The following is a 196209-nucleotide window of genomic DNA, read 5'->3' as shown; positions in this document are numbered from 1 at the left end:
GCCCGGTTACATTCCGAACCCGGAAGCTAAGCCTCACAGCGCCGATGGTACTGCAGGGGGGACCCTGTGGGAGAGTAGGACGCCGCCGAACTCATCTTAATAAGAGAGCTGGTCCCTGAACTTCGGTTCAGGGACCAGCTCTTTTTTGTTTTCTGTTACTTGCCGTTCACGTTGCGCAGCCAACATCCGGCACATGGGGACAGTTGGAATGTTGCGCGCCGCCGGTGTCGGTACCGGTGACGAGGTCGTCGTGCCCGCCTACGGGAACACCGAGGTGGCGGAAGCCGTGACCCTCGCGGGAGCGGTGCCCGTCTTCGCTGACATAGAGCCCACCACGTACTGCCTGGATCCTGACGCCGTCGCCGCCGTGGTCACCCCACGGACGGCCGCCGTTGTCGTCGTGCACCGCTTCGGCAACCAGGCCGACGTGCGGCGGCTGCGGGACGTCGGGCAGCGGCACGGGCTGCTCGTCCTGGAGCAGGGCGAGTCGGACGCTTCGTACGACGGGCTGACGCGTCGGCGGGCGCATGCCGCGTATCTCAGCGGGCGGCTCAGCGGCGTCATGACACCCGACGGCGGCGAAGGGCACAGCTACGAGCAGTACGTCGTGCGCGTGCCCGGGAACGGGCGGCCCGACCGGGACGCGTTCGCACGCGCCGTACGGGCCAAGGGCGTTGACTGCCACGTGCCGGTGAAGACCCCTGTGCACCGCATGCCGGAGTTCTGGCGGGACGTGCGGCTGCCCGAGACCGAGCGGGCCGCGGACGAGACGCTGGCGCTGCCGGTCGGCGCGTCCATGACGCGGCGCGAACTCCAGCGCGTCGTGTCGGCGTGCAATGCGCTCGGTGGGCTTCTGCAGCCGGCCTTCTGAGCCCTACGCGGCCGTCCTGGTGTGGGACTTGAAGAACTCCCACATCACGTCGGTCGCGTTGATGCCTGCTGTGGGGTCGGACATTCCGCCGCCCGCGCCGTCCGGCCAGGCATGGCCCATACCGGGCAGCCGGTAGACGACCACGTGCGAGCCGTCCCGGCATGCGGCCGAGGTCTTCTTGATGTTCTTCTTCAGCTTGCCGGGGCGTCCCGCCCTGCAGGACAGGCGTCGCTGCCAGGTCTCGATGCCCTGGTCCATCGCGGCGAAGTAGCGGTCGGCGCCGCCGAGGAAAGTGATGACGGAGACCGGGGTCTTCGGTACGTAGGACGTGTCCTCGGCATCCTTGCCGAGATATCCGCCGCTGACCGGGGCGATGGCCGCGAAGGTGTGGGGGAGCTCGACGGCGAGCTTGTACGCCATGTCGGCGCCGTTGGAGATGCCGGTGGCGTAGACGCGGTCCGGATCGGCGTTCCATGTGCGGGTCAGCCGCTTCGTCATCGTACGGATGAAGCCGACATCGTCTTCGGAACCGCAGCAGATCAACGCGTTGAACCCTTTGTTGAGGCCGTCCGGATAGGCGACGAGGAAGTTCTCCTTGTCCGCCTTGGTGTTGAGTCCGCTGATGGCGGCCGCGGCTTTGCCGTCGCCCGGATACGGGTGCATGGCGACGATGAGCGGGAGGCTTTCGGTGCGGGAGAAGCCGGGTGGGGCGTGGACGGTGTAGCTGCGCCTTTTGCCCTTCCAGGAGATCGTGACCTGCTGGTCGCCGGGGCGTGGGGTCTCAGTGGCGGGTGTCGGCTTTTTGGTGGGGGTTTGGTCCGGGGCGTTGTTCGCCTCGTCGGACCCGCAGGCCGCGAGGGGCAGGAGCAGCGCGGTGAGGGCCAGGGGATATGCGTACCTCAGATGCGTACCGCGTCGGGTCGGCATGCGCGCAGAGTGGCAGCGTCGGCGCGGGCGGTCCAGAGGCACGGACGGTTCGAGGCACCTTCGATTTCAGGTATGATCTATTCCGTTGCCGCGGGGAAAATCCCGAAGGACAACAGGCCCCTATAGCTCAGTCGGTAGAGCGTCTCCATGGTAAGGAGAAGGTCAGCGGTTCGATTCCGCTTGGGGGCTCAAGTCGGAAAGGTCTCCGCCCAGTTGGGCGGGGGCCTTTTTTGTATCCCAGGGAGACCGGGGCGCCGCTCGGCGGCGCCCCGGAACGCTCAGTCCTTCTGGAGGCCGGGGACCCGCATCGCGAGGATCGCCATGTCGTCCGACGGGGCGTCCGTGGCGAAGCGCTCCACCGCACGCATGATGCGGCCCGCGACCGCGCCCGCCGTCAGGCCGGTGCAGGTCGTCAGGACGTCGGCGAGGCCGTCGTCGCCGAGCATGCGCGTTCCCTCGCGGCGCTCCGTGACGCCGTCGGTGACGCACAGCAGGACGTCGCCCGGGTCGAGCGTCATCGTCTGCTCGTACAGCTCCAGGTCGTCCATGACGCCGAGCAGGGGCTGCGGTTCTGCGTACGGCTCGACCGTGCCGTCCTGGCGCAGGCGCAGCGGCAGCGGGTGGCCGGCGCAGACGACCTTCAGGACCGCCGAGCCGTCCTCCTGGGGCCACAACTCGCCGTACAGGAGCGTCAGGAAGCGGCTGCGGGCTCCCTCGTCGAGGATCGCGGCATTGAGGCGTTCGAGCACCGCGGGGCCGCCGAAGCCCTCACGGGCGAGCAGGCGCAGGGCGTGCCGGGCGAGGCCCGTGACGGCCGCGGCCTCCGGGCCCGTGCCGCAGACGTCGCCGATCGCGAAGCCGTACGCGCCGTCGCGGATCGGGAAGAGGTCGTAGAAGTCACCACCGACTTCATTGCCCTCGCCTGCCGCGCGGTAGATGACCTCGACCTCGACGCCCGGGACCTGCGGGAGCCCCGGCGGCAGCAGACTGCGCTGGAGGGACTGGCTGATGGCCATGCGCTCGGAGTAGAGGCGGGCGTTGTCGAGCGCCAGGGCGGCCCTGCGGGATAGATCTTCGGCCAATTCCAGGATCTCCTGGCGGAAGTGCTCGTCGGCCGGCTTGCCGAGGGTGAGCATCCCGATGACGCGGTTGCGGGCGACCAGCGGGAGGACCACGGTCTCGCCGCCCACCGCGGAGGCGGTGGAGAGCGTCGTGCCGATGCCCGAGCCGAGGGTCGGGGGCTCGCCCAGGCCCAGGCTGCGCATGGAGGTGCGCAGGGCGTCCTCGTGGGCGGCTTCGGAGGGGGCCGCCCAGACGCGGGCGCCCGGCGTGGGCACCGGGTCCGGTGGGGCGATCTTGGCGAGGAGGGCCTTGACGCCGTCGATGCGCTCCTCGTCCTCGTGCAGGACGTACGAGAGATAGGGCTCGGCGGACTGGTCGGCGATCGTGTAAACGGCGCACCAGGTGGCGAGCGTCGGGACCGTCATCTGGGCCATGAGGGCCAGCGTCTGGTCGCGGTCGAGGGTGCCCGCGAGGAGGTCGGAGGCCTCGACGAGGAAGGAGAGCGAGCCGCGGCGGAGCCTCTCGAGCTCGCCGAGGCGGGCGGATTCCACGGCCAGGGCGATGCGGTCGGCGGCGAACTGGAGACGCAGGGCCTCCTCGTTCGAGTACCGCCCGGAGGCCTCGGCGGCGACGCCCAGGGAGCCCGTGAGGCGGCCCTCCACCTTCAGGGGGACCGTGACGACGGAGCGCATGCCGGTGCCGGAGAGCAGCGGGACCGCGCCTGGCACGACCGTGAGGTCCTCGTGGACGGCGGGCATGCGGGCGGAGCCGTAGCGTCCGGGGGCCGACTCGACCTGGACGCGGGCGAAGCGCTGGCGGGCCGACGGCAGGCCCGTGGAGGCGCGTACTTCGAGCTCGGTCTCGTCGTCGGTGGCCAGGAGCAGGAACGCCGCGTCGCCGTCGAGCATGTCGCGGGCGCGCTCGACGGTGCGCTGGAGCAGGCCGTCGAGGTCGTCGGGGGCGGGGGAGCCGATGAAGACCTCGAAGGGGTCCGCGGCGTGCGGCTCGCTGAGGGAGCCGGGGTCGGGGGCCGTGCCGCGCAGCGGGGTCTGGAGCACGGCGCGCTCGTCGTCGCGCACGAGGAGGCAGACCGTCGAGGGTTCGCCGTCGGAGTCGCGGACGCGCAGGTGTGAGGCGTACACGGGGATCACGCGGCCGTGGGTGTTGCGGACGCCGTAGCTGCCCTCCCAGCGGGAGAGCTGGAGGGCCTCGGCGATGCCGGTGCTGGTGCCCGGGGTGTGGGGCCAGGCCGCCAGGTCGTTGAGGGGCTTGCCGATGACCTGCTCGGCCACGTACCCGAAGAGTTCGCCTGCGTCTTCGTTCCAGGAGGAGATGGCGCCCAGGCGGTCGATCTGGATGACGGCGACGCGGACCCTGCCGTCGGCGATGGGCAGGAGGTCGGCCGGGAGCGCGGGGCCCGCGGCGCGGGTGCCCACGGAGCGCTGGGGCAGGTCGAGCTGGAACCAGACCTGTTTGTGCGTGGGGGTGTAGTCGACGCCCCAGCGGGTGGCGAGCGCGGCGCAGAGCTGGAGGCCGCGGCCGCCCTCGCGGTCGGGGCTGCCCATGTTCACGGAGGACTGCTGGAGCGGGATCTCGCGCTCCGGATAGTGGTCGGAGACCTCGATCCGGACGGCGTCCTCGCTGCGCAGGCACTCGACGTCGGCGGCCGTGCCTGCGTGCACCACGGCGTTGGTGACCAGCTCGCTGGTGAGGACGACGGCATCGTCGACGACGTCGGAGAACCCCCAGCCCTGGAGGGTGTCGCGCACAAAGGAGCGGGCCGTCGCGACGGAACGCCCGACGGGGTCGAAGGTGGCAGCCGCACGCGCGGTGATCACAGCACTCCTCGTACGAGTATCGACGGCGTCGACAGTGGCGACTGTCTCGACGCCCAGTTCTCCCGAACCCATGGTGCGGCCGCCCCTCCGATGCCCGCTTGTTTCGTGTACCACCGCCCAGGCCGGGCAGGACCGGGGTGGTTGGACAGCCGGATGCAAGGTTACTTACCTTCGCCGTCCAGGCTGATGCCGGTCGTCAGTGTTTCCGCCCGGAGGGTGTGCGGACGGTGTGCGAAGCTGCCGAACTGTTATGGCCTGGTTCGGCCATGGTGAAACACTGGGCAAGCTTCATGGAGACAGGTCAGAACAACCCGAGCAGTACCGGTCGACCCTTGCGGGAGGGACACAGTGGAGTCTGGCGCAGCGACGCGGGGCACTAAGACGCGCGCGAAAGACGGACAGTCCCTGAACAAACAGCGCAAACCGCGCAATGGGACGACGGCTTCCGTGGATGCGGCGGCTCTGAACAGGCTGCTGGCGGCCCTGGTGGCGATGCGGGACGGCAATTTCCGCAAGCGGCTGACGGTCTCCGGTGACGACGTCATGTCGGAGATCGCCGCGGTCTTCAATGAGGTGGCCGACCGGAATCTGCATCTGACGGGCGAGCTTTCGCGGGTGCGGCGCATGGTCGGACGTGAGGGAAAACTCACGGAACGGCTGGAGGGCGGCGCGAGCGAGGGCTCGTGGGCGGCCGCGATCGACGCGTCGAACGCGCTGGTCGACGATCTTGTACGGCCGGTCTCCGAGGTCGGCCGGGTGCTTTCCGCGGTGGCGGACGGCGACCTGGAGCAGCGCATGGAGCTGCGGGCGCCGGGGGCGGACGGAAACGGTCATCCGCTGCGCGGTGAGTTCCTGAAGGTCGGGCGGACGGTCAACAACCTCGTCGACCAGCTCTCCACGTTCACGGACGAGGTCACGCGCGTGGCCAGCGAGGTCGGCACCGAGGGCAAGCTCGGTGGTCAGGCCCGGGTGCGCGGGATGTCCGGTTCGTGGAAGGACCTCACGGACTCCGTGAACACCATGGCGTACCGCCTGACCGCGCAGGTGCGGGACATCGCGCTGGTGACGACGGCGGTGGCCAAGGGCGACCTGTCGCGGAAGGTCACCGTCCATGTCGCGGGCGAGATGCTGGAGTTGAAGAACACCGTCAACACGATGGTGGACCAGCTCTCGTCGTTCTCGTCCGAGGTGACGCGCGTCGCCCGCGAGGTCGGCACGGAGGGCGAGCTCGGCGGCCAGGCGCAGGTGCCGGGTGTGGCGGGCGTGTGGAAGGACCTCACCGACTCGGTGAACCTCATGGCGGGCAACCTCACCGCGCAGGTGCGCGGCATCGCCGAGGTCACGACGGCGGTCGCCAACGGTGATCTGTCCCGGAAGGTGACGGTGAGCGCGCGCGGCGAGGTCGCCCAGCTCGCCGAGACCATCAACCAGATGACCGAGACGCTGCGTACGTTCGCGGACGAGGTCACCCGGGTGGCGAACGAGGTCGGCGCCGAGGGGCAGCTGGGCGGGCAGGCCAATGTGCCGGGCGCCGCAGGGACGTGGAAGGACCTCACCGACTCGGTCAACACGGTCTTCCGGAACCTGACCACACAGGTGCGGGACATCGCGACGGTGACGACGGCGGTGGCGAACGGCGATCTGTCGCAGAAGGTCACGGTCGACGTCGCGGGCGAGATGCTCGAGCTGAAGAACACCGTGAACACGATGGTCGACCAGCTCTCGGCCTTCGGCTCCGAAGTGACGCGGGTGGCGCGGGAGATCGGTGTCGAGGGTGAGCTCGGCGGCCAGGCGCAGGTGCAGGGCGCGGCCGGTACGTGGAAGGACCTCACCGACTCGGTGAACACCGCCTTCCGCAACCTCACCGGGCAGGTCAGGAACATTGCGCAGGTGACGACGGCGGTCGCGAACGGCGATCTGTCGCAGAAGGTCACCGTGGACGTCTCAGGTGAGATGCTCCAGCTGAAGAACACCGTGAACACGATGGTGGACCAGCTGTCGTCCTTCGCCGACCAGGTCACGCGGATGGCGCGCGACGTGGGCACGGAGGGGCGCCTGGGCGGTCAGGCCCGGGTGGACGGCGTGAGCGGTACGTGGAAGGACCTGACCGACTCCGTCAACTTCATGGCGGGGAACCTGACGTCGCAGGTGCGTCAGATCGCGCAGGTGACGACGGCCGTGGCGCGCGGTGACCTGTCCCAGAAGATCGAGGTCGACGCCCGCGGCGAGATCCTGGAGCTGAAGAACACCATCAACACGATGGTCGACCAGCTCTCCGCCTTCGCGGACCAGGTGACCCGGGTCGCCCGCGAGGTGGGCACCGAGGGGCGCCTCGGCGGTCAGGCGCAGGTGCCCGGCGTGGCCGGTGTGTGGCGCGACCTGACGGACTCCGTGAACGGCATGGCCGGGAACCTCACCGCGCAGGTGCGCAACATCGCGCAGGTCGCGACGGCGGTGGCCCGCGGTGACCTGTCCCAGAAGATCGACGTGGACGCGCGCGGCGAGATCCTGGAGCTGAAGAACACCCTGAACACGATGGTGGACCAACTGTCCGCCTTCGCCGAGCAGGTGACACGGGTCTCCCGCGAGGTGGGCACGGACGGCATCCTCGGCGGCCAGGCCGAGGTCCAGGGCGTCTCGGGCACCTGGAAGGACCTCACGCAGTCCGTGAACGGCATGGCGAACAACCTCACCCTTCAGGTGCGGAACATCGCCGAGGTCACCACGGCCGTCGCCATGGGCGACCTCTCCAAGAAGATCACCGTCGACGCGAAGGGCGAGATCCTCGAACTCGTCACGACCGTCAACACGATGGTCGACCAGCTCTCGTCCTTCGCCGAGCAGGTGACACGCGTGGCCCGCGAGGTGGGCACCGAGGGCCAGTTGGGCGGGCAGGCGCGGGTGCCGGGCGTCACGGGCATCTGGAAGGACCTGAGCGACAACGTCAACCTGATGGCCAACAACCTGACCAGCCAGGTGCGGAACATCTCCCAGGTCTCGGCGGCGGTCGCCAACGGAGACCTCACCAAGAAGGTCACGGTCGAGGCGCGCGGCGAGGTCGCGCAGCTCGCCGACACGGTCAACACCATGGTGACGACGCTGAGTTCGTTCGCCGACGAGGTCACGCGCGTGGCCCGCGAGGTGGGCACGGACGGCATCCTCGGCGGCCAGGCGCGCGTGCCGGGCGTCTCCGGTACGTGGAAGGACCTCACCGAGTCCGTGAACTCGATGGCGTCCAACCTGACCGGCCAGGTCCGCAACATCGCGATGGTCACCACCGCGATCGCCAAGGGTGATCTGACCAAGAAGATCGACATCGACGCCCGGGGCGAGATCCTGGAGCTCAAGACCACCATCAACACGATGGTCGACCAGCTGTCGTCGTTCGCCGAGCAGGTCACCCGCGTCGCCCGCGAGGTGGGCACGGAGGGCCAGCTGGGCGGCCAGGCCCGGGTGCGGGACGTCGACGGCACGTGGCGCGACCTGACCGAGTCCGTGAACGAGATGGCGGGGAACCTGACCCGTCAGGTGCGCGCCATCGCGAAGGTCGCCACCGCGGTGACCCGCGGCGACCTCAACCTGAAGATCGAGGTCGACGCGGCCGGTGAGATCCAGGTCCTGCAGGACAACATCAACACCATGATCGCGAACCTGCGCGACACGACCCTCGCCAACAAGGAACAGGACTGGCTCAAGGGCAACCTCGCGCGGATCTCCGGCCTGATGCAGGGCCGCCGCGATCTGGACGACGTGGCCTCGCTGATCATGAGCGAGCTGACGCCGGTGGTCTCCGCGCAGCACGGCGCGTTCTTCCTGGCGATGCCCACGGACGACGGGCAGGACCTCGGGGGCGACCACGAGGATGCGTACGAGCTGCGCATGCTCGGCAGTTACGGCTACTCGATGGGGTCCATGCCGACGTCCTTCCGGCCCGGCGAGACGCTCATCGGGACGGCCGCCAAGGAGCGGCGCACCATCCTCGTGGAGAACGCGCCCTCCGGTTACCTGCGGATCGCGTCCGGCCTGGGGGAGGCGCCGCCCGCGCAGGTCATCGTGCTCCCGGTGCTCTTCGAGGGGACCGTGCTCGGGGTGATCGAGCTGGCCGCCTTCCAGCCCTTCACGCAGATCCAGAAGGACTTCCTCAGCCAGATCGCCGAGATGATCGCGACGAGCGTCAACACCATCAGCGTCAACACCAAGACCGAGGTGCTGCTCAAGCAGTCGCAGGAGCTGACCGAGCAACTGCGGGAGCGCTCGGCGGAGTTGGAGAACCGGCAGAAGGCGCTCCAGGACTCGAACGCCGAGCTGGAGGAGAAGGCCGAGCTGCTGGCCCAGCAGAACCGTGACATCGAGGTCAAGAACACCGAGATCGAAGAGGCCAGGCAGGTCCTGGAGGAGCGGGCCGAGCAGCTCGCGGTCTCGATGCGCTACAAGTCCGAGTTCCTCGCGAACATGTCGCACGAGCTGCGCACGCCGCTCAACTCGCTGCTGATCCTCGCCAAGTTGCTCGCCGACAACGCCGACGCGAACCTCACCCCGAAGCAGGTCGAGTTCGCCGAGACGATCCACGGCGCGGGCTCGGACCTGCTGCAGCTCATCAACGACATCCTCGACCTGTCGAAGGTCGAGGCGGGCAAGATGGACGTCTCCCCGACGCGCATCGCCCTTGTCCAACTCGTTGACTACGTAGAGGCCACTTTCCGGCCGCTGACCGCGGAGAAGGGACTCGACTTCTCCGTAAGGGTGTCCCCGGAGCTGCCCGCGACGCTGCACACGGACGAACAGCGCCTGCTGCAGGTGCTGCGCAACCTGCTGTCGAACGCGGTGAAGTTCACCGACTCCGGAGCGGTCGAGCTGGTGATCCGGCACGCCAACAACGACGTGCCCAACGCGATCCGCGAGCAGCTCCTGGAAGCGGGTTCGCTGCGGGACGCCGACGCCGACCTGATCGCCTTCTCGGTGACGGACACCGGCATCGGCATCGCCGCCAGCAAGATGCGCGTCATCTTCGAGGCGTTCAAGCAGGCCGACGGCACGACCAGCAGGAAGTACGGCGGCACCGGCCTCGGCCTCTCCATCAGCCGGGAGATCGCGCGGCTGCTCGGCGGCGAGATCCACGCGCAGAGCGAGCCCGGACGCGGCTCCACCTTCACCCTCTATTTGCCGCTGCACCCGAGCGAACTGCCGCCCCAGGGCTATGCACAGCTGGCTCCCTCGCCCCAGCCGCGCGAACTGCCCGCTCTGGAGGAGGCGCCCGCCGCCGAGGGCACCGCGCAGCCGGAGATCGCTCCGGTGCGCCGCGAGGAGCCGCTGGGGACCTCCGCGCTCTTCCGGAGGCGGCGCCGTTCCTCGTCCGCGCAGGAGCCCTCGGTGCTGCCGGGGCAGCCGGTCGGCGGCGCCCAGGAGGAGCAGCGTGCGCAGGAGCCGTGGCCGACCGCGGGCCAGGAGACACCGGCCGCGGCGCGGCCCGGTTTCCACTTCGGCGGCGAGAAGGTGCTGATCGTCGACGACGACATCCGTAACGTCTTCGCGCTCACCAGTGTCCTGGAACAGCACGGTCTCGCGGTGCTGTACGCGGAGAACGGCCGTGAAGGCATTGAAGTGCTGGAACAGCACGACGATGTGACGGTGGTTCTGATGGACATCATGATGCCCGAGATGGACGGGTACGCGACGACGACGGCGATCCGCAGGATGCCGCAGTTCGCCGGGCTGCCGATCATCGCGCTCACCGCGAAGGCGATGAAGGGTGACCGGGAGAAGGCGATCGACTCCGGAGCTTCCGATTACGTTACGAAGCCGGTCGACCCGGATCACCTGTTGTCGGTGATGGAGCAGTGGATGCGCGATCAGTGACCGAGAACCGGCTTCGTCACACGGAGTTGCTGACAGAGTGTGGCGGAGGTCGTGTAGAACCGCGGTATTCGGGGAACCTTCTGGTCTCCCACCGCGTTTCTGCTACGTGCACAGTGACATCGCGGTGACAGGGTGTGGCGACAGGCGGGGTGCGGCTACCATGACCGGCACAAGGACGGGCGGCGCAAGGGAGTCGTCCTCTGGGGCGGCGCCCGGTGTTTCGCCGGGGCGAGGAGGGCGGGCCATGGTGCAGAAGGCCAAGATCCTCCTGGTCGATGACCGGCCGGAGAATCTGCTGGCGCTGGAGGCCATCCTCTCTGCGCTCGATCAGACACTGGTGCGGGCATCGTCCGGGGAGGAAGCGCTCAAAGCACTACTCACGGACGACTTCGCAGTCATTCTGCTGGACGTCCAGATGCCAGGAATGGACGGTTTCGAAACCGCGGCGCACATCAAGCGGCGGGAGCGGACCCGGGACATCCCGATCATCTTCCTCACCGCCATCAACCACGGGCCGCACCACACCTTCCGCGGGTATGCCGCGGGCGCTGTGGACTACATCTCCAAGCCGTTCGACCCGTGGGTGCTGCGCGCGAAGGTCTCGGTGTTCGTCGAGCTGTACATGAAGAACTGCCAACTGCGGGAGCAGGCGGCGCTGCTGCGGCTCCAGCTCGAGGGCGGCGGCAAGGCGGCGGCCGGTGACGCGAAGGAGCCCGCGGGGCTGCTCGCCGAGCTGTCGGCGCGGCTCGCCGCGGTCGAGGAGCAGGCCGAGGCGCTGTCCAAACAGCTGGACGACGAGTCGGCGGACGCGGCGGCGGTGGCCACGGCGGCCCATCTCGAACGCAAACTCACCGGTCTGCGGCGGGCCCTTGACGCCCTGGAGCCGGGCACCGGCACCGGCGCCCCTTCGGTCCCCTCGCAGAACTGACGCGGCGCGAAGCCTCACTGACGAGGTTTCGTGCCGCGGGCACCCGGTGAATCACCGTCAGTTCTCCGCCTCCACAGGGGCGACACGAACGGGTGAAGCAGTGGGCACACGTGTCCGCAGTGGCTCGCACCGGTAACCTCACACTCATGGCCTCACGTCAGTCCGCAGCCAAGAAGACGCCCGCAAAGAAGGCGGCCGCGCCGACGAAGGCTCCGGCGAAGAAGGCCGCTGCCAGACCGCCCGCGAAGAAAACCGCGGCAAAGAAGGCGCCCGCGAAGAAGGCACCGGCCAAGAAGGCCGCTGCCAAGAAGCCCGCGCCCAAGCCGGCGCCCAGCCCCACAGGGGGCGTGTACCGGCTCGTGCGCGCCGTCTGGCTGGGCCTGGCGCACGGGGTCGGCGCGATGTTCCGCGGCATAGGGCGGGGCGCCAAGGGCCTCGACCCGGCCCACCGCAAGGACGGTCTCGCGCTGCTGCTGCTCGGCATCGCGCTGATCTGCGCGGCGGGCACCTGGTCGAACCTGCGCGGCCCGGTCGGCGACCTCGTCGAGGTCCTGGTGACCGGCGCCTTCGGCCGCCTCGACCTGCTGGTGCCGCTGCTGCTCGGCGCCATCGCCGTACGGCTCATCCGGCACCCGGAGAAGCCCGAGGCGAACGGCCGCATCGTGATCGGCCTGTCCGCCCTCGTCATCGGCGTCCTCGGCCAGGTCCACGTCGCCTGCGGCTCACCGGCCCGCAGCGACGGCATGCAGGCGATAAGGGACGCCGGTGGCCTGATCGGCTGGGGCGCCTCCACCCCCCTGATCTTCACCATGGGCGAGATCCTCGCGGTGCCGCTCCTGGTGCTCCTCACCGTCTTCGGGCTGCTCGTCGTCACGGCGACGCCCGTCAACGCCATCCCGCAGCGGCTGCGGCTGCTCGGGGTCAAGCTCGGAGTGATCCAGCCGGAACCCGAGGCCTACGACTTCACGGACGACGACGAGCGCTACGACGAGCAGTGGCGCGAGGCGCTGCCCGAGCGCCCCTCGCGCAGGCGCGGCCCCGCCCCGGACGCGTACGACCCCGACCACGCCGAGGAAGAGGCGCTCACCAAGCGCCGCAGGCCGCGCAGGGCACCCGTACAGCCGGACATGGACCGGCCGATGGACGCCGTGGACGTGGCCGCCGCCGCGGCCGCCGCCCTGGACGGCGCCGTGATGCACGGCATGCCCCCCTCGCCGCTGGTCGCCGATCTGACGCAGGGCGTCTCCGGGGAGCGCGAGGAGAGGGAGCACAAGGCGCCTGTGCCGCCCGCGCGCGCCACGGACGCGCCGGTGCCCGGCAAGCTCAGGAAGAAGCCGCAGGCGACCGCTGAGAGTACGGACAGCCCCGTGCCTGACCTCACCAAGTCCGCGCCCGAGACCCACCGCGAGCTGCCGCCGCGCGCCGAGCAGCTCCAGCTCGCCGGTGACATCACCTACTCGCTGCCCTCGCTCGACCTCCTGGAGCGCGGCGGCCCCGGCAAGACCCGCAGCGCGGCCAACGACGCGGTCGTGCACTCGCTCACGAACGTCTTCACCGAGTTCAAGGTCGACGCCGCCGTCACCGGCTTCACGCGCGGCCCGACGGTCACGCGCTACGAGATCGAGCTCGGCCCCGCCGTGAAGGTCGAGAAGATCACGGCACTGGCCAAGAACATCGCGTACGCCGTCGCGTCCCCGGACGTCCGGATCATCTCGCCCATCCCCGGCAAGTCCGCGGTCGGCATCGAGATCCCGAACACCGACCGCGAGATGGTCAACGTGGGAGACGTGCTGCGGCTGGCCGACGCGGCCGAGGACGACCACCCCATGCTCGTCGCGCTCGGCAAGGACGTCGAGGGCGGCTATGTGATGGCCAACATGGCGAAGATGCCGCACATCCTGGTGGCCGGAGCCACCGGATCCGGCAAGTCGTCCTGCATCAACTGCCTGATCACGTCGATCATGATAAGAGCGACGCCCGAGGACGTCCGGATGGTCCTGGTGGACCCCAAGCGCGTCGAGCTCACCGCGTACGAGGGCATTCCGCACCTGATCACGCCGATCATCACCAACCCCAAGCGGGCCGCCGAGGCGCTCCAGTGGGTCGTCCGCGAGATGGATCTGCGCTACGACGACCTCGCGGCGTTCGGCTACCGGCACATCGACGACTTCAACCAGGCCGTGCGCGACGGCAAGCTCAAGACGCCCGAGGGCAGCGAGCGCGAGCTCAAGGCCTACCCGTACCTGCTCGTGATCGTCGACGAGCTCGCGGACCTGATGATGGTCGCGCCGCGCGACGTCGAGGACTCCATCGTGCGCATCACGCAGCTCGCGCGCGCCGCCGGAATCCACCTCGTGCTCGCCACCCAGCGCCCGTCCGTGGACGTTGTCACCGGCCTGATCAAGGCGAACGTGCCCTCACGGCTCGCCTTCGCGACCTCCTCGCTCGCCGACAGCCGCGTCATCCTCGACCAGCCGGGCGCGGAGAAGCTCATCGGCAAGGGCGACGGACTGTTCCTGCCGATGGGCGCGAACAAGCCCACCCGTATGCAGGGCGCCTTCGTCACCGAGGACGAGATCCACGCGGTCGTCCAGCACTGCAAGGACCAGATGGCGCCCGTCTTCAGGGACGACGTCACCGTCGGCACCAAGCAGAAGAAGGAGATCGACGAGGACATCGGCGACGACCTCGATCTGCTCTGCCAGGCCGCTGAGCTGGTGGTTTCCACACAGTTCGGGTCCACGTCCATGCTGCAGCGCAAGCTGCGCGTCGGCTTCGCCAAGGCCGGGCGGCTGATGGACCTGATGGAGTCGCGCTCCATCGTGGGGCCGAGCGAGGGATCCAAGGCTCGTGACGTTCTTGTGAAACCTGATGAGCTGGACGGCGTGCTCGCGGTGATCCGCGGGGAGGCTCACCCAGAAGGGTGAGCGAGGCTCACCCGTAAGGGAAGGGCAGGCAACCGTTTCTCTTCGGCATACGTCAAGTTGAGGGAGAGAAGAGCACGATGTCCCACCATCAGGATGTCCGGCCATTCTGATGGCGTACAAAGTCCGTCCGCCCGGTTGCCCCACCCTTTCAAGACCCCCCTAAACTGAACCTCCGGCAGGTGGCTACACGCTCGAAAGGCGCCCCCGTGTCCATCGGCAACTCCCCTGAAGACGACCGACCTTCGGACGACCGCCTCGACCGCACCGACAGCGTCACGGACGAGAGTCCGGCAGACGAGAGCCGGGCGGGCGACCGACCGGCCGAGGAACGGCCCTCGATCGGCCGCGTCCTGCAGCAGGCCCGCGTCGACGCCGGTCTGACCGTCGACGAAGTCAGCACGTCCACGCGAGTGCGCGTCCCGATCGTGCACGCGATCGAACAGGACGACTTCTCCCGATGCGGCGGCGATGTGTACGCCCGCGGCCACATCAGGACGCTGGCCCGCGCCGTCGGCCTCGATCCGACCCCGCTGGTCGCCCAGTACGACGAGGGCCACGGCGGCCACCCGCCCGCGCCCACACCGGCTGCGCCCCTCTTCGAGGCCGAGCGCATCCGCTCCGAGCCGCGCCGCCCGAACTGGACCGCGGCCATGGTCGCCGCGATCGTCGCGGTGATCGGCTTCGTCGGCTTCACCGCGTTCGGCGGTGGCGACGACAGCGACGACGGCTCCAAGTCGGTCGCCGAAGGCTCCACCCCGGCCCCGACCAAGTCCGCCGAGAAGCCCAAGCCCACCAAGCCCGCCGACCCCAAGCCCGATCCCTCGGACAGCGCCATCGCCGGGGTCCCGCGCGACAAGGTCACGGTCAAGGTCCAGGCCGCGGACGGCCGCAGCTGGATCTCGGCCAAGGACCACAGCGGCCGCACGCTCTTCGACGGCGTCCTCGAGCAGGGCCAGGACAAGACGTTTCAGGACAAGCAGAAGGTCGACCTCGTCCTCGGCGACGCCGGAGCGATCGAGCTGTATGTGAACGGCAAGCAGGTCGAGAACGAATTCGAGCCCGGCCAGGTGGAGCGCCTCACGTACACGAAGGGTGACCCCGAGGTCGGCTGACAGCCTCCCGTACCGCCGCTGACCAGCGGATCTGTACGGAGCGTGGTGACGGCAGGGTGACGGGCCGAAGGCCTCGGGCCGACCGCCGGGTAACCCTGGCGGCCGGGGCCGAGGCGCGGACGAAGTAGTCTTGAGACCATGCCCGAACGCCGCACCGTCGCCCTTGTCACCCTTGGCTGCGCCCGTAACGAGGTGGACTCGGAGGAGCTCGCAGGCCGCTTGGAGGCGGACGGCTGGCAGCTCGTCGAGGACGCCGAAGACGCGGACGTCGCCGTCGTCAACACCTGTGGCTTCGTCGAAGCCGCCAAGAAGGACTCCGTCGACGCCCTCCTCGAAGCCAATGATCTGAAGGGTCACGGCAAGACCCAGGCCGTCGTCGCGGTCGGCTGCATGGCCGAGCGGTACGGCAAGGAGCTCGCCGAGGCGCTGCCCGAGGCCGACGGCGTGCTCGGATTCGACGACTACGCCGACATCTCCGGCCGCCTGAACACCATCCTCAGCGGCGGCAGCGTCGAGGCCCACACCCCGCGCGACCGGCGCAAGCTGCTGCCGATCAGCCCCGCGGAGCGCCAGGACGCCCAGGCGGCCGTCGCCCTTCCCGGCCACGGCCCCGCCGAGCCCGCCCCGGCCCCCCAGGACCTTCCCGAGGGCGTCGCGCCCGCGTCCGGGCCGCGCGCCCCGCTGCGCCGCCGCCTCGGCAGCAGCCCCGTGGCCTCGGTGAAGCTGGCCTCCGGCTGCGACCGTCGCTGCTCGTTCTGCGCCATCCCCTCCTTCCGCGGCTCCTTCATCTCGCGCCGCCCCTCCGACGTCCTGGGCGAGACCCGCTGGCTCGCCGAGCAGGGCGTCAAGGAGGTCATGCTCGTCTCGGAGAACAACACCTCGTACGGCAAGGACCTCGGCGACATCCGGCTCCTGGAGACGCTGCTGCCCGAGCTGGCCGCCGTCGACGGCATCGAGCGCGTGCGCGTCAGCTATCTGCAGCCCGCCGAGATGCGGCCCGGCCTCATCGACGTCCTCACGTCGACGGAGAAGGTCGCCCCCTACTTCGACCTGTCCTTCCAGCACTCCGCCCCCGGCGTGCTGCGCGCCATGCGGCGCTTCGGGGACACCGACCGCTTCCTGGAGCTCCTGGACACCATCCGGTCCAAGGCGCCGCAGGCCGGTGTGCGGTCCAACTTCATCGTGGGCTTCCCCGGCGAGAGCGAGGCGGACCTCGCGGAGCTGGAGCGCTTCCTGACGGGCGCGCGGCTCGACGCCATCGGCGTCTTCGGATACTCCGACGAGGAGGGCACCGAAGCGGCGACGTACGAGCAGAAGCTCGACCAGGACGTCGTCGACGAGCGGCTCGCGCACATCTCCCGGCTCGCCGAGGAGCTCACCTCGCAGCGCGCCGACGAGCGGATGGGCGAGACCCTCGAGGTCCTCGTCGAATCCCTCGATGAGGAGGAGGGCCCGCTCGGCAGGGCCGCGCACCAGGCCCCCGAGACGGACGGCCAGATCCGCCTGACGGGCGCCACGGGTGGGGACGGTCTGCAGGTCGGCCGTATGGTCGTGGCAAAGGTCGTCGGCACGGAGGGCGTGGACTTGGTGGCCGAGTGTCTCGAGGAGGCTCGCAGATGACAGGAGTCCCGGCACCCGCGGGCGGCTCCGGCGCTCAGGGTGCTTCGAGCGCCCAGCCGGTGCGCGGCGGGAAGCTGGGCGCCGCGGCGGTCAATCAGGCCAGCCTGTGGAACGTCGCGAACCTGCTGACCATGGTGCGGCTGCTGCTCGTGCCCGGGTTCGTGATGCTGCTGCTCGGCAACGGCGGATACGACCCGGCCTGGCGCTCGTTCGCCTGGGCCGCCTTCGCCGTGGCCATGATCACCGATCTCTTCGACGGGCACCTGGCGCGCACGTACAACCTGGTCACGGACTTCGGAAAGATCGCCGACCCCATCGCCGACAAGGCGATCATGGGGGCGGCGCTGATCTGTCTGTCCTGGCTCGGTGATCTGCCCTGGTGGGTGACCTGCGTGATTCTCGGGCGCGAGCTGGGGATCACGCTGCTGCGGTTCTGGGTGATCCGCTACGGCGTCATTCCGGCCAGCCGCGGCGGGAAGATGAAGACGCTGGCCCAGGGCACGGCGGTGGGGATGTACGTCCTCGCCCTGACCGGGCCGCTCGCGACCCTGCGCTTCTGGGTGATGGCGGTGGCCGTCGTGCTGACCGTGGTGACCGGGCTCGACTATGTGAAGCAGGCCGTCGTGCTGCGCAGGCAGGGCATGGCGGAGGCGCGTGCGGCGGCTGCGGAGTCCGCCCGGGAGGCCGCGAAGTGACGTCCTCCGGGCTCTCGGACGTCTCGGCCGTCTCGGCCGGTGAGCTGCCCGCGAGCGGTCTCGTGCGGCTCCTGGCCGCGCGCGGTGAGACGCTCGCCGTCGCCGAATCGCTGACCGGCGGCCTGGTGGCCGCCGAGATCACGTCGGTGCCGGGGGCCTCGAAGGTCTTCCGGGGGTCGGTGACCGCGTACGCCACGGAGCTGAAGCGGGACGTGCTCGGGGTCGACGGCACTCTGCTGGACGAGCGAGGGGCCGTGGATCCCGAGGTCGCGCGGCAGATGGCGGACGGTGTGCGCACGGTCCTCGGCGCGGACTGGGGGATCGCGACCACCGGGGTCGCCGGGCCCGAACCGCAGGACGGACAGCCGGTCGGGACCGTGTACGTGGCGGTTGCGGGGCCGGATATTGCCGTCGCGGGGCCGAATACCGAGGCCGCGGGGTCCGATTTCGAAAGCATGCCCGGTTACGCCGATGGCGGAGCCCGTGGGAAAGTGGCCGCCCTGCGGTTGAACGGCGACCGTTCGGAAATCCGTATGGAGAGTGTACGGAGCGTGCTCACGTTGCTTCACGAGCAGCTGACCGGAGAACGTTCCGGGAATGGGCGGGCACAGGATACGGAACAGAACGGGGGGAATTGATGTTTGCAGCCCTGAGTGAACACGACATCGCTCCCCGCACGGCCGCCGCGCGAGGCGGTACGGTGGGGCGTGAAGGATGCGGCTACGCGGTCCGAGGAGGGAGCCACCGATGATTCTGCTCCGTCGCCTGCTTGGTGACGTGCTGCGTCGGCAGCGCCAGCGCCAGGGCCGTACTCTGCGCGAAGTCTCCTCGTCCGCCCGAGTCTCGCTCGGCTATCTCTCCGAGGTGGAGCGGGGGCAGAAGGAGGCTTCCTCCGAGCTGCTTTCCGCGATCTGCGACGCGCTTGACGTACGGATGTCCGAGCTCATGCGTGAAGTGAGCGATGAACTGTCGCTCGCCGAGCTGGCTGAGTCTGCAGCAGTCCCGGAGCCGGTGCGTGCGCCGGTTCGCTCGATGCTCAATTCCGTATCCGTGGCAGGCGTGCCACCGGAACGGGTCACGATCAAGGCACCAGCGGAGGCGGTCGACGTCGTCGCTGCGTGATGCGGTGCCGCTGCTGAGCAGCCGAGAAGTGTGTGGAAGCCCCGACCGGGTACTCGGTCGGGGCTTCTGTGTTGTCAGACGTATGCCCTGGTGAGCCCGCCGGTGAGCCGCTTGGTGCGCGGCCGGTGACCGACCACCCGTGAATCGACCTATTTGATTGATTTATGACATGGTTGGTGGGGATTTACCTCATTCGCTCGTGTGTTGGAGGAGACAGATGTACGTCGTGAAGAGCCCGCTGTCCGATGCGGATCTCAAGACGGTCTCGGAGGCCCTGCAGGGTGCACTCGTGGACCTGGTCGACCTGTCACTGGTGGCCAAGCAGATCCACTGGAATGTGGTCGGCCCGCGCTTCCGCTCCGTGCACCTGCAGCTCGACGAGGTCGTGGACACCGCCAGGCAGCACTCGGACACCGTCGCGGAGCGCGCCTCCACGCTCGGTGTGTCGCCCGACGGGCGTGCGGCGACGGTGTCGCAGAGCAGCGGCATCGGGAAGATCCCCGAGGGCTGGGTCAAGGACGTGGACGCGGTCGGGACGCTCGTGGAAGCGCTCGGTGCGGTGATCACGCGGATGCGTGAGCGTGTGGAGTCGACCGGTGAGGCGGACCCGGTCAGCCAGGACATCTTCATCGGCATCACGGCCGATCTGGAGAAGCATCACTGGATGTTCCAGGCGGAGAACAGCTGACCCCTCTGGGTCTCACGCCACTGTCCCGCCGCTGTCCCGTGGGAGGGCGTGCGGGACGGGGGCGTACGGAGTGGGGTGTACGTGACTGGCGTCGCCGTTCGTGCGCCGTGGTGCTCTCGGCGCGGCCGGGTGCCTCCAGCGCCGCCGGTACGCCCTCCCATGGGGTGAACCCCGGCGTTTAGCGTCGATCTCGCGTTGGGCGGGAGGTGGCATCTGTGGCAACCGTGGGCGGGACAGCCGTGACATGGCGGGCCGTGCGATGGGTGCCGGTCCTGGCGCTCGGCGCTCTCTGGTGGTGGGGCGTGCTGCGGCTCGCCTTCTCGCCCGACGCGGGCGTCCTCGAGGGGGCGGTCGCGGCCGGTGGGTGGGGGCTGAGCGTGCTGCCGGTGCACTGCGTGCCCAAGGCCCGCGCACTGGGTGAGGCCAGGGCGGCCAGAGGAGCCGATCCCAGCCTGTACGCGCGGCGGCCCGACGGGGAGCTGCGGTGGCCGGGGGAGCGTACGGCCCTCGCGTGGTGGGGGAAGGCGGCCGTACCGGCGGGGCGGGTGCGGGCGCGTGCCGTCAGGGCGCGGGCTACCAGGGCATGGCGACGCCGCCGTTCGGGCGGAGGATCTGGCCCGTCGTGAAGGACGCGGCGTCCGATGCCAGGTGCAGTACGGCATGTGCGATGTCGTCCGGTTCGCCCACGCGGCCGAGCGGTGACATGCGCAGCATGGTGCGTTCGGTGTGGGCCTGCTTCTCGCTGTCGTGGCGGGTCGTCATGGGAGTGCGGATCCAGCCGGGCGCGACGACGTTGACGCGGATGCCGTGCGGGCCGAGCTCCGTGGCCAAGGTCTTGGAGAGCTGGACCACGGCCGCTTTCGCCGCGCCGTAGCAGAGGAGTCCGGGGGCGCCGGTGTCGACGGCGCCGGATGCCATGGTGATGATGCTGCCGCCCGATTCGGCGTCGATCATCGTGCGGGCCGCGGCCTGGCAGGCGTACAGGACGCCCTTGAAGTTGATGTTCAGGACGCGGTCGAGGTCCTCGTCGCGGGTCTCCAGGACCGGGCTGCTGTGCATGACGCCCGCTATGGCGGCCAGGATGTCGAGGCGGGGGGTGGTGGGGGTGCCGTCTGCGGTGGTCGGGGCGGGGCGTGTCGCTGCCGCTGTGGCTATCGCCTGGTCGACCTGTGCCCTGTCGGTCACGTCCAAGGGGTACGTATGGGCGGTGCCGCCAACCTTGGTGATGAGGGCGGCGGTCTCCTTGAGCCCCGGCTCGTCGCGGTCGGCGCAGTGCACGGTGGCGCCCGCTTCCGCGAGGAGCAGGGCCGTTGCGCGGCCGATGCCGCTGGCGGCGCCGGTGATGAATGCGGTGCGTCCGGTGAGGTCGTACGCCTTGACGGGCATGACGGGACGGTACGGCGGGATCTGACGAGGCGTCAACTGGGTTGGCGGTGCGCGCTGTTGCTTGTGCTGTTGCTTGTGCTGCTGCCTGTGCTGCTGCCTGTGCGGAGGTGGTTCGGTCTTGAGGTTCAGGGGGTCGGGCCCTGTTGGCAGGTGGGGCACCAGTACGTGGGGCGGCTGCGGGAGCCGTCGCCCTGTTCGGCCGCGCGGATCGGGGTGCCGCAGCGGAGGCAGAGGCGGGGTGCCCGCCCGTAGACGTAGAGGCGCTGTCCTGGGCGGTCGAGGCCCGTGGTGGTGCGGTTGGGCCGGTTCCGGTTGGCTTCCAGGAACTTCTTGGCGAGGACGGGGACGCGGGCGGCGGTCTCCTCGGTGAGCTCGCCGACGGGCAGCCAGGGGGTGACGCCGAGGGCGAAGCAGAGCTCGCTCTTGAAGATGTTGCCGATGCCCGCGAGGTTGCGCTGGTCCAGGAGGGCTTCGCCGAGGGCGCGGTCGGGCGCGGACAGGACGTTGCCCAGCGCGCGCTCCGGGTCCCAGTCGGGGCCCAGCAGGTCGGGGCCCAGGTGGCCCACGGCCTTGTCCTCGTTGGCGGTGCGGAGCAGTTCCAGGACGGGCAGGCGGTAGCCGACGGCGGTGCGCTCGGCGGTGCCGAGGATCGCCCGGATCTGGTGCCCGGGGCCGCCGCGCCAGCGCTCGCCGGGGGCGTACAGCCGCCAGGAGCCGTCCATCCGGAGGTGGGAGTGCAGGGTGAGGCCCCCCTCGATGCGGGTGAGGAGGTGCTTTCCGCGCGGGGTGACGTCCAGGACGGTACGCCCCGTGAGGTCGACCGTCGCGAGCTTGGGCACGCGGAGGTCGGAGCGCGTGAGGGTGTGCCCGGCGAGGGCGTCGTGCAGGCGCCGGGCCGCCTGGTGGATGGTGTCACCTTCGGGCATGGGTCCAGGGTGGCATGTCGGGGGGCGGGACACCTTGCGCCGCCGGACAACCATCAGACCGTCGTCCCGTCCGAGCGCCATCAGACTGTCGTGCCGCCCGAGCACCATCAGACTGTCGTGCCGATGGAGCGCCACGGAACCTGAGATGACGTCGACCGGTCACCTGGGGCCTGGGCCTGTGGTTCGGGCCTGTGGTTCGGGACCTGGGTGACCGGTCCGCTGTCGGCGCGCGCCCCCTCACGCGCGCAGCCGCAGCCCGCGCGGGGTGGCGTGGAAGCCGGCTCCTTCCAGGAGGGGGGCGAAGGGGGACGTCAGGGCGGCGGAGCCGTTGACCCGCTCCACTGTGACCGTGCCGAGGGAGCCCGCTCGGGCGGCCGAGGCCAGGGCTTCGGCGGCGGCGTGCAGCCGGGGGTCGTCGGTGATCGGCTCGTCCGGGGCGGCGGGCCAGGCCAGGAGCGTCTTGCCGCCGCGCTCCATGTAGAGCGTCAGCTCGCCGTCGACCAGGACGACCAGGGAACCGGCCTTGCGGCCCGGCTTGTGGCCTGCGCCGTTCGGCGGCTCGGGCCAGGGCAACGCGGCCCCGTACGCATTGGCGGGGTCGGCGGCGGCGAGGACCACCGCGGCCTGTGAGTCGGAGGGGCGTGAACCGTCCGTACGGTCGCGGGAGTTCGCCGTGGCTCGCAGGCGGTCCACCGCGCCGTCCATCGCGAACTGCGCGGCGCTGAGCCCTTCGACGACATAGCCGCGACGCGCCTGTCCGCTGTCTTCGAAGACCGACAGGACGCGGTACGTCGCCGAGAAGCCGCCCTCGACCCCCTCGGCGGCGACCGCGCCGCGTGTGACGACGCCGTGCCGGTCCAGGAGGGCGCGGGCCAGGGCGTGCGCGCGCAGGGTCGGGTCGGGCTCGCGGGGAGGGAGCAGCGACCAGCGGCCCGCGACGGTGGGAGGGCCGGTGCGGGAGGCGGTGCGGGCGGCCGCGGTGAGGCTGCCGTAGCGCCCGCGCGGGACGCCGCGCTTGGCACGGTGGGCCGTGGATCCCGCGGTGCGGCCGGAGCCCAGGAGCGAGCGCATCGGGCCGAGGGTGTCGTTCGTGAGCAGGCCGGACCACGCCAGTTCCCAGATGGCGTCGGCCAGTTGCGGATCCAGGGCGTCCGGGTGGGTGGTGGCGCGGATCTGGTCGGCGATCTGGCGGAAGAAGAGACCGTAACCTCCGGAGAGGGTGTCCAGGACCGACTGGTGCAGTGCGGTGAGCTCCAGGGGGTGCGGGGGCGGCAGGAGCAGGGGCGCGGTGTCGGCCAGGTAGAGGGAGACCCAGCCGTCCTTTCCCGGCAGGGAACCGGCCCCGGCCCAGATGACCTCGCCTGCCGCGGTCAGTTCGTCGAGCATCGCCGGGTTGTAGCCCGTGACGCGCGAGGGCAGGACGAGCTTCTCCAGGGCGGATGCGGGGACCGTGGCGCCCTGCAACTGCTCGATGGCGCGCACCAGACCGTCGATGCCGCGCAGCCCGTGCCCGCTCAGGTGCTGCCACTGGGGCAGGAACTGGGCGAGGGCGGCGGGCGGCACCGGTTCCAGCTCGTGCCGCAGGGCCGCGAGGGAGCGGCGGCGCAGGCGGCGCAGCACCGCGGCGTCGCACCACTCCTGGCCGATGCCCGCCGGGTGGAACTCCCCCTGCACCACGCGGCCGTTCGCCGCGAGGCGCTGCAGCGCGCCGTCGGTGACCGCCGCGCCGAGCCCGAAACGGGCCGCGGCCGTGGCGGACGTGAACGGGCCGTGCGTGCGGGCGAAGCGGGCGAGGAGGTCGCCCAGGGGGTCCTTGACGGGCTCGGTGAAGGCCTCGGGGACGCCCACGGGCAGGGCGGTGCCGAGGGCGTCCCGCAGTCGGCCCGCGTCCTCGATGGCCGCCCAGTGGTCCACGCCTGCGATACGGACCCGGATCGCACGGCGGGCGGCCGCCAGCTCCTCCGCCCAGTCCGGTTCGGCGCCGCGCTCGGTCAACTCGGTCGCGGTCAGCGGGCCGAGGAGCCGCAGCAGGTCGGCGACGCCTTCGGTGTCCTTGATGCGGCGGTCCTCGGTGCGCCACTGGAGCTCCTGCTCCAGCTCCGTCAGGACGTCGGCGTCGAGCAGCTCGCGCAGTTCCGCCTGGCCGAGGAGCTCCGCGAGCAGCCTGGAGTCGAGGGAGAGGGCTGCCGCCCGCCGCTCGGCGAGGGGGGAGTCACCCTCGTACAGGAACTGCGCCACGTACCCGAACAGGAGGGAGCGGGCGAAGGGGGAGGGCTCGGGCGTGGTGATCTCGACGAGACGGACGCGGCGGGACTCGATGTCGCCCATCAGCTCGGTGAGGCCCGGTACGTCGAAGACGTCCTGGAGGCACTCCCTGACCGCTTCCAGGACGATGGGGAAGGAACCGAACTCGCTGGCCACCTCCAGGAGCTGGGCGGCACGCTGGCGCTGCTGCCACAGCGGGGTGCGCTTGCCGGGGCTGCGGCGCGGCAGCAGCAGCGCGCGGGCGGCGCACTCGCGGAAGCGCGAGGCGAACAGCGCCGAGCCGCCCACCTGGTCGGTGACGATCTGATTGACCTCGCCCTTGTCGAAGGTGACGTCACCGGCGCCCACCGGGGGCTTGTCGGCGTCGTACTCCACAGGGGGAGCGCTGGGCTCCTGGTCGAGCAGGTCGAGGCCCATCAGGTCGGCGTCAGGAAGCCGGAGCACGATGCCGTCGTCGGCGTGCATGACCTGTGCGTCCATGCCGTACCGCTCGGTGAGGCGGGCGCCGAGGGCAAGGGCCCACGGAGCGTGCACCTGGGCTCCGAAGGGGGAGTGCACGACGACCCGCCAGTCGCCCAGCTCGTCGCGGAACCGCTCGACCACGATGGTCCGGTCGTCGGGGATGTGCCCACAGGCCTCGCGCTGTTCGCCGAGGTACGCCAGGACGTTGTCGGCGGCCCACGCGTCCAGCCCCGTGGCGAGGAGGCGCCCGCGCGCGTCCTCCTGCGACATCGCGCCGACCTCGCGGAGGAACGCGCCCAGGGCGCGGCCCAGTTCGAGCGGACGGCCCAGCTGGTCGCCCTTCCAGAAGGGGAGGCGGCCCGGGACGCCGGGAGCGGGGGAGACGAGAACCCGGTCGCGCGTGATGTCCTCGATGCGCCATGAGCTCGTGCCGAGGGTGAAGACGTCGCCCACTCGGGACTCGTACACCATCTCCTCGTCGAGCTCTCCGACGCGGCCGCCACCCTTCTTGGGGTCGGCGCCCGCGAGGAAGACTCCGAAGAGACCTCGGTCGGGAATCGTGCCCCCGGAGGTGACCGCGAGGCGCTGCGCACCCGGCCGCCCGGTGACCGTCCCCGCGACGCGGTCCCAGACCACGCGCGGCCGCAGCTCGGCGAAGGCGTCGGAGGGATAGCGCCCCGCGAGCATGTCCAGGACGGCGGTGAACGCGGACTCCGGGAGAGAGGCGAAGGAGGCCGCGCGACGGACCACCGTCAGCAGGTCGTCGACCTGCCAGGTGTCGAGTGCGACCATCGCGACCAGCTGCTGGGCCAGCACGTCCAGCGGATTGGCCGGGACGCGCAGGGACTCGATGGAGCCGGTCCGCATCCGCTCCGTGACGACCGCGGCCTGGACCAGGTCCCCTCGGTACTTCGGGAAGACGACCCCCGTCGAGACGGCGCCCACCTGGTGGCCCGCCCGGCCCACGCGCTGGAGCCCGGAGGCCACCGACGGCGGCGACTCGACCTGCACGACCAGGTCGACCGCGCCCATGTCGATGCCCAGCTCCAGGCTGGACGTGGCGACGACGGCCGGCAGCCTGCCCGCCTTCAGGTCCTCCTCGACCTGCGCGCGCTGCTCCTTGGAGACCGAGCCGTGGTGGGCGCGGGCCAGGACCGGCGGGGCGCCCTTGGCGGCACCCGACTCCGCCATCAGCTCCGCGGGGGAGTGGTCCTCGGGGAGTGCCTCGCCGGTCGCCCTCTCGTACGCGATCTCGTTGAGGCGGTTGCACAGGCGCTCGGCAAGGCGGCGGGAGTTGGCGAACACGATCGTCGAGCGATGCGCCTGCACGAGGTCCGTGATGCGCTCCTCGACGTGCGGCCAGATCGACGGACGCTCCGCCTCGGCCCCCGGGCCCTCTCCGGAGTCGCTGACCGGTGACCCGCCCAGCTCCGCGAGGTCCTCGACCGGAACGACCACCGACAGGTCGAACTCCTTGCCGGAGGTCGGCTGGACGATCTCCACCTTGCGCTTCGGGGACAGATAGCGCGCCACCTCGTCCACCGGGCGCACCGTCGCCGACAGACCGATGCGGCGTGCGGGCTTCGGCAAGAGCTCGTCGAGCCGCTCCAGGGACAGCGCGAGATGGGCGCCGCGCTTGGTGCCGGCGACCGCGTGCACCTCGTCCAGGATCACCGTCTCGATGCCGGTGAGCGCGTCCCGCGCGGCCGATGTGAGCATCAGGAAGAGCGACTCGGGCGTGGTGATCAGGATGTCCGGCGGGCGCGTCGACAGCGCACGGCGCTCGGCGGGTGGGGTGTCACCCGAGCGGATGCCGACCCGCACCTCCGGCTCGGTCATGCCGAGGCGCACCGCCTCCTGCCGGATGCCCGTCAGCGGACTGCGCAGATTGCGCTCCACGTCGACCGCGAGCGCCTTCAGCGGCGAGATGTACAGCACCCGGCAGCGCTTCTTCGCGTCCGCGGGCGGCGGCGCCGACGCCAGCTGGTCGAGGGCGGCGAGAAACGCGGCCAGGGTCTTCCCCGAGCCCGTGGGAGCGACGACCAGCACGTCCGAACCCTCGGAGATGGCCCGCCACGCCCCGGCCTGGGCGGAGGTGGGCGCGGAGAAGGCACCCGTGAACCAGCCGCGGGTCGCGGCGGAAAATCCGTCGAGAGCGCTGGGAGCGTCGGGGGCACCGGACGCGGAGCTGACCATGCCCCCATCGTGCACCCCGCCACTGACATCGGCGCCGACCTGCGGAAAAGAGGCTGCGCGTGCCCCGCGGCCCGGGGCTCCCCCCTCAATCGATGTGCCGCCCGTACGCCCGAAGCGTGCGCAGCGCCTCGATGGTGACGATCGGCCGCGCCTCCATGGCCGTGCCCGGCGCCCACTGCCGCCAGCGCACCGGCCAGCCGCCGTCCGCCTCCTGGTCCCGGGCCAGGAAGTCGAGCGAGCGCTCCATCTCCGCGTCGGTGAACCACGAGCGCGCGAGCGACTCGGGGACCTTCGCGAAGTCGTGCGGGAAGTGGTGCTCCCCCGGTCCGTAACCGGGCGACACCGGATACGCGTCGAGATCCGCCGGATCCAGCGCGGCGATTCGTTGCTCGCGCACGAGACGCCCCAGACGGTCGGCGGCGGCCCGCGCGCGCGGGCGGTCGGGTGCGCCGTCCAGGAAGGCGACGGCGGCCCGGATCTCGTACGGATGAGACCTCTCGAGCGATTCGACGGCCGCCCAGCAGAAGTCCGTGGCCCGGAAGAGCCAGGCGTGCCAGACCTCGTTGCGGTGCAGCAGGCCCACTACGGGGCCGGTGGCGAGCAACTCGCTGGGCGGGTTGTCCACGATCGGCATGAACGGTGCCGCGGGGTAGCCGCGCTGGCTGGGATGGATCGCGGGAAGGGCGCCTTCGGGCGTCGACACCGAGGTCAGATACCGGCACACGCGCTCCACCCGCTGCCCGCCGCAGCGGCGGATCGAGTCCAGCACACCCAGCGCGTGCCCGGTGTGCAGCGGCTGGCTCACGGGCCCGCGCAGATCGGGCTCGAGCGCGAAGCCGTACCCGCCGTCCGCGGTGGTGTACGAGGTCAGGGCGGTCTCCACCGCGTCCGCGGCCGGGGCGCCGCCCGCGCCGTCGAGGAAGTGGTACGCGAACCGTCGCTGCTCCAGGACGCGCGCGGTGAGCCAGACGAAGTGCTCGGCGCGGGCGAGCGGGGAGAGCGCCGCGTCGGGGGAGGGCACAGCGTCGGGGGATGCTCCGGTTTCGGCCATGCACCGACCGTAGGACGGAAAGCGTTCTCGGCGAGCCCCCTGCGCCCGGCTGCACCCTCAGGGGCGTGATACTGGAGTCATGCGGTTGACGGTCTTCTGGCAGCGGATGGCGGCCCACTTCGGTGCGGGGTACGCCGACTCCTTCGCGCGCGATCACGTGATGGCGGAACTGGGCGGCCGTACGGTCCATGAAGCGCTGGACGGCGGCTGGGACGCCAAAGACGTCTGGCGCGCGGTGTGCACGGCGATGGACGTACCCGCAGAAAAGCGTTGACTGCGGACGGTTCGGCGGTGCCGGAGGGCTCCACGCGCGCGTGAGCCGTCCCAAGCCCGTCCCAAGATGCGAGGGTGGCGACCGATCGGTGGCGGCGTGGGCGAGACTTGCCCAGTGGCACCGACAGACGAGACCGCTCAGGTCACCCAGGACACCGCTCCGCCCGGCACGACGCCGCCCGCACAGCCCCCCGCCGGGGCAGAGGCAGGACGTGGCGCCCGCATGCCGCGTTGGCTGCCGCGGGCCATGGTTCTTGCCCTTGCGCTCATTGCCTGTTTTCAGCTGGGCAGTTGGGCGTTCCATCAGCTGACCGGGCTGTTGATCAACGTATTGATCGCGTTCTTCCTGGCGCTGGCGGTCGAGCCTGCGGTGAGCTGGATGGCGGCGCGCGGGCTGCGCAGGGGCCTCGCCACGTTCCTGGTCTTCCTGGGCGTGGTGATCGCGAGCGCGGGCTTCGTCGCGTTGATGGGCTCCATGCTCGCGGGCCAGATCGTGGACATGGTCGAGGACTTCCCCGACTATCTCGACAAGGTCATCAGCTGGATCAACCAGACCTTCCACACGGACCTCTCCCGCGTCGAGGTCCAGGACAGCCTGGTCCACTCGGACTGGCTCCAGAAGTACGTGCAGAACAGCGCCAGCGGCGTCCTGGACGTCTCCGCGCAGGTACTGGGCGGTCTCTTCCAGCTCCTGACGATCCTGCTGTTCTCGTTCTACTTCGCGGCCGACGGGCCGAGGCTGCGGCGTGCGCTGTGCTCGGTGCTGCCGCCCGCCAAGCAGGCCGAGGTGCTGCGGGCCTGGGAGATCGCGGTCGACAAGACCGGCGGCTACCTCTACTCGCGCGGCCTGATGGCGCTGATCTCCGGCATCGCGCACTACATCCTGCTCCAGGTGCTCGAAGTCCCCTACGCGCCCGTGCTCGCCGTGTGGGTGGGCCTCGTGTCCCAGTTCATCCCCACCATCGGCACGTATCTGGCGGGCGCTCTGCCGATGCTGATCGCCTTCACGGTCGATCCCTGGTACGCGCTCTGGGTGCTGATCTTCGTAGTCGTCTACCAGCAGTTCGAGAACTACGTACTGCAGCCCAAGCTCACCGCCAAGAGCGTGGACATCCACCCCGCGGTCGCGTTCGGCTCGGTCATCGCGGGCACGGCGCTCCTCGGCGCGGTCGGTGCGCTGATCGCCATCCCCGCCGTCGCGACGCTGCAGGCCTTCCTCGGGGCGTACGTGAAGAGGTACGACGTCACGGACGACCCCCGGGTGCACGGGCACCGGCGCCAGGTCGGAGCACCCCTCCTCGCCCGCATGCGGCGCGCCCTGCGGGGGCCGAACCGGCCGGAGGCCCCACCGGAGTCCGGCGGAGCTTCGCCGAAGGCGGGCGGGCGCAAGTAGCAGCCGGGCGGGCGCAAGGAGGGGAGGACGCGGGAGGTCGCCCCACGGCGTGCCACGCTTGACACTAAATTCGAACATCCATTCTCATGGGTGGTCCGGCGGCGATTCTGCGGGGCGGGCGGGGAGATCCCCGGGAGGCTCCCGGAGGATTTCGGTGAGCGATGACCTCGAGTTATCCACAGGCTGGACGGGCGTCGGGGCGGATTGTCAGTGGCAGGCGTTAGCGTCTTTGACGTGAAGCGATCGACTCAAGCAAATCGGGTGGAACCCATGGCAGGAACCGACCGCGAGAAGGCGCTCGACGCCGCGCTCGCACAGATTGAACGGCAATTCGGCAAGGGCGCAGTGATGCGCATGGGCGAGCGGCCGAACGACCCCATCGAGGTCATCCCCACCGGGTCGACCGCGCTCGACGTCGCGCTCGGCGTCGGCGGCATCCCCCGCGGCCGCGTGGTGGAGGTGTACGGCCCGGAGTCCTCCGGTAAGACGACCCTCACCCTGCACGCTGTGGCCAACGCCCAGCGGGCGGGCGGCGCGGTGGCCTTCGTGGACGCGGAGCACGCCCTCGACCCCGAGTACGCGAAGAAGCTCGGCGTCGACATCGACAACCTCATCCTGTCCCAGCCGGACAACGGCGAGCAGGCCCTCGAGATCGTCGACATGCTGGTCCGCTCCGGCGCCCTCGACCTGATCGTCATCGACTCCGTCGCCGCCCTGGTGCCGCGCGCGGAGATCGAGGGCGAGATGGGCGACTCGCACGTGGGTCTGCAGGCCCGCCTGATGAGCCAGGCGCTCCGGAAGATCACCAGCGCGCTCAACCAGTCCAAGACCACCGCGATCTTCATCAACCAGCTGCGCGAGAAGATCGGCGTGATGTTCGGTTCGCCGGAGACCACGACCGGTGGCCGGGCGCTGAAGTTCTACGCGTCGGTGCGCATGGACATCCGCCGCATCGAGACCCTGAAGGACGGCACGGACGCGGTGGGCAACCGCACCCGCGTCAAGGTCGTCAAGAACAAGGTCGCGCCGCCCTTCAAGCAGGCCGAGTTCGACATCCTCTACGGCCAGGGCATCAGCCGCGAGGGCGGCCTGATCGACATGGGCGTCGAGCACGGCTTCGTCCGCAAGGCGGGCGCCTGGTACACGTACGAGGGCGACCAGCTCGGCCAGGGCAAGGAGAACGCCCGCAACTTCCTGAAGGACAACCCCGACCTCGCCAACGAGATCGAGAGGAAGATCAAGGAGAAGCTGGGCGTCGGCGTGAAGCCCGAGGCTCCGACCGAGGAGCCGAGCGTGGACGCGGCGGCCGCTGCCCCGGCGGCCGACGACGCCAAGACGGTGCCCGCGCCGGTGGTCAAGACCACCAAGTCCAAGGCCGCGGCGGCCAAGAGCTAGTCCGTGACACGACGAACCGACTGGGCGGACCACACCGCCCCCGAAAGCCGCACCGGCGCTGCCGGGCGGGGCCACGGGGGCGGTGTGGATCAGGACGGCGCGGACCGGTACGACAGCCGTGGCGACAGCGACGGCTTCCAGGACGGCGAGGGACGGAGCCGTGGGCGCCGACGTCGGCGCGGCGGGTTCGGCTCCGACGGCCACCAGGACAGCGGTTCCCCTTCCTCGTCGAGGGCCGAGAAGGGGGAGCCGCCGACGGGGGACCCGGCCGAGCGGGCGCGGGCGATCTGTCTGCGTCTCCTCACCGGCACCCCACGCACGCGCAAGCAGCTCGCCGACGCGTTGCGCAAGCGGGAGATCCCCGACGAGGTGGCGGAAGAGGTCCTCTCCCGCTTCGAAGAGGTCGGGCTGATCAACGACAGCGCCTTCGCGGACGCCTGGGTGGAGTCCCGGCACCACGGCCGGGGCCTGGCCCGCCGTGCGCTCGCGCGGGAGCTGCGCACCAAGGGCGTGGAGTCCACGCTGATCGACGAGGCCGTGGGGCAGCTCGATCCGGAGCAGGAGGAGGCGACCGCGCGCGAGCTCGTCGCCCGCAAGCTCCGCTCCACGCGAGGCCTCGACCGCGACAAGCGCCTGCGCCGACTCGCGGGCATGCTCGCCCGCAAGGGATACGGGGAGGGCATGGTGCTCCGTGTGGTCCGGCAGGCGCTGGAGAAAGAGGGCGAAGAGACCGACGACTTGGGGTACGAGGCGTTCTGAGCAGGCCGCTCCCACGGGGGTGGGGCGGCAGCAGGAGCGAGCCACGCATCCCGACTCGCGCTCCGCAGGGTGGGGGTAACCCCCCTGCGGAGACGCCGGGTTGCCGCAGTGCACAGGAACCTGTGCACAGGCGACTGTGTACGCATGGCAGAGGAACCCGGCACGACCGACGCGGAACGGCCCGGAGAACGGGCCGGGCAGGGCGACCGAACCCGGCGCGACGACCGGACCGGCAACGACAGCCGAACCCGGGGCGATGACCGGACCGACCACGACAACCGGCCCAGGCCCAGGCCCCGGCCCGGGACCGAAGGCCCGCAGGAATTGAGCGACCTGCGCGTTCTCAAGGCGCTCGCGCAGCCGCGGCGGCAGCAGATGCTGCAGCACCTCACCGTGCACGGCCCGGCCACCTCCGCGACGCTGGCCAGGGCCCTCGGGCTCAACACCGGCGCGACCAGCTACCACCTGCGCGAACTCGCCCGCTACGGCTTCGTCGAGGAGACGCGCGGCTCGGCGCGCGGACGTGAGCGCTGGTGGCGGGCCGTCCCGGGGGACCGCCGCTTTCCGCCGCGCAGCCGTCAGAGCCCCGAGATGCGGCTCGTCATGGACGAGCTCAACCACCTCTCGTACGCCGCCGACCTGGAGCTCTTCGCGCAACTGCAGCGGGAGCGGAGCCAGGGACACCAGAGTCCGCAGGGCGCCGCCCCCGACGAGTGGGCCGACGCGCTGCCCTGGTCACGGGGCACGATCCGGCTGACCCTCCCCGAACTCCACGAGTTCTTCGAGGAGTACGTCGCGCTGCTCAACCGCTACAAGCGGCCCGACGCCGACACCCCGGACGGCGCCCGCACCGTCCTCACGCGCTTCCTGGCCTTCCCCGCGCCCGCGCCCGCGCCCGCGGCCTCCTCCGACAACCGAAAAGAGTCCGATCCCTCATGATGCTGCGCTACGCACTGCAGACCGTCAGGGACCGCAAGGGCGGATTCCTCGGCGCCTTTCTCGCACTGATGTGCGCCGCGGCCCTCATCACCGCCTGCGGCACCCTCCTGGAGACCGGCCTGCGCGGCACGATCAGGACCGAGCGCTACGCCGCGGCCCCCGTGATCGTCTCCGCCGACCAGAACGTGCATCGCACCACGGTCAAGCACAAGAAGGGCAAGACCAAGGTCAAGCACAAGGCGAAACCGATCGCCGAGAGGGCTTGGCTGCAGGCCCGCGACATCGAGGGCAGGATCAAGAGCGCCCCGGGTGTGGGCGCGGTCGTTCCCGAACTCACCTTCCTCGCCCAGCCGTTGAGGCCGGGGGCGGCGAGCGGGTCCGGCACACCCTCGTACGGGCATGCCTGGGAATCCGCCGCCCTCACTCCCTTCCGGCTCGTCGACGGCACGGCTCCGCGTTCCTCCCACGACCTCGTCATCGACCGCGGCCTCGCCGACCGTGCGGGGCTGCGACCCGGCGACCACCTCACCGTCCAGTCGACGCAGAGCCCGCGCGACTACCGCATCACCGGAGTGGCAGCGCCCGAGAAGGCCGCCCTGACCCACCAGACCTCACTCTTCTTCTCCGCCGAAGAGGCCGAGCGGCTCGCGGCGCACCCCGGAAAGGTCACCGCCTTCGGCGTCGTACCTGACAAGGGCACCACCGTCACTGTGCTCGAGCAGGCGGTCGAGAAGGCCGTCGAAGGGACGACGGCGCAGGTCAGCGCCGGTGACGACCGAGGGCCCGTGGAGTTCCTCGACGCAGCGGGGGCACGCGTCAAGCTCATCAGCATCGGCGGCGCCATGGGCGGCACCTCGCTCCTCGTCGCCGTCCTCGTGGTCGTCGGCACCTTCGCCCTCTCGGTCCAGCAACGCCACCGCGAGCTCGCCCTGCTGCGTGCCGTCGCCGCGACGCCGAAGCAGATCCGCAGCCTGCTCGGGCGCGAGGCGGTGATCGTCGGAGCGGTGGCGGGAGCCATCGGCGCACTCGCCGGAATCCCGCTCGGAGGCTGGCTGCACGGCCGATTCGTGGCAACGGGGGCCGTGCCCGCCACCCTTGAGCGCACCGTCAGCGTCTTCCCGCCGCTCGTCGCCGTCGGCGCCACCCTGCTGGGCGCATGGGCCGCCGCTCGCATCGCGGGGCGCAGGATCGTCCGCATCCGCCCCGCGCAGGCCCTCACCGAGGCGCGGGTCGAGCGGCAGCGGCCCGCCTGGAGCCGGATCGTCGCGGGCCTGGTGTTCCTCGTCGGAGGTGTCGTCCTGGTCGCCGTGCTGAGCGTGCTGCGCACCGAGGCGGCGTCGACCCCCGTGACGTTCCTGACGGTCGTGGTCTTCGCCTGCGCCATCGCACTCCTGGGACCGCTGGTCGTCCGAGCGGCTGCCGCACTCCTCCGGGGCCCGCTCCGGTTGACCGGGCCCGGCGGCAAACTCGCCCACGCCAACCTGCGCGGCAACGCCGCCCGCATGGCCGCCGTCGTCACCCCGCTTGCCCTCCTCACCGGCATGGCCTGCACCGTCCTCTTCGTCGAGCCCACCCTCGACGACGCCGCCGGAGCCCAGGCCCGCGACGGCATCCGCGCGGACTGGGTGCTGGCCGCCCAGGGGCCGGGCGTCCCGGCACAGGCCGCGCGCAAGCTGCGTACGACCGACGGCGTGGAGGCCGCCACCGAGGTCGTCCGGACGACCGTGCGCGTCGGGCTCGACAAGTACCCCGCGCAGGGCGTCACCCCGGAGAACCTCGCCCGGACCTGGGACCCCGACGTCACCGCCGGATCGATCGAGGACTTCGGCAAGGACGACGTCGCCGTGAGCGAACTCGCCGCCGACCGGATCGGACTGAAGCCGGGCAGCACGCTCGCATTCACCCTCGGAGACGGCACGAAGACAGAACTCACCGTCCGGGCCGTGTACGCACGCGGGCTCGGGTTCGGAGATCTGACCATGGCGCACGATCTGGTCGCCCGCCACGTGGACAACCCGCTCGCCGCCACCGTCCTCGTCAAGAGCGACCGTACGCAGGAACAACTCGCGGCCGCTGTCGAGAAGTTCCCGGGCGTGCGGGTGCTCACCCCGGCAGCCGTGGACGGTCTGCAGGCAGCTAGCCGCCAGGCCAACGCCGAGGTGAACCTGCTGGCGATGGGGCTCGTCCTCGCCTTCACGGCCATCGCCGTCGTCAACACCCTCGCGATGTCCGTCTCCGAGCGCCTGCGCGAGTTCGCGATGCTGCGCCTCGCCGGTGCTACGCGCCGTCAGGTGCTGCGAATGCTGCGCACCGAGGCGCTGGCCGTCCTGTTCATCGGTACTGCGCTGGGCAGCGGGGTGGCGCTGGCCGTCCTCACGGCGTTCAGCATGGGGATGACCGGCAGCGCGGCGCCGACAGTCGTTCCTCTGGTGTACGTCTCCGTGATCGCCGTCGCCGGCCTGCTCGCCCTGACCGCGACCGCCCTTCCGGGCCGTGCCGCACTGAGGCCGCTGCCCGTCACCGTGGCGACGGCCAAGGAGTAGGAGTAAGGAGCGGTACGCAATGGTGGGCGCCCCTTACGCGAAGGGGCGCCCACGCGCGCGTACTCACGTTTCGGTGGTCACGACCGGCAGCCCCGCCGCCCGCCACGCCTGGAAGCCGCCCGTGAGGTCGGTGGCGTGGCGCAGTCCCAACTGCCGCAAGGAGACAGCCGCGAGGCTGGATGCGTACCCCTCGTTGCAGACCACGACGACCCGCAGATCATGACCGGTGGCTTCCGGTGCGCGATGGCTGCCCTGGGGGTCGAGCCGCCACTCCAGCTCGTTGCGCTCCACGACGAGTGCGCCGGGGATCAGCCCGTCCCGCTCCCGCAGCGCCGCGTAGCGGATGTCGACCAGCAGGCCGCCACCCTCGGCTGTTTCGTACGCCTCCTTAGGAGAGAGGCGGTCGAGACCGAGCCGTACGCGTTCCAGCAACTCGTCGATGCCGACCGGCTGTTCATCACTCACTGCCAGTCCTCGGGACGCTCGACGGACTCCAGGCGGAGTACGTCACCGGTACGGCTGTAGCGGCGGATCTGGGGCAGCGGCGGGTAGTACGCGTGCACGGAGACAGCGTGCTCGGTCGGGGACTCGTTCAGCACCTCGTGCACGTGGTTGCGGCCGAAGGCGCGCCCCTCGCCGACCGTCAGCTGCCGTTCGCGGTCGACGTCCTCGGAGAGCTCCAAGGTCTTCCACCCGTCGGTGGGCAGGCGCGCGGCCAGGGAGTTCTCCTTGAGGGTGCCCGCCGCGGTGAGGAAGGCGCCGACCGACTCGGCGTGGTCGTGCCAGCCGGTACCGGTGCCGGGCGGCCAGCCGATCAGCCAGGCCTCGCTGCCGCCGGGCCCCTCAAGACGCACCCAGGTGCGGCCCTCGGGGTCGAGCGGCAGGGAGGCGACGAGTTCGGAGTCCGCCGCGGTGCGGCGGACGAAAGCGAGGAGTTCGGCGGCGGTGGGCGCCGAGGAGCGCGCCGACGCGGGCGCGGTGGAGGAGGCGCTGGAGGAGGGGGCAACAGACACGGATACCGTCCTGGAGGTTCGCGGGAGCGCGCACGAGCCAGCCCGGAGCGGTGCTCGGTGCGCGAGGGAGAAATGCGAATTCAGCAGGACGGATGACACACGCAGCCTGCATAGCGGACGAGGTCCATATGGACCCTCCGCCACAGGCGCACATCGGTGTCGGTCACGATCCGGAGTAGACCACGGGGGTGGAGGCCGGTCAACCCCGGCTCGGAATGCGGGCGCGGGCGCCCTCTCCGCACGCCGTTCAAGCCGTACGCCGCCCGCTGACGCAGCCCTCCACCCGCTGACGCACCCCCTCCGGCCTGCCGGCGCGGACCCCGCTCACACCGAGCGCCGTGCCGCCTTCGCCGCCCCCGCAGACTCCGCCGAGCTCTCCTCCTCGCCCGTACGGTCCGGTCGCCCCGCGCCGTCCCCGGTTCCCGTCGGCGTCGTCGGTCCGCCCAGCGCCGCTTCGGCCGCCGCGTACAGCTCGGCCGGGCGCACCCCGGACAGGGCGGTGACCAGGTGCCCGTCGGGGCGGACGAGCAGGACCGAGTGGGCCGCGGCCCCGGGATAGCTCTCCGCGACGAGCAACTCGGCGGGGTGCGGCAGGGCCGTGACCGCCGCGGCGAGCCGCGGCATGATCCCGGCCGTCACCCAGTGCCGCCGCTCCCACACCACAGTGCCCGGCGCGACGAGGACGACGATCAGGTGCCCGAGCCCGAGGCGGTCCCGCAGCTGGACGAAGGATCCGTCCGGTGCGGTCACCCGCACATCGGCGACCGGTGCTCCGGGCTCCGTGTCGACCGCGGTGACGGACTCGGAGGGGGAGGGCGCCAGCGGTGAATCGGCGTACGACGAGGGAGCGCCGAGCGGGCCGCGCCCCACATGGCCGTCCGTGAGGAGCGTGTCGTGCCCGCGCGCGGTCCCTGGGACGTACGAGCGCAGGCCCTTGCTGCCGCGCAGCGCGGGCAGCGACTGGTCGGCGGCGCGCAGGCGGGCGGCCACACCGGCCCGGCGTTCGACCTGGTAGCTGTCGAGCAGCGGTTCGCGCGCGCCGTGGTGCCAGCCGAGCGCCAGCTTCCACGCGAGGTTGTCGGCGTCCCGCAGCCCTTCGTCGAGCCCCTGGGTGCCGAGCGCGCCGAGCAGGTGTGCGGCGTCCCCGGCGAGGAAGGCACGGCCGACCCGCCACCGTCGGGCGAGTCGGTGGTGGACGGTGTGCACGCCCGTGTCGAGCAGTTCGTACGGCGGTGTGGAGCCCCCGCACCAGCCCGCGAGGGTCTCCCGGATGCGGACGACGAGGGCGTCGGGCGTCACCAGGTCGCCGCGCGGCGGCAGCAGCCAGTCGAGCCGCCACACCCCGCCCGCCAGCGGTCGGCCCGCGACCTCGGCGCCTCCGTGGCGCCACGGAGGCATCCGGTGCAACAACGCCTGACCCGGCCAGGGAAGTTCCGTGCGCAGCGCGGCCACGGCGTGTCGCTCGACGGCCGTACGTCCCGGGAAGCGGACGTCGAGGAGTTTGCGCACCGTGGAGCGCGGTCCGTCGCAGCCCACCAGGTAACTGCCCCGCCACCACGTGCCCTTGGGCCCGCGTGTGTGTGCGGTCACTCCGCCGGCGTCCTGTTCCAGGGAGTCGAGCTTGCTGTCCACCGCGATCTTGACGAGCCGCTCGTCGGCGACGGCTTCGCGCAGCGCGGCGGTCAGCACGTGCTGCGGCAGGTGCAGCGGGGCGGGGATCTCCTCGCCGAAGTCGAGCTCCCGCATCAGCTGCTTGCGCCGTACGGAGCGCCAGCCCGTCCACCGGGCGCCGGATTCCGTGTCACCGAACGAGTGACCCGCGAGCCGTTCGGCGAACGCCGCCGTGTCGTCGCGGAGCACGACGGTCCGCGCGGGGCGCTGTTCGTCCTTGCCGGGTCCCTCGTCGAGGACGACGGTGGGCACCGAGTGCCGGGCGAGGGCGAGGGCGAGCGCGAGTCCGACGGGACCCGCGCCGACGACGATCACCGGGTCCACGGCGCGCACCCTCCGGCCCGACGGGCTCCGAGGGTCCGGGCTGCCCGGAGTGGCTGGACGTACGTACAGGAACTGGCAGTTGGAGCCCGGTGCACGATCACAGAACGTATGCAACCTATTGCCGGTGCTTGCGTCAAGCGACGACGGCCGTAACGCGACCTCCGACGCCACTGCCCTGTCGGATCGTCACATCAATCGTCAGTTCCCGTCGTCGAGTGCCCATTTCCCCTACGAGGGCAGTCCGAGAAGGCGGCCAAGAAAGTGGGGGAGGCAGCGGCCCCACGGGCGCTGCCTCCCCCACCTCTCGGCTTCAGAGCCTGTCGTGCGCTCAGTTCGTCTTGCTGGGCGGCTCGTCGGGCTTGTCGCGCTTGTCGGTGCTACCGGCGTCCGTCGCGGTGCTCTTGGGGCTCGCCGCGACCGTGTCGGCCGGCTGCGGGCCGTCGACCGCCGGGCCGTGGGCTTCGGACGGGTCGAGAGCTCCGGGAGCCTCGGCCGGCTCGGCGGCAGCGGCGACGGCGATGCCCGTCTTGGCGCGACGCCCACGCTTCTCCACCCAGGTGGCGAGCCCGGAGAGAGCCATGCACATCGCCACGTAGATCGTGCCGACGACCATGATCACCGGAACGTAGATGTACTGACCGTTGACGAGGGTCGTGTTGGCCAGCTGGCGGGCCGCGTACAGCAGTTCCGCGTACGTGATGATGTAGCCGAGCGACGTGTCCTTGAGCGTGACCACCAGCTGGCTGATGATCGTCGGCAGCATGGACCTGACCGCCTGCGGCAGCAGCAGCATCGTCATCACCTGGGACTTGCGCAGCCCCAGTGCGTACGCCGCCTCCACCTGACCGCGCGGCACGGCGTTGAAACCGGCCCGCAGGACCTCGGCCTGCACCGCGCCGTTGTAGATGGCCAGACCGATGACCAGGGCCCAGAAGCCGTTGTTCTCCCCGACGATGCCCAGGTCACTCTTGTAGGTGAGGAAGAGCACCCAGAGGGCGTAGATCGTGATCAGCAGCGGGATGGCACGGAACAGCTCGATGAACCCCGTGGCCGACCAGCGGATCGCCCGATGATCCGACGCGCGGGCGACCGCGAGCAGCGCACCGATCACCAGGGACAGCGCACCGGCGAGCGCGAAGACCTTCAGTGTGGTGAAGACGCCGTCACGGATGGCGACACGCACGTTGGTGTAGTTGAAGGTGTTCCAGACCTCGGACGCGAAGTGGCCCCGGTCGTTGAGCCGCATGATCACGAAAACGATGAGGCCGATGATCGCGGCCGTGCCGATCACGGAGTAGATGCGGTTGCGCACCCGGGCCCTGGGACCCGGAGCGTCGTACAGGACGCTGGAGCTCATCGTGCGACCTCCAGGCTCCGCTCGAGCAGCCGGAACAGGCCGCTGATGGTGAATGTGATCACGAGGTAGCCGAGCGACACCCACAGGAAGAGCCAGGCGATGGCGAAGCCCTGGTCGCTGAGGATCTTCTGCCACCCGAACAGTTCCGTCACGCTGAATGCGCCCGCGATGGCGGAGTTCTTGGTCAACGCGATGAAGATGCTGCTCAGCGGCGGCAGCACGGTCCGCACGGCCTGGGGCAGGACGATCGTCCCGAGGGTCTGGAAGAACGTCATGCCCAGCGAGCGGGCGGCCTCGGCCTGCCCGAGCGGCACGGTGTTGATACCGGACCGCACGGCTTCGCAGACGAACGACGAGGTGTAGACGCTGAGCACGATCAGCGCCTTGGTCCACGGGTCGAAGCCGAAGTCGAAGACCTGCGGCACGGCGAACCAGATGGTCAGGAAGAGCAGCGTGAGCGGCGTGTTCCGGAACAGGGTGACCCAGGCGGTGCCGAAGAACCGCAGCGGCGGTACCGGGGAGACCCGGAAACCGGCGAGCACGACACCAAGGAACAGCGCGAGCACGCTGCTGGCCACAGTCAGCCAGACCGTGCCTATGAATCCCTCGCGGAATTCCGCGAAGTGGTCGAGCAGTACATTCACGGGGATGTCCTCGTGGGCGGCAGTGGTCGGGCAGGGCGAGCCGGCCCCCGTACACACCGCGATGCGTACGGGGAACCGGTCAACTCACTGCCGGGGAGTTGGACGGACAGGAAGGGGTGCGGTCAGTAGCGCTCGAGGGCCGGCGGCTCGGTGTACTTCGACTTCGACAGGCCGAGCGTCGCGTCGTACGCCTTCTTGTAGTCACCGTTCTTCTGGTGCGCCTCGACGGCGTCCGAGACGGCGTTGCGCAGGGCCTTGTCGTCCTTGTTCATGCCGATGCCGTACGGCTCCTTGGTGAAGGGCTTGCCGACGACCCGCAGCGCCTTCGGCTGCTGCGCCGCGTACCCCTTGAGGATGGCGTCGTCAGTGGTGACGGCGTCGACCTCCTTGTTGATGAGCTGCTGCACGCACTCGGAGTACTTGGCCAGCTCGACGGTCTTCGCGCCGTACTTCGACTTCTTGATCTCCTGGAGCGGAGTGGAGCCGACGATCGAGCAGACCTTCTTGCCCTTCACGGAGTCCGGCCCCGTGATGTCCTTCTCATCCGAGCGGACGAGGAGGTCGGCGCCCGCCATGAAGTACGGACCGGCGAAGCCGACCTGCTTCTTGCGCTCGTCGTTGATCGTGTACGTACCTACGTAGAGGTCGACGTCGCCCTTGGAGATGGTGGTCTCGCGGACGCCGGAGTCGATCGTCTTGAACTCGATCTGGTCGGGCTTGAAGCCGAGGTCGGCCGCGACCATCTTGGCGATCTCGATGTCGAAGCCGGAGCGCTTGCCGGCGCTGTCCTTGAAGCCCAGGTACGGCTGGTCGTCCTTGGCGCCGATGACGATCTTGCCGGACTTCTGGGCCTTCTTCAGGACCGAGGAGTCGACCTTCACGTCGGACTTCACGGCGTACGTGGGCAGCTTCGGCGCGTTCTTCCCGCCGGTCGGGTCCTTCGGCTTGTCGCCGGCGGTGCCCTCCTCGCCGCCGCATGCCGTGGCGGTCAGGGCGAGAGCGGCGACGACGGCCGCCGCAGCAGCGGACTTGCGGAGCTTCATGGTGAACATCCTCTGTTTCGACTGGTGTTGAGACGGCGTGGGAGCCTCAGTGCTTAAGGATCTTCGACAGGAAGTCCTTGGCCCGGTCGCTGCGCGGGTTGTTGAAGAACTGATCCGGCACGGCCTCTTCGACGATCCGGCCGTCTGCCATGAAGACGACACGGTTGGCCGCGGAACGGGCGAAGCCCATCTCGTGGGTGACGACGATCATCGTCATCCCGTCCCGGGCGAGCTGCTGCATGACCTCTAGGACCTCGTTGATCATCTCCGGGTCGAGCGCCGACGTGGGCTCGTCGAAGAGCATCACCTTGGGGTCCATCGCCAACGCGCGCGCAATGGCGACGCGTTGCTGCTGGCCACCGGAGAGCTGCGCGGGGTACTTGTCGGCCTGGGAGGCGACGCCCACGCGGTCGAGCAGAGCGCGTGCCTTCGTCTCTGCCTCGGCCTTGCCGATCTTGCGCACCTTGGTCTGGCCCAGTGTCACGTTCTCGAGCACGGTCTTGTGCGCGAAAAGGTTGAAGGACTGGAAGACCATGCCCACGTCCGCGCGGAGCCTCGCCAGCTCCTTGCCCTCCTGGGGCAGCGGCTTGCCGTCGATCGAGATGTCTCCCGAATCGATCGTCTCCAGGCGGTTGATGGCGCGGCACAGAGTCGACTTGCCGGACCCGGAGGGGCCGATCACGACGACGACCTCACCGCGGGCGATGGTCAGGTCGATGTCCTGGAGGACGTGCAGAGCGCCGAAGTGCTTGTTGACGTTCTTCAGCACGACCAGGTCGTCCGCCTCGGGCGGTATGGCGTCCTTGGTCACCGATACTTCGGTCACGGCTTGTTGCTCCATCCTCCTCGGTTGGGAGGACAGTAATAACCCAGTGCGACCAGCGTCATTACATCTGAGGGGAAATTGAGCATAACGATCCGGCCGCAACCGGACACACCGTGTGAAGAGGGTCTACGGAGTGCGTACCGGGTGGGTAACGGAACGTGCCCGGGGCCTGAACCCTCTTGACGTGGTCCTTATCCATCGGAGTGGATGCCTTGGTGCGCTCGCGCGATGACGAGCCACGATTACCGGCCGCAACGGAACGACGGATGAACTGGAGGGGGCCCGTATGAGACTGCTGCTCGTCGAGGACGACGATCATGTGGCCGCCGCCCTGTCCGCCGTCCTGGCCAGGCACGGCTTCGACGTCGTGCACGCCCGCAGCGGCGAGGAGGCGCTGCAGGCCCTGCTGCCCGCGGAAGCGCCCCCCTTCGGAGTGGTGCTTCTCGACCTGGGTCTGCCCGACCAGGACGGCTACGAGGTGTGCGGCAAGATCCGCAAGCGCGGCTCGACGCCAGTGATCATGGTGACGGCCCGTTCGGACGTACGCTCCCGGATCCACGGCCTGAACCTCGGAGCCGATGACTACGTAGTGAAGCCGTACGACACCGGGGAACTCATCGCCCGCATCCACGCCGTCATCCGGCGGCCCGCCCCCGGCGATGCACCGGCGTCGGGCGACAGCGACCTGAGGCTCGGTCCCGTACGCATCGAACTGCCCACCCGGCAGGTCAGCGTGGACGGTTCGGTCGTCCAGCTGACCCGCAAGGAGTTCGACTTGCTGGCCCTTCTGGCGCAGCGCCCCGGAGTGGTGTTCCGCCGGGAACAGATCATCAGCGAAGTGTGGCGCACCAGTTGGGAGGGGACCGGGCGCACGCTGGAGGTGCACGTGGCGTCCCTGCGCTCCAAGCTGCACATGCCGGCCCTGATCGAGACCGTGCGCGGCGTCGGCTACCGCCTCGTCGCCCCGGCCGCCTGACCGGAAGCGAGGACAGGTGCGCTCCCGCCTCCTCCCGCTGCTGATCGTCCTCATGGCGGGCGTCCTGCTCGCGCTCGGCTTTCCGCTCGCCGTCAGCGTCGCCGCGGCCCAGCAGCAGAAGGTGGTCGTCGACCGGATCGACGACACGGCCCGTTTCGCCTCACTCGCGCAGTTCGTCACCAAACGTCCCACGGGGCCCCTGGGTATGGGGAGCACTGACGAGCGCCGCGAGACGCTGCAGAACGAACTGGACGACTACTACGGCGTCTACGGCATCCGCGCGGGCGTCTTCTACCGCGACGACGGCGCCATGGCCCAGTCCCCGAACGACTGGTTCCTGCCTCGCCACGGAGCCCTGCGGGACGCCTTCGAGGAAGCGCTCCGCTCCCGAGGCAGCCACGACCCCGAGCAGGTGTGGCCGTGGCAGCGGGGGCGGCTGGCCGTCGCCTCTCCGGTGATCAAGGACGGCGACGTCATCGCCGTCGTCGTCACGGACTCACCGACCGGGCGCATGCGTTCGGAGACGCTGCGCGGCTGGCTGCTGATCGCCGCAGGCGAGTCGGCGGCCATGCTCCTTGCCGTCGGTGCGGCCCTGCGGCTCACCGGCTGGATCCTGCGCCCTGTGCGGGTCCTGGACGCGACCACGCACGACATCGCGACCGGGCGGCTCAAGTCCCGGGTCGCCGCTGCGGGCGGGCCGCCGGAACTGAGGCGCCTGGCCCATTCGTTCAACGAGATGGCCGACAACGTCCAGGACGTGCTCGAGCAGCAGCGCGCCTTCGTCGCCGACGCCTCCCACCAGCTGCGCAACCCTCTCTCGGCGCTGCTGCTCCGCATCGAGCTCCTCGCCCTCGAACTGCCCGAGGGCAGCGAAGAGGTCGCCTCGGTCCGCACCGAGGGCAAGCGGCTGGCCCAGGTCCTCGACGATCTGCTCGACCTCGCGCTCGCCGAGCACGCCGCCGCGGACCTGAGCGTCATCGACATCGGGGAGCTGACGGCCGAGCGCGTCGGCGCCTGGCGGCCGCTCGCCGACGAGCGGGGCGTGCGGCTGACGGGGGAGTGCCCGGCCACCACCGGCTGGGCCGACCCGATCGCCCTGTCCAGCGCGCTGGACGCGGTGATCGACAACGCCCTGAAGTTCACGCCCGAGGGCGGAGCCGTGCAGGTGGCGGTCTCTTCGGGCAACGGGACGACGACCGTCGTGATCACCGACGGCGGGCCCGGCCTCACCGACGACGAGCTCGCCCGCGTCGGCGACCGCTTCTGGCGCAGCAACCGTCACCAGAACGTGCAGGGCTCGGGGCTGGGCCTCTCCATCTCACGGGCCCTGCTCGCGTCGGGCGGCGGCTCCATCGCGTACGCACGCCATGAACCGCACGGTCTGAAGGTGACGGTCGGCGTCCCGCGCAGCGAGCCCCCTGCAGGGGGCTGAGAGGGCCGCTCAGCGCCGCGCGCGAGGGCTCAGGGCTTCACCGAGCGGTAGTAGCGGCGCGCCCCGTCGTGGAGCGGCAGCGGGTCCGTGAACAGTGCGGTGCGCAGATCCACCACCTGTGCCGCGTGCACCTCATCGCCGATGTGATCGCGGCTGTCGATGACGGTGCGGGTCAGCTGCTCGGTCAGCTCGGGATCGGTGCGGTCCGTGGTCACCAGGAGGTTCGCCACGGCGAGCGTCGGCACGGCGGAGCCCTGCTGGGCCTCGGGGTAGGCGTCCGCCGGCATCGTCGCGGCCCGGTAGTAGCGCGAGCCGCCGCCCTGCTTGTGCAGCGCTTCGACGAGGTAGCCGAGCTTCACGAGCTTGATGTCCATCTCCTCGGAGAGGGCGCGCACGGAATTGGTCGGAAGCCCGCCCGACCAGAAGAACGCCTCGATGGACCGGTTCTTCAGAAGGCTGGGCATGGTGTCGATCCCGGCGGCCACGGGCTTGATGTCCGTGGTCGGGTCGAGGCCCGCGGCGTCAAGCACCCGGTCGGCTATCAGCCGCACCCCCGAGTGGTCCTGGCCCACCGCCACGCGCTTGTTCCGCAGGTCGGCGACGTCATTGATCTTCGAGGACCGGGGCACGACGAGCTGTACGTAGTCGTCGTACAGGCGCGTGCACCCCCGCAGCCGGTGCCAGCCCGGTGCGCCGTCGAGGCGGTACGTCTCGACCGCGTCGGCGGCCGCGATCGTGAAGTCGGACTTCCCGGTGGCCACGCGCGCGACGTTCTGCTGCGACCCCTCGCTGTTGAGGAGCTCGACGTCGACGTCCGGCATGTCCTGGGAGATCGCCGTCTCCAGGAGCTTGCCGTACCGCTCGTACACGCCCTCCCGCACGCCCGTGCTGAACGAGATCCGCCCGCTCGGGGAGTCCTCACCCACGGGCAGCAGCCACCACAGCAGCAGACCGAACACCACGAGAGCCGCGGCCGAACCCTGGAGGGCGCGGCGCCTGCCGATGTGGGGGAGTGCCTTGAGCATGCGCGCGATCCTGCCAGTCCACTCACCGTGATGACCAGGGGAGAGCTCACACCGAAGCCGCCGTGGAGCCCGGCCGCCGGTGCCTCAGTCGCAATCCGCGGGCACGCGCGCGTGGCGACCCCGTACCCTGGGGTCGAGATGAGCGCGAAGACTTACGAGGTGCGCACCTACGGGTGCCAGATGAACGTCCATGACTCCGAGCGGCTCTCCGGGCTGCTGGAGGACGCCGGTTACGAGCGTGCGCCCGAAGGAGCCGACGGCGACGCCGACGTCGTCGTCTTCAACACGTGCGCCGTGCGAGAGAACGCCGACAACCGTCTGTACGGCAATCTCGGCCGCCTGGCGCCGATGAAGACCAAGCGTCCAGGGATGCAGATCGCCGTCGGCGGCTGCCTGGCGCAGAAGGACCGCGACACCATCGTCAAGCGGGCACCCTGGGTCGACGTCGTCTTCGGTACGCACAACATCGGCAAGCTGCCGGTCCTCCTGGAGCGCGCCCGCGTCCAGGAAGAGGCGCAGGTCGAGATCGCAGAGTCGCTCGAAGCCTTCCCGTCGACGCTGCCGACCCGCCGCGAGAGCGCGTACGCGGCATGGGTCTCCATCTCCGTCGGCTGCAACAACACCTGCACCTTCTGCATCGTGCCCGCACTGCGCGGCAAGGAGAAGGACCGCAGGACGGGCGACATCCTCGCGGAGATCGAGGCGCTCGTCGGCGAGGGCGTCTCCGAGATCACCCTCCTCGGACAGAACGTGAACGCGTACGGCTCCGACATCGGCGACCGTGAGGCCTTCAGCAAGCTCCTGCGGGCCTGCGGAAAGATCGAGGGCCTGGAGCGCGTGCGCTTCACCTCCCCGCACCCGCGTGACTTCACCGACGACGTGATCGCCGCCATGGCCGAGACGCCGAACGTGATGCCGCAGCTCCACATGCCGATGCAGTCCGGCTCGGACCCGATCCTCAAGGCGATGCGCCGCTCGTACCGGCAGGATCGTTTCCTGGGCATCATCGAGAAGGTCCGCGCCGCCATGCCGGACGCGGCCATCTCCACCGACATCATCGTGGGCTTCCCCGGCGAGACCGAGGAGGACTTCGAGCAGACGATGCACGCGGTCCGCGAGGCCCGCTTCGCGAACGCCTTCACCTTCCAGTACTCCAAGCGTCCCGGGACCCCGGCGGCCACCATGGAGGGCCAGATCCCCAAGGAGGTCGTCCAGTCGCGTTACGAGCGCCTGGTGGCCGTCCAGGAGGAGATCTCCTGGGAGGAGAACAAGAAGCAGGTCGGCCGCACCCTGGACCTGATGGTCGCCGAGGGCGAGGGCCGCAAGGACGGCGCCACACACCGCCTCTCCGGCCGTGCCCCCGACAACCGTCTCGTCCACTTCACCAAGCCGGACACCGAGGTGCGCCCCGGTGACGTCGTGACCGTCGAGATCACGTACGCCGCGCCGCACCACCTGCTCGCCGAGGGCGCCGTGTTGAACGTGCGTCCCACGCGCGCGGGCGACGCCTGGGAGAAGCGGAACACCGAGGCGGCCGCGAAGCCCGCGGGTGTGATGCTGGGGCTGCCGAAGATCGGTGCTCCGGCGCCGCTTCCCGTGGCGACGGGCAGCGGCTGCGGCTGCGACTGACCGGGCGGACGGTTCCTTTCCGCCCACGGGGGCGCGTTACTCTGCGGATCATGCTTGTCGCCGCAGCCGTCTGCCCCTCCCCGCCGCTGCTCGTTCCCGAGGTCGCCGCGGGTGCCACCCCTGAAATGGACGCCGCGCGCGCGGCGTGCTCGGACGCCATCGCGGTGCTCGCCGCCGCGCGGCCCGACCGGCTCGTCGTGATCGGGCCCGCCGAGCAGAGCGGGCGTGGACCGCATCCGCAGGGCGCGCGCGGGTCGTTCCGGGGTTTCGGGATGGACGTCGACGTCCACCTCGGGCCAGTCGGGGCCGAAGTCGAAGCCGTGCAGCGTGAGCTTCCGACGTCGCTCGCCGTCGCAGGCTGGCTGCTCGGGCGCACCCAGTGGTCCACCGCGCCGGTGGAAGGTCTCGGTGTGGGGGAACCACTTGCGGCCGAGCGGTGTATCCAAGTCGGAGAAGAAATCGGGGCCCTGGCCGACCGGGTGGCACTGCTGGTGATGGGCGACGCCAGCGCGTGCCGCACGCTGAAGGCGCCGGGGTACCTCGACGAGCGGGCGGCCGGCTTCGACGCGGAGGTCGGGCGGGCCCTCGGCGAGGCCGACGTCGCGGCGCTGAAGGCGCTGGACGCGGGGCTCGCGTACGAACTGAAGGCGGCGGGCCGTGCCCCGTGGCAGGTGCTCGCGGGCGCCGCGGACGGCGCCGCGCTGCGCGGTGAGCTGCTCTACGAGGACGCGCCGTACGGCGTGGGGTACGTGGTGGCTGCCTGGTCGTAGCCGACCAGGACACACGGTGGCGGCCGCGAAGCGAGGTGCTCCGCGGCCGTCCGCCGCTGCCGTTCAGGAAGCCGGAGGTGGCGACGGAGGCGTCGGAGGGGTGGCGCTGCCGCCCGCGTCCTTGCCCTCGTCGGATCCGGCGACGCGGTCGAGGGCGTCCTTGGCTTTGCCCGTGCCCGCCTGGATCTTGTCGCTGTACTTGCCCTTGGTCTTCTCGTCGACCACCTTCGCGGCCCTGTCCAGGCCCTGGTCGATCTTGTCCCCGTGCTGCTGCGCGAGGTCCGAGACCTTGTCCTTGGCAGGGGCGAGCTTGGCTTTCAGTTGGTCCAGGAAGCCCATGGGTCCACCTTCCCTCGCTGGGGAGCTACTTGCGGGCGCCCTCGCCGGCCTCGTTGTCGGCCGCCTTCTCCGCGGACTGCTGCTTCGGAATCTCCACGCCCTCCGCCTCAGCCGCTTCGGCGGTCTCCGCGGACTTGTCCTCGGCAGCGGCCTCGGTGTCGGAATCGGCCTCGGCAGCAGGCTTCGCATCGGTGTCGGCCTCGGAGGCACTCTCGGCCTCTTCCGGCTCGGCCGTCAGCGTGGCCGCTGCCGCGTCGGTTGTCGACGCCTCGTCGCTGTCCTTGGACTTCCGGCGGAAACGTGCAAAAACGCCCATATCTACTCCATACGTTACTCGTGTGGGCGAAATCCCGCCCCACCCGGTGCGTCCCATTGCGTCGCCCGGGTCATCGGTCCTCGAAACCGGCGGCCGGAACCTCGCAACAGGCAACGACCTCAGAGCCGTGCCGTCACGTAGCTCGTTCGGGGATGGGGCCCGACGTTTGCGAGACTGGGGCGGTGAGTAGCTCAGCCCCCGCCCCGCGGGTCATCGCAGTCGTCGGTCCGACCGCGGCAGGAAAGTCCGATCTGGGCGTTTTTCTCGCCCAGCGCCTCGGCGGCGAAATCGTCAACGCCGACTCGATGCAGCTGTACCGAGGGATGGATATCGGGACCGCCAAGCTGACGCCCGATGAGCGCGGCGGCGTACCCCACCATCTCCTCGACATCTGGGACGTCACGGAGGCGGCCAGCGTCGCCGAGTACCAGAAGCTGGCCCGCGCCGAGATCGACCGGCTCCTCGCGGAAGGACGCTGGCCGATCCTCGTCGGCGGCTCCGGCCTCTACGTCCGGGGCGCCGTGGACCACCTGGAGTTTCCCGGCACCGACCCCGCCGTGCGGGCCCGTCTGGAGGAGGAGCTCACGCTGCGCGGCTCCGGGGCCCTGCACGCCCGCCTCGCCGCCGCGGACCCCGAGGCGGCCCGCGCCATCCTGCCCAGCAACGGCCGCCGGATCGTCCGCGCCCTGGAGGTCATCGAGATCACCGGCAAGCCCTTCACCGCCAACCTTCCCAGCCACGAATCCGTCTACGACACGATCCAGATCGGCGTCGACGTGGCACGCCCCGAACTCGACGAACGCATCGCCACGCGCGTGGACCGCATGTGGGAGCGGGGCCTGGTCGACGAGGTGCGCGCGCTGGAGGCGCAGGGGCTGCGAGAGGGGCGCACGGCGGCGCGCGCGCTCGGCTACCAGCAGGTGCTCGCGGCGCTCGCGGGAGAGTGCACCGAGGAGGAGGCGCGCGCCGAAACCGTGCGCGCCACCAAGCGCTTCGCGCGCCGTCAGGACTCCTGGTTCCGCCGTGACCCGCGGGTGCACTGGCTCAGTGGGGCCCTCGCCGACCACGAGGAACTCCCGGCACGCGCGCTGGCGTTGGTCGAACGACCGGTCACAGCCTGATCACGTGATTGCATCGGGACGCTCCGGCGGTCATCCCGGCACCTGACACCGTGCCATCATCGACCATCGATCGACCGGTGAAGTCCGAAGTGGGAGGGCGCGTGGCGATGGAGGCCGGCCCTCGTGACACCGCACATGACGGCGGAGAGCAGCTGAGTCCCGACGGTCCCGACGAGACGTCGGGCGGAGTGACGGACGACGGTCCCGGTGCGGACGAGATGTCGGCGGAGGCCGAGGTCGAGGTCGAGCTGCGCCCCCAGCCCCGGCTGCGCATCTGGCAGCTCGCGCCCATCGTGATCCTGGCCGCGGTCGGTTCCCTGATGTTCGCCTTCCCGCTCGCCTTCGAGTTCGGTGACGGCGGCGCGGTGGTCGCCATGCTCGGACTGCTCATCAGCTGCTGCGCCGCCGGGTGGGGCATGATGGCTGCCCGCCGCGTGGGCCACACCTGGCCCGGGCTGCCCGAGCGCGGCTCCGGGCACCGCCCGGACTGGCGGGTCGTCTCGGGGTACGCCCTGGTGCTGCTGGGCGCTGTGGTCCTCGCCGTGTGGCGGGTCGCAAGGCTCCGCTGAGCACACCGCCCGGACCGCGTGTCGTAGCCACCCCGTACGATCGAGGAATGAGCACGCGGATCGCCTTCCTCAAGGGGCACGGGACCGAGAACGACTTCGTGATCATCCCCGACTCCGACAACGCCATCGAGCTGTCCCCGGCAGCTGTGGCCGCCCTGTGCGACCGCCGCGCGGGCATCGGTGGCGACGGCCTCCTCCATGTCGTACGCTCCGCCGTCCACCCCGAGGCCAGCCATCTCGCGGACCGCGCCGAGTGGTTCATGGACTACCGCAACGGCGACGGTTCGATCGCGGAGATGTGCGGCAACGGAGTGCGGGTCTTCGCCCGCTACCTGCAGCGCGCCGGGCACGCCGTCGAGGGCGACCTGGCGGTGGCCACCCGTGGTGGCGTGAAGACCGTGCACATCGCCAAGGCGGAGTCCGGCGGCGAGATCACCGTCGGCATGGGCAGAGCGTCGCTCCCCGAAGGGGACGTCACCGTCTCGGTCGGCGACCACCGCTGGCCCGCGCGGAACGTGAACATGGGCAATCCGCACGCGGTCGCCTTCATCGACGACCTCTCCGAAGCGGGCAATCTCTACGAGGCACCCCCTTTCAGCCCCGCCTCCGCCTACCCGGACGGGGTGAACGTCGAATTCGTCGTCCCCCGGGGCCCGCAGCACGTCGCCATGCGCGTGCACGAGCGCGGCGCGGGCGAGACCCGCTCCTGCGGCACCGGCGCGTGCGCCGTGGCCGTGGCGGCGGCCCGCAAGGACGGCCTGGACCCGGCCGTGACCGGCTCCCCGGCCACCTACACCGTCGACCTGCCCGGCGGACGTCTGGTGATCACCGAGCGGCCCGACGGCGAGATCGAGATGACGGGCGGCGCCGTGATCGTCGCCGAGGGCGAGATCGCATCCGAATGGCTCGAAACGGCATCCGCATGAACTGTCGCTCGAATGGGTGATCCGTTTCACGCTCGGCGAGAGGCGGTCAGCACCACGTGATGGGCTCGGTAGCATCAAGCACCGGCCCGGACGGAGTACGCCGCCGTCCGCACACCGCCGGTCGAAGCAGCCGGAGGTGCTCATGAGTGCGGAGGCCACGAACCCTGCCACGCCCGGCCCCGTGACGTCAGGGGTCCAGCGCAAGCGCGGCCGTGCGCGTCTCGATCTGCGCAGGCTCGGCCGGGCCGCCCTGCTCGGATCAGGCACCCGGGACCGTCTCCCCGACGCGATCGGCCATGTGGCGGAGGCCCACAGGGGCCACTATCCGGACGCGGACCTGGAGCCACTGCGCCGCGCGTGGGTCCTCGCGGAGTCCTCGCACCGGGGCCAGACACGCAAGAGCGGCGAGCCGTACATCACACACCCGCTCGCGGTCACCCTGATCCTCGCCCAACTCGGCGCCGAGATCACGACCTTGACCGCCTCCCTGCTCCACGACACCGTCGAGGACACGGACGTCACACTCGACCAGGTGCGGACCGAGTTCGGCGACGACGTCTGCTATCTGGTCGACGGCGTCACGAAGCTGGAGAAGGTCGACTACGGAGCGGCGGCCGAGCCCGAGACCTTCCGCAAGATGCTCGTAGCCACCGGCAACGACGTACGCGTCATGTCGATCAAGCTCGCCGACCGCCTGCACAACATGCGCACGCTCGGCGTCATGCGGCCCGAGAAACAGGCCCGCATCGCCAAGGTCACCCGAGACGTGCTCATTCCGCTCGCCGAGCGCCTCGGCGTGCAGGCGCTCAAGACCGAGCTGGAGGACCTCGTCTTCGCGATCCTCCACCCGGAGGAGTGCGCCCAGGTCAAAACCATGATCGCCGCCAATGGCGAGAGTGCGGGGGACCCTCTCGGGGACATTGCGGGCGAGGTGCGCGGCGTGCTGCGCGACGCGGGCATCACCGCCGAAGTGCTCATCAGGCCACGGCACTCGGTCTCCGTGCACCGCGTGCACCGCAAGCGCGGCGAACTGCGCGCGTCGGACTTCGGCCGCCTCCTCGTACTCGTGACCGAGGACGCCGACTGTTACGGAGTCCTCGGCGAGCTGCACACCTGCTTCACGCCGGTCGTCTCGGAGTTCAAGGACTTCATCGCCGTACCGAAGTTCAACCTCTACCAGTCGCTGCACACGGCCGTGACCCGCTCCGACGGCGAGGTCGCCGAAGTCCTCATCCGCACGCACCAGATGCACCAGGTCGCGGAGGCGGGCGTCGTCGCCCTGCACAATCCCTACGCTCCTCCTTCGGAGGAGCCGTCCGACAGCGTCGACGACGAGCGCGTGGACCCGACCAGGCCCGGCTGGCTCTCCCGGCTCCTCGACTGGCAGCAGGCCGCCCCCGACCCGGACACGTTCTGGTCGACGCTGCGGGAGGACCTCGCCCAGGACCGCGAGATCGCCGTCTTCCGGCCCGACGGCGGCACGCTCGGCCTGCCCGCCGGTGCCAGCTGCGTGGACGCCGCGTACGCCCAGTACGGCGAGGACGCCCACGACTGCATCGGCGCACGCGTCAACGGCCGTCTGGCGACGCTCAGCACGGTCCTACGGGACGGCGACACGGTCCAGCTGCTCATGGGCCAGGACCTCACGTCCGGGCCCTCGCGCGAGTGGCTGGACCATGCGCGCACGCCTGCCGCGCGGATCGCCATCCGGCGCTGGCTCACCACGCATCCCGCACCCGCGGCCGCCGCGCCGACGCCGTCCGTGGAGCGGCCGCCGCAGCAGGCGCCCGCGGCCGCGCCCAAGGCGGAGGAGTCCGGAGCCGTGCGGCCCGCCGCGGCGAACGCCGTCGTGGACCGCGAGGGTGCCAGCGTGCGCCTCGCCGGCTGTTGTACGCCGGTGCCGCCCGACGACGTCACCGCCTTCGCCGTCCGCGGGGGCGTCGTGACCGTCCACCGGGTCGGCTGCCCGGCCGTGGAGCGCATGAAGGAAGTGGGGCGCCCGGAGATCGGCGTGCGCTGGGGAGACACCGCCGAGTGCCGGGTCACTCTGATCGCCGAATCGTTCGGCCGGGCGCATCTGCTCGCCGACCTCACCGAAGCGATCGCCCTCGAAGGCGTGGCGATCATCTCGGCAACCGTGGAGCCACCGACACAGCAGCGCGTACGCCATACGTACACGCTCCAACTCCCGGACGCCGCACACCTCCCGGGGCTGATGCGGGCGATGCGCGCGGTCCCCGGGGTGTACGACGTGAGCCGCGCGCAGCATCCGGCGGCCGCCGCCAACTGAAGAGCGTCTGCCGCCCGCTGACGAGCCGCCGTCGCCCACTAAAGAGCGGCCGTAGCCCATCGAAGAGGGGACGCACGGCACCCCTGCGGCGACTCGTTCGAGTGGCCCGGCGCGCGCCGTCACCACGCGGAAGACGCGCGCTGATAGCGGTTGTTCATGCTGCTCACCCCTCGGACCACGGCCTCAGGGCCGAAGTCCCTCCGCCCCCCTCGCGTCGCCGCCGCACTGATCGCGGCGGCCGCGTCCGCCGCCCTCGTCGCGGCGAGCGCGCCCTCGCCGGCCACGCCGCTCGGCATCGGCGACCGCCTCTTCCCGCACCTGGGCAACCCCGGATACGACGTGGCGTCGTACGACATCGCCTTCACCTACCGCGGTGACAACCGCAAGCCGCTGGACGCCGTCACCAAGATCGAGGCCGAGGCGACCGCCTCCCTGGATCGCGTGAACCTGGACTTCGCGCACGGCACCGTGCGCTCCGTCGAGGTGAACGGCAAGCGCGCACGCTTCGAGAGCGGCGGCGAGGACCTGGTCGTCACGCCGTCCGCGCCCATCGGGCAGGGCGAGCGGATGCAGATCACCGTCCGGCACACCAGCGATCCCGAGTACGCGAAGGGCACCCAGGGCGGGTGGGTTCGCACCGACGACGGACTCGCCATGGCCAATCAGGCCGACGCCGCCCACCTGGTCTTTCCGTGCAACGACCACCCGGCGGACAAGGCAGAGTTCACGTTCCGGATCACCGCCCCCAAGGGGTACACGGCTGTCGCCAACGGCCTGCCCGTCGGCGCGACCCGGCACGGCAGCGCGACCACGTGGGCGTACCGGCACCACCATCCCATGGCGACCGAGCTGGCCCAGGTGTCGATCGGCCGCTCCACCGTGCTGCGCCGACAGGGCCCGCACGGCCTTCCCGTCCGCGACGTGGTGCCCACCAAGGACCGCAAGGCCGTGGAGCCCTGGCTGAAGAAGACCCCCGGACAGATCGGCTGGATGGAGAAGAAGGTCGGCCGCTACCCCTTCGAGGTCTACGGGGTCCTGATCGCCGGGGCGAAGACCGGCTACGAACTGGAGACGCAGACGCTCTCTCTCTTCGAGAGAGAGCTCTTCACCCGTCCCGAGTACCCCGAGTGGTACGTCGACTCGATCATGGTGCACGAGCTCGCGCACCAGTGGTTCGGCGACAGCGTCAGCCCGCGGTCCTGGTCGGACCTCTGGCTCAACGAGGGCCACGCCACCTGGTACGAGGCCCTCTACGCCGAGGAGAAGGCGAAGAAGCCCGTGACCGACCGTATGCGGGCGGCCTACCGTCAGTCGGACAGCTGGCGAGCGGCCGGTGGGCCGCCGGCCTGGCCGAAGGCGCCCGCACCCGGGAAGAAGATCAGCATCTTCCGCCCCGTCGTCTACGACGGCAGCGCCCTGGTGCTCTACGCCCTGCGCCAGGAGATCGGACACCGGGCCTTCGAGCGCCTGGAGCGGGACTGGGTCCGTCACCACCACGACGGCAACGCCGAGACCGCCGACTTCGTGCGGCTCGCCTCCGAGATCGCCGGGCGTGACCTCGACGGATTCTTCGACGGCTGGCTGTACGGGAAGAAGACGCCGCCGATGCCGGGGCATCCGGACTGGAGTTCCGGGAAATAACCAGGATGACGAGACGGGCCGTGCCGTGCAACCATCGTCAGGTCGACGACGCGGCCCGTCAGGGACATCCCCTCGGGGACATCTCAGGGCACGACCGGCCGGTTCCGGGAATCTCCGGATCACTCCGGGCGTTGTCGAATGTGACGGGTCCCGCATCCGTCGCTTTCCCATCGACGTATCGACGTAAGGACCCAATGACCTCCTCTTCTTCCCCTTCCCAGGACGCACAGAGCTTCGCGCAGAACTACCCCGAAGGTCTTCGGGCCGATGCCCTGATGGAAGAGGACGTCGCCTGGAGCCACGAGATCGACGGAGAGCGGGACGGCGAGCAGTTCGACCGTTCCGAGCGTGCGGCTCTGCGCCGCGTCGCGGGACTCTCCACCGAGCTCGAGGACGTCACCGAAGTCGAGTACCGACAGCTCCGCCTGGAGCGCGTGGTGCTCGTCGGCGTGTGGACTTCGGGCACGGTCCAGGATGCGGAGAACTCCCTCGCCGAGCTGGCCGCACTCGCCGAGACGGCGGGCGCGCTCGTGCTCGACGGCCTCGTCCAGCGCCGCGACAAGCCCGACCCGGCGACGTACATCGGCTCCGGCAAGGCCTTGGAGCTGCGTGACATCGTGCTCGAGACCGGAGCCGACACCGTCGTCTGCGACGGTGAGCTGAGCCCCGGCCAGCTGATCCACCTCGAAGACGTCGTCAAGGTCAAGGTGGTCGACAGGACCGCCCTGATCCTCGACATCTTCGCCCAGCACGCCAAGTCCCGAGAGGGCAAGGCGCAGGTCGCCCTCGCGCAGATGCAGTACATGCTGCCGAGGCTCCGCGGCTGGGGTCAGTCGCTCTCCCGTCAGATGGGTGGCGGCGGCGGTGGCGGCATGGCCACCCGTGGTCCCGGTGAGACCAAGATCGAGACGGACCGGCGACGGATCCGCGAGAAGATGGCGAAGATGCGCCGGGAGATCGCGGAGATGAAGACGGGCCGCGACATCAAGCGGCAGGAGCGCAGGCGCAACAAGGTGCCTTCGGTCGCCATCGCCGGATATACGAACGCGGGCAAGTCCTCGCTGCTCAACCGCCTCACGGGCGCGGGCGTCCTGGTGGAGAACTCGCTGTTCGCCACCCTCGACCCCACGGTCCGCAGGGCAGAGACGCCGAGCGGCCGGATCTACACCCTCGCGGACACCGTCGGGTTCGTCCGGCATCTGCCGCACCACCTCGTCGAGGCCTTCCGCTCCACGATGGAAGAGGTCGGCGACTCCGACCTGATCCTGCACGTGGTGGACGGTTCGCACCCCGTGCCGGAGGAGCAGCTCGCCGCCGTGCGCGAGGTCATCCGCGACGTGGGCGCGACCGACGTGCCCGAGATCGTGGTGATCAACAAGGCGGACGCGGCGGACCCGCTGGTCCTCCAGCGCCTGCTGCGCAACGAGAAGCATGCGATCGCGGTCTCCGCGCGGACCGGCGTCGGCATCGAGGAGCTGCTCGGGCTCATCGACACCGAACTGCCGCGGCCCGAGGTCGAGATCGAGGCCCTCGTTCCGTACACGCACGGACAGCTCGTCTCGCGGGCGCACGCCGAGGGCGAGGTGCTCTCCGAGGAGCACACCGCCGACGGCACCTTGCTCAAGGCGCAGGTGCACGAGGAACTCGCCGCGGAGCTCGCTCCGTACGTGCCTGCGGCGCACTGAACCTCGGCGCACCGCACGTAAGCGCACAAGGCGAAGGCCCGCCCCCTCTCGCAGGGGGCGGGCCTTCGCCGTCTCAGATGCGCCGCGCGACTACTGCGCGCCGTACTTCTTGCTCATCATGTCGTAGACCTGCTCGGCGCCCCGGCCCAGCTGCGGGCCCGCCAGCCAGGTGTTCTCGGCCGGGCCGATCGAGGTGTTCGACACGAGCTTCGTCTTGCCGCCCGACACCCGGAACCAGCCACCGCCGGACGAACCACCGGTCATGGTGCAGCCGATGCGGTACATCGTCGGCAGGGACGGCGACATCGAGAGGCGGCCCGGCTTGTCGACGCACTTGTGCATGATCAGGCCGTTGTACGGGGGAGCGGCCGGGTAGCCCCAGGCGCCCATGGAGCTCACGCTCTGCGCGGCCGGGGTCGAGAAGTCGACATCGAGCGCGTTGCCGACGGTCTCCTCGAGGGACTTGCTGCCCTGCTCCGGCTTCACGTGCAGGACGGCGTAGTCGTACGTCGCACCCGCGCCGCCCGTCGGACCGCCCTCGTTGATCCACTCGTTGGAGGTCGAGACCCAGTCGGCCCAGTACTGGCCGTAGGGGGCGATCTCCTGCGGAGCCGCGTTGCGCAGGTCGGCCTCGGACTTGCCCAGGTCGTTGTAGGAGGGCACGAAGGCGATGTTGCGGTACCAGCCGCCCTTCTGGCCGGCGTGCACGCAGTGGCCCGCGGTCCACACGAGGTTGGACTTGCCCGGGTTGCGCGGGTCCTTCACCACGGTGCCGGAGCAGACCATCGAACCCTCGGGGGAGTCGAAGAAGATCTTGCCGACCGGAGCGGCGTTCTTGTGGTACGGAGTCCGCTCCCGCTTGGCCTGGACCGGCGACGGCTCGGGGTCGGTGCCGCCCTGACCGGCGGCCGCGTCCTTCGAGGCGATCGTCTTGTTCGGGTCCTTGGCCTTCTTCATCCGCTCGGGCTTCCAGAGCCCTTCGATGACCGGGTTGGCGAAGTCCTTGGCCTCCCGGACCCAGTCGCCCTTGTCCCAGTTCGTCCAGGCGCCGTTCTTCCAGTCGTCCAGGTCGATGCCCTTGTCCTTGAGCTTGTCGGCGAAGCCGCCGGGAAGCTGGACGTCGGAACCCGAGTCGGAGCCGTCGGCTCCCTGGGACGAGTTGGTGTCCGGCTTGTCGCTCGCCTTGTCGTCGCTCGGGCCACAGGCCGTGGCGGTGAGTGCCAGGGTCGCTGCGAGCCCGGTGGCGGCGAGCGCCACCCGCCGTCCGCGGCTGCGCGCGAACGGCGCACGAGTGGAACGCATGGTGCTGTTACCCCCGATGGAACGTGTATTTGCCATGTGCGGTATTTGCCATGTTCGTGTCATGTGCGCCGACGCGGATCTTCATCTCCGACGTCGACGCAACACCTCACTATGCCTGTGAGGTTGGGGACGAACGGCGGCGGGGGCGTGAAGGTTTCCGGCGCCCCGCCACCGTACGAAGGTCCCTGGGGGCAGCCACACGACTGCCCCCGAGAGATCGGCTCACCACTCGGCGAGTGGGGACCGAACTGCCTGCCGCACTACTTGTCGGCGAACTTCTTGCTCACCGCGCTGTAGATGCCCTTGGCCTCCTTGCCGAGGCGCGGACCGGCCAGCCAGCCCGCCGTCACCGGACCGATGGAGGTGTTCGACACCAGAGCCGGCTTGCCGTTCTGCCCCTTGGCGACCCAGCCACCACCGGACGAACCGCCGGTCATGGTGCAGCCGACGCGGTACATCGTCGGGTCGGGCTTGGTCAGCGAGAGCCGGCCGGGCTTGTCGGCGCACTGGAACAGCTTCTGACCGTCGAACGGCGGCGCCGCCGGGTAGCCGGTCGCCGTCATGGTGTCGATCCGCGGCACGGCCGGGGCGTTGAAGTCCACCGGGAGCGCGGAACCGACCGTCTCCTCGAGCGACTTGCCCTCACTGCCCTTCTCCGGCTTCACGTGGATGACCGCGAAGTCGTACGGCGCGCCCGCACCGCCGGTCGGACCGCCCTGCTCGATCCACTGGTCGGAGGTCTGCGCCCAGTCGCCCCACCAGACGCCGTACGGAGCGACCTCTTCCTTGGGAGCGTTCTGCAGCTCCTCGGCCGACTTGCCGCTGTTGTTGTACGAGGGGACGAAGACCATGTTGCGGTACCAGCCGCCCTTGGCGCCTGCGTGCACGCAGTGGCCCGCGGTCCACACCATGTTGGACTTGCCCGGGTGGGCCGGGTCCTTGACGACGGTCGCGGAGCAGACCATCGAACCCTCGGGGCTGTCGAAGAAGAGCTTGCCCGACTCGGCGACCTGGTCGTGGTACGGCGCCTGCACGGCGGCAGCCTCCACGGGCTTGGGCGTCGGGTCGGTCACGCCCTGGTCACCGGAGATGTCGTTGTCGTCGACGCCCCGGTCGGGGTTCTTGTCGGCGTCCCGCATCCGGTCCGGGTCCCACAGGTCCTCGATGATCGGGTTGACGAAGTCACCGGCCTCGCGCAGCCAGTCGTCCTTGTTCCAGTTCTTCCAGGCGCCGTTCTTCCATTCGTCCAGATCGATCCCGTTTTCCTTGAGCTTGTCCTTCCAGGCGTCCGGGATCTGGATCTTGTCGTCACCGTTGCTGCCGCCGGGCTGGGACGAGGACGAGTCACCGCCGGCGTTGTCGTCGCTGGGGCCGCAGGCCGTGGCGGTCAGTACGAGCGCCGCACCGAGCGCCACAGCCGCCACAGGGGAGGTTCTGCTGCGCATGCTCCTCCCATTGCGAACAGTGAAGAGCGGACGTATGGGTCGCATCTGGAGATTCCCCCTGGGCTTCGAAATTGTTCCAAAGTGCTGGACATCCGGGTGTGGAACACCCGTTGCCACCGGTGCGGCACCCCTTCGCTGGGTTTGCTCGGGTTTGCTCGGGGGAGCGGCGCCATCCGTGGCTGATGAACGGCCCCCACACTATGCCGGTGCCGTTGGGGACGGCCCACGGAAGGGCAACGGTTCCGTCACGGCAAGGATCTTCGGATTACCCGTGTTCCGCCGGGCCCCTCGTCGTTGGTACGTACGGGGGAGTCGCGGCCTGCGTTCATTCCCCCTGCCAACTCGCCTGCGTGTTCGCCCCTGTGGAGCTCTCCGGAGCCGCATCGGACGGGCGCGCTCGTCCACAGCGGGAGGACCACCACTCGTGGCCGTGACCGAGCCTGCGCACGCGGCGGTGTCCGCAGGGAATTCCGCACCGCAGCCCGTAACGCATTCCGCAACGCAGTCCGTAACGGAGTCCGAATCGCCGTCGGTGCCGGAGACGGCACCGCGGCCCGCGACTCGCACAGCGGCGCACACCACGGCAGATTCCGCGGCGCACTCCACGGCACATTCCACAGGCCACGAGGGAATCCTGCGGCGCCAGTCGGCACGCGAATCGGCCGCCCGCACCTACGCGCGCGCCCTTCCGATCGTGCCGGTCCGGGCCCGCGGCCTGACGATCGAGGGCGCCGACGGCCGCCGATACCTCGACTGTCTCTCGGGCGCCGGGACCCTGGCCCTCGGCCACAACCACCCGGTGGTGCTCGAAGCGATCAGGAAGGTCCTCGACTCCGGGGCCCCGCTGCACGTCCTCGACCTGGCCACGCCGGTCAAGGACGCCTTCACCACGGAGCTGTTCCACACGCTGCCGCGCGGTCTGGCGGACCGCGCGCGGATCCAGTTCTGCGGCCCTGCCGGGACGGACGCGGTGGAGGCAGCGCTGAAACTGGTCCGCACGGCCACCGGCCGCGACGGAATGCTCGCCTTCACCGGCGCCTACCACGGCATGACCGCCGGGGCGCTCGAAGCATCCGGCGGCGCATCGAGCAATCGGGTCGCGCGCCTGCCCTATCCCCAGGACTACCGCTGCCCCTTCGGCCTCGGCGGCGATCGCGGCGCCGAACTGTCCGCCCGGTGGACCGAAAGCCTCCTCGACGACACCAAGTCGGGCGTACCGACCCCCGCAGGCATGATCCTCGAACCGGTCCAGGGCGAGGGCGGGGTCTATCCCGCGCCCGACACCTGGCTCCGCCGGATGCGCGAGATCACCGCCGCGCGCGGCATCCCGCTCATCGCGGACGAGGTGCAGACGGGCGTCGGCCGCACCGGCGCCTTCTGGGCCGTCGAGCACAGTGGCATCGTTCCGGACGTGATGGTGCTCTCCAAAGCGATCGGCGGCAGCCTTCCGCTGGCCGTCGTGGTCTACCGCGACGACCTCGACGTATGGCCGCCCGGCGCCCACGCGGGGACCTTCCGCGGAAACCAGCTCGCCATGGCGGCGGGCGCGGCGACCCTCGCGTACGTTCGTGAGAACGGCCTCGCCGAACGCGCCGCCACCCTCGGCGCCCGGATGCTCGCGCAACTCCGCTCCCTGGCCGCGCACCATCCCTGCATCGGTGAGGTCCGCGGCCGAGGGCTGATGATCGGCGTGGAGCTGGTGGACCCGACGTCCGAGCCGAGGACAGACCGGGAGCAGGAGGCCCGGTTGGAGCCACCGACGACGTCACACCAGGTGTCACCCCGGGCGTCACATCCGCCGTCACAGCCGGAGTTGAGCCCTGAGTCAGCGACGCTTCCGTCGCAGACCGCAGCAAGCCGCACAGCACACGCCGAGGCCGTCCGGCCCCCCGGGGCGCCGCCCACCGGAGCAGCGTCCGTCGCCGACCTCCCTTCCACCGCGCAACCTCGCCCTCCGGCCCCCGAACTGGCCGCGGCCGTGCAGCGGGAATGCCTGCGCCGCGGCCTTATCGTCGAACTCGGCGGCCGCCATTCCAGCGTCGTACGACTCCTGCCTCCGCTCACTCTCACCGATGAACAGGCCGCCGCGGTCCTCGACCGCCTTGCCGATGCGCTGACCACCGCGGCGCATGCCCACCACGGATAGCCAAGACGTGCCCGGGCCGTTCTGCCGGACATGAACCGCCGGTCACGCACCGGGTCCAGTCGCTACACGGAGCCCCGAACAACCTCACAAGGAAGCACTCTTGAACGCCACCCCCGCATCCGAAGGCCGCCCCCAACCCGACGCCCCAGGCGCGTGCGGCGCGCACACCTCACTGGTGGCGGAGCCCGGTACGGTTCCCCGGCAGAAGGGTGGCGGCCAGGACGCCGAGCGCCTGCGCGGGGCATCCACCGACCTGCTGGAACACCCCGACCCGCACGTCGCCGCACAGGCCGCGGCCGTCGAGAACCTCCTCCGCTGCTGGGTCAGGGAGAACAACCTCCCCGCTCCGGATCGAGGCGTCCTACGGGTCCCCCTCGAGGCCAGCGGAACGGCCCTGCTCGTCCCCGTGCACTACTGGTCGGCCACCGGCTGGCATCGCTTCAGCCTCCCCTACCTGGAGGACGGCCCCGCGAGCGCGCCGCCCGTCGACGCGGTCACCGTCGCCGCCCTCCTCGGCCGCGAGACGGCCCGCCGCGCGACGGAACCGCCGACGGGTGAGGCGGAGGTGCGGGGCGAGGGAGTCGAGGGAGAGGGAGCCGAGGGAGAGGCAGCTCAGGACGGCACGGACACGGCGTCGGCAGCCTTGGCAGGGTTGACCTACCCGTCTGACCTGGGCGGCTCGGGAGGCAAAGCCGGTACTGCGGAAGCGGCCGGAGCAACGGACCCGGCTGAACCCGTGGACCCGGCCGAGCCGGTCGACGGCGCCGATCTGGTCGGCCGGGTCGCCGACTCGGTCCGGCGCACGGCCGCCTTCATCGCCGACCGCCGCGACCGGCCCGCCGATGAGCCCGACCTCTTCCTCGCCGCCGAGCAGTCCCTGCTCCTCGGACATCCCCTCCACCCGACCCCCAAGAGTCGAGAGGGCCTGTCCGACACCGAAGCCCGCCTCTACTCACCGGAGTTGCGCGGCTCCTTCGCACTGCACTGGCTGGCCGTCGACCGCTCGGTGCTCGCTTCCGACTCGGCGTGGACCGAGCGCGGCCGGGCTGTTTCAGCCGAACAGCTCACCGCCCGCCTCGTCGGCTCCGAATTGCCGCTCACGGACGACCACGTCGCTCTTCCCGTGCACCCCTGGCAGATCCGCGAGCTCCGTCACCGGCCCTCGACCGCCGCGCTCTTCGACGCCGGACTGCTCCGGGACCTCGGTGCTCACGGCACCCCCTGGCGCCCCACCTCCTCCGTACGCACCCTCTACCGCTCCGGCGCGGCCGCCATGCTGAAGCTGTCGCTCGGCCTGCGCATCACCAACTCCCGTCGTGAAAACCTCCGCAAGGAACTCCACCGCGGCGTCGAGGTCCACCGTCTGTTGCGCAGCGGCCTCGCCGAGGAGTGGCAGTCGGTCCACCCCTGCTTCGACGTGATCCGCGACCCGGCATGGCTCGCCGTCACGGGGCCCGACGGCGCGCCCGTCCCCGGACTCGACGTCATGATCCGGCACAACCCCTTCCGGTCCGGGGACGACGCCACCTGCATCGCCGGACTGGTCTCGCCGCGGCCTTCGGCGCTGCCCGCGTGCCAGGACCGCCACGCGATGCGCTCCCGGCTCGGCGAAACCGTCACCCGGCTCGCCGGGCGAACGGGCCGCTCCAGGGGTGCAGTTGCCACCGAGTGGTTCCTGCGCTACCTGGAAACCGTCGTGCGCCCCGTGCTGTGGCTGGACAGCGAGGCGGGTGTCGCGCTGGAGGCGCACCAGCAGAACACCCTTCTCCTGCTCGATCCCGAAGGCTGGCCCGTGGGCGGCCGTTACCGCGACAACCAGGGCTACTACTTCCGCGAGTCCCGGCGCGCCGAACTCGAGCGACGACTTCCCGGCATCGGCCGGGACAGCGACACGTTCGTCTCCGACGAGGTGACCGACGAGCGGTTCGCCTACTACCTCGGCATCAACAACGTCCTCGGTCTCATCGGAGCCCTCGGCGCCGAACGGCTCGCGGACGAACGGCTGCTGCTCGCCGCCTTCCGCCGCTTCCTCGGCGATGTCGCCACGGGGCCCGCCAAGCTGCGTACCTCGCTGCCCGCGACCTTGCTCGACTCACCCGTGCTGCGGTGCAAGGCCAATCTGCTGACCCGGTTGCACGGCCTCGACGAGCTCGTCGGCCCGGTCGACACCCAGTCCGTCTACGTCACCATCCCCAACCCCCTTCATTCCTGAGGAACATGCCCCACCTCTGCTGACAGGAGCGACGTCGTGCCTCCCACCGATGCGAGCACCGATGCCGGGATCGAATCAGCCACCGCCGGCGCCGACTGCACGGACACCCTCGACCTGCGGCTGCCCGACGAGCTCGTCGCCCTGCTGGCCGAGGGCGAGCGGCGGGTCGGCGCGGTGCAGGACGATCTCCTGGACGGCGTCGGGGACTGGGGCCCCACCACTACCGGCGCCGGTGTCTTCCAGCTCGTACCCGTACGTCTCGAACGTGACCTCCCGCTGATCAGCCGTTGGATGAATGACCCTGCTGTGGCCGCCTTCTGGGAGCTGGCCGGACCCGAAGCCGTGACGGAGGCCCACCTCCGGACCCAGCTCGACGGGGACGGACGCAGCGTTCCCTGCCTGGGCGTCCTGGACGGCATGCCGATGAGCTACTGGGAGATCTACCGGGCGGACCTGGACCCGCTCGCCAGGCACTACGCGTCGCGGCCGCACGACACCGGAATCCACCTCCTCATCGGCAGCGTCGCCAACCGCGGCCGTGGCCTCGGCACTTCGTTGCTCAAAGCCGTGGCCGACCTGGTGCTCGACCACCGTCCTGCCTGCGCACGCGTCGTGGCTGAGCCCGATCTGCGCAACACCCCCTCCGTCTCAGCCTTCCTGAGCGCTGGCTTCCGCTTCTTCGCCGAGGTGGATCTGCCCGACAAACGCGCGGCTCTCATGATTCGTGACCGGGCCCTGCGCGCCGTGCTCTGACTCGATCATTCTTAGTACACCGCTCGACCCGATCCGGTTCCCTCACTGAGGAGTCCCCGTGCCGAATCCGTCCGCCAGCCCGATTCCCCGCCCCGCCCCCGAGCTGTACGACCCGCCCGAGCTGACCCAGGACAGATGGCGAGAGGCGGGACGGCGTCTGCTGGCCAAGATGATCGGGGAGTTCGCGTACGAGGAGATCATTCGGCCCGTGCCCGTACCCGCACTTGTATCCGGGACCGACGGGGGCGGGGACATCTATCGGCTCGACCTTGATCCGGCCGACCAGGACGGGGCGGCCGAAGCGGCCGAGGACGCCGAGGCGGCAGGGGAGCACGGCGGGATCACTGACTCGGCGGGCCGACAGGGCTCCAGCGTCACCTTCCGCGCCCGTCGCGGCTCGTACGGCAGCTGGTACGTGGATCCGGCGGGCCTGACCCTCACCGAGGGCGACGGTCCTGCCCAATCTCTGAGCGACCCCCTGCGATTCCTCGTACTGGCCCGCCGGACCCTGGGCCTGGACGGCGCCACACTCGGTCACCTCATCCGCGAGCTCACCGTCACCCTCAGCGCCGACGCCCGGATCGACCACACGGCGCTCAGCGCCGCCCGGCTCGCCGACCTCGACTACGCGGAACTCGAAGGGCACCAGACAGGCCATCCCTGGCTCGTCCTCAACAAGGGACGCATCGGCTTCTCCGCGGGCGACACCGACCGATGGGCGCCCGAGGCCCGCCGCACCACGACCCTCCCCTGGATCGCCGTGCACACCGGCCTCGCCGTGTACCGAGGCGTCACGGGACTGGACACCGCGCAGCAGCTCTACGCCCGGGAGCTCTCCGCCGACACCAGGGGCGCCTTCGCCGATTTACTGCGCGCACGTGGGCTGGACCCGGAGGAGTACCTCTACCTCCCTGTGCACCCGTGGCAGTGGGACGAGATCGTGCTGCCGCTCTTCGCGCCGTCCATCGCCACCGATGCCATCGTCCCGCTCTGCAGCGACGGCGATCTGCGCCTGCCCCAGCAATCCATCCGTACGTTCCTGAACACCACCCGCCCCGACCGGCACACAGTGAAGCTCCCTTTGTCGGTTCTCAACACCCTCGTGTGGCGGGGGCTCCCGACCGGCCGCACGGTCGCTGCGCCCGCAGTCACGGCATGGATGCACGCGCTCCGGGACGCGGACCCCTTCCTCCGGGACGAATGCGGGGTCATCCTCCTCGGCGAGGTGGCCTCAGTGGCCGTCGAGCATCCCGTGTACGACGGCCTGCCCGAAGTCCCCTATCAGTACCGAGAGTTGCTTGGTGCCATCTGGCGAGAGCCCATCAGCCGGTACCTGGCCCCCGGGGAACGCGCCCGCACCCTCGCCTCACTCGCGCACACCGACCTCGACGGACGTGCGTTCGTCGCGGAGCTCGTGGAACGCTCGGGGCTGACTCCCGTGGCCTGGCTGCGACGGCTCTTCGCCGCACTGCTGCCGCCCCTGCTGCACTTCCTGTACCGCTACGGAACGGTGTTCTCCCCTCATGGGGAGAACACCATCGTCGTCTTCGACGACAACGACGTGCCTGTCCGGCTTGCGGTGAAGGACTTCGTGGACGACGTCAACGTGAGCGCGGTGCCGTTGCCCGAGCAGGACGCGATGCCGGGCGACGTCCGCGACGTACTGCTCACCGAGCCCCCCGGCTTCCTCACCCAGTTCATCCACTCGGGTCTCTTCGTAGGCGTCTTCCGGTATCTCGCGCCTCTCTGCGAAGAGCAACTGGGTGTCCCGGAGAGCGACTTCTGGTCCTTCGTACGGTCCGAGATCCTGCGGCACCAGGCACGCGCTCCGGAGCTGAAGGAACGGTACGAGATGTTCGACCTGCTCACCCCCCGAATCGAGCGGCTCTGCCTGAACCGGAACCGCCTCCACCTCGACGGGTACCGTGATCGTCCGCAGCGTCCGCACGCCGCCGTGCACGGAACCGTGGCCAACCCCCTCCATCAGCCTTGATCGGCGGATTGTCAGTGGGGCACCGTAGGGTGGTCGCGCTATGACGAAGCCCTTGCTCCCCGAGCTCCTGCACGCCGCCGTCACCGCTGTCGGTGGTACGGAACGCCCTGGCCAGGTGTCCATGGCCGAGTCCGTCGCCGAGGCGATCGACGACGGCTCCCACCTGCTGGTCCAGGCCGGCACCGGCACGGGTAAATCCCTCGGCTATCTGGTGCCGGCTCTCGCCCACGGCGAGCGTGTGGTGATCGCGACGGCCACTCTCGCCCTGCAGCGCCAGCTCGTGGAGCGCGATCTGCCGCGCACGGTGGACGCGCTGCATCCGCTGCTGCGCCGCCGACCCCAGTACGCGATGCTCAAGGGCCGCTCGAACTATCTGTGCCTGCACCGCCTCCACGAAGGCATGCCGCAGGACGAGGAGGAGGGCCTCTTCGACCAGTTCGAGGCGGCTGCTCCCACCAGCAAGCTGGGCCAGGACCTCCTGCGGATGCGGGACTGGGCGGACGAGACCGAGACCGGCGACCGTGACGACCTGACCCCCGGAGTGTCCGACCGGGCCTGGGGCCAGGTGTCCGTCTCCTCCAGGGAGTGCCTGGGAGCTTCGAAGTGCGCCTATGGGGCGGAGTGCTTCGCCGAGGCGGCCCGGGAGCGCGCCAAGCTCTCCGAGGTCGTCGTCACGAACCACGCGCTGCTCGCCATCGACGCCATCGAAGGCGCCCCCGTCCTGCCCCAGCACGAGGTGCTGATCGTGGACGAGGCCCACGAGCTGGTCTCCCGCGTCACCGGTGTGGCCACCGGGGAGCTCACCCCGGGGCAGGTCAACCGCGCCGTGCGCCGTGCGGCGAAGCTGGTCAACGAGAAGGCGGCGGATCAGCTCCAGACCGCTTCGGAGGGCTTCGAGCGGCTGATGGAGCTGGCCCTGCCCGGCCGCCTGGAGGAGATCCCCGAGGACCTCGGCTATGCGCTGATGGCCCTGCGCGACGCCGCACGCACGGTCATCAGTGCGCTCGGTTCGACCAGGGACAAGTCGGTCCAGGACGAGGACGCGGTCCGCAAGCAGGCTCTCGCCTCCGTGGAGTCCATCCACGACGTGTCGGAGCGCATCACGAACGGATCCGAGTGGGACGTGGTCTGGTACGAGCGCCACGATCGCTACGGAGCGTCCCTCCGGGTGGCCCCCATGTCCGTGTCGGGCCTCCTCAGAGAGAAGCTCTTCGCCGACCGTTCGGTGGTCCTGACCTCTGCCACGCTCAAGCTCGGCGGTGACTTCAACGGAGTGGGCGCCTCGCTCGGCCTGGCTCCGGAGGGCACCGAATCCGACGACGCACCCGTCTGGAAGGGCCTCGACGTCGGCTCCCCGTTCGACTACGGCAAGCAGGGCATCCTGTACGTCGCCAAGCACCTGGCCAGGCCGGGACGCGAGGGCACGCGCAGCGACATGCTCGATGAGCTGGCCGAGCTGATCGAGGCGGCCGGTGGGCGCACCCTCGGCCTGTTCTCCTCGATGCGTGCCGCCCAGGGCGCGGCGGAGGAGCTGCGCGGGCGTCTCGACATGCCGATCCTGCTGCAGGGCGAGGAGACGCTGGGTGAGCTGATCAAGGGCTTCGCCGCGGACTCGAAGACCTGCCTCTTCGGGACGCTGTCGCTCTGGCAGGGTGTCGACGTGCCGGGAGCCAGCTGCCAGCTGGTGATCATGGACAAGATCCCGTTCCCGCGTCCCGACGATCCGCTGATGAGCGCTCGCCAGAAGGCGGTCGACGATGCCGGTGGAAACGGCTTCATGGCGGTCGCGGCGACCCATGCGGCCCTGCTGATGGCGCAGGGCGCGGGACGTCTCGTACGGGCCTCCGGGGACCGCGGCGTGGTTGCTGTCCTGGACCCCCGCCTGGCCACTGCGCGCTACGGCAGCTACCTGCGGGCTTCGCTGCCCGACTTCTGGTACACGACGGACCGTAATCAGGCACGTCGCTCGCTTGCCGCGATCGACGCGGTGGCGAAGGCCGACGAGGCCTAGCCTCTCGCGCCCGACCGGTCTTTCGGGCTCGACCGGCCCCTCGCGCTCGACCGGCCCCTCGTGCCTGGCGGGGCGTGGCGAGCCGTAGACGCAGCAGGGCCCCGGAACCGGCGCAGTTGGTTCCGGGGCCCGGTCAGGGGCGGTGTCACACCCGCCGGAGCACCGCCACGACCTTGCCGAGGATCGTCGCCTCGTCGCCGGGGATCGGCTGGTACGCGGAGTTGTGCGGGAGCAGCCAGACGTGGCCGTCCTCGCGCTTGAAGCGCTTGACCGTCGCTTCGCCGTCCAGCATGGCTGCCACGATGTCGCCGTTCTCCGCGACGGGCTGGCGGCGCACCGTGACCCAGTCGCCGTCACAGATCGCGGCCTCGATCATCGAGTCACCGACGACCTTCAGTACGAAGAGCTCGCCGTCTCCCACCAGCTGGCGGGGGAGGGGGAAGACGTCCTCGACCGATTCCTCGGCGAGGATCGGCCCACCGGCGGCGATGCGGCCCACGAGCGGGACGTACGACGCGGCGGGCTTGCCGGTGGTGTCGGTGGGCTGGCTGCTGGGCTGGTCCGAGCCCCGCACCTCGTACGCCCGAGGGCGGTGCGGGTCGCGGCGCAGGAAGCCCTTGCGCTCCAGAGCCATCAGTTGGTGGGCGACGGAGGAGGTGCTGGAAAGCCCGACCGCCTGACCGATCTCCCGCATGGACGGCGGGTAGCCACGCCGCTGCACGGAGTCCCTGATGACCTCGATCACTCGGCGTTGCCTGTCGGTGAGCCCCGAGCTGTCGGCTCGGATGCCTGGAGGTCGGCCCGGCAGGGAGCGAGTGGGCTTGGGCCCCTCCTGGTTCGTGGCTGCGTCATTCATGGCATGCACCGGCTCGAGTCGGCTCTGGGAGCGGTCCTGGGCAGTGATGGTGGCGCTGTCTGCGGTGGTGGTCACGTCGGTCGGCCCCTCTCGAGATGTTCTCTCCCTAGCTAGCCAACGGTAGTTGCTTTCGAAAGGTTGCGCCAAACACACGTTCGAGTGAAAAACCGGAGATTACCTACCGTGATCATGTGTTTGGGTGTATGGCTAGCGCTCGGGCCGAACGGCAATTCGGTTCATTACGGTACGCTTCACCGCCGGGACAGTGAGCCCCTCGGTGGGGCTCCCATACTGCCACCCGGCACCCCGTCAACCCGGCACCGGCCCCCGCCCAGAGCGGCGTGAGTGGCGGCCATCTGCGTCTGGGGTCGGCTGAGGCGGCACGACACGCGCGGTGTCGAAAAAGCAGCCAAACCCCAGATCTAGTGGTTGGATTGCGGCAGCAGCCCAGAAGTTGTGGTCCCTGGTCTTTCAGGGCCTCCGGGATCGCCTATGCTTGGGGCTGCTTCGAGGGCCCCGAGGGCTCGTTGAGGCTTATGAGTCGTGCCGTGAAGGAGGGTTGGGAGTTCCATGCACTGCCCCTTCTGCAGGCACCCCGACAGCCGCGTAGTCGACAGTCGCACCACTGACGACGGCACGTCGATCCGACGGCGCCGTCAGTGCCCCGACTGCTCCCGTCGTTTCACGACGGTGGAGACGTGCTCGCTGATGGTGGTGAAGCGGAGTGGCGTGACGGAACCCTTCAGTCGCACCAAGGTCATCAATGGCGTCCGCAAGGCATGCCAGGGGCGACCGGTGACCGAGGATGCCCTCGCTCTGCTCGGCCAGCGGGTCGAAGAAGCGGTGCGGGCCACCGGAAGCGCCGAGCTCACCACTCACGACGTGGGCCTTGCCATACTCGGCCCGTTGCAGGAGCTCGACCTCGTCGCCTACCTGCGCTTCGCGTCCGTGTACCGGGCCTTCGACTCACTTGAGGACTTCGAGGCTGCCATCGAGGAGCTGAGGGAACAGCGGCTCGATGCCGAGCCGAGCGGCGCGGGCGGAGAGCGCGTCGTGAATGACTGCGGGCCCGGAGGGACTGTCGAAGTCCCGGTGCCCGCCACTGCCGCCGACTGACCGGCTGACCGACGGGCCGGCGGCGAACCAGACCTGTTGAAGGTGCCCTCCGGGGTGCCTTCGGCATCAGACACACATCCGTGCCATGGGAACAACGTGGCACTTCAGGGCGTTTTAGCCTGATATAGGGAGGCGGCATGACCGAGACGACGAGCGGCCCGGCACGAGGTTCCCGCGCCAAGGGATCCAAGGCCAGCAAGGGTCTGCGTATCGAGCGCATCCACACGACCCCCGGCGTGCATCCGTACGACGAGGTGGTCTGGGAGCGCCGTGACGTCGTCATGACCAACTGGCGCGACGGCTCGGTCAACTTCGAGCAGCGTGGCGTCGAGTTCCCCGACTTCTGGTCGGTGAACGCGGTCAACATCGTCACCAGCAAGTACTTCCGCGGGGCTGTCGGTACCCCGCAGCGCGAGACCGGCCTCAAGCAGCTGATCGACCGCATCGTGAAGACCTACCGCAAGGCCGGCGAGGACTACAGCTACTTCGCCTCGCCCGCCGATGCCGAGATCTTCGAGCACGAGCTGGCGTACGCCCTCCTGCACCAGGTCTTCAGCTTCAACTCGCCGGTCTGGTTCAACGTCGGTACGCCCCAGCCGCAGCAGGTGTCCGCCTGCTTCATCCTGGCCGTCGACGACTCCATGGAGTCGATCCTCGACTGGTACAAGGAAGAGGGCATGATCTTCAAGGGCGGCTCCGGCGCCGGCCTGAACCTGTCCCGCATCCGTTCCTCCAAGGAACTGCTGTCCTCCGGAGGCAACGCCTCGGGTCCGGTCTCCTTCATGCGCGGTGCCGACGCCTCCGCCGGAACCATCAAGTCCGGTGGCGCCACGCGTCGCGCGGCCAAGATGGTCATCCTCGACGTCGACCACCCCGACATCGAGGGCTTCATCGAGACCAAGGTGAAGGAAGAGGAGAAGATCCGCGCCCTGCGTGACGCGGGCTTCGACATGGACCTGGGCGGGGACGACATCACGTCCGTCCAGTACCAGAACGCCAACAACTCGGTCCGCGTGAACGACACGTTCATGAAGGCGGTCGAGGAGGGCGGCAAGTTCGGCCTCACCTCCCGCATGACGGGCGATGTCATCGAGGAGGTCGACGCCAAGTCGCTCTTCCGCAAGATGGCCGAGGCCGCCTGGGCCTGCGCCGACCCCGGCATCCAGTACGACGACACCATCAACGCCTGGCACACCTGCCCGGAGTCCGGCCGGATCAACGGCTCGAACCCGTGCAGTGAGTACATGCACCTGGACAACACGTCCTGCAACCTCGCCTCGCTGAACCTGATGAAGTTCCTGAAGGACGACGGCAAGGGGAACCAGTCCTTCGACGCCGAGCGCTTCTCCAAGGTTGTCGAGCTGGTCATCACCGCGATGGACATCTCGATCTGCTTCGCGGACTTCCCGACGCAGAAGATCGGCGAGAACACCCGCGCCTACCGTCAGCTGGGCATCGGCTACGCCAACCTGGGCGCCCTGCTCATGGCGACCGGCCACGCCTACGACTCCGACGGCGGCCGTGCCCTTGCCGGTGCCATCACGTCGCTGATGACGGGCACGTCGTACAAGCGCTCCGCCGAGCTCGCCGCGGTCGTCGGTCCGTACGACGGCTACGCCCGCAACGCCACGCCGCACAAGCGCGTCATGAAGCAGCACGCCGACGCCAACGCCTCGGCCGTCCGCATGGACGACCTGGACTCGCCGATCTGGGCCGCCGCCACGGAGGCCTGGCAGGACGTCGTCCGCCTCGGCGAGAAGAACGGTTTCCGTAACTCCCAGGCGTCGGTCATCGCCCCGACCGGCACCATCGGTCTCGCGATGTCCTGCGACACCACGGGCCTGGAGCCCGACCTCGCCCTGGTGAAGTTCAAGAAGCTCGTCGGCGGCGGATCGATGCAGATCGTCAACGGCACTGTGCCGCAGGCCCTGCGTCGCCTGGGCTACCAGGAGGAGCAGATCGAGGCGGTCGTCGCCCACATCGCCGAGAACGGCAACGTGATCGACGCCCCGGGTCTGAAGACCGAGCACTACGAGGTCTTCGACTGCGCCATGGGCGAGCGTTCCATCTCCGCGATGGGCCACGTCCGCATGATGGCCGCGATCCAGCCGTGGATCTCGGGCGCCCTCTCCAAGACGGTCAACCTCCCGGAGACCGCCACCGTCGAGGACGTCGAAGAGGTCTACTACGAGGCCTGGAAGATGGGCGTCAAGGCGCTCGCCATCTACCGCGACAACTGCAAGGTCGGCCAGCCCCTCTCCGCCAAGAAGAAGGAAGCGGAGAAGGTCGAGGTCACCGAGAAGACCGAGGGCACGATCCGTGCCGCGGTCGAGAAGGTCGTCGAGTACCGTCCGGTCCGCAAGCGCCTCCCGAAGGGCCGCCCCGGCATCACCACGTCCTTCACGGTGGGTGGCGCCGAGGGTTACATGACCGCCAACTCCTACCCGGACGACGGTCTGGGCGAGGTCTTCCTGAAGATGTCCAAGCAGGGCTCGACCCTTGCGGGCATGATGGACGCCTTCTCCATCGCCGTCTCCGTGGGTCTGCAGTACGGCGTGCCCCTGGAGACGTACGTTTCCAAGTTCACGAACATGCGCTTCGAGCCGGCCGGTATGACGGACGACCCGGACGTGCGGATGGCGCAGTCGATCGTCGACTACATCTTCCGCCGCCTGGCGCTGGACTTCCTGCCCTTCGAGACGCGCTCCGCGCTCGGCATCCACTCGGCCGAAGAGCGTCAGCGTCACCTGGAGACCGGGTCGTACGAGCCCGCCGAGGACGAGGTGGACGTCGAGGGTCTGGCGCAGTCCGCTCCGCGGCAGCCCGAGTCCCTGAAGGCGGTCGCCACGCCGAAGGCCGAGGCCGAGGTGGCCAAGGAGGCTCCGCAGCAGGCGCACACCAGCGCTGAGCTCGTGGAGATGCAGCTGGGCATCCAGGCCGACGCGCCGCTGTGCTTCTCCTGCGGGACGAAGATGCAGCGCGCCGGTTCCTGCTACATCTGCGAGGGCTGCGGCTCGACCAGCGGCTGCAGCTGACAGCGAGCGGGACTGCGTCCGAGGCGGCGTTGAGCGACTGCTGCCGGAGACGCTGAGCACCACGTGAGAGAGGGTGCCGACCATGGGTCGGCACCCTCTCTTGTGTGTGGTGGGCTCAGCTGGAGCGTGGTGGGCTCAGCCGTCCGTCTCGTGGCCGGTGTCAGCCTGGGTCCGTGTCGGCCAGAGGGATCAGTGCTCGCTGCCCATCAGCGAGGCGAACGTCGTCGGGTCGGCGTCGAAGCCCCGGACGACCTTGCGGAACGACCACGCTCCGGATTCGTCCCGGGTGAAATGGGCGATGGTCGCGGCCGTGCAGCCGGAGATGCCCGCCAGGTCGCTCTCCGCCAGGTTCTTGTGGCCCTCACGGATCCGGAACGCGGCGTTCGAGATGTCACCGAACACCTTCTGGCCCGTCTCCTGCTGTATGGCCACTCCCACCACGACCCGGGTGAGCGTGGCACCGAGGCGGTCCAGCTCCAGCGTCATGACCTCGTCGAAACCGAAACCCTGCCCCGTCCTGCTGTCGCGGTTGAGGGTGATCGTGCCGTCGGGGGAGCGGCTGTCGAAGTGCACGAGGTACACAGGAGCGCCGTACGGCGCATCGGCTGCGTACGTCGCCGCGATGATGTCGAGGTCGTTGGGCGGTGTCCCGGCCGGACTCGGATCCCACTTGAGTCCGACTTCGACCTTCTTGATGCCCTTGCTGACACTGCTCACTGGACTTCCCCCTCCTCGTGATCTGGCCGCCGTCGCTTCACCAGGCTCGTCCCACCACGCACACGCTATGGCGTAACGCACACGCTACGACGTGGGGCTGACAACGTCGTAGTGCCCCAGGTCAGTGACTCAGTAACTGAGTCGCAGCCAAACCTGGTTGGTCCGGAGTGCGGTCGTGGAGATCATGGGCCCATGACATGGAACGGGGAAGAACTCGATATCGACGCCTACTTGGGGAGGCTCGGCCACACGGGCAAGACGGAGCCGGACCTGGAGACGCTGCGCACGCTCCACCGAGAGCACGTGGCGGCCATCCCCTTCGAGAACCTCGAGATGATGCTAGGCCGACCGGTTCCGCTGGACCTGCCTGCGCTGCAGGACAAGCTGCTGCGCAGACGGCGGGGCGGCTACTGCTACGAGCAGAACCTGCTCTTCGCGGCGGCCCTGGAACACATCGGCTTCGACGTCACCGGACTCGGGGCACGCGTCAGGGCCGGAGCGACCTCCACGCGCGCGGTGAGCCACATGCTCCTGAAGGTCGAGGTGGACGGCGAAGCGTGGCACTGCGACACCGGGTTTGGAGCCGATGGGCTGCTCGAACCGATCCCGCTGCGCGGGGGCGTGGAAATGCAACAAGGAGAGTGGCGTTTCAGCCTCCAGGAGGAGAACGAAGGCGTCTTGGCGCTGCGGACATGGCGCCCCGACGGATGGTTCGACCTCTACGCGTACACCCAGGAGCGGCGACTCCCCGTCGACTACGTAGTAATGAACCACTACACGTCGACCCACCCCAAGTCGTCGTTCATTCGTCGGCCGGTGTTGCAGAAGGCCGGTCCCGAGGTCCGTCGCCGGTTGGTGGGCGATCAGCTGACGCTGGCGCGCCCGGACGGCTTGGTGGACGAACGAAGCGTTCCTGTGGGCGAATTGATGGACGTTCTCGACCGGGAGTTCGGTATTGAACTGGATGCTGCGGACTCGGCCGAGCTGATCCGGGTGCACTACGCCGGAGCGTGACCCGTGCCGCGCTCCGCGCCGTACGATGGCGCGGTGCTGGTCAAGTGGATTCGCTGCACCGTGGTTGATCGTCGGGGGTTCGAACGAGGGCAGCGGAAGTGGGCGGGGCTTTTGGGGGAGCCGGGGTTCCGGGGGCAGGGCGGGGGGTGGAGTCGGGGCAGGCCGGGTGTCGCTCACGTCTTTGCGTTCTGGGAGAGTCGTGCTTTCTACGACTCCTTCATGGCGCGCTCCCACGACCGCCTGGCCGCCGCGCAGTCCGGCACTCACAAGGATCTCCGCGCCAAGCTCTTCGATCACCGCTTCGATGTGAAGACCGGGTTCGAGCCGCGATTCACGGACGTGGACGTGGTGCGCGTCGCGCACTGCCGGGTCCGTGAACCGCGGGTGGAGCACTTCGCGCTGATGCAGGAGAAGGTCTGGAACCCTGCGATGGCGGGCTCGCCCGGAATGGTGCGCGGTCTCTTCGGCGAGGCGCCCGGGCATGAATTCCTGGTGCTGTCCATGTGGTTGTCGTCGGCCGAGCACGGAAAGTACCGCGCCGAGCGGGTGGAGCGTCTCTCGCTGCGGGCACAGACAGACGCCGATGTCGCCGCGCTCGCGGGGGACATCGTGCAGTTGGAGCCGTCGTGGACGGTGTGACCGCTGTGCCCGTCCTCTGACCTTTCGCGGATCGGCGCCGCCGGTGGCGCCGGGGCCGTGCACCGTCACCGCCGAGCGAACGCGCCTTCGCGGGTGGCGGCGATGGCTGCCGCTGCCGACTGGTCGGCGAGTGCGGTGTCGACCGGTTCGCGGGTGATGAACACGCGGAGCAGCAGCGGGGCGGATACGGCGCGGACGAGTGCCGCCGCGTCGGTGTCCGGAGCCGCCTCACCCCGTTCCACGGCGCGCTCGACGACTCTTTCGCAGCGGCCGAATCGCTCGGCATAGAAGGTGTGGAGGGCATCGGCTGCCCGCGCCGACTGGAAGGCCGCCGCGACAAACGCGGTGGGGGCCGCCGCGGCCGCGTCGTCGGTGAAGGAATCGACGACCTCCCGGGCGAGCTCGCGCAGGTCGCCCTCGAGGCTGCCGGTGTCCGGCGGAGTCCAGGTGTCCTCGCCCGCCATGTCCAGGGCGTCGGCGACCATGCCTTCGAGGCCGCCCCAGCGGCGGTACAGCGTGGTCTTGTGCACCCCCGAGTGGTCGGCGACGTACTCGACGGTGAGCCCGGGGTATCCGTGATCGGCCAGGCCGCTCATTACGGCGTCGCGGACGGCTGCTCGGGTACGGGCCGTTCGGCCGCCAGGGCGACGGGTGCCGGGAGCGGGCGAAGCGGGCTCTGCAGATTCGGTGGATTCGGTGGATTCGGTGGACTCGGTGGGCGAGGCGGTCGCAGCGGAAGGCGCCGACGAAGCGGGTGAAGCGGGTGAAGCGGGTGAAGCAGATGGAGCGGGTCCCGCCCCGGCTTCCGCGGGCCGACCGTCTCCGCCCGGTCCGCGCCGCTCGGTGCGCGCCGCGCCACCGCTCTGACCAGCCGCAACAGGCTTTTCGCTCATCGATCTGTTCCTTCCTCGCGGTCCAGCCCGGCAATTAATCACAACTCGGGTTGCGTTAGCCGGATCAGTCTGCCACACTCATCGTAATGCGACAGCAGTTGCGTTTGATTGAGGTGGACCGAAATCGGGGGTGCCTGTGCCTACTCAGATCTCTCTGCACGGCGTGACCAAGGCTCGTGGGGATCGGCTGATCTTCGACGCGGTGTCTCTCACGATCAGGCCGGGCGAGCGCATAGGTGTGGTGGGGGAGAACGGCGCGGGGAAGTCCACGCTGCTGCACCTGATGTCCGGCGATGAGCGGCCCGACGAGGGTGAGGTGGTGACCGTCGCCGAGCGAGGGGCCGGACTTCTCGCGCAGACCCCCCGGCTTCCGGCGGATCGGTGCGTCGACGACGCCATCGATGCGGCCCTGGCCGAACTGCGGGCGATGGAGAGCCGGTTGCGTGCTCTGGAAGCGGACCTCGGTTCCGCGACCGAGCGTGAACTGGGGGAGTACGGCGACCTGCTCACGGCTTTCGAGCTGCGCGGCGGCTATGAGGCGGACGCGCGCGTGGACAAGGCGATGCACGGACTGGGGCTCGGGCACATCGGCCGCGACAGGGTCCTGGGCAGCCTGTCGGGTGGTGAACAGGCCCGTCTCGGCCTCGCCTGTCTCCTGGCGGCCGCCCCCGAAGTCATGCTCCTGGACGAGCCGACCAATCATCTGGACGAAGGCGCGCTGGACTGGCTGGAGAGCGCCCTCTCGGCGCATCGCGGGACTGTGGTCGCGGTCTCTCACGACCGCGTGTTCCTGGAGCGCGTCGCCACCGCGATTCTTGAAGTGGACGCCGACCGTCGGTCGGTGGTGCGGCACGGCGGTGGCTATCAGGGACTGGTTGCGGAACGGGCGGCCGCCCGGCAGCGCTGGGAGCAGCAGTACACACAGTGGTGCGAGGAGACGAACCGACTTCAGGAGTTCATGGCGACCACTGCCCATGCGGTAGCGGGCGGGCGTGGCATGAAGGACAACAACAAGATGGCGTACGACCGGGCCGGGGGACGGGTCCAGGCCTCGGTCGCGGGGCGGGTCCGGAACGCTCAGGAGCGACTCCGAAGGCTGCGGGAGCAGCCGGTGCGCCGACCTCCCGAACCACTGAGTTTCACGGCGCGCCCGGTGACGGGCGCCACCGAAGGGGCCCTGGTGAGCCTGCGGGATGTGAAGGTGGGTGAGCGGCTGGCCGTGGCTTCGCTCACCGTCTCGGCGGGCGAGCGGCTGTTGATCCACGGAGGCAATGGCGCGGGCAAGTCCACGTTGCTGCGCACCATGGCGGGAGTGCTCCAGCCCGACGAAGGCACTGTCGTCCGCAGAGGACGGATCGGCTATCTCGCTCAGGAGATACCGGTACGGCGCCCCGCTGAGCCCGTCCTCGAAGTGTTCGGCAGAGGCCTTGGACTGACCGACGACGAGCAGCGGGACCTGCTCCTCTCGTACGGCCTGTTCCGGCCCCGTGACCTGCACGTCCCGGTAGGTTCCCTGTCCGCCGGACAGCGAAGGAGGCTGGCCCTCGCCCGTCTGCTCGCCAGGCCTGCCGACCTGCTGTTGCTGGACGAGCCCGCCAACCACTTGGCGCTGGGCCTGGTCGAAGAGCTGGAGGCGGCACTGGACCAGTGGACAGGAGCCCTGGTCGTCGTCTCGCACGACCGATTGCTCCGTCGGCGCTTCACGGGCCGAATACGCCGGATGGAGTCCGGGCGGCTACCCGACTGAGCAGTCCACCGGTGACCCGATCTAGGGTTTCCGTATGGCACGCCCGCGGCGCATCATCCTGGTCAGGCACGGCGAGTCGGCAGGCAACGCCGACGACACCGTGTACGAGCGCGAACCCGACCACGCCCTCGAGCTCACCGAGACGGGGTGGTCCCAGGCGGAAGACACGGGCAAACACCTGCGGGAACTGCTCGGCCGCGAGCGGGTGAGTGTGTACGTGTCGCCGTACCGCCGCACCCACGAGACCTTCCAGGCGTTCCGGCTCGATCCCGAGCTGGTGCGTGTACGGGAGGAGCCGAGGCTGCGCGAACAGGACTGGGGCAACTGGCAGGACAGGGACGACGTTCGGCTGCAGAAGGCGTACCGCGACGCGTACGGACACTTCTTCTACCGCTTCGCGCAAGGGGAGTCGGGGGCCGATGTCTACGACAGGGTGGGGGCCTTCCTCGAAAGCCTCTACCGGAGCTTCGAAGCGCCGGACCATCCGCCGAACGTCCTGCTGGTCACGCACGGACTGACCATGCGGCTGTTCTGCATGCGCTGGTTCCACTGGTCGGTCGCCGAGTTCGAGTCGCTGTCCAACCCGGGCAACGGGGAGATGAGGGTGCTGGTCCTGGGCGACGACGGCAAGTACACGCTGGACCGGCCGTTCGAGCGTTGGCGCGAGCCTGAGCCGTACGGCGTCACCGGCTAGTCGCCCCAGCCGGGAGCCGTGATGGCGATATCTCAGGCCCAGGGGTCCGACAGGGTGGGCGGGGCCGCCTGGATGGTGCTGGATCTGTTGGCAACGAATTAGAGTGGCAGGGCGATGACCGCTGATTCCTCTCCCGACCGGCGCCTTGAGCGCGCTCTGGCCAGCCTGCGCGGACTGGCGGTGGGGGACGCGCTGGGCTCACAGTTCTTCGTGCCCGCGCATTACCCACTGCTCAAGCTCCGTGAGCTGCCCGACGCTCCCTGGCAGTGGACCGACGACACAGAGATGGCCTGCTCCGTGCTGGCCATCCTCACCGAGCACCGCCGAATCGATCAGGACGCCCTCGCCCTGTCGTTCGCCGAGCACCATGACTTCGACCGTGGCTACGGCCCTGCAGTGAACCGGCTGCTGCGGCAGGTCCGGGAAGGCGGGGACTGGCGGGAGCTGGCCTCTGCGCTCTTCAAGGGGCAGGGGTCCTGGGGGAACGGCGCGGCCATGCGGATCGCCCCGCTCGGCGCCTGGTACGCGGACGACCCGGAGCAGGCGACGCACCAGGCGGAGATCTCGGCCTACCCCACGCATCAGCACCGCGAGGCGGTTGTCGGAGCGATGGCGGTGGCCGCGGCCGCGGCGCTGGTGGCCGCTCCAACGGGGCCGCCCGCGCCGAAGGAACTGCTCGACGGGGTCATCGCTCTGGTGCCGCGCAGCGCGGTGGGAGCGGGGCTGCGCCGGGCGCGGGACATGCTGGACTACGGCGATGCAGGGACGGTCGCGGCGGTGCTTGGGTGCGGTCGGCGGACGACGGCGCATGACACGGTGCCGTTCGCGTTGTGGTCGGCGGCTCGTGGGCTCGGAGCGTACGAGCGGGCCATCTGGGACACCGCCCGGGTGGGCGGAGACATGGACACGACGTGCGCCATCGTTGGCGGGGTCGTCGCGTCCGGGGAGGGCGGCGCGCCGCCCGAGGAGTGGCTGTCGCGCACCGAGGCGCTGCCCGACTGGGCTTCCGGCGGGACGGTCTGAGCCCCCTGCCGGACTCCCTCGGTTTCGGGAGTTCCCGCCTCTGGACCACCACTGTCACGGTCATGCCACAGGCGTGACCGGGGTGGGGGCACCGGTGGGGCATGCGGCTACGCTCGAGCGGGCCGTTAGTTGATCTTGACTCGCGTGCGTTGAACGAGATGCCGGTCCTGGCGACCCTGCGGCCACCCGTGTGTGGCGTGCTGCGCGCGTGGACCGGCCGGGAGGGGGTCCCGTGTCCGACACGTCAGACGGACGTGATGCAGGAGGTGCGCGTGATGCAGAAGATGCGCGCGGTAAGAGCAGTACGGGTGGGACGGGTGAGGTTGTTGGCTCTGGTGAGCCCAGTGAGCCCAGTGAGCCCAGTGAGCCCGACGGGGCGAAAGCGTCGACTGAGGCGGGCGCGTCAGGTGGTGTGCCTCAGCCGGTAGGGGCGGCTCAAGTTGTAGACCTGTCGCAGGTGGGGCGTGAGCGGCGCGAATTGGTTGCTGAGGCGACCAGGTCGGCTGGGACGACCGGGGCGGGTGGGCGTGACTCGTGGGGGGTTCCGGGGCCTGTGGAACACACGCCGCTTCTCGCCGATCTGCGTGTCGACCCGCCCGGACCTGTGCGGACGGCGACGCTCTGGGCGGTGCTGGCCACCGGGCTGTTGAGCATGCTGTTGCTGGGCGACGGGCTGGCGTTGAATCTGCTGATCGTTGCCGTCCCGGCCACGCTCGCCGCCTACTTCGCCGCGCAAAAGGGCGGGCTTCGGCCGCGTGCCTGGTCGCTGGTGTGGGCCGTTGGAGGGCTCGGGCTGTTGGTCGTGCCTGCGCTGCGTGACGCGGGGTGGCCCTCGTTCCTGGCGATCGTCTCCTCGATCGCGCTCGGCTCGTTCGCGCTGCATGGCAGCCGGACCTGGATAGGCATACTCCTCAGCCCGTTCGGCCTCTTCGACGCGATTCTCACCGGGTTGCGGTGGGGCTGGCGCGGGGTGCGGGAGCGGGCTGGTGGGGCGCGTGGTGCGGGGCCTGTGCTGCGTGCCGTTGCGGTGACGGTGGTGCTGCTCGTTGTGTTCGGTGCGCTGTTCGCGGGTGCGGACGCCGCCTTCGCGGATCTGCTCGGTGATCTGATACCCGACGCCTCGGTTTCCGGGAGTCCCTGGCGCGTCCTGCTCCTTGTCGTCGGGGTGGTCGGAGCGCTCGCGGTTGCGCACACGGCGGCGTCGCCCGTGCGTTGGGACAGACTCGTGGTGAATCCCGGGCGGGCCCGGGGGCGGGTCGAGTGGGCGCTGCCGCTGATCGTGCTGAACGTGCTGTTCGCGGCGTTCAACGCGGTCCAGCTGGCTGTGCTCTTCGGTGGGTACGACACCGTGCTCGACAAGACGGGGCTCTCGTACTCCGACTATGCGCGGCAGGGGTTCTGGCAGCTGCTTCTCGCCACTCTGCTCACTCTGCTCGTCATCGTGTTCGCCCAGCGTTGGGCTCCCCGCGGCAGTGCTCAGGACCGCACGCTGGTGCGCGCGGTGCTCGGCACGCTGTGTGTGATGACGCTTGTCGTGGTGGCGTCGGCGGTGCGTCGGATGGACATGTACGTGGAGGCGTACGGGCTGACCAGGCTCAGGATCTCGGTCGTCGCGGTCGAGCTCTGGCTCGGCGTGATCGTCCTTTTGATCATGGCCGCGGGGGTATGGGGCGCCCGGTGGCTGCCGCGTGCAGTTGCTGCCAGTGCGGCGGCAGGTGTGCTGGCGTTCGGGCTGCTGTCGCCCGACGCGCTGATAGCCGAGCGGAACGTACAGAGGTATGAGGAGACCGGGAAGTTCGACTTCGACTACACGCGCCAGCTGTCGGCGGACGCGGTGCCGGCGCTGGACAAGCTGCCGGAGCCGCAGCGCTCCTGCGCGCTCAAGGACGTGGCCGAGGAACTCGAATCCGGGGACGAGCCGTGGTTCGCGACCAGCCTGGGGGAGTCCCGGGCCCGGCGGATCATCAAGGATCGGCCGCTCGCCGCGGCCCCCGGTTTCTGTGGCGAGAGCAGGGATGATCCCTACCCCTCGTACTGACACCCCCGGGCGGGTGCGCCCCGTGTCTCTCGTACTGCCTAAGTCGATGTATCGACATGGGTTTGTGCGGCGGTGCGCGGGTTCGGGTGCCGCGCCGACCCTGCCGGTCTTGGCTGCCTGGTCGGCGCGGTGCCCGATGTCCGTTCCGTCAGCCGGCCGCCGGGCCCGCGGCGCTCGCCGTGCCGGCGAGGGCGTCGAGGTCGCTCTTGCGTACGCGGATCACCAGTGCCGCGGTGATCAGGGCGACCACGGCCATGGCGGCGGCCGGGATGAAGGCGGTCGAAATGCCGTGGGCCAGCACCTCGTGGCTCCACGGAGCAGGGAGCTCGTGGGTCTTGGCGAACTCGGCCTTCTGCTCCGGTGTGGCGTTGGCCATGAAGTCGGCCACCTGGTCCTTGGCTTCGTTCCGGCTCGCCGTGCCGAAGACCGTGGTGAGGATGGAGAGGCCGAGGGAGCCGCCCACCTGCTGGGTGGCGTTGAGCAGGCCGGATGCGGCGCCCGCTTCGTGGAGGGCCACTCCGGAGACGGCGGTCAGTGTCAGGGTCACGAAGTTCAGACCCATGCCGAAGCCGAAGAGGAGCATCGGGCCGAGCACTCCGCCGACGTACGAACTGTCCGGGCCGATCAGTGCCTGCCAGCCGAGGCCCAGGGCGACGATGGCGGAACCGGTCACCATGAACGGCTTGGGGCCGAGCACGGGGAGGAACTTCTGCGACAGGGCCGCGCCGACCGCGATGACCACCGTGACCGGCAGGAAGGCCAGGCCCGCCTCGATCGGGGTGTAGTTCAGGATGTTCTGGACGAAGAGAACGATGAAGAAGAACATGCCGAACATCGCGGCGGCCAGGCTGAGCATGATCACGTACGTGCCCGAGCGGTTGCGGTCGGCGAACATCCGGAGGGGTGTGATCGGCTCCTTCGCCCGCTTCTCGACGAACACGAAGGCCACGAGCAGGACGACCGCGGCGGCGAACGAACCCACGGTGACGCTGTCGCGCCAGCCTTCCTCGGAGGCGCGGATGAATCCGTAGACCAGGGAGGCCATGCCGAGCGTCGACGTGAGCGCGCCCAGGATGTCGAAGCGGCCGGGGTGGCGCTCGGATTCATTGATGTAGAGCGGGGTGAGGACGGCGATCAGGATGCCGATGGGCACGTTCACGAACAGGACCCAGCGCCAGTCGAGCCACTCGGTGAGCATGCCGCCCGCCAGCAGGCCGATGGCGCCACCACCTGCGGAGACGGCCGCGAAGACGCCGAACGCTCGGTTCCGTTCGGGACCTTCGGGGAAGGTCGTCGTGATGAGCGCCAGCGAGGTGGGCGACGCGATGGCGCCGCCGACGCCTTGGAGGGCGCGTGCGGCCAGCAACTGCCAGGGCTCCTGGGCGAAACCGCCGAGGAGCGAGGCGACCGTGAAGAGCAGGATGCCGGCCATGAAGACGCGGCGGCGTCCCAGGATGTCACCGGCGCGGCCGCCGAGCAGCAGCAGTCCGCCGAAGGTGAGGGTGTATGCGCTGACGACCCAAGTGAGGTCGGTCGTCGAGAATTTGAGGGCTCCCTGGATGTGGGGGAGCGCGATATTCACAATCGTCGCATCGAGTACCACCATGAGTTGGCAGGCCGCGATGACGGTGAGAGCTAAGCCGGGGTGCCCCTCTCGGCGGGCGGATCCGGGCTTTTGATTCTTCGTCAGCTGAGAGGTGGTCGTCATGATCCCCCACAAGTTCCTTAGTGAACGGACCCGTTCACTGTCAACTACGACGGTAGTGACTCCTCTTGAGTGAACGCAAGCGTTCACTCACCCTTCTTCTGGTCTACGCCTTCCTTGTGTGCTCAATGGAGAGAAATTGATGGCTACTTCTCGTTGGTCGGCCGCTCCCGCCCGGGCGGTGTCCCCGCGCCGCCGGGGGCCTGTGCTGGAGCGGGCGATCCTCGATGCCGCCCTGGAGCAGCTCAGTACGGTCGGCTGGAGCGGGCTGACCATGGAGGGTGTGGCCGCGGGCGCGCAGACGGGCAAGGCCGCCGTGTACCGCCGCTGGCCGTCCAAGGAGGATCTTGTCGTCGACGCGCTGCGGGCCGGGCTGCCCCGGCTCGACAGCCCTCCTGACCTCGGCAGCGTCCGGGAGGATCTGCTTCAGCTGTGCAAGGAGATGCGGGTCACCATGTTCTCGCGCAGCGGCTTCGCCCTGCGCTCGGTGCTTCACGAATGCGACACGGCGACGGCCGAGCGCTTCCATGACGTGATCTTCGAAGGGGTCATCGAACCGAGCGTCAAGTTGATCAAGGAGGTCGTGGGTCGCGGAATTGAGCGCGGAGAGGTTCGTTCCGGTGGTGTCGACGCGTACGTATGCGATGTGATTCCGGCGATGTTCATGTATCGCTCGAAGGTGTGCGGGAGCGAATGGCAGGACGATGAATTCGAGGCCTTGATCGACCAGGTGATGGTTCCGCTGCTGCGGCCCTGACGGCTCGGTCCGTCCGGAAAGCGGGCTCCGGGGCCGTTCGGCGAGCCTGGGTGTCGCGGGCGGTCCACGGCGGCGTAGGCTATTGCCGCCATGCCGTACGAAGCACCCACCCACACCGTCGAGCGCTCTTTGCGCGCCACCACCGGAGCGAAGATCGTCGCCGGTGTCGACGAGGTCGGGCGCGGCGCGTGGGCCGGTCCGGTCACCGTCTGTGCGGCGGTCACGGGACTGCGCAGGCCGCCCGAAGGGCTCACCGACTCCAAGCTGATCACTCCCAAGCGGCGCACCGCGCTCGCCGAGGAGCTGACGGGCTGGGTCACGGCGCACGCCCTCGGTCATGCCTCGCACGAGGAGATCGACGCCATGGGGATGACGGCCGCGCTGCGGCTCGCCGCGGTGCGTGCTCTGGAGGGGCTGCCGGTCCGCCCGGACGCGGTCATCCTCGACGGGAAGCACGACTATCTCGGCTCTCCCTGGCGGGTTCGTACGGTGATCAAGGGTGATCAGTCCTGTGTGGCCGTCGCCGCGGCTTCGGTGATCGCTAAAGTTCAGCGCGACAAAATGATGGCCGAACTGGGCATCGAACATGCAGACTTCGGTTTTGCGGCCAACGCCGGTTATCCGTCGCCGGTGCACAAGGCCGCACTGGCGGAGCGGGGGCCCACCCCGTACCACCGGCTCACGTGGGCGTATCTTGATGCGTTGCCTCAGTGGCGGCACCTCAAGAAGGCCCGCAGCTGGGCGGACGGAAATGTTCCGGAAATCGAGGGTCAGCTCGGCTTTGAGTTCTGACGCTTTTCCGGTGCTTCCCGTCGCACTCATGTGCCACCCGCCGACGCGAGTCGCGTCGGCGTTTGATAGACAACACTTCATGCCTCTCATTCCCGAGGAGCCTCAGATTCACGAGAGTGCCCAGGGTCCCCGCGCCACGCCGGCCAGCAGCCGCACCGCGCCGACCCCCCGCCCCGTACCCGGCCCGCGTCCCGCGGCACCGCCGCGTCCCGGCCGTCCGGGTCCTGCCCGGCCGATGCCGCCCGCGCAGCGCACGCCGCGTGATGCGGCCGCCAAGCCCGGGCCCGCCGCCCCGGCTGCCGTCGGTCCCGCCGCTTCCGGTCCCGTTGCTTCCGCTTCCGGCCCCGCCACTTCTGGCGGGCCTGTTGCCGAAGCGCCGGGCGGTAGCGCCGATGCCTCGGCCTCGGTTCCGCAGATCCAGCTCATCCCGGCCTCGGCCGAGGGCGCGCTGGACGCGGCCGAGGAAGCGGTCGATCTCCTGCTCGACTCCGGACGTGTCCCCGGCGAGGTCCTGGTGATCACCACCGGCGACCCGCACCCGTGGGCCACGCACGAGCTGTCCTTCGGTGAGGCCTCCTACTGGGCCCAGCACGACGCGGGCGACGACGTCTTCTACGCCGATGCCGCCGCCCTGGATCGTGCCGTGTCCCGGCCCGTGGTCGTCGTCGCCCTCAACGGCGACAGCGAAGAGACCGCGGTCTCGGCCCTGCCGACGGCCCTTACCCGTGCAAGCACCCTGCTGATCGTCTGCGGCGACCCGCAGCGGATCAACTCGATGCTGGGCGCGGGCGTCTGAGACGACTTCCGTCGGCCGAAGGCATGGCTGACGTGGAGTCGTTGCTGGCGCGGAGTCGTGGTCGACCGTGCGGCGGTGCCGTCAGGCGCCGACCGCGCGGGAGCGCCGATTGACGGGTGCCGTGTGACGGCCGACGTGTGCCGTGTGGCGGGCAGTGGTGCGGTTCAGCGTGCCGCCGCGCGGCGCAGCACATCGGAGGCGGCCCCTCCGGTGCGCATCGTCGGCACATCGGTCCCGGGGAAGAGCTCGGGCCGTGAGCCGACGCTCGGCCGTCGGCCGCCGCGTCCCTCGCCAAGGACCTGCCAGCCGTCGGACGTCAGCGTGATGTACGCGCCGCAGCGCAGCCCGTGCAGCGTGCAGGCATCTCGCAGGCCCCACATCCAGGCCCCGTCCTCCTGGGTCCAACGGGCGTCCCCCTCGCGGCAGTAGAGCAGCACGGCGGTACGCACCGGAGTGCGGCGCCGCAGGTCGTGCGGGATGACCCGGCGCAACTGCGCGAGCAGCGCGTTGCGGAAGACCCAGCCGTCCGTCATGGTCGCGCGCCGACTGAACGAGGCGCTCGCGCGCAGCCGTTCGTCCGCATCCAGCACGGCCACGACTGCCGTCGCCGTGGTCGGCAGATGGCGTGCGTGCAGTCCGCTGACGACCTCTCGCGGGTTGCGCAGCAAGGGAATTCCCGCTGCCGACCACTCGGCGGGCTCGAGTACCCGGGCCAGTCGGTGGGCGGAATAGGCGGAGTCGGGAGCAAACTCGGCCGACGCCGAGTGCTCCGGCATCGATGCCGCGCCGGACGAGGCGAATCCGAAGGTCACGGTCCTCCCTTCGGCTACGCGCCCGTGCGAGGGCGGGGTCGGTCTGGGGGAGCGCACTGCGGCACAGCCCTACCGGACCATGGGGCCGCACGGGGAGCGGTTCCAATTGTTCCCGTCGCGATCGCCGGGGGCAATGAACAATCGGCACCACAAGCCGGTATCGGGCGATGCGCTGCTTATATCCCTGCCCAGATCGCCGCCCTTCGAGTCCTCCGGGGCCTTCGAGTCCTCCGGCGTCACGGGGTCCGTCGGGCCCGCCGAGTCCGCCGGTGCCACGAGGGACGCGAGAGCGACGAGTGGGCCCGTGGCGGATTGGGCGATTGTCAGTGCCATCGGGTTGCATGGGGGCATGGACAACCTGGAGCTCCGTACCGAAGCCGACGCCATCCTCGCCGAGCTCGTCGGCGACCCCGGGGGTTCGGCGCGGCTGCGCGAGGACCAGTGGCAGGCGGTCGCGGCCCTGGTGCAGGAGCGGCGGCGCGCCCTGGTGGTGCAGCGCACCGGCTGGGGCAAGTCCGCGGTGTACTTCGTGGCGACGGCCCTGCTGCGCCGACGGGGCGCGGGCCCCACGGTGATCATCTCTCCGCTCCTCGCCCTGATGCGCAACCAGGTCGACTCCGCGGCGCGCGCAGGCATCCAGGCGCGCACCATCAACTCGGCCAACCCCGAGGAGTGGGACACCATCTACGGAGAGGTCGAGCGCGGCGAGACCGACGTCCTCCTCGTCAGCCCGGAGCGCCTCAACTCGGTGGACTTCCGTGACCAGGTGCTGCCCAAGCTCGCGGCCACCACGGGTCTCCTTGTGGTGGACGAGGCGCACTGCATCTCCGACTGGGGGCACGACTTCCGGCCGGACTACCGAAGGCTTCGGGCCATGCTCGCCGAGCTCTCGGCCGGTGTGCCGGTGCTGGCCACCACCGCGACGGCGAACGCGCGCGTGACGGCGGACGTGGCCGAACAACTGGGCACCGGCGCCGGTGAGGCCCTGGTGCTGCGCGGCGCGCTGGACCGCGAGAGCCTGCGCCTCGGCGTCGTCCAACTGCCGGACGCCGCGCACCGGCTGGCCTGGCTCGCCGAGCACCTGGACGAACTGCAGGGCTCCGGGATCATCTACGCACTCACTGTCGCCGCGGCCGAGGAGGCCACCGCCTTCCTGCGGCAGCGCGGCTTCAAGGTGGCCTCCTACACGGGACGTACGGAGAACGCGGACCGGCTGCAGGCCGAGATCGACCTCCAGGAGAACCGGGTCAAGGCGCTGGTCGCCACATCGGCGCTGGGCATGGGCTTCGACAAGCCGGACCTGGGCTTCGTGGTGCATCTCGGTTCACCGTCCTCGCCGATCGCGTACTACCAACAGGTGGGCCGTGCGGGCCGAGGCGTGGAGCACGCCGATGTGCTGCTGCTGCCGGGCAAGGAGGACGAGGCCATCTGGCGCTACTTCGCCGACACCGCGTTCCCGCCCGAGGCGCAGGTCCGCCAGACCCTCGCCGCCCTCGCCGACGCGGGGCGGCCGCTGTCCGTGCCCGCCCTGGAGGCCGTGGTGGAGCTCCGTCGCACCCGCCTGGAGACGATGCTGAAGGTGCTCGACGTGGACGGGGCGGTCAAGCGGGTCAAGGGCGGCTGGATCTCCACCGGCGAGCAGTGGGTCTACGACGCCGAGCGGTATGCGTGGGTGGCCAGGCAGCGGCAGGCCGAGCAGCAGGCCATGCGGGACTACGTGAGCACGGACCAGTGCCGGATGGAGTTCCTGCGCAGGCAGCTGGACGACGAGGGGGCCACCCCGTGCGGCCGGTGTGACAACTGCGCGGGCGCCTGGACCGACGCATCCGTCTCCGAGGACGCGCTGTCGGGCGCGGCCAAGGAGCTCGACCGTCCCGGTGTCGAGGTCGAGCCGCGCAGGATGTGGCCGACGGGCATGGCGGCGCTGGGCGTCGAGCTCAAGGGCCGGATTCCGGCCAAGGAGCAGTGCTCAACCGGGCGCGCGCTGGGGCGCCTCTCGGACATCGGCTGGGGCAACCGGCTGCGTCCGCTGCTGGCCGAGAGCGCGCCGGACGGGCAGGTGCCCGACGACGTCCTCAAGGCCGCGGTCGCGGTCCTCGCCGACTGGGCGCGCTCTCCGGGGGGATGGGCGAGCGGCGCCGCGGACGCCGCGGCCCGGCCGGTGGGCGTCGTGGCCGTGCCGTCGCTGGCACGCCCGCAGCTCGTCGGCTCCCTCGCGCAGGGCATCGCGTCCGTCGGGCGCCTCCCCTTCCTGGGGACGCTGGCGTACGAAGGTCCTGGCGGCGCGCACGCGGCGCGCCGCAGCAACTCCGCCCAGCGCCTGAGGTCGTTGTCCGACGCCTTCACCGTCCCGGCGGAGCTGGCCGCTGCGCTGGCCGCCTCGCCGGGACCCATCCTGCTCGTGGACGACTACACCGACTCCGGCTGGACCCTCGCGGTCGCCGCCCGCCTCCTGCGGCGGGCGGGCAGCGCGGAGGTGCTGCCCCTGGTGCTTGCCGCGGCGGGCTGAGGCTCCCGTGCCGCTCCCAGTACGGGAACACCGGCACGGGAAACCGGTGCGTCGGCGTCAGCTCACGGACGGCTCGTCAGGTAGCCGCCCATGGAGGTGAAGTACTCGGTCGCGGGCAGCTCGCGGCCGTCCTCGGTCCGTACGCGCGTGATGGCCAGGCCGTGGTTGCGGCCGAAGCGGGCGTCCGCTCCGGCGACGATCACCACGCCCTCGCCCTCGCGGTAGAAGATGCGGCCCGGCGTTCCTCCGTAGGGGTTCTCGGACACCACCGCGGAGACGATCTCCAGGCGCTTGCCCTTGTGGAAGGCGTAGGCGCTCGGGTACGGCGCGGACTGGGCGCGGACCAGGCGCTCGAGGTCCTCGGCGGGCCAGGTCCAGTCGATGCGGATGTCCTCGGCGGACCGCTTGTGGAAGAAGCTTGCCTGGGAGCGGTCCTGCTTGGTGAACTCCGTCTGCCCGGCGGCGATGAGGTCGAGCGCGCCGATGGTGACCGGGGCGATGAGGTCGACGGTCTTGTGGAAGAGGTCGGTGGCGGTGTCCTTCGGGCCGACCGCGACCGCCTCCTGCCGGACGATGTCCCCGGCGTCGAGCTCGTCGTCCATCATGTGCGCGGTGACGCCCACTTCGGGCTCGCCGTTGATCATCGCCCAGATGATCGGGGAGAAGCCCGCGTACTTGGGCAGCAGCGAGTCGTGGACGTTCAGCGTGCCGTGGCGCGGGAGGTCGAAGATGCGCGGGGGGATCCAGGTGCGCCAGTTGTTGGCCACGATGATGTCCGCGTCGGCTTCCTTGAGACGCTCGAACAGCTCGTCGTCGTCAGGACGGTTGCGGATCAGCACCGGAACGCCGTGCTCCTCGGCGAGGTCGGCGACGGAATCGCTCCAGATCTTCTCGTACGCGTGCTCGCTCTTGGGGTGCGTCACCACCAGCGCCACGTCGTGCTCGGAGTCCAGGAGGGCTTGCAGGGTGCGGTGCCCCCAGGTCTGGTAACCGAACATGACGACCCGCATGGGGGTTCCTCCTCAGGGCAGGGAATGACTGATGCTAAGTAAAGCAAGCCTTACCTTAGTATGCAACGAGTCTACTCGGCACCCCAGTTGAAGGGGTCGACTGCCCGTCCGGTAAGGACCCCTGCCCGGTTTGCCCGGTCGACAGTCGCGCCGGATTAGCTTAGGCTCACCTAAGTTCGAGTGGGTGGCTCTGCCGACCTGCCCACTCTCCGTACCTTCCCCCACGCCTGACAGGCGACTTCCCCGCACGATGGGAGTGACATGTCACAGGTTCTTCCTGGCGACGACGCACCACTGGTCCACGACCTCATTGGCATCGGCTTCGGCCCCTCCAATGTGGCGATGGCGATCGCACTCAGCGAGCACAATGCGAGCGTCGGCAGGGAGGAGACGGTCACCGCTCACTTCTTCGAGCAGCAGTCGAGCTTCGGCTGGCACCGCGGCATGCTGATCGACGACGCGACCATGCAGGTGTCCTTCCTCAAGGACCTGGTGACGCAGCGGAACCCGACCAGTGAGTTCAGCTTCCTCTGCTACCTGAAGAGCAAGGGGCGCCTGACCGACTTCATCAACCACAAGAACCTGTTCCCGCTGCGGGTCGAGTTCCACGACTACCTGGAGTGGGCCGCCGCCAAGGTCGACGACCAGGTCTCCTACGGTCACGAGGTCGTCGGGGTCACGCCGTTCGTCCGCGACGGCGTCGTGGAGTACCTGGACGTCACGGTCCGCTCGGCGGAGGGCCTCGCGGTCCACCGGGCCCGCAACCTCGTCATAGGCACCGGCCTGCGTCCCCTCATGCCGGAGGGCGTGGAGCGCGGCGAGCACGTCTGGCACAACTCCGACCTGCTGACCAAGGTCGACGCTCTCGAGGGCACGTCGCCCTCCCGCTTCGTCGTCGTGGGCGCCGGTCAGAGCGCCGCCGAGAACGTCGCGTACCTGCACCGCCGCTTCCCCGACGCCGAGATCTGCGCGGTCTTCTCGCGCTACGGCTACAGCCCCGCGGACGACAGCAGTTTCGCCAACCGGATCTTCGACCCCGACGCCGTCGACGAGTACTTCGACGCGCCCGAGGACGTCAAGCAGCGGCTGATGGGCTACCACGGCAACACCAACTACTCCGTGGTGGACATCGATCTGATCGACGACCTGTACCGGCAGATGTACCGGGAGAAGGTCCTCGGCACCGAGCGCCTCCGCTTCCTCAACGTGTCCCGGCTCACCGGCGTCAAGGAGACGGCCGACGGAGTCAGCGCCACCGTGAAGTCCCTCGTCACGGGCGAGGAGAACCTCGTGGACGCCGACGTCGTGGTCTTCGCCACCGGCTACAGCCCCGCCGACCCCGTCGGCCTCCTCGGCGATGTCGCCGACCGCTGCCTCCGCGACGACGACGGCCGTGTCCGCGTCGAGCGCGACTACCGCGTGGCCACGGACGCCGACCTCCGGTGCGGCATCTATCTGCAGGGCGGTACGGAGCACACGCACGGCATCACGTCGTCGCTGCTGTCCAACATCGCGATCCGGGTCGGCGAGATCCTGGACTCGGTGCGCGAGCGGAGCGCCGCCTCCGCCGGGGCCCGCCCGGTCGCCGGTGAAACGGGCAGCGCCGCGCGCTAGCAAGTCCGCGGGGCCTCCCGGCGGGACCTCCCCGTCCGCCGGGAGGCCCCTCCGGCCGTACGGCACGATCCGATCAAAGGGACAACGGATCAAAGGGATAACGTACGTCGACATGAGCACGACTGCAGTGGAGCGCCCCGTGCCGAGGGGCGCAACGGACACCCGTCGACGGCGGGTCGTGGGGCTCGGCATCCTCGCCGTGGTCCTGGTGCTCGCGGCGGCGGTGTCGCTGGCCGTCGGGGCGCGCGCGCTGACCCCGGCCGAGGTGTGGCACGGGCTGTTCGCCGCGCCGGAATCCGACCAGCGGCTCACCGAGATCCGGCTCATCGTGCAGACCGTACGGGTGCCGCGGACGGTGCTCGCCGTGGTGGCGGGCATCGCGCTCGGTGTCGGCGGCTCGCTGATCCAGGGGTACACCCGCAATCCCATCGCGGACACGGGCCTGTTGGGCGTGAACGCCGGTGCGTCGTTCGCCGTGGTGACGGTGGTCGCCGTGTTCGGGTTCGCCAATCCGTTCCAGTACGTCTGGTTCGGCTTCGCGGGGGCGGCGGTGTCCGGTGTCGTCGTGTTCGGCCTCGCGAGCCTCGGCCGGGGGGCCGGTAACCCCCTGACACTCGCCCTGGCCGGGCAGGGCATCACGGTGTTCCTCGCCGCGATGACCACGGCCGTCTCCCTCTCGGACCAGAAGTCCCTGAACGCGCTGCGGTTCTGGAACGCGGGCTCCGTGGCAGGCGTCGACTTCGACGTGATCTGGCCGGTGACCGCGTTCATCGCGGTCGGTCTCGTCCTGGCCCTGACCACGCTGCCCTCCCTCAACCTGCTCAACCTGGGCGAGGACGTGGCGCGGGGACTCGGGGTGAACATCGCGTTCAGCCGGACCGTCGGCATCCTCGCCATCACACTGCTGGCCGGTGCGGCGACGGCGGCCTGCGGCCCCATCGCGTTCCTCGGTCTGATGGTGGCGCACGTGGCCCGTTATCTGACCGGCCCCGACTACCGCTGGCTGGTGCCGTACGCGGGGCTGCTCGGCGGGGTCGTCCTGCTGGTCTGCGACATCGTGGGCCGACTGGTGGTGCGGCCCGGCGAGTTGGAGGCCGGTGTCGTCGTGGCCCTGCTCGGGGCTCCGTTCTTCGCGGTCCTGGTCTGGCGAGGAAAGTTCAAGAACGCATGAGCGAGACAGATGTGAAGCCCACGGTGGCGCCGGGCGTGCGGCTCGGCCCCATGTCGTTCGTATGGCGGCCCTGGCTCGTCCTCGTCACGCTGCTGCTGATGACGGCGACCTTCCTGGTGTTCTGCCTGTCCATCAGCATCGGCGACTTCCCCATCGGCCTCTCCCGGGTGATGTCCACGCTCGTCGGCCGCGGTGAGCAGGTCGACGAGTTCGTGATCATGGATCTGCGGATGCCGCGCGCCCTGGCCGGGCTCGTCGTGGGGATCGCGCTCGGCGTGTCCGGCGCGATCACGCAGTCGGTCGCGCGCAACCCGCTGGCCAGCCCGGACATTCTGGGCATCACCGGCGGCGCGAGCGCGGTCGCGGTGTTCTCGGTGACGGTGTCGGGCGGCACCGCCGCGGCGGTCGTCGACTCCGTGGGGCTCTCCGCGGCGGCGCTCGCCGGTGGCCTCTGCACGGGCCTGCTCGTGTACTTCCTGGCATGGCGTCGCGGGGTCGACGGCTTCCGGCTCATCCTCATCGGGATCTCGGTGAGCGCCGTGACGCAGGCGATCACCACCTGGCTCCTCGTCTCGGCCGACATCAGGGATGTGGCCCGCGCCCAGGCGTGGTTGGTCGGTTCGCTGGACAACCGGTCGTGGGACGAGGTCTGGGTGGCGCTCTGGTGCTCGCTCGGCCTCCTGGTCGTCGTCGCCGGGGCCGCGTTCCAGTTCAAGCCGATGCATCTCGGCGACGACATCGCCGCGGGTCTCGGTGTCCGCTTCGCGCGGGTGCGTGCGGTGCTGCTGCTGTGCGCGGTGCTGCTGGCGGCCGTGGCGGTGAGCGCGGCGGGCCCGGTGCCGTTCGTCGCACTGGTGGCGCCCCAGGTGGCGATGCGTCTCGCGCGGCGTCCGACGCCGCCGCTGATCGCTTCCGGCCTGGTCGGGGCGCTGCTGCTGATCGGCGCCGACCTGACCGCGCGCGCGGTGCTGCCGAACAATCTCCCCGTCGGTGTGGTGACCGCCGCGATCGGCGGCCCCTTCCTCGTCTACCTGTTGGTACGGGCGAACCTCAAATAGCTGGTACAAAGGTGAGGCAAACCTAATAACATAGGGGGGCTTGTGGTCGCTCAGTACATCACCGAGATCGAGCCGGCGGTCGAGGACGCCGCGCGGCTGGCCGCCAGGGGCGTCTCGGTCGGATACGGCAGCCGTACCGTCATCGACGACCTCGACGTGTCGATCCCGCCCGGGGTGATCACGACGATCATCGGCCCCAACGGCTGCGGGAAATCGACCCTGTTGCGCACCCTGACGCGACTGCTCAAGCCGGTCAGCGGCTCGGTCGTGCTGGACGGCCAGGACATCGTCAAGCTCAAGACCCGCGAGGTGGCGAAGAAGCTCGGGCTGCTGCCCCAGACGCCCGTCGCGCCGGAGGGGCTCACGGTGGCCGATCTGGTCGCCAGGGGCCGTCACCCGCACCAGAGTTGGCTGCGCCAGTGGTCGTCGGACGACGCGGGCGTCGTGGCGCGCGCGCTGGCCATGACCGGCGTCTCCGACCTGGCGGACCGCCCCGTCGACTCGCTGTCCGGCGGGCAGCGCCAGCGCGTCTGGATCTCGATGACCCTGGCCCAGGGCACCGATCTGCTGCTCCTCGACGAGCCGACCACGTATCTCGACCTGGCCCACGCGATCGACGTACTGGACCTGGTGGACGATCTGCACGAGTCGGGGCGCACCGTGGTCATGGTGCTGCACGACCTCAACCTGGCGACGCGGTACAGCGACAACCTCATCGTGATGAAGGACGGGGCGATCCTGGCGCAGGGGCACCCGCGCGACGTGATCACCGCGGAGCTGCTGTACGAGGCGTTCGGGCTGCGCGCGCGGGTCGTCGACGACCCGGTGGGCGACCGGCCGCTGATCGTGCCGATCGGTCGTACTCACGTCCAACTCGACTGACCCCGCCGGGGAACCATCAGGTAAGGCTAGGCTAACCTCATCTCTGCAAGGTAAGGTTTGGCTGCCCTGAGACCGGGGCGCAGCGGTCAGCGCGAAAGCAAGGGAATCCGGATGCTCCTCCACCGAACCACGCTCATGAAGCCCCGGCGGCGGCTGGCGGCCGTACTGACCGCCACGGCCCTCGGCGTCGGCCTCCTCGCGGGCTGCGGTTCCGACTCGGACGACGAGGCGAGCGACAACACCCCGGCGGCCGCCACCGGTGGCAAGTTCCCGGTCACCGTGGAGCACGCGTTCGGGTCCACGAAGGTCACCAAGGCCCCCAAGCGCGTCGTCACCGTCGGCTACACCGACGACCAGACCGCGCTGGCCCTCGGCACCAAGCCGGTCGGCATGGTCGACCAGTACCCGAACCCGGAGGGCAAGTCCCCCGACATCAACACCCAGTGGCCCTGGGTGAAGGACAAGTGGGGCGACACCAAGCCCGACGTCGTCATGAAGAACGGCGACTCAGGACCCAACTACGAGAAGATCGCCGCCCTGCGCCCGGACCTGATCATCGCGGTCTACTCCGAGATCGACAAGGCCGGTTACGACAAGCTCTCCCAGATCGCCCCGACGGTGGGCCGCACCAAGGGCGAGAAGGAGCTCTTCAGCGCCCCCTGGCAGGACAACGCGGTGCACATCGCCAAGGCGCTCGGCAAGGAGGACGAGGGCAAGAAGCTCGTCGAGGGCATCGAGGACAAGCTGACCGCGGCCAAGAAGGCGCACCCGAAGTTCGCGGACCAGACCTCCGTCGCCCTGTCCTGGTACAAGGACTCCATCAACCCGTTCACCTCGAAGGACGTCCGCGGACGGCTCCTGACGGGCATGGGCTTCAAGTACCAGACGAAGATCGACAAGATCGCGGGCGGCAAGTTCTCCACCGAACTCTCGCCCGAGCGCACGGACCTGGTCGACGTCGACCGCATCGTCGTCATCAACGACAAGGCGGACACCGAGGCGCTGAAGAAGTTCAAGCTGTTCGCCAACCTGGACGCCGTGAAGAAGGGCAACGTGTCCTACCTCCTGGACAGCGAGGGCCCGGCGGTCGGCGCCGCGATGTCGCAGGGCACCGCACTGTCCCTGCCGTACGCGATCGACGAGCTCGTCAAGTCGGTCGAATAGAGATGACGTTCCACCTGTCCCGTCCCCGGCTCGACTTGGTCTACGTGTGAGCACCGCCGAAACACCCACCGCTGAAACACCCTCGACCGGCACGCCCGCCGCCGACGCATCCGCCGCCGACGCGGGCGCCGCCCCGGCGACGCTGCGCACGGCGTCCGGACGCGAGGCAACCCGGTGGGTCACGGCCCACTGCCGCCAAGTGCCGTGGCTGACGACCGCCACCGTGTTCACCACGGTGGCGGGAGCGGCGCTCCAGGTGCTCCCGGTGCTCCTGCTCGGCCGGGTGGTCGACGGAGTGGTCGAGGGCGAAGGGCGCTCCGTCCTGGTCACGATCGGCGTGCTGATGGGGGTCGCCGCGCTGCTCGGCGCGGTGGCCACCGCGGCCTCGACCTATCTGATCGGACGGCTCGGCGCGGATCTGCTCGCGCGGCTGCGGGAGGGTGCCGTCCGTGCGGTGCTCGGCATGCCGAGTGCGCGGATCGAGCAGGTCGGCCGGGGAGACGTGCTCTCCCGGGTCGGCGACGACGTGGCCGTGCTGTCCAAGGGCATCCGGACGGCCATCCCCACGGTGTTCTCGGCGGGCGTGCTGGTCTTCATCGCCACGGTCGGCATGTTCGGCCTCGACTGGCGGCTCGGCCTCGCGGGCGCCGCCGCGCTGCCCGCGTACGCGCTGGCCCTGCGCTGGTACCTGCCCCGCTCCGCCCCGCTCTACCGGAAGCAGCGGGTGGCCCAGGCCGACCGTGCGCAGGCGCTGATCAGCGGTCTGAACGGGATCGACACCGTGCGCGCGTACCGCCTGGAGGACGACGTCCGGGAGAAGGTCACCACGGAGTCCTGGCGGGTGCGCAACCTCGGCATCGACGTGTTCCGGTTCTTCGGGCGGTTCGTGGGCCGGGAGAACCGCGCCGAGTTCATCGGCCTCGTCCTCATCCTCGTGGTGGGATACGCCCTGTTGGAGGCCGACGCCGCCAGCCTGGGCGAGGTGTCGGCGGCCCCGCTGATGTTCCACCGGCTGTTCACCCCGCTCGGCGCCATCATGTTCACCTTCGACGAGGCGCAGAAGTCGGGCGCCAGCCTGACCCGCCTCGTCGGTGTGCTCGGGGAGTCCGCGGAGGAGCGGCTCGTGGGCGACACGTCCGTCGCGCCGGCCGACGCGGTGCCGCACCAGGTGACGGTGGAGGGGCTGACGTACAGCTATCCCGACACCGATGAACCGGTGCTCAGGGACGTCGACCTGACGATCCCGGCCGGTGGCTCGCTCGCTCTCGTGGGGGCGACGGGCGCGGGCAAGTCGACACTGGCCGCGCTGATCGCGGGCATCGGGACCCCGCAGACGGGTTCGGTGCGCATCGGCGCGCACGACCTGGGCGGTCTCGACGAGGCAGGGGCGCGGGCCCTGGTGAGCATCCTGACGCAGGAGACGTACGTGTTCTCCGGTCCGCTCGCCGATGACCTGCGGCTCGCCGCGCCGCAGGCGACCGATGCCGAACTCATGGACGCGCTGCGCACGGTGGGCGCCGCCGACTGGGTCGAGGCGCTGCCCGAGGGGCTGGGCACCACGGTCGGCGAGGGCGGCGAGCGCCTGGACGTCACCAAGATCGCGCAGATCGCCCTGGCCCGCCTGGTGCTCGGCCGGGCGCCGGTGGTCGTGCTCGACGAGTCGACCGCGGAGGCGGGCAGTGAGGGCGCGGCCGAGCTGGAGCGTGCCGTGCTCGCCGCGTGCGCGGGTCGGACGACGCTCTTCGTGGCGCACCGGCTCACGCAGGCGATGGCCGCGGACCGGATCGCCGTGCTGGATGCGGGGCGCGTGGTGGAGCAGGGCACCCACGACGAGTTGGTGGCACTGGGCGGCCGGTACGCACGACTGTGGCGGGCCTGGCGAGAGGGTAGTTAGGCAACCCTAATTTAGGTTAGCCTAACTGTGATTACCTGGAAGGGACGCTGTGTCTTCGATGATGGAACCGAGCGCTCGCCTCGTGCTGCTTTCCCCCGCCCGCCTGGCCGATGTGCGTCGGCGGGCCGGTGACTACTCCGACCGGACCGTCGCCGAGGCGTGCGCCATCGGCCTGTCGTACTGGGCGACGGGCCTGAGCCCCGAAGGCATCGAGCTCACCCCGGGCACGCTCTTCGCCGACGTCCTCGGCTGGGTCGACAACGGCGGCAGCGGGCCCGGCAGTCAGGACGCGGGCGCGGCGGGCCATCGCATCCCCGTCCCCGACGGCATCGAGCCGCACGACGCACAGCTCGCGCTCGACGACCTCGCCGACTTCCCCGACCGGCCGCTCGGCAGCATCGGTCCGGTCAGCGCCGAGGCACGGCTGAAGACCCTGGCCGAGTGGAACGACACCGACGCCGACCGGGCCCGCCCGACCCTCGTCGAGATGTTCCTCGAACAGGCACGGACCAGGCCGGACGCCATCGCCATCGTCGACGAGCACCGCTCGCTGACCTACCGTGAGGCGGCCGACCGGTCCGCCCAGTTGGCCCACCACCTCATCGCACGCGGCCTCGCCCCCGAACAGGTCGTCGGCATCTCGCTCGGCCGCTCCGCCGACATGATCGTCGGCCTGCTCGCCGTGCTCCGGGCGGGCTGCGCCTTCGTACCGCTCGACCCGCAGTGGCCCGCCGCGCGCCGCTCCGTCGTCATCGAGGACGCCCGCGTCGTCGTGCAGCTCAACTCCTCGGGCGAGCACGACCCGCAGGAGCCGGAAGCCGTCGCCGTCGACCTCGCCGACTGGGCGTTCGACTCCCTGCCCACCGAGGGGACCGGGGTTCCCGTCGCCGGTGACTCCCTCGCGTACGTGATCTTCACGTCCGGCTCGACCGGGCGGCCCAAGGGCGCGATGATCCGGCACGAGGCGATCAGCGAGCGTCTGCTCTGGCAGGTCGACGAGATCCTGCACTTCGGCCACGACGACGCCTCGCTGTTCAAGGCGCCGCTGTCGTTCGACATCTCCATCAACGAGATCTTCCTGCCGCTGGTCTGCGGCGCCCGCCTGGTCGTCCTGCGGACCGGTGGCGAACGCGACCCGCACCACCTGCTGAGCGTGATCGCCGAGCAGCGCGTCACCTTCACGTACCTCGTGTCGTCCATGCTGGACGTGCTCCTGGAGATGGCGGGCGACTCCGGCCGTCTCGACAGCCTGCGCCACGTCTGGTGCGGCGGCGAGGTGCTCACCCCCGAGCTGTACGAGCGGTTCCGCACCCGGCTCGCCATCCCGATGTACCACGGCTACGGCCCGGCCGAGACGACCATCGGCGTCTCCCACGTCATCTACCGGGGCGAGGCCGAGCGCCTCTCGACGTCCATCGGCAGGGCCAACCCGAACACCCAGCTGTACGTCCTCGACGACGAGCTGCGCCCGGTCCCGGTCGGCGTCGGCGGCGAACTGTACGCCGGTGGCCTCCTCCTGGGCCGCGGCTACGTCAACGCGCCAGGACTGACCGCATCCCGGTTCGTCGCCAACCCCTTCGCCTCGGACGGCTCCCGGCTGTACCGCACCGGCGACCTCGCGCGGTTCGCCCCCGACGGGTCCCTGGACTTCCTCGGCCGCGCCGACAACCAGATCAAGATCCGCGGCATGCGCCTGGAGATCGAGGACGTCGAGGTCGGCCTCGCCGAGCACCCCCGCGTCCGCCACACCTGCGTCGTCGCCAAGAAGAACACCGCGGGCGGCACCTACCTGGTGGGCTACGCGATCCCCGCCGCGGGCAGCGAGAACCTGCGGGCCGACGAGGTCAAGGCGTGGGCCGTCGACCACATGGTCGAGTACATGGTGCCCACCCACATCGTCGTGATGGACGCGTTCCCGCTCACCGCGAACGGCAAGCTCGACCGGAACGCGCTGCCCGAACCCAGCACGGCAACCGGCGCGGTCGCCCCGCCCGCCACCGAGAACGAGCGCGCGGTCTGCGCGGCCGTCGCCGCGGTCCTCCAGCTGGACGAAGTCGGCGTCGACCAGGACTTCTTCCAGCTCGGCGGCGACAGCATCCTGACGATCTCGCTGCTGAGCGCGCTGCGCGAGGCGGGCCTCTACGTCACGGCGCGGCAGATCTTCACCCACACCGTCGTGGGCGCACTGGCGGCGGTCGCGAGCCGCGAGGACGTCTCCACCGTGGACCACGGCGACGTCGCGACCGGCGCCGTCGTGGGCTCGCCCGTCGTCCAGTGGCTCGGCGAGACCACCGACGCCATCGACGGCTTCGTGCAGTCGGTGGTCCTCAACACCCCGCAGGACCTGACCGCCGAGGCGCTCGACGAGATACTCGGCGCCGTCCTCGGGCGGCACGACATGCTGCGTGCGAAGCTCGTGCGCGGCGACCAGTGGAGCTTCGACATTCCCGAGGCCGACCGGTCCGCCCCGGGGCCGGTGTGGCAGGAGAGCGACCGGCCGCTCGACGAGTGCGTCGAGCTCGCCACCGCCGGGCTCGACCCGGACAACGGCGTGATGCTGCGCGCCGTCCGGCGCCCCGCGGAGAACCAACTGGTCGTCGTCGTCCACCACGTGGTGATCGACGGCGTTTCCTGGCGGGTCCTGATGGAGGACCTGGCCACGGCGTGGCGCCAGTGCGCCGCCGGTGAGCCCGTCGAACTGCCCCCGGTCGGCACGTCGTTCCGGCGCTGGACACAGCTCCTGGAACGCGCGGGCTTCGAAGCAGACCGTGACTACTTCCAGCGGCCCCTGCCGGGCGCGGACCGGCCGGTGGGCCGACGCGCGCTGTCCGCCGCCGACACCGTCGCGCGCGAGCGGATCCAGACCGTCACCGTCGGCCCCGAGATCACGGCCGCACTCCTCGGCGAGATCCCCGCCAAGTTCCACGCGGGCGTCAACGACGTCCTCCTGACCGCGCTCGCCGTCGCCCTCGCCCGGTGGCGCCGCGACCTCGGACAGGACCAGACGTTCGCCCACATCGAACTGGAGGGCCACGGCCGCGAGGGACGCTTCGTGGCGGACGCGGCCGGTTTTGAACCGGAACTCTCGCGCACCGTCGGCTGGTTCACCACGCTGTTCCCGGTGACCGTCGACCCGGGCGCCGCGCCCGACCTCACCGCCCCCGAGTACCTCGTCGCCGCGCTCAAGGCGGTCAAGGAAGACCTCTCCCGGGTGCCGGGCAACGGCATCTCCTACGGCGCCCTGCGCTACCTCGCGGGCACCGCGTTCGACGCGCCCGCGCCCCAGGTGCTCTTCAACTACCTGGGCCGCTTCGACGCCGGCGCCTCCGGGGACTGGCAGCTCACGGGCGCCACCGGCCAGCTCGGCGAGAAGCGCGACCCGCACATGCGCCTGCCGCGCGCCCTGGAGTTCAACGCCATCGCCGAACCGGCCTCGACCGGCGGCGACTACGAACTCGTCACCACCGTCTCCTGGCCCGACGGCATGTTCACCGACGCGGACATCGCGACGCTCGGCGGCTACTTCCGCGTGGCCCTTGCCGGTCTCGCCGCACTCGACGAGGGCGGCCACACCCCCAGCGACTTCCCCCTCGTACCGCTCACCCAGGCCGACGTCGACGACCTGGAAGGACCGGCGCTGCGCGACATCCTGCCGCTCACCCCGCTGCAGGAAGGCCTGTACTTCCACTCGGTCTTCGACGACGAATCGGCGGGCGCGTACGTAGAACAGCAGCTCCTCAGCCTTGAGGGGGATGTGGACGCCGAACGGCTCGCGGCCGCCGCCACCCGGCTGCTCGCGCTCTACCCGAACCTGGCCGCACGCTTCACGGCCCTCGCCGACGGCCGTGTGGTCTCCGTCCTGGAGAGCGGCGTCCAGGCGCCCTTCACGACCGTGGACCGCCCCGGCATCACGGACGAGGAGATCCGCGACCTCGCCGAGCGGGACCGCCGCGCCGGGTTCGACCTGGCCACCGGACCGCTGATGCGGTACACGCTGGTCCGGGCCGGTGGCGGCCGCACCGTCCTGGTGCAGACCGTGCACCACATCATCGCCGACGGCTGGTCGGTCCCGCCGATGCTGCGCGCGCTCCTCGCCGAGTACCACGCGCCGGGCACCGTCCACCCGGTCGGCGGCTTCCCCGACTACGTGCACTGGCTCGCCGGACGGGACGACGACGAGAGCGACCGGGTGTGGGGCGAGGAGCTCGCCGAGCTGCCTGGTGCCTCACTGGTCGCCGACGGCCACACTCCTTCGGACCGGTTCGCCGACACGGCCGTCGAGGGTGAGGACGACATCGACGCGGCCGTCCGAGCCGCCGGTGTGCCCCTGAGCGTCGCCGTGCACAGTGCCTGGGCGGTGACGCTGGGCGGCATCCTGCACACCGACGACGTCGTGTTCGGCTCCACGGTGTCCGGGCGCGACGCGGACGTGCCCGGCATCGGCGACATGGTCGGCCTGTTCATCAACACGATCCCCGTACGGGCCCGTTGGACCGGGGCGACCACGGCGGGCGACCTGCTCGCCTCGGTGCGGGAGCACCAGAGCGCCGTCCTGCCGCACCAGCACGTCTCGCTCGCGCGGATCGGCCGCCAGGCGGGCGCCGGTTCGCTGTTCGACACCCTGGTGGTGTTCGACGTCGCGACCGACCTGCAGAGCCTGCGGACCGCCGACGCCGAGCTCGTCATCACCGACATCGTGAACGAGGGCGCCCCGCACTACCCGCTCACGCTGGTCGTGGAGCGCGCGCTCGACGGGCGGCCGCGCTTCAACCTGATCTACGACGGCGAGCTCCTCGGCGAGTCCACCGCCCAGGCGATCCTGGGTACCTTCGCCCAGACGCTCACCGGCCTGCTCACCCGGCCGGACGCCCTGGTCGCCGACGTGAAGCCCGAGGACGCCCGGCGCCCCGCGCGGATCGAACCGACGACCCTGGGCGGCCTCTTCGACGCCGCCGCGCGCCGCGACCCGGCGGCCACCGCCGTCACCCAGTGCGCGCTCGACGGCGGCACCCGCTCGCTGACGTACGGCGAACTGGCCGACGCCAAGAACGAGTTGGCGGCGTCACTGCGCGCGGCCGGGGTCGGCCCCGGCAAGCGCGTCGCCGTCGCCGTCCCCCGCTCCGTGGAGCAGGTCGTCGCGCTGGTCGCGATCGTCTCCGCGGGCGGTGCCTACGTACCGCTGGACCTGGCCTACCCGGACGAGCGCCTCGAGTACATCCTCGCCGACGCCGCCCCGCAGGTCGTCCTCGTCGACCCCGAGCAGCGCGACCGCTTCACCGGCCTCCTGGACCGGGCGGGCATCTCCGCCCGCGTGCTCGTCCAGGGCGACGAACTGCCGCAGGACGCCGACGCACCCGCCGACGCCCCCGCTGCCGGGGCCCGCTGGCACGACCCCGCCTACGTGATCTACACCTCCGGCTCCACCGGCCGCCCCAAGGGCGTCGTCGTACCGCACTCCAGTGTCGTCACGCTGCTCGCCAACACCCGGCCCGACATGGGCTTCGGGCCGCACGACGTATGGGTCCAGTTCCACTCCTTCTCCTTCGACTTCGCCGTCTGGGAGCTGTGGGGTGCGCTGGCGCACGGCGGTGAGCTGCTGGTGCCCGACTACGCGCTGACCCGCTCGCCGGTCGACTTCCACCGGCTCGTCCGCGAGCGCGGTGTGACCGTGCTCAACCAGACGCCTTCGGCGTTCTACCAGTTCATCGAGGCCGACCGGCACGCCGGTGAGCCGGTGACCGCGCTGCGCCGGATCATCTTCGGCGGCGAGGCCCTGGACCTCGGGCGGCTGCGCGGCTGGACCGAGCGGCACGGCACCGCGTCGCCCGAGCTGGTCAACATGTACGGCATCACCGAGACCACCGTCCATGTCACCCACCGGGTGCTGACCGAGGGCGACTTCGGCCCCGGCCAGGACGTCAGTCCGATCGGCGGTCCCATCCCCGGCCTGGTCACCTACCTGCTCGACGACCGGCTCCGCCCGGTGCCGCCTGGCCGGGTCGGCGCCATCTACGTCGCGGGTGACCAGGTGTCGCTCGGCTACCTGGGCAGGACCGGCCTCACCGCGAGCCGGTTCGTGGCGAACCCGTTCGCGGACGACGGCTCCCGCATGTACCACACGGGCGACCTGGCCCGCCGCACGCTGGACGGCGAGCTGGAGTTCGCGGGCCGCGCCGACGACCAGGTGCAGCTCAAGGGCTTCCGCATCGAACTCGGCGAGGTCGAGTCCGCGCTCAGGGAGCTCGACGGCGTGGTCGACGTGGCCGTCACCGTCGCCGACAGTGGCGACCACCTGGTCGCGCACGTCGTGGGCCGCGTGCCCGGCGACCTCGCGGGCCTGCTCGCCGCGAAGCTGCCCGTGCACATGGTGCCCGGCCGGGTCCTGTCGGTCGACGCCCTGCCGCTGACGGTCAACGGCAAGCTGGACCGCAAGGCCCTGGTCGAGCGCGCCGCACACGACGACGGCAACACCTCCGTGGCCGCCGGTGATGCCGCGCTCGCCGCGCTGGTCGACATCTTCGCCGAGGCGCTGCCAGGATCCACCGCCGTGGACGGGGACACCGACTTCTTCATGGCGGGCGGCGACAGCATCGTCGCCATCACCGTGATCAACCGCGCAAGGGCGCTCGGCCTGCCGATCGCGCCCCGCGACGTCTTCCTGTTCAGGACGCCGCGCGCGCTCGCCGAGCACCTGGGTTCGAGCGCCCCACAGGCCGCCGCGCCCGCCCCCGACCGCCGCGAGGACGGCCCGTTCCCGCCGACGCCGATCATCCTGCGCCAGCGTGAACTGGGCGGATCCCTCGACCGGTTCGTCCAGGCCAGGACCCTCGCGGCCCCCGACGGCACCGGATTCGCCGACGCCGAGCGCGCCGCGAACGCCGTCGTGGCCGCCCATCCGGCCCTGCGGATGCGGCTGCGCGTCGAGCACGGCGTGTGGGCGCTGCGCACCGAACCCGCGAGCGAGGTCGCCGTCGTCCGCACGGACGCCGCCGACGCGACGGCCGCCGCGGACGAGGCCGCGGGACGGCTCGACCCCGAGGCCGGGAACGTCGTTGCGTTCTCGTGGCTGGAGACGAGCCGCACCCTGGTCGTCACCGTGCACCACATCGCCGTCGACGCAGTGTCCTGGCTGGTCATCCTCGACGACCTGGCCGCCGCCATGAGCGGCACCGCACCGGCCGCGACGACCACGTCCTACGCCGAGTACGCCGAGGCGCTGACGCTCAGGTCCGGCGAGGCGATCGACGCCCTCGGGCACTGGATCACCACGCTCCAGGCGCCCGCGCTGCTCCCGGAGCCCGCCGCCGGGAGCCTGCGCGAGACCACTGTCGTCCTCGCGCCCGAGGCGAGCGACCGCCTGACGCGCACCGCGCCCGCCGCCCTCGGCGTCGGTCTCACCGAGCTGCTGTGCGGCGCGCTGCGCACCGCGCTCACCCACGTCCAGCCGTCGCCCACCGACCTCGCGGTCGAGCTGGAGCGGCACGGCCGGGTCCCGGCCGTCGAACAGCACGACTACACCCGTACCGTCGGCTGGTTCACCTCCATCGCGCCCGTACGGCTCACCGCGCACACCGACCCCGTCGCCGCCGCGCGCGAGGTCGCCGAGCGCCAGCCGGACGAGGCCGGGCACGTCGCGTACGGACAGCTCAAGTACCTCGACCCGCAGACGGCCCCGCTGCTGACCGGCCGCCCCCAGGTCCTGTTCAACTACCTCGGCCGGGGCAGCGAGTCCCAGGCGGTGCACGTCACCGGAGGCGACCAGGGCAGCCCGTACGCCGTCGAGGCCAACGCCTGGACCGACGATGCCACCGGCAGCCTGCACGCGGCCTTCACCCTCGCCGACGGCATCCCCGACGAGATCACCGAGCACTGGCTCGGCGCCCTGGAGCGCATCGCGGACGCCTCCGTGACCGCCGAGCGCACCGCGCCGGTCACACCGCTCCAGCGGGGCCTGTTCTTCCAGGCCCAGCTGGCGGGCACGGCCGGACACTACGTCGCACAGAGCTGGTTCACCTTCGACCGGCGCCTGGACGCCGACGCGCTGGCCGAGGCGATGGCGTACGTCATCGCGTGGCACCCCGTCGTCGGCGCGGGCTTCACCACCGACGACGACGGAAACCCGGTCCAGGTCCTCAAGGCGGGCCGACGCGTCGACGTGCGCACGGTCGAGCTGACGGGCGACGAGGACGTCGAGGCCTTCCGCACCCAGGACCGGGACGCGGGCTTCGACCCGGCAGAGGCGCCTCTTATCCGGCTGACCGTGGTCCGGCTGCCCGACGGCAACGACGGGCTGCTGCTCAGCTACCACCTGCTGCTGTGGGACGGCTGGTCCCGCGAGATCGTGCTGCGGGACCTGTTCGACGCGTACGAGTCCGTCCTCGCGGGCGAGCGGCTCGACGCGGCGCCCGCCACGCCGAGCTTCGAGGAGTACGCCAGGGCGCTCGCCGCCAAGGAACCCGCCGTATCGGAACGCTTCTGGGCGGAGCACCTGGCGCAGGTCCCCGGCCCGACCCTGCTCGCCGGACCCGCACCGGTCCTCTCGCAGGAACTGCCGCCCGCACTCGTGCACCAGCTCTCCGCCGAGCAGTCGGAGCTGCTGCGGGACGCGGCCAAACAGCACGGCGTGACGCTGAACGCGGTGCTGACCGGCGCCTTCGGCCTCCTGCTCGGCGCCCACACGGGCCGCAGCGACGCCGTGTTCGGCGTGACCGTCTCGGGCCGCGACGGCGAGGGCCTCTCCGACATCGTCGGCGTGCTGCTCAACACCGTGCCCACCTGGACGAAGGCCCGGCCGGACGACACCGTCGGCGGCTATCTGTCGGCCGTACAGACGGCCAGGGTCGAGGCGATGGAGCACGAGCACCTCGGGCTCGGCGAGATCCAGCGGGCCAGCGGCCACGACACGCTGTTCGACAACCTGTTCGTGCTGCAGAACTTCCTCGACATGGACGCCTTCGCCGAGATGAACACCCGGCACGGCATCACATCGGTCAAGGCCGACGACTCCACCCACTACCCGTTCACCTGGGTCGTCACCCCCGGCGACCGGCTCACGGTCAAGCTGGAGCACCGCCACGGCGACACCGCCGACGCCCGCCGTCTCCTCGACGACTACGTGCGGGTGCTCGAAGACCTGGCCCGCTCGACCGGACCGCTCGGCGCGCTGCCCGGCCTCGGCGCGGCACCCGAGCCCGCCGAGCGCACGGACGTCGGCACGGACACCGTCGTCGACCGGTTCGACCGGGCGGCCGACCGGGACCCGGAGCGGGTCGCCCTCGTCGCCCACGGCTCGACCATGACCTTCGCCGAACTGCGGGACCGCAGCCGCGCGGTGGCCGGAGTGCTCGCCGGGCGGGGCCTCGGGCCCGAGACGACCGTGGGTCTCGCGATCCCGCGCTCCCTCGACTCGATCGTGGCGCTGTTCGCCGTGCTGCGCGTCGGCGCCGCCTACGTACCGCTGGAGCTCGACCACCCGGACGAGCGGATCGCGGCGATCGTCGAGGACGCCCGCCCGGACGCGATCCTCACCGTGAGCGCCGTATCGCCCCGGCTGACCGGCACCGTGGTCGACACCGGCGGCCTGATCGAGCTGGACCGTCCGCTGCCCGCGGCCGAGCCGTTCGTGACGTTCGCCCCCGAGGACCCGGACCGGCTGCGGCACCCCGCCTACACGATCTACACCTCCGGTTCGACCGGAAAGCCCAAGGGCGTGGTGACCGAGTACGCCGGGCTCACCAACATGCTCGTCAACCACCAGCGCCGGATCTTCGAACCGGTCCTCGCCGAGCACGGCCACCGGACCTTCCGGATCGCGCACACCGTGTCGTTCGCGTTCGACATGTCGTGGGAGGAGCTCCTGTGGCTCGCCGACGGCCACGAGGTGCACATCTGCGACGAGGAGCTGCGCCGCGACGCGCCCGGCCTGGTCGAGTACTGCCTGGCGCACGGGATCGACGTCATCAACGTGACCCCGACGTACGCGCAGCAGCTGGTCTCCGAGGGCCTGCTCGACAACCCGGAGCGGCGCCCCGCGCTCGTGCTGCTCGGCGGCGAGGCCGTCACGCCGACGCTGTGGCAGCGGCTCGCCGAGACCGAGGGCACGGTCGGCTACAACCTGTACGGCCCCACCGAGTACACGATCAACACCCTCGGCGTCGGCACCTTCGAGTGCCAGGACCCGGTGGTGGGCGTGCCGATCGACAACACCGACGTGTACGTCCTCGACCCGTGGCTGCGGCCGCTGCCGGACGGCGTCCCCGGCGAGCTGTACGTGTCGGGCATCGGCATCGCCCGCGGCTACCTCGGCCAGTACGCGCAGAGCGCGCACCGCTTCGTCGCATGCCCGTTCGGCGCCCCCGGCGAGCGCATGTACCGCACCGGCGACCTGGTGTTCCGCAGGCCCGACGGCAACCTGACGTATCTGGGCCGCACCGACCAGCAGGTCAAGATCCGGGGTCACCGGGTCGAACTGGGCGAGGTCGAGGCCGCGTTCGCCGCGCACCCGGCGGTGCGGTTCGTCGCCGCGGTCGCCCAGCCCGACCCGCAGGTCGACGGCGCGTACCGGCTCGCCGCCTACCTGGTGCTCGACGGCGCCGAGCTGCCCGCCGTCGCCGCCGAGGTGGGCACGGGCCTGCCGGACTTCCTGCGCCCCACGCACTTCGCCGAGGTGGACAGCATCCCGCTGACCGTGAACGGGAAGGCTGACACCAAGGCGCTGCCCGAGGCCAAGCCCCTCGGCGCGCTGACCACGGTGGGGGAGCGCGGCCCGGAGACCGAGACCGAGAGCGTGGTCTGCGAGTTCTTCGCCGAAGCACTGGACCTCGACGACGACGAGGTGAGCGCGGTGAGTGACTTCGTGTCCCTCGGCGGACACTCGATGCTGGCGGTGCGGCTGATCGGGCTGCTCCGCCGCGAGTACGGTCCTGTGGTCACCATCCGAGACCTTTTCACCCTGCGAACCCCGGAAGCGATTGCCCGCCATCTCGATGACTCCGACAACTGACACGAAGCGGCCCCGACCGGGGTCCGACATCCTCAGGACCGCACTGCGCCGCAACGTCGGTGCCATGGTCTGGGGCACCGTCCTCATGGGCCTCTACCAGGCAGGCGAGACGGCCTTCCCCATCGCGCTCGGCCTGATCGTCGAGCACACGATGCGGGACGACCGCAGCCTCGGCGCGCTCGGGATCTCCATCGGCGCGCTCGCCGTGATCATCACGACCGTCTCGCTGTCGTGGCGGTTCGGCATGCGCGTCCTGCAGAAGGCCAACACGACCGAGGCGCACCGCTGGCGCGTGAAGGTGGCGGCCTGCGGGCTCCAGCCGGTGGCCAGGGACGTCGACCTCAAGTCCGGCGAGGTGCTGACCATCGCCACCGAGGACGCCGACCAGACCGCCGACATCGTCGAGGTGGTGCCGCTGCTGGTCAGCTCGCTGGTCGCGGTGCTCGTCGCGGCGGTCGCCCTCGGCATGGCCGACTTCAGGCTCGGGCTCCTCGTGATCGTGGGAACCGTCGCGATCCTGTCGATCCTGAGCGTGATGTCCAAGCGGATCGGGTCGAGCACCCGCGAGCAGCAGGCCCGGGTGGCGCGCGCAGGCGCGAAGGTCGCCGACCTGATCAGCGGCCTGCGTCCGCTGCACGGCTTCGGCGGCAACCACGCGGCGTTCCGCTCCTACCGCGCGGTCAGCACGGAGGCGAAGCGCCAGTCGGTCACCGTCGCCAAGGTGAACGGCGTGTACGCGGGCACCGCGCAGGCGCTCAACGCGGTCCTGGCGGCCGCGGTGACGCTGACGGCGGGCTGGCTGGCGTTCGAGGGCGGCATCACCATCGGCGAGCTCGTCATGGCCGTCGGCCTGGCGCAGTTCATCATGGAACCGCTGAAGATGTTCTCGGAGATGCCCAAGTACGTGATGATCGCGCGGGCGTCGGCCGAGCGGATGTCGCTGGTGCTCTCCGCGCCGCCGGTGACGGAACCCGGGCCCGGGCGCCCGGCCGCGGGCGGGGACCTGGAGGTGGACTGCGTCCGGTACGGGTCGCTGCGCAAGCTGAAGTTCACGGTGGCCGCCGGTGAGTTCGTGGCGATCGCCGGGTACCAGCCGCGCGCGGTGGCCGACCTCGCGTCGATCCTGGCGATGAACGTGCCGCCGGACGCGTACGAGGGAGTGGTGCGGGTCAGCGGGCAGGAGATGGCGGACCTGTCGGTCGAGGCGGTCCGCGAGCACATGCTGGTGAACCCGTACGACGGGGAGATCTTCGCGGGCACCCTGCGCACGAACATCGATCCGGCGGGCAGCAGCCGGACGGTGCCCGAGGCCGTCGAGGCCTCCATGCTGACCGATGTCGTCGCCCTCCACCGCGAAGGGCTCGACTACGGAGTACGCGATCGGGGAGCGAACCTCTCCGGAGGACAGCGTCAGCGCCTCTCCCTGGCCCGCGCGCTCGCCGCCGACACCGACGTCCTGGTCCTGCACAATCCGACGACGGCCGTCGACGCGGTCACCGAGCAGCTCATCGCGCGCAACGTCGCGAAGCTGCGCCGGGGCCGCACCACTGTTGTGATCACCAGCAGCCCGGCGATGCTGGACGCGGCGGACCGTGTCCTCGTCCTGGACGAGGGCGTCATCACGGCGGAGGACAGCCACCGCAATCTCCTCGCCACGGATGAGGACTACTGCGTGGCTGTGGCGAGGTGATGGGGGCTTTCCGGTGCCCCTCAGGGGCTTGCCGGTGTCTTTAGGGGCTTGCTGGTGTCGGTGCCTGGTGGCGGCTCCTAGGCGAGTGCCCAGGCGACGTCCCTGAGCAGCGCGTGCCGCCAGCCCGCCCGGTCATGGCCGGAGGCCGCCCGCGACACCCGTACGGTCGCACCGGCCTCCTGGACCAGCGACTCGGTCAGTTCGCAGTGGGGGAGCATCCGCTGCTCGTGCTCCCCCAGGTCGAACGCGATGCGCAGCCCTGACAGATCGGGGCGCTCCTTGCGCAGTCGCCCGGCGATGGTGCCGCCGACCGTGCCGCCCAGTGGGTCTGCCGTCGCCATGGCGTCCGGTGTCCACCAGAACGACGGCGACTGGCAGGCCACGCGGGACACCAGGCCGGGGAAGTCCAGCGCCGCGTACATCGCGCTCAGCCCGCCCAGACTCTGCCCGGCGACCACCAGGCGGCCCGCGTCGGCGGGCACGCCGCTCTCCGCCACCAGCGGCAGCAGTTCGTCCCGTACCGCCTCCCACAGGGCGGGGTCGCACCCGAACTCGGCAAGGCGGTCCTTGGACGGCAGGAAGACGAGGGTCACAGGGGGCATCTCGCCATCGGCGACGGCCGACTCGAAGGCCGTCATGGCCGGGTGCAGATACAGCCAGTCGTCCCCGTCGAGCAGCAGGACCACCGGCCCGCCGCCGCCCACCGCGTGGACCCGCACGGTGCGCCGCCCGCCGAGCCGCTGACTGGCCCAGCGGATGCGGGGGCCGGGCAGGGGCAGGGTGTCGTCGGCGCCGATGTCGGGCCAGTGGGGCTGGGCGGGGGCGTCCGGGGTCGCGGCTATGGAACGGTCGCCGCCCGCGCCGACGGGGTTGAGCGGGTCGGCGTACGCCTCCTCGCCCACGAGGACCTGATAGGTCACGCGCAGCCGCGCGGGCATGGGCACCTCGGCGTACCAGCAGTCCGTGTCGGCCCAGCGGTTCAGCGCCACGGGCTCCGACCAGCTCTCGAAACCGAGCCGCGCGGACGACCCCCGCCACAGGAAGAGCGTGGTCCAACCGCCGTCGTCGGCAGGCACGGAGAGGGGACTCCGGGCAGCCGACCAGAAGGCTTCGGTGCCGGGTTCACCGGGCAGTCCGTACTCGGCGAAGGCGTTCCCGGTGTCGGCCGCGGGGCGCATCAACGTCTCCTTGTGAGAGGGATGGGGGAAAGGCTAAGCTCGCATTAATTTAGGGGAGCCTAACCTAATCCTGACGGAGGAACCGACACATGAGCACCAACCCCTTCGACGACCCCGACGGCCGCTTCCTGGTCCTGGTGAACGACGAGGGGCAGCACTCGCTCTGGCCCTCCTTCTCCGAGGTGCCCGGCGGGTGGACCACCGCCTTCGGCGAGGACTCGCGGGACGCCTGCCTGGAGTACATCGAGACCAACTGGACGGACCTGCGCCCCCGTTCCCTCGTGACGTCCGTGGAGGGCTGAACCTCGTCAGCACCCGTACGCCCGCACTGCGAGGAAGGGCCGCGCCGATGCTCTGCAAGAGACTGACGAACGCGCGCTTCCTCACCATGGATCCGGACCACCCCGTCGCCCACGACCTGGGCATCTGGCGGGGCCGGATCGCGGGCCTGGATGCGGCCGTGACCTCCACGCCCGCGCGCGAGGTGATCGACCTCCAGGGCGCCACCGTGCTGCCCGGGTTCGTCGACGCCCACGTGCATCTGGCCTGGACCGGGCTCAAGGAGAACACCTTGAGCATCGCGGGCCGCACGAGGATCGACGACGTGCTCGCCGTGGTGGCGGCCGCCGCGGCGCGCGAACGCTCACCCGGCGCCTGGCTGAACCTCGTCGGCTACGACCAGCGGGCCCTGGGCCGCCATCTGACCGCCGCCGAACTGGATACGGTCAGCCAGGGCCACAAGGTCTTCATGCTGCACGACTCCGGGCACGGCTGCGTGGTCAACTCCGCCGTCCTCGACCTGCTCCCCGCGGACGTCCCGCACGAGAACGGCTTCCTCGCCGAGGGCGCGATGGGCGCCGCCCGCGCCCTGCGCCTGCCGTACTCCCAGCGCGAACTGGCCGAGGCGATCGGACGCGCCGCCCGGACCTGTCTGAGCGAGGGCGTCACCGCCTGCGCGGAGGCGGGCATCGGCGGCACCCTCTTCGGCCACAGCCCCGTCGAGCTCGGCGCGTATCAACTCGCCCGCGAGGAGGACCTGCTGCCGCTGCGCGTGCAGCTCATGGTCGCCGCGGAACGGCTCGGCCCGGTCGCCGCACACGAGGCCGACGGCATCCCCAGGGCCCTCGACCTCGGCCTGCGCACCGGCTTCGGCGACGACCGGCTCTCCGTGGGCGCGCTGAAGATCTACACCGACGGCGGCATGATGGCCCGGACGGCCGCGCTCAGCAGGCCGTACGAAGGACTCGACCACGCGGGCCAGTTGCAGGACGACCCGGACGCACTCACCGACATGATCGTCGACGGTCACCTGGCGGGGTGGCAGCTCGCCGTCCACGCCATCGGCGACCGCGCGGCCGACCTCGCCCTCGACGCCCTGGAAAGGGCCCAGCGCCTCCGTCCGCGGCCCGCTGCCCGGCATCGCATCGAGCATGCGGGCCTGATCCGCCCCGACCAGCTCCCGCGCTTCGCGCGACTCGGCGTCAGCGCGGTCGTCCAGCCCAACTTCCTGCGCTTCTTCGGCGACGACTATGCGGAGATCATGGGTGAGGAGCGGGCGCCCTGGCTCTACCGCGGCCGCGGGTTCCTGGACCACGGGGTGCCCCTGGTCGGCAGCTCCGACCGCCCCGTCACGGACGGATCCCCGCTGCGGGCCGTCCAGTTCATGGTCGAGCGCGCCTCCGAGTCGGGTCAGGTGATCGGCCCGGACGAGGGCATCACCGTCGACGAGGCCCTGCGCGCCTACACGGTGGCCGGGGCGCACGCCTGCCACTGGGAGGACGCCCTGGGCACCCTCACCCCGGGCAAGCGCGCCGACCTGGTGGTGCTCGGCGACGACCCCCGAGGTGTCGACACCTCACGCATCGGCGGGATCGAAGTGGCGGCGACGTACGTCGACGGCTGCGAGACGGGGAAGGCGGCGTCGTGAGCGGGCAGGGAACCGTCCGGGAGGGCGGTTCGTACGTGGGGGACGGCGACGGGTCCGGGCGTCGCTACGTCATCTGGCACACGGCCGGGGAGACCCTCGTCTTCGACCGGCGGATCAACTGCCCCGCGGACGTCGGCGACGAGGCCCTCCCGGAGCTGCTGCGCAGGCTGCGCGAGGCGGGCGTGCCCGAGACGGACGCGTACCCGGGCCGCCCGTGCGCCTGATCCTCACGGGCTCGTGAGGATCACGAGTTGCTGCGTCGCGCGGGTCATCGCGACATAGCGGTCGACCGCCCCTTCGACGCCCTCGCCGAACGTCTCCGGGTCGACGAGGACGACGAGGTCGAACTCCAGCCCCTTCGACAGCTCGGGAGTGAGGGACCGTACGCGTGACGGGCCACGGAACCGCTCCTGACACTGCTCCTGGAACTTCTCGTGGAAGGCCGGATCGCCGATGACGCAGGCGACCCCGTCGGCGTGCGCGTCGAGCCAGGTGTCGAGGGTCCGGTCCAGGTCCGTGACCGGTCCGTGGACGACGGGGATGCCGCTGCTGCGGATGGACGTCGGCACGTTGGCGTCGGGGATCGCGGCCCGGACGACCGGCTCGGCCGCCGCCATGACCTCTTCCGGCGTGCGGTAGTTGATGCTCAGGGAGGCCATCGTGACCCGGTCGATCCCGGCCCGCTCAAGCCGCTCCTGCCACGATTCGGTGAACCCGTGCCGGGCCTGGGCGCGGTCGCCGACGATGGTGAAGCTCCGCGACGGGCAGCGCAGCAGCAGCATCTGCCACTCCGCGTCGGTCAGTTCCTGCGCCTCGTCCACGACGACGTGCACGAACGGGCCCGCGAGCCGGTCCGGGTCGTCGGTGGGCAGGGCGCTCTCGTCGATCAGGGTGTCCTGGAGGTCCTTGCCGCGCAGCATCCGCACCGCGCCCTCGCTGTCGTCACCGGCCGAGGCGAAGTCGGCGGCCGAGAGGATCTCGTCGATGACACCGGCCATGCGCTCGCGTTCGGCCGCGACGGCGGCGTCGTGCCGCCGCTTGCGCCGGGCCGCCTCGGGGTCGCCGAGCCGCTGCCGCGCGGCGTCCAGAAGCGGCAGGTCGGACACCGTCCAGGCCTGGGGAGCGTGCTTGCGCTGCAGCTTCGTGACGTCGTCGCGGCCGAGCCAGGGCGCGCACATCCGCAGGTAGGCGGGGACCGTCCACAGGTCGGAGACGAGGTCGGCGGCCTCGATCAGCGGCCACGCGCGGTTGAGCGTCGTCACCAGGTCCCTGTCCTGCCGCAGGGCCCGCAGGAACATCTCGGGCGAGACGCCGGCCCCCTCCTCGGCCTCGTTGTCGATGGCCTCCTTGCCGATGGCCTGCTTGTCCATGAGGATCGTGGCCAGCTCCTCCCAGATCAGCTCGCGCGCCTCGTTGTGCGCGGTGCCGGGGCCCGGCGCCCGGAACGCCTCGGCCCAGTCGTCGGCGCTCACCCGCACGTCGGCCCAGGGCGTCGAGGCCGTGCATGCCTCGGAGGGCGGCTCCTCGTAGAACCTGACGGCCTTCTCGATCGCCTTCACCATGTCCGCGGTCGCCTTCAGGCGGGCCACCTCGGGGTCGCTCTCGGGGCCCGCCGCGGCGCCCTCGGCGACGAGGTCCCGCAAGGTGCAGGTCTGCACGCCCTCTTCGCCGAGGCTGGGCAGGACGTCGGCGACGTAACCCAGGTAGGGCTCGTGCGGACCGACGAAGAGCACGCCGCCGCCGCGGCGGTTGTGGCCGAGGCGGGGGTCGGAGTAGAGGAGGTAGGCGGAGCGGTGCAGGGCGACGACGGTCTTGCCCGTGCCGGGCCCGCCGTCGACGACGAGGGCGCCGCGGGAGCCCGCGCGGATGATGGCGTCCTGGTCGGACTGGATGGTGCCGAGCACGTCGCGCATCCGGGCCGACCGGTTGCCGCCCAGGCTGGCGATGAAGGCGGACTGGTCGTCGAGCGCGGCGTGGTGTTCCAGGCCGTCGGCGGTGAACACCTCGTCCCAGTAGTCGCTGATCCGGCCGCCGGTCCAGCGGTACCTGCGACGGCTCGCCAGCCCCATCGGGTTGGCGTGGGTCGCCGCGAAGAACGGCTCGGAGGCGGGCGAACGCCAGTCGACGAGCAGCCGACGGCCTTCGCTGTCGGTGAGCCCGAGGCGCCCGATGTACAGGGGCTCGGCGCCGTCGTCCGCGACGACGACGTGCCCCAGGCAGAGGTCGAGCCCGAAGCGGCGCAGGGCGCGCAGGCGGCCGCTCAGCCGGTGGATCTCCGAGTCCCGGTCCATCGCCTCCCGGCCGATGCCGCCGGGTGCCTTGCGGAGGGTGTCGAGACGGCCGGAGAGTTCGGCGATGGTCTGGTCGAGGCTCTCCGCGATCGCCGCGAAGTGCCGCTCGTCGCGAGCGGTCAGTGCCGCCTCGGCCTTGGCCGCGAGGTTGGCGGGCAGGTTGAACGCGCTGCTGGTCAGGGGGTCTCCGATGTCCGCAGGATCAGGCTTAGGGCGTGATTTTGCGGGACGACGGGGGCCTTGCCGCAAGCCCCCCTGTGCGCTATAAGTTGAAAGTGGCAAGAGGTGGGATTCCCCTCTTGCCTTTGTTGTGTGCGGGCTTGCCCTTGCTGTGTACGGGGCTGTGCGCGGGGCCATGCACGGAGCTGTGCATAGAGCTGTGCATGGGCTTCGCCCTTCTTCCGCTCCTCTTCTCGGCTCCTCCTGCGAGCTTTGGCGTGCCTCGGGACCACCCTCGGTTGGACTCAAAACTTAGGTAAGGCTAGCCTTATCTCGCTTGTCCTCGACCGTGGAACCATCGTGGAACCCAGGAAGGTACAGCCTTGATCACGGCTACGCCGCGCCCTGCCCCGCTGCACGCACTCCCCGCAGGGGCGCCCGACGGGCCGCCCGCGGTGCGCTCCGCCCGTGAGGAGGACGCCGCCGCACTCGTCGCCCTCTCCCAGCCCTTCGTACGCTCCGGGGCGCTGCGCGAGCGCCCCGCCTCGCTCTACACCGCCCACGCCACCGACTTTCTCGTCGCGGACGCGGACGCGGACGCGGGCGTGGGCGTGCTTGGCGGCCCTCTGGAGGGCTGCGTGGGTCTGCGGGTGCACCCGGCCGACCCGGCGACGGGCCGCGGCCCTGTGGGCGTCCTCTACAACTTCTGCGTGGCCGGGCACAAGCAGGGCCGCGGAGTGGGGGCCGCGCTCATGCGCGCCGCACTGGCCGTGGCACGCGCCAAGTCGCTCAGCGCCCTGTTCACGGCGACGACGGGCGGGGGAGACCTGTTCCTCCGGTACGGGTTCGCGCCGACGGCCGCGCGCATGGCGCCCCCGGCGTGGGCGAACTCCCTCGATCCGCGGCGCAACGCGCTGATTCTCGCGAGGAGTCTGTGACGCCGCCGAGTCTGTGACGGCACGCCGTCTGTGACACGACGCCGCATCGGCGTCATACATGCCGCTCCCGCCCCGGTTCACCTCCCGGGGCGGGAGTTCTCGTTTGCGCCGGTCAGTGCCGGTCAGTGCCGGTCAGTGCCGGTCAGCGCCCGCCAGTGACTCTCAGACAGCGCACTCGTCGTGCGCAGGGCTCCCGTCGCGATCGGCACGCGCGTCGGGGACCACCGTGGTGCCGGGGCTGGTCTCGCCCAGTACGCCGCGCAGCACCGCATGCGGCTCCCGGCCGTCGAGCACGTGCGCCTTGCGCACGCCGCCGCGGACGGCCCGCAGGCAGCCCTCCATCTTCGGCAGCATCCCGCTCGCGAGCCCCGGAAGGAGTTCGTCCAGCGCATCGGCCGTCAGGCGCTCGATCACCTCGGTGCTGTGCGGCCAGTCCGCGTACAAGCCCTCGACATCGGTGAGCATCACGAGGCGTTCGGCGTCGAGCGCCACGGCCAGGGCCGACGCGGCGAGGTCCGCGTTGACGTTGTAGACCTGCCCGTCCTCGCCGCGTGCCACGGGGGAGACGACCGGGATGTGACCCTGCTCCAAGAGCGCGCGTACCGTCCCCGGATTCACCTTCACGATGTCTCCGACGAGGCCGATGTCCACCGGCCGGTCGTCCACCCAGGCGGCCCGCCGCACGGCCGTCATCGTGTGCGCGTCCTCACCCGTCATGCCGACGGCGAAGGGTCCGTGGGCGTTGATGTGGCCGACCAGTTCCCGCTGGACCCGGCCGGTCAGCACCATGCGGACCACCTCCATGGTCTCCGGTGTGGTCACCCGCAGGCCCGCCGCGAACCGGGTCTCCAGGCCGAGGCGGTCGAGCATCGCGTTGATCTGCGGCCCACCGCCGTGGACGACGACGGGGCGCAGGCCCGCCTGCCACAACTCGACGACGTCCCGGGCGAACGCCCGCTGCAGGTCCGCGTCGACCATGGCGTGCCCGCCGAACTTGACGACGACCACGCTGCCTTGCATGCCCTCCGCGCGGAGGACGGCCTCGGAGGCCGTGGGGGTCTCGCAGGTCTCGGAGGCCTTGGAGGCCTTGGACTCCTGCTCCCTGACAGCCGTTCGCATCTCTGCCCCTACTCCGTTCACGAGCTGTACGCGCTGTTCTCGTGGACGTACGCAGCGGTCAGATCATTCGTCCAGATCGTCGCCGACGCATCCCCGGAGCGCAGGTCGACGGCGATCGTCACCTCGCGCCCCGAGAGGTCCACCTTGTCCCGCGGCTCCCCGGCCGCACCGTCCCGGCACACCCGGACACCGTTGATCGATACGTCCAGACGGTCGGGATCGAAGACCGCGGAGGTCGTGCCGATCGCCGAAAGCACCCGCCCCCAGTTCGGATCCTCGCCGTGCAGGGCGCACTTGAGGAGGTTGTTCCTGGCGACCGAACGGCCCACCGTCACGGCGTCCTGCTCCGAGGCCGCGCCGACGACCCGTACCTCGATCTCCTTCGACGCGCCCTCCGCGTCCGCGATGAGCCGGAGCGCCAGGTCGAGACAGACGCCGTGCACGGCCCGCGTGAACTCGGCCGGATCCGGCCGCACCCCCGAGGCGCCCGAAGCGAGCAGCAGCACGGTGTCGTTGGTGGACATGCAGCCGTCCGAGTCCACCCGGTCGAAGGTGGTGCGCACGGCCTCCCTGAGTGCCGAGTCGAGCGACGGGGCGCTGACGTCGGCGTCCGTGGTGAGGACCACCAGCATGGTCGCGAGGCCGGGGGCCAGCATGCCCGCGCCCTTGGCCATGCCGCCCACGGTCCAGCCGGGGCCGGACGCGACCGCCGTTTTGTGCACCGAGTCGGTCGTCTTGATCGCGACCGCCGCGGGCTCACCGCCGTCCTCCGACAGCTCCGCGGCGGCGGTGTCGATGCCCGCGGTCACCCGGTCCATGGGCAGCCGGACGCCGATGAGGCCGGTGGAGCAGACCGCGACCCGGCCCGCCTCGACGTCGAGGGCCCGGGCCGTGCGTTCGGCCATCACGCGGGTGTCGTCCTCGCCCGCGGGGCCCGTGCAGGCGTTGGCGCCGCCGGAGTTGAGGACGACCGCGGTGAGTGTGCCGTCGCTGATCACGCGCCGCGACCAGCGCACGGGCGCGGCCTGGACGCGATTCGAGGTGAACACCGCGGCCGCCGCGTCCGACGGTCCGCGGTTCACCACCAGCGCCAGGTCCGGGGCGCCGGAATCCTTGATCCCGGCGGATATCCCGCTCGCGGTGAATCCCCGGGCAGCGGTCACGCTCACGGAGCCACTCCATTCATGGGCAGGCCCGTCCCTTCGGGGAGCCCGAGGGCGACGTTCATGCTCTGCACCGCGCCACCGGCGGTGCCCTTGGTCAGGTTGTCGATCGCGCTGACGCAGACGAGCCGACGGGCGGCCGCGTCCACGGCCACCTGCACCTGGGCGGTGTTGGATCCGAGGACGGCGGCGGTCGAGGGCCAGGCGCCGGGCGGCAGCAGGCGTACGAAAGGCTCGTCTCCGTAGGCGGTTTCGTACGCGGTGCGCACCGCGTTCTCCGCCTTCTCCGCCTTCTCCGAGTTGTCTGAGTTGTCCGCGGGTTCCGGCAGCACGCTGGAGCGCAGACGCGCCGAACAGGTCGCCAGGATGCCGCGCGGCATCGGTGCCAGGGTCGGCGTGAAGGACACGGTCACGTGTTCGCCCGCGACCTGGGAGAGGTTCTGTGTCAGCTCGGGTGTGTGCCGGTGGCCGCCGCCGACTCCGTAAGGCGTCATCGAACCCATCACCTCGGAACCGACCAGATGGGGCTTGGCGACCCGGCCCGCCCCCGACGTGCCGCTCGCGGCGACGACGACGGCCTCCGGCTCCACCAGCCCCGCCAGGAAGGCGGGGAACAGCGCAAGGGTCACCGCCGTCGGGTAGCAGCCCGGCACGGCGACCCGGTCGGTTCCCTTCAGCTCGTCCCGGGCGCCCGGGAGTTCGGGCAGTCCGTAGGGCCACGTACCGGCGTGCGGGGAGCCGTAGAACCGCTGCCAGTCCGCCGGGTCGCGCAGCCGGAAGTCGGCCCCGCAGTCCACGACGAGGGTGCCGGGCTCCAACTGCCGTGCCAGCGCGGCGGACTGGCCGTGCGGCAGCGCAAGGAACACCACCTCATGGCCCCGCAGGGACTCCGCCGACGTCTCCGCGAGGACCCGGTCCGCGACGGCGGACAGGTGCGGTTGCACCTCCCCGAGGCGCCGTCCCGCGCTGCTGTGCGCGGTCACCGCGCCGATCTCGACCTCCGGATGCGACAACAGCAGACGGAGGATCTCCCCGCCCGCATAGCCACTGGCTCCGGCCACCGCGGCCCGTACTGTCATGGTCTCCGTCTCTCGTGGGGGGTTTGGGCGGTCACGCGTTCTTCGGTTCCCTGTGCAGGAGGAGACCGCGCAGCAGGCCGTCGGTCGTGCAGACCATGCCGCTGCGCGCGGCCCAGCGAAGCGCCAGGGCGTGTTCCTCGGCGGAGAGGTCGGCCACCGCGTCGGCGACGACGAACGGCTGGATGTCGTTCATGAAGGCGTCCGCCGCGGTCAGGAGAACGCCCAGGTGCGCGTACACGCCACAGACGATCAGCTGGTCACGGCCCTTCGCCCGCAGCAGCCTGCCGAGATGGCTGCGCAGGAAGGCGTTGTGCCGCACGTTCGAGAGCAGGTGCTCGCCGGGGCGGGGCGTGAGGGCTGGGACGATCGCGGCGGCGCCCGGCTCGTCCCCGATGCCGGGTCCCCACATGTCGGCGACGAGCCCGCGCTGCCCCGGCGCCTGACCGGCGGGCTCCGCACTGAAGATGATGGGCATGCCCAGGGTCGACGCCAGCTCTCGGAGCGTCGCTATGTTGTCGACGAGTTCCACGACAGGAGACAGCCCTTTGGGGAAGGCGCTCACGAAGTGGTTCTGCATGTCGTGGACCAGCAGCGCGGCACGCACCGGATCGATGCGCCAGGAGACGTGCGACCGGGGGAGGGCGGTGCGGTCCGGCATCGGGTAGGAGCCGATGGCGGGTAGGCCCATGGGTGTTTTCCCTCCCCTGATGACGCGCGCACCGCTGGGTCCGAACTGCGAATTGACCTTAGCTTAGCCTAACCTAATTAGCGCTAGGTCTGAGATGAAGGGCGTCGGTCCGCGGGGCGGCTGTGTGTGGCGCAATTGTGTACGCGGGAGAGGAAGTTGGTCGGGGCGGGCGCGTGAAGCTGTGGATAAGTGTTGGCGTGCTCCTGACCTGGTCACGCCTCTGGTCGGGGTTATCCACAGGGTCAACCGGAATCCTGCGCTTCGCGGGAGAGTCGGCGCATGACGAACCACAGCGAAGCGGCGGGTCCGCTCGATCCCCATGAATCTGTCCGACCTGATGGCCCGGCCCGCCACCCCGGCGAGCCGGTCCACCGCGCCGACGGCCCGGCGCCTCACCCCGGCGACTCGTTCGACGAACCGGTGGTCACGCTGCGCACACCGGCCGAACTGGCGGACGCCTTGCCGTATTTGCTCGGGTTCACGCCCGAGGAGAGCATCGTGCTCATCGCCCTGCACGGCGAGCGGGGACGGTTCGGCGGCCGCGTGCGCCTCGGCGTCCCCGAGCGTGCCGAGGACTGGCCGTGCGTCGCGGAGCAGCTGGCCCAGTGCCTGGTGGGCGGTTGCGAGCGGAGGGGAGCGCGTCCTGACGGCGTCGTCGCCTTCCTCTGCCAGGACCCCGTCGGCGCGGAGACCGGGCAGCAGGTCGTGGAGCGGCTGCGCCCGTTGGCCCAGGTGCTGCGCACGGCGTGCGGCCGCCTGGACGTGCCGGTCTTCGAAGTCGTGTGCATCTCGCAGGGCCGCTTCTGGACGTACTGCTGCCCGGACACCCGGTGCTGTCCTCCGGAGGGCATCCCTCTGCTCAGCCCGGGCACCTCGGTCCTGGCCGCCGCCGCGACGTACATGGGGGTGCAGGCGGGCGCCACACAGAGCGAGATCAGGGGACGGCTCACCCCATGGCAGACCGCGGCGGCGACGGACCAGGAGCGGGCACTCGACGCGGCGGGTCTCGAACTCCTCCCCAGGATGCTGCGCGACGCGGACCGGGACGCGGAAGGGGGTGCGGAACGCGACGCGGATCAAGACGCGGACCAGGGCACGGACCACGGCGCGGACCCGGGCGAGAGCTGCGCGGAAGGAGGGAGCGTTGCCGCTGAGACGCTCGATCTGGCGCGCCGGATCATGGCACGCCTGGACGCGGCGCCCCCGGCATCCGGCACCCTCGAAGCGGACAACAGGGACGACGAGCTGATCGCGCACGACGAGGCGGCCGCGCTCATCATCGGCCTTCAGATCCCCACGACCCGCGATCGTGCGGCGGAGTGGATGGAGGGTGATGAGGGGCCGCCCGCGCTGCGGCTGTGGAGGGCCCTGTCCCGACGCTGCGTCGGGGCGTACGCGGAGTATGCGGCCGCGCCACTGGCTCTCGCGGGCTGGGTCGCCTGGTCCCTCGGCGACCTCGCGGAAGGCCAGGAGGCCCTGGCCATGGCCCTGAGCGCCGACTCCAGGTATGCCTTTGCCCTGCTCATCAACCACGCCTGCAACGACGACATGGACCCGGAGTCGATCCGCCGCTGCCTGCGACGGAAGCGTGAGGCCCACGACGGCGCTTCTCCCCGGCGGCGCCGCCGACGACGCTCGTCGCGCTCCGCGCCCGGAGCCTCCCCGGCTTCCGGTGGCCCGGGCAAGGGTCCGCAGAACCGCCGCCGCATCACCCGGCGGGCGGCGAGGGACAGCTGATGACCGTGCACGAGCTCTGGGCCACTTGGTCGGCTTCCCGCGCAGGGGCGTGACTTGGCACAGGCTCTGCCCGTTCACCTGAGTGGCGGTACCCCCGGCCGGGTCGTGCCGCCGCAGACTCCGCAGACCTCAGACACCGCAGACACTGCAGACAACGCAAAAGAAGCTGCCCATGTCTCTTCCCGCTCCGTCTTCCGACTTCGACAGCTTCGGTAGAGCCGATAGATCCGGCAGATCCGAAAGACCTGAGAGACCCGACAGACCCGAAGGCCTCAACGGATCTGATGGATCCGACAGGCCCGACAGGCCCGACAGTTTCGACACAGCGGAACCGCAGCGAGCCATGCAGGCCCGCACGGCCCCGCCGACCGGACGGCCCCCGTCGACCTCGTTCTCGCCCTCACCGTCGTCACCCTCGTCATCCCCGCCCCTGTTCCCGTACGCGCCCACGCCCGTGCCCCCGCGCTCGCGCCCGTCACCGTCACCGGCCCCCGAACCACGCCGCGTCCGCGAACTCCCGCCCGCGCACACCGCGCTGATCTGCGTCGCCCTGCCCGCCCTCGCGATCTCGACGGACGAGGGGCAGCTGACCGGTCGGGGGCTGGAGGGGTTCTACCGCGCGGGGCGCCGGACCCTGTCCCGTTGCCACGTGCGGGTGGCGGGGCGCGATCCGGTCGCTGTGCAGGCCCGCATGCTCTCCGCGGACCGCGCCCGGTTCGTCGCGACGCTCCGTCTGTCGACGGACGGCGGCCCCGATCCGGAGGTCGTCGTCGAGCGGATCCGGCACGCGGACGGCACGGAGCGGATCACCCTGCACAGCGCTTCGGGGCGCCCCCTGCGGCTGCCCCTGGAGGTCTCGCTGGGCACCGACCTCGCGGAGGTGGGCGCGGTCGCCTCGGGCCGGGCAGGACCCGAACTGCCCGCCAGCGTGCACGACTCCGGTATGCGGTGGTCCTCCGCTGCCGCGCACTGCGTCGTCACGGCCGACCCCGCACCCGCGGATGCCCTGGCCTCCGCGGGGCTGCTGCGCTGGGAGGTGGAGCTGCTGCCGGGCGCCTCCCGGAGCGTGGAGCTGAGGGTGCGGCCCGATGGCACGGGACCGGTCCGCGCGGCGGGGCACGGTGCGCTGCGCTCGGCCGCCGGGGCGCGGGCGGTCGGCGACGACCCGAGGGTCCAGCCGCTGCTCGCCCGGTCCGTCGAGGACCTGCAGGCGTTGCTGCTCCGCGACTCCGCGCACCCGGCCGACGTGTATCCGGCGGCGGGAGCGCCGTGGCGCTGCGGACTCGCACCGGCCGAGGCGCTGGCCGCCGCCCGCATGGCACTGCCGCTGGGCACGCGCATCGCCGCGGGGACGCTGCGCACGCTCGCCCGCACCCAGGTCGAGGGCCCCGGGCCCAGGTCGGGCCTGATCCCGGGGCCGCTGCGGGATGCGGGCCCACACCTGCCACCCGGCTGCACGGGCACCGAGGCGACCCTGCTCTTCCCTGTGCTCCTCGCGGAAGCCTGGCGCTGGGGCCTGCCAGGACAGGAGGTCGAGGAACTGCTGCCCGTGGCGGAGCGGTGTCTGCGGTGGCTGCGCACCTCGGTCGGCGACGGCATCTTCCTGTCCGACGTCCGTTCGGCAGGAATCGCGCGCAGCGAAGTCCAGGCGCACGCGCATCGAGCCGCACTGCTGGGCGCCGACCTGCTCGACGCGCACGGCCGCGCGGATCCCATGGGCCTGCGCCAGTGGGCGGCCCGGTTGCGGTCCGCCTTCCAGGAGCAGTTCTGGGTGGACGACCGGGCCGGTGGCAGGCCCGCCGCCGCCCGCCTGGCCGACGGCAGGCCCGTGCCGCACCTCACCTCGGGAGCGGCCCACCTCCTGGACACCGGCCTGCTCGGGTCGGGCACGCTCGCCCCCGGACTGCTCGACAAGATCAGGACCGAGCAGCTCGCCCGGCTGTTCGGCGGCCCCGTCATGGACTCCGGCTGGGGGCTGCGCAGCCTGGGGGCGAAGGAGGCCGCGTACAACCCGTTCGGGCACCGGGGCGGAGCGGTCCGCGTGCAGGAGACGGCTGTCGCCGTCACGGGCCTGGCGGCGGCGGGGTACGAGAAGGAGGCGAGCTCCCTCCTGCGCGGCCTGCTGTCCGCGGCCGAGTGCTTCGGCCACCGGCTGCCCGAGATGTACGCGGGGGAGCAGCGCACGGAAGGCGGAGCTCCGCTGCCGCACCCGGCGGCCTGCCGCCCGGCCGCCACCGCCGCGGCCGCCGGGGTGCACGTCCTCGCGGCGCTCGCCGGGATCCGGCCCGACGCGCCCGCGGGCACGGTGAAGCTCAATCCGATCCGCAGCGCCCCGCTGGGGGAGCTGGGGCTGAGTGCGCTGAGCGTCGCGGGAGCCCCGTTCTCCGTGCGCGTGAGCAGGCTCGGCCTCGCCATGGTCGAGGAGGCGGCCGACGGGCTGCAGTTGGGGGTGTGACCCTGCCGCACGCGCCGCGAGGGCGCACGGACGAACGGACCCGCGGACCTGGCGGCCCAGGTGGAGGAGCGACGGGAAGCAACCGGACAGCAATGGGTGAAGGAGGTGTTTATCGTCAAGCAGACGACTATGATCGCGGCATGTCGCCCTACGACCCGTCGGCCTTCCCGCCCTTCGCAGTCACCGTCGACCTGGTCGTGCTGACCGTGCGCCGCCACGCGCTCTGTGCGCTGGCCGTACGGCGCGGTGAACAGCCGTTCCAGGGACGTTGGGCGCTGCCCGGCGGGTTCGTACGTGCCGATGAGGACCTGTCGTCGGCGGCCGCGCGCGAACTGAGCGAGGAGACGGGCCTGTGCGCGCACGCGCCCGACGCCCCGGCCCAGGCCAACGGAGCGCACCTCGAACAGCTCGCCACGTACGGCGACCCCAAGCGCGATCCGCGCATGCGCGTGGTCAGCGTCGCCCATCTCGCGCTCGCTCCTGACCTGCCCGCGCCACGAGCGGGCGGCGACGCGAACAGCGCCCGCTGGGCCCCGGTGGAGGCCCTGCTCAAGCAGGGGGGCTACGGCCGCGAGGGCGAACAGGCCGCACCCCTCGCCTTCGACCACGCGCAGATCCTCGCCGACGGAGTGGAGCGCGCCCGCTCCAAGATCGAGTACTCCTCGCTGGCCACGGCCTTCTGCCCACCGGAGTTCACCGTCGGCGAGCTGCGGCGGGTGTACGAGGCCGTCTGGGGCGTCGTCCTCGACCCGCGCAACTTCCACCGCAAGGTCACGGGCACCCCGGGCTTCCTCGTGCCCACCGGCGGGACCACCACCCGACAGGGCGGACGCCCCGCCCAGCTCTTCCGCGCGGGCGGTGCGACGCTCCTCAACCCGCCGATGCTGCGCCCCGAAGTCTGACGGCCGCGCTCGGCGTCACCTGCTGATCCTCGGGGGTCGGGCCGCTCGGTGGACACCAGTGACCCATGCCCTGACCGAAAAGCCGCAAATGTCGCGTTATCTTGCTGCAGTACCCACGGGGTTCGTCCGTCCCCGATCCGGCGGACGGGCCCCGGCCGCCGAGCGGTCGCACATCCTGCGAGAGAAGCGATGATCCAGGCCATCGGACTGACCAGCAATCCCCGCCAGGAGCTCCCGCCCGCCGTGGAAGACGTGTCGTTCGAGGCACGCACCGGCCGTGTCACGGCGCTGCTCGATGCCGAGTCCATCGGCACGACCACGGCGCTGCGGTTGATGCTCGAACTCCAACAGGGCCGTGGCATCACGTACTTCAGAGGCCGCCCCCTGCACCGCATCGCCCATCCGTCGCGTGAGGTCGGCGTCCTCATGGGCGATGTCCCAGGGCACCCCGCGCGTTCGGTCCGCGGCCATTTGCGCATGCTGTGCGCGGCCGCGGGCGTGCCCGTCCTGCGCGCCGACGACGTCCTCGAGGTCGTCGGACTCGTCAGCCTCCGCGACCAGCGCCTCGGCACCCTCTCGCGCGGCATGGACCGTCGGCTGGGTCTGGCGTGCGCGCTGCTCGCCGACCCCCACACGCTCGTCCTGGACGGGCCGGGCGACGGCCTCTCGGTCAAGGAGAGCGCCTGGCTGCACGGCATTCTGCGCGCGCACGCCGCCCAGGGCGGCACGGTCCTGTTCGCGACAAACGACCCCAAGGAGGCCGCCCGGAGCGCTGATCACGTCGTCACGCTGGAGTCGGGACGTCTTGTCGCCGACCAGGAGGCCGCGGACTTCGCACGGACCAGACTCCGCCCCCGCGTCGCCGTCCGGAGCCCGCACGCCGCCCGTCTGGGCACGCTCCTCGCCAAGGAGGCGCGCGCGGGACAGCGCTCGATCGAGGTGGTCAAGGAGGACGGCAACCGGCTCTCCGTGTACGGCAGCACGTGCGCCGCGGTGGGGGACGCCGCGTACCGGCACGGCATCCTCGTCCACCAACTCGCCGACGAGATCGGCGATGCGGGGCCGTCGAGTCAGTCCGGGCAGCCAGGGCGGTCCGGGCAGCCTGGACGGCGAAGGCAGTCGGAGCAGCGGAGTCGTGCGAACGGGCCGGGTCGATCAGAGCCCGCGATCCCGCCGGACTCCACACCCGTCCCCGAGGCGCACACCGACTCCCGCCCGGCCGACGACTCCGCCGACGTCGCAGAGGCGGCCGCAGCTCCCGCAGACGCCCTCGACGGAGCCTCCGCCGAGGGCTCGGCGACAGACAAGGACGGCGACCCGCGAGGGGTCCCACAGTCCCCCCAAGAGACCCCACAGCCCCCGCAGGGGACCTCGCAGGCCGCACGAGAGACCTCGCAGCCCCCACGAGAGACCAAGCCCCCACGGGAGACCGAGACCCCACAGCCCCCACGGGAGACCGAGCCCCCACAAGGCCCGCTGGTCACCCTGCTTCCGCTCGAATGCGATGACACCATCCCGCTCGAAAGCGGCGTCCACCGCGCCGACGCACCCACGGCGACCCGGCCCACCCCTCAGAACACGGCCTCGGCTTCCGCCTCCGCGCTACCGCCTCCCATCACCGTCCGCCCCGGCAGAAGCCCGCTTCGGCCTCTGCGCTACGAGTTGCGTCGCCTGCTGGGCGTCGGCACGGGCTACTTCACCCTGGCCGCCGTCCTTGCCGTCTCCGCCCTGTTCTCCGTCTTCCTGGCGCGGACCGGGCACACACCGCAGCCGCACCTCCTCGCCGCCTGGCCTCACGAACTTCCCCTGCCGCCCGCCGCCCTCGGCGCCGGACTGCTGGGCGCTCTCGCCTTCGGTGACGAGTTCCGCCACCCCGCCCTCGCCACGGACCGGGGCACCGTCCCGCGCCGCCTCGGGATGCTCGGCGCCAAACTCCTCGTCGCCGCCGTCGCGGCGCTGCTGCTGAGCACTCTGGCGGTGGTCTCCGATGCCGCGCTGCTCCACCTTGTATACGGAGACGAGCTCACGAAAGTTCCCTCGGACTGGCTTTCCCTGAGCGCCAGTTGGTTCGCCCTGGTGGCGGGATGCGCCTGGGCCGGTGTGCTGGCCGCGGGCGTCTTCCGGTCCACGACCGCCGGGCTCGCCGCGGTGCTCGCCGTGCCGATCATCGTCGTACCCCTCGTACAGAAGGCCGTCGAGGGACCGTCTGTGCGATCGGCGGCCGGGCTTCCCGCGCGGCTTCGGGACCTCGCTCTGGTGCAGTGGCCGTTCGGCGCCGAGCGATATCTGGCGGCGGGAGTGCGCATGATTGCCCAACCCGTGGGCACCGCGCTGATGTTGTCGCTGACCGCTCTGCTCTGCGCATATCTGCTCACGGCGATGCGCACCAGAGTCCGTTGACGACCGTCCGTCGCCTTCGGGGGCGGGGCTGTGCACAACTCCCCGGAGGACGTCCATTTCTTTCCGATAAGGCGTCAATTGCGGCGAGGTAAGCGATCACCCTTTCGTGTGCTTTTCACCAAAGACCTCAAGGGAGTTGGAGGCAGCGCCGACAACTGATCCGTGAATACCCTTGCGCACACCATGATGACCGCCGCCCGCTCCGCCGACTCCGGCCTCGCCGGCTCGGGCGACCTCGACCGATACCCGTACGGGGACTCTCCGGGCAGCGACCGCGTCGTCTCCCCCGTGTGGGACGGCCCCGACCAGGACCTGGGGCGCGTGGGCCGGCGCGCCGCCGGAAGCCGTGGCCGCGGGCTGCACGGTCAACTCGTCCAGCAGCTCGGTCAGATGATCGTCTCCGGTGACCTCGGCGCCGACCGGCCGCTCGTTCCCGAGGAGATCGGCCAGCGCTTCGAGGTCTCCCGCACCGTCGTGCGCGAGTCCCTGCGCGTGCTCGAGGCCAAGGGTCTGGTCAGCGCCCGGCCCAACGTCGGCACGCGCGTGCGTCCGGTCAGCGACTGGAACCTGCTCGACCCCGACATCATCGAGTGGCGGGCCTTCGGACCGCAGCGTGACGACCAGCGACGCGAGCTCGGCGAGCTGCGCTGGATGATCGAGCCCCTCGCCGCGCGCCTCGCCGCCGGGCACGGCCGCGAGGAGGTGCAGCAGCGCCTCGCCGACATGGTCGAGATCATGGGGCACGCGCTGGGCCAGGGCGACATGATCACCTTCTCCCGCGCGGACGCCGAGTTCCACTCGCTGCTGATCCAGGTCGCGGGCAACCGCATGCTGGAGCACCTCTCCGGCATCGTCTCCGCCGCGCTGCAGGTCTCCGGCGGGCCGATCACCGGCTGTGACCGTCCCAGCGAGGCCTCTCTCGTGCACCACTCCCGCGTCGTCGACGCCCTCGCGGCGGGCGACGGGTCCGGCGCGGAGGCCGCCATGCGGCAGCTGCTCACGGTCCACCCGGAGGTGGAGCGCGTCGTGCCCGCCCCGCGCGAGCACTGACCGCGCGTCCCCGCCGGCGCCGCGGTCGTGCGCGTGCCCCGCGGCAGCGCTGAGTCGTCGCGTACGTCACTCCGTATCTGTCGGCGACTCCGCCGCCGCTCCCCTGTGTCGCCGGACCTGCCGAGCTCCTCGAGAGCGGGGCGGTGTCCGGCGACACGAATGTGGGGGGTTTCTTCGTGGGGCATCGGGGGATCATTCGTGCATGCGTATAGGCCGCTTCTGACCGCATCTGGATGCTTTTGAGCGCTTACGGGGTGTGACTCGGGCCACGTAGATTGGGCGTAACGCTCCAAGGAACAGCGCGATGACCTAAGAGGTGATAGCCGAGGAGGGAATACAGCGGTCGTTCGCGACGCTGTGCAGCTCCCCGGCCCCGCCCGCGCCGTCGGCCCAATCCCCAGCCGCCGGTCGTCGGCTCCGGTCCACAATGGACGGGGCCGGAAGCCGTTTTCCAACGTTCCGAGAGGTTGTTCGTGTCGGCCAGCACATCCCGTACGCTCCCGCCGGAGATCGCCGAATCCGTCTCTGTCATGGCGCTCATCGAGCGGGGAAAGGCTGATGGGCAGATCGCCGGCGATGACGTGCGTCGGGCCTTCGAAGCTGACCAGATCCCGGCCACTCAGTGGAAGAACGTTCTGCGCAGCCTCAACCAGATCCTCGAGGAAGAGGGTGTGACGCTGATGGTCAGTGCCGCGGAGCCGAAGCGCCCCCGCAAGAGCGTCGCAGCGAAGAGCCCGGCCAAGCGCACCGCGACCAGGACGGTCGCGGCCAAGGCCACCACGGCGAAGCCCACCGCCACCGCCGCCACTGAGGCGCCGATCGCGGACGGCACCGCCGAGGACACGCCCGCGAAGAAGGTCGCAGCCAAGAAGACGACGGCCAAGAAGGCCGTCGCCAAGAAGACGACCGCCAAGAAGACGGCGGCCAAGAAGACCACGTCCAAGAAGGATGCCGACGAGCTCCTGGACGAAGAGGCCACCGAGGAGACGCCCGCCGCCGGCAAGTCCGAGGGCGAGCCGGCCGAGGAAGGTGCCCAGGGCTTCGTCCTCTCCGACGAGGACGAGGACGACGCGCCTGCCCAGCAGGTCGCCGCGGCCGGCGCCACCGCCGACCCGGTCAAGGACTACCTGAAGCAGATCGGCAAGGTCCCGCTGCTCAACGCCGAGCAGGAGGTCGAGCTCGCCAAGCGCATCGAGGCCGGCCTGTTCGCCGAGGACAAGCTGGCCAACGCCGACAAGCTCGCCCCGAAGCTCAAGCGCGAGCTGGAGATCATCGCCGAGGACGGGCGCCGCGCCAAGAACCACCTCCTGGAGGCCAACCTCCGTCTGGTGGTCTCCCTGGCCAAGCGCTACACCGGCCGTGGCATGCTCTTCCTGGACCTCATCCAGGAGGGCAACCTCGGTCTGATCCGCGCGGTCGAAAAGTTCGACTACACCAAGGGCTACAAGTTCTCCACGTACGCCACCTGGTGGATCCGTCAGGCGATCACCCGCGCCATGGCCGACCAGGCCCGCACCATCCGTATCCCGGTGCACATGGTCGAGGTCATCAACAAGCTGGCCCGTGTCCAGCGCCAGATGCTCCAGGACCTGGGCCGCGAGCCCACCCCGGAGGAGCTGGCCAAGGAACTCGACATGACCCCGGAGAAGGTCATCGAGGTCCAGAAGTACGGCCGTGAGCCGATCTCCCTCCACACCCCCCTGGGTGAGGACGGCGACAGCGAGTTCGGTGACCTCATCGAGGACTCCGAAGCGGTCGTGCCCGCCGACGCGGTCAGCTTCACGCTCCTCCAGGAGCAGCTGCACTCCGTCCTGGACACCCTGTCCGAGCGTGAGGCGGGCGTGGTCTCCATGCGCTTCGGCCTCACGGACGGCCAGCCCAAGACCCTCGACGAGATCGGCAAGGTCTACGGCGTGACGCGTGAGCGCATCCGTCAGATCGAGTCGAAGACGATGTCGAAGCTGCGTCACCCGTCGCGCTCGCAGGTCCTGCGCGACTACCTCGACTAGGTCGACACCACATAGACGCCCGTGACCTGCGAAGACGTAGGTTACGGGCGTTTTGTGTTTAAAGCTCAGCGCTCCTAGTACAGATAGTGAGCATGAGTGAACTCGAACACTTGCTTGATTCTTGGATCTTGAGTCTCCGCGCCGAACGCAAGAGCGACCAGACGATCAAGACGTACGGCGACGGGGTGCGTGCCTTCTTCCGGTATTGCGCCCGCGAGGACATCGTGCCCACGCTCGACAGGCCGAGCGTCAACGGCTTCACGGCTGCCCTGCTGGACGGCGGGGCCGAGGCGTCGACCGCCCGCAGCCGTCAGCTCGCGGTGCGCCGCTTCTCCGCGTGGCTGGCCGAAGAGGGTGAGATCGACTCCGACCAGCTGGCCGCCCTGAAGCCGCCGAAGCTCGACACCAAGGTCGTGCCCGAGCTGGACGCCGACCAGCTCCGCGCGCTGATCAAGTCGTGCAAGGGCAACGACTTCCGCGACCGCCGGGACGAAGCGATCATCCGTTTCATGGCCGAGACCGGAGCCCGTGCCGGTGAGGTCGTCGCCATGATGATCGACGACATCGACCTGAAGCGCGGCACGGCCGTCGTGCGGCGCGGCAAGGGCGGCCGTGGCCGCACGGTGCCTGTCGGCCCGCAGACGGCCCGCGCCGTTGACCGGTACCTGAGGGTGCGCCGTACGCACCGTCTCGCGGCCCTGCCCGGTCTGTGGGTCGGAGAGCGCAACCGTGGCTTCAGCTACGGCGCCTTGCACAAGAGCTTGGCCCACCGTGCCGAGCTGGCCAAGATCGAGGACTTCCATCCGCACATCCTGAGGCACACGGCGGCGGGCCGTTGGCTCGCGGCAGGCGGCAGTGAAGGCGGCCTGATGGCCGTCGCAGGATGGTCCCGCCGGGACATGATCGACCGGTACACCCGCGCGACCTCGGAGCGGCGGGCTGCCGAAGAGGCCCGCAAGCTAGGACTGGGCGACCTGTGAGCGGAAACGTGATCTGGACGGCCTGGTGTCCCCGGTGCAGCGCTGAGGGGCGGTCCGAATCGGGCCGCCTCGGCGTCCTGGAGCGCACGGGCAAGGGCTCGTTGCGCTGGGTGACAGAGGACCGCCGCCGGGGGCGGCGCCGCGTCGGCGGTCGCAAGATCGTGTACGGCGTGTACCTGAAGCGCCGGGCGAGCAGCGGCACAGGGGGGCCGGACAGGCTGCCAGCTGTCTGCGAGCGGCACGGACGCGGCTGGGTCTATTCGAACGACGTGCTCGAACGCTGTGCTATCGTCCGATTCACTACTTCCGCCACGTCTTAGTACGGAATCCGTAAGGGCATACGGGCAGTTCGGAGCTGCCCCGTGTCCATAGATCCACTGACCGAACGAACAGGTCTCACCCCCGAGGAGCGCCGCCTTCGCGGTTCCATCGCGGCCAACACCATGTGGTCCAAGATCGAGGACCGCACGGCCCACACGGCCGCCGCGCGGCGGGCCTTCATGGACCGCTTCGAAGTCGAGGTTGACCCCGACGGCACCCTGAGCCCGCAGGAACGCGCCACACGGGCCGAGAGCGCCCGCCGTGCCCACTTCCAGCGCCTGGCCCTGGCATCGGCCAAAGCCCGCCGCGCCCGCCGCGAGAACGGCGGTGTCCGCGATGGGGCCTGAGAACGACGCGGCCCCCGAGTCGATGACCGGTCGACCAGGGGGCCATTCGAGCGACCGGGGCACGGCGCCGATGCTTGCCACGGTACGCCGCACCACCGACAGCCGTCAGGGCTGCGATTTCTGCAACCAGGTGCGCGCCCAATGGCGCTACCCCTGCCGCACCTTCACCCGCACGGTGAACGGCCGCGACGACGTGCGCCTTGTACTGGCGGGCGCCTGGCACGCGTGCGAGCCCTGTCACCGGCTGATCGGGCGCGGCCAGTGGGGGCGCCTGCGCAGCCGCACCCTGAAGCGCTATCAGGAGCTTTTCGGCACCGACACCGCCACGGTCACGGCGGCCATGAGCGAGCAACTCAATGTGTCGTGGCTCGGATTCCGCGAGAATCGCACCGGTCCCGCCGTACGGCTCGGGGGTGGCACCCATGAGTAAGGCAATTGCGCCGCTCGATGCTGCGCTCTCCTATGCCGCTTTTGGCTGGCGGGTCATGGGCGCGCTTCCGGGTTACAAGCGGCCCACCCTGCGCGGCTGGCCGGAATTCGCGACCACGGACCGCGACACCATCATTTCGTGGGGATGGCCCGACGACGCCAACGTGTGCATCGTCACCGGGCAAGCCTCGAATCTCTGGGTCCTCGATGTCGACGACAAGGACGGCGCGAACGGCAGTGCCACTCTGGCCGCCCTTGAGCGCCAATACGGCGAGCTTCCGGCCACGCGCGCGGTGGCCACCGGATCGGGCGGCATTCACTACTACTGGACGTGGGAGGGCGTGAGTTTCCCGCTGGGGAATTCGGCCGGGAAGCTCGGTCCCGGACTCGATACGCGCGGCAACGGCGGGCAAGTCGTCGCGCCTCCGAGCGTTTCGGAGAGCGGGCCGTACACCGTGGTGCAGTACGAGGCGGTGGCGGCGGCTCCCACGTGGTTGCTCGGCTTGTTGGCCGCACAGCGTGACGCAACCCAGGGGGAGCCCGGCGCCTTCGCGCAGCCAGGCATGACGGGCTCCCCGGCCAAGCGGTTCCGGGGATTGGTCAAGGCCGTTCTGAGGGCGGAGCAGGGCAACAGGAATCACTGCCTTCTGTGGGCCGCGTGCAGCAGCGCGGAAATGGTCGGCGCCGGGGAAATCACTGCCGAGCAGGCCGCCGAGGCACTGACGCAGGCAGCCGCGAACGTCGGTCTCGGCTACGCCGAGGCCACCGCGACTATCCGGTCGGGCTTTCGCATGAAGGGGGTGAGGTAATGACCGAGGACACCGAGGCCGCCACGGCGGACCGTATCGCCGCTTCGGTCGGCGTCAGCGCCGAGGACCACCGCGGGCAACTCCGTATGGCCGAACGGCTCGCGCAAAGGGAGACCGGGAATCTCCTGCACGTGCACGAAATCGGGTGGCACATCTGGACGGGCAAGTATTGGGCTCTCGACAGGGACGGCGGCGCAATGCGTGCTGTACGGGCCACGCTCAAGGCCGCGCTGTACGAGGCCGCCGACATGCCTTTCGGGGGCGATGAGAGCAAGAAGCTGTACGCCGACGTGCGCACTTGTGAGAGCGCGGCGGGGATGAAGGGCGTGCTTGGCATCGCGTCGTGCCTTGACGGCCTCTCGGTTGCCCCCGACCGCCTCAACGCCGACCCGTACTTGTTCAACACGCTGTCGGGCACCATCGACCTGCACAACGGGGCGGTGCGCGCGCACGCACCGAACGACCTCATCACGAAGATCGCGGGGTGCGGCTTCGGGAGCGCGCCGACGTTCCATCGCTTCCTCGGGGAGATCCTGCCGGACGCAGAGGTACGGGCGTTCGTACAGCGGTTGCTCGGCTACGCGATGCTCGGCACGGTCCGCGAGCACGTCATGGCGATCTGGACCGGTACCGGGAAAAACGGGAAGTCGACGTTGATCGAGACGGTGAACAAGGCGTTCGGGGGCTACGGGATCACGGCTGAACCCGAACTCCTGCTGCACCGCGAAGGCGCCCATCCGACGGGGCAGGCCGACCTGATGGGCGTGCGACTGGCCGTCATCTCCGAGACCGGCGAGGGGCAGAAGATGAACGCGGGCACGGTGAAGAGGCTGTGCGGCGGCGACTCGATCCGGGCGCGGCGCATGCGCAAGGACTTCATCGAGTTCGCGCCGTCGCACACGCTGATCATGCTGACCAACTTCGCCCCCAGGGTGCCCGGTGACGACCCCGCCCTGTGGCGGCGCCTGCTCATGGTCCCGTTCGACGTCGTCATCGCCGAGCCCGACCCGAGCCTTCCCGAACAGCTCGCGCTCGAACTGGACGGCGTTCTCACGTGGTTGTACGAGGGCTACCGCGCGTACGACCACATGGGGCTGGCGCCGCCGGAAGCGGTGACGAGGCGGACGGCGGAGTACCAGGCGTCCTCTGACGTCCTGGCGCGCTTCCTGGACGAGCGGACGCAGCCGAACCTGCACAGCGCCGTGGGCGCCCGCGATCTCTACGCCGCGTGGACCACGTGGTGTCAGTCGAGCGGCGAAGAGGGCGGCTCGGAGGTCGTTTTCGCGGCGGCCATGGCACGCCACGGCTACGCGAAGCGCAAGAGCGGCAGCATGATCTATCCCGGTCTACTGCTGCTCGGCCAGTAGGCGCAAGGCTCTGACCTGCACAAGGGAGGCTTGGGAGGGTTTCCGGCAAACCGCTATAGGCGTATGCGCGTAGGACGAACACGGAAACCCTCCCAACCCTCCCAGACATTGAAAGCCGTACGAGTTGCTGGCGGCCAATTGCCGCCGACTGGACGGCCGGGAACGGGGCTTCCTCGCCTCCCTGGTCGTCGTCTCCGCCCCGTCCGGCTCCGCCCCGGCACGGGGCGCCGACGGCGCCGCCAACGGCCCGCACGGGGCCACCTGTCCAACATCGCTCGGAGGTACCGACCATGACCGACTGGACGCCCGACCGGACCGGGATGCGCCGCGCCCTGGAGTCGCTTGCCGACCCCGCCGACCGCCGCCGCTTCCTGCGCGACTTCGATCACTTCCGCATGGTCCGCGAACACCACGAGCTGGCCGCCGAACGGGGCGTCAGGGTGGCGCCGCTGTACCGGCGCCCGACCTCCGAGCAGATCGCCCACGAGGCCGACCGCCGCCGCAGCAACGCAGATCCGACGTGGCGCGTATGGGACGCGGCGGCCACCGCCGCAGCACGCGCCGAAGCGCCGGACCCATCTGACTGAGTGTCAGCGTCAGCGGGTACGCTTGAACCATCGAGAGGGGCGGACGCTTTGCCCGCCTGGCCGCGCGCCACGTTGGACCGCCCCCTTTCGCCGAGCTGGTTCTCACCTCGGATGAAAGGCCGCAATGGCGGCCTTTCCTCCGTCTGTTTCAAATGAAACGGGCGCAATCCCGAGGTGAATTGTGGACATTCTCGAACAGCTCGAACTGCTCGACACACTGAATGCACGGCACGCGCGGATATCCGCAGAACTCAAAGCGCTCTCGGACGGTGCCGACATGACGCCGGGCCAGAAAGTCCGGAGCGGCAACCTGATCATCGCGCTCGCCAAGCTGGACGAGCAGATCGCCAAGGTCCGTGCGTTCGACGGAAGCGCCGACGACGTGGGCATCGAATCCGGCGACGGCGCGCGCCCCGCCTCGCGCGGCAACGCGGGGGGCCATTCCCTCAGGGGCGCCGAGGTTCTCCGCAAAGACGAGTCATTCGTGCAGTGGAGCCGCGACAACGGCCACGGTGGCCGTGAACACGAAGGCCTGAACTTCGACAAGTACGTAAAGGGTCTCGTTACTGGCGAATGGAAGGATGCCGACGCCGAACGCAAGGCACTGTCGGAGGGCACTCTTTCGGCTGGCGGATATCTCGTGCCGACTCCCCTCGCCGGAAACGTCATCGATCTCGCCAGGAATCAGTCCCGTGTATTTCAGGCGGGCGCGCAGCTCGTCCCGATGACCGCGCAGACGCTGAAAATCGCTCGCTTGACGGGTGAGGGAACTCCGGCATGGCGCGCCGAGAATGCCGCCATTACCCCGGGGGATCTCACCTTCGACAGCGTTACGTTCACCGCGCGCTCAATGGCGCGTCTGGTCGTCATCTCGCGGGAATTGTTCGAGGATTCCAACCCTGCCGCATCGGGCGTCATCGCGAATGCCTTTGCGGCACAGATCGCCCTGGAACTCGACCGGGCCGCACTCCGGGGCAGCGGAACGGCGCCCGAGCCGCGCGGCATTCTGAATCAGAGCGGGGTTACCCTCACGTCCCATGGCACGAACGGTTCGACCATCGGTTCCCCGCCGAGCGCGGGCGTCATGGGATGGGAATTCCTCGTCCAGGCTGCGGGCGCAGTCGAGAACAATAACTTTACGCCCAATGCGCAAGTCATGGCGCCACGCACGAATCAGTCCCTTTCGCTGCTGAGGGACACCACAAATCAATACATCGCACCCCCGGGGTACCTCAATAACACCCCCCGGCTTGTCACAAAGCAGGTGCCCACAAATCTGACGGTGGGCAGTTCCTCGGATGCCTCCGAAGTATATACGGGGCAGTGGAATATGCTGGGGATAGGAATTCGCACCTCATTCGAGCTCGAATTCCTTCGGGAGCGCTATGCCGATAACCTTCAGGTTGGCATTCTCGCCCACCTGCGCGCCGACGTTCAGGTATTTCAGCCGGGCGCATTCGCCGTCGATCTGGGGGTGAGGTCGTAATGGCTGCGGCCGAGACGGTGAAGGAGGACACCCTCGTCGTACGCGAGGATCTCGGACCCGAGAGCTTCACGCTGGTCGTCGCTGGCGACGCGGTGCCCGCCCACCTGCTCGCCCTACCGCGCGTGCCCCGCGCCTCGGTGCCGCAGGCCTCGAAGCGCAAGGCGTTGAGAGTCGAATGATCAGCGGAGGTTTCGAGGTGTTGCGCGACGTGGCCCGGCACAACTAGCAGGCGCGAGCCGACGAGTTCGAGCGGCTCACCGCCGCGCTCACCGCGCGCCGCGAAGGTCTGCCTGTTGAGCTGTGGCGCTGCCTGCCGGACGGCGACGCCGACGGCGGTGACGACGCCGACTAGGGCCCCGGCGCCGCGCTCCACGGCGCCGGACCGCCGCGCCCCGTGGGTCGGGCATGCCTGCGGGGCGCGGCACTTCGCGCAAGTGAATGATCCGCGTGAGTGCGAAGCGTCGCGTCGCGATCCGACGCCGACCAGGCGGGCGGATCATGTCGCCGTCGGGGGCGCATCGATCAAGCGGTGACCTGCATCAACGCGGCGACGTTTGCGCAAACGTGGGGGGTGGGGGTCGGCCGTGATCAACGATCATGGGAGACCCAGTGCACCTGTGTCCCTGTTTTCCCTCTACTGGATCGCGGTGCAAATACTGCAAACCCGCAGGTCAGGGCGTGATCGACGCTCTTGAGGGGTGCTGCGGCCCATGGTCACCTCCACCGTCGCCGTGGAGGTCGCGCAGGCGGGGCGGGGTGCGAATGATCCAGTTTGCGGTGCAAAGGCGTGAGAGTGGGGCCGGATGTGTAGTGATCAGTCGAACTCCCGAAGCGCCGCGACCAGCTGGCGCCCCTGTACCGGGGACCGCCGCATGAGGATGGCCGCCGCGGTGTGCAACTCGTTCCACGAGTGCGGACGCCCGACGGCCGCAGCGTCCGGGACGATGGCCGTGGCCACGGCCAACGCCTGGGTGGTCTCCCCGGCTCCCGCGAGCGCGTGCGCAAGGCAGGCTCGGAACCACGTCTTGTCGCGTCGGTACGCGTCCGGCATCGAGGTGAGCCCGACCGTGAGCTGGTCCACGGCCGACCGCCAGTCCCGCAGGTGCAGCGTCGCCATCCCGCGTTGCAGCGTGAACCAGTTCGACGAGTAGAAGTACATCCACGGCGGCTCGTCTTCGGGGTGTTCGGCCGCCCTCCCCATGATCTCCTGTGCTTCGTCAAGGAGACGGTGGGCATCGTCGGCCGCGCCGTTGAGTGCGTGTCCCCGTGCCATCATCTGCGTCGCCATGCCCTGCACTCCAAGGGAGGCGCCGGGGGCCGACCAGCGGGACGCTTCCGCGAGGCGTACGCACCGGGTGGCGCGTCCCTTGGACCAAGCCAGGTGCCCCTTCATGTTCAGCGTGGTGGCGCTCATGTTCGCGTCACCGGCCTCCAAGGCCCATTCGTGGGAGCGGTCGTACCAGGCGAGCGCGGCGGCGGTCTGGTCCTGGTCCTGGCACATCCACGCGATGAACTGGCTGTGCTCGGCCGCGAGTCGTACGACGCGGTCGGCGAGGGGGCCGCGCGCGCTGCTGTACATGTTGACGACCGTGCGGAGCTGTCGGCGCATTACGTCGACGAGGGGGCGCGAGCCGATCACGTCCTCGGCGCGGCGGTGCTCAGCGAGCACTCGGTCAAGCCAGTCCAGGGTCGCGGTGTCTACGCGGCTGTCGGAGTCGACCACGCTCGTGACGCGAGCCAACAGATCATCGTCCGGCCCCGGCCCAAGGAGGGTGAGACTGGCCACGGGATCAGTGCTGCGATGCCCTGCGGCGATGTGCTGTTCGGGTGCTCCGAGTCCCGCGACGATCCGCCCCTGCACCTCACTTGAGGTCACCTGCCGCCGTCCGCGCTCGATGTCGGAGACGTCGGACTGAGCGAGGCCGACGTGTTCCCCGAGCTTCGTCTGACTCAGGCCGGTGAGCTTCCGGTACGTGCGGAAGACCGCCCCCCAGTCCTGGTCGGCGAGCGCTGCGAGCAACTGCGGGTGGGACCACAGATCGAGGCCGTCCTGCTCCATGTCTCGAATATAGGGCGGCCCTATAGGGCCGTGGGATGGGAGCGGCATCTATCCGCCGTAAGGGTCTTCACAGAAGGACCCGGGCGACCGCGCGAACGGCCCCCGGGCATGGCCGACTACGAAGGAGCCGACGCCATGGACCCTAGCCACACGGCAGACCCTGAGGGAACGGCGCCCGAGGGCACGGAGGAGCTCGCCGTCGGCGACTTGGTCATCGACGAGGCGAGGCAGCGTCTCGCGATCTTGATGGACCGCGTCGGCGGTCGATATCAACTCAGGAGCCCGGGCGGTGGCCGGGAATGGGATTGCGCCGTCGAGTTCGTCAGGCCTCCGCGTTCGGGGGAGGTCGTGTCCGCGCCGACTCCGGGACGGACGCCATGAAGACGGACGCCAAGGCCGCGCCGGACGTGGCGAAGCTGAACGGCTATCAGGTCAACGGCTGGTCGTGCGCCTTGTGCGGCAGCAGGCTGTACGCGGACCGCTCGCTCGGCACCTTCGTCTTCGTGCGCGCCGGACACCGGTACTCCGTGGAGCTGTGGGCCTGCGACCCGCCGTGCCGCTCGTGATCAAGACCTGCCGCGAGTGCGGCGAGGACACGGACGAGCCGATCCCGGTCGCCCTGGAACACGTGGCGAGCACGGCGGGCAGGCTCGTCTACCTCTGCCCGGTGTGCACGGCGGACCTCGGCATCCTGCCCTTGTCGCAGCACCCCGAGGGCACGGGCGGGCATCTGGTCTACCTGGACAGCCCCGCCCCCTAGACGGACGGCGGTGGGTCGACCCCCGCGTCCTCGCCGCCGTCCGCAAGAGCGCCCCTCCTCTATACAGAGGAGGGGCGCGGCGGTGTGCGGGCTCAGTGGTCCAGGAGCCAGTAATCGACGTCATCCAAGTCGAAGGACCAGGCGCCGCATCCGGGTCGGTCGGCGGGGGCGACGGTCCGGCCGCGCTGGTCGATGACGCGGTAGAGGCGGCCGTACGGGTAGTCGTTGACGTGGCGGAAGACGTCAGGCTTCTCGTCTAGGGCCAGGCCCCGCTCTCCGAGATCGCGGACGAGCCGGGCGCGCTGGAGGAGCCGGTAGGCGTGCAGGGCCTCGGTCTCCTTGGCGCTCTCCGCGAGCGCGCGCAAGTCCGCCTCAGGGATCAAGGGGAGGCCGCGCACCATCTCGCGGGCCCAGGCGTCGGCATCGGGGTCGAAGGGGTCAGGGCTCTTGCCCCGCCCTGGGGGGTCGTTAGAGTGCGCCATGGGTCTGACTCCTTGCTAGCGAAGGTGTCTGATCAAGGCCTCGTTCGGTGTGTCCGCACCGGGCGGGGCCGTCCTGTTGTGGGCACCGTCCTCCGGTATATGCCGGGCGTCAAGGGGCCGGGCGACGTCTTGGCGAGCAGGCTCTCAGTCGAGGATATTTCGCGCTCCACGCTCGCCGCCGACCAGCGTTTACGCAGGTCAAGCACAGCGCTTAGACGTTCATACTGCGCGACTACCTCGACTAGGCACGGGCACTCCCCGGAGCGCTCCACGGAAGGCCCGAAGTCCGCGACAAGCGGCTTCGGGCCTTCCGTATGCGCGGGTGCGGGGTGAGGAATACTGCATGACTCTGGGATACGAACTGTCAACCCAGAGTGAGGAGATCGCATGCGTCGTCCCTTCGCCCGAGCGTGGACGGGGGCACTGGCTCTGGCGGCCACCACCGCTGTCCTGCCACTGGCCTCTCCGGCCCCTGCGGCGGCTGACAGCGTGGTCATCGGGGGTGGTCCGGTGGATGTGTCCGAGAGTCCGTGGGCGGTCGCTCTCTCCAGCCGTGACCGGTTCGGAGGCGCACGCGCCGGACAGTTCTGCGGCGGCGTGGTCACCGGCCGCTCGACGGTCCTGACCGCGGCCCACTGCATGACCAAGGACGTGCTGGGGGTGCCGCTGAGTGAGGTGACGGACCTGAAGGTCATCGTCGGCCGCGGAGATCTGCGGTCGTCGGAGGGCGAGGAGGTTTCCGTACGCCACGTCCGGATCAACCCGGAGTACGACCCGCACACGAACTCCGGCGACGTGGCGGCCCTGACCCTGGCCGAGCCGCTCCCCGAAGGGCGCACGATCCGGATGGCGGAGCCTGGTGACCCGGCGTACGAGCCGGGTACGGGCGCTGCCGTGTACGGCTGGGGGGACACCACGGGGGCGGGTGATTACGCCCGTACGCTGCGTTCGGCGCGCGTCGAGGTGCTGGCCGACTCCGTGTGCGAGGAGGCCTACCCGGGCAGTGCCGACGGGCGGTACATGGCCCGGACGATGCTCTGCGCCGGTGAGATGCGTGGCGGGCGGGACGCCTGTCAGGGGGACAGTGGCGGCCCGCTGGTCGCGCGCGGGCGGCTGATCGGGCTCGTGTCCTGGGGGAGCGGCTGCGGCCGTCCGGGGAGTCCTGGCGTCTATACGAGGGTCTCGGACGTCACCAGGGTGCTGGGCGCCCACGGCTGAGCCGATCGTCCGCCCGGTGGCGGGTCGGCGGGCGACTCAGGGCGGCCGGGAAGGGCCCTGGGCGCCTCTGTAACGAGAGCGGGCGGCCGTCCCTGCTGTTGGCAGGGGCGGCCGCCCGTTCGCCGGCCTGGTGCGCCGGAGCTGGCTCGTCGTTTGTGCGAGGTGTCAGCGTTCCTCTTCGGTAGCGCTTTCCGGAACGGCGGTCAGGCGCTCCGTCTCGTCCTGTATCTCAGCGGCGATCTTCTTGAGTTCCGGCTCGAACTTGCGACCGTGGTGGGCGCAGAAGAGCAGTTCACCGCCGCTCAACAGGACGACGCGCAGGTATGCCTGGGCGCCGCAGCGGTCGCAGCGATCAGCGGCCGTCAGGGGGCTCGCGGGGGTCAGAACAGTAGTCACGTCGCCTCTTCTCTAGCTCGACGAGCTGTCGTACCAGGGTCAACATCCAACCAGGCCGAAAACGTTCCCGCTCGTGGCTTTTCCTCGAACTTTTCTTTCGAGGTGGCTGTCCGTTGCCGGTTGGCGGCGAATGTGCCGTATTGCGTCTCTTACGTGTCTTACGGTTTCGCGCTGTCTGTCAGGTCAAGTCGTCCCCGGCTGGCTTGCCGGTTGTTGATGAGGACGTGCCCGGAGCCTAAATGGTTCATGCCTCGAAGGGAACGTGACGTGCGCTTCACTCAATCGAGGGATCGAACATGTATGCGAGTCTGGACTAGTCTGAGTTGAGACGAGGGTGGCGTTACAACGGCTCTACCAGGCCTCGGTACCCTCTGACCGGTAACCGAAGCCGCGTCCTTACCCCAAAGGACTCCCCTTGAAATTCAGCGAGGAGCGAACCGCGTGACCGCCGAGACGTCCGTGCCGTCCACAGCGTTGCTGACAGGAGCAGACCGGGACGGTTCCAACTACACCGCGCGGCACCTGCTCGTCCTGGAGGGGCTCGAGGCCGTCCGTAAGCGTCCGGGCATGTACATCGGGTCGACGGACAGCCGTGGCCTGATGCACTGCCTCTGGGAGATCATCGACAACTCCGTCGACGAGGCCCTGGGCGGGTACTGCGACAACATCGAGGTCATCCTCCACGACGACGCCTCAGTAGAGGTCCGCGACAACGGCCGAGGCATCCCTGTCGACGTCGAGCCCAAGACCGGCCTCTCCGGGGTCGAGGTCGTCATGACCAAGCTGCACGCGGGCGGCAAGTTCGGCGGCGGCTCGTACGCCGCTTCCGGCGGCCTGCACGGCGTGGGCGCCTCCGTGGTGAACGCGCTCTCCGCGCGCCTCGACGTCGAGGTGGACCGCGCCGGGCACACCCACGCGATCAGCTTCCGCCGCGGTGTCCCCGGCGCCTTCGCCAAGCCGGGCCCCGATGCGTCCTTCGACTCCTCGGCCACGCTGAGCAAGGTCAAGAAGATCCCCAAGGCCCGCAGCGGCACGCGCGTGCGCTATTGGGCGGATCGCCAGATCTTCCTCAAGGACGCCAAGCTCTCGCTGGAGAACCTGCACCAGCGTGCCCGCCAGACCGCCTTCCTGGTTCCCGGGCTGACCATCGTCGTGCGGGACGAGCTCGGCCTCGGCGAGGGCGGCTCGAAGGGCGAGGAATCCTTCCGCTTCGACGGCGGAATCAGCGAGTTCTGCGAGTACCTGGCGCAGGACAAGGCGGTCTGCGACGTCCTCCGGTTCTCCGGCCAGGGGACCTTCAAGGAGACCGTTCCCGTCCTGGACGAGCACGGCCAGATGACGCCCACCGAGGTCACCCGCGAGCTCGCCGTGGACGTCGCGATGCGCTGGGGCACCGGGTACGACACGGCGATCAAGTCCTTCGTCAACATCATCGCCACCCCCAAGGGCGGCACCCACGTCACCGGCTTCGAGCGCTCCCTCACCAAGACGATGAACGAGGCGATGCGCACCCAGAAGGTGCTCCGCGTCGCCGAGGACGACATCGTCAAGGACGACGCCCTTGAAGGCCTCACGGCGGTCGTCACGGTCCGCCTCGCGGAGCCGCAGTTCGAAGGCCAGACGAAGGAGGTGCTCGGCACCTCCGCGGCCAACCGCATCGTCGCGACCGTCATCGCCAAGGAACTCAAGGCGTTCCTGACGTCGACCAAGAGGGACGCGAAGGCGCAGGCCCGCGCGGTCATGGACAAGGCCGTCGCCGCCGCCCGCACGCGCATCGCGGCCCGCCAGCACAAGGACGCCCAGCGGCGGAAGACGGCCCTGGAGTCCTCGTCGCTGCCTGCGAAGCTCGCCGACTGCCGCAGCGACGACGTGGAGCGCAGCGAGCTCTTCATCGTCGAGGGGGACTCCGCGCTCGGCACCGCCAAGCTCGCCCGGAACTCCGAGTTCCAGGCGCTCCTGCCCATCCGCGGCAAGATTCTCAACGTTCAGAAGGCGTCCGTGACGGACATGCTGAAGAACGCGGAGTGCGGCGCGATCATCCAGGTCATAGGAGCCGGGTCGGGCCGGACCTTCGACATCGACGCGGCGCGTTACGGGAAGATCATCCTGCTCGTGGACGCCGATGTCGACGGCGCGCACATCCGGATCCTGCTGCTGACGCTCTTCCAGCGGTACATGCGGCCGATGGTCGAGGCGGGGCGCGTGTTCGCGGCGGTCCCGCCGCTGCACCGCATCGAGCTCAGCCAGCCGAAGAAGGGCCAGGACAAGTACATCTACACGTACTCGGACCGCGAGCTGCGCGAGACGCTGCTCGAACTGCAGCGCAAGAACGTCCGCTACAAGGACTCCATCCAGCGCTACAAGGGCCTGGGCGAGATGGACGCCGACCAGCTGGCCGAGACGACGATGGACCCGCGCTTCCGGACCCTGCGCCGCATCAACATCTCCGACCTGGACTCCGCCGAGCAGGTCTTCGATCTGCTGATGGGCAACGACGTCGCGCCGCGCAAGGAATTCATCACCAGCTCCGCGGCGACGCTGGACCGCTCGCGGATCGACGCGTAACTCCGTCGCGTACGTCACGGGGGCTCGTCGGACACGACAGGAGCCGTGCTCTCCACCCGCGGGTGGAGAGCACGGCTCCACCCGTGTTCAACCCCTGCTCCGATGCCGTGACCAGGCGGTTTCCGTAGCGTCGAAGGCGTCGATCCTCCGCGGATCGGCCTCGTCCCCGCTCGCCGTACGGAGGCTGACATGTCCGGGCTCACCAACGCACTGGTGATCTGCGCCGTTGTGGTGCTGGTGGTCGTCCGCCAGTTCAAGGCGCAGGAGATCGGCACGGACAGGCGCTGGTGGCTGATACCAGCAGTGCTGATCTTCATGGCCGTGCGCGATCCCGACCTGCTCGACCCCCAGCACCGCGCGGCGTCCGTGGCGCTGCTGGCCGCTGAGCTTGTCGTCGGCCTGGCCATGGGGGCCGGCTGGGCGCGGACCTCCCATGTGTGGACGGAGTCGGACGGCACCGCGTGGAGCAAGGGCACCAAGGCCACCGCCGTGGTCTGGGCGGTCGGGATCGGGCTGCGGGCGGGCCTCTTCGGAATCGGCGCGCTGCTGGACGTGCGGCAGGGCAGCCCAGGCCTGATGCTGGCCCTCGCGGCCACGCTGCTGGTCCGCAGCGGTCTCCTCGTGCTGCGCGCAGGAACAGGACGGTCGGCGTACGGTATGGCCCACGCGGCGCCCGAGCCGACGCGGAAGGAACCCGTGTGAGTGGCGACTGGTGGACGAGGTGGCCCTCCCGGGAGGCGCTCACCTGGGCAGGGATGAGCATCGCCCGGCTGTGGTTCGTCAGAGTCCTGCGCGTGGTGATCATCAGTAGCCTGCTGTGGAATGCGTTCCACGCGGACCGCGGCTGGCGGCTGGTCGCCGGAGTGGTCATGGTCCTGGCCGCCACTGCGGCGGGATGGGCGTTCTTCCGCGTCTCGTTCGCCCACCGCCTCTGGCCCTCCCTGGCGCTGATGGCGCTGCTCCTGGTTGCCGCGCTCGCCGCCGAGTCCGGTGACTGGCGGGTGCTCGCCATGGTGCTGTGGTGCGGCTCGGCGATCTCAGCTCTGGAGCGACTGCCACTCGCCGCGGCAGCACCCGTCGTCATCGTGGCGATGACCGGATACGCCGTGTACATCAGCGACAGCCCGCTCATCACCGCGCTCACCGTCATCGGCCTCGTGCTGGCCGGGTACACCCTGCGGCTGGATGCCGAGGCCCGGGGCAGCGCCCTCCGGCTGCTGGCGCAGGAGCGCGCCGCGCGGGCCGCGGAGACGGAGTCGGCCGCCCTCGCCGAGCGGGCCCGCATCGCCCGCGAGATCCACGACGTGCTCGCTCACAGCCTCTCCGCACAGCTCGTCCACCTGGAGGCCGCCCGGCTGCTGATCGAGCGGGACGCGTCCAAGGAGCAGGTTCTGGACCGGGTGGTGGCGGCACGGTCCATGGCGAGGGAGGGGCTCGCCGAGACGAGACAGGCGCTGTCCGCGCTGCGTGGGGAGATGACGCCGGTCGAGGACTTCCTGCGTGAGCTCGTCACGGCCGACCGCGCGTCGGTCACCGTGGCGGGGGACCGGCGCCCCCTGCCCGCCGAGGCGTCCCAGGCGGTGCGCAGAGTGGCGCAGGAGGCCCTGACGAACGTCCGCAAGCATGCGCCGGGCGCGAAGGTCCAGGTGTGCCTGCAGTACGGGGAAGGCGAAGTGCGGCTCGACGTCAGGGATTCGGGAGGGGAAACGCCGGGTGAGCTCGCCACTTCTGGCGCCGGGTACGGTCTGCTGGGGATGCGCGAGCGGGCCGAGTTGCTGGGCGGGTCCCTGGAGGCGGGACCGGGTGAGGAGGGCTTCGTGGTGACGCTGAGGGTGCCGGGATGACGGGGGACGAGGGCGCCGCGAGGGCCGCGGAGGTCAGTCCGGCTGTTCCTGCGGAGGGCGGTGGCAGGCCACCCGCGCGGGTGATCGTGGTCGACGACCAGACCGTGGTGCGCGAGGGGATCGTGATGCTGCTGGGGCTGCTGCCCGGCATTGAGGTGGTGGGTGCCGGTGCGGACGGCCTGGAAGCCGTCCGCCTCGTCGCCGAACTCGCTCCGGACGTCGTCCTGATGGACCTGCGCATGCCCCGCTGCGACGGCGCGGAGGCGACGCGGCGCATCCGCACCGAGTATCCGGGGACGCAGGTCGTCGTGCTCACGACCTACGCCGACGACGATTCGCTGTTCCCTGCGCTTAAGGCGGGGGCGCGCGGCTATCTGACCAAGGACGCGGGCGGGGACGAGATCGTGCGGGCCGTCGAGGACGTGCTCTCGGGTGATGCGGGGCTCTCCCCGCGGATCCAGCGCAGGCTCCTCGAGCGGTTGTCGGAGCCGGAGTCGGCCTCGGCCTCGGCGGCGGAGCCCCCGGACGGGCTCACCGCGCGGGAGACCGAAGTGCTCGTCCTGATCGCGGAGGGGATGTCGAACCACGAGATCGCGAGGTCCTTGCACGTCTCCACCGCGACGGTGAAGACCCACATCAACAACCTCTTCGCGAAGGCAGGCCTCAAGGACCGTGCGCAGGCCGTGCGTTACGCGTACAGACATGGACTCATCAAGCTGGACAGAGGCTCCGGTACCTGACGAGGCTTCACCTGATGGGGTGAAGAGCATTGAGAGGAGAGTCAGGGATCTTCCCGTTCTGTCCATCCTTGGGCACGTGGCCGAACAGGGCCGCGGACTAAGGAGAGTTCGGTGGAGAAGCACGACGGGCCCGATGTGGGGCCGGGCCGGGCCGATACCGGCCGGGACCGGCCCGGCGACCTGAGAGACCCCTGGTACGACGCGTTCGCCTCCGGCTGGGGAGAGCTCGACGGCACAGGGGCACCGGCTTCCGTGGTGTCGCCCCGGACCGCGGCCCGACAGGGGAGCACGAGCCCGGCCGACATCTACTTGGAGGTGCAGCGCAGCGCCGCCTTCCAGGAAGTGCGCGGTCGGTACCGGAGGTTCGTCGTCCCGACCGCGGCAGCCTTCTTCACCTGGTACTTCGCGTACGTCGTGGCTGCGACGACGGCGCCGGGGCTGATGGCACGCCCCGTCACCGGTGCCGTGAACGTGGCGATGGTGGCGGGACTCGGGCAGTTCCTCACGACGTTCCTGCTGACGTGGGCGTATGCGCGCCATGCCCGGTTGCGTCGGGACAGGCCCGCGCTCGATCTGCGCTGGGCCGTCTTCGAGCAGAAGCGGGATCAGGAGCGGGAGCACGAGCGGCGGCAAGAGCAGGGGCAGGAGCAGGCTGCGGCGCTGCGGCCGGAAGCGTCACCGGGGCAGTCGCGGGGGCAGGGGGCGGAGCGATGAGGGGCGATCATCAGACCCTGGCCCTCCTGCTGTTCGGGGTGTTCGTGGCCGTCACCCTGGCGATCACCACCTGGGCGAGTCGCAACCGGCACGGCTCGGCGGAGGAGTTCTACGCGGGCGGGCGGCTCTTCTCCCCGATGGAGAACGGTTTCGCCATCGCGGGTGACTACATGTCGGCCGCCTCCTTCCTCGGCATCTCCGGACTGATCACCCTCTTCGGCTACGACGGGCTGCTCTACTCGGTGGGCTTCCTCGTCGCCTGGCTGGTCGTCCTGTTCCTCGTGGCCGAACTGGTCCGCAACTGCGGGCGGTTCACGCTCGGCGATGTCGTCGCGGCGCGGATGAGGGAACGGCCGGTGCGGATCGCGGCGGGAACTTCCTCGGTCACCGTGTCCGTTCTCTATCTGGTGGCGCAGATGGTGGGGGCGGGCTCACTGGTGGCGCTGCTGCTCGGCGGGACGAGCGGTGCGGCGCAGGCCTGGACGGTGATCGGCGTCGGCGCACTGATGGTGATCTATGTGTCGTTGGGAGGGATGCGGGCCACCACCTGGATTCAGATCGTCAAGGCAGTCCTGCTGATGGGCGGGGCGATCGCGCTGACCGTCCTCGTCCTGGTGCGCTTCCACGGCGACTTCAACCAGCTGTTGCGGACCGCGGCGGACCGCAGTGGCCACGGCGACCGGTTCCTCGCACCCGGGTTGAAGTACGGCGGGGGCTGGACCGCGCGCCTCGACTTCATCAGCCTCGGGCTCGCGCTCGTGCTCGGCACCGCCGGTCTGCCGCACATCCTGTCCCGCTTCTACACCGTGCCGACCGCGCGGGCCGCCCGCCGCTCCGTCGTCTGGTCCATCGGCCTCATCGGCAGCTTCTACCTGATGACGATCGTGCTCGGATTCGGCGCGGCCGCCCTGGTGGGCCCGGACGCGGTGCGCGGGTCGAATGCCTCGGGCAACACGGCAGTTCCACTTCTCGCGCTCGATCTGGGAGGCGGCGCGCACTCCACAGGCGGAACGGTTCTGTTCGCGATCGTCGCCGCCATCGCCTTTGCCACGATCCTCGCGGTGGTCGCGGGCATCACACTGGCTTCGTCGGCGGCCGTGGCCCACGACCTGTACGCCTCCTTGCGGCGGCGCGACGCGAAGCCGCGCAGCGAGGTGGCGGTTGCCCGGCTCTCCGCGGCCGGGATCGGTGTGGTCGCGATCGGCCTCGGCCTGCTGGCCCGCGACCTCAACGTCGCGTTCCTGGTGGGCCTCGCCTTCGCCGTCGCGGCATCCGCCAATCTGCCGGTGCTGCTCTACTCCCTGTTCTGGCGGAACTTCACGACACGGGGCGCGGTGTGGTCGGTCTACGGGGGGCTGTTGCCCGCGCTCGCGCTGGTGACCCTGTCGCCGGTGGTCTCCGGAGGGCCCCACTCCCTCTTCCCCGGGGTCGACTTCCAGTACTTCCCCCTGGAGAACCCCGGCCTCGTCTCCATCCCGCTGGGCTTCCTCGCGGGCTGGATCGGTACCGTGACGTCGCACGAGGAGGCGGACGAGGCCAAGCACGCGGAGACGGAGGTGCGGTCGCTCACCGGCGCCGGTGCGGCGTAACGATTCCCTTGCGGCGTCCGGACTCCCGGGTGCCTCAGACGCTGGCCGCCCACTCGTAGCGGTGCTCGGGGCGGCCCGTGTCCCCGTACTTGAGACTCAGCCTGACCCGGCCCGTGCGCTCCAGGAGCTTCAGATAGCGCTGTGCCGTCTGCCGGCTCAGCCGTGTGCGGTCCGCCAGCTCCTGGGCCGAGAGCGGCCCCTCCGCGGCCATCAGCGCCCGGCGCACCAGCTCCGCCGTGGTGGGGGAGTGCCCCTTGGGCAGCTCGGGGGCGGGAGTCGACGACAGGGCGCCGAAGATGCGGTCGACCTCGGCCTGCTCGGCCTCGCCCCCGCCGTCCAGCGTGCGGCGCAGCGTGGCGTACGCGTCGAGCTTGGCGCGCAGGCCCGCATAGGAGAACGGCTTCACCAGGTACTGGAGCGCGCCGTGCCGCATCGCCGCCTGGACCGTCGCTACGTCGCGCGCCGCGGTCACCATGATCACGTCGGTCTGGTGGCCCCGCTCCCGCAGGCTGCGTACGACGGAGAGGCCCGTCTCGTCCGGCAGATAGTGATCCAGCAGCACCAGATCGACGGGGACGTCCTCGACGAGGCGCAGGGCCTCGGCGGCGTTGTGTGCCTTCGCGGCCACCCGGAAGCCGGGGATCTTCTCCACGTAGGCGGCATTGACGTCCGCGACGCGGGTGTCGTCGTCCACGACAAGAACGTCGATCATCGTGGCTCCTTCGGGACCCGGGTCATCGTCGCTCCTTCGCGCCTTGGGTCATCGTGCTCCTCCGCCGCGGCGAGCGTGGGCTCCGTCAGCCCTTCGGGCAGGACGACGCTGAACTCCGCGCCACCGTCCGGTGCTTGGCCGACCCGGGCGCTGCCGCCCTGCCGCTCGGCGAGCCTACGGACCAGAGCCAGGCCGATGCCGCGCTTGCCGTGGGCGGGGGGCTCCTTGGTGGACCAGCCCTCGGTGAAGATCGTCTCGCGCTGCTCGGCCGGAACTCCGGGGCCGGAATCGCGCACCTGTAGGACCACGGTTCGGCCTTCGGTGCGCACATCGACCTCCACGCGCGCGTGGCGGGTGCCCGCGGCGGCGTCGAGAGCGTTGTCGACGAGGTTCCCGACGATCGTGACGAGCCCGCCCGGATCGACGAGCCGGTCCGGCAGGGCGGTGTCGCGCGGCACCGAGAGCGCGACGCCCCGCTCCGCCGCGACCGTGGCTTTGCCGACCAGCAGGGCGGCGAGCAGCGGGTCGTTGATCTTCTCGGTGATCTGCTCGGCGGTCACCCGGTGAGCGCCCGCCACCTCGCCGACGAACTCCGCCGCCTCCTCGTACATCTCCAGTTCGAGCAGCCCGAGGAGCGTGTGCATGCGGTTGGCGTGCTCGTGGTCCTGCGCGCGCAGGGCGTCGATGAGGCCACGGGTGGAGTCGAGCTCCCGGCCGAGCTGTTCCAGCTCCGTGCGGTCGCGCAGGGTGGCGACGGCGCCGCCGTCGTCGGTGGGCATGCGGTTGGCGACCAGGACGCGTTGCCCGCGCACGGTCAGCAGATCGGTGCCGGTGACCCGGCCCGCGAGCACGTCGGTCGTACGCCCCGGGCCGAGCGCATCGTCGAGCGGCTGCCCGATCACCTCCGTGCCGAGGCCGAGGAGGCGCTGCGCCTCGTCGTTGAGCAGCCGGATCCGGCCGGTCCGGTCCAGGGCGACGACTCCCTCGCGGATGCCGTGCAGCATCGCCTCGCGCTCCGCGAGCAGGGCGGAGATGTCGGAGAAGGCCAGGTCGCGGGTCTGCCGCTGCACCCTGCGGGAGATCAGATACGCGGCGAGCGCGCCGACGGCCAGGGCCCCGCCCGCGTAGGCGAGCAGCCCCGGGATCGAGTGGACGAGCCGGGCCCGCACGCTGTCGTACTCGATGCCTACGGAGACGGCGCCCACGATGTCCCCGCTCGCGTCCCGCAGCGCCACCTTGCCGCGCGCGGAACGGCCCAGCGTGCCGTTGTCGATCTCCATGACGTCACGGCCCGCGAGGGCGTCGCTGGGGTCCGTCGAGACGACCTTGCCGATCTGGCCACGGTCGGTGTGGGACCAGCGCACGCCTTCCTTGTTCATGATCACTACGTACTCGGCGCCGCTGGCCCGCCGGATCCGCTCCGCCGCCTTCTGGACGGGTCCTTCGGCCGTGGGCCCGGAGGACGACAGGTCCTCGGCGATGCGCGGCTGGGCGGCCGTCGTCTGCGCGATGGCGAGCGCGCGACGCATCGCCTGGTCGTCGAGCTGATCGCTCAGCGGCGCGAGGAAGAGGCCGGTGGCGAGTACCGCGACCCCAGCGGCAATGGCCAGCTGCATCAGCAGCACCTGCGAGAACACGCGCCGCGGCAGGCCGAGGCGGAGGCGTCGCGCGGGGGAGGTCGGGCTCATGTGTACGAACGGTACGGCCGCGAGCGCGCTACTCCGAAGTCACTGTGGCGGGGATCTCGTACGTGGGCCCGTCGGCGCCGTCCGGGATCGCCCGCACCGCCACCACGTCCATCCGTGCCGGTGAGGCCAGGGCCGCGCCGCAGCTCTCCGGGCGGGGCGGCTGCGACACCCCCTGCGCGACGGTGACGCGCCACCGGCGTCCGTCGGCGTGCGCGACGGTCACCTCCCAGCGCGGGGCCGCTCCGTCGGTGCCGTCCGTCGCGACGACCCGCAGGGCGTCGGCCGCGTCCTCGCCGGTCGCCGTGCGCACGGCGAGCTCGGCGGCCTGCCCGGGCCGCTCCCAGGCCGAATTGCCCCGGCAGCCGTCGGTGCGGACCCGGCCCGCGCGTGCCGCGTCGAGGATCTCCTTGACGGCAGTCGTCTCCGCTCGGCCGTACGCGTATCCGTAGGGCAGCACGAGCAGCGTGGGGGAGAAGCGATGACCACCCAGATGAGTGATCTCCCAGGCGCCCTGTTCCCCCGAGGCGGTGAGTGCGGCGGCGAGCGGCCTGCCGAGCAGGGCACAGCAGCGGTCGCGCTTGCCGTTCGTGCAGACGAGCGCGAGCGGGGCGCCGGTGTGCGGGGTGCCGAAGCCGCCGTGGTCGCCCGCGCCGAGGGCGGCGAAGTCGAGGTCCAGCAGGTCGCGGGGATCGTCGAGCACCGTGCCGCGCAGCCAGGTGCGGCCGGGGACGGTGTGTCCCACGTACACCTGGTGCCGGGCCGGGGCGTGACAGTCCGCGTGGCGCCCTGGGCGGCGGATGAGGGCGACGCGCACGCCGGTTCCCTCGGCGGCCTTCTCCAGGGCGCGGCCGAGCTCCGGGTCGAGATGGCTGGACGTCAGGGCCTTGGCGCCCCAGGGGCCCGGCTGTTCCAGCAGAAGCCATGTCCTGGCGGTGGCCGCGGTCCCCGCGAGAGGCTCGGTCAGGTCCCGCGAGGCGGTCGCGCACGTACTCACGCAGGTGAGCCTAACCCGCCCCTCATTCCGGGCGAATCACACGTCCGCCGGGGCGGGCATCGGCTGCGGCGGACGCAGACCGACGTACTGGCCGCTGGGGCGCATGCGTAGCGGCCGCTCCTCGTACTCCTCCAGAGCGTGTGCGATCCAGCCTGCCGTGCGGGCCACCGCGAAGATCGTCTCGCCCGCCTCCGAAGGCATCCCCGTGGACGCCGTGAGGACGGCCAGGGCGAGGTCGACATTGGCCCGCAGGTCGGTGTGGCGGGCGGTGGTGGCCACTACGTCGCGGGCCGCCGCGAGGGCGGGTCCTGCCTTCGGCATCACCTCCAGGAGGGCGAACAGCGTCTGCGCGCGCGGGTCCTCGCCGGGGTAGAGCCGGTGGCCGAGCCCGGGAACCCGACGGCCTGCCCGGAGTTCGTCGGCGACCACGGGAGCCGCGCTGCCCCTGTCGAGCACATCGAGCAGCATGCGGTGGGCGAGCCCGCTCGCCGCGCCGTGTAGGGGGCCCTCCAGGACGCCGAGCCCCGCCGACACCGCGGCGTAGGGGTGGGCGCGCGCCGAGGCCGCGACGCGGACGGCGAGCGTCGATGCGGCGAGGTCGTGGTCGACGAGCAGCGCGAGCGCCGTGTCCAGGGCGTGCAGCTCGGCCTCGTCCGGCTTGCTGCCGGTCAGCCGGGCCCACAGGCGGCGGGCCAGCGGGCCTTCGTCGCGGTGGCCGGGCAGGACCGGCGGAAGCGCGGTGACGAGGGTGGGGATGAGCGTGCGCGCGGTACCGATGACCGCCTCTTCGGAGAGGTCGAAGCGGAGCGGGTCGGCGGCCGCGGCGGAGATGGCGGCGACACGAAGGCGGTCGGTGTGGCCGCTGTGCTCGGGCAGCGCGTCGACGGCGCGGCGGGCGGCGGCGGTGGTCTCCTCGGGGGCGGTGAAGCCGATGCCGGGGCGCAGGACGCCGGTCCACAGCCACTCGGCGACCTCTTCGTAGGAGTGGTTCAGCGCGAGCTCCGTGGCGTCGACACCGCGGAAGTAGTAGTGATCCTTGTCGATGAGCGTGATGCGGGTGCGTACGGAGAGCTCGTTGGCCGTGGTCGGTGCCGCGGGTTCCCGCCTGTTCCTGCGGGCCAGCGCCTCGACCTCCTTGGCGTCGAACGTGCTGCCCCGCGAGCCAGCACCGCGGCGGCTGCTGAGCTGGCCGCGGCTCACGTACGCGTACACGGTCTCGGGCTTCACGCCGAGCAGTTCGGCGGCTTCCTTGGTGCTGAGCCGCCGACTTTCGTGCGCGGCTCCTTGATCCGTCATGGGCGTCACCGTATCTGCATCCCGATGTCTGTACATGTGTATTGATTCAATCAATATTGACAGCACAACAGTCAAGCATGGACAGTCGAATCAAGTCCAGGGAGGAAGTCGAGGAAGAACATGCCGATCAATGGCTCCGCTGCAGTCCCCACCGAACCCGTGGAGGTCCCACGAGGACTCGCGGGCGTCGTCGTCACCGAGACTGAAATCGGAGACGTCAGGGGGTACGAGGGCTTCTACCACTATCGCCAGTACTCGGCCGTCGAGCTCGCGCAGAACCGCGGCTTCGAGGACGTGTGGCACCTGATGTTCCACGGCGAGCTGCCCGACTCCGAGCAGAGCGCCGCCTTCGCCGCGCACACCGCGTCACTGCGCCGGTTGCCCGCGGAGGTGCGTGAGGCGCTGCCTGCCATAGCTCGCGCCAGTGTGCTGTCGGGCCCGCTCTCCGGGCTGCGCACCGCCCTCTCGCTCTTCGGGGCGTCGAAGGGCTTCCGTCCGGTGTACGACATCGACGAGGACCGTCGCCGCGCGGACGCCCTGGCCGCGTCCGCCGTGGTGCCGACGCTGCTCACCGCGCTGTACCGGCTCGGTCAGGGCCTCGACCCCGTCGAGCCGCGCGACGACCTGTCGTACGCCGCCAACTACCTCTACATGCTGACCGGTTCGGAGCCGGACGCCGCCCGCACCCGGGCGATCGAGCAGTACTTGATCTCAACCATTGACCACGGTTTCAACGCGTCAACATTCACCGCCCGCGTCATCACCTCGACGGGTGCGGATGTGGCGGCCTGTCTGGTCGGCGCGGTCGGTGCGCTGTCGGGTCCGCTGCACGGTGGCGCTCCGAGCCGGGCCCTCGACACACTCGACGCGATCGGCACCCGCGACCGCATCGACGGCTGGATCCGCGAGCGGGTACTCGCGGGCGACCGCATCATGGGCTTCGGCCACCCCGTCTACCGCACCGAGGACCCGCGCTCACGCATGCTGCGCGGCATCGCCCAGGAGTTCGGCGGCGACATGGTGGAGTTCGCGGTCGAGGTCGAGCGCCAGGTCGAGGAGATCCTGGCGGAGCTGAAGCCGGGCCGCGAACTGCACACGAACGTGGAGTTCTACGCGGGCGTGGTCATGGAACTGTGCGGCCTGCCCCGGGACATGTTCACGCCGACGTTCGCATCGGCACGCGTGATCGGCTGGAGCGCCAACATCCTGGAACAGGCACGTGACTCGAAGATCATTCGGCCAGCGGCGCGATACGTGGGGGTGGCGCCTCCGGTGCCGGTGCCGCCCGGCCTCTGACGGCTGCGGGGCGTCGGCGACCGGCAGCGAGAAAAGACCTGGTCACGCTCGGCGTGACCAGGTCTTGGCAGTCGTTGACTAGGTGGTGGTGGGCTCCGAGCCGTCGGCCCGGAACGGCATGCCGAAGGGGGGCCTCAAGGATCAGACGTCAGGAATGTCCATCTTGGCCCGAAGTAGTGTTGCGCGAGTGATGACCACGATCCGCTCGTCACTCGAACGACCTGCGTCGGCCGGAAGCTTGCTGTCGAGTGCCGCCGTCATGTCTGCGCCGATGACGGCGAAATTTCCGTCACTCAGCTCGAAGATGTCGGGGCACGTGTTGCCGTCGAGACTGCCGCGCTGCCGGGGAGAGGCGCCGATGCGGCGGGTGATGTCTGGTGTGGTCACGAGCGGTAGGGTCCCATACAAGCCACGGCTGCTCCCCCTTTTCAACCGCTTTGACACGAAAATGAAGACGCCCGCTCGATTGACGGTCATGAACCAGGCGGTCGACGGCCGGGCGGCACCTCGAAGTACTCGGCGGACGGTACTGCCGGGCCCGCCGCTACAGCCGCTGCGAACGCCTCATCCGAGATGCGTACGAACTTCTGCAGTCGGCGGTCGGTGCCCGAGGCTGTGAGGCGCCGCCAGGACGGTCCGCTGTTCGTCCAGTAGGCGCGGCCGACTTCCCCGCGGAAGTAGTCCTCCAGAACGGCCCTTATGGTCGGCTCGTCGTACAGGTTCAGCTTGTAGTCGCTGCTCCACATGCTCACGATCAGATTGCTGACGAGCAGTTGCCGCCAACGCTCCTGCGTGACGGCGGTGTTGGGCGGCTCCCAGCACACCAGGAAGTCCGGGTCGCTCAAGGTGAGCAGAGTCAGTTCACGGTGCGCGGAGCGGTGCGACTCGTCGTTCTGGATGCGGGTCTGCTGGGCGTGGTGCGAGATGGACAGGACTACGCCCACCAATGCGGCGGCCGAGAACAGCACGGACAGTGCGCCGTACGTCTGGCTGATGTTGCTGAGCCGATTCCAGTCCAGATCGTGTGGCGCGAGAGCGCTCAGCAGGAACGGGGTCGCGGAAATGACGGCCAGGGCCGCCAGGGCGGCGCCAGCCCACGTCGTCGCACGTTGGTACTGGCTGGTGCGTGGTGTCACGGTGGTGCCCTCCTCCGGCCCGTAAGAGCGATCCCGCCGGGGCCGCTGTAGAAGTTCGGCGGCGCAGCCCCGGTGTCGGGCCCTGCGCCGCCGCCGACCGGCTGTCTTTCTGCTACTTCTCGGGGATGTAGGGCTTGGCGCGGATCAGAGTCTCGCGGCTGATGACCACGATGCGCTCGTAGTTGGCCCGGCCGGCATCCTCTGGCAGCGTCGGATCCAGTACGGCGGTCCGGTCGGTACCGATGATGGCGAAATCGCCGTCAGCGAGCTCGAAAATGTCTGGGCAGGTGTGAGCTGAGGCGCAGCCACGCTCACGGGGAGACACACCAATGCGGCGAACGATCGACACTCGGTTCCCGATCCTGTGATGGGTGGATGAGCGGCCGACGAGTTGACGGTGCTCACCTCGTTGGGCGCGACCATAGGACATCCTTCAGTCCGGCGGCGTACCGACCACCCACCACTCGTCCGTATCCGCTTCGTCGAGGTCATGGAGCAAGTTGTCGACCATGCGGCCCACTTGGGCCTCGATCGAGTCCTCTTCCAGGCTCGCCCGGGCGGCCCGGGTCATCTCCCAGTACTCCCGGAAGATGGGGTTCTGGAGGGTGCCGCGAAGGTGGCCGAAGAGCTGCACCCGGCTGACGTTGCCGATGCGGTACGAGAGCAGCGCGTTGGTGTACAGGGCGTTGGCGAAGAGGAACTGACGGTGTTTCCCGGGCGGGATCGTTCCTCCGGAGGTGTCGAGTACGGCAGCCAGAGAGGGGTCCTCCATGGCCTTGCTCAACAACTCCCAGTGGAGCCGCTGTTGATTGGCGAGGTCGACGTGCCGCTGGTGTTCGCTCCGGTCCTTCTGCTCGCATCGATCGAGCCGCAGCTTCAGCCCTTTAAGCTGGTGCTGCTGTGACAAGAAGGCGCTCGCGGCGCCCACGGTGAAGGCCAGGCCCGCCGCCGCGGCTGAGCCCACCCCCCGTGTCCAAATATTTTGTGTGGCCATGTCAACCCCCGATTCGGGCGACCGTCCGCCGGTCGTCGGTTGCGGGTCGACAGGGAGCGGACCGGCGAGCGGTGGGCGGTGCGCTTGCCGCCTCCCAGGGTGCCGAGCGGCTCTGATCGACAGGGAGGCGGAGAGGAGGCGCACGGAAGGAAGCAGTGGTCTGACAACCCTGCGCCGTGCCTAACGTGTGCCCCGCGAGCGCCGCTAACAATCGTTCACTCCGTGGCCCGACTACGCGTGCCTATCCTGGCCCCGTCTTCATTCGTCGTACGGGACCCGCAGCGGTCCGTACCAGCGTCGACACGAGGTCAGCGTTGAACAAGCAGCAGATCCCGGTCGTCGTCCTCGCCGGATTTCTCGGCTCGGGCAAGACGACCCTGCTCAACCATCTGCTGCACCGCAGCGGCGGCAGCCGGATCGGGGCGATCGTCAACGATTTCGGTTCGATCGAGATCGATGCCATGTCGGTCGCCGGGCAACTCGGCGACTCGACCGTCTCCCTCGGCAACGGCTGCCTGTGCTGTGCCGTGGACGCCAGTGAGCTCGACGAATACCTGGAGCGGCTCGCCCGGCCCGCCGCCGGGATCGACGTCATCGTCATCGAGGCGAGCGGGCTCGCCGAGCCGCAGGAGCTCGTGAAGATGCTGCTGGCCAGCGAGAACCCGCACATCGTGTACGGAGGGCTCGTCGAGGTCGTGGACGCCGCCGAGTTCGAGGCCACCAGGGAGCGGCACCCCGAGGTGGACCGGCACCTCGGCATCGCCGACCTCGTCGTGGTCAACAAGGCCGACCGGGTGCCCGCAGAGGAGCGCGAGCGCGTCGTCCGGGCCGTCCGGGGGCTCGCGGGGCGCGCGGCCGTCGTGGCCGCCTCCTACGGCCGCGTCGACGTGGAGCTGTTCTTCGACCGCGCGCCCGTGGGGGAGCGGGTCGGACAGCTCTCCTTCGACGACCTGCGCGAGGACGACCTCCGCGAGGACGACCTCCGCGAGGAGCACCTCCGCGAGGACAGTCACGCGGAGACCGAGGCCTGCGCGGACGGTCGATGCGCGCACCACGACCACCTGCACGCCGCCTACGAAAGCCTCGCCTTCACCTCCGAAGTGCCCATGGGCCCGCGCCCCTTGATGGCCCTGCTCGACAGCCGGCCCGAAGGGCTCTACCGCATCAAGGGGTACGTCGATTTCGGCGCGGCCGATCCACGGAACCGGTACGAGGTGCACGCCGTGGGGCGCTTCCTGCGCTTCTACCCGGAGCCGTGGGCTCCGGGTGAGCCGCGCCTCACCCAGCTGGTGCTCATCGGGTCGGACGTCGACGTACCGACCCTGGAGAAGGAGCTGGAGGCCTGCCGCGAGGACGCCCCACAGGCCGATGAGCAGGGCATGTGGGGCGTACTGCGATACGTGCGGGAGCCGGAGCCGGACGGGGAGTTGGACCAGGAGCCGGATGACGGGTCCGGCTCCCGGCGCGGGTAGCCGCGGCCGCGACTACGCCGGTCCCGCCACCGCCGCCACCGGCTTCTGGAGCGAGACGCCCGAACCGTCGCGGCGGGGGTCCACCTCCGGCAGCTCGGCCGGTGTGCCGTTGCGCTGGGCCGCGTGCGGCGGCGTCGGGCCCGCCCAGGCGAAGCTCAGACAGTCCTCGCCCTTCAGGAACCGCTGGACGCGCACGCCACCCGTGGCGCGCCCCTTGCGCGGGTACTGGTCGAACGGGGTGAGCTTGGCCGTCGTCTGCACCGAGTCGTCGAGGGTGCCGCGCGAACCCGCCACCGTGAAGACGACCGCGTCCACCGCCGGGTCCACCGCCGCGAAGGAGATGACCTTCGCGCCGTCGACGAGCTTGACGCCCGCCATGCCGCCCGCCGGACGGCCCTGGGGACGGACCTGCGAGGCCTGATAGCGCAGGAGCTGGGCGTCGTCCGTGATGAAGACCAGGTCCTCCTCGCCGGTGCGCAGCTCGGCCGCGCCGACGATCCGGTCACCGTCCTTGAGCGTGATGACCTCCAACTCCTCCTTGTGGGAGGGATAGTCGGGGACCACACGCTTGACGACGCCCTGCTCGGTGCCGAGCGCGAGGCCCGGTGAGGACTCGTCGAGCGTCATCAGGCAGATCAGCTTCTCGTCCTTCTCCAGGGACAGCAGCTCCGAGACGGGTGCCCCTCCGGAGAGGTTGGGCGCGCTCGCCGTCTCCGGCAGCTGGGGGAGGTCCACTACGGAGAGGCGCAACAGCCGCCCGTCGGACGTGACCGCACCCACCTCGCCGCGCGCGGTCGCAGGCACCGCCGAGACGATCACGTCGTGCTTCACGCGCTTGGTGTCGCTCTCGGCGAAGGGCTCGCCATTGGCCGTGCGGGCCAGCAGGCCCGTCGACGACAGCAGGACCCGGCACGGGTCGTCGGCCACCTGCAGCGAGACCGGGGCGGCGGCCGGGGCACCGGAGGACTCCAGGAGCACCGTGCGCCGGTCGGTGGCGAACTTCTTGGCGACGGCGGCCAGTTCGGTGGAGACCAGCTTGCGCAGCTCCGCGTCCGACTCGAGGATGCCGGTCAGCTCGTCGATCTCGCCGTTGAGCCGGTCGCGCTCGGACTCCAGCTCGATGCGGTCGAACTTGGTCAGGCGGCGCAGCGGCGTGTCCAGGATGTACTGCGTCTGGATGTCGCTGAGCGAGAAGCGCTCGATCAGGCGCTCCTTGGCCTGCGCCGAGTTCTCGCTGGAGCGGATGAGGCGGATGACCTCGTCGATGTCCAGGAGGGCGACCAGAAGGCCCTCGACCAGGTGCAGGCGGTCGCGCTTCTTGCCGCGGCGGAACTCGCTGCGGCGGCGCACCACGTTGAACCGGTGGTCGAGATAGACCTCCAGGAGCTCCTTGAGGCCGAGGGTGAGGGGCTGGCCGTCCACCAGCGCCACGTTGTTGATGCCGAAGGACTCCTCCATCGGCGTCAGCTTGTAGAGCTGCTCGAGGACCGCCTCGGGGACGAAGCCGTTCTTGATCTCGATGACCAGGCGCAGGCCGTGCGCGCGGTCGGTGAGGTCCTTGACGTCGGCGATGCCCTGCAGCTTCTTCGAGCCGACCAGGTCCTTGATCTTGGAGATGACCTTCTCGGGGCCGACGGTGAAGGGCAGTTCGGTGACGACGAGACCCTTGCGGCGCGCCGTCACGTTCTCCACGGAGACCGTGGCGCGGGTCTTGAAGGTGCCGCGGCCCGATTCGTACGCATCCTTGATGCCGTTCAGCCCGACGATCCGGCCGCCCGTGGGCAGGTCGGGCCCCGGCACGTACTTCATCAGCGTCTCGAGGTCGGCCCCCGGGTGCTTGATGAGGTGGCGGGCGGCGGCGATGACCTCGCCGAGGTTGTGCGGCGGCATGTTCGTCGCCATGCCGACCGCGATGCCCGACGCGCCGTTGACCAGGAGGTTCGGATACGCCGCAGGGAGGGCGGTCGGCTCCGTCTCCTGGCCGTCGTAGTTCGGCTCGAAGTCGACGGTGTTCTCGTCGATCGACTCCGTCATCAGGGAGGTGGCGTCGGCCATCTTGCACTCGGTGTACCGCATGGCGGCCGGCGGGTCGTCGTTGCCGAGCGAGCCGAAGTTCCCGTGGCCGTCCACCAGGGGGAGGCGCATCGAGAAGGGCTGGGCCATGCGCACCAGCGCGTCGTAGATCGACGCGTCGCCGTGCGGGTGCAACTTACCCATGACCTCGCCGACGACACGGGCACACTTCACATAGCCGCGGTCGGGGCGCAGGCCCATCTCGTTCATCTGGTAGACGATCCTGCGGTGCACTGGCTTCATGCCGTCGCGGGCGTCCGGCAGGGCGCGGGAGTAGATGACCGAATACGCGTACTCGAGGAAGGAGCCCTGCATCTCGTCGACGACGTCGATGTCGAGGATCTTCTCCTCGTACGACTCGTCGGGCGGCGGGGTCTTCGTGCTGCGGCGGGCCATCGCTGCTGCGGCTCCTTCACCAAGCAAGTGCGGGTTCTGACGCCGACCATTGTGGACTGTCCCACTGACAACGCCGACCACGACCCGTGCACCGGCGGTGTCACCCGCGACTACGCCGAGGGCGGAGCGGGAACTTCGTCAGGTGCTGACACGCTTGCATACAGTGGCAGGACTGGCAGCAATTGTTCTGATCCAGCAATGATCCAGCGATCGAAGGGACGTACATGCCCATGGGTCACACGGCCACAGCCGAGGCCGGCTCCGGCGGCCTGACAGCGACCGAGCACCGGCTGGCCAACGGCCTGCGCGTGGTGCTCTCCGAGGACCACCTGACCCCGGTCGCCGCGGTCTGCCTCTGGTACGACGTCGGCTCGCGCCACGAGGTCAAGGGGCGTACAGGCCTTGCTCACCTCTTCGAGCACCTGATGTTCCAGGGCTCGCAGCAGGTGCACGGCAATGGCCACTTCGAGCTGGTCCAAGGAGCGGGCGGTTCGCTCAACGGCACGACGAGCTTCGAGCGCACCAACTATTTCGAGACCATGCCCGCCCACCAGTTGGAGCTGGCCCTCTGGCTCGAGGCCGACCGGATGGGCTCGCTGCTCTCCGCGCTCGACGAAGAGTCGATGGAAAACCAGCGCGACGTCGTCAAGAACGAGCGCCGCCAGCGGTACGACAACGTTCCGTACGGCACGGCGTTCGAAAAGCTGACCGCCCTCTCGTACCCGGAGGGCCACCCCTACCACCACACGCCCATCGGCTCCATGGCCGACCTGGACGCGGCCACCCTGGAGGACGCGCGCGCGTTCTTCCGCACGTACTACGCGCCCAACAACGCCGTCCTCTCGGTCGTCGGCGACATCGACCCGGAGCAGACGCTGGCCTGGGTCGAGAAGTACTTCGGGTCGATCCCCGGACACGACGGCAAGCAGCCGCCGCGCGACGGTTCACTGCCCGAGCGCATCGGCAAGGAACTGCGCGAGGTCATCGAGGAAGAGGTCCCGGCCCGCGCCCTGATGGCCGCCTACCGCCTTCCGGAGGACGGCACGCGCGCGTGCGACGCGGCCGACCTCGCCCTCACCGTCCTCGGCAGCGGCGAGTCCTCCCGGCTCTACAACCGGCTCGTGCGCAGGGACCGCACCGCGGTCGCCGCCGGGTTCGGCCTGCTGCGCCTCGCGGGGGCGCCCTCGCTCGGCTGGCTCGACGTGAAGACGTCGGGCGACGTCGAGGTGCCCGTCATCGAGGCCGCCGTCGACGAGGAGCTCGCCCGCTTCGCCGCGGAGGGCCCCACTCCGGAGGAGATGGAGCGAGCCCAGGCGCAGCTGGAGCGCGAGTGGCTCGACCGGCTCGGCACGGTCGCGGGCCGCGCCGACGAACTGTGCAGGTTCGCGGTCCTGTTCGGCGACCCGCAGCTCGCCCTCACGGCCGTCCAGCGCGTCCTCGACATCACCGCGGAAGAGGTCCAGGAGGTCGCCGGGGCCCGGCTGCGCCCGGACAACCGCGCGGTGCTCGTGTACGAGCCCGTTGATGGGGCCGAGGAGGCCGCAGACGCCGCCGAGGGCGCCGAGGAAGAAGAGGAGGCGGCGAAGTGACCGAGGCCGCGACGATGCAGTTCCACCCCCAGCCCCAGGCCGGTACGGCCAAGCCCTGGGCCTTCCCGGCCCCCGAGCGCGGCACGCTGCCCAACGGCCTCACGGTCCTGCGCTGCAACCGCCCCGGCCAGCAGGTCGTCGCCGTCGAGATCCACCTCGAAGCGCCCCTGGACGCCGAGCCGGAGGGCCTGGACGGCGTCGCCACCATCATGGCGCGGGCCTTCAACGAGGGCACCGACAAGCACTCCGCGGAGGAGTTCGCCGCCGAGCTCGACCGCTGCGGCGCGACCCTCGACGCGCACGCCGACCACCCGGGCGTGCGGGTCTCGCTCGAGGTCCCGGTCTCCCGGCTCCCGAAGGCGCTCGGTCTGCTCGCCGACGCCCTGCGGGCCCCCGCCTTCGCGGACAGCGAGATCGAACGGCTCGTACGCAACCGCCTGGACGAGATCCCGCACGAGGCCGCCAACCCGGCGCGCCGCGCCGCCAAGGAGCTCTCCAGGCAGCTCTTCCCGCCGACCGCGCGCATGTCGCGCCCGCGTCAGGGCACCGAGGAGACGGTCACCGCCATCGACTCGGCGGCGGTGCGTGCCTTCTACGAGAAGTTCGTCCGCCCCGCCACGGCCACCCTGGTCGTGGTCGGCGACCTGGTGGGCACCGACCTGGACGCCGTCCTCGCGGACACCGTCGGCGCCTGGACCGGCTCCGCGGGCGAGTCGCGCCCCGTGCCGCCGGTGATCGCCGACGACCGCGGCCGCGTCGTCATCGTGGACCGCCCCGGAGCGGTCCAGACGCAGCTGCTGATCGGCCGCGTCGGCGCCGACCGGCACGACCGTGTGTGGCCCGCCCAGGTGCTCGGCACGTACTGCCTGGGTGGCACCCTCACCTCCCGCCTGGACCGTGTCCTGCGCGAGGAGAAGGGATACACCTACGGCGTACGGGCGTTCGGCCAGGTGCTGCGCTCCGCCCCGGACGGGACGGGCGCCGCCATGCTCGCCATCAGCGGCTCCGTGGACACCCCGAACACGGGCCCGGCGCTGGACGACCTCTGGAAGGTGCTGCGCACCCTCGCCGCCGAGGGGCTCACCGACGCCGAGCGCGACGTGGCCGTGCAGAACCTGGTGGGCGTGGCCCCGCTCAAGTACGAGATGGCCGCCTCCGTGGCGGCGACGCTCGCCGACCAGGTCGAGCAGAACCTGCCGGACGACTTCCAGGCGCAGCTGTACCGGCAGCTGGCCGCCACCGGCACCGTGGAAGCCACTGCGGCCGTCGTGAACGCCTTCCCGGAGGACCGCCTGGTGACGGTCCTCGTCGGGGACGCCGCGCAGATCGAGGAGCCCGTCAGGGCGCTCGGGATCGGCGAAGTGAGCGTGGTCACCGGCTGAGTGACGGTCGGCGTCGGCACTGAGCCACAGTCAGGACCTAGCGGGACCCCGGTGACCCTTTCGGCCACCGGGGTCCTCATATGTCCGGATTGGTATGGAGGTTGCCTGTCTGCCGTGTGGCGTGCGCTACAAAAGTCGCGTTCTGTTTGTCGATTGAAAGATGCCCCGTTTAGCGTCGACCCGGCTGTTCGTCGCGCAGTACGCCGCATCCGCGGCACCGGACAGTCATCGCCGAGTCCCCGTACGGCGCGAGCCAGGGGAGCCGGGGACCCACATGTCCCCTGGGGTGAATCGGGCACCTTGCCGCGAGGTGAGGGACCCGTAGGAGACCTTCCTGCTCCGAACCCGTCAGCTAACCCGGTAGGCGAGAGGGAAGGAAAGGAACACCCGCCACATGGCGTTCACCCGTGCCACCGGGAAGCACCGTCGTCCGAGTCGCATCACGCGGACCACCGCGAACGTCGCAGGTGTCGCGGCGCTCACCACCACCGGTGTCATCGGAGGCCTTGCCGCCCCCGCGCTCGCCGCCGCCGACGAAGCGGCCGTGGAGCACACCGGACTCACCCAGGCGATATCCGTCGGCGACTCGCTCGCCGAGAGCGTCGACGCGCAGGCCGCCGCGCAGCGCCAGGCCGCCGACGACGCCGCTGCCGCCAAGAAGGCCGAAGAGGCCGCCAAGAAGAAGGCCGCCGAGGAGAAGCGCAAGGCCGAGGCCGAGGCCAAGGCGAAGGCCAAGAAGGAGCGCGAGGCCAAGGAGCGCGCCGCCCGCGAGGCCGAGCGCAAGCGCCTGAACACCTACGTCTCCCCGGTCTCCGGCTCGTACGTCTCCACGGGCTACCAGACCGGCGGCGCCATGTGGTCCTCCGGCAGCCACACGGGTGTCGACTTCCACGCCGCGTCCGGCACCGCGGTCCACGCGGTCGGCTCCGGCACCGTCGTAGAGGCGGGCTGGGGCGGTGCCTACGGCAACAACGTGGTCATCAAGATGAACGACGGCACGTACACCCAGTACGGCCACATGTCGTCCCTCGGCGTCACCGTCGGCCAGACGGTCACCCCGGGCCAGCAGATCGGTCTCTCCGGGTCCACCGGCAACTCCAGTGGCCCGCACCTCCACTTCGAGGCCCGCTCCGGCGAGGAGTACGGCTCCGACATCGACCCGGTCTCGTACCTGCGCTCGCACGGCGTCAAGGTCTGATCCGAAGCGGACGACCGACGCGGTCGACCCGCGCGGATGCCCCCGCAGCACTTCACCGAAAGCCCCGGCTCCTTCCGAGCCGGGGCTTTCGGCGTTCCCCGGCCATCGTTGCCCGCCGCCCGTTCTTGGCCAAAAGATATCCATGGATTTCTGTCCGCCGTCGGAAATTCCGGCGCTCTGCAATAGAGTCACGGAACGAGCGTCGGTCGACCGCGTGTCGCGGGGATTAAGGCGGAGGTCCGGTCATGCGCGTTCCCGCGCACTCGGTATGCACAGCCATTCGGGACGACATAGTCGCCGGTGTATATGAGAGGGGCGGCAGGCTCACCGAGGAACTCCTCGCGCGGCGCTACGGAGTCTCCCGCGTCCCCGTGCGCGAGGCCCTGCGCACGCTGGAGGCCGAGGGCTTCGTCGTCACCCGCAGGCACGCGGGCGCGTGCGTCGCCGAGCCGACGGAACAGGAGGCCGCGGACCTCCTGGAGGTCCGGACGCTGCTGGAGCCGCTCGCCGCGGCACGGGCCGCGCAGCGCCGCACGGACGCACACCTGAAGGTCCTGCGCGGACTCGTCAGGCTGGGCCAGCAGCGCTCCAGGAGCGGCCGAGGGGAGGATCTGCGTTCACTGGGCGGCTGGTTCCACGAGACGCTCACCCAGGCGTCCGGCAGCCCCGGCCTCACGGCGCTGCTCACGCCGCTCCGGCACAAGATCGCCTGGATGTACGTCGTCGAGACCCCGGCGGCACCGGACGAGTCCTGGTCCGAGCATGCGGCGATCGCCGACGCGGTCGCCCGCCGTGACGCGGAACGGGCGAGGGCGCTCACCGCGGCACACGTCGAACGGGCGCGCGCGGCCCACCGATTGCGGCCCGCGCGCCGGGGCGGCCGCGTGAGGGATTCGCAACATGCCGTAAACACGGTGAGTCTCCGGAATTAACGGAGGCGCCGTATACAAAGAGGTGTCGTAAGGGGAGTCGTCTTGCGATCAATTCGCGGCAATTCCGCCCGGCCCCACGGTGTGCACGAAAACGACGTACATGAAAACGATGTGCATGAAAAATCAAGCGCATACGTCAATGGGGTCACCCGGAATTCCGGGTGACCCCATTGACGTAATGCGAGGAACGTGTCCTAGACCGTCTCCGGAAGCTCCTCGAGCCCCTCGGCGACCAGCTTCGCCAGACGGTCGAGGGCGGTGTCGGCACCCTCGGCGTCGGAGGCGAGCACGATCTCTTCGCCGCCCTGGGCGCCCAGTCCGAGCACCGCGAGCATCGAAGCGGCGTTGACCGGGTTGCCGTCGGCCTTGGCGATCGTCACGGGGACGCCGGCGGCCGTGGCCGCGCGGACGAAGATGGAGGCGGGTCGGGCGTGAAGGCCCTCGGCCCAGCCGACGTTGACGCGGCGCTCAGCCATGTGTTGCTGCCCTTCCAGGTGTCTCACACTTGTCTAGACCAGTGTCTCATGCCGTCGCGGGTGCTCTGCCGGACAGAGGTCCCGGCCCCGGCCGCCGTTCGACCTGTCCTAGCCTGCCCCGGCCCGGGCGGCCGCGCGACCCGTACCCTGGGCCCCATGCAGCTCCCGTCGGATCAGCAGGATCGGCACGACTACCCGTCGCACTGGGAAGCCGATGTGGTGCTGCGCGACGGAGGCACCGCCCGCATCAGGCCCATCACGGCCGAGGACGCGGACCGTCTGGTCAGCTTCTACGAACAGGTCTCGGACGAGTCGAAGTACTACCGCTTCTTCGCGCCCTATCCGCGGCTGTCCGCCAAGGACGTGCACCGCTTCACCCACCACGACCTGGTGGACCGGGTGGGACTCGCGGCCACCGTGGGCGGCGAGTTCATCGCCACCGTGCGCTACGACCGCATCGACGAGCGCGGCATGGCCGCCAGTGCGCCCGCCGACGAGGCCGAGGTCGCCTTCCTCGTGCAGGACGCCCACCAGGGCAGGGGGGTCGCCTCCACGCTCCTCGAACACATCGCGGCCGTCGCCAGGGAGCGCGGCATCCGCCGCTTCGCCGCCGAGGTGCTGCCGGCCAACAGCAAGATGATCAAGGTGTTCACGGACGCGGGCTACCAACAGAAGCGCAGCTTCGAGGACGGCGTCGTCCGTCTGGAGTTCGACCTGGAGCCCACCGACCGCTCGCTCGCCGTGCAGCGCGCCCGCGAACAGCGCGCCGAGGGACGGTCCGTGCAGCGGCTCCTCACGCCGGGGTCGGTCGCGGTGATCGGAGTGGGCCGGGCCCCCGGCGGGGTGGGCCGCAGCGTGCTGAGCAACCTCCAGGAGTCCGGTTTCACCGGGCGCCTGTACGCGGTGAACAGTGCCTTCGATGAGTACGACGACGAGGGCGAGGGCGCCGACATCGACGGCGTGCCCGCGCACCGCTCGGTCGCGGCCATCGCGGAGCCCGTGGACCTCGCAGTGATCGCCGTGCCCGCCGACCGCGTCCCACAGGCCGTCGCCGAGTGCGGGGAGCGCGGGGTGCGCGGCCTCGTGGTGCTGTCCGCCGGGTACGGGGAGAGCGGCGACGAGGGGCGCGAGCGGCAGCGTGAACTGGTGCGCCAAGCCCGGTCCTACGGCATGCGCATCATCGGGCCCAACGCCTTCGGCGTCATCAACACCTCTCCGGAGACGCGGCTCAACGCCTCGCTCGCCCCGCAGTCCCCCGCGCGGGGGCGGATCGGGCTGTTCACCCAGTCCGGCGCGATCGGCATCGCCCTGCTGTCCGGCCTGCACCGGCGGGGCGCGGGACTGTCCACGTTCGTCGGATCGGGCAACCGCGCGGACGTGTCCGGCAACGACCTCCTCCAGTACTGGTTCGAGGACCCGGACACCGACGTCACGCTGATGTACCTGGAGACGATCGGCAACCCGCGCAAGTTCACCCGCCTCGCACGGCGTTCGGCCACGGCCAAGCCGCTGGTCGTCGTCCAGGGCGCCCGGCACAGCGGCATCACGCCGACCGGCCACGCCGTGCAGGCGACCAGGCTGCCGCACGCGACGGTCTCGGCGCTGCTGCGGCAGGCGGGCGTCATCCGCGTCGACACCGTCACGGAGATGGTCGACGCAGGGCTGCTGCTCGCGGGGCAGCCGCTGCCGTCCGGGCCCCGGGTGGGCATCCTCGGGAACTCCGAGTCCCTCGGCCTCCTCACGTACGACGCGTGTGTCGCCGACGGGCTGCGGCCGCAGCGGCCGCGCGACCTCACGACCGGGGCCACCCCGGCGGACTTCCGCACCGCGCTCGCCGAGGCGCTGTCGGACGGCAGCTGCGACGCGGTGATCGTCAACGCCATCCCGTGGGTGGGGGAGGACGGCGCAACGACCGACCCCGAGTCGCTGGCCACGGAGCTGCGGGCCGCGGCGGCGGGGTGCCCGGCGAAGCCGGTGGCCGTGGTGCACGTGGAGCTGGGCGGCCTCGCCGAGGCACTGGCCGCCGCGACCAGCACGGGGCCCGACGCTCCCCTCCCGCCGACGGCCACCGATCCGACGCCCGCCACGGAGCCGCGTACGGTCCCTGAGCCGCCGAGTGCCCCCGACCCGACCACTGCTCCCGACCCGACCACAGCCCCCGAGCAGTACCGCATCCCCGCCTACCCGGCCGCCGAGCGAGCCGTACGTGCCCTCTCCGAAGCGGTCAAGTACGCGCAGTGGCGGCGTGAGGCCGCCGAGCCGGGGCGGGTGCACGAGTACGACGACATCGACGAGAGCGGCGCCGCGGGGCGCATCGAGGAGCTTCTCGCCGAGGACGGCGACCCGCGCGGTCTCACCCTCGCCCCGGCCGACGCCCACGAGCTGCTCGGGCGCTACGGCATCCGCGTACGACAGGCCCTGCCCGCGCCCGACCCCGACACGGCGGCGGCAGCCGCGCGGACCATCGGCTACCCCGTGGCCCTGAAGACCACGGCCCCGCACCTGCGCCACCGCGCCGACCTCGGCGGTGTGCGCCTCGACCTGGCCGACGAGGAGCAACTGCGCCGGGCGTACCAGGAGCTGACGGACGCCTTCGGCAAGCCCGTCGAGCTGCGGCCCGTCGTGCAGGGCATGGTGCCGCGCGGCGTCGACACCGTCGTGCGCGCGGTCATCGACCCGGCGGCCGGAGCGGTGCTCTCCTTCGGTCTCGCGGGCGCCGCCTCCGAGCTGCTCGGCGACACCGCCCACCGCCTCGTCCCGGTCACCGACCAGGAGGCGGGCTCCCTGATCCGGTCCATCCGGACCGCGCCGCTCCTGTTCGGCTGGCGCGGCTCCGCGCCCGTGGACACCCCGGCCCTCGAAGAGCTCCTCCAGCGGGTCTCCCGGCTCGTCGACGACCACCCCGAGGTGGTCGCCGTCTCCCTGGAGCCCGTAGTCGTCGCCCAGCGCGGCCTCTCGGTGCTCGACGCCTCCGTCCGGCTCGCGCCCCCGCCCGCCCGCGACGACCTGGGCCCGCGCACCCTTCCCGGCTACTGAGGCGCCTTCCAGGGCGCGCGGAGGCCCGGCACGGACACGGGAGCGTCCCGACCGTGACCGAGGCGGCCACGGGGCACCGTGCGCCCCGCGCCTGGCCGTAGGATGGACGGCATGGCAAAGACCGGTACGACGACCCAGGGGCTGCGCGCGGCGATCGAGCGCAGCGGCTACTACCCGGCCCTCGTGGCCGAGGCGGTGGAGGCCGCGATCGGCGGCGAGGCCATCGGGTCGTACCTGGTCCACCAGGAGACGACGTTCGACGCCAACGAAGTGCGTCGGCACGTCACCGTCCTCGTCCTGACCGGCACGCGCTTCATCGTCAGCCACACCGACGAGCAGGCGGCGGACAGCACCTCCCCGACGCCGTACGCGACGACCTCCACGGAGTCCGTCAAGATCGGCCGCATCTCCTCGGTCGTGGTCAGCCGCGTCGTCGCCAACCCCGAGAAGTACGTTCCCGGGACGCCGCCCCGCGAGGTCGTCCTGACCATCGGCTGGGGCGCCGTGTCGCGCATCGACCTGGAGCCCGCGGCCTGCGGCGACCCCAACTGCGAGGCGGACCACGGGTACACGGGCAGCTCGACCGCCGACGACCTGAGCCTGCGCGTCAGCGAGGCGGGCGACGGCCCCGACACCGTGCGGCAGACCCTCGCCTTCGCCCAGGCCCTGTCCGAGGCGACCGCGGACAACGCCCGCTGATGGCGCTTCCTTCCTGGGACGACGTACAACCGCTCGCCCTCGACACCGCTCCCGTGCCCGCGTACGGCACGGGCTCGCTGGCCGACCTGCTGCCCACGCTCGTCGCCCACCAGGGCGTCGACGGCTTCGCGCCCGCCATCCCCGAGCTCGCCCCGGCCGACCGGAGCTGCGTCTTCCTGATCGACGGCCTCGGCTGGGAGCAGCTCAAGGCGCACCAGGCCGAGGCGCCCTTCATGGCCTCGCTGCTGCAGAGCTCGCGCGGCGGCACGGGACGGCCCGTCACCGCGGGCTTCCCCGCCACCACGGCGACCTCGCTCGCCTCGGTCGGCACGGGCCTGCCGCCCGGCTCACACGGCCTGCCCGGGTACGCGGTCCGCAACCCGGCCACCGGCGAGCTGATGAACCAGCTCCGCTGGAACCCGTGGACCGACCCGCACGCCTGGCAGCCGTACCCCACCGTCTTCCAGCGCGCCCACGAAGCGGGCGTGCACACCGCACAGGTCTCGTCGCCGACCTTCGAGCACACCCCGCTCACCAAGGTCGCCCTGAGCGGCGGCACCTTCCGGGGCAGGCTCTCCGGAGAGGACCGCATGGACCTCGCCGCCAAGCAACTGGCCGCCGGGGACCGTTCGCTGGTCTATACGTACTACGCGGAAGTGGACGGCAAGGGGCACCGGTTCGGCGTCGACTCCGACGCCTGGCGGGGCCAGCTGATGTACGTGGACCGGCTCGTCCAGCGCCTCGCCGAGCAGCTCCCGCCGCGCAGCGCCCTGTACGTCACCGCGGACCACGGCATGATCGACATCCCCTTCGACGACGCGTCCCGCATCGACTTCGACGAGGACTGGGAGCTGCGCGCCGGTGTCGCCTCGCTCGGCGGCGAAGGCCGCGCCCGCCACGTCTACGCGGTGCCGGGCGCCGCGAACGACGTCCTGACGGTGTGGCGCGAGGTGCTCGGCGAGCAGTTCTGGGTTGCGGGACGCGACGAGGCGATCGCTGCAGGCTGGTTCGGTCCACACATTGATCAACGTGTGTACGAGCGCATCGGCGACGTCGTCGCCGCGGCCCACGACGACGTGGCGATCATCGCCTCGGAGCGTGAGCCCAAGGAGTCCGCCCTCGTCGGCATGCACGGCTCGATGACCCCCGTCGAGCAGCTCGTCCCGCTCCTCGAAGTACGCTCCTGACCGGGCGCCGCCCGCCCGCCTCCCCACCCACCCCGAAAGGTTCTCAACTCCCCATGCCCGAGCTGGTGTTCTTCTCCGGAACGATGGACTGCGGAAAGAGCACGCTGGCTCTGCAGATCGAGCACAACCGCTCCGCCCGCGGGCTCCAGGGGATGATCTTCACGCGGGACGACCGTGCGGGCGAGGGCAAGCTCTCCTCCCGGCTGGGCCTGGTGACCGACGCGATCGAGGCGGTGGACGACTTCGACTTCTACGCCCATCTCGTCGACCACCTGACGCAGGGCGGCCGCGCGGACTACGTGATCGTGGACGAGGCGCAGTTCCTGGACCCGGACCAGATCGACCAGCTTGCCAGGGTCGTCGACGACCTGGGCCTGGACGTCTTCGCCTTCGGCATCACCACGGACTTCCGCTCCAAGCTCTTCCCCGGCTCGCAGCGCCTGGTCGAGCTCGCCGACCGCGTCGAGGTGCTCCAGGTCGAGGCTCTGTGCTGGTGCGGCGCCCGCGCCACGCACAACGCCCGCACCATAGGCGGCGAGATGGTCGTCGAGGGTGCTCAGGTGGTGGTCGGGGACGTCAACCAGTCGCCGGACGAGGTGGGTTACGAAGTGCTGTGCCGTCGCCATCACCGGCGCAGGACGACGGCGGCGACCGCGCGCGCGGGTGCCCTGTCGCCCGACGTGCTGCCGGTCGACACGATCGCCGCCCGCGCCTGACTCAGGCGTCCGCCCGTGAACGTACGACGGTGAAGACCGCGCCCTCCGGGTCCGCGACCGTGGCCATCCGCCCGTAGGAGCCCTCCCAGGCGGGCTTGACGACATGGCCGCCGAGCTCGACCACCCGCTCCACGGCTTCGTCCACGTCGGCGACTTCGAAGTGCGTCATCCAGTGCGGCCCGCGGTCGCGCGGCAGCGCCTGCCCCAGGCCGTGCACGGAAGCGACAGGGCGGCCGTCCACGTGCAGCGTCACGTAGTCGAAGTCCGCCGAGACGACGGCCTCCACGGTGCAGTCGAAGACGTTTTCGTAGAACTTGACGACACTGCCCGTCTCCAGCGTCACCAGTTCGTTCCAGGTCGCCGTGCCGGGCCGGCCCGCGACCTCGGTGCCCAGATGGGCCGCCGCCTGCCAGATGCCGAACACGGCGCCCATCGGGTCCGACGCGATGGCCAGCCGCCCGGCCTCGCCCGCGTCGAGCGGGCCGACGCCGACCGTGCCGCCGCAGTGGCGCACCGCCTCCGCCGTCGCGTCCGCGTCGTCCGTCGCCAGGTAGGTCGTCCAGGCGATGGGCAGGTGGCGGTCGGCGGGCAGTCGGCCGATGCCCGCCACCTCGTGGCCGTCGAGCATGGCCCGGACGTACGGGCCGAGTTGCTCCGGACCCGGACTGAACTCCCACCCGAAGAGTGACCCGTAGAACTCCTGGGTCGCGGGCAGGTCGCGCGTCATCAGGCTCACCCAGCAGGGCGTACCGGGCTTGTACCGGCCGGTCCCCTCGCTGTCCTGCCGCACTTTCCCGAAGGGGTCCGACGAGCTCTGTCCAGACGAGCTCTGTTCGGGGGAGACCCCATTCGCCCGCGCCTCGGTCATCGTCACCCTCTCCTCGGCCTTCGTGTCGGCCGCTCGGTTTTTCATTCGAATGCGCGTGCGATAGCCGCGCGGACTCTCCAGCCCGTGCAGATGCTCGCACCGCCCGTCGCGCCGCGCGCCCCGGCCGCGCCGCAGTGGCCTGCTTCCCGCGGAAGATGCCCGATTTCTGGCTACTCATCCATGAACGTGCGATTGCCGGGCAGCGTCGATCCATCGAACAGGGCGTGCATGGTTCCGTACGCCCCGTGGTCGGGCGGTGTCCGGCGGAGCAGGGTAGCCGGACCTTGGCGGCACGACTACCCCGTACGCAAGGATGGGGCCATGAAAGCCATCATCTCCGCATCCGAACTCGCGAGCGAGCTGGCGGGCGAGAACCCGCCGGTCGTGCTCGACGTCCGCTGGCACCACGAGGGCTCCCTGCGCTCCGCGTACGAGGAAGGGCACATTCCGACGGCCGTCTTCATCGATCTGGACGCTGACCTGGCCGGTCCCGCCGGTGCCGGTGGCCGTCATCCCCTGCCCGACGTGGGTCGCTTCGGTGGCGTGATGAGGGCGGCCGGGGTCTCGCAGGACCGGGACGTCGTCGTGTACGACGGTGGCCAGAACTGGGCGGCGGCGCGTCTGTGGTGGATGCTCCGCTGGACGGGGCATGCGTCCGTTCGTGTCCTTGACGGCGGCATCGGGCTGTGGGCGGGGCCGCTGGAGCAGGGGGCGGGCACGGCCCCCGCCGAGGGCTCCTTCGCACCGGCCCCGAACAGCAAGGACCTGCTGGACGCGGACTCCGCCGCGGCCCTGGCCCGCTCCGGCCTGCTCCTGGACGCCCGCGCGGCAGAGCGCTACCGCGGCGAGATCGAGCCGATCGACAGCGTGGCCGGACACATCCCGGGCGCGGTCTCGGCGCCCACTACGGAGAACGTCGCTTCGGACGGCCGCTTCAGGCCCGCCGCCGAACTGGCCGACCGCTTCAAGGGGCTGGGCGCGGCCGACACCGCGGAGATCGGCGTCTACTGCGGCTCGGGCGTCTCCGGCGCCCACGAGGTGCTCGCCCTCGCCGTGGCGGGAATTCCCGCGGCGCTGTACGTCGGCTCGTGGTCGGAGTGGTCGGCCGACTCCGCGCGTCCCGTGGCCACGGGCGCGGACCCGCAGTAGAACGCGAACGGGACCCGCACCCAAGGGGTGCGGGTCCCGTTGTCCGACGACTGCCTGCTACTCCTGTTTCTTGCGGCGGGTGCCGAAGACGATCTCGTCCCAGCTGGGGACCGCCGCGCGTCGGCCCGGCCGTACGCCGTCGGCCTCCGCCTGGCGGTCCGTGGAGCCGACGAGACGGTCGCGGTGGCTCGCCACCGAGCGCGGCATGAGCACATCCGCATAGGCGGCGCCCGCACCGGCTGCTGCCGGGGGCTCCTCGGCTTCCGGCTCCTGCTCGGGCTCCTCCGTGACGGCAGGCGGCAGCTCCGCGGTGGCGGCCGATGGGCGCTCGGGCACCACCATGTCGCCGCGGAAGCTGGGCACCGCCTCCAGGAGGCTGGTCAGGGAGTCGCGCTCCTGCTCGGCGACCGCGGCGCCCGCTCCGATGCCCTCCTCCGGAGGGTCGAGGGGAGGCGCGGGGATGCTCGGACGGTCCAGCTGGCGGTCCAGGGCGCGGTCGAGCGGCCGGTCCACCGGGCGGTCCCGGGGGAGCCGTGCGATGCGCGGCACGAACGGGAAGCTGGGCTCGGGCGCGGCGATGTCGTCCGTCTCGCCGATCAGCGAACGTGCTTCGTCGTCCACGGCCTGGACGAGCCGCCGGGGCGGGTCGTACGTCCAGCACGCGGAGTGCGGCTCGGTCGCGACGCGGTAGACGAGCAGGACTTCCCAGGTGCCGTCGTCACGGCGCCAGGAGTCCCACTGGACGGTTTCCTTGTCGGCGCCCCGCAGCAGCAGCCGCTCCTGGACGGCCTCGCCGAGCTGAGGTCCGGTGTTCTCGCCGGGACGGCGGACGGGGGTCTTCCTGGCGCGCTCCGCCATGAAGGCGCGCTCGGCGAGCACGGGTCCTTCGAAGCGGCGGACGCGATCGACGGGGATGCCTGCGAGCTGGGCCACTTCTTCCGCGCTTGCACCGGCACGTATACGCGCCTGGATGTCGCGGGGGCGGAGGTGGCTCTCCACCTCGATTTCGATCTGTCCGAGTCGGGGCCTGTCGCCGCGGACGGCCGCACGCAGCCGCTCGTCGATCGGAAGCGTGTACTCCGTGCTGTCCGCAGCCTTCAGCACCAGCCGTGTGCCGTCGTTGCTGACGGCCACGACACGCAGTTCGGGCATGGGGACCTCCCGGGTGGTGCCTGCCGACGTCACGTGCGTCGCTGCTTCCGCTAGTCGAGTGTGGCCTGCCCGGGTGCAGCCTGCCACAACCTTGCCGAGTTGCCCGGCGTGTCGGGCAGGGGCCCTGGATCGCCGTTATGGCACGGTTACCTTTTCGCAACGCTAAGTGACGACGTTCGTCACCCTGTGCAGCGAGCCCCCCACCCGGCGGTCCTGGAAGGCCCCGGGCACCCTGGCGGGAGACCGGACCCAGGGCTCGCAACAGTACTCCATTCGGGCCACGCGGGTGGACCGCCGCGCCGCCGAACTTCTCGGGGGGACGGGAGTTGGCGGCCGCCCCTGCCTCGCCCTGCCCGTGTCCGGGTGGCGCACTTCACGGAAACAGCAGAAACGGAACTAATCACTTCGCCCATACGTCCCTGTCTCGTGTAGTCGGTCGCGAAAGGCAGGCAAGGGTCGGAGATGCGTGAAAAGCCGGATTCCGGCAAGGAGTCGAAGGACCAGGAGGAGCCGGAGGGCAAGCGGCGCCTCGATCTGAGCGTGCCGCAGGTGGCGGGGAGCGCCATCGCCGCGGTCGTGGCGGCGAAGCTCGCCTCGAACATCGGTGTCTACGGAACGATCCTCGGCGCCGGTGTCGTGAGCGCGATCGCGACCTGTGGCGGCACCGTTTTCCAGCACTTCTTCAGGCGCACGGGCGAGCAGATACGTGACGTCACGGTGCAGGCCAAGCCGAAGGCGCGGCAGGTACCTGTGACGGCCGCGGCGCAGGTGCCCGAGACGTTCAGAACCTCCGCCTACACGGGGGCCGTTGGTGCGACCGGGCCGGTGACCACGACGTGGGGGAGGCCACAGGCGGCCGCCCCCGACGCCGAGGCGACCTCGCTGTTGCCCACGGCCGCGGACGCGGATCCCACGGCGGATCCCACAACGGTGCTGCCTGCGGCGGGAACGGACCCCACGACGGTGCCGTCCCCTGCGGGGGACGCGGACGCCACGACGATGCTGCCCTCTGTGGCAGCCGGTGCCGGTGTCGATGCCGGTGCCGAGCGGACGCAACTCCTCGGGGCGGTCGACCCCACCCAGGCGTTGCCGCGCGACGACGCCACGCGCGTGCTCCGCACCACGGGTCCGGCCCAGGTGCCGGCGCCGACGACCGCCTTCGAACCCGCGCTCCCGCCGGACGAGTTCACCGAGGGCACCACACACCGCACGCAGATCCGCAGCTGGAAGCGGCCGTTGATCGCCGCGGCCGTCGTCTTCGGTGTCTCCATGGCGGGCATCACCACGTACGAGCTGGTCTCCGGCAAGGACCTGAGCGGCGGCGAGGGCACCACGATCAGCAACGGGGTCTCCGGGCGCAACTCCTCTCCGAAGAAGGAGTCCACGCCCGTCGACGAGCCCTCCGGGCAGCCTTCGGACGACGGCACGTCGGGCTCGGGTGACGGCTCCAAGGAGGGTGGCGACAACGCCTCGCAGGACCCGGACGGGACCGGCAACTCGGGCAACGGCACGGGCAACGGCAACGACTCCGGTTCCAAGGACGACACGGGCAAGGACAACGGCACCGATCCGGACAAGGGCAAGGACGACGGCGACGGCTCCGACTCCGGAGACGACGGTTCCAAGACGGACCCGACGCCCACGCCCACCCCGACCCCGACGCCCACGCCGTCGAAGGGATCGGGCACCGGCACCGACCCCCAGCAGGGCGGAACGCCCACTCCGTAGAGGTGGATCGGCGCCGGGTGAAGGTCAGGCGCCGAGGACCCGTCGCAGGTAGTCGTTGCCGAACAGCCGGTCCGGGTCGAGGCGGTCGCGCAGGGCGGTGAACTCGCCGAAGCGGGGGTACTCCTTGGAGAAGTACTCCGCGTCGCGCGTGTGCACCTTGCCCCAGTGCGGCCGCCCCTCGTGCGCGGTGAAGATCCGCTCGGCGGCCGTGAAGTACGCCTGGTACGGCGTGCCCCGGTACATGTGGACGGCGATGTACGCGGTCTCCCTGCCCGATGCCGTGGAGAGCGTGATGTCGTCGGCGGGCGCCGTGCGGACCTCCACGGGGAAACTGATCCGCAGCCGCGAGCGGTCCACCATCGACTTCAGCTCGCGCAGGGTCGACACGAGGGCGTCGCGCGGAACGGCATACTCCATCTCCATGAAGCGCACCCGGCGCGGGCTGGTGAAGACCTTGTAGGGGATGTCCGTGTACGTCCGCGCGGAGAGCGCCTTGCTGGAGATCTTGGCGATGCCGGGGATGGCGGCGGGGACGGCCCGGCCCAGGGAATTGACCACCTGGAAGAGGCCGTTGGAGAGCAGCTCGTCCTCCACGAAGGCGCTGACCCTGCCGGGCGGGGCCGCGGGGCCCGGACTGCGGTTGTTGCGCTTGGTGTTGCAGCTGCCGGTGTGCGGGAACCAGTAGAACTCGAAGTGCTCGTTCTCGGTGACGAGCGCGTCGAAGTCCGCGGTGACCTTGTCGAAGGTCATCGGCTCCTCGCGGGCCGTGAGGAAGAAGACCGGCTCCACGGCGAAGGTGATCGCGGTGATCACGCCGAGCGCGCCGAGTCCGACGCGTGCGGCGGCGAAGACGTCCGGGTTCTCGTCGGCCGAGCAGGTCAGGACCGTGCCGTCCGCGGTGACCAGTTCGAGGCCCGCGACCTGGGCGGCTATCGAGGCCGAGTCGCGGCCCGTGCCGTGCGTGCCGGTGCTGATGGCTCCGGAGACGGTCTGCTCCATGATGTCGCCCATGTTCGCGAGCGACAGGCCCTCACGGGCGAGCGCCGCGTTCAGGCGCTTCAGCGGGGTGCCGGCCTCCACGGTGACCGTGCCCGCCGCGCGGTCGATCCCGCGGATGCCGGTGAGCAGGTCGGGGCGGATGAGGAGGCCGTCGGTCGAGGCGGTCGACGTGAAGGAGTGGCCCGTGCCGACGGGCTTCGCCTTGAGGCCGTCGTCCTTGGCCCGGCGCAGCGCGGCCGCCAGTTCCTCGACCGAGGCGGGGGTGACCTCCCGGGCCGGTCGTGCGGTGACGTTGCCCGCCCAGTTACGCCACGTCGCTGTGCTCTTCCCGCTGCCCGTGCCCGTGCTCATGGGTCCCTCCCCGTTGCGGAACCGGCTGCTTCAGCCGGCGATACCCCAGGAATCCGACCGCGGCCGCGACGGCCCCGGAGATCCCCGGTACCCCGTACCCGGCCCCCGATCCCGCGGCGTCGATGACCCAGCCGGCCGCGGAGGAGCCGAGCGCGACGCCGACCGCGAGCCCCGTGCTCACCCACGTCATGCCCTCGGTCAGTTTCGCGCGTGGTACGTGCTGCTCGACGAGGGCCATCGTCGTGATCATCGTCGGTGCGATGGAGAGGCCCGCCACGAACAACGCCACGGCCAGAAACAGAAGGTTCCCGACCAGTTGAAGCGGGATCATACTCACGGCCATCGCACAGACGCCCAGCAGCCACCTGGGGGCGGGCGCCCCCTTGAAGTGCATGAGCCCGAAGGCCGCGCCCGCCAGACAGGAGCCGAGTGCATAGACGGCGAGGACCAGGCTTGCCGCGGACTTGTGGCCCTGGTCCTCCGCGTACGCCACGGTCACCACGTCGATCGACCCGAAGATCGCGCCGGTCGCGACGAAGGTGGCGACGAGCACCTGGAGGCCCCCGCTGCGGAGCGCCGACTCCCTGGTGTGGTGTTCACGCGGGTGCGGCACCGGCTCGGTGGCCTGCTGGGCCGTCAGCCAGAAGACGCCGACGGCGAGGAAGGCGCCCGCGAGCAGCGGTCCGGCCTCGGGGAACCACACCGTGGAGAGCCCGATCGAGACGATCGGACCGAAGATGAAGCAGACCTCGTCCACCACCGACTCGAAGGAGTACGCGGTGTGGATCTGCGGGGTGCCGTGGTAGAGCACGGCCCAGCGCGCCCGGATCATCGAGCCCACGCTCGGCACGCAGCCGACCAGCGCGGCGAAGACGAACAGCGTCCAGTCGGGCGCCTCGAACTTCGCGCAGAGCAACAGCCCCGCGACCGCGGTCAGGGACACCAGCGTCGCGGGGCGGAGCACCCGGCGCTGGCCGTACCGGTCGACGAGCCGGGAGATCTGCGGCCCGATCGCGGCGGCGGACAGCGCCACCGTCGCCGACAGCGCGCCCGCGAGGCCGTACCTGCCGGTCAGCTGGGACACCATGGTCACGATGCCGATGCCCATCATCGACAGCGGCATACGGCCGAGGAACCCGGCGGTGGAGAAGGCCTTGGTGCCGGGGGCGGCGAATATGGCGCGGTAGGGGCTTGGCACGTGGGACTCCGCTGAAACGCCGGGGCGGCTCCCGAAAGGACGGGCCCCGGTAAGGCATGAAGATGGTCGATACAGCTTACGGCTCCGGTGAGTCGTGGCGCACCGGGATTTTTCCGTACGGCGGAGGCCGTTTTCCGCCTGTCAGTGGCGGGTGGCAGGATCGGATACATGTCCGATGCGCTGGATCCCACTCCGTACGACGCCCTGCTGTTGCTCTCCTTCGGCGGCCCAGAAGGCCCGGACGACGTCGTCCCGTTCCTGGAGAACGTGACGCGCGGGCGCGGCATCCCCAAGGAGCGGCTCAAGGAGGTGGGGCAGCACTACTTCCTGTTCGACGGGGTCAGCCCCATCAACGACCAGAACCGCGCCCTGCTCGACGCCCTGCGCAAGGACTTCGCGGAGCACGGCCTCGACCTGCCGGTCTACTGGGGCAACCGCAACTGGGCGCCCTACCTGACCGACACCCTGCGCGAGCTGGTCACCGACGGCCACCGCCGCATCCTTGTCCTCGCCACCAGTGCGTACGCCTCGTACTCGGGCTGCAGGCAGTACCGCGAGAACCTCGCCGACTCCCTCGCCGCCCTGGAGGCCGAGGGCCTGGAGCCGCCGAAGATCGACAAGCTCCGGCACTACTTCAACCACCCGGGCTTCGTGCGCCCCATGATCGACGGCGTCCTGAAGTCCCTCGCCGACCTCCCCGACGACGTGCGGGACGGCGCGCACCTCGCCTTCACCACGCACTCGATCCCGGACGCGGCGGCGGACACCTCGGGCCCCGTCGAGGACCACGGCGACGGCGGTGCGTACGTCAAGCAGCACCTGGACGTGGCCCGCCTCATCGCCGACGTCGTCCACGACGAGACCGGCGTCGAGCACCCCTGGCAGCTCGTCTACCAGTCCCGCAGCGGCGCCCCGCACACCCCGTGGCTCGAGCCCGACATCTGCGACCACCTGGAGGAGCGGCACAGCGCCGGGGTCCCCGCGGTCGTCATGGTCCCCATCGGCTTCGTGTCGGACCACATGGAGGTCCTGTACGACCTCGACACCGAGGCCGAGGCCAAGGCGGCGGAGCTCGGCCTTCCGGTGCGCCGCTCGGCGACCGTCGGGGCCGACCCGCGATTCGCCGCGGCGATCAGGGAACTGGTCCTGGAGCGGGCCGCCGCCGAGAGCGGCACGCCCGTGGCCCCCTGCGCCCTGGGCTCCCTCGGCGCGAGCCACGACCTGTGCCCGGTGGGCTGCTGTCCCGCCCGCGCCCCGAAGCCCGCTGCCGCTGGCGCCGACAGCCCGTACGCGTAAGGACCTCGCCGTGACCGATGTGACCGACCCGACCGACCTCAAGGCAGAACTCCTCGCCGTCGCCCTGGAGGCCGCGCACCGCGCAGGGACCTTCCTGCGCGACGGACGCCCCGACGACCTGGGCGTGGCCGCCACCAAGTCCAGCGCCGTCGACGTCGTCACCGAGATGGACATCGCCTCCGAGAAGCTGATCACCGACTTCCTCGCCGAGCGCAGGCCGGCCGACGGCGTGCTCGGCGAGGAGGGCGCGAGCTCCGAGGGCAGCAGCGGCGTCCAGTGGGTCGTCGACCCCATCGACGGCACCGTGAACTACCTCTACGGACGCCCCGACTGGTCCGTGTCCATCGCCGCCCGCAAGGACGGCGAGACGCTCGTCGGGGTCGTGCACGCCCCGATGCGCGGGGAGACGTACCGCGCGGTCCTCGGACAGGGCGCCCACATCAACGACCTCCCCGCGCGCGTGCGCCCCGCCCCCTCCTTCGACCAGGCCCTGATCGGCACCGGCTTCGGCTACGTCGCCGAGCGCCGCGCCCAGCAGGCCGAGGTGGCGCGCCACCTGATCCCCAAGGTGCGGGACATCCGGCGCGGCGGGTCGGCGGCCATCGACCTGTGCGACGTCGCGGTGGGCCGCCTCGACGCGTACTACGAGCGGGGACTCAACCCCTGGGACTACGCGGCGGGCGACCTCGTCGCACGGGAAGCGGGCGCGCTGACCGGTGGCCGCCCCGGAGACGCCCTGTCGGGCGAGCTGACCGTCGCCGCCCCGCCCGCCCTCTTCGAGACGCTCCAGGGCCTCCTGGAGGACCTCGGCGCCTGGCACGACTGAGAAGACCCACGGCTGACAAGCACCACGCCTGAGAAGCACCACGACTACGAAGGCACACGGAAGGGCCCCGCACACCTGGACGAGGTGTGCGGGGCCCTTCCGCTTGGATCCGCTTGGATCCGTTTAGATCCTCGGGGCTCGGTCAGGCGTGGAGTGCGCCCACCTCGACACCGTGCTCGGCGGCCAGGCGGTGGAGATCTTCCAGCTCCGCCAGCTCGACCTCGGCAAGGAAGTCGTCTCCCGTCTCACGGGCCTTCGTGAGGTCGGATTCCGTGGCCTTTATGCGCTGCAGGAGACCTGCGGTGAATGCGTCCATGGTTGCGCCCCCTCGGCTGGGTCGTGGGTCGATGGCACGGGGGTGTGCCCTCTGAGAAGGGGCGATCACGTCTCAAGCCGCTCTGGGAAAGCGGTTCGTGGCGTGCCACATACAAAGCGTGATCGCGGGTGTAAGGCCGTCCTCCCCTGGCTCCCTTCCGCAGAAACCTCAACCGACGGAGAAAATCCCGCATTCCCCGCGCCCGATCATGACGGCAGGCCGCCTTACAGCCGGTTTATGGCCGAAAGGGGCAGGATGGAGGTCTACCCCAAGACAGATCTGCCCGAAGGGGCACAGAGGAAGGACAGCGACGTGCGCGTACTCGTCGTCGAGGACGAGCAACTGCTCGCCGATGCGGTGGCCACCGGACTGCGCCGGGAGGCCATGGCCGTCGACGTCGTGTACGACGGAGCGGCCGCCCTGGAGCGCATCGGCGTCAACGACTACGACGTCGTGGTGCTCGACCGGGACCTCCCGCTCGTCCACGGCGACGACGTCTGCCGCAAGATCGTCGAGCTCGGCATGCCGACCCGCGTCCTGATGCTCACCGCGTCGGGCGACGTCAGCGACCGCGTCGAGGGCCTGGAGATCGGCGCGGACGACTATCTCCCCAAGCCCTTCGCGTTCAGCGAGCTGACGGCACGCGTGCGTGCCCTCGGACGGCGTACCAGCGTGCCGCTGCCGCCCGTCCTGGAGCGCGCCGGGATCAAGCTCGACCCCAACCGCCGCGAGGTCTTCCGCGAGGGCAAGGAGATCCAGCTGGCTCCCAAGGAGTTCGCCGTCCTCGAAGTGCTGCTGCGCAGCGAGGGCGCGGTCGTCTCCGCGGAGCAGCTCCTGGAGAAGGCCTGGGACGAGAACACGGACCCGTTCACCAACGTCGTCCGGGTGACCGTCATGACCCTGCGCCGCAAGCTCGGTGAGCCCGCCGTCATCGTGACGGTGCCGGGCTCCGGCTACCGGATCTGACCGGCGGTGGCCGCGACCCCGGCGCCACCAGCCGCGCCCCCGAAGCCGACGTGGGACCCGAGGAAGGCCGAGCCGCCGTTCCCCTGGCTGCGCCCGACCATCCGCATACGGCTCACGCTGCTCTACGGCGGCATGTTCCTGATCGCGGGCATCCTGCTGCTCTCGATCATCTACTTGCTCGCCGCCCAGGCCCTGAACGTGGGCAGTGACCTGCCGTTCAGGGTGACCGGTGAGAGCACGGTGAGCAGCAAGACCTGCAGCAACTTCCACGTGCTCCCGGAGCGCCCCACCGAGGGGCAGCTGAACTCCGCGTTGAACGAGTGCGTCAACCAGATGCGCCAGAGCGCCCTCGACAACCTGCTCAGCCGCTCGCTGCTCGCGCTGCTCGGTCTCGCCGTGATCGCCTTCGCCTTCGGGTACGCGATGGCGGGCCGCGTGCTCTCGCCGCTCGGCCGGATCACGCGTACCGCCCGCAGGGTGGCCGGCACCGACCTGACCCGCCGCATCGAGCTGGACGGCCCGGACGACGAGTTGAAGGAGCTCTCGGACACCTTCGACGAGATGCTGGACCGCCTGGAGCGGGCCTTCACCGCCCAGCAGCGGTTCGTCGGCAATGCCTCGCACGAGCTGCGCACGCCCTTGGCGATCAATCGCACGCTCCTGGAGGTGAGCCTCTCCGATCCCGGGGCGCCGCCCGAGCTCCATCAGCTCGGCAAGACGCTGCTGGCCACCAACGAGCGCAGTGAGCAGCTCGTCGAGGGCCTGCTGCTGCTCGCCCGCAGCGACAACCAGATCGTGGAGCGGAAACCGGTCGATCTCGCCGAGGTCGCCAATCGCGCCGTCGACCAGGTGCGGGCCGAGGCCGACGCGAAGGGCGTGGAGATCCGCGGGGAGCGCGGCCTGGCCGTCGTGCAGGGCAATGGCGTCCTCCTGGAGCGGATCGCCCTGAACCTCGTCCAGAACGCCGTCAGGTACAACGTGCAGGACGAGGGCTGGGTCGAGGTGACCACGGAGGCCCAGCACGGCCAGGCGGTCCTGGTGGTGTCGAACACGGGCCCAGTGGTTCCCGCGTACGAGATCGACAACCTCTTCGAGCCGTTCAGGAGGCTGCGGACCGAGCGGACAGGCAGTGACAAGGGTGTGGGACTCGGCCTGTCGATCGCCCGGTCGGTGGCGCGGGCTCACGGGGGCCGTATCATCGCGGAGCCGCGTGAGGGGGGAGGGCTCGTGATGCGAGTCACCTTGCCTCTCTGAGATGCAGTCGCAGACGCGCCGACGTGTTCGCTTTGAGCGGAATTTTCGGGGGTCGACCCCGGGGGTGATGTGTGCGATCGATCACAGAGGCGATTTTTCGGCCATCTACTCTCCGTGATCGTGAAAGTCGTCGGAAAGCCGGGAAAATCCGGGTTTTCGGGAGTCTTGATCACGGGAAGTACACGGGGTGGCGCCCGTGAAGCGCGACATTCGGACCGTGTACGGTCCCGATCGCCACCCAACCGAACGCCTCTTCAGGGGTGCGGTTGGGTGTCGATTGAGTAACAGACCTTGATGTGAGGCAAAATCTCCGCCTCAGGTCGGGCACAAGTCCGGCCTCTCACGCGTTACGTGCGCTGGAGACACCCGCAGACACCCAGAGGGGGAGAGCGACATGGCAACGGACTACGACACCCCACGTAAGACCGACGATGACGTCAACGAGGACAGCATCGAGGAACTCAAGGCACGGCGGAACGACAAGTCGACCTCAGCGGTCGACGTCGACGAGTTCGAGGCCGCAGAGGGCCTCGAGCTGCCCGGCGCCGACCTTTCGAACGAGGAGCTCGCGGTCCGCGTGCTCCCGAAGCAGCAGGACGAGTTCACCTGCATGAGCTGCTTCCTGGTGCACCACCGCAGCCAGCTGGCCAAGGAGAAGAACGGCCAGCCGATCTGCCGCGACTGCGACTGAGGCGGGGTCGGCCGTGACTGGCTCGACCCCGTTCCGGAAGCGCCGCTTCCGCAAGCGCGGAGCGGACGAAGCCGGCGTCCCGGACGCCGGCGCACGTGACGACGGGCGAGGCTCTTCCACAGACGGAGCAGCCTCGCTCGAACCGGCGAACACCCTTGAGGTGGTGCCGGACGCGACGGCGGCCGACAAGGCCCCCAGGACCCCTTGGAGCGCCACTGAGGCCGGGTCCAGGGGCAGCCGTGTTGCCGCCGTCACGCACGGGGTGAAGGAAGGCGTGCGCAAGGGCGGGCGCGGCGCCAAGGCCGGCATCGGATATCTCGCCGACCGGCTCATCGAGAACGCCCCGCGGATCCCGGTCCGCGATCTCGCGACCCTCCGCAAGCAGTTCCCGGGCCTCGGCCCCGAGCAGCTCGCGGACAAGCTCATCGCGGGCGCCGCCAACGCCACGTCCACCGTGGGCGCGGGAGTGGGCGCCGCCGCGATGATGCCGGTGCCGCCCGCGATGCCCGCCGAGCTCGCGGCGGAGATCACCGGCGTCGCCGCCATCGAACTCAAGCTGATCGCCGAGCTGCACGAGGTCTTCGGCCTGCGGCCGGAAGGCAACCTCAAGCAGCGCAGCACCGCTTATCTGAACTCCTGGTCGCAGGAACGCGGCATCGAGGTCACCAAACCTGCGACCTTCAACGCCGCGCTGGGCGGCCAGATGAAGCGCGAGCTCCGGCAGCAGATCATGAAGCGGATGGTCCGGAACCTGCCGAACCTGATGCCCTTCATGGTCGGCGCCGCGGTCGGAGCGGTCATGAACCGCCGGGACACCAAGAAGCTCGCCGGCCGCATCCGGCGGGACCTGAGCAAGAACCAGGTGCCGTGGGACGAGCTGCCCGAGCTGCCGCCCCTGGAGAAGCCTGCCGACCCGCTGCGCATGGGGGAGATCCCCAAGGAGCTGGGCCGCTGAGCTACGCGGCGCTCTCCCGCACCGCGTCCAGGGCCGCCGCCAGAGCCTCGGGGTTGCGCGTCGAGACGTACACGTACGGAGTCGGGTCCTCGGGATCCGTGATGTCCACGCGCAGGGCCGTGGGGATGTAGGCGCGCAGCAGCATGTACGCGCGCGGGTCGGCCTTGTACGAGCGCCAGGCGCGCGTCTCCTCGCCCGTCAGGATCTCCGCGTCACCCAGGGCGGACACCGGGATCTTCGCGTCGCCCGCGACCAGCGAGCCCGCCACCACGCGGATCCGCACACCGCCGTAGGCGCTGGTGACGACCGCGGCGACGGCCGTGCCGCCGACCAGACCGCCGAGGAGCGGCAGGGTGCCGAACGGCAGCAGGATCAGGGCCATCGCGACGCCCACCAGGGCCGAGGCGAACCACCACGAACGGGGCGCGGTGAGGCGTTCTTCGTAAGGCTGCATGGAACCAAGCTTGGCACGGTGCGGTGACCGCGCTGACGCGGAGGTAAGGTCTGCGCCTGTGAGTGGTACATCTGCAGCTCTGACGCCCCCGGCCGACGCCATAGCGCCCGTCCGCCACCCCGACGCACCCGCCCCCGGCGAGCTCATCGGTGCTCACTACGAGCACTGTTTCGGCTGTGGCGAGGGACAGGCGCACGGGCTGCACCTCGCGGCGCGGGCCGGCGAGGGCGTGGCGGTCACCGCCGAGTTCACCGTGCGCGAGGCGCACCAGGGCGCCCCGGGCCTCGCCCACGGCGGGGTCCTCGCCACCGCGCTCGACGAGACGCTGGGCTCGCTGAACTGGCTGCTGCGCGTGATCGCCGTGACCGGGCGCCTCGAGACCGACTTCGTGCGGCCCGTTCCGCTGGGCACCGTGCTGTTCCTGGAGGCCGAGGTCACCGCCGTCGCGGGACGGAAGATCTACTCGACCGCCACCGGGCGCATCGGCGGCCCCGAAGGCCCCGTCGCGGTCCGTGCCGACGCCCTCTTCATCGAGGTGAAGGTCGAGCACTTCATCGACAACGGCCGCCCGGAGGAGATCCAGGCGGCCATGAACAACCCGGACCAGATCAGGCGCGCCCGCGCCTTCGAGGTGAATCCCTGATGCCCTTCCAGGAGCTGGACGTACTCATCAGGCGCGTCGACCCCGAGGTGCCGCTGCCCGCGTACGCGCAGCCCGGTGACGCGGGTGCCGATCTGCGGACGACGGAATCCTGTGAACTGGTGCCCGGTGAGCGGGTGGTTCTGCCCACCGGGGTGTCGATCGCCCTCCCGGAGGGGTACGCGGCCTTCGTGCACCCCCGTTCGGGGCTCGCGGCCCGCTGCGGTGTCGCCCTGGTGAATGCCCCGGGGACGGTGGATGCCGGGTACCGTGGGGAGATCAAGGTGATCGTGGTGAATCTCGACCCGCGCGAGGCCGTGCGGTTCGAGCGTTTCGACCGGATTGCCCAACTGGTCGTCCAGCAGGTCGAGAAGGTCCGCTTCCAGGAGGTGGCGGAGCTTCCCGTATCGGCGCGGGCCGAGGGGGGCTTCGGGTCCACCGGCGGCCATGCCGCCGTGGGCAGCGGTCCGGGCATCGGCCCGGGCGAACAAACGGGTGGGAATCGATACGCATCGGTCGTATCCGACCGGGAAGGACAGTGACGTGTTCGGACGTCGCAAGAAGGACAGTGCCGCCGAGGACGCGGCGGGCGCGGACGAGCAGGTCGTCGACGGCGTGGAAAGTCACGAGTCCGCCGACTCCGGCGCCGCACGGTCGCGCGTGAGGCTCGAGCCGGAGCCCCGCCCCGACGGTCCCTGGGACCTCGCGGAGGTCCGTGAGCCCGGCGAGGGCCGGGTGGACCTCGGCGGGCTCTTCGTGCCCGGCGTCGAGGGCATGGAGCTGCGGGTGGAGGTCGCGGGCGACGCGATCGTCGCGGCCACCGTCGTGCTCCAGGACAGCGCCATCCAGCTGCAGGGCTTCGCCGCCCCCAAGAAGGAGGGCATCTGGGGCGAGGTCCGCGAGGAGATCGCCTCGGGCATCACCCAGCAGGGCGGTGTCATCGACGAGGTCGAGGGCGCTCTCGGCTGGGAGCTGCGCGCGCAGGTGCCGGTGCAGCTGCCGGACGGCACGGGTGGGGTGCAGGTCGTGCGCTTCATCGGCGTCGACGGTCCGCGCTGGTTCCTGCGCGGTGTGATCTCCGGCCAGGGTGCGGTGCAGCCGCAGGCCGCGGGTCTGCTCGAGCAGATCTTCCGGGACACCGTCGTCGTGCGCGGCGAGGGCCCGATGGCGCCGCGCGACCCGATCGTCCTGAAGCTGCCGGACGACGCGCAGATGGTCGCCGAGGGCGTCCAGCAGGAGCAGCAGGAGGGCTCGCGCTTCTCGGGCGGCATGGGGCAGCTCCAGCGCGGCCCCGAGATCACCGAGGTGCGCTGACCCTCCGGGTGCCGCCCGCTGCGCGCTGACCGCGCCTCAACTGCTCTGTGGCCCGTGGTGGTTCCGGTTCGTCCGGACCATTGCGGGCCACATTTGCGTGCGCCCATACTGTGCCGGTCACTCGGGGGGAGACCGGTGCGGTGAGGCGACGGCGGTTGCCCGCGGCGGTGCGGGGAAGCAGGCAGCACGGTCTTGTGCTGGGCGCGGCCGGGCTCGCCGTGCTGCTCGCCGCCACGGTGCTCGCCGCGCTGGCGGCGCTCTCCGAGAAGGCCGTCGAGGGCGGTGTCCAGCGCAGGCTCGCCGGGGACCGTGAGGCCGTCGTCGAGGTCGCGGGCTCCTACCGGGCGCACGGCGCACGGGAGTTGGCCGAGGACGTACGCGCCGCGCTCGACCGCACGTACGCTGATGTGCCCCACCGCACCTGGTCGGCGCTGCGGGCGCCCGCAGCCCGCAACAACGAACTGGCCGTCACCGCCGCCGCGGGCCGTCCGCGCGAGGACGCCACCGTCTCCGTCGTCGCCCTCCAGGGCGCGGAGCGGCACGCCTCGCTGGTAGCCGGGCGGTGGCCGCGGTCCGGTGCGGGGGCGGTGGAGGTCGCGCTGACCGAGGTGGCCGCCGCGGAGCTCGCCGTGCGGCCGGGCGACGGGCTCACGGTGCGGGGCGCCGACGAACGGCCGGTGCCGATGCGGGTCGTCGGGCTGTACGCCGCCGAAGGGCGTGCGCCCGCCCTGTGGGCCTCGCTGAGCAGCACGTTCGGGACGCCCGACACGATCGCGGTGGTGCCCCAGCGGGCCTTCACCGGCGACCAGGGCCTCGCGGGGGACGCCACGGCGCTGTGGCTCGGGGTGCCCCGCACGGACGGGCTGCGACTGGGGGACATCGAGGCGCTGCGGGAGCGGGTCGGGCGGTTCGCGGGCAGCGAAGCGGTCGGCGGGGGCGATCTGAGGCTGTCGGCCGGGCTGCACAGAGCCCTCGACCGGCTCTCCACGCCGATCGCCGTGGCCCGCGCCGGGCTCTACGTCCCCGCGACGCTCCTCGCCGCCCTCGCCGTGGCGGCCCTCGTCCTGACCGCACGGCAGCTCGCCGAACACCGGCGCCCCGAGCTTGCGTTGCTGGCCGCGCGCGGGGCGGGCACCCGGCGGCTCGCCCTGTCGGCCGCCGGGCAGTGGGCCTGCGTGGCCGTGCCCGCCGCGCTGGCCGCGCCGTTCCTCGCGGGGCCGCTGCTCCACGTACTCGAAGGGGCGGGGCTCATCGAGGGCGACATGCCCGCGTCGGCGGTGACAGGACCGGGGTGGGCGGCGGCCCTGGCGGCCCTCGTCGTGCACGGTCTGGGGGTGCTCGTGCCGACCGTGCGGGTCGTGCGGGACCGGCGGGCGGTGGCCCGGCTCCGGCTGCGGATCGCGCGGTTCGCGGGGGTCCAGCGCCTCGGGGCCGATGTGGCGCTCGCCGCGGTCGCCGTGCTCGGCTGGCTGCAACTGCGGCAGTACCGCTCGCCGGTGACCGGCGGCAGCGGCGTCGACCCGGTGCTCGTGCTCGCCCCCGTCGCGATGACCGTGGCGGCCGCGCTGCTCGTGCTGCGGCTCCTGCCGCTGCTCGCCCGCGGCGTCGACCCGCTCGCGCGGCGCGGCCGCGGCCTCGTCCTGCCGCTCGGCGGCTGGCAGATCGGCCGCCGGGCGGCCCGGCACGCGGGGCCCGCCCTGGTGGTGACGCTCGCCCTCGCCGTCGCAGCCCTGAGCGCCACTGCGCTCGCCGTCCTCGACCGGGGCGACCGGGACCAGGCCGCCTTCCAGGTCGGCGCCGACCTGCGCGTCGAGCCGGGCGACGGGGTGCCGCCGGGCGAGCGGCGCGCCGCGTACGAGGCGCTGCCGGGTGCCGAGTCCGTCACGCCCGTGGTCACTACGGAGGGGTACGTCGAGCAGGACGCGGTGGCCGTCACCGGGATCAACACGAGGCGTGGGCCCGCTCCTCTGCTGCGCCGGGACCTCGCGGACCGGCCCGTGCGGGAGCTCGTGGCGCCACTGGGGGAGCGGATCCCGGAGCACGGGCTGCCGGTGGAGCGGGCCGGTCGGGGCTCGCAGGAGGAACTGCCCCTCCGTGTACGGATGTCGGCCGACGGGGGCGGCACCGTCGTGCCCGTGCGGCTCACCGTCTTCTTCGAAGACGGTGACGGACTGACCCACTCCAGCTCTGTCGTCATCAAGGAGGGCGGCACCAGGACCCTGCCCCTGAGGGTGGGGGCGCGCGGCGAAGGGATACGCATCCTGCAGATCGACCTGAGCATGGTCGGCGAGCGGGTGCGAAGGACATACCGGCTGACGGTCGATCAGGTGCCGGGGCTCGCACGGGAAGCGCGGTGGCGCGATCTGCGGGCGGACCAGCCCGACCGGAGCGTGGCGGGGTGTCCGCGGGACGAGCGGGGCGAGCGGGAGCGCGGCGAGGCGCCGGGGAGCGACCAGGGGCAGCAGCCTTCCGGAGAGGCGCCAGGACCCGTCCTGTGCGCCGACCGCCCCGGCAGCGGAAAGCTCATCGACGCGGTGCTGCGCGGGCCCGACGGGGACCTGAAGTACCCCACGTGGGGCGTGCGCCTCGGCACGGACCGCGCCAAGGGCCGACCGGCCGCGCCCGCGCTCGCCGACGACGCGCTGCTGGACTCCGGGGCGGTGCGGGTCGGGGACACCCTGACGGTGCGGGGGAGCACGGGCGGCAGTGCACGGGTCGAGATCGTCGGGCGGATCGCGGCGCTGCCCGGGCTGCCTCGCGATCGGCCGCGGCTGCTCGCCGACTCCCGCGCCATGGCCGCTCAGTGGGCGCTGAGCGGGGCGTTGCCGGGGGCGGAGAGCGCGTGGTGGGTGGGGGTCAGGGGCGCGGACGCGTCGGCGGCCCTCGCGGCGGTGCGGGGGGATCCGCGCCTCGGGCACGCGGTGGACGTGCCGCTCGTCCGCGAGGCGCTGGCCGCCGACCCGCTGCGGCGCGGCGCGCGAGGGGCGCTCGTGCTGTGCCTGGTGCTCGCTCCCGCCTTCGCCGTCATCGCGTTCGCCCTGCATACCGTGGTCTCCGCGCGGGCTAGGGAACGGGAGTTCGGACTGTTGCGTGCGCTCGGAGTGCGGCGCGGGCAGCTCGCCGCGTACCTCTGGACCGAGCAGTTGGCGCTGGCCGGGGTGGCGGCGGCGCTCGGCACGGTGCTCGGGGCCGCCCTCGCCTCGCTGATCATGCCGGTGGTGACGGTCGACGCGGCGGGGAAGCCGGTCTTCCCCGAGCTGGCCGCGTCCGTGCCGTGGGTGCGGGTGGTGGTGACGGCAGGGCTGACCACAGCGGTGATCTGCGCGGTGGTCACGGTGGCTGCGCGGGTGCTGGGACGGGTGGACCTGGCGCGGGTGCTGCGGGCGGGGGAGGACGTGTGAGGGGCGGGCGGTCGTGGGGTGGTGTGCGGCGGCGCGTGGGGTCGCGGAGCGGTGTGTGGCGGCGCGGGTGGTGGCAGCGGGCGCCTCTGTGGGTGGGGCTCGGTGCGTTGACCGCCGTGCTCGTGGGCGTGGCCGCCGCCGGACCCGGGCTGTTCCAACGGCTCGGCGGGGACGCGCTGGCCGGGCGGTTCGAGCAGGCGCAGCGGGCGGCCCCCGGTGTGGTGCACAGCGCACGGATCGGCCCGGAGCAGCCCTCTCCGGGAGTGGAGAGCGACCTCGGCGCCGATCTCGCGCGCTACGCGTCCGCCCTTGAGAACGCCGCTCCGAACTCGCTGCGCGGCGGCCTCGTGCACGATTCCACCCGCATCGAACTGCCCACTGTGCGGGGCGATACGGCGGGCGGCGTCACGCTCTCCCTGGTGTACGCCTCCGACGCCCCGCAGAAGGCCGCGTACGTCGCCGGGAGGGCGCCCCGGAAGCGGGGTGAGGTGGTGGAGCTCGCCGTGTCCGAGCGGACGCGTGACGCGCTCGGACTGCGGGTCGGGCAGCGGATCGGGCTGGAGGGCGGCGCACTGACGAACGTCCGGGCCGAGGGCCGGGTCGTCGGGGTCTTCCGGGCCGGGGGCGCGGCGGACGGCGAGCGGCTGTGGAGCGAGCAGCCCCTGCTGGTGCGCCCCCTGCCCGGCGTGGCGGGCGCCGCCCCGGACGCCGGTGCACTCGTCGCGCCCCGTGGCGTCGAGGTCCTGCAGAACCAGGCGGACGCCGAGCTCAGCGTCGAATGGAACATGCGGCTCCACCTGACGGAAGAGGTCGCGGGCCGCTTCCTGGGGGAGGACGGGGCACGGCGGTTCCAGCGGATCATGGCCCGCTATCCGTCCGCCGCCGAGGAGGCCTTCTGCGACTTCGAGTCGTACGGCGGGGAGTGGTGCGTCCTCGGAGCGCATCCGGCGACGGAGATGACGAGCGACACCGAACTGACCGAGGTCTTCGAGGAGTTCCGGCACCGGTGGCGGCAGGCGGGCGTCGTGATGTCGTTCGCACCGGCCTCGCTGCTCGGCGTGGGGCTCGCCGCCACCGTCGTGACCTCGCTCCTTGTCGTACGCCGACGCCTCGACGGGGACCGGCTGCGGCGGGCGCGCGGGGCGTCGGCCACCGGGCTCGCCCTGGGGCGTGCGGTGGAGAGCGCGCCCGCCGTGGTGCTCGGATTCGGCCTCGGCTGCGCGGCCGCGGCGGCGGTGCCGGGGAGCTCACCCGCGTACGGCAAAGGGCTGGCCGTCGCTCTCCTGTGCTGGCTGCCGCTGCCCGTCCTCACCTGGGCCGCGGTGCGGGACCGGGCCGTGCTGCGGGAGCGGGCGCCGCGGGGCGCGGGGCGCAGGCTGGTGGTGGAGGCGCTGGTGCTGCTGCTCGCCGCCGGTGGTGTCCTGGCGCTGCGGACCCGGGGCACGGAAGGCGCGGCGGGACCGGATCCGCTGCTCGCCGCAGTGCCCGTGCTGCTGGGGCTCGCGACGGTCGCCGTCCTCGTGCGGTGCTATCCGTGGCCGGTCCGCGCGGTGGCGCGGTGGTCGGCGCGGGGGCGGGGCACCGTGGCACTGGTCGCGCTGTCCCGTGCAGCCAAGGAGGCCCCCGCGCGCGGGCTCGCGCTGCTCGTCCTTGTGGTGACGCTCGCCGGAGCCGTCTTCGGAGGGCTCGTTCTGGGGACGCTCGTGGAGGGACGGCGTGCCACGGCCGACTGGCAGGCGGGTGCCGACGCCTCCTTCCTGGGGGCCGAGCGCGACCGTGGCACGGCGGAGCGGCTGGCACGCGCGCGGGGAGTGCGGAAAACGGTGACGGTGCGGCAGCTGAGGGTGGATCCGGTGAGCGGGCGGGACGGGGGACGGTACGGGATCTCCAGCCTGGTCGGCGTGGACGGGGCGAAGCTGCGCGAGGCGGCCGGGAGTTCGCCCGCCGCCCGCGCGCTGCACGACGCCGGACTCACCAGGGGCGGCGGTGGCCGCGACATCCGTGTGCTCGCCTCCGAGGGGCACGCCGGGGACCTGCTCACCTTCACCCGGCTCGGCAAGAAGACGCGGCTGCGGGTCGTCGGGACGCTGCCGGAGGGCGCGGCGCGCGACCCCGCACTCGGCCCCGTGCGCGGCGCCACCGTCCCCCGGCAGCACCTCCTCGTGGCCGACAACAGGGACCTGCGCGCCTTCGCCGCCTCGGAGTTCGAGGAGACCGCACTCCTGCTGTACGGCGCCCGGATGGACACCGAGGCGTTGCGTTCCCTCGTA

The 196209-nt window shown here is 70.7% G+C and carries 152 protein-coding genes, 1 tRNA gene, 1 rRNA gene and 1 riboswitch (1 of these 155 running past the window's edge); of the genes, 104 read left to right on the top strand and 50 right to left on the bottom strand.

All coding sequences use genetic code 11. The features are described 5' to 3' along the window. A 5S ribosomal RNA gene (gene rrf / locus ABZV77_RS04420) occupies positions 1 to 91 on the top strand; the annotation flags it as partial. Between the two features lie 117 nt (positions 92 to 208). Further along, positions 209 to 871 (top strand): DegT/DnrJ/EryC1/StrS family aminotransferase, encoded by a 663-nt coding sequence (locus tag ABZV77_RS04415; protein WP_356250214.1) that lies wholly within the window; start codon positions 209 to 211, stop codon positions 869 to 871. A gap of 3 nt (positions 872 to 874) precedes the next feature. Here the strand turns inward: ABZV77_RS04415 and ABZV77_RS04410 are convergent, their stop codons facing one another. Next, positions 875 to 1798 carry a PHB depolymerase family esterase gene (locus ABZV77_RS04410; RefSeq protein WP_356250081.1) on the bottom strand — a complete coding sequence of 308 codons (924 nt, stop codon included), beginning with the start codon at positions 1796 to 1798 and terminating at the stop codon, positions 875 to 877. A gap of 116 nt (positions 1799 to 1914) precedes the next feature. Between ABZV77_RS04410 and ABZV77_RS04405 the strand changes: the two genes are divergently transcribed. Further along, positions 1915 to 1987, top strand: a tRNA-Thr gene (locus tag ABZV77_RS04405). A gap of 89 nt (positions 1988 to 2076) precedes the next feature. On the opposite strand, the gene ABZV77_RS04400 is transcribed toward ABZV77_RS04405, so the two are convergent. Continuing rightward, positions 2077 to 4698: a SpoIIE family protein phosphatase gene (locus ABZV77_RS04400; RefSeq protein ID WP_356250079.1), complete on the bottom strand. Its 2622-nt coding sequence runs from the start codon at positions 4696 to 4698 to the stop codon at positions 2077 to 2079. Between the two features lie 348 nt (positions 4699 to 5046). Here ABZV77_RS04400 and ABZV77_RS04395 point away from each other — a divergent pair, with 348 nt between their 5' ends. The 10 genes from ABZV77_RS04395 (at position 5047) to ABZV77_RS04350 (ending at position 20272) form a co-directional block, all read left to right on the top strand. After that, positions 5047 to 10554 carry a HAMP domain-containing protein gene (locus ABZV77_RS04395; protein WP_356250077.1) on the top strand — a complete coding sequence of 1836 codons (5508 nt, stop codon included), beginning with the start codon at positions 5047 to 5049 and terminating at the stop codon, positions 10552 to 10554. A 244-nt stretch (positions 10555 to 10798) separates the two neighbouring features. Continuing rightward, positions 10799 to 11482, top strand: coding sequence for a response regulator (locus ABZV77_RS04390; protein WP_055564115.1), 684 nt, complete (start codon positions 10799 to 10801; stop codon positions 11480 to 11482). A 146-nt stretch (positions 11483 to 11628) separates the two neighbouring features. Further along, positions 11629 to 14409: a DNA translocase FtsK gene (locus ABZV77_RS04385; protein ID WP_356250075.1), complete on the top strand. Its 2781-nt coding sequence runs from the start codon at positions 11629 to 11631 to the stop codon at positions 14407 to 14409. Positions 14410 to 14615: 206 nt separating this feature from the next. Next, a complete protein-coding gene (locus tag ABZV77_RS04380; RefSeq protein WP_356250073.1) occupies positions 14616 to 15521 on the top strand; it encodes a helix-turn-helix domain-containing protein in 906 nt (301 codons plus the stop codon). A gap of 138 nt (positions 15522 to 15659) precedes the next feature. Next, entirely contained in the window at positions 15660 to 17141 is a 1482-nt protein-coding gene (gene rimO / locus ABZV77_RS04375) for a 30S ribosomal protein S12 methylthiotransferase RimO (protein ID WP_356250071.1), read from the top strand. Next, positions 17138 to 17836, top strand: coding sequence for a CDP-diacylglycerol--glycerol-3-phosphate 3-phosphatidyltransferase (gene pgsA / locus ABZV77_RS04370; protein WP_356250069.1), 699 nt, complete (start codon positions 17138 to 17140; stop codon positions 17834 to 17836). Before rimO ends, pgsA begins: the two co-directional genes overlap by 4 nt. A gap of 44 nt (positions 17837 to 17880) precedes the next feature. Then, entirely contained in the window at positions 17881 to 18474 is a 594-nt protein-coding gene (locus ABZV77_RS04365) for a CinA family protein (RefSeq protein ID WP_356250212.1), read from the top strand. Positions 18475 to 18583: 109 nt separating this feature from the next. Next, positions 18584 to 18958: a helix-turn-helix transcriptional regulator gene (locus ABZV77_RS04360; RefSeq protein WP_055564110.1), complete on the top strand. Its 375-nt coding sequence runs from the start codon at positions 18584 to 18586 to the stop codon at positions 18956 to 18958. A 217-nt stretch (positions 18959 to 19175) separates the two neighbouring features. Further along, the gene (locus tag ABZV77_RS04355) at positions 19176 to 19646 is read left to right on the top strand and encodes a DNA starvation/stationary phase protection protein (RefSeq protein ID WP_356250067.1); all 471 of its coding nucleotides are present in this window, start codon (positions 19176 to 19178) and stop codon (positions 19644 to 19646) included. Between the two features lie 239 nt (positions 19647 to 19885). After that, positions 19886 to 20272 carry a hypothetical protein gene (locus ABZV77_RS04350; RefSeq protein WP_356250210.1) on the top strand — a complete coding sequence of 129 codons (387 nt, stop codon included), beginning with the start codon at positions 19886 to 19888 and terminating at the stop codon, positions 20270 to 20272. On the opposite strand, the gene ABZV77_RS04345 is transcribed toward ABZV77_RS04350, so the two are convergent. The 4 genes from ABZV77_RS04345 to ABZV77_RS04330 all read right to left on the bottom strand — a co-directional run bounded on the left by ABZV77_RS04345 (position 20220) and on the right by ABZV77_RS04330 (position 27932). Beyond that, positions 20220 to 21032 carry an SDR family oxidoreductase gene (locus ABZV77_RS04345; RefSeq protein ID WP_356250065.1) on the bottom strand — a complete coding sequence of 271 codons (813 nt, stop codon included), beginning with the start codon at positions 21030 to 21032 and terminating at the stop codon, positions 20220 to 20222. The two genes, ABZV77_RS04350 and ABZV77_RS04345, sit on opposite strands and share 53 nt — an antisense overlap. 125 nt (positions 21033 to 21157) lie before the next feature. Beyond that, entirely contained in the window at positions 21158 to 21958 is an 801-nt protein-coding gene (locus ABZV77_RS04340) for a DNA-formamidopyrimidine glycosylase family protein (protein WP_356250064.1), read from the bottom strand. A gap of 237 nt (positions 21959 to 22195) precedes the next feature. Continuing rightward, entirely contained in the window at positions 22196 to 26881 is a 4686-nt protein-coding gene (locus ABZV77_RS04335; RefSeq protein ID WP_356250062.1) for an ATP-dependent helicase, read from the bottom strand. 85 nt (positions 26882 to 26966) lie between these two features. Next, complete coding sequence (locus tag ABZV77_RS04330) at positions 26967 to 27932, bottom strand: hypothetical protein (protein ID WP_356250060.1); 966 nt, start codon at positions 27930 to 27932, stop codon at positions 26967 to 26969. Between the two features lie 79 nt (positions 27933 to 28011). On the opposite strand from ABZV77_RS04330, the gene ABZV77_RS04325 reads away from it, so the two are divergent. From ABZV77_RS04325 to ABZV77_RS04300, 6 genes are all read left to right on the top strand, one after another. Beyond that, the gene (locus ABZV77_RS04325) at positions 28012 to 28206 is read left to right on the top strand and encodes a DUF3046 domain-containing protein (RefSeq protein WP_356250058.1); all 195 of its coding nucleotides are present in this window, start codon (positions 28012 to 28014) and stop codon (positions 28204 to 28206) included. 114 nt (positions 28207 to 28320) lie between these two features. Further along, positions 28321 to 29598 carry an AI-2E family transporter gene (locus tag ABZV77_RS04320; RefSeq protein WP_356250056.1) on the top strand — a complete coding sequence of 426 codons (1278 nt, stop codon included), beginning with the start codon at positions 28321 to 28323 and terminating at the stop codon, positions 29596 to 29598. Between the two features lie 270 nt (positions 29599 to 29868). Then, positions 29869 to 30993 (top strand): recombinase RecA, encoded by a 1125-nt coding sequence (recA, locus tag ABZV77_RS04315; RefSeq protein ID WP_356250054.1) that lies wholly within the window; start codon positions 29869 to 29871, stop codon positions 30991 to 30993. 3 nt (positions 30994 to 30996) lie between these two features. After that, positions 30997 to 31752: a recombination regulator RecX gene (gene recX / locus ABZV77_RS04310; protein WP_356250052.1), complete on the top strand. Its 756-nt coding sequence runs from the start codon at positions 30997 to 30999 to the stop codon at positions 31750 to 31752. Positions 31753 to 31896: 144 nt separating this feature from the next. Further along, complete coding sequence (locus tag ABZV77_RS04305) at positions 31897 to 32691, top strand: helix-turn-helix domain-containing protein (protein WP_356250050.1); 795 nt, start codon at positions 31897 to 31899, stop codon at positions 32689 to 32691. After that, positions 32688 to 35234, top strand: a complete 2547-nt coding sequence (locus tag ABZV77_RS04300; protein ID WP_356250048.1) for an FtsX-like permease family protein — start codon at positions 32688 to 32690, stop codon at positions 35232 to 35234. Before ABZV77_RS04305 ends, ABZV77_RS04300 begins: the two co-directional genes overlap by 4 nt. Positions 35235 to 35297: 63 nt before the next feature. Here ABZV77_RS04300 and ABZV77_RS04295 read toward each other — a convergent pair whose 3' ends face one another. The 8 genes from ABZV77_RS04295 to ABZV77_RS04260 form a co-directional block, all read right to left on the bottom strand. Then, on the bottom strand, positions 35298 to 35705 hold the full coding sequence (locus ABZV77_RS04295) for a rhodanese-like domain-containing protein (RefSeq protein WP_356250208.1): 408 nt from the start codon (positions 35703 to 35705) through the stop codon (positions 35298 to 35300). Next, on the bottom strand, positions 35696 to 36247 hold the full coding sequence (locus tag ABZV77_RS04290) for a cysteine dioxygenase (protein WP_356250046.1): 552 nt from the start codon (positions 36245 to 36247) through the stop codon (positions 35696 to 35698). Before ABZV77_RS04290 ends, ABZV77_RS04295 begins: the two co-directional genes overlap by 10 nt. Positions 36248 to 36327: 80 nt before the next feature. Beyond that, entirely contained in the window at positions 36328 to 36399 is a 72-nt protein-coding gene (locus ABZV77_RS04285) for a putative leader peptide (RefSeq protein ID WP_327084869.1), read from the bottom strand. Between the two features lie 172 nt (positions 36400 to 36571). Beyond that, entirely contained in the window at positions 36572 to 38242 is a 1671-nt protein-coding gene (locus ABZV77_RS04280) for an FAD-dependent monooxygenase (RefSeq protein ID WP_356250044.1), read from the bottom strand. Between the two features lie 328 nt (positions 38243 to 38570). After that, positions 38571 to 39599, bottom strand: coding sequence for an amino acid ABC transporter permease (locus ABZV77_RS04275; protein ID WP_356250042.1), 1029 nt, complete (start codon positions 39597 to 39599; stop codon positions 38571 to 38573). Further along, positions 39596 to 40243, bottom strand: coding sequence for an amino acid ABC transporter permease (locus ABZV77_RS04270; RefSeq protein WP_356250040.1), 648 nt, complete (start codon positions 40241 to 40243; stop codon positions 39596 to 39598). The genes ABZV77_RS04275 and ABZV77_RS04270 overlap by 4 nt, the downstream gene beginning before the upstream one ends. A gap of 122 nt (positions 40244 to 40365) precedes the next feature. After that, positions 40366 to 41286, bottom strand: a complete 921-nt coding sequence (locus ABZV77_RS04265) for a glutamate ABC transporter substrate-binding protein (RefSeq protein ID WP_356250038.1) — start codon at positions 41284 to 41286, stop codon at positions 40366 to 40368. A 46-nt stretch (positions 41287 to 41332) separates the two neighbouring features. Continuing rightward, positions 41333 to 42112, bottom strand: a complete 780-nt coding sequence (locus ABZV77_RS04260) for an amino acid ABC transporter ATP-binding protein (RefSeq protein WP_356250036.1) — start codon at positions 42110 to 42112, stop codon at positions 41333 to 41335. Between the two features lie 286 nt (positions 42113 to 42398). Between ABZV77_RS04260 and ABZV77_RS04255 the strand changes: the two genes are divergently transcribed. Both ABZV77_RS04255 and ABZV77_RS04250 read left to right on the top strand, forming a co-directional pair. Next, a complete protein-coding gene (locus ABZV77_RS04255) occupies positions 42399 to 43088 on the top strand; it encodes a response regulator transcription factor (RefSeq protein WP_356250034.1) in 690 nt (229 codons plus the stop codon). 16 nt (positions 43089 to 43104) lie between these two features. After that, on the top strand, positions 43105 to 44520 hold the full coding sequence (locus ABZV77_RS04250) for a HAMP domain-containing sensor histidine kinase (RefSeq protein WP_356250032.1): 1416 nt from the start codon (positions 43105 to 43107) through the stop codon (positions 44518 to 44520). A 29-nt stretch (positions 44521 to 44549) separates the two neighbouring features. On the opposite strand, the gene ABZV77_RS04245 is transcribed toward ABZV77_RS04250, so the two are convergent. After that, the gene (locus ABZV77_RS04245; protein ID WP_356250030.1) at positions 44550 to 45545 is read right to left on the bottom strand and encodes a TAXI family TRAP transporter solute-binding subunit; all 996 of its coding nucleotides are present in this window, start codon (positions 45543 to 45545) and stop codon (positions 44550 to 44552) included. Positions 45546 to 45683: 138 nt separating this feature from the next. On the opposite strand from ABZV77_RS04245, the gene miaB reads away from it, so the two are divergent. Both miaB and ABZV77_RS04235 read left to right on the top strand, forming a co-directional pair. Further along, complete coding sequence (gene miaB / locus ABZV77_RS04240) at positions 45684 to 47174, top strand: tRNA (N6-isopentenyl adenosine(37)-C2)-methylthiotransferase MiaB (protein WP_356250028.1); 1491 nt, start codon at positions 45684 to 45686, stop codon at positions 47172 to 47174. Between the two features lie 50 nt (positions 47175 to 47224). Further along, entirely contained in the window at positions 47225 to 47944 is a 720-nt protein-coding gene (locus ABZV77_RS04235) for a class III extradiol dioxygenase subunit B-like domain-containing protein (RefSeq protein WP_356250026.1), read from the top strand. A gap of 63 nt (positions 47945 to 48007) precedes the next feature. Here the strand turns inward: ABZV77_RS04235 and ABZV77_RS04230 are convergent, their stop codons facing one another. Both ABZV77_RS04230 and ABZV77_RS04225 read right to left on the bottom strand, forming a co-directional pair. Further along, positions 48008 to 48283, bottom strand: coding sequence for an antitoxin (locus ABZV77_RS04230; protein WP_356250024.1), 276 nt, complete (start codon positions 48281 to 48283; stop codon positions 48008 to 48010). A 25-nt stretch (positions 48284 to 48308) separates the two neighbouring features. Next, positions 48309 to 48599, bottom strand: a complete 291-nt coding sequence (locus ABZV77_RS04225; RefSeq protein ID WP_356250022.1) for a hypothetical protein — start codon at positions 48597 to 48599, stop codon at positions 48309 to 48311. A gap of 182 nt (positions 48600 to 48781) precedes the next feature. On the opposite strand from ABZV77_RS04225, the gene miaA reads away from it, so the two are divergent. From miaA to hflX, 6 genes are all read left to right on the top strand, one after another. Beyond that, positions 48782 to 49720: a tRNA (adenosine(37)-N6)-dimethylallyltransferase MiaA gene (miaA, locus tag ABZV77_RS04220; protein WP_356250020.1), complete on the top strand. Its 939-nt coding sequence runs from the start codon at positions 48782 to 48784 to the stop codon at positions 49718 to 49720. A 107-nt stretch (positions 49721 to 49827) separates the two neighbouring features. Further along, the gene (locus tag ABZV77_RS04215) at positions 49828 to 50289 is read left to right on the top strand and encodes a hypothetical protein (RefSeq protein ID WP_356250205.1); all 462 of its coding nucleotides are present in this window, start codon (positions 49828 to 49830) and stop codon (positions 50287 to 50289) included. A 47-nt stretch (positions 50290 to 50336) separates the two neighbouring features. After that, positions 50337 to 51215 carry a diaminopimelate epimerase gene (dapF, locus tag ABZV77_RS04210; RefSeq protein ID WP_356250018.1) on the top strand — a complete coding sequence of 293 codons (879 nt, stop codon included), beginning with the start codon at positions 50337 to 50339 and terminating at the stop codon, positions 51213 to 51215. 142 nt (positions 51216 to 51357) lie between these two features. Further along, entirely contained in the window at positions 51358 to 53505 is a 2148-nt protein-coding gene (locus ABZV77_RS04205) for an HD domain-containing protein (RefSeq protein WP_356250016.1), read from the top strand. Positions 53506 to 53661: 156 nt separating this feature from the next. Then, positions 53662 to 55146 carry a M1 family metallopeptidase gene (locus tag ABZV77_RS04200; protein ID WP_356250014.1) on the top strand — a complete coding sequence of 495 codons (1485 nt, stop codon included), beginning with the start codon at positions 53662 to 53664 and terminating at the stop codon, positions 55144 to 55146. Between the two features lie 194 nt (positions 55147 to 55340). Then, a complete protein-coding gene (gene hflX / locus ABZV77_RS04195; protein ID WP_356250012.1) occupies positions 55341 to 56831 on the top strand; it encodes a GTPase HflX in 1491 nt (496 codons plus the stop codon). 90 nt (positions 56832 to 56921) lie between these two features. On the opposite strand, the gene ABZV77_RS04190 is transcribed toward hflX, so the two are convergent. Next, positions 56922 to 58133 carry a hypothetical protein gene (locus ABZV77_RS04190; protein WP_356250010.1) on the bottom strand — a complete coding sequence of 404 codons (1212 nt, stop codon included), beginning with the start codon at positions 58131 to 58133 and terminating at the stop codon, positions 56922 to 56924. A gap of 260 nt (positions 58134 to 58393) precedes the next feature. Beyond that, positions 58394 to 59623 carry a hypothetical protein gene (locus tag ABZV77_RS04185; protein ID WP_356250008.1) on the bottom strand — a complete coding sequence of 410 codons (1230 nt, stop codon included), beginning with the start codon at positions 59621 to 59623 and terminating at the stop codon, positions 58394 to 58396. A gap of 586 nt (positions 59624 to 60209) precedes the next feature. Here ABZV77_RS04185 and ABZV77_RS04180 point away from each other — a divergent pair. The 5 genes from ABZV77_RS04180 (at position 60210) to ABZV77_RS04160 (ending at position 68693) form a co-directional block, all read left to right on the top strand. Then, entirely contained in the window at positions 60210 to 61724 is a 1515-nt protein-coding gene (locus tag ABZV77_RS04180; protein WP_356250203.1) for a diaminobutyrate--2-oxoglutarate transaminase family protein, read from the top strand. Between the two features lie 232 nt (positions 61725 to 61956). Continuing rightward, a complete protein-coding gene (locus tag ABZV77_RS04175; protein WP_356250201.1) occupies positions 61957 to 63936 on the top strand; it encodes an IucA/IucC family protein in 1980 nt (659 codons plus the stop codon). 36 nt (positions 63937 to 63972) lie between these two features. Beyond that, positions 63973 to 64689 carry a GNAT family N-acetyltransferase gene (locus ABZV77_RS04170; RefSeq protein WP_356250006.1) on the top strand — a complete coding sequence of 239 codons (717 nt, stop codon included), beginning with the start codon at positions 63973 to 63975 and terminating at the stop codon, positions 64687 to 64689. A gap of 169 nt (positions 64690 to 64858) precedes the next feature. Next, positions 64859 to 66682: an IucA/IucC family siderophore biosynthesis protein gene (locus ABZV77_RS04165; protein WP_356250199.1), complete on the top strand. Its 1824-nt coding sequence runs from the start codon at positions 64859 to 64861 to the stop codon at positions 66680 to 66682. Between the two features lie 40 nt (positions 66683 to 66722). After that, on the top strand, positions 66723 to 68693 hold the full coding sequence (locus ABZV77_RS04160; protein ID WP_356250004.1) for an ATP-dependent DNA helicase: 1971 nt from the start codon (positions 66723 to 66725) through the stop codon (positions 68691 to 68693). 145 nt (positions 68694 to 68838) lie between these two features. On the opposite strand, the gene lexA is transcribed toward ABZV77_RS04160, so the two are convergent. Beyond that, positions 68839 to 69624 carry a transcriptional repressor LexA gene (lexA, locus tag ABZV77_RS04155; RefSeq protein ID WP_030778599.1) on the bottom strand — a complete coding sequence of 262 codons (786 nt, stop codon included), beginning with the start codon at positions 69622 to 69624 and terminating at the stop codon, positions 68839 to 68841. A gap of 495 nt (positions 69625 to 70119) precedes the next feature. Here lexA and nrdR point away from each other — a divergent pair, with 495 nt between their 5' ends. After that, positions 70120 to 70665: a transcriptional regulator NrdR gene (nrdR, locus tag ABZV77_RS04150; protein WP_356250000.1), complete on the top strand. Its 546-nt coding sequence runs from the start codon at positions 70120 to 70122 to the stop codon at positions 70663 to 70665. 137 nt (positions 70666 to 70802) lie between these two features. Further along, positions 70803 to 73700, top strand: a complete 2898-nt coding sequence (locus tag ABZV77_RS04145) for a vitamin B12-dependent ribonucleotide reductase (protein WP_356249998.1) — start codon at positions 70803 to 70805, stop codon at positions 73698 to 73700. Positions 73701 to 73889: 189 nt separating this feature from the next. On the opposite strand, the gene ABZV77_RS04140 is transcribed toward ABZV77_RS04145, so the two are convergent. Next, entirely contained in the window at positions 73890 to 74498 is a 609-nt protein-coding gene (locus ABZV77_RS04140; protein WP_356249996.1) for a TerD family protein, read from the bottom strand. Positions 74499 to 74609: 111 nt separating this feature from the next. Here ABZV77_RS04140 and ABZV77_RS04135 point away from each other — a divergent pair, with 111 nt between their 5' ends. Both ABZV77_RS04135 and ABZV77_RS04130 read left to right on the top strand, forming a co-directional pair. Continuing rightward, on the top strand, positions 74610 to 75431 hold the full coding sequence (locus ABZV77_RS04135) for an arylamine N-acetyltransferase (RefSeq protein WP_356249994.1): 822 nt from the start codon (positions 74610 to 74612) through the stop codon (positions 75429 to 75431). A gap of 33 nt (positions 75432 to 75464) precedes the next feature. Next, positions 75465 to 76070 (top strand): YdbC family protein, encoded by a 606-nt coding sequence (locus tag ABZV77_RS04130; protein ID WP_356250198.1) that lies wholly within the window; start codon positions 75465 to 75467, stop codon positions 76068 to 76070. 65 nt (positions 76071 to 76135) lie between these two features. On the opposite strand, the gene ABZV77_RS04125 is transcribed toward ABZV77_RS04130, so the two are convergent. After that, entirely contained in the window at positions 76136 to 76666 is a 531-nt protein-coding gene (locus ABZV77_RS04125; protein WP_356249992.1) for a TetR/AcrR family transcriptional regulator C-terminal ligand-binding domain-containing protein, read from the bottom strand. Between the two features lie 433 nt (positions 76667 to 77099). Here ABZV77_RS04125 and abc-f point away from each other — a divergent pair, with 433 nt between their 5' ends. The 4 genes from abc-f (at position 77100) to ABZV77_RS04105 (ending at position 82465) form a co-directional block, all read left to right on the top strand. Continuing rightward, positions 77100 to 78710, top strand: a complete 1611-nt coding sequence (gene abc-f, locus ABZV77_RS04120) for a ribosomal protection-like ABC-F family protein (RefSeq protein WP_356249990.1) — start codon at positions 77100 to 77102, stop codon at positions 78708 to 78710. 34 nt (positions 78711 to 78744) lie between these two features. Continuing rightward, a complete protein-coding gene (locus tag ABZV77_RS04115) occupies positions 78745 to 79404 on the top strand; it encodes a histidine phosphatase family protein (protein WP_356249988.1) in 660 nt (219 codons plus the stop codon). 114 nt (positions 79405 to 79518) lie between these two features. Next, positions 79519 to 80427, top strand: a complete 909-nt coding sequence (locus ABZV77_RS04110) for an ADP-ribosylglycohydrolase family protein (RefSeq protein WP_356249986.1) — start codon at positions 79519 to 79521, stop codon at positions 80425 to 80427. 553 nt (positions 80428 to 80980) lie between these two features. Next, on the top strand, positions 80981 to 82465 hold the full coding sequence (locus ABZV77_RS04105; RefSeq protein ID WP_356249984.1) for a DUF4173 domain-containing protein: 1485 nt from the start codon (positions 80981 to 80983) through the stop codon (positions 82463 to 82465). Between the two features lie 148 nt (positions 82466 to 82613). Here the strand turns inward: ABZV77_RS04105 and ABZV77_RS04100 are convergent, their stop codons facing one another. Then, positions 82614 to 84173, bottom strand: coding sequence for an MFS transporter (locus ABZV77_RS04100; protein WP_356249982.1), 1560 nt, complete (start codon positions 84171 to 84173; stop codon positions 82614 to 82616). 139 nt (positions 84174 to 84312) lie between these two features. Here ABZV77_RS04100 and ABZV77_RS04095 point away from each other — a divergent pair, with 139 nt between their 5' ends. From ABZV77_RS04095 to ABZV77_RS04085, 3 genes are all read left to right on the top strand, one after another. After that, positions 84313 to 84927: a TetR/AcrR family transcriptional regulator gene (locus ABZV77_RS04095; protein WP_356250196.1), complete on the top strand. Its 615-nt coding sequence runs from the start codon at positions 84313 to 84315 to the stop codon at positions 84925 to 84927. Between the two features lie 90 nt (positions 84928 to 85017). Continuing rightward, positions 85018 to 85719, top strand: a complete 702-nt coding sequence (locus tag ABZV77_RS04090) for a ribonuclease HII (protein ID WP_356249980.1) — start codon at positions 85018 to 85020, stop codon at positions 85717 to 85719. A gap of 79 nt (positions 85720 to 85798) precedes the next feature. Further along, positions 85799 to 86515: a hypothetical protein gene (locus ABZV77_RS04085; protein WP_356249978.1), complete on the top strand. Its 717-nt coding sequence runs from the start codon at positions 85799 to 85801 to the stop codon at positions 86513 to 86515. Between the two features lie 164 nt (positions 86516 to 86679). On the opposite strand, the gene ABZV77_RS04080 is transcribed toward ABZV77_RS04085, so the two are convergent. Then, positions 86680 to 87327 carry a hypothetical protein gene (locus tag ABZV77_RS04080; protein WP_356249976.1) on the bottom strand — a complete coding sequence of 216 codons (648 nt, stop codon included), beginning with the start codon at positions 87325 to 87327 and terminating at the stop codon, positions 86680 to 86682. Between the two features lie 349 nt (positions 87328 to 87676). Between ABZV77_RS04080 and ABZV77_RS04075 the strand changes: the two genes are divergently transcribed. After that, on the top strand, positions 87677 to 89836 hold the full coding sequence (locus ABZV77_RS04075; protein WP_356249974.1) for a RecQ family ATP-dependent DNA helicase: 2160 nt from the start codon (positions 87677 to 87679) through the stop codon (positions 89834 to 89836). 62 nt (positions 89837 to 89898) lie between these two features. Here ABZV77_RS04075 and ABZV77_RS04070 read toward each other — a convergent pair whose 3' ends face one another. After that, positions 89899 to 90846: a methionyl-tRNA formyltransferase gene (locus tag ABZV77_RS04070; RefSeq protein WP_356249973.1), complete on the bottom strand. Its 948-nt coding sequence runs from the start codon at positions 90844 to 90846 to the stop codon at positions 89899 to 89901. Between the two features lie 261 nt (positions 90847 to 91107). On the opposite strand from ABZV77_RS04070, the gene ABZV77_RS04065 reads away from it, so the two are divergent. The 8 genes from ABZV77_RS04065 (at position 91108) to ABZV77_RS04030 (ending at position 111321) form a co-directional block, all read left to right on the top strand. Next, complete coding sequence (locus ABZV77_RS04065; protein WP_356249971.1) at positions 91108 to 92460, top strand: lysine N(6)-hydroxylase/L-ornithine N(5)-oxygenase family protein; 1353 nt, start codon at positions 91108 to 91110, stop codon at positions 92458 to 92460. 112 nt (positions 92461 to 92572) lie between these two features. Next, complete coding sequence (locus tag ABZV77_RS04060) at positions 92573 to 93631, top strand: iron ABC transporter permease (RefSeq protein WP_356249969.1); 1059 nt, start codon at positions 92573 to 92575, stop codon at positions 93629 to 93631. Continuing rightward, positions 93628 to 94689: an iron ABC transporter permease gene (locus tag ABZV77_RS04055; RefSeq protein WP_356249967.1), complete on the top strand. Its 1062-nt coding sequence runs from the start codon at positions 93628 to 93630 to the stop codon at positions 94687 to 94689. Before ABZV77_RS04060 ends, ABZV77_RS04055 begins: the two co-directional genes overlap by 4 nt. 42 nt (positions 94690 to 94731) lie before the next feature. After that, the gene (locus tag ABZV77_RS04050; RefSeq protein WP_356249965.1) at positions 94732 to 95571 is read left to right on the top strand and encodes an ABC transporter ATP-binding protein; all 840 of its coding nucleotides are present in this window, start codon (positions 94732 to 94734) and stop codon (positions 95569 to 95571) included. A 111-nt stretch (positions 95572 to 95682) separates the two neighbouring features. After that, positions 95683 to 96735, top strand: coding sequence for an iron-siderophore ABC transporter substrate-binding protein (locus tag ABZV77_RS04045; RefSeq protein ID WP_356249963.1), 1053 nt, complete (start codon positions 95683 to 95685; stop codon positions 96733 to 96735). Positions 96736 to 96877: 142 nt separating this feature from the next. Further along, positions 96878 to 98629, top strand: a complete 1752-nt coding sequence (locus tag ABZV77_RS04040; RefSeq protein WP_356250194.1) for an ABC transporter ATP-binding protein — start codon at positions 96878 to 96880, stop codon at positions 98627 to 98629. 58 nt (positions 98630 to 98687) lie between these two features. Next, the gene (locus ABZV77_RS04035; RefSeq protein ID WP_356249961.1) at positions 98688 to 109631 is read left to right on the top strand and encodes an amino acid adenylation domain-containing protein; all 10944 of its coding nucleotides are present in this window, start codon (positions 98688 to 98690) and stop codon (positions 109629 to 109631) included. After that, positions 109615 to 111321 (top strand): ABC transporter ATP-binding protein, encoded by a 1707-nt coding sequence (locus ABZV77_RS04030; protein ID WP_356249959.1) that lies wholly within the window; start codon positions 109615 to 109617, stop codon positions 111319 to 111321. The genes ABZV77_RS04035 and ABZV77_RS04030 overlap by 17 nt, the downstream gene beginning before the upstream one ends. A gap of 77 nt (positions 111322 to 111398) precedes the next feature. Here the strand turns inward: ABZV77_RS04030 and ABZV77_RS04025 are convergent, their stop codons facing one another. Continuing rightward, a complete protein-coding gene (locus ABZV77_RS04025; protein WP_356249957.1) occupies positions 111399 to 112499 on the bottom strand; it encodes an alpha/beta hydrolase-fold protein in 1101 nt (366 codons plus the stop codon). 89 nt (positions 112500 to 112588) lie between these two features. On the opposite strand from ABZV77_RS04025, the gene ABZV77_RS04020 reads away from it, so the two are divergent. From ABZV77_RS04020 to ABZV77_RS04010, 3 genes are read left to right on the top strand one after another with little or no spacing between them, the layout of a single operon-like run. Further along, on the top strand, positions 112589 to 112801 hold the full coding sequence (locus ABZV77_RS04020; protein WP_356249955.1) for an MbtH family protein: 213 nt from the start codon (positions 112589 to 112591) through the stop codon (positions 112799 to 112801). A 47-nt stretch (positions 112802 to 112848) separates the two neighbouring features. Then, positions 112849 to 114426 carry an amidohydrolase gene (locus tag ABZV77_RS04015; protein ID WP_356249953.1) on the top strand — a complete coding sequence of 526 codons (1578 nt, stop codon included), beginning with the start codon at positions 112849 to 112851 and terminating at the stop codon, positions 114424 to 114426. Beyond that, a complete protein-coding gene (locus ABZV77_RS04010) occupies positions 114423 to 114650 on the top strand; it encodes a hypothetical protein (protein ID WP_356249951.1) in 228 nt (75 codons plus the stop codon). The genes ABZV77_RS04015 and ABZV77_RS04010 overlap by 4 nt, the downstream gene beginning before the upstream one ends. A 3-nt stretch (positions 114651 to 114653) precedes the next feature. Here the strand turns inward: ABZV77_RS04010 and helR are convergent, their stop codons facing one another. Continuing rightward, a complete protein-coding gene (gene helR / locus ABZV77_RS04005; RefSeq protein WP_356250192.1) occupies positions 114654 to 116909 on the bottom strand; it encodes an RNA polymerase recycling motor ATPase HelR in 2256 nt (751 codons plus the stop codon). A gap of 422 nt (positions 116910 to 117331) precedes the next feature. Here helR and ABZV77_RS04000 point away from each other — a divergent pair, with 422 nt between their 5' ends. Next, the gene (locus ABZV77_RS04000; protein WP_356250190.1) at positions 117332 to 117814 is read left to right on the top strand and encodes a GNAT family N-acetyltransferase; all 483 of its coding nucleotides are present in this window, start codon (positions 117332 to 117334) and stop codon (positions 117812 to 117814) included. Positions 117815 to 117976: 162 nt separating this feature from the next. Here ABZV77_RS04000 and argB read toward each other — a convergent pair whose 3' ends face one another. The 4 genes from argB to ABZV77_RS03980 form a co-directional block, all read right to left on the bottom strand. Beyond that, complete coding sequence (argB, locus tag ABZV77_RS03995; RefSeq protein WP_356250188.1) at positions 117977 to 118834, bottom strand: acetylglutamate kinase; 858 nt, start codon at positions 118832 to 118834, stop codon at positions 117977 to 117979. A 116-nt stretch (positions 118835 to 118950) separates the two neighbouring features. Further along, positions 118951 to 120102 carry a bifunctional glutamate N-acetyltransferase/amino-acid acetyltransferase ArgJ gene (argJ, locus tag ABZV77_RS03990; RefSeq protein ID WP_356249949.1) on the bottom strand — a complete coding sequence of 384 codons (1152 nt, stop codon included), beginning with the start codon at positions 120100 to 120102 and terminating at the stop codon, positions 118951 to 118953. Next, on the bottom strand, positions 120099 to 121175 hold the full coding sequence (gene argC / locus ABZV77_RS03985) for an N-acetyl-gamma-glutamyl-phosphate reductase (protein ID WP_356249947.1): 1077 nt from the start codon (positions 121173 to 121175) through the stop codon (positions 120099 to 120101). The genes argJ and argC overlap by 4 nt, the downstream gene beginning before the upstream one ends. Before the next feature lie 31 nt (positions 121176 to 121206). Then, positions 121207 to 121863 carry an isochorismatase family protein gene (locus ABZV77_RS03980; protein ID WP_356249945.1) on the bottom strand — a complete coding sequence of 219 codons (657 nt, stop codon included), beginning with the start codon at positions 121861 to 121863 and terminating at the stop codon, positions 121207 to 121209. A gap of 279 nt (positions 121864 to 122142) precedes the next feature. Between ABZV77_RS03980 and ABZV77_RS03975 the strand changes: the two genes are divergently transcribed. From ABZV77_RS03975 to ABZV77_RS03910, 14 genes are all read left to right on the top strand, one after another. Then, entirely contained in the window at positions 122143 to 123600 is a 1458-nt protein-coding gene (locus ABZV77_RS03975; RefSeq protein WP_356249944.1) for a DUF4192 domain-containing protein, read from the top strand. A 343-nt stretch (positions 123601 to 123943) separates the two neighbouring features. Beyond that, positions 123944 to 126055 carry a glycogen debranching N-terminal domain-containing protein gene (locus ABZV77_RS03970; RefSeq protein WP_356249942.1) on the top strand — a complete coding sequence of 704 codons (2112 nt, stop codon included), beginning with the start codon at positions 123944 to 123946 and terminating at the stop codon, positions 126053 to 126055. A gap of 140 nt (positions 126056 to 126195) precedes the next feature. Beyond that, entirely contained in the window at positions 126196 to 126957 is a 762-nt protein-coding gene (locus ABZV77_RS03965) for an NUDIX domain-containing protein (protein ID WP_356249940.1), read from the top strand. A gap of 189 nt (positions 126958 to 127146) precedes the next feature. Continuing rightward, a complete protein-coding gene (locus tag ABZV77_RS03960; RefSeq protein ID WP_356249938.1) occupies positions 127147 to 129357 on the top strand; it encodes an ATP-binding cassette domain-containing protein in 2211 nt (736 codons plus the stop codon). 162 nt (positions 129358 to 129519) lie between these two features. Further along, complete coding sequence (locus tag ABZV77_RS03955; protein ID WP_356249936.1) at positions 129520 to 130407, top strand: FadR/GntR family transcriptional regulator; 888 nt, start codon at positions 129520 to 129522, stop codon at positions 130405 to 130407. Positions 130408 to 130874: 467 nt separating this feature from the next. Beyond that, the gene (locus ABZV77_RS03950; RefSeq protein WP_356249934.1) at positions 130875 to 132416 is read left to right on the top strand and encodes an RNA polymerase sigma factor; all 1542 of its coding nucleotides are present in this window, start codon (positions 130875 to 130877) and stop codon (positions 132414 to 132416) included. 92 nt (positions 132417 to 132508) lie between these two features. After that, positions 132509 to 133396: a tyrosine-type recombinase/integrase gene (locus ABZV77_RS03945; RefSeq protein WP_356249932.1), complete on the top strand. Its 888-nt coding sequence runs from the start codon at positions 132509 to 132511 to the stop codon at positions 133394 to 133396. A 362-nt stretch (positions 133397 to 133758) separates the two neighbouring features. Next, positions 133759 to 134064: a hypothetical protein gene (locus tag ABZV77_RS03940; protein WP_356249930.1), complete on the top strand. Its 306-nt coding sequence runs from the start codon at positions 133759 to 133761 to the stop codon at positions 134062 to 134064. A 70-nt stretch (positions 134065 to 134134) separates the two neighbouring features. After that, positions 134135 to 134494: a hypothetical protein gene (locus ABZV77_RS03935; RefSeq protein ID WP_356249928.1), complete on the top strand. Its 360-nt coding sequence runs from the start codon at positions 134135 to 134137 to the stop codon at positions 134492 to 134494. Next, complete coding sequence (locus ABZV77_RS03930; RefSeq protein ID WP_356249926.1) at positions 134487 to 135302, top strand: bifunctional DNA primase/polymerase; 816 nt, start codon at positions 134487 to 134489, stop codon at positions 135300 to 135302. Before ABZV77_RS03935 ends, ABZV77_RS03930 begins: the two co-directional genes overlap by 8 nt. Further along, the gene (locus ABZV77_RS03925; protein ID WP_356249924.1) at positions 135302 to 136669 is read left to right on the top strand and encodes a phage/plasmid primase, P4 family; all 1368 of its coding nucleotides are present in this window, start codon (positions 135302 to 135304) and stop codon (positions 136667 to 136669) included. Before ABZV77_RS03930 ends, ABZV77_RS03925 begins: the two co-directional genes overlap by 1 nt. A 290-nt stretch (positions 136670 to 136959) precedes the next feature. Next, on the top strand, positions 136960 to 137256 hold the full coding sequence (locus tag ABZV77_RS03920; protein ID WP_356249923.1) for a hypothetical protein: 297 nt from the start codon (positions 136960 to 136962) through the stop codon (positions 137254 to 137256). 181 nt (positions 137257 to 137437) lie between these two features. Beyond that, positions 137438 to 138742, top strand: coding sequence for a phage major capsid protein (locus ABZV77_RS03915; RefSeq protein WP_356249921.1), 1305 nt, complete (start codon positions 137438 to 137440; stop codon positions 138740 to 138742). Further along, entirely contained in the window at positions 138742 to 138921 is a 180-nt protein-coding gene (locus ABZV77_RS03910) for a hypothetical protein (RefSeq protein ID WP_356249919.1), read from the top strand. Before ABZV77_RS03915 ends, ABZV77_RS03910 begins: the two co-directional genes overlap by 1 nt. Positions 138922 to 139556: 635 nt before the next feature. On the opposite strand, the gene ABZV77_RS03905 is transcribed toward ABZV77_RS03910, so the two are convergent. Beyond that, entirely contained in the window at positions 139557 to 140801 is a 1245-nt protein-coding gene (locus ABZV77_RS03905; protein ID WP_356249917.1) for a helix-turn-helix transcriptional regulator, read from the bottom strand. A gap of 377 nt (positions 140802 to 141178) precedes the next feature. Here ABZV77_RS03905 and ABZV77_RS03900 point away from each other — a divergent pair, with 377 nt between their 5' ends. Both ABZV77_RS03900 and ABZV77_RS03895 read left to right on the top strand, forming a co-directional pair. Then, positions 141179 to 141367, top strand: coding sequence for a hypothetical protein (locus ABZV77_RS03900; protein WP_356249915.1), 189 nt, complete (start codon positions 141179 to 141181; stop codon positions 141365 to 141367). After that, positions 141364 to 141561 carry a hypothetical protein gene (locus ABZV77_RS03895; RefSeq protein ID WP_356249913.1) on the top strand — a complete coding sequence of 66 codons (198 nt, stop codon included), beginning with the start codon at positions 141364 to 141366 and terminating at the stop codon, positions 141559 to 141561. The genes ABZV77_RS03900 and ABZV77_RS03895 overlap by 4 nt, the downstream gene beginning before the upstream one ends. A gap of 92 nt (positions 141562 to 141653) precedes the next feature. Here the strand turns inward: ABZV77_RS03895 and ABZV77_RS03890 are convergent, their stop codons facing one another. Continuing rightward, the gene (locus tag ABZV77_RS03890; protein WP_356249911.1) at positions 141654 to 142043 is read right to left on the bottom strand and encodes a hypothetical protein; all 390 of its coding nucleotides are present in this window, start codon (positions 142041 to 142043) and stop codon (positions 141654 to 141656) included. A 387-nt stretch (positions 142044 to 142430) separates the two neighbouring features. On the opposite strand from ABZV77_RS03890, the gene ABZV77_RS03885 reads away from it, so the two are divergent. Then, complete coding sequence (locus tag ABZV77_RS03885) at positions 142431 to 143261, top strand: serine protease (protein WP_356249909.1); 831 nt, start codon at positions 142431 to 142433, stop codon at positions 143259 to 143261. Positions 143262 to 143426: 165 nt separating this feature from the next. Here ABZV77_RS03885 and ABZV77_RS03880 read toward each other — a convergent pair whose 3' ends face one another. Continuing rightward, complete coding sequence (locus ABZV77_RS03880) at positions 143427 to 143657, bottom strand: hypothetical protein (protein ID WP_055544920.1); 231 nt, start codon at positions 143655 to 143657, stop codon at positions 143427 to 143429. A 441-nt stretch (positions 143658 to 144098) separates the two neighbouring features. On the opposite strand from ABZV77_RS03880, the gene ABZV77_RS03875 reads away from it, so the two are divergent. From ABZV77_RS03875 to ABZV77_RS03850, 6 genes are all read left to right on the top strand, one after another. Next, positions 144099 to 146222 carry a DNA topoisomerase IV subunit B gene (locus tag ABZV77_RS03875; protein WP_356249908.1) on the top strand — a complete coding sequence of 708 codons (2124 nt, stop codon included), beginning with the start codon at positions 144099 to 144101 and terminating at the stop codon, positions 146220 to 146222. Between the two features lie 189 nt (positions 146223 to 146411). Next, positions 146412 to 146924, top strand: a complete 513-nt coding sequence (locus ABZV77_RS03870; protein WP_356249907.1) for a DUF1453 domain-containing protein — start codon at positions 146412 to 146414, stop codon at positions 146922 to 146924. Further along, positions 146921 to 148066: a sensor histidine kinase gene (locus ABZV77_RS03865; RefSeq protein WP_356249906.1), complete on the top strand. Its 1146-nt coding sequence runs from the start codon at positions 146921 to 146923 to the stop codon at positions 148064 to 148066. The genes ABZV77_RS03870 and ABZV77_RS03865 overlap by 4 nt, the downstream gene beginning before the upstream one ends. Further along, positions 148063 to 148806: a response regulator transcription factor gene (locus ABZV77_RS03860; protein WP_356249905.1), complete on the top strand. Its 744-nt coding sequence runs from the start codon at positions 148063 to 148065 to the stop codon at positions 148804 to 148806. Before ABZV77_RS03865 ends, ABZV77_RS03860 begins: the two co-directional genes overlap by 4 nt. Before the next feature lie 135 nt (positions 148807 to 148941). Continuing rightward, on the top strand, positions 148942 to 149520 hold the full coding sequence (locus ABZV77_RS03855; RefSeq protein ID WP_356250186.1) for a DUF485 domain-containing protein: 579 nt from the start codon (positions 148942 to 148944) through the stop codon (positions 149518 to 149520). Further along, on the top strand, positions 149517 to 151109 hold the full coding sequence (locus ABZV77_RS03850; RefSeq protein ID WP_356249903.1) for a cation acetate symporter: 1593 nt from the start codon (positions 149517 to 149519) through the stop codon (positions 151107 to 151109). The genes ABZV77_RS03855 and ABZV77_RS03850 overlap by 4 nt, the downstream gene beginning before the upstream one ends. A gap of 34 nt (positions 151110 to 151143) precedes the next feature. Here ABZV77_RS03850 and ABZV77_RS03845 read toward each other — a convergent pair whose 3' ends face one another. From ABZV77_RS03845 to ABZV77_RS03830, 4 genes are read right to left on the bottom strand one after another with little or no spacing between them, the layout of a single operon-like run. Further along, on the bottom strand, positions 151144 to 151821 hold the full coding sequence (locus tag ABZV77_RS03845; RefSeq protein ID WP_356249901.1) for a response regulator: 678 nt from the start codon (positions 151819 to 151821) through the stop codon (positions 151144 to 151146). Next, on the bottom strand, positions 151818 to 153509 hold the full coding sequence (locus ABZV77_RS03840; protein WP_356249899.1) for a sensor histidine kinase: 1692 nt from the start codon (positions 153507 to 153509) through the stop codon (positions 151818 to 151820). The genes ABZV77_RS03845 and ABZV77_RS03840 overlap by 4 nt, the downstream gene beginning before the upstream one ends. Positions 153510 to 153537: 28 nt before the next feature. Further along, a complete protein-coding gene (locus tag ABZV77_RS03835; protein WP_356249897.1) occupies positions 153538 to 154503 on the bottom strand; it encodes a sucrase ferredoxin in 966 nt (321 codons plus the stop codon). A gap of 36 nt (positions 154504 to 154539) precedes the next feature. Continuing rightward, entirely contained in the window at positions 154540 to 155799 is a 1260-nt protein-coding gene (locus tag ABZV77_RS03830; protein WP_356249895.1) for a citrate synthase family protein, read from the bottom strand. 120 nt (positions 155800 to 155919) lie between these two features. On the opposite strand from ABZV77_RS03830, the gene ABZV77_RS03825 reads away from it, so the two are divergent. Further along, complete coding sequence (locus ABZV77_RS03825; protein WP_356249894.1) at positions 155920 to 157095, top strand: citrate synthase/methylcitrate synthase; 1176 nt, start codon at positions 155920 to 155922, stop codon at positions 157093 to 157095. A gap of 141 nt (positions 157096 to 157236) precedes the next feature. On the opposite strand, the gene ABZV77_RS03820 is transcribed toward ABZV77_RS03825, so the two are convergent. The 4 genes from ABZV77_RS03820 to ABZV77_RS03805 all read right to left on the bottom strand — a co-directional run bounded on the left by ABZV77_RS03820 (position 157237) and on the right by ABZV77_RS03805 (position 159195). Beyond that, positions 157237 to 157482 (bottom strand): hypothetical protein, encoded by a 246-nt coding sequence (locus tag ABZV77_RS03820; RefSeq protein WP_356249892.1) that lies wholly within the window; start codon positions 157480 to 157482, stop codon positions 157237 to 157239. 86 nt (positions 157483 to 157568) lie between these two features. Beyond that, a complete protein-coding gene (locus tag ABZV77_RS03815; protein ID WP_356249890.1) occupies positions 157569 to 158231 on the bottom strand; it encodes a DUF6082 family protein in 663 nt (220 codons plus the stop codon). Positions 158232 to 158343: 112 nt separating this feature from the next. After that, complete coding sequence (locus ABZV77_RS03810; RefSeq protein ID WP_356249888.1) at positions 158344 to 158580, bottom strand: hypothetical protein; 237 nt, start codon at positions 158578 to 158580, stop codon at positions 158344 to 158346. Positions 158581 to 158664: 84 nt separating this feature from the next. Further along, positions 158665 to 159195: a DUF6082 family protein gene (locus ABZV77_RS03805; RefSeq protein WP_356249886.1), complete on the bottom strand. Its 531-nt coding sequence runs from the start codon at positions 159193 to 159195 to the stop codon at positions 158665 to 158667. Positions 159196 to 159539: 344 nt separating this feature from the next. On the opposite strand from ABZV77_RS03805, the gene ABZV77_RS03800 reads away from it, so the two are divergent. Beyond that, positions 159540 to 160697: a GTP-binding protein gene (locus ABZV77_RS03800; RefSeq protein WP_356249884.1), complete on the top strand. Its 1158-nt coding sequence runs from the start codon at positions 159540 to 159542 to the stop codon at positions 160695 to 160697. A gap of 12 nt (positions 160698 to 160709) precedes the next feature. Here ABZV77_RS03800 and ABZV77_RS03795 read toward each other — a convergent pair whose 3' ends face one another. Then, the gene (locus tag ABZV77_RS03795) at positions 160710 to 163166 is read right to left on the bottom strand and encodes a DNA topoisomerase IV subunit A (RefSeq protein ID WP_356249882.1); all 2457 of its coding nucleotides are present in this window, start codon (positions 163164 to 163166) and stop codon (positions 160710 to 160712) included. Positions 163167 to 163390: 224 nt separating this feature from the next. Here ABZV77_RS03795 and ABZV77_RS03790 point away from each other — a divergent pair, with 224 nt between their 5' ends. The 4 genes from ABZV77_RS03790 to ABZV77_RS03775 all read left to right on the top strand — a co-directional run bounded on the left by ABZV77_RS03790 (position 163391) and on the right by ABZV77_RS03775 (position 168267). Then, a complete protein-coding gene (locus ABZV77_RS03790) occupies positions 163391 to 164755 on the top strand; it encodes a pitrilysin family protein (protein ID WP_356249880.1) in 1365 nt (454 codons plus the stop codon). After that, positions 164752 to 166137: a pitrilysin family protein gene (locus ABZV77_RS03785; RefSeq protein ID WP_356249878.1), complete on the top strand. Its 1386-nt coding sequence runs from the start codon at positions 164752 to 164754 to the stop codon at positions 166135 to 166137. Before ABZV77_RS03790 ends, ABZV77_RS03785 begins: the two co-directional genes overlap by 4 nt. A gap of 219 nt (positions 166138 to 166356) precedes the next feature. Then, a riboswitch (cyclic di-AMP (ydaO/yuaA leader) is annotated at positions 166357 to 166519 on the top strand. Between the two features lie 12 nt (positions 166520 to 166531). Further along, positions 166532 to 167335: a M23 family metallopeptidase gene (locus ABZV77_RS03780; protein WP_356249877.1), complete on the top strand. Its 804-nt coding sequence runs from the start codon at positions 166532 to 166534 to the stop codon at positions 167333 to 167335. A 245-nt stretch (positions 167336 to 167580) separates the two neighbouring features. Next, positions 167581 to 168267: a GntR family transcriptional regulator gene (locus tag ABZV77_RS03775; RefSeq protein WP_356249875.1), complete on the top strand. Its 687-nt coding sequence runs from the start codon at positions 167581 to 167583 to the stop codon at positions 168265 to 168267. Between the two features lie 194 nt (positions 168268 to 168461). Here ABZV77_RS03775 and ABZV77_RS03770 read toward each other — a convergent pair whose 3' ends face one another. Then, complete coding sequence (locus ABZV77_RS03770; RefSeq protein ID WP_356249873.1) at positions 168462 to 168743, bottom strand: HPr family phosphocarrier protein; 282 nt, start codon at positions 168741 to 168743, stop codon at positions 168462 to 168464. Positions 168744 to 168899: 156 nt separating this feature from the next. Between ABZV77_RS03770 and ABZV77_RS03765 the strand changes: the two genes are divergently transcribed. The 4 genes from ABZV77_RS03765 (at position 168900) to ABZV77_RS03750 (ending at position 174381) form a co-directional block, all read left to right on the top strand. Next, positions 168900 to 171779 (top strand): GNAT family N-acetyltransferase, encoded by a 2880-nt coding sequence (locus ABZV77_RS03765; protein WP_356249871.1) that lies wholly within the window; start codon positions 168900 to 168902, stop codon positions 171777 to 171779. 111 nt (positions 171780 to 171890) lie between these two features. Then, positions 171891 to 172478 carry a DUF5998 family protein gene (locus ABZV77_RS03760; RefSeq protein WP_055569569.1) on the top strand — a complete coding sequence of 196 codons (588 nt, stop codon included), beginning with the start codon at positions 171891 to 171893 and terminating at the stop codon, positions 172476 to 172478. Next, on the top strand, positions 172478 to 173665 hold the full coding sequence (locus ABZV77_RS03755; RefSeq protein ID WP_356249869.1) for a nucleotide pyrophosphatase/phosphodiesterase family protein: 1188 nt from the start codon (positions 172478 to 172480) through the stop codon (positions 173663 to 173665). Before ABZV77_RS03760 ends, ABZV77_RS03755 begins: the two co-directional genes overlap by 1 nt. 53 nt (positions 173666 to 173718) lie before the next feature. Then, a complete protein-coding gene (locus tag ABZV77_RS03750) occupies positions 173719 to 174381 on the top strand; it encodes a thymidine kinase (RefSeq protein ID WP_356249867.1) in 663 nt (220 codons plus the stop codon). Between the two features lies 1 nt (position 174382). On the opposite strand, the gene ABZV77_RS03745 is transcribed toward ABZV77_RS03750, so the two are convergent. Then, positions 174383 to 175108, bottom strand: coding sequence for a VOC family protein (locus ABZV77_RS03745; protein WP_356250184.1), 726 nt, complete (start codon positions 175106 to 175108; stop codon positions 174383 to 174385). Between the two features lie 462 nt (positions 175109 to 175570). On the opposite strand from ABZV77_RS03745, the gene ABZV77_RS03740 reads away from it, so the two are divergent. Beyond that, positions 175571 to 176398, top strand: coding sequence for a sulfurtransferase (locus ABZV77_RS03740; RefSeq protein ID WP_356249865.1), 828 nt, complete (start codon positions 175571 to 175573; stop codon positions 176396 to 176398). A 57-nt stretch (positions 176399 to 176455) separates the two neighbouring features. Here ABZV77_RS03740 and sepH read toward each other — a convergent pair whose 3' ends face one another. Then, positions 176456 to 177550 carry a septation protein SepH gene (sepH, locus tag ABZV77_RS03735; RefSeq protein ID WP_356249863.1) on the bottom strand — a complete coding sequence of 365 codons (1095 nt, stop codon included), beginning with the start codon at positions 177548 to 177550 and terminating at the stop codon, positions 176456 to 176458. A gap of 462 nt (positions 177551 to 178012) precedes the next feature. Between sepH and ABZV77_RS03730 the strand changes: the two genes are divergently transcribed. Beyond that, on the top strand, positions 178013 to 179278 hold the full coding sequence (locus tag ABZV77_RS03730; RefSeq protein ID WP_356249861.1) for a hypothetical protein: 1266 nt from the start codon (positions 178013 to 178015) through the stop codon (positions 179276 to 179278). A 24-nt stretch (positions 179279 to 179302) separates the two neighbouring features. Here ABZV77_RS03730 and ABZV77_RS03725 read toward each other — a convergent pair whose 3' ends face one another. Both ABZV77_RS03725 and ABZV77_RS03720 read right to left on the bottom strand, forming a co-directional pair. Beyond that, positions 179303 to 180628: a D-arabinono-1,4-lactone oxidase gene (locus tag ABZV77_RS03725; RefSeq protein WP_356249859.1), complete on the bottom strand. Its 1326-nt coding sequence runs from the start codon at positions 180626 to 180628 to the stop codon at positions 179303 to 179305. Beyond that, complete coding sequence (locus tag ABZV77_RS03720; protein WP_356249857.1) at positions 180582 to 181826, bottom strand: MFS transporter; 1245 nt, start codon at positions 181824 to 181826, stop codon at positions 180582 to 180584. Before ABZV77_RS03720 ends, ABZV77_RS03725 begins: the two co-directional genes overlap by 47 nt. Positions 181827 to 181994: 168 nt before the next feature. Here ABZV77_RS03720 and ABZV77_RS03715 point away from each other — a divergent pair, with 168 nt between their 5' ends. Continuing rightward, positions 181995 to 183122, top strand: a complete 1128-nt coding sequence (locus tag ABZV77_RS03715; protein ID WP_356249855.1) for a ferrochelatase — start codon at positions 181995 to 181997, stop codon at positions 183120 to 183122. Between the two features lie 10 nt (positions 183123 to 183132). Beyond that, on the top strand, positions 183133 to 183948 hold the full coding sequence (locus ABZV77_RS03710; protein WP_356249853.1) for an inositol monophosphatase family protein: 816 nt from the start codon (positions 183133 to 183135) through the stop codon (positions 183946 to 183948). Between the two features lie 142 nt (positions 183949 to 184090). Here ABZV77_RS03710 and ABZV77_RS03705 read toward each other — a convergent pair whose 3' ends face one another. Further along, a complete protein-coding gene (locus tag ABZV77_RS03705) occupies positions 184091 to 184264 on the bottom strand; it encodes a hypothetical protein (protein WP_190329462.1) in 174 nt (57 codons plus the stop codon). Between the two features lie 312 nt (positions 184265 to 184576). Between ABZV77_RS03705 and ABZV77_RS03700 the strand changes: the two genes are divergently transcribed. From ABZV77_RS03700 to ABZV77_RS03685, 4 genes are all read left to right on the top strand, one after another. After that, the gene (locus tag ABZV77_RS03700; RefSeq protein WP_055563081.1) at positions 184577 to 185230 is read left to right on the top strand and encodes a response regulator transcription factor; all 654 of its coding nucleotides are present in this window, start codon (positions 184577 to 184579) and stop codon (positions 185228 to 185230) included. A gap of 6 nt (positions 185231 to 185236) precedes the next feature. Next, positions 185237 to 186484, top strand: coding sequence for a HAMP domain-containing sensor histidine kinase (locus ABZV77_RS03695; RefSeq protein WP_356249850.1), 1248 nt, complete (start codon positions 185237 to 185239; stop codon positions 186482 to 186484). 394 nt (positions 186485 to 186878) lie between these two features. Beyond that, positions 186879 to 187175 carry a DUF4193 domain-containing protein gene (locus tag ABZV77_RS03690; RefSeq protein WP_055563079.1) on the top strand — a complete coding sequence of 99 codons (297 nt, stop codon included), beginning with the start codon at positions 186879 to 186881 and terminating at the stop codon, positions 187173 to 187175. A gap of 13 nt (positions 187176 to 187188) precedes the next feature. Next, entirely contained in the window at positions 187189 to 188130 is a 942-nt protein-coding gene (locus tag ABZV77_RS03685) for a hypothetical protein (RefSeq protein ID WP_356249846.1), read from the top strand. Between the two features lies 1 nt (position 188131). Here the strand turns inward: ABZV77_RS03685 and ABZV77_RS03680 are convergent, their stop codons facing one another. Further along, entirely contained in the window at positions 188132 to 188584 is a 453-nt protein-coding gene (locus tag ABZV77_RS03680; RefSeq protein WP_356249844.1) for a DUF3093 domain-containing protein, read from the bottom strand. Positions 188585 to 188642: 58 nt separating this feature from the next. Here ABZV77_RS03680 and ABZV77_RS03675 point away from each other — a divergent pair, with 58 nt between their 5' ends. From ABZV77_RS03675 to ABZV77_RS03655, 5 genes are all read left to right on the top strand, one after another. Then, positions 188643 to 189227, top strand: coding sequence for a PaaI family thioesterase (locus ABZV77_RS03675; protein WP_356249842.1), 585 nt, complete (start codon positions 188643 to 188645; stop codon positions 189225 to 189227). Further along, positions 189227 to 189766 carry a dUTP diphosphatase gene (gene dut, locus ABZV77_RS03670; protein ID WP_356249840.1) on the top strand — a complete coding sequence of 180 codons (540 nt, stop codon included), beginning with the start codon at positions 189227 to 189229 and terminating at the stop codon, positions 189764 to 189766. Before ABZV77_RS03675 ends, dut begins: the two co-directional genes overlap by 1 nt. Position 189767: 1 nt before the next feature. Next, positions 189768 to 190538 carry a DUF3710 domain-containing protein gene (locus ABZV77_RS03665; RefSeq protein WP_356249838.1) on the top strand — a complete coding sequence of 257 codons (771 nt, stop codon included), beginning with the start codon at positions 189768 to 189770 and terminating at the stop codon, positions 190536 to 190538. Positions 190539 to 190678: 140 nt separating this feature from the next. Next, positions 190679 to 193939, top strand: coding sequence for an ABC transporter permease (locus tag ABZV77_RS03660; RefSeq protein WP_356249836.1), 3261 nt, complete (start codon positions 190679 to 190681; stop codon positions 193937 to 193939). 107 nt (positions 193940 to 194046) lie between these two features. After that, on the top strand, positions 194047 to 196209 hold the 5' portion of the coding sequence (locus ABZV77_RS03655) for a hypothetical protein (RefSeq protein ID WP_356249834.1). The gene runs 519 nt beyond the window's last position; 2163 of the gene's 2682 nt are visible here — the first part of the coding sequence; its start codon is at positions 194047 to 194049; its stop codon lies off the right edge, out of view.

The sequence above is a fragment of the Streptomyces sp. NPDC004732 genome, from assembly GCF_040609235.1.
Classification (GTDB): Bacteria; Actinomycetota; Actinomycetes; order Streptomycetales; family Streptomycetaceae; genus Streptomyces.
The sequence above is the reverse complement of the archived record's forward strand: the minus strand, read 5'-3'. Positions and strand labels throughout refer to the sequence as shown.

Bases quoted from the DNA above. Each gene is read 5' to 3' on its own strand.
- ABZV77_RS03970 (WP_356249942.1), top strand. From the start codon at position 123,944: ATGCAGGCCCGCACGGCCCCGCCGACCGGACGGCCCCCGTCGACCTCG.
- ABZV77_RS03770 (WP_356249873.1), bottom strand. From the start codon at position 168,743: ATGGCTGAGCGCCGCGTCAACGTCGGCTGGGCCGAGGGCCTTCACGCC.
- ABZV77_RS04185 (WP_356250008.1), bottom strand. From the start codon at position 59,623: ATGCGACCCATACGTCCGCTCTTCACTGTTCGCAATGGGAGGAGCATG.
- ABZV77_RS04230 (WP_356250024.1), bottom strand. From the start codon at position 48,283: ATGGGCTTCCTGGACCAACTGAAAGCCAAGCTCGCCCCTGCCAAGGAC.
- ABZV77_RS04110 (WP_356249986.1), top strand. From the start codon at position 79,519: ATGACCGCTGATTCCTCTCCCGACCGGCGCCTTGAGCGCGCTCTGGCC.
- ABZV77_RS03860 (WP_356249905.1), top strand. From the start codon at position 148,063: ATGACGGGGGACGAGGGCGCCGCGAGGGCCGCGGAGGTCAGTCCGGCT.
- ABZV77_RS03965 (WP_356249940.1), top strand. From the start codon at position 126,196: ATGTCGCCCTACGACCCGTCGGCCTTCCCGCCCTTCGCAGTCACCGTC.
- nrdR (WP_356250000.1), top strand. From the start codon at position 70,120: ATGCACTGCCCCTTCTGCAGGCACCCCGACAGCCGCGTAGTCGACAGT.
- ABZV77_RS04095 (WP_356250196.1), top strand. From the start codon at position 84,313: ATGGCTACTTCTCGTTGGTCGGCCGCTCCCGCCCGGGCGGTGTCCCCG.
- ABZV77_RS04245 (WP_356250030.1), bottom strand. From the start codon at position 45,545: ATGCTCAAGGCACTCCCCCACATCGGCAGGCGCCGCGCCCTCCAGGGT.
- ABZV77_RS04360 (WP_055564110.1), top strand. From the start codon at position 18,584: ATGATTCTGCTCCGTCGCCTGCTTGGTGACGTGCTGCGTCGGCAGCGC.
- ABZV77_RS03755 (WP_356249869.1), top strand. From the start codon at position 172,478: ATGGCGCTTCCTTCCTGGGACGACGTACAACCGCTCGCCCTCGACACC.
- ABZV77_RS04025 (WP_356249957.1), bottom strand. From the start codon at position 112,499: ATGCGCCCCGCGGCCGACACCGGGAACGCCTTCGCCGAGTACGGACTG.
- ABZV77_RS04305 (WP_356250050.1), top strand. From the start codon at position 31,897: ATGGCAGAGGAACCCGGCACGACCGACGCGGAACGGCCCGGAGAACGG.
- ABZV77_RS03750 (WP_356249867.1), top strand. From the start codon at position 173,719: ATGCCCGAGCTGGTGTTCTTCTCCGGAACGATGGACTGCGGAAAGAGC.
- ABZV77_RS04070 (WP_356249973.1), bottom strand. From the start codon at position 90,846: ATGCGGGTCGTCATGTTCGGTTACCAGACCTGGGGGCACCGCACCCTG.
- ABZV77_RS03845 (WP_356249901.1), bottom strand. From the start codon at position 151,821: ATGATCGACGTTCTTGTCGTGGACGACGACACCCGCGTCGCGGACGTC.
- ABZV77_RS03905 (WP_356249917.1), bottom strand. From the start codon at position 140,801: ATGGAGCAGGACGGCCTCGATCTGTGGTCCCACCCGCAGTTGCTCGCA.
- ABZV77_RS04390 (WP_055564115.1), top strand. From the start codon at position 10,799: ATGGTGCAGAAGGCCAAGATCCTCCTGGTCGATGACCGGCCGGAGAAT.
- ABZV77_RS03840 (WP_356249899.1), bottom strand. From the start codon at position 153,509: ATGAGCCCGACCTCCCCCGCGCGACGCCTCCGCCTCGGCCTGCCGCGG.
- rimO (WP_356250071.1), top strand. From the start codon at position 15,660: ATGCCCGAACGCCGCACCGTCGCCCTTGTCACCCTTGGCTGCGCCCGT.
- pgsA (WP_356250069.1), top strand. From the start codon at position 17,138: ATGACAGGAGTCCCGGCACCCGCGGGCGGCTCCGGCGCTCAGGGTGCT.
- miaB (WP_356250028.1), top strand. From the start codon at position 45,684: ATGAGCGCGAAGACTTACGAGGTGCGCACCTACGGGTGCCAGATGAAC.
- ABZV77_RS04055 (WP_356249967.1), top strand. From the start codon at position 93,628: ATGAGCGAGACAGATGTGAAGCCCACGGTGGCGCCGGGCGTGCGGCTC.
- ABZV77_RS04030 (WP_356249959.1), top strand. From the start codon at position 109,615: ATGACTCCGACAACTGACACGAAGCGGCCCCGACCGGGGTCCGACATC.
- ABZV77_RS04225 (WP_356250022.1), bottom strand. From the start codon at position 48,599: ATGGGCGTTTTTGCACGTTTCCGCCGGAAGTCCAAGGACAGCGACGAG.
- ABZV77_RS03765 (WP_356249871.1), top strand. From the start codon at position 168,900: ATGCAGCTCCCGTCGGATCAGCAGGATCGGCACGACTACCCGTCGCAC.
- ABZV77_RS03795 (WP_356249882.1), bottom strand. From the start codon at position 163,166: ATGGCCCGCCGCAGCACGAAGACCCCGCCGCCCGACGAGTCGTACGAG.
- ABZV77_RS04275 (WP_356250042.1), bottom strand. From the start codon at position 39,599: ATGAGCTCCAGCGTCCTGTACGACGCTCCGGGTCCCAGGGCCCGGGTG.
- ABZV77_RS03910 (WP_356249919.1), top strand. From the start codon at position 138,742: ATGGCTGCGGCCGAGACGGTGAAGGAGGACACCCTCGTCGTACGCGAG.
- ABZV77_RS04325 (WP_356250058.1), top strand. From the start codon at position 28,012: ATGCGGTTGACGGTCTTCTGGCAGCGGATGGCGGCCCACTTCGGTGCG.
- ABZV77_RS04235 (WP_356250026.1), top strand. From the start codon at position 47,225: ATGCTTGTCGCCGCAGCCGTCTGCCCCTCCCCGCCGCTGCTCGTTCCC.
- ABZV77_RS04100 (WP_356249982.1), bottom strand. From the start codon at position 84,173: ATGACGACCACCTCTCAGCTGACGAAGAATCAAAAGCCCGGATCCGCC.
- ABZV77_RS03925 (WP_356249924.1), top strand. From the start codon at position 135,302: ATGACCGAGGACACCGAGGCCGCCACGGCGGACCGTATCGCCGCTTCG.
- ABZV77_RS04115 (WP_356249988.1), top strand. From the start codon at position 78,745: ATGGCACGCCCGCGGCGCATCATCCTGGTCAGGCACGGCGAGTCGGCA.
- ABZV77_RS03705 (WP_190329462.1), bottom strand. From the start codon at position 184,264: ATGGACGCATTCACCGCAGGTCTCCTGCAGCGCATAAAGGCCACGGAA.
- ABZV77_RS04215 (WP_356250205.1), top strand. From the start codon at position 49,828: ATGGAGGCCGGCCCTCGTGACACCGCACATGACGGCGGAGAGCAGCTG.
- ABZV77_RS04065 (WP_356249971.1), top strand. From the start codon at position 91,108: ATGTCACAGGTTCTTCCTGGCGACGACGCACCACTGGTCCACGACCTC.
- ABZV77_RS04085 (WP_356249978.1), top strand. From the start codon at position 85,799: ATGCCTCTCATTCCCGAGGAGCCTCAGATTCACGAGAGTGCCCAGGGT.
- ABZV77_RS03780 (WP_356249877.1), top strand. From the start codon at position 166,532: ATGGCGTTCACCCGTGCCACCGGGAAGCACCGTCGTCCGAGTCGCATC.
- ABZV77_RS03890 (WP_356249911.1), bottom strand. From the start codon at position 142,043: ATGGCGCACTCTAACGACCCCCCAGGGCGGGGCAAGAGCCCTGACCCC.
- ABZV77_RS03900 (WP_356249915.1), top strand. From the start codon at position 141,179: ATGAAGACGGACGCCAAGGCCGCGCCGGACGTGGCGAAGCTGAACGGC.
- ABZV77_RS04075 (WP_356249974.1), top strand. From the start codon at position 87,677: ATGGACAACCTGGAGCTCCGTACCGAAGCCGACGCCATCCTCGCCGAG.
- ABZV77_RS04020 (WP_356249955.1), top strand. From the start codon at position 112,589: ATGAGCACCAACCCCTTCGACGACCCCGACGGCCGCTTCCTGGTCCTG.
- ABZV77_RS04385 (WP_356250075.1), top strand. From the start codon at position 11,629: ATGGCCTCACGTCAGTCCGCAGCCAAGAAGACGCCCGCAAAGAAGGCG.
- ABZV77_RS04125 (WP_356249992.1), bottom strand. From the start codon at position 76,666: ATGAGCGGCCTGGCCGATCACGGATACCCCGGGCTCACCGTCGAGTAC.
- ABZV77_RS03790 (WP_356249880.1), top strand. From the start codon at position 163,391: ATGCCCATGGGTCACACGGCCACAGCCGAGGCCGGCTCCGGCGGCCTG.
- ABZV77_RS03885 (WP_356249909.1), top strand. From the start codon at position 142,431: ATGCGTCGTCCCTTCGCCCGAGCGTGGACGGGGGCACTGGCTCTGGCG.
- ABZV77_RS03745 (WP_356250184.1), bottom strand. From the start codon at position 175,108: ATGACGCGCGACCTGCCCGCGACCCAGGAGTTCTACGGGTCACTCTTC.
- ABZV77_RS03740 (WP_356249865.1), top strand. From the start codon at position 175,571: ATGAAAGCCATCATCTCCGCATCCGAACTCGCGAGCGAGCTGGCGGGC.
- hflX (WP_356250012.1), top strand. From the start codon at position 55,341: ATGACCTCCTCTTCTTCCCCTTCCCAGGACGCACAGAGCTTCGCGCAG.
- argC (WP_356249947.1), bottom strand. From the start codon at position 121,175: ATGACAGTACGGGCCGCGGTGGCCGGAGCCAGTGGCTATGCGGGCGGG.
- ABZV77_RS04165 (WP_356250199.1), top strand. From the start codon at position 64,859: ATGATCGGGGAGTTCGCGTACGAGGAGATCATTCGGCCCGTGCCCGTA.
- ABZV77_RS03935 (WP_356249928.1), top strand. From the start codon at position 134,135: ATGCTTGCCACGGTACGCCGCACCACCGACAGCCGTCAGGGCTGCGAT.
- ABZV77_RS03945 (WP_356249932.1), top strand. From the start codon at position 132,509: ATGAGTGAACTCGAACACTTGCTTGATTCTTGGATCTTGAGTCTCCGC.
- ABZV77_RS03775 (WP_356249875.1), top strand. From the start codon at position 167,581: ATGCGCGTTCCCGCGCACTCGGTATGCACAGCCATTCGGGACGACATA.
- ABZV77_RS04410 (WP_356250081.1), bottom strand. From the start codon at position 1,798: ATGCCGACCCGACGCGGTACGCATCTGAGGTACGCATATCCCCTGGCC.
- recA (WP_356250054.1), top strand. From the start codon at position 29,869: ATGGCAGGAACCGACCGCGAGAAGGCGCTCGACGCCGCGCTCGCACAG.
- ABZV77_RS03960 (WP_356249938.1), top strand. From the start codon at position 127,147: ATGATCCAGGCCATCGGACTGACCAGCAATCCCCGCCAGGAGCTCCCG.
- ABZV77_RS03975 (WP_356249944.1), top strand. From the start codon at position 122,143: ATGACGAACCACAGCGAAGCGGCGGGTCCGCTCGATCCCCATGAATCT.
- ABZV77_RS04255 (WP_356250034.1), top strand. From the start codon at position 42,399: ATGAGACTGCTGCTCGTCGAGGACGACGATCATGTGGCCGCCGCCCTG.
- argB (WP_356250188.1), bottom strand. From the start codon at position 118,834: ATGCAAGGCAGCGTGGTCGTCGTCAAGTTCGGCGGGCACGCCATGGTC.
- ABZV77_RS04265 (WP_356250038.1), bottom strand. From the start codon at position 41,286: ATGAAGCTCCGCAAGTCCGCTGCTGCGGCGGCCGTCGTCGCCGCTCTC.
- ABZV77_RS04015 (WP_356249953.1), top strand. From the start codon at position 112,849: ATGCTCTGCAAGAGACTGACGAACGCGCGCTTCCTCACCATGGATCCG.
- ABZV77_RS03690 (WP_055563079.1), top strand. From the start codon at position 186,879: ATGGCAACGGACTACGACACCCCACGTAAGACCGACGATGACGTCAAC.
- ABZV77_RS03920 (WP_356249923.1), top strand. From the start codon at position 136,960: ATGACCGACTGGACGCCCGACCGGACCGGGATGCGCCGCGCCCTGGAG.
- ABZV77_RS03730 (WP_356249861.1), top strand. From the start codon at position 178,013: ATGCGTGAAAAGCCGGATTCCGGCAAGGAGTCGAAGGACCAGGAGGAG.
- ABZV77_RS04035 (WP_356249961.1), top strand. From the start codon at position 98,688: ATGATGGAACCGAGCGCTCGCCTCGTGCTGCTTTCCCCCGCCCGCCTG.
- ABZV77_RS03870 (WP_356249907.1), top strand. From the start codon at position 146,412: ATGTCCGGGCTCACCAACGCACTGGTGATCTGCGCCGTTGTGGTGCTG.
- ABZV77_RS04355 (WP_356250067.1), top strand. From the start codon at position 19,176: ATGTACGTCGTGAAGAGCCCGCTGTCCGATGCGGATCTCAAGACGGTC.
- dapF (WP_356250018.1), top strand. From the start codon at position 50,337: ATGAGCACGCGGATCGCCTTCCTCAAGGGGCACGGGACCGAGAACGAC.
- ABZV77_RS03725 (WP_356249859.1), bottom strand. From the start codon at position 180,628: ATGAGCACGGGCACGGGCAGCGGGAAGAGCACAGCGACGTGGCGTAAC.
- ABZV77_RS04200 (WP_356250014.1), top strand. From the start codon at position 53,662: ATGCTGCTCACCCCTCGGACCACGGCCTCAGGGCCGAAGTCCCTCCGC.
- ABZV77_RS04340 (WP_356250064.1), bottom strand. From the start codon at position 21,958: ATGCCCGAAGGTGACACCATCCACCAGGCGGCCCGGCGCCTGCACGAC.
- ABZV77_RS04190 (WP_356250010.1), bottom strand. From the start codon at position 58,133: ATGCGTTCCACTCGTGCGCCGTTCGCGCGCAGCCGCGGACGGCGGGTG.
- ABZV77_RS03825 (WP_356249894.1), top strand. From the start codon at position 155,920: ATGCCGATCAATGGCTCCGCTGCAGTCCCCACCGAACCCGTGGAGGTC.
- sepH (WP_356249863.1), bottom strand. From the start codon at position 177,550: ATGCCCGAACTGCGTGTCGTGGCCGTCAGCAACGACGGCACACGGCTG.
- ABZV77_RS04135 (WP_356249994.1), top strand. From the start codon at position 74,610: ATGACATGGAACGGGGAAGAACTCGATATCGACGCCTACTTGGGGAGG.
- ABZV77_RS03830 (WP_356249895.1), bottom strand. From the start codon at position 155,799: ATGACGGATCAAGGAGCCGCGCACGAAAGTCGGCGGCTCAGCACCAAG.
- ABZV77_RS03930 (WP_356249926.1), top strand. From the start codon at position 134,487: ATGAGTAAGGCAATTGCGCCGCTCGATGCTGCGCTCTCCTATGCCGCT.
- ABZV77_RS04045 (WP_356249963.1), top strand. From the start codon at position 95,683: ATGCTCCTCCACCGAACCACGCTCATGAAGCCCCGGCGGCGGCTGGCG.
- ABZV77_RS03850 (WP_356249903.1), top strand. From the start codon at position 149,517: ATGAGGGGCGATCATCAGACCCTGGCCCTCCTGCTGTTCGGGGTGTTC.
- ABZV77_RS04090 (WP_356249980.1), top strand. From the start codon at position 85,018: ATGCCGTACGAAGCACCCACCCACACCGTCGAGCGCTCTTTGCGCGCC.
- ABZV77_RS04300 (WP_356250048.1), top strand. From the start codon at position 32,688: ATGATGCTGCGCTACGCACTGCAGACCGTCAGGGACCGCAAGGGCGGA.
- ABZV77_RS04330 (WP_356250060.1), bottom strand. From the start codon at position 27,932: ATGGCCGAAACCGGAGCATCCCCCGACGCTGTGCCCTCCCCCGACGCG.
- ABZV77_RS04415 (WP_356250214.1), top strand. From the start codon at position 209: ATGTTGCGCGCCGCCGGTGTCGGTACCGGTGACGAGGTCGTCGTGCCC.
- ABZV77_RS04145 (WP_356249998.1), top strand. From the start codon at position 70,803: ATGACCGAGACGACGAGCGGCCCGGCACGAGGTTCCCGCGCCAAGGGA.
- ABZV77_RS04345 (WP_356250065.1), bottom strand. From the start codon at position 21,032: ATGCCCGTCAAGGCGTACGACCTCACCGGACGCACCGCATTCATCACC.
- ABZV77_RS04335 (WP_356250062.1), bottom strand. From the start codon at position 26,881: ATGGTCAGCTCCGCGTCCGGTGCCCCCGACGCTCCCAGCGCTCTCGAC.
- ABZV77_RS04160 (WP_356250004.1), top strand. From the start codon at position 66,723: ATGACGAAGCCCTTGCTCCCCGAGCTCCTGCACGCCGCCGTCACCGCT.
- ABZV77_RS03980 (WP_356249945.1), bottom strand. From the start codon at position 121,863: ATGGGCCTACCCGCCATCGGCTCCTACCCGATGCCGGACCGCACCGCC.
- ABZV77_RS04205 (WP_356250016.1), top strand. From the start codon at position 51,358: ATGAGTGCGGAGGCCACGAACCCTGCCACGCCCGGCCCCGTGACGTCA.
- ABZV77_RS03680 (WP_356249844.1), bottom strand. From the start codon at position 188,584: ATGCAGCCTTACGAAGAACGCCTCACCGCGCCCCGTTCGTGGTGGTTC.
- ABZV77_RS04060 (WP_356249969.1), top strand. From the start codon at position 92,573: ATGAGCACGACTGCAGTGGAGCGCCCCGTGCCGAGGGGCGCAACGGAC.
- dut (WP_356249840.1), top strand. From the start codon at position 189,227: ATGCCCTTCCAGGAGCTGGACGTACTCATCAGGCGCGTCGACCCCGAG.
- ABZV77_RS03760 (WP_055569569.1), top strand. From the start codon at position 171,891: ATGGCAAAGACCGGTACGACGACCCAGGGGCTGCGCGCGGCGATCGAG.
- ABZV77_RS03715 (WP_356249855.1), top strand. From the start codon at position 181,995: ATGTCCGATGCGCTGGATCCCACTCCGTACGACGCCCTGCTGTTGCTC.